Origin of the sequence: Pseudooceanicola pacificus, from assembly GCF_009789075.1 — a bacterium.
Classification (GTDB): Bacteria; Pseudomonadota; Alphaproteobacteria; order Rhodobacterales; family Rhodobacteraceae; genus Pseudooceanicola; species Pseudooceanicola pacificus.
On the sequence record NZ_WNXQ01000002.1, the window covers coordinates 395,920 to 575,313 of the forward strand.

The window sequence follows — 179,394 nt, forward strand, 5'->3', positions numbered from 1 at the left end:
ATTGGCCCGCTGGGCGAATTCCTCCATCCCCGCGCGGACATCCTCGTCAGACGCGGTGATCTTGAACTGCGCGGCGGCGTCCAGCTTCAGCCGGTCGTCGATCAGCTGTTCCAGCGCCAGCTTTTCGACATTGCCGGGGGTGCGCAGCAGCCTGAGCATGGTGGCGCGCTGGTCCAGTTCATAGCGCGTGACAACCCGGTCGTTGACCTTGGCCACGGGCGCGAACAGCCCCTGGGCGGCCGCCGGAGAGGCCATCGGCAGCAGGGTTGCGAGGGTCATGAGAACGGCAAGACAGAGCTTGGCGGCAGGGAAACGGGTCATGTGTGCTCGACGTCTTCTGGTCTGAGGTCCTATTTGCAGGACCGGTTATAGGTTTCGCCCCCGGTCTCCATGTTCAGCCCGCGCAGGATGACCGTGAAGGCAAAGTCGGTCGACGGCTCGACGATAGTGGAAGAGGTAAACCGATGCGAGACCGAAAGCTGCACCTGGAGGCATTCGTTGGTGTAAGTCAGCCCGGCCCCGGCATAGGCCGACCTGTCGTTGGCCACGTCGTAACGCCAGTTGGCCGATCCCACAATGTTGCGCGAGACCTTGAAGGCGCTGTCGATGGACCATTCCGAGACCAGCGAGCTGCGCCCCTCGGACAGGTCGACGCCCTGCCAGATATAGCTGCCGCCAAAGGCGAAGCGGGGCTTGATATAGGCGGCGCGGGCCTCGGCCTTGTTGACCTGGCCTTCCTCGAAGAAGACCCCGCGCGCGGTGAGCGACAGGCCGTTGGGCGCGCGGAACTGGCCGGCGACCAGCAGATCCGAAGTGGTGCCTGACAGGCCCGACGAGGTGGTGAAATTCGGATCCGCCTCGTGGCGCATGACCTTGCCGAAGGTCAGCGAGCTGGTCCAGCCCGCCGGCGTCACCCGCGACCAGGTCAGCCCCAGTGCGGCAGAGGGCCCGCGCTCGCGCCGGTCGACGGCGGGGAATCGCGACAGGGACAGCAGGTTGGCTTCGTCGAATTCGACCAGGGTGCTTTCGTCATTGGCCACGTCCAGCGGACTGCCGCCGACCCAGCCGAACTGCGCCACCGGTTCGATTACATGCACCGCGCCGGTGGCTGTGGTCTTGGAAAACGGCCAGCGCAGGGTCACGCCCACCCGGGGCGCCACCCCGGTCTGCGATGCGGGCAGACCGGCATCCTGCGCCGTGTGGAAGCTGTCGATCGCCACGCCGGTTTCCAGCCCGACGCGCAGGCCCTCCGGCAGGGTCCAGTTGCGCAGCCAGGCGGCATCCACCGTCAGCCGGGTCACGTCGCGGCCGTCCACGATGCTGTCGGCGTCGTTGCTGTCGGTGTCCAACTTGGAATAGCGGAAATGGTGGTGGGCATCGACGCCCAGCCGGATTTCGCCCCCCAGCCGCGCGGGGAAATGGCGCTGCTCGAAATCCGCGTCCCCGGTGATCGAGGCGATGGTGGCGTTGTCCTCGTCGACCCTGAGGGAGTGGTAATGCGACAGGCGAATCGCGCTGTACTGGTTGCTCGACGCGCGGGCGATCTTGACGTCGCTGTCCAGCCGGTCCTTCGAGGAATAGCCGTACTGGGTCAGATAGGCGTCATCCGACACCGCCTCGATATCGAAGGAAAACACATAGTTGCGGGGCAAAGCGAAGCTGCCGTCGGCAAAGACATAGGCGCGGGTCTCGTCCTGCATCAGGCTGTCTTTGGAAAAGGCGCCCTTCACCTCCATGTTGCCGGTGCGGAAGGCCTGCCGGTAGCGGTATTCCAGCGTCGTCGTCTCGGCCGAGAGATAGGGCGTCAGAGTGATGTCGCGGTGATCGCCCAGGGTGATGAAATAGGGCAGCTTCACCCCGGTATCGAGCTGGGTGTTCTGGTTGATCGAGGGGATCAGAAAGCCGGTCGCGCGGTCCACGGTCGGGTCCGGCACCCGCAGCCAGGGCAGCCAGAAGACAGGGAAACCAAAGACTTCGAACCGGGAATTGTAGATATAGACGCGTTTCTTTTCCTGGTCGTGCAGCACGCGCTTGGCCCGGATCTGCCACAGCGGCGCGCGCCCGTCGCAGACATGGCACGAGCTGATGGTCGCCTTGTAGGCCTGCGAATAGGCCCCGTCGATCCGGTTCAGCTGATAGGCCGACACCTGAAGCTGCTGGTTCAGCACCAGCTGCGCCCCGGTGACGATGCCGTTGCGCAGGTCGGCGTCCAGCTCGGCCGCGTCGGCGATCAGAACCGCCTCGCGCCCGTTCTGGCTGATGGTGATCGGGCCTTCGACGCTCAGCTTGCCCGCGGCCCGGTCATAGACGATGCGCGCCGCGCGCAGCCGCACGCCGTCCTGCAGCGCCTCGACATTGCCCTCGGCGATCACGGTGTCCTGCCCGTCGAGGAAGACCTTGTCGGCCACCAGCAGCGCAGGCCCCGAGGCCTCGGCCCCCGCTTCGGGCGCGTTCTGCGCGACGACCGGCGCGGGCAGGGTGCCAAGGCCCAGGGCAAGCGCCAGGGGCAGGGCGCCCAGCCTGGTGCGCGGGCGTCTTGCGGGGGCGGTACGTGTCATCCGTCCTCCATGTGCAGCAACAGGCCAAGGGCCAGCAGGATGGACGCGGCGGGCGGTGCCCAGGCGGCCAGCATGATGGGGATTTGCCCATTCTGACCAAGGATTTGCGCGAAGTTCCTGATGTAGTAAAGGGCAAATCCCAGCAAGATCGCCGTCAGCACCGCCACGCCGGTCCGTCCGAACCGCACATGGCGCATGGTGAAGGCGGCCGAGATCAGCACCATGGCCACCATGAACAGCGGCTTGGACAGTTCCATCTGGTACCAGACCGCGTGGCGGCGGGCGGAAAAGCCCGCGGCTTCAAGCTGTTGGATGTAATCCGGCAGGTCCCAGAAGGAAATCGCCGAGGGCTTGCCGAAGGTGTCGCGGATCCGGCTTTCGGTCAGATCGGACGGCACCTCGTAGAATTCGAAGCGTTTCGATTCCGCCTCGGCGTTCACATTGCGGCCCAGGGGCCAGACCTTGGCGTCCTTCAGCTGCCACGCGCCGTTGGCGATGGCGGCGCTGCGCGCCTCGATCCGCCGCACCGGTCCGGCGCCGGGGGCATAGGTCAGCAGCGTCAGGTCATAAAGCGTCGTCGCCTCGGCGTTCGAGCGCGCGGCGCGGATCACCGTCTGCCCCTCGCTGCCGCCCTGGCGCAGCCAGAGCCCCTCGGCGCTGATCGACAGGATCGAACCGCCCCCGGTGCGATAGCTTTCCGACAGTTCGGAATAGCGCTTGGTGGTGGCCGCCACGATGGGGTTGTAGATCGCCAGCGCCAGCGTGCCGATGATCAGCGCGACAAAGGCCGGCGCCACGAGGCTGCGCAGGGCCGAGCGCCCGGCCGCGCGGGTCACCACCAGTTCGGAGGTGCGCGACAGGCCCAGAAACAGCGTGGCGGTGGCCAGGATCATCACCAGCGGCATGAAGGTGTACAGCCCGTCCTGCACGTTCAGCAGCACCAGCACGACGATCTGGCCAAAGCTGACGTCGCTGTCGGTATAGCGGCGCAGCTGATCGACCAGGTCGATCAGCGACAGCAGCAGGAAGAACAGCAAGGTGATCGCGGCAAAGATCCGCAGGAACTTGCGGGCGAAATAGAGGTGCAGGATCATGTCGGCGTCACCTCGGCCCCGGTCTCGCCGCCGGGCGGGGCGACCCGCCGGGCGCGGCCGCTCCAGGCCAGCTGCGCCATCGAGATCCCCAGCCCCAGGACAATCGGCAGATAGATCAGCGGCCAGAGCCGGGCATCGTCGCGCACCGGGTCGACGATCACGCTTTCCACGATCTTGAGCAGCACCAGCAGCAGCACGGCGGCCACGACCTGCCGCCAGACCCCGAAGCGGCTGAACCCGCCCACCAGCAGGGTCGAGAACCCGATCAGCGCCGAGACCGCGCACATCAGCGCCTGCTGGAACCGGCCATGCAGCTCGTCGGCGATGCGCCCGGCGGACTGGCCGGAAATCCGCTCCACCTCGCCCGGCTGGGCCATCAGCATCCAGCTGGGCATGGCCCGCACATCCGGCCCGGGCGGCGAGCCGCTGCCCAGCATCGCGCTAAGATCATAGGCGAAGTCATTGAAATGCGTGGTGAAAAGGTGCTGCGTTTCGACCTGATAGCTTTGCGACAACCCGTCGATCATCACCAGCTTGGGATCCGGGGGCTCGCCGGCCTCTTCATCCGCGCCGTTCACCAGATAGGCCTTGTCGGCGGTGAAGGTCTGCGGTTTCAGCGGGTTCGAGCGGTCCGACAGGAAGACGTCGTTCAGCGTCCCGTCAGTGTCGATCTGGCGGATGTAGAAGGTCACGCCGCTGGACGGATGGGTAAAGGTCCCCTCGACCAGCAGCTGCGCGGTGACATTCTCGGCCACCGCCTGTTCGCGCTGCTTGAGCTGCGCCAGCGACACCGGCACCAGCAGATGCGTCATCACCGACATCATCAGCCCGACCAGCAGGCCAAAGACCAGCACCGGCCGCGCCAGCCGCCAGGGCGAAAAGCCCGTGGCCTGCATCACCACCAGCTCGCTTTCGCTGCTCAGCCGGTTGGTGACATAGACGGCCGCGGCAAAACTGGCGATCGGCAGGATGGTGCGGATCACATTGGGCAGGGTCAGGGCCGAGAATTCAAGGAACAGCATCGCCGACTGGCCGTCGCCGATGAGCCGGTCGAAAATGCGCACCGCGCCGTTGATCCAGAAGACGAGGACCAGCACGAGGGCGAAGAATCCGAACAGCACCATGAGTTGCGACAGCAGGTACCTGTCGAAGCGTGCCAAGAAGTCGTCCCCCTGCTGCAGTCCCGGTCTGCCCCGGGACCGCGTTTCGCGCCAGTGTTACAGGAATTGAAACCGGTGGAAAACTCCTATCTGGTCAAAGCCATGACCCGGCGGTAGCGTTCCGCCGACCTCTTCAGCAAGTACGGAGCACGCCAGTGACCGACCCGGTTTCCATCTCATTCCAGGCCACCGACCTCGACGCCATCGCCGAGGCCCAGGGCATTGTCGCCGTCCTCGTCGAGGCGGGCGGCAAGCTCGATCCGGCGGGACGGCGGGTGAACAAGCTGACCCGCGGTGCGCTGGAACGGCTGGTGCAGGGTGCGGCCTTTGGCGCCAAGAAGCCGGGCGAGGGGATGACGCTGGCCTGTCCCGTGGGGATGAAGGCCGACGCGGTCCAGGTGATCGCCCTGCCGCGCGGCCCCTCGGTGGCCGAGGCGCGCCGCGCCGGTGCCACCTTCGCCAAGGTGCTGGGGACCGCGGGCGGGCTGCTGCTGGCCGGCAACACCCGCCGCGTCGCCGACATCGCCCTGGGCTGCGCCCTGCGCGGCTATGATTTCGACGCGCAACGGACCAAGAAGGCCGACCCGCGCGGCGCCGTCACCGTGATGGCGACGAAGTTCGAGGACGCCGAGGCCGAAGCCGCCCCCCTGCTGGCCGTGGCGCAGGGCGTCTTCTTCACCCGCGACCTGGTGAACGAACCCGCCAACGTGCTGACCACCACCGAATTCGCCAACCGCCTCTCTGCCCTGGCCGATCTGGGGGTCGAGGTCGAGGTGCTGGAAGAGGACCGGCTGGAAGAGCTCGGCATGGGCTCGCTCCTCTGCGTGGGCCTCGGTTCCGCCAGCCCCTCCAAGGTCGTGGTGATGCAGTGGAAGGGCGGGGCCGAAGGCGAGGCCCCGCTGGCGCTGGTCGGCAAGGGCGTGGTCTTCGACACCGGGGGCATTTCCCTGAAACCCGCCGCCGGGATGGAGGATATGACCATGGACATGGGCGGCGCCGGCGTCGTCTCGGGCGTGATGAAGGGCCTGGCCCTGCGCAAGGCGCCCGCCAATGTCGTCGGTCTTGTCGGCCTGGTCGAGAACATGCCCTCGGACCGCGCCACCCGCCCCGGCGATGTGGTCAGGTCGATGAAGGGCGACACGATCGAGGTGATCAACACCGATGCCGAGGGGCGGCTCGTCCTGGCCGATGTGCTCTGGTACACGCAGGAGCGGTTCGCGCCCGCGGGCATCGTCGACCTCGCCACCCTGACCGGCGCGATGATCATCGCGCTCGGGCATGAAAATGCCGGCGCCTTCTCGAACAACGATGCCTTCTGCAATGCCTTCCTCAAGGCGGCCGAATCGGAATGCGAAGGCGCCTGGCGCCTGCCGATGGGTCAGGCCTATGACGATCAGCTGAAAAGCCGCATCGCCGACATGAAGAACGTCGGCGGCCGGCCCGGCGGCTCGATTACCGCCGCGCAGTTCCTGCGCCGGTTCGTCAAGGACGAGGTGCCCTGGATCCATCTCGACATCGCCGGGGTCGCCTCGCTGAAATCCGACTCGATGCTGGCGCCCAAGGGCGCGACGGGCTGGGGCGTTCTGGCGCTCGACCGGCTGGTGCGCGACGGGTTCGAAAAGGGCTGATCCCGTGGGCGCTGCCTATTTCTACCACCTGACGCGGCAGCCGCTGGAACAGGCCCTGCCGCGCCTGCTGGAGCTGTCGCTGGCCCGCGGCTGGCGCGTCGCCCTGCGCGGCCGCCAGGACCGGCGGATGGACTGGCTGGACCAGAAGCTCTGGCTGGGCGACGACCAGGGCTTCCTGCCGCATGGCCTCGCCGGCGGTCCCCATGACGCGCTGCAGCCCGTGCTGCTGACCACAACCCCCGACCGTCCCAACGCCGCCGCCTGCGTGATGAGCGTGGACGGCGCCGAGATCACCCCCGACGAGGTCCGCAGCCTCGAACGCTGCTGCATCCTCTTCGACGGCGGCGATGCCACCGCGCTCGAACGCGCCCGCGCCCAATGGCGCGACCTGACAGCCGCCGGCTGCGCCGCGCAATACTGGTCCGACGAGTCCGGCAGCTGGCAAAAGAAATCCGAACGCCCGCAATCCTGACACCCCGGCCCCGCCAGGCGCACCCCGCCTGCTTCCTCTGGCCGGAAATATCCTCGGGGGGTGAATTGCGCCGCAGGCGCAAGAGGGGGGCGGACAGCCCCCCTTTCCCCGGCCGGGGCGCGCCCCGCGCCCGGCCACCCCTCAGCGCCGCGAGATCAGATCGACAACCGCGCCGCGTGGCTCCCGCGCTCGCGATAGGGCGTCGTCTCGTAATGCGCCCGGTAACATTTCGAGAAATGCGAGGGCGAGGCAAACCCGCAGGCCAGCGCCACGTTGATCACCGACATGTCGGTCTGCATCAGCAGGTTGCGCGCCTTCTGCAGCCGCAGTTCCATGTAATACCGCTTGGGCGACCGGTTCAGGTAGCGCCGGAACAGCCGTTCCAGCTGCCGGGTCGACATGCCCACGTCCTTGGCCAGGATCGAGGGGCTGATCGGCTCCTCGATATGGCTTTCCATCTTGTGGATCACCTGGCTCAGCTTGGGATGGCGCACGCCGATGCGGGTCGGCACCGACAGCCGCTGCGTGTCCTGGTCGGTGCGGATCGAGGAATAGATCAGCTGATCCGCCACCAGATTCGCCAGATCCTCGCCGTTGTGATCCGCGATCAGCTTCAGCATCAGGTCGATGGAGGAGGTTCCCCCGGCGGTGGTCAGGCGCGGGCCGTCGACCACGAAGACCGACTTGGTCAGGTTCACCTCCTCGAATTCCTCCGAAAAGCTGTCCTGGTTTTCCCAGTGGATCGTCGCGCGCTTGCCATCCAGCAGCCCGGCCTTGGCCAGCACATAGGCGGCAGTGCAGAGCCCGCCGACCGTCAGCCCCTTGCGCGCCTCGCGCCGCACCCAGTTCAGCAATCTGCGCGAGGTTTCGTCCTGCACCGCGATGCCCGCGCAGAGCAGCACGGTATCCTCGCGCGACAGCTCGCCCAGCGGGCCGTCCACGGCAAAGGTCGTCCCGGCCGAGCACGAGACCATCTCGCCATCCTCGCTGGTCAGGGTCCATTCATAGAGCGGCAGGCCCGACATCCGGTTCGCGATGCGCAGGCATTCCATCGCCGAGGCAAAGGACAGCAGCGAGAAATTGTTCAGCAGGACAAAGACGAAACGTCGGGTTTTGGGCGCCGCGGCCGGGGCGGCGAGGGGGCTTTTGCGGTCGGTCGTTCTGGTACTGGGCATGAGGAACCGTGCGATAGGGGTCTGGCGGCCATGTTTCCAAGGGGTTTGAAGCAACAGGACAGAAGCCGTTAGCGCCGTCAAGTGTCGCATTTCTCCTGTGGCCATATCGGCGGACGATTTGTATAAGGCACGCCTCACACCCAGCGAGTGGAGTAGGAGACGATGGGCAATTGGCAGAAATCCGGCTGGCGCGCGAAACCGCGGATCCAGATGCCGGACTATACCGACGCCGCCGCCCTGGCGGAGGTCGAGGCGAAACTCTCGAAATACCCGCCGCTCGTCTTTGCGGGCGAAGCGCGGCGGCTCAAGGCAGCCCTGGGGCAGGCGTCCCGTGGCGAGGCCTTTCTGCTGCAGGGCGGCGACTGCGCCGAGAGCTTCGACCAGTTCAGCGCGGATGCGATCCGCGACACCTTCAAGGTGATGCTCCAGATGGCGATGGTGCTGACCTTCGGCGCCAAGGTCCCGGTGATCAAGGTCGGCCGCATGGCGGGCCAGTTCGCCAAGCCCCGGTCCGCCCCGACCGAGGTGATCGACGGCGTGGAACTGCCCAGCTATCGCGGCGATATCGTCAACGACCTGGGCTTCACGCCCGAGGCGCGGATCCCCGATCCCTCGCGGATGTTGCAGGCCTATACCCAGTCCGCCGCCACGCTGAACCTGCTGCGGGCCTTTTCGACCGGGGGCTATGCGGATGTGAACGAGGTCCATCGCTGGATCCTCGGCTTCACCGAAAGTGACGAGGCCGAACGCTTCCGCGACATGGCGAATCGCATCACCGACGCGCTGGATTTCATCCGCGCGGCCGGTGTCAGCGCCGAGCGGCAGCACACGCTGCGGCAGGTGGATTTCTACACCTCGCACGAGGCGCTGCTGCTGGAATACGAAGAGGCGCTGACCCGCGTCGATTCGACCACCGGCCAGTGGCTGGCGGGGTCGGGTCACATGATCTGGATCGGCGACCGCACGCGGCAGCCGGACGGCGCGCATGTGGAATTCTGTTCGGGCGTGCAGAACCCGATCGGCCTGAAATGCGGCCCCTCGATGGAGGTGTCGGATCTCAAGAAGCTGATGGCCAAGCTGAACCCGCGCAACGAGGCCGGGCGCCTGACGCTGATCGCCCGGTTCGGCGCCGGCAAGGTCGGCGAGCACCTGCCGCGCCTGATCCGCGCGGTCGAACAGGAGGGCGCCAAGGTCACCTGGGTCTGCGACCCGATGCATGGCAACACGATCAAGTCGAATTCGGGCTACAAGACCCGCCCCTTCGACAGCGTGCTGCGCGAGGTGCAGGAGTTCTTTGCCATCCACCGGGCCGAGGGCACGGTCCCCGGCGGGGTGCATTTCGAGATGACCGGCCTGGACGTGACCGAATGTGTCGGCGGCGTCATGGCTGTCAGCTATGAGGACCTGTCGGATCGGTATCACACCGCCTGCGACCCGCGCCTGAACGCGTCGCAGTCGCTGGAACTGGCCTTCCTGGTGGCCGAGGAACTGACCGAGATGCGCCGCCTGGGCCAGGTGAAACCCGCCGCGGTGATCTGAGCACAGCGCAACGTCATGCGCGCCGGCCCTGCGCCGGCGCCTCACCGGGCGGCGGGCCATCCCGCCGCCCGTTTTGCTTGCGTACGGGCGGGCCCTTTAGCGGGGATCTCGCTTTCGTGTTCTGCGCCCGCGCCTTTCCGCCACCCCCGATCCCGGTTTTCCGCGGTCCGCCGCCGGTGGCCCGGCGGTCCCGTGGACCGGGGGAACGGATGGCCGCGCCGCTGGTTCGCCTTCTGCCCGGCAGCTCCCGTGCCGGGGAATCGAGAGGAGAACCAAAATGCAACTCAAGCATCACACCGCAATCGCCGCCCTGATGGCCGCCTTCATGGCCACCGGAGCCGTGGCGCAATCGGCCAACGCCAGTGCGACCGGGTCCGCCAATGCGACTGACAATTCCGGTGTGGCCGCAGGCGCCGGCAGCGAGATGGGCCAGTCCATGGACGGCACCGAACCGAAGCAGACCTATGGCCTGGGTTCGGGCACTTCGCAAACCGCGTCCGACACGGGCGGCGCGTCCATGAGCGACGGCGCGGACAACGGCATGGGCATGGCCTCGGCCGAGGGGGTCAAGTCCTACGGTGACCTCGTGTCCAGCCTGCGCAGCGATCAGACGGCAAATGCCGACCTGTCCGGCTTTGCCGAGGGGGACGAGATGACAGTGGCCCGCCTGTCGGCCCTGCAGGGCGAGGCGGCCGATAATGCCGAGGGGCTGGACCAGGCCATCGCCGAGAACCAGGACAAGGTCGACGAGATGCGCGATTCCATCGCCGCCAATGCCGACCTGGTCGCGGCGCTGGATGCCGAAGGCTTCACCGCCGACCAGGTGGTCGCGGTGGACGAATCCGGCGGTGCGCTGACGGTCTATGTCGACGACACGATCTGAGTGTTTGCCCGGGGGGCCGCGACGCATCATGCGGCCCCCCGGGCAGGGGCCCCGTACCGCCCGGTGCGGGGCCCTTGTCCTGCCGTCCCGCGCGATCAGTCCTCGGACCGGTGCACCAGACGCAGATGCGGGTGCGCGGCGGGCGCGGCGGGTTCGAACCTTGCGGCGTCCTCGGCCAGATCGCTCACCCGCAGCGCCTCCACCCGCGGTTCGACAGCTGCGCCGATCAACGGCCTGACCTCGCTCTGCTCCACCACGAACCGCCGCGGCGCGCGTCCGATGGCGCCCCGCGTCGACAGGCAGCCAAGCGCGCGCGAGATGTCGCCCAGATCGCTTTTCATCGGCAGCAGGATCATCCGGGCGTCGATGGCCGGCTTGCCGACCCCACGTTCCGCGCTCAGCGACAGTTCGGCTGTGGCGGGGCCGTCAAAGACCTGTTCCAGCACGTCGCTCGCCAGGTTCCGCGCGGCGGGGGTGAAGAACGAGGAAATCGGCATCCCCCGGACCTCCATCCCCATCAGGTCCGACAGGTGCGACCCGGCGATGCGCAGCCGCGCGATGCCCGGCGCGATCCGTTCCAGGATAAAGGCATATTCCAGCGAGCGTTCGATCCCGCGCGGGTCGATCTCCGAGCGGCGCGGGACAAGGCGCCCGGCGCGCAGCGCCTGCCAATAGCCCTCGACCTCGCGGATCGAGGGGTGGCGGTGATCGCTCATGAAAGCGGACATGTCGATGACGTTGCGATCTCGTTCCATTGTGGCAAGCTGTTCCGAACTGGCATTGGCATTCTACCCTCTCTCGTCAGCCCGGCATCCTGCGGACCCACCCAGTGTCACCATCGGGCCCGGCGTCAGCATCGGGTCATGATTAACAGTAGGTTGAGAGAAGTTACTCGACCATTAACATGCCAGCTTTCGCGACAAATTTGGGAAAAATCCCCGGCAATGGTTAACCCGCCTCCGCTCCGCCGGGCCGCAGATTGCCGGCGGGCGCCGGGGCCGGGCGGCTTGCGAGGGGGCGCCGCTGCCCGTAAGTGTCCCCAAACCCTGACCGAGGAGCACGAGATGCAGTCGATGACCGGCTTTGCCACTGGCCGCGGAACCCACGGGCCGCATTCCTGGAGCTGGGAGCTGCGCAGCGTGAATGCGCGCGGGCTGGACCTGCGCCTGCGCCTGCCGGACTGGATCCCCGGGCTGGAGATGGCGCTGCGCGGCGCGCTGAATGGCGCCGTGGCGCGCGGCAGCGTTTCGCTGAACCTGCGCATCACGCGCGAGGAGGGCAGTTCCACCCTGGCGCTGAACGAGCCGCAGGCGACGGCGGTGCTGGACGCGCTGGCCCGGATCGAGGAGCTGGCGCTGGACAAGGGCATGACCCTTGCGCCTTCGCGCGCCGCCGATGTGCTGGGGCTGCGCGGCGTGCTGGAGGCCTCGCAGGAGGCCGACGAGACGGCGCCCCTGCTGGCCGCGCTGATCGCGGATTTCGCCCCGCTGCTGGAGGATTTCCTGGCCATGCGCCGTTCGGAAGGGGCGGCGCTGAACGCGCTGCTGTCGGCCCAGATGGACCAGATCGGGACGCTTTCGGCCCGCGCGGGCGAGTTTTCCGAGGCGCGGCGCATCCAGGCCGCCGGATCGCTCAGGGCCGCGCTGGCCCGGGTGATGGAGGACGCGCCCGAGGTGGACGAACAGCGCGTCGCGCAGGAACTGGCGCTGCTGGCCGTGAAGGCCGACGTGACCGAGGAGCTGGACCGCCTGGGCGCGCATCTGGATGCCGCGCGGGAGCTGCTGGCCGCCGAGGCCCCGGTGGGGCGCAAGCTGGATTTCCTGACCCAGGAGTTCAACCGCGAGGCCAACACCCTGTGTTCCAAGTCCCAGAACGCCGAGCTGACCCGCGTGGGGCTGGAGCTGAAGGCGGTGATCGACCAGTTCCGCGAGCAGGTGCAGAACGTCGAGTGATCCCGGGCGGCGGATGCAGTGCGCGGTGGCGGTCCGGGGGATACGACCCGGCCGCCGGGCCTGCCGGTCAGCTTCCGGCAGGGGGCGAACCGGACATGATGGCCAACCGCCCGCGGGGCGGCTGGCGGGGCAGGGGGGCTGTCTGCCCCCCATCGTCCTGCGGACGAATCCCCCCGAGGATATTTCCGGCCAGAGGAAGATCGGAACCGGGCTTGCGGCGGCCGGGGGGAGGGTGTAAGGGAACGCCACTCACTTCGCAGGCGGGGTTGGGTGCACGGGGGAGACATCCCCGGACATCCGCCGGTTGACCATCTGGTCTCTCTCCCCGCCGAGGCATGAAACCGGAAAGGACATATGCATGGCTCTGCCTGAGTTCTCCATGCGTCAGCTGCTGGAAGCTGGCGTTCACTTTGGCCACCAGACGCAGCGCTGGAACCCCCGCATGGGCGAGTTCATCTACGGCGCGCGCAACGGCATTCACATTCTCGACCTGACGCAGACCGTCCCGATGCTGGACGCGGCGCTGAACGTGATCCGCGAGACCGTCGCCAAGGGCGGCCGCGTGCTGTTCGTCGGCACCAAGCGCCAGGCCTCGGCCCCCGTTGCCGAAGCCGCAGAGAAATGCGCGCAGTACTACATGAACCACCGCTGGCTGGGCGGCACGCTCACCAACTGGAAAACCGTCTCGCAGTCGATCAACCGCCTGAAGCAGATCGACGAGCTGATGGAAAACGGTGCCGAGGGCCTCACCAAGAAAGAGCGCCTTGGCATGGAACGCGAGCAGGCCAAACTGCAGGCCTCGCTGGGCGGCATTCGTGAAATGGGCGGCGTGCCCGACCTGCTTTTCGTCATCGACGTCAAGAAAGAGCAGCTGGCCATCGCCGAAGCCAACAAGCTGGGCATCCCGGTTGTCGCCATTGTCGACACCAACTGCCCGCCCGATGGCGTGGATTACATCATCCCCGGCAACGACGATGCGGCACGGGCGATCTCGCTCTACTGCGATCTCGTCAGCCGCGCCGCTCTGGACGGCATGACCGCGCAGATGGGTGCGGCCGGTGTCGACCTGGGCGCCCTGGAAGAGGCCCCGGTGGAAGAGGCCGTGGCCGAGGCCGCCCCGGCGGCCGACGCCGGCGCCTGATTCCGGGCGGCAGTGTCAAGGAACTGTCATCGGCCGCGGGCATATCCGCGGCCGGACGCTTCCGGACAGGACCGCGCGGACAAGGATACCAGGACCGGGACCGCGCGCGATGTGCGGACGGAACGATCCGGATTATCAGGATGGTCGCGGCCGGGTGCCGCGGCCTGACCCAATTGAGAACTTAGGAGAGCCCCAATGGCGATCACTGCTTCGATGGTGAAGGAACTGCGCGAAACGACCGGCGCAGGCATGATGGACGCGAAGAAGGCACTGACCGAGACCGATGGCGACATGGAAGCGGCCATCGACTGGCTGCGCACCAAGGGCCTGGCCAAGGCCGCCAAGAAATCGGGCCGCACCGCGGCCGAGGGCCTGGTGGCCGTGGCGGTCGACGGCGGCACCGGCGTCGCGATCGAGGTGAACTCGGAAACCGACTTCGTCGGCAAGAACGCCGAATTCCAGGCGATGGTTGCCGATTTCTCGAAGGCGGCCCTGTCGGTTGGCGATCTGGACGCGCTGAAAGCTGCCGACCTGGGCGGCAAGACGGTCGAGGCCACCCTGACCGACAAGATCGCCAAGATCGGCGAGAACATGACCCTGCGCCGGATGGCCAAGCTGGAAGGCGCGCAGGTCGTGTCCTACGTGCACAACTCGGTTGCCGAGGGCATGGGCAAGATCGGCGTTCTGGTTGCGCTCTCGGGCGAGAACGAGACCTTCGGCCGCCAGGTCGCCATGCACATCGCCGCCGCCAACCCGGCCTCGCTGGGCGAAGCGGATCTCGACCCGGCGCTGGTCGAGCGCGAGCGCAACGTGCTGACCGAGCAGGCGCGTGAATCGGGCAAGCCCGAGGCCGTGATCGAGAAGATGATCGAGGGCCGGATGAAGAAGTTCCTGTCCGAAGTGACCCTGCTGGGCCAGGCCTTTGTCATCGACCCCGACAAGACCGTCGCCGCAGCCGCCAAGGACGAAGGCGTCGAGGTCACCGGCTACATCCGTCTCGAAGTGGGTGAAGGCATCGAGAAGAAGGAAGAGGATTTCGCCGCCGAGGTCGCCAAGGCCGCGAAAGGCTGATCCGGGGACCGGGCAGGGCGCCCGGGTCCCAGAGACTGCAGGAACGCCGGTCCATCTGGGCCGGCGTTTTTCTTTTATTGTGGATTTTCATGATCTTGTGGCGCGCTGTTAAAGCGGAAACGGTGCCGATCTCTGAGATCGACACCGTCCGCTATCGTCCGCCCCATTTTAGATGGGGATGAGATGAGGCGGTCCGACGTGCCGACCGGATGGCGACAATACACCACCGGCCGGCGTCCGGGTTTGACCGGCCGATCCGCGGACACCTGCCGAATACCAGGGCCTCGAACCGGATGTTCCATGGCATCAAAGCCACCACTCACGGAACACCGTCAGATTGACCTGTTACGTTGCGTCACGAAAGTAAGGGAATCCTTACCTTTCGGTCAAACTCGGGGTCCAAGGGGCTGAAACTATGGAATTCCTTACCCGGCGGAAAATGGCCGTGGTCAGAATTCCAGCACGAACATCTGGTTCAGGAACGCGGCCTTAAGCACCGCCTGGGCGGTGGTTTCCACATTCAGCGTCTCGCGCGCGAGGCGCAGGTGCTTTTCCACGGTGGCGGCCGTCAGGCCCATCAGCAGCGCGATGTCCTGCGTGGTCTTGCCGTCGCCGACCCATTGCAGGGCCTCGCGCTGGCGCTTTGTCAGCTCACGCGAGGGGCCGCTGTAGGGCAGGGTGAGGATCTTCAGATGCGCCACGTTGTTGAAGATGACAATGTCGCGCCCATGCACCGCCCAGATGGCGTCGGCCTCGTCCTGGGTCATGCCGGTGCGCGCGGTCAGCGCGATGGCGCCCTTGGTGCGTGGCGATATGCTCTTGAAACTGATCGAATAACCGGCGGTGACGCCCATCGAGCGGTTGAACTGGATGACCTTCTTTTCACTCTCGGTCAGCGTGCCGCTCATCGTCATCTCGGCCAGGATACGCCAGGAACAGTCGCCTTCGTGCTCCAGCGCCCATTTCACCATCGGCGCGTGGAAATACAGGCCCTGGCCCATGAAGACATCGGTATAGGCGTTCGAGTGATTGGTCAGGATCACGAAATCCTCGGGATCGCCCAGCGAGGTCGTCGTGCGGTAACGTGTGAAGCCATAAAGCAGACGGTCGAAGCCATAGCTTGCCATCTTGTCGCAATGCAGGGTCCAGAGCTCTTCGATGGACTGCGCGTTGGTCAGTTGTTCGAGGTAGTCCCGGCGCGACATCAACAGGCCCCCGGAAACGGGATCAACGGGATGGAACGCGACGGGGCGCGGTCCGATATGGCCGACTCGAATTGCATCATTGGAAACTTCCCTCGTGGGGAGTCTTTTAATCCCGTGCCACAGCAGATGTCGAGAGCGTGAATGCCCGTGTTACCGAATGAGAGCAGCGCATCTGCCTGCTATTCTTGGATATTGATCAGCCCGGCGGCACACAGGCCGCGATGCGGGACCGTGCGGCGGGTTCATCAAATATTTACCATAATACCGATTATCGGAAACACCTGTGGGCGATGCGGGGGCTGGCGTTTGGACCGCGCGCGCCCCGCGCCCACGGGTGTTCATCCGATCTGGATCAGCCGAGCGCGTATCCGGCGCCGCGCACGGTGCGCAGCGGATCGTCACCGCCGTGCTGGCACAGCGCCTTGCGCAGCCGCCCGATGTGCACGTCCACGGTCCGCGTGTCGACATAGATGTCGCGGCCCCAGACCCGGTCCAGCAGCTGTTCGCGCGACCAGACGCGGCCCGGTTTCTCCATGAAGGTCGACAGCAGCCGGAACTCCGTCGGCCCCAGCTTCAGCTGGTGGTCCGACCGCGTGACGCGATGCGTGTCGCTGTCCAGCACGATGTCCTCGTACTCCAGCCGCTCGCCCACCGTCGAGGGCCGCGTGCGGCGCAGCTGAGCGCGCACGCGGGCCATCAGCTCGACCACCGAATACGGCTTGACCACATAGTCGTCCGCCCCGGTTTCCAGGCCGCGCACCTTGTCGACCTCCTCGGACCGGGCCGAGAGCATGATGATCGGCACGCCGCGCGTTTCGGAGCGGGTCTTGAGCTGGCGGCAGACCTCGATGCCCGAGACATTGGGCAACATCCAGTCGAGCACGATGATGTCCGGCGCCGCCTCGTTGACCAGCATCAGCGCCTCTTCGCCATTGCCGGCCTTGGCGACGCGAAAGCCCTCGGCCTCCAGGTTATAGGCCAGGACCTCGCGCTGCGCCGGTTCGTCTTCGACCACCAGCACGGTGGGTTGTTCGGCCATGGTCAGTCGTCCCCGTCCGCATCGGCCCAGGCGGCCTCGGGCGCGACACGCGGGTCGGTCGAGGTCTTGTCCCCCTTGGGCCGGGGATCGTCGGGCGTCTCGCCCGACACGAGATAGATCACCTGCTCGGCGATCGAGGTCACATGGTCGCCCATGCGTTCGTTGTTCTTGGCGATGAAGTGCAGATGCATGCACGCCGTGATGTTGCGCGGGTCTTCCAGCATGAAGGTCAGGAATTCGCGGAACAGTGCGTTGTACATCTGGTCCACGTCCTTGTCGCGGTTGATGACCTCCTGCGCCAGAACCGCGTCACGCTGGATATAGGCGTCCAGCGCGTCCTTGAGCATCAGCTGCACCTCGCGCGCCATGCGGCGGAGCGAGGCATGAGTGCCGGCAATCGGCGACATCTGCACCAGAACGCCGGTCCGCTTGGCCATGTTCTTGGCATAGTCGCCGATGCGTTCCAGGTTGGCCGAGATCTTCATCACGGTCAGGACGATGCGCAGATCAATGGCCGTGGGCGAGCGCAGCGCGATCAGCAGCGCGGCCTCTTCGTTGATCATCTCTTCCAGCGCGTCGATGGCGCGGTCCCCTGCCCTGACCTTCTCGGCCAGTTCCTCGTCGCGGTTTTCCAGCGATTCGGCGGCGCTCAGGATCGCCTCCTCGACAAGGCCGCCCATCTTCATGATACGCGCCTGGATACCTTCGAGGTCGCGGTCGAAGGCGCTTGCGATGTGTTGGTCGTGCATGAATGCCTCCCGGGGCGTCTCAGCCGATGCGGCCGGTGATGTAGCTTTCGGTCCGAGGATCGTTCGGATTGGTGAAAATCTGACCTGTCATGCCGTATTCTACCAGGTTGCCCAGGTGGAAGAACGCGGTCTTCTGGCTGACCCGTGCGGCCTGCTGCATCGAGTGCGTCACGATCACGACCGAGAAATTCTCGCGCAGTTCGTCGATCAGCTCTTCGACCTGGCCGGTGGCAATCGGGTCGAGCGCGGAACAGGGCTCGTCCATCAGCAGCACTTCGGGTTCGGTCGCGATGGCGCGGGCGATGCACAGGCGCTGCTGCTGGCCACCGGACAGGCCGGTGCCGGGCGCGTGCAGGCGGTCCTTGACCTCGTTCCAGATGGCGCCACGGCGCAGCGATTTCTCGACGATGTCGTCAAGATCGGCCTTGGAACGCGCCAGCCCGTGGATACGGGGGCCGTAGGCGATGTTGTCGTAGATCGACTTGGGGAACGGGTTCGGCTTCTGGAACACCATGCCCACCTTGGCGCGCAGCTGCACCGGATCGACGCGCTTGTCGTAGATATCCTCGCCGTCCAGCAGGATCTCGCCCTCGACGCGGCAGATGTCGATGGTGTCGTTCATCCGGTTCAGGCAGCGCAGAAAGGTCGACTTGCCGCAGCCCGACGGGCCGATGAAGGCGGTGACGGTCTTGTCCTCGATCTGTACGTCCACGTCCTTGATGGCATGCGTGTCGCCATAATAGACCTGAACCTTGTTCGCGGAGATCTTGATGGCCTTCTGGCCGATCTTGGCTTCGGAGTTGGGAGAGTCGTACATGTTCATAGGTCCTTACCTTACCACCGACGCTCGAAGCGGCGACGCAGGATGATGGCGATGATGTTCATGGTCATCAGGAAGAGCAGCAGGATGATGATCCCGCCCCAGGCCCGTTCGTAATAAGCGGGATCGGCCCGCTTGGCCCATTCGTAGATTTGTGCCGGCATGGCAGAGTTGGGGGCCAGGAAGCCGGATGCAATACCGTCGGGCGCATTCGACGCAATGAAGCCCACCATGCCGATCAGCAGCAGCGGCGCGGTTTCGCCAAGCGCCTGCGCCAGGCCGATGATCGTGCCGGTCAGGATGCCGGGCATGGCCAGCGGCAGCACATGGTGGAACACCGCCTGCATCTTGGACGCCCCGACGCCAAGGGCTGCGTCCCGGATCGAGGGCGGCACCGCCTTGAGCGAGGCGCGCGTCGAGATGATGATCGTCGGCAGCGTCATCAGGGTCAGCACCAGCCCGCCGACCAGCGGGGCCGACTGCGGGAAGTGCATGAACTGGATGAAGACCGCCAGACCCAGGATACCGAAGACGATGGAGGGCACCGCCGCCAGGTTCGAGATATTCACCTCGATCAGGTCGGTCCATCGGTTCTTGGGCGCAAATTCCTCAAGGTAGATCGAGGCGGCGACGCCAATCGGCAGCGACAGCGCGAGCACCACGAGCATCATGAAGAACGAGCCGATCATCGCGACACCGATGCCCGCCTGTTCGGGCCGGCTCTCCGAGGCATCGGCGCCGAAGATGAAGGCCCAGTTGAACTGTTTCTTGATCAGCCCGGCGGCCTGCAGCTGGTCCACCAGGTCCAGATGTTCGGCATCCAGGTTCTTGTCGCGCGCCAGGCTGTCACGGGTCACGCGGCCCTTGAGGTAGCCATCCACCCGCGACGAGGCGAGCATGCGGAATTCGATGGTCTTGCCGATGTCGTCGGGGTGCTGCAGCACGTAGTCGCGCAGCTGTGCCGGCGCCGAGGCCGAGACCAGGTTGCGCAGATCCTTCTGTTTCTCGAAGGGCGAGTCGATGCCGTTTTCCTCCAGGGCCCGCGCGACCGCCACCTCGATCAGCGGCGCGTAGCCAAAGGTGGTCACCTTGCTCAGGTCCGCGGGGTCGCGGTTGCCGTTCTTGTCCAGCTTGGCCTCGGGCAGCTCCACCGGGATGGTCAGGAAGGTCTGGGTGAAGGCCGGCGTGCCGTTGCGGATGATCGCGAAAAGCAGCGCGACCAGGAAGATCAGGCCGATGCCGACCGCGGCCAGGCCATAGGCCTTGAACCGGGCCTCGGCGGCATTGCGGCGCTTGGTCCGCACATCGGCCGCCAGCAGCGACGACGGATGTTTGGGTGCGGGCGCGGCGCCGGCGGGATTGGTTGCGTCGGTCATTCGTATTGCTCCCGATAGGTCCGGACGATCCAGAGCGCAAAGACGTTGAGTGCCAGGGTGATCACGAAGAGCGTCATGCCCAGGGCAAAGGCCACCAGCGCCTCGGGCGAGGCAAAGTCGGCATCGCCGGTCAGCTGCGACACGATCTTGGCGGTCACCGTGGTCATGGCGTCGAAGGGGTTGAGCGACAGCCGTGCCGCGGCCCCTGCCCCCAGCACCACGATCATCGTCTCGCCGATGGCGCGCGATGCCGCCAGCAGCACGGCGCCCACGATGCCCGGCAGTGCCGCGGGCAGCACGACCTGACGGATGGTTTCCGACTTGGTCGCGCCAAGGCCGAGCGATCCGTCACGCATGGATTGGGGGACCGAGTTGATGATGTCGTCGCTGAGCGAGCTGACAAAGGGGATCAGCATGATGCCCATCACAAGGCCCGCGGTCATCACGGCGGTGCCGCCCTGCATCCAGCCCAGGCCCCCCTGCTCGCCAAAGACCGAGACGAGCAGCGGCCCGACGGTCAGCAGCGCGAAGAGGCCGTAGACGATGGTGGGAATACCGGCCAGCACTTCCAGCAGCGGCTTGGCAAAGCCGCGCACATAGGGCGAGGCATATTCCGACAGGTAGACGGCGGCGAAGAGCCCGATCGGCACGGCCACGGCCAGGGCGATCAGCGAGATGTAGAAGGTGCCCCAGAACAGCGGCAGGATGCCCAGTTCCGATCCGCCACCGAACGACGGCGACCAGGTGGTGCCGAAGAAGAAGTCCATCGCCGGGTAGAGCTTGAAGAACTCCACCGTGTTGAAGATCAGCGACAGCACGATGCCCACCGTGGTCAGGATCGCCAGCGAGGCCGCCCCGATCAGCAGGGCCATGACGACCTTTTCCACCGAGTTGCGGGCGCGGAACTCGTGGTTGGTCTTCCAGAGCGACAGGCCAAGGCCCGCCAGTGCGGCCAGGATCACCAGCGCGTTGCGGATGGCGTTGCCGGTGGCGTTCAGCGCGCGGTAGCGCTGCGCGGCGGTCAGCGTGGTCCGGTCGACATCGGATCCGAGCGCCACGCCGATATCGGCCAGGCGGCTGCGGACGTCGGTAAACTCGGTCCGGATCGAACTGGCCTCCTCGCGGGTCAGCGCGTCACGCTCTACCGCCAGGTCCAGCCCGTCGGCCACGCGGCGGACGTCGGACATGATCAGCGACAGCTCGCCCCGGTCCGCATAGCGGTCCTGCGGGATCATCGACTGGACGCGGTTTTCGATCAAGGCGGGCTGGGCGATCAGCCAGACCACCAGAAGGATCAGCGCCGGCACCAGCGCCGAAAGCGCGACGTTGAAGGCATAATAGGAGGGAAGCGAATGCAGGTTGCGGATATCGCCGCCGGCCGAAGCCATGGCGCGACCGCGTCCCAGCACGAACCCGACCGCGGCAAGTGCCACGACGATCAGGAAGATCAAACTAGCGGACATAAAGACCTCACCGGGGTCAGTGAAGGGAAACGCGCCGGACCCCTGCTGGCAGCATTGTCCAGTCGCGCGGAAAAGCGGACGGCACCGGAGTGGCGCCGCCCGCGAAGGGGTCGATTACATCGACGAACCCATGGTGTTCTCGTCGGCGACGACAGCCTGAGTCTCGGCCAGCTCGGGGTCGGAGACCAGGCCGTATTCGCTCAGCGGGCCGTCGGGGCCTGCCATGTCGTCGGAGACGAAGAATTCGGCGAATTCCTTCAGGCCGGGGATCACGCCGATATGAGCTTTCTTGACGTAGAAGAACAGCGGACGCGACACCGGGTATTCACCCGAAGCGATGGTCTCGGTCGAGGGGGCAACGCCGCCCATGGTCGCGACCTTCAGCTTGTCGGTGTTGTTCTCGTAGAACGCCAGGCCAAAGACGCCGACGCCGTTGGCGTTGCTGTCGATGCGGGCCAGGGTCTCGGTGTAGTCGCCGTCGATGTCGACCGACTTGCCGTCGGTGCGCACGGCCATGCAGGCGTGCTCGGCCGCGTCTTCGTCCATGCCGCTGTCAAGGAAGCCCTGCATTGCGCCGGTGTCTTCGCAGCCCTGCTTCAGGACCTTTTCCTCGAACACTTCACGGGTGCCGTGCTTGGTGCCGGGGATGAAGGTGATGATTTCCTGTGCCGGCAGGTCGGGGTTCACATCGGCCCAGGTCATGTTGGGGTTGTCGACGACCTTGCCGTCCACGACGACCTTGGCGGCCAGCGCCTTGAACCAGTCGGAGGGTTCGAAGGCGGTGAATTCCGGGCCGTTCAGCTGCGAGGCGAAGACGATGCCGTCATAGCCGATGCGCACTTCGATGATGTCGCTCACACCGTTGTCGGCACAGGCCTTGATTTCCTTTTCGCGGATCTGGCGCGACGCGTTGGCGATGTCGATGGTGTTCTCGCCCACGCCTTCGCAGAAGCGCTTCAGGCCAGCCGAAGACCCGCCCGATTCCACGACCGGGGTCGGGAAGTCGAAATTCTCGCCAAAGGCTTCGGCAACGATCGATGCGTAGGGAAGGACGGTCGACGACCCTGCAACCTGCACCTGGTCACGCGCGGCGGCCGCCGTGGCGGACACTGCAGCGATGGCCACGGCCGACGCGGTGAGTTTCATGAAAGACATTCGGATTGCTCCTGAAGTGTAAGGTTTGCCTTGATCACCATCCCCGGGTGACCCTGCCTGCGTCCTAGTGCTGATGGACAATGCTTTTGTGAACGTTATGTAACGGTTTCATGACAGCGGGGGTGCCGTTGCGGAAATTCGTTAACTTTCGCCGAAGGGCATCCTGTCGCAGATTGCCCCTGCCCGGCCGTCACAGCGAAGGCAGGATGACCGAGAATCGCGACCCCTCGCCCGGCTCGCTGTCGATGCGCAGCCGCCCGCGGTGGCGGTTCACGATATGCTTGACGATGGCCAGTCCCAGACCCGTCCCGCCCATCTCGCGCGAGCGGTGGCTGTCGACCCGGTAGAAACGTTCCGTCAGGCGCGGCAGGTGCACCAGGTCGATGCCGGGCCCCTTGTCCGCCACGACGATCGAGGCCCCCGGCCCCCGCAGTGCGCCGGTCATGTCGGACCGGGTCAGGGTCACCGACACCTCGCCCCCGGCGCCGCCGTATTTGATCGCGTTCTCGATCAGGTTGGTGAGCACCTGGCGCAGCTGATCCTCGTCCCCCGGCACCACCACGGGCGTGGCGGGCAAGTCGCGCCGCAAGGCGACATGCGCCGAACTGGCCAGCGGATCCAGCCGGTTGAGCACCGAGGCGGTGAGTTCGCTCAGGTCGACACGCGCGGTCGGGCGCATCCGCTCCTCGCTTTCCACCCGGCTGAGCGAGAGCAGGTCCTTGACCAGCCGTTCCATGCGCTCCGCCTCGGCGGCCATGATGCCCAGGAACCGGTCGCGCGCGGCCTCGTCATTGCGGGCCGGGCCGCGCAGCGTCTCGATGAAACCCAGCAGCGCGGTCAGCGGCGTGCGCAGTTCGTGGCTGACATTGGCCACGAAATCGCGCCGCATCTGCCCGGCCTGTTCGACATGGGTCACATCCTCGAACGAGACCAGCACCCCGGTGCCGATGGGCGTGTCGAAGAAGGCGCAATGCACCACAAAGGTGGTGTCCTGCGCCCCGTCATTGGTCAGAAACCGCGCCTGGCGGTCCTGCCTGTCGGCAAAACAGGCCTCCACCGCGTCCAGAACGGCGGGCTGGCGGATCGCGGTGATGAAATGCCGGCCCTGGATTTCGTGGCCCAGCAATTCGGTCGCGCGGCGGTTGGCGGCCACGATCCGCTCGTTCCGCCCGATGATCACGGCGGCCAGCGGCAGGGCGCGCAGAAGGGTGTCGATCGTGTCCTGGGGCATCGCTCGGTCCTCGGCGGTAAAGTCGGGCACGGTATGGCGCGGATCGGACAGGGGCGCCAGTACCGGCGGCGCGAACCGAATCTTAATTCGGGCAGGCTAGACAGGGGGCGATAGTCAGATCGGAGTGCAAATTATGACTGCCTGGCCCCCTCCTGTCCGCCACCTTTGCAAGCTCAGGTTGCAATGGCCGGGCTGACCGCGCGCCTTGCGGCTGAGCACAGGCACTTGCGATCCGCCGGGGGCGGTGTCAGGGGCCCGCACGGTGTTGACCGGGGCGGGCAATTGCGCCACGCTTCCGCCCGGTTGGGGGCATCTTCACCCGGGGTGAACATGCCGTGTTACGTGATAGCGCATCTGCGATTCTCCGATAGATCGGAATTCCGCACGGCGCAGGCCAAATTTGCACGTATCTTCCGTGAAGCGGGCGCACGCCTGCTTGCCGCGGACGAGGAACCGCATTGTGTCGAGGGCGACCTGACCGCGGACCGCATCGTCATGGTCGAATTCCCCTCGGTCGCGGTTGCCACGGCCTTCCTGGACTCGCCCGAATACGATCAGCTGCGCCGGGACCGCGCGGTGATGGCCGACGCGACCTCCGTCTTCATCCGGGGCATCGACAGCGCCTGAGGCCTCAGCCGATGGCCGTCAGCGTCTCGCGGAACCGGCGCATATTGGCCTGGTAGCCCTCGGCCGACTTTTTCAGCCGCGCGGCCCATTCCGGCCCCAGCTCCTTGACCACCTTGCCGGGGGAGCCCAGGACCATCGAATTGTCAGGGATCACCTTGCCCTCGGTGATCAGCGCGCCGGCCCCGATCAGGCAGTTGCTGCCGATCACCGCGTTGTTCAGGATCGTCGCGCCCATCCCGATCAGCGAGTTCTCTCCGATGGTGCAGCCGTGCAGCATCGCCTTGTGCCCGATGGTGCAGTTGCGCCCGACGGTCAGCGGGCAGCCCATGTCGGTGTGCAGCACGCAGTTTTCCTGCACGTTCGACCCCTCGCCGATCACGATGCGTTCGTTGTCGCCACGCAGGGTGCTGCCGAACCAGACCGAGGATCCCGAATGCAGGATGATCTGCCCGATCACATTGGCATCCGGCGCGACCCAGTAATCGCCGTCCTCGGGGAATTGCGGGGCAAGGTTGCCCAAGGCGTAGATGGTCATGATGTCTCCTCGAATTCCGCCTGCAGCTTGCGGACATGGGCGGTAATGCCCGGTTGCTGGCTCCGCCTGAGGCGCGCGGCCGTCAGGATGGCGCGCAGCTTGTCCTCCGTCGCGTCCAGATCGTCGTTGACCAGCACGTAATCGTAACCGTCCCAGTGGCTGATCTCGTCCCAGCTCTTCTGCATCCGCTTGGCGATGACCTCGTCGCTGTCCTGCCCGCGCGTGCGCAGACGGCGGTGCAGCTCGGCGATCGAGGGCGGCAGGATGAAGATCGACAGCGTGTGCTGGCCAAGTGCCGAGTTGCGGATCTGCTGCGCGCCCTGCCAGTCGATGTCAAACAGCACGTCCTCGCCCCGGTCGATGGCCTCTTGCACGATGGCGCGGGGCGAGCCGTAGAAATTGCCGAAGACATGGGCATGCTCCAGCATCCCGCCATCGCTCACCCGCGCCTTGAAGGTTGCCTCGTCCATGAAGTGGTAATGCTGCCCGTCGACCTCGCCGGGCCGGGGCGCTCGGGTGGTGGCCGAGACCGAGAAGCGGATCGTCGGGTCCCAGTCCACCAGGCGGCGCGAGAGCGTGGATTTCCCCGCGCCCGAGGGCGAAGAGAGGATGATGAGCAGGCCGCGGCGGTCGGACATCGTGATCCCGGAACTGGCTATGGTTTCCAGCGGGATGGCATCAAACGCGCGCGGAGGCAACCGCGCGGATCATTTCCGCAGGGTGCCGTTGCCCTCGACCAGGTATTTGAAGCTGGTGAGCTGTTCCGCCCCGACCGGCCCGCGCGCATGCATTTTGCCGGTGGCGATGCCGATCTCGGCACCCATGCCGAACTCTCCGCCATCGGCGAACTGGGTCGAGGCGTTGCGCATCAGGATCGCGCTGTCCAGCCGCTCAAAGAAATGCGCGGCCGCCTGATCGTCGGCGGTGATGATCGCATCGGTGTGGTTCGAACCGTAGGTGCGGATATGCTCGATCGCCTCATCCACGCCGTCGACGAGCTTGACCGCACAGATCATGTCCAGGAATTCGCGCCCGAAATCATCGGCTTGCGCGGGCACGACGCCCTTGACCTTGGTCAGCTCCCCTGCCCCGCGCACCTCGACCCCGGCCTTGATCAGCGCCTCGGCCAGGATGGGCCCGTGCTGGGTGTAGAACCGCCAGTCGATCAGCAGGCATTCCATCGCACCGCAGATGCCGGTGCGCCGGGTCTTGGCGTTCAGCACGACCTCAAGCGCCATCACCGGATCCGCCGTGGCGCCGACGTAGATGTGGCAGATGCCCTCCAGATGCGCAAAGACCGGCACCCGCGCCTCGCGCTGCACCAGACCCACCAGCCCCTTGCCCCCGCGCGGCACGATCACGTCGATATGGTCGGTCATGGTCAGCATCTCGCTGACCGCCGCGCGGTCCCGTGTGGGCACCAGCTGGATCGAGGCCTCGGGCAGATGCGCGGCCTTGAGCCCGTCGACCAGGCAGGCATGGATCGCGGTCGAGCTGTGGAAACTTTCCGACCCGCCGCGCAGGATCACCGCATTGCCCGATTTCAGGCACAGCGCGCCGGCATCGGCGGTCACATTGGGGCGGCTTTCGTAGATCACGCCGATCACGCCAAGCGGCGTGCGCACCCGGCGGATATGCAGGCCCGAGGGCATGTCCCATTCCGCCATCACCTGGCCCACCACCTCGGGCTGGGCGGCGACGTTGCGCAGCCCCTCGGCCATCGCGCGGATCCGCTGACTGTCGAGCATCAGGCGGTCCATCATCGCCGCCGACAGGCCCTTTTCCTCGCTATAGACGAGGTCCTCGGCATTGGCGTCGAGGATCTCGCCCTCGCGCGCGACGATCGCATCGGCGGCCGAGATCAGCGCGGCATGACGGCGGTCCGGTGCGGCACAGGCCAGCTCGGCCGAGGCCGCCTTGGCCGCGTCGCCGATCCCGCGCATGATCTCGGGGATAGTTTCCAGGTCCTTCATCGCCCAGCTCCTTTTGCCGTCCTAGATCGCCATGTCGTCGCGATGCACCAGCGCCGCCCGGCCGGGATAGCCGAGCAATGCCTCGATTTCCTGACTGCGGTGGCCCCGGATCGCCCGCGCCTCGTCCGCAGTATAGCGCGTCAGGCCCAGGCCCAGAACCGCGCCGTCCGGCCCCGCGATGGAGACCGGATCGCCGCGCCCGAACCGCCCCGTGACGGCCGTGACCCCGGCGGGCAGCAGCGAGCGGCCCTCGCTCATCGCCTTCACCGCGCCGGCATCCAGCGTGAGCGTGCCCTTGGGCTTCATCGCGCCGATCCAGCGCTTGCGGGCGGCCTGCGGGTCCTCCTGCGCGGTGAACCAGGTGCAGGGCGCGCCATTTTCGAGCATAGACAATGCATTACGAGCCGTTCCTAACGTAATGCACAGGGCGCAGCCGGCCACGGTCGCGGTCTTGGCGGCCATCAGCTTGGTCTTCATCCCGCCCTTGGACAGGCCCGATCCGGCATCGCCGGCCATCGCCTCAAGCTGCGGGGTGATGCGGTCGACCACGTCGAAGCGCTGCGCCTGTGCATCCTCGTTGGGATTGGCGGAATAGAAACCGTCGACATCCGAGAGCAGCACCACCTGATCGGCCCCCACCGTCACTGCCACCTGCGCGGCCAGCCGGTCGTTGTCGCCATAGCGGATTTCGTCGGTGGCGATGGTGTCGTTCTCGTTCACGATGGGCATGGCGCCAAGCGAGAGCAGCGTTTCCAGCGTGGCGCGCGAGTTCAGATAGCGCCGCCTATCAGCGGAATCCTCAAGCGTCACAAGCACCTGCGCGATGCGGATGCCGTGGGGCGAAAGCACGCGCTCATAGGCGGCGGCCAGGCCGATCTGGCCCACAGCGGCGGCGGCCTGCGACTGTTCCAGCGGCAGGGCACCCTGCCCCAGGCCCAGCACGCCGCGGCCCAGGGCGATGGAGCCCGAAGACACCAGGATCACATCCGTCCCCCGGGACCGGATCCGCGCGACATCCTCGGCCAGCCCCTCCAGCCAGTCGGCGCGCAGCGCGCCGGTCACCCGGTCGACCAGCAGGGCCGAGCCGATCTTGACGACCAGCCGTTTCGCCTGCGCCAGCGCGGGCTTGCGGGTCTCGACGGTCAGGGACGCCATTCCGCCTGCTCCTCCTCCTCGCCATCCTCGTCGCGGCGGCGCAGCCGGTCCTCGCGGATCCGCGACTTCAGCGCGCGCAGCACCTCGGTCAGCCCCTCGCCGCTGACGCCGGACATGAGCATCACCTCGCAACCCGCTGTTTCTTCAAGTTCTTCCTTCAGAAACTTGCGCTCTTCCTCGTCCAGCGCGTCGATCTTGTTCAACACCACGATGCGCGGCTTGTCCTCCAGCCCCGCGCCGTAGTTCGAGATCTCTTCGAGGATGGTCTCGTAATCCTCCAGCAGGGTGCCGGAGGTCCCGTCGACCAGATGCAGCAGCACCGCGCAGCGTTCGATATGGCCCAGGAACAGATCGCCGAGCCCGCGCCCTTCCGAGGCGCCCTCGATCAGCCCGGGGATGTCGGCCACGACAAATTCGGCCCCGTCCACGCCCACGACCCCCAGATTCGGATGCAGCGTGGTAAACGGGTAATCCGCGATCTTGGGCCGCGCGTTCGACGTGGCGGCCAGGAAGGTCGACTTGCCCGCGTTCGGCAGGCCCAGCAGGCCCGCGTCGGCGATCAGCTTCAGGCGCAGCCAGATCGTCCGCTCGACCCCTTCCTGCCCCGGATTGGCGCGGCGCGGGGCCTGGTTGGTCGATGTCTTGAAATGCGCATTGCCAAAGCCGCCGTTGCCGCCCTTGGCCAGCAGGACGCGCTCTCCGGCCTCGGTCAGGTCGGCGAGCACGGTTTCCTCGTCCTCGTCCAGGATCTCGGTGCCGACGGGCAGGCGCAGCACGATGTCGTCCCCGCCCGAGCCGGTGCGGTTGCGGCCCATGCCGTGCTGGCCGTTCTGGGCAAAGAAATGCTGCTGATAGCGAAAGTCAATGAGCGTGTTCAGCCCCTCGACCGCCTCGGCCCAGACGTCGCCGCCATTGCCGCCGTCACCGCCATCCGGCCCGCCGAATTCGATGAACTTCTCGCGGCGGAAACTGACCGAACCGCCGCCGCCCGAACCGGAGCGGATATAGACCTTTGCGAGATCGAGGAATTTCATGTCTCTCTCCTGCCGCAAGGTCCGTTACCCTACCGGACGGTGCGGCTCAATCCTGTTTTCGGGACTTCAGCGCCAGGCTGTACGTCCAGGTGGGCAGGGTTCCGCCCCGGGCGACCGAAAAGACCTCGGCATCGCCCAGGTACTGGAACCCGCAATTTGTCAGCACCCGGGCCGAGGCCGGGTTGTCCTGGAACACCGTGCCAAACAGCGTGCGGCAGTCCAGCGGGTTGGCGGCGACCATCGCCGCCACGGCAGCCGAGGCGACGCCGGTGTTCCACCAGACCGGGGCGACCCAGTACGAGATCTCGGCCTGCAGCCCCTCGGGCGATGGTGGAAAGCGGCTGTCGCGCGAGGTGTCGATGCGGGTCAGCCCGATCAGCCCCATCACCTCGGGCCGGTCGCTTGGGGTGCCGTCGATGGCCCAGACGTCTTCGTCCCGGTTGGGGCTCTGGGCGCGGCGGATGAAATCCTCTGTCGCGCCGGGCGGCAGCGGGTGCGGGACCGAACGGGTCATCCGCGCGACACGCTCGTCGCCCGCGTTCAGCCGGATCAGCCCGGCATCCGAGGCGCGCAGTGGGCGCAGAACGAATCCCTCCCCGGCAATCACGGCCTGTTTGTCCATCGTCTGGTCGGGCGTCATGGGCGTCTCTCCTCCCGCATCCCCGGGTCTCGTCCCCACACACGAAACGGGGGACCGGCACTGTGCCGATCCCCCATCTGTGTCATCAGACCTTTAGGTCGGCTTACTCAGCGGCCTCCGCCGTTGGCAGAACCGAAATAAAGGTGCGGCCCTTGAGGCCCTTGTGGAACTTCACATTGCCGTCGACGGTCGCGAAAATGGTGTGGTCCTTGCCCAGGCCCACGCCTTCGCCCGGCCACCACTTGGTGCCGCGCTGCCGGCAGAGGATGTTCCCGGCGATGACCGATTCACCGCCGTATTTCTTGATGCCGAGGCGGCGACCGATGGAGTCGCGGCCGTTGCGGGAGCTACCGCCAGCTTTCTTGTGTGCCATCTGTCGTGTCTCCTCTTACTTGGCCAGGTCTTTGGCCTGGTCGACCCAGCCCTCGCGCTCGATACGGCCCTTGAACGACAGCTTTTCGTCCATCTCGGCGATATCGGCCTCGGTCCAGGCGGCGATCTGCGCAAAGGTCGTCACACCGGCCTCGTGCAGTTTCTTTTCCAGCGCCGGGCCGACGCCCGACAGCTTCTTCAGGTCATCTGCGCCGGATGCGGCTTCGGCCTTGGGGGCCGCGGTCGCGGTCGGTGCAGCGGCAGCGGCCGGAGCAGCGGCGGCTTTCGGAGCCGAACCTGCGCCCAGGGCTGCCTTGACGCCCGATGCGCCTGCGCCCGAGGACAGGATGTCGGTCACGCGGAGCAGCGTCAGCTGCTGGCGGTGGCCCTTGGTGCGCTGCGAGGAATGCTTCCGGCGGCGCTTGACGTAGTGGATGACCTTGTCGCCCTTGATCTGGTCGACCACCTCGGCCTGCACGGCCGCATCGTCGACAAGGGGCGCGCCCAGGACGGTGTCATCACCGCCGAGCATCAGGATCTCATTGAACTGGACTTTCTCGCCGGCGTCAGCCGCCAGCTTTTCGACGCGAAGCAGGTCGCCCGATTGGACCTTGTACTGCTTGCCGCCGGTCTTGAGGACCGCAAACATCTTGCTCTTCCTTCGTATACCGCGTCCTGTGGTCCCCTTGCGGGCGTTTCCGGGGCATCGCCCCACCGGCAGACAGCGCGCCCCATACGGGCGTCATTTCAATAACCCGGCACGGGCCAGGGCCCGGTCAGGAAGCTGGCGTATGCACGCGAAGCCCGGCGAAGTCAAGGGGCCGGGGTCACAGATCCTGGCCCGACATCTGATAGGCCACGGCCAGGCCAAGCGCATGGTAGACGTCGTTATACATCCGCTCGAACCCCATGAAGAGCGCACTGTTCAGCCTCTGGCCCGGCTCGGTCGCCGACAGGTCGACATAGGCGCGCAGATCGTCGTCGCTGAGCGGTTCATAGGCCATCAGCAGAAAGGCGCGCAGCCAGCTGATAGTGTCGCTGCGGGTCTGCGCCTCCTGGGCCCAGACCTCGGCCAGCATCTCTTCGTCCGTCATCTCGAATGTGCCGGTCTCGGTCAGGCCCTGATAGAAGCGGTAGTTGGAATTCAGCGCGCCCATCACGTTGAATTCCACCAGGTCGTTCACCTCGATATAGCGGTCGATCAGCGCCAGCCGCGATGCCGGCGTGTCGGGGTCGCTCACCTGGCGGCGGGCGGCCTCTTCCGTCGCCGGGTCGAGGAAGGCGCGGCGGGCGTCCAGCTCCAGCTCGGCGATGCGGCTGCCCGTCTCGCCCTGGAAGAAGTCGATCAGCGGGGCGATCTCGGCCCCCTCGATATCGCTGCGAAAGGCGGCTTTCATCGCCGCCTCCATCTTGGCGGGGTCGTAGATCCGCCGCATCAGCTGCGCCCAACTGTCGCCCGGCGGAAAGGCCAGATAGTCGAAGGCCAGCGATTCCGACTGGGCCATCCCCTCGTCCCGCATCAGCGCGATCATCTCGGGCAGCTTGAGCGCGGTGTATAGCCGGTCGACCCCGTCATCGGCCCCTGCCCTGAGCGGCGCCAGACTCAGCAGCGCCAGCGCAAGACACAGAACCACGGTCCCGGCGGCCTGACGCAATGGTGTCATGGATTGGGCCCTTTCGCTCGGCAGTTACAGGCCCGAAAAGCCCTAGAGTTCCTGGCCCGGGTCAAGCGCGGCCATGCGCCCCGCGACGACTTCGAACCTGTTCGCCATGATCTCGTACTGCACGGCGTTCATCAATTCGTAAACCTCCTGCATCAAAGGCTGTTCCAGCGCTTCGGCATAGTCGGTCAGTTCGGCATCGCTGAAATCGCGATAGGCGCCGGCGGATGCGGCCAGGCTCGACAGGCGCATGTCGGCCTTCAGCTCGTCGGCCTGCTCTGCCTGCATGGCGCGCAGCCCGTCCTCGTCGACCTTCATCTGGATGATCCCGGCATCGCGGGCCGCAATCAGGAACCGGAATTCGATCTCCTGCACCGCGCGCACCGAATTGCCGTCGGCGTCGATCGCATCGCTCATCCGTTCCAGGATCGCGACCCGTTCGGGATTGTCCCGCTGCAACTCGGCCAGGATGTCGCGGCCCGAGGCCTGCTTGTCCTTCGAATCGGTCATGTGCGAGGCGTTCTCGGCCGCGACCAGCCGCTGGCCCAGATCGGTGGCATAGAACTGCGCCGCGTGGGTCAGCGCCTCGTCGCTCAGGGTCCCGGCGAGGATGTCCATCGCCATGCCCTGCATTTCTTTCACGTCGAACACCTCGTTCGCCAGCCGGGTCCAGCTGGCGCCGAAGTCGCGGGCCTCGAAGCCCAGCATCCGGGGGGCGTCGGCGGCCGAGAGCTTGATGCTCTCCAGCGCGACGTCGAACCCCGTCACGTTGAGGAAGGCGCGCAGTCGGTCGCGGTCGGCGGCGGCCGAGGCGGCAACCGAGCCGACCACCATGACGGCGGCGGCAACGAGGGTAGGAATATGGCGCAGGACTCGCATCGTGACGGCTCCTCTGGACCGGTCTGCTCTTGGTTCCTGCAAACCTAGGACATTTGCTGCGCCACGCAACGCAATTCCCCCCTTGCGGGCCGCCGGGATTGCCATTAGAGGGAGCCCCCAGACCCCCGCGGAGAGGTGCCGGAGTGGTCGAACGGGGCGGTCTCGAAAACCGTTGAAGGTGCAAGCCTTCCCAGGGTTCGAATCCCTGTCTCTCCGCCACATTCCCCTTGGGAATGTCCGCAATACGCTGAAATGACATAAGAATTTTCGCCAGTTGGCGGGCCGCAAGGCCGCCGCGGCGCCTGGCGTGTCTGCCGTCCGCCTGCCCCGTGGTGCCTGTCGGTGCCGCGCGGCTGGCCTGCCGACTGCACTGGCCCGCTGCCCCGGAACACTCCAATTCGTGATCGGCGGCGAGGTGCCGCCTGCCCGATGGCTTGGCGATGGCCCTGCCCGGTGACGCAGATGGGGGCCGCCGTTCCGGCAGGGCGCTGGCCCCGCTGCGGGACTTGCGCGCCCCGACGGCGGCGTTGGGTTGGTTGCGCAGAGGCCCCTGTTCGATGTCCAAGCCCGATCCGCCGACCGCCGGGCCGCAGCGCAGCCTTTCCGTCAGGATCGGGTTCCGTTGCCGGGCATGGCGGCTGGCGCCCTGCCCCGCACAGCCGCCTTTGCCTGTACGCCCTTGACTGGCACAAGGAACGGTCGATCCGGCCGGCCCTCGCGACCGGACCGGGGCGCGGCTCAGCCCGCCGGAAAGGCGATGTCGCTGGCCTGCCGTATGCTGGCCAGTTGCCCGGCCAGCCCGGGGGCCCGGGCCGGAAACACGCCATCCAGCGCCGCCGTGCCCACGGTGAACCCCGCCGCACCGCAGCCTGCCAGTTCCGCGATGCGGTCCGGCCCGTCGACGGATCCCGCCACGATCACCGGCTTGGGCGTCACCGCGCAGACTGCCCGGATCAGCGCCGGGACATCCCCGGCAAACCGCCAGGCCAGCAGGTCCAGCCCGTGCACCCCGTCAAGCGCCGCCAGACGCGCGGCCGAGGCGAGGATGTCGCCGGCCGGCCCGTGCAGCACCGATGGCAGGCCGCTGATCCGGCCCGGAAAGGGCATGTAGCGGATGCCGCTGCCGGTCAGCTCGGGCAGGACGCTGTCGGCATTGGTCCCGCCCAGCAACACATCCACCCCGATCCGCCGGGCCGCCCGGGCCGAGGCGACCTCGCTCGCGCGGTCCTCCGACACCACTTCGAGGTAGCAGACTCCCCCGGCCTCGCGAATCCGGTCGCGCAGGCGTTGCAGCTGCGGGACCGGCAGGCCGATGTCCTTGAACCCGATGTGGCGGATGCCGCAGGCCAGCGCCGTCTCCAGATGCTCTGCCGCGTCCTGAACCGTCCGGTCGTTCCGCGTGAGCATGAAGACGAAACCGATCATGCCGTCTCTCGCGCCCTGGCCAGTTGGCGCGCCATGCGCAGGGCCGCAATCAGGCTGTCGGGCGAGGCGATGCCCTGCCCCGCGATGTCGAAGGCCGTCCCGTGATCGGGCGAGGTGCGCACGAAGGGCAGCCCAAGCGTCACGTTCACCCCCTTCTCGAGCCCGAGGTATTTCACCGGGATCAGCCCCTGATCGTGATATTGCGCGACCACCACGTCGAACTTGCCGGTGCGCGCGGCCATGAAGACCGTGTCGCCCGGCCAGGGCCCCGAAGCGTCGATCCCCTCGGCCCGGGCGGCGGCGATGGCGGGGGCGATGATCTCGATCTCCTCGCGCCCGAACAGCCCGCCCTCGCCCGCATGGGGGTTCAGCCCCGCCACGGCGACGCGCGGATGGGCGATGCCGAAGGCGCGGCAGCCCTCATGCGCCAGGCGGATGGCCGACATCTGGGCGTCGAAATCGGCCTGTGCGATGGCATCGCGCAGGGCCACGTGGATGGTCACCAGAACGGTGCGGATCTCGTCATTGGCCAGCATCATGGCGACCCGCCTGGCGCCGCCGTGATGGGCCAGCATCTCGGTATGGCCGGGAAAGCCGATGCCCGCGGCCGACAGCGCCTCCTTGTGGATCGGGGCGGTGACAAGGCCCGCGACATGGCCGGCGCGCGCCAGTTCGATGCCGCGCAGGATGGCATCCGCCGCCGCCTGCCCGGCATGGGCCGAGACCTCGCCATAGGCGGGCGCCGCGACGTCAGCCCCGGCCTGCAGAACGCGGATGTGGCGGGGCGAGGCGGGGCGGTCCTGCGGGCCTGCGACGCGCTGCACCTGCCAGCCGGGCGCAACCAGGGCCACCGCCCGTTCCACCGCCGCGCGGGTGCCGATGATCAGCGCATCGCCCGCCTCGGGGCCTGTCATGGCGCGGACCGAAATTTCCGGGCCGATGCCCGCTGGATCGCCCATCGTGATCGCGAGGGGGAGCGTGTTGTGCAATTGTGACCTCACCGTACAGCCGCATTCACCGTCGGCCGCCTGCGCTCAGGATAGGACCGCAGCGGGTTTGGGCAAAGATGCAATTCGGGCTCCGCGCGGAAATGGCACGGGCCTGCTTGATGTTTTGCATGAATATCATCTCGCAATATCCTGTTATTAAAATAGTTTCTTAAGATACTGGCTCGCTGAATGTGCCGTGGGTTCAGCCGCGCCGGGACGGGGTTCGCCGTCAAGGCAATCGTGAACGGGCGTGATGTGCGGCGGAACATTTCCGCTCAACCCCACGTTGGCCCTGCAGACAGCGGCGCCGGACGTGCCGCACCACGGGAGTTATTCATGCGACACCTCATGCTCACGACGGCGCTTGTCGCCGCTTCTGCCTTCCCCGCGATGGCCCAGACGGCCAGCAGCACGGATCTGTTCCGCTCGGCCCCTGCCGCGACCGAAATCCGCGCCTCGGATTTCATTGGCATGCGCGTCTATGCCGCCACCGAGCGCCCCGAGGGCGATGCCTTCGCCGCAGCCGACGGCTGGGACGCGATCGGCGAGATCAACGACGTGATCCTGAACCGCAACGGCTCGGTCGACGCGGTGCTGGTGGACATCGGCGGCTTCCTCGGGATCGGGGAACGCCAGGTCGCGCTGAAGATGGATGCGATCGACTTCATCGCCGACGATTCGACGGAGGATTCGGGGGATTTCTTCCTGGTTCTGACGGCCAACCGCGAGGCTCTGGAAGGTGCTCCGGCCTATTCCGCCACTGCCCCTGACCCCGCGCTGACCGCCCAGGCACCGACCCCGGCGCCTGTGGCCGAGCAGCCCGTGGCCGAAGACACGGCTGCCGCCGAGACCGAGCAGCCGAAGGCCGAGGACACGGCTGCCGCCGAGACCGAGGAACCTAAGGCCGAAGACACGGCTGCCGCCGAGACCGAGCAGCCGAAGGCCGAGGACACGGCTGCCGCCGAGACCGCAGAGCCGAAAGCCGAAGACAAAGCTGCTGCCGCATCCGAGGAGCCGAAAGTCGAGGACACGGCTGCCGCCGAGACCGAGCAGCCGAAGGCCGAGGATACGGCTGCCGCCGAGACCGAGCAGCCGAAGGCCGAGGATACGGCTGCCGCCGAGACCGCACAGCCGCAAGCCGAAGACACGGCTGCTGCCGAGACCGAAGAACCGAAGGCTGAGGACACGGCTGCCGCTGAAACCGCAGAGCCGAAAGCCGAAGACACGGCTGCCGCCGAGACCGAGGAACCGAAGGCCGAGGACACAGCTGCCGCCGCGACCGAGGAACCGAAAGCCGAGGATACGGCTGCCGCCGAGACCGAGGAACCGAAGGCTGAGGATACGGCTGCCGCTGAAACCGCAGAGCCGAAGGCCGGGGATACGGCTGCCGCCGAGACCGAGGAACCGAAGGCCGAGGACATGGCTGCCGCTGAAACCGCAGAGCCGAAAGCCGAAGACACGGCTGCCGCCGAGACCGAGGAACCGAAGGCCGAAGACACGGCTGCCGCTGAAACCGCAGAACCGAAGGCCGAGGATACGGCTGCCGCTGAAACCGCAGAGCCGAAGGCCGAGGATACGGCTGCTGCCGAGAGCGCAGAACCGAAGGCCGAAGACACAGCAGCCGCCGAAACAGCTGCTCCCGCAGCGGCTCCGGCCGCGCGGCGGATCGCTCCGGATGACCTGACCGGCTATCAGATCACCGACGCGGCATCGGTCACAAGCGAAGAGCTGACCGGCGCGCGGGTCTACGATGCGAACGACAAGTGGGTCGGCGAGGTCTCGCAACTGGTGACCGATGACGGCGGCAAGATCACCGATGCGGTGGTCGATGTGGGCGGCTTCCTGGGCCTGGGCGAAAAGCCCGTGGCGGTGCAGATCAAGGACCTTGAAATCCTGCGCAAGGACAGTGACCGGGGCCTGCGGGTCTATACCGCCCTGGTCGAGGACCAGCTGGAAGAACTCCCCGAGTTTTCCAGGTAAGCCGACGCGCCGATCGGAACCGGGCCCCGCCGCGCCGATGCGCTGGCGGGGCTTCGACGTCGCGTCACCCGGCGCGGGCCGGGGAACCCCCGGGCTCCGGGCGGCGTTGACGGATACCTGCCCGCTTTCCCTGCCAACGAGGTTCGCATGAACGCCCAAACCCCCGCTGCCGAAAAGGCACGCATGGCGACCCCGGTCGGGACAGACCGGGCCCACGAGGATCTGACCGTGATCCTGAATCCCGGTTCGGGCAAGAAGGCGGGAACGCTTTCGGTGGAGGAGCTTGAGGAGCGGGTCGCCGCCCTGCCCTTTCCCACCACTGTCCGGCACGCCAAATCCGGCGGGGATATCGCCCGCCTCGCCCGCGAGGCGCTGAACTCCGGCACCGGTCCCATCGTGGCCGCCGGCGGCGACGGGACGATCTGCGCCGTCGCCTCGGTCCTGGCCGGGACGGGGCGGACGATGGGTGTGATCCCGATGGGCACCTTCAACTTCTTCGCCCGCGGCCTGGGAATCCCCGAGGATGTCGAAGGCGCGGTCGAGGTGCTGCAAAGCGGCACCCCGGTGCCCGTCACCGTGGGCGAGGTGAACGGCAGCCTGTTCCTGAACAACGCCAGCATCGGGGCCTATCCCGCGATCCTCGACCAGCGCGAGGGGATCTACAAACGCTGGGGCCGCTCGCGCATTGCCGCCTACTGGTCGGTGCTGGCCGCGCTGGCGACCTTTCACCGGCCGATGACGATGAAGATCACGGTCGACGGCCAGGAACTGCGCCGGCGCTCGCCGCTCGCCTTCGTGGCGATGAGCGGCTACCAGCTGGAACAATACGAGCTCGACGGCGCCGAAGATGTACGCGCGGGCCGCTTCGCGCTTTACGTCGCGCCCGACACGGGCGGATGGGGCTTGCTGATCCATGCCGTGAAACTGGCCTGGCGGCGGTTGCGGCCCGGGCGGGACCTGGAACTGTTCACCGGCCGCGAGATCCTGATCGAAACCCGCCGCAAGCGGCGCCTGGTGGCCCGCGACGGCGAGAAGGAAGAGATGCGCAACCCGTTCCACTTCGTCGCCCGACAGGACGCCCTTTCGGTGCTGGCCCCGGCCCCGGCCCCGGGCGAGGTGGACTCCGCAAGAGGGAGCGAGGAAGACACCCCCGGATGACCCGGATCGTACATATGTCCGACCTGCATTTCGGCCGCGACCGGCCCGAACTCCTGGGCCCGCTGATCCGCGCCGTGAACGGCGCGCGCGCGGATCTGGTGGCGGTCTCGGGCGATCTGACGCAACGCGCGCTTGGCCAGCAGTTTCAGGCGGCCGCCGCGTTTCTGAAGAATATCGAGGCGCCCACCCTGGTTGTCCCCGGAAATCACGACGTGCCTGTGCACCTGCCGGTGTCGCGTTTCGTCCGTCCGTTTCACCAGTACCGCAAGTGGATCAACCGCGACCTGGCCCCGGTGGCGCATCTGCCGGGGCTGAACGTGATCGGGTTGAACACGGTCGACCCCTGGCGCTGGCAGCGCGGACGGATCCGCAGCGCGGCGGTGCGCCGGGCCTGTGCCATCTGCGCCGAGGCCGAGACGGGAGATCTGAACATCCTGGTCGGCCATCATCCGTTCGAACATCGCCCCGGTTCGGGCAAGGCGCCGATGCGCGGGGCGGAAAAGGCGCTGAGGCGGCTGTCGGATTGCGGCGCCGACGTGATCCTGTCGGGCCATCTGCATCTCTGGCTGGCCGAGCCCTTCCTGACGCGCCCCTTTGGCGCCGGGATGCTGCAGATCCACGCGGGCACCGGCCTGTCGACCCGCCATCGCGGCGAGCCCAACGATTTTGCAGTCATCGACCGCGAGGGCGACGACCTGCTGATCACCCGCTGGGCCGCGACCCCTTCGGGCAACGGTTTTGCGCCCATGTCCGAGCAGAAATTCCGGCGCGGCGGCGATGGCTGGCGGGGCGTCGGCACGCGGGCCGAGGCCGACCCCAGGTGCGAGGTGACCGCATGACCGCCCTGCCCTCAGGGCACCGGCCCGGCGCGCATCGCCTGCCGCGCGCCATGCCGGACCTTGCCGCGAGGCGCTCAGATCCGACGCGCCCAGGCCGTCACCAGCGCGGCCGAGGCATCGGCCAGGTAGCGGCGGCGCTGCATGCGCAGCCGCTCGGCCACCGCGCCGATGCGTTCCAGATCGCCCGACAGGGCGCCGGCATGGGCCATCGCTTCCTCGAGTGTGTTTTCCGCGGCGGTCAGCTCGAACTGCGAACCCAACATGTAACGGCTGGTCTGCCCGCCGACGGAAACCGGATGCAGGAACAGCAGGTTGTCGAAGGCCTCGCCCGACTTGCGCCGGTTCTTGAGCACCACCTGCGCCTCGGTCCGGTTCTCGATGGCCTGCCGGATGTCGGCCCGCGCCCGGCCGTTGTCCAGATCGCCCTGCAGGAACCGGCAATTGCGCCCCTCGGTCTCGCGGAACGAGAATCCGGTCAGGGTTTCGAACCGGGCGTTTGCCAGCACCAGCGGGCAATCTACTTCTTCGAGATCAGCCAGCGACAGGGCCACCATGGAGCGTTCGAAAACACCACGTATCCGTTCCAGCTTTACGTCCAGTGCCATTGCGGTCCTCCTGCAGACGGGTCAGGCTATACGCATCATCCGGGACTGCAAGTCCGAGACAACGCATAAGAAATCGAAGCAATGACCAAAAGTTCCGACAGTTCTGACATGTCCGACACCGATGCCGCGCAATCGTCGCCCCCTGTGATCCTGGGGGTTGGCGCCTCGGCCGGCGGGCTGGAGGCGTTTCAGAGCCTGCTGGCCACGCTCAGGGCGACAGACGATTTCGCCATGGTGCTGGTGCAGCATCTCGACCCCGAACACGAAAGCCTGCTGCCCGAACTGCTGTCCAAGCGCACCCGCCTGCCGGTGCGTCCGATCACGGACGGGATGGAGCTGAAGGCGGGCGAGGTCTACCTGATCCCCCCGGCCTTCGAACTGGATATCCAGGGCACAACGCTGAAGCTGGTCGAATTCGACACCCCGCGCGGGCTGCGCCGCCCGATTGACCGCTTCTTCGAATCCCTCGCCCGTGAGCAGGGCACCAATGCGGCGGCGATCATCCTGTCGGGCACCGGCAGCGACGGGGCGCAGGGTGTGCGCGCGATCAAGGAGGAAGGCGGCCTGGTCTTTGCCCAGGACCCGCAGGACGCCAAATACGACGGCATGCCGCGCGCCGCCATCGCCACCGGCGCGGTCGACATGGTCCTGCCTTCGGGCGACATCCTGGGCGTGATGCGCGATTTCCACGACCGCGCCACCGGGCTGGCCCCCACGATCGAAAGCGATGCCGAATTCATCGAAAAGGTCGTGCGCAACCTGCGGTACCGCACCGGCCACGATTTCTCGGGCTACAAGTCGGGCACCCTGCTGCGGCGGATCACCCTCAGGATGTCGGTGCTGGGCCTGCGCACGCCGTCGGACTACCTGCGCGAGCTGATCCAGGACCGGGGCGAGGCCGAAAAGCTGTTCCGCGACCTGCTGATCAACGTCACCTCCTTCTTCCGCGACCGCGAAAGCTTTGCCGCGCTGCGCGAGCAGGTCATTCCCCAGATGCTGGCCGACAAGGGCCCCGGTGACGAGCTGCGCGTCTGGGTGCCCGGCTGTTCGACCGGGCAGGAGGCCTATACCATCGCGATGATCCTGGCCGACGAGATGTCGCGGCTGGACTGCCACGCCCGGCTGTCGGTCTTTGGCACCGATATCGACGAGGACGCCCTGACCGAGGCGCGGCGCGGCTACTATCCCAACACCATCGCGACCGAGGTGCCGCAGAACTGGCTGGACCGCTGGTTCACCGCGACCCACGCGGGCTATGAGGTCAGGCCCGAGCTGCGCGATATCGTGCGGTTCTCGTCGCAGAACCTGATCAAGGATCCGCCGTTTTCCCGGCTGGACCTGGTGACCTGCCGCAACGTCCTGATCTATTTCGACAATCCGCTGCAGGAAACGGCGCTGTCGGTGTTCCACTACGCGCTCAGGCCCGGCGGCTGGCTGATGCTCGGCTCCTCCGAATCCGCCCGGCAGGCGGGCGAGCCGTTCCGCGACATCTCGCCCGAGCACAGGCTTTACCAGCGTGACAACGCCCCCGCCCGTCCGCTGGATCTGCCCCGCGGCTACCGCCCGCCCGCCGATACGCCGCCTTTGTCGTCCCGCCCTTCGGCCGACAGCGACCACGGCCTGCCCCCGGCCGCGCTGGAGGCGCTGCTGGAACATCACGTGCCGCCCTACCTTGTCCTCAGCCAGAACGACGAGGTGTCGATCATCGGCCCCGGCAGCGAACGGTTCGTCAAGATCCCGACCGGGCGCGCCACCCTGGGCGCCCGCGCCCTGATCCTGCCCGAGCTGAAACCGGCGCTGAAACGTGTGCTGACCGGGCTGGCCCTGGGCGCGCAGCCCTACAGGCGGATCACCGTGTCGAACCTGGGCGGCACCCTGCCCGAGACCCTGGCCCTGGGGGCGACCGCGCTGTCGGACGGCAACCGGCTTGTGACCTTCGAGACCGACACCCACCGCGAGGGCCGGGTCGAAAGCGAGAGCCAGATCGTCATCGACGAAGACTATGTCGGCCAGCTGGAAACCGAGCTGGACAATGCCCGCCAGACCATCCGCACCACGGTGGAGGAACTGGAAACCTCGAACGAGGAGCTGAAGAGCTCCAACGAGGAAATGATGTCGATGAACGAAGAGCTCCAGTCGGCCAACGAGGAGCTGTCGACCACCAACGAGGAATTGCAGACCAAGCTGCGGGAACTGGCGCAGGTCAATTCCGACCTCGCCAATTTCATGGAATCGACGCAGATCGCGACGATCTTCCTGGACGACGAGTTGAGGCTGCGGAATTTCACCCCCGAGGCGGTGGCCTGGTTCCGCTTTGTCGAACAGGACCGCGGGCGCGAGATCACCGATATCGGGTCGCGGCTGGACATGGAGCAGCTGGCCGAAACCTGCCGCAGGGTGCGCGACAACGGTCAGCCCGAAGAGCTGGCCCTGTCCACAAGCGACGGCCGGGCCGAGGTGATGGTGCGCATCGCCCCCTACCGGACCGAGACGCGCCACACCGGCGGCATCGTCTTTTCCGTCTTCGACGTCACCGAACTGGCCAGCTTCGCCAGCGAGGCCGAGGCCGCCTCGGCCGAGGCGCGCGCGCGGATGGAGGAGATCGAGGAACTTTACCGCGTCTCGCCCGGCGCGATGGGGCTGGTCGACCGGGAGTATCGTTACCTGCGCGCCAACCCCCGCCTGGCCGAGATCAACGGCGTGTCCACCGAGGATCACATCGGCCAGCGGATGGAGGATGTGGTGCCCGACATCGCCGCCGCCAAGATGGCCGCCATCGACAAGGTACTGGAGACCGGAGAGCCGGTGCTGGGCGTCATCCTGCGCGGTACCACCCGCGCCGACCCCGAGGACGAGCGCACCTGGCAGATCGACTTCTATCCCCTGCAGAGCGGCGCCGAGACGCCCGGCGCGATCCGCGCGGTCGGCTTCAACGTGCAGGACATCACCGACCTGCTGGCCCTGCAGGCCGACCTGCGCCGCATCATGCGCGAGCTGCAGCACCGGGTGAAGAACATGCTGTCGAACGTGATCGCCCTGGTGAACCGGGCGCGGCGCGAAAAGGGCGACCCGGCCCGCCTGCTCGAAACCCTGTCGCAGCGGATCCGGGCGCTGGCCAATACCCACAACCTGCTGACGGCCGAGAACTGGTCCTCCACCGCGCTGCGCGACGTGCTCTCGCTGGAGCTGACGGATGTCTACGGCTCCGAGCGGATCGAAACCCACGGCCCCGCCGTGCGCCTGAACGCCCGCGCCACCCTAGCCATCGGCATGGCGGTGCACGAGCTTGCGACCAATGCGGTCAAATACGGCGCCTTCTCGGTGCCCGAGGGCCATATCTCGCTGCGCTGGAGCCGCATCGACGAGGGCGATGGCGAAAGCTTCGTTCTGCGCTGGACGGAAACCGGCGGCCCGCCCGCGGTGCAGCCGGAGCACGAAGGCTTTGGCACAACCCTCGTCCGCTCGATGATCGAGGGCACGCTTGGCGGCAAAATTTCGCCGGACTGGAACTCCGAGGGGTTGCGGCTCGTTATCACCCTACCTTGGCTCGCAGCAACAGAAGTGGATTATGACAGTGACGTGGACCCCCTCAGGCAAGCGGATCCTCTACCTTGAGGACGAGGCGATAATTGCCCTCGACACCGCGGAAATGCTGCGGGAGATCGGTTTTCACGACATTGACCTGTGCCACTCGCTGGAAATGGCCGAAGCGGCGCTTGGCTCGGCCCGGCCCGATGTGGCCCTTCTGGATGTGAACCTCTCTCACGGGCGCACCTCGATCGAGCTGGGCAACCAGCTGCTCGAAGCCGGGGTGCCCGTGATCTTCGCCACCGGCTATTCCGCGTCTTCCCTGCCCGTGGACCCGCGCGCCCGGGTGCTGGAAAAGCCGGTGGCGGCAGATGTGCTGTTCAAGACGCTGCGCCAGGCCGCCAGCTGAGTCCCGCCAGGCACCTGTCAGTGCGGCATCCCGGTCACATCCTGCTGAATGGCGGCATTTCCCGGAACCCGGCGCCGTCCGGGGGTGTTGTCCGGGAAACAAGCAGACATCGAGGCGGCCATGCAAACACGCAATGAAGAGGCGATCCGCGATCTGATCGACCAGCTCGACTCCAATATCCGCACCTGCGAGGCCTTCCTCAGGCAGTCGCGGTGGTCGGTGGTGGAGGATGCGCTGCGCACCCGCAGACGGGCGACGGCGACGCTGCGCGCCATCCTGCGCTGGTACGGCGCCGGCCCCTATCGCGCCAGCCCGACATGGTCACCCGACAGCGTCGGCATCGCCGATATCGTCACCGCCAACCGCCTGCTGGTCGCCGCCTATGACCGGGCCCGCGACATCGCCGCGGACGATGCACCCGAAGCGCGCTTGCTGGACGAACAGCGCGCCGCCCTGCTCGCCAACCGGAGCGAGATCGCCTGGTTCCTGACCGGCGACACCGCGCGCCACGCCCCGGACGACACTGCAGAGGCCGCGGCCCCCTACCGCACGGCGGCGGAATAGCACCGCACCCGCCCCCGGCTTCGGCGGATTATCACCAAAGGCGCGCCCGGCCCGGCCCTGAGCACTGGACAGCCCCAGGCCGTGCCCCCCCGCCCCGGGCATCGCGACCCCCAATTGTGGCATCCCCGCACCGGGCGGCTGCTCCGCGCACGGGCGCATAGCCCTGGAAACAGTGCGTTTTCTCCGAAAATCCGGAAATTTCTAACCGCCCCGCCTCGAATCGTGGCATTTTCATGGCAATGGGTGGGCTATGAAACATATCGAATCAGATCATTTCCGCAGGACAATTGCCGAACGTCACAAACGCCTGTTCGGGCTGCTGAGGTCGGGCGAGATCACCAGCAATCGGCTGGAGTTCGCCGGCGCCGATGCGCCGTTCCGCGCGCCCAACGTGCTGCGCCTGCCCGAAGAGCACGAGCAGACCGCGACCGGCGAGTCGGAATTGTCCCGCGCCGCGGATTTCCTGCACCTGGCCAACGATTCCCTGTCGCAGCCGCGCCGCCGCTTCTGGAAGCGCTGAGCCTAGGCCTCGTCCGCGTCCTGCACCCGCCGGAACCCGGTCGCCACGACAAATTTCTCGGAACTGTCCGACCGTGACGACGGCGGCTTCACGTTGGCGACCTTGGCGAATTTCTGCTTCAGCACCTTCTGCAGCTCGCCCTCGGCCCCGCCGGCCAGCACCTTGGCGACAAAGGCGCCGCCCTCGTCCAGCACGTCAAAGGCCAGCTGCGCCGCCGCTTCGCACAGCGCGATGATGCGCAGGTGATCGGTCTGCTTGTGCCCCGAAGAGGACGCCGCCATGTCCGACATCACCACATCGGCCCGCCCGCCCAGCCAGCCCTTCACGATCTCGTCGGCATCGTCTTCCATGAAATCGAGCTGATGGATCTCGGCGCCCGGGATCGGCTCCACCTCCTGCAGGTCGACACCGATGATCCGGCCCACGGCCTTGCCCTGCTTCTCGCCAAGGGCGTTGATCCGGGGCACCGCCACCTGGATCCAGCCGCCCGGCGCGCAGCCCAGGTCCACCACCCGCGCCCCGGGCACGAGAAAGCGGAACTTGTCGTCCAGCTCCATGATCTTGAAGGCCGCCCGCCCGCGATAGCCCTCGGCCTGGGCGCGCTTGACATAGGGGTCGTTCAGCTGCCGCTGCAGCCACCGGGTCGAGCTCAGCCGCCGCCCGCGCGCGGTCTTGACCTTCACGGTCAGATCGCGCTGCCCGCGCCCCGAAGTGTTCTTGCCCGTCGGTTTCTTCGCCATGCGTTCAGCTTTCCCGGTTCCCCGGCTTCCTCTGGCCAAAAATATCCCGGGGGGCAAGGGGGCAGAGCCCCCGGAACCCGGCCCGCCACAGGCGCGGACATCGCCCCGCCGGGCCCCACGCCCGCGGCACCGGACCGAACGGAGCGCTCAGAACGGCCCGTCCTCCAGCACCCCGTCCGCCGACATCTGCGCGTAGAGCAGCCCCTCGCGCAGCCCGCGGTCCGCCACCGACAGCCGGTCCGTCGGCCAGCAGCGCAGCAGCGCCTGCAGGATGGCCGAACCCGACATGATCAGCGCCTGCCGGTCCTGCCCGATGCGCGGATCGCGGCGCCGGCCCTCGGGGCCCAGCTCCAGATATCCACGGATCACCCGGTCGATCTGATCCGAGGTCATGCGCAGCCCGTCCACCTTGGTGCGGTCATAGCGCTTCAGCCGCAGATGCGAGGCGGCGACGGTGGTGACCGTGCCGCTGGTGCCCACGATCTGGAACCCCTCGCGCGCCTGCTCGTCCTTGTAGGGCGCGAATTCGGCCAGGCTCTCCTCGAAGAACCACGACATCAGGGCAAAGCGCCCGGCGTCGTCCTTCACGTCACGGAACTGGTCGCGCAGGGTGGCGACACCCAGCGGAACGCTGATCCAGTCCACCACCTTGGCGGCCGGGAACGGGCTTTCCTGCGGATGGAATCCCGCGTGCAGCCGCATGATCGCCCGGGGCCGTTCGCGTTTCGGCACCGAGGTCAGGTCGATCCAGACCAGCTCGGTCGAGCCGCCGCCGATATCCACCACCAGAAGCTGTTCCGTCCGGGTCGAAACCAGCGGCGCGCAAGAGATCACGGCCAGGCGTGCCTCTTCCTCAGGTTCGATGATTTCCAGCTTCAGGCCGGTTTCGACCTCAACCGTGCGCAGGAAGGCGCTGCCGTTGACCGCGCGCCGGCAGGCCTCGGTCGCCACCAGCCGCATGCGTTTCACGCCGTGGCGCTCCAGTTTCTGCCGGCAGACCCGCATCGCCTGGACGGTGCGCGCCATCGAGGCGCGGCCCAGCCGGCCGGAATGTTCCAGCCCGGCGCCAAGCTGCACGGATTTCGAGAAACTGTCGACCACGTGGAACTGCGAGCCCTTGGGCTGGGCTATCAGCATCCGGCAGCTGTTGGTGCCCAGATCCAGCGCAGCGTAGAGCTCCGACGGATCGGGCGGTTTCGGCGCGGGGCTTTCGACCGGTTTCGGGAACGCGCCCGCACCTTTGGGACGCTTGGGCGCCATCTGATACGCCCTCCAATTCGAGTTATCCCGACGGTACTCCTTCGCCTGCCGCTGCGCAAGATCGTGCTTCCGCGATGTGAAATTTGCATCCGCAGCCGCCGATGGCGGGCCGCGGCAATTCATAATGACCTTTAGCATTATTCCGATTGCGGACTGTGGCGCATCTGCCCTGCCCGGTGCTAAATTGATCCCTGTCGCTGGCGCTTCATGTGAGGTCGAAAAACGACCGCGCCAGGCGGCCTCTCTGCCTTAGAGAGAGCCCCACGGAGTACAGGAGGAAACACGCCCATGCCCGATGTCACGATCGTCTACTGGAGGGACATCCCCGCCCAGGTGATCGTCGGAAAGGGCCGGCGTGGCGCGAAGGTGCAGCTCTCGGAACGTTTCGAGCAGGCGATCGACCGCGCGGCCATGAAATCGGGAGCGGCGGAAACAGACGCCTATCTCGCCGAATGGCGCAAGGCCCCCTCTGCCCCGGTGGACGGCGAACCGTCCGACGTGGCCGCGGCAGAAGCTGCCCGGCTGGAAGCGGAATACGATCAGGATCGCCTGAAGGCGTTGATCGGGAACGACGGACGGGCCTGAGGGCCCAAGGCATTGGGAGGCCGCGATGGCTCTGCTGAACTTCCGCCGCCGCGAGGCGGCCCGCCCCGCAAACGCCAATCTTGAGGCGTTCCTGGATGGATATTCGATCGAGGTGATGCCCCGCACCGCCGAGAAGGTCGATGATTTCCGCGCCCTGCTGCCGCAAGGCACCCGCGTCTACATCGCCCATATCGACGGCACGCCGATCGACGAGATGGTCGCCACCGCCCGCCGCATCGCGGCCGACGGTTTTGACGTGATGCCGCATTTCCCCGCGCGCATCATCAAGGACGCCGCCACCCTCGCCGACTGGATCGCCCGCTACCAGGGCGAGGCCGGCGTGACCCAGGCGCTGCTGCTCGGCGGCGGCATCTCGACCCCGCATGGCGCCTTCGACAATTCGATGCAGCTGATCGAAACCGGCCTCTTCGACCGCGCCGGCTTCACCCGCCTGCACGTGGCCGGGCACCCCGAGGGCAACCGCGACATCGACCCCAACGGCGGCGACCGCGCCGTGATGGAGGCCCTGCGCTGGAAGCAGGCCTTCTCCGAGCGCACCGACGCCAAAATGGCGATGGCCACGCAGTTCGCCTTTGACGCGGCGCCAATCGTCGCCTGGGCCGACCGGCTCAAGGCCGAGGGCATCGCCCTGCCGATCCACATCGGCATCGCCGGCCCGGCCAAGCTGCAGACCCTGATCAAATTCGCCATCGCCTGCGGCGTCGGCCCCTCGCTCAAGGTCCTGCAGAAGCGCGCGATGGACGTGACCAAGCTGGTCCTGCCCTACGAGCCGACCGACGTGCTGGCCGACCTCGCCGCGCACAAGGCCGCGCATCCCGACTGCCTGATCGAGCAGGTGCACATGTTCCCGCTGGGCGGCATCAAGACCGCGGCGCAGTGGGTGACCGACCATGCCGGCCAGTCCGGCGTCTCGGCAGCCGTGTCGCAATCCGCCTGAGAACCTGCTAGGCCCTGGCCAACCGCAACAACAGAAAGAGCGTAGATGACCCGCACCGTGATCGAGAGCCAGACCAAGACCGTCACCATCGGCTTTGACGAGCCCTTCTGCGTGATCGGCGAGCGGATCAATCCCACGGGCCGCAAGAAGCTGGCGGCCGAGCTGGAGATGGACGACTTCACCACCGTCGAAAAGGACGCGCTGGAACAGGTCGCCTGCGGGGCGATGGTGCTCGACATCAACTCGGGCGCGGTCTTCACCAACAAGATGGCCGAGGATCCGCGCTACGCCGACAACAACTTCGTCGAGCCGGACCTGATGAAGGCGCTGATCGAAAAGGTGCAGTCCATCGTCGACGTGCCGCTCTGCATCGACAGCTCGGTCCCCGGCGCGCTGGAAGCGGGGCTGAAGGCCTCCAACGGCCGCCCGCTGCTGAACTCGGTGACGGGCGAGGAAGAGCGGCTGGAACTCGTCCTGCCGCTGGTCAAGAAGTACAACGTGCCGGTGGTGGCGATCTCGAACGACGACACCGGGATCTCAGAAGACCCCGAGGTCCGCTTCGCCGTGGCGAAAAAGATCGTCGAACGTGCCGCCGATTTCGGCATTCCGGCCCATGACATCGTGGTCGACCCCCTGGTGATGCCGATCGGCGCCATGGCTACGGCCGGGCAGCAGGTCTTTACCCTGGTGCGCCGCCTGCGCGACGAGCTGGGCGTGAACACCACCTGCGGCGCCTCCAACATCTCCTTCGGCCTGCCGCATCGCCACGGGATCAACGCCGCCTTCCTGCCGATGGCCATCGGCGCCGGCATGACCTCGGCCATCATGAACCCGATCCGCAAGGTCGAGATGGAGGCGATCAAGGCCGCCAACTTCCTGATGAACCACGATGCCAACGGCAGCGAATGGATCCAGTTCTCGCGCGTGCTCGACGCGGTCGAGGAAGGCGCGACCTTCCCCGACGCGGCCAAGGCCGCCCAGGGCGGCGGGCGCTCGCGCTCGGGCCGCCGCCGCCGCGCCTGACAGATACGTCGCGACAGACGACGGACAGTGAAGGAAAACCCCGGCCAGGTGCCGGGGTTTTGCTTTTGGGGTGACGGGACTGCAGGGGCGGTGCTGTGCGGGCCGGGTTTCCGCCCGATGCCCGGGGATCCTGCCGGGCGGAGACCTGGGCCCCGCATCACATCGCCCTCCTCCACACCGACACCCCGGCCCCCGCGCCGGGGTCCCGCAGTGCAAGACACCGTCCGCATGGTGCCCGTGGTGCGAGAGGTCCCGGCGCAAGGCCGGGACGGGACAGCGCGCGACACCACTCCGTCACTCCGCGGGGTCCCGCAGGGCAAGGTGCAGTCCGCATGTTGCCGGTGGTGCAAGAGGTCCCGGCACAGGTACAGGACGCGCCTCAGACCAGCCCTTCGGCCTCGTCCAGCCCCAGCATGATGTTCATGTTCTGCACCGCCGCGCCAGAGGCCCCCTTCCCGAGGTTGTCCAGCACCGCCACCAGCACGGCGTTACCTGAACTTTCATCCCCAAGCACCTGCAATTCCAGCGCATTTGTCCCGTTCAGCCGGCAGGGATCGACCCGGATTTCGCCCTCCGGCCGGGGCAGGACTGTGACGAAACGGCTGTCGGCATAGGCCGCCTCCAGCGCCGCCTGCGCCGCCGCAAGTCCGCTCCCGGGCGCCAGGTGCAGCGGCACCTGAACGATCATCCCGCGCTCGAAATTCCCGACGGTCGGCGAAAAGATCGGCCGGGTGGACAGGCCCGAATAGGTCATCAGCTCCGGCACGTGCTTGTGCCTCTGCCCGGTGCCATACTGGAACGCCGCCGGCGCCGTGCCGCCCTCGTATTCCGCGATCAGCGCCTTGCCCCCGCCGGAATAACCGCTCAGCCCGATCACATGCACACCGGCATCCGACGCAATCAGCCCCGTGTCGACCATGGGCTTCAACAGCGCGATCCCGCCCGTCGGATAGCAGCCCGGATTGGACACCCGCACCGCCCCCGACAGCGCCTGCCGCACCTCGGGCGCCATCTCGGCAAAGCCGTAGACCCAGCCCGGCGCGACGCGAAAGGCGGTGGAGGCGTCGATTACCCGGCCCTGCCCCTCGGGCAATGCGCCGACCAGTTCTTCCGCCGCCGCGTCGGGCAGGCACAGGATCGCCACATCCGCCTCCAGAACAGCCGCCTTGCGCGCGCCCAGATCCTTGCGCTCCGCCGGCGGCAGGCTCAGGATCTCGACATCCCGCCGGCCCTCCAGCCGCTCGCGGATCTGCAGGCCGGTGGTGCCCGCCTCGCCGTCGATGAATACCTTCCAGGCCATCAGCCATCCTCCGCGCCAGCCGGGTACACCGTGCACCCGCTCTGGCCGATAGGTGGCGCGAAGCCCGCCCGGGGTCAACCGCCCGCGCAGCCGTTGATCATTCTCTGGGCAACCGTGCCCGCTGCCGCCACGCCACCCGCCGGCCCGTCTTCCGGCCGCGCGCGCCCCGGCATAGCCTGCGCCCATGCCGGCACCCATCCCCATAGGCGAGTCCCAGAAGGTCCCGCACTCCGCCTTCGAGGACCTGCAGGGCCTCGCCATCGCGCTGCTCACCGCCTCGGTGGGCCTGACCTTCCTGACCTCGCTGGGCTTCCTCACCGGCCAGACGGCGGGGCTGGCCCTGATCGTCGCCTATCTCACCGGCTGGAGCTTCGGCCCCGTCTTCTTCCTGGTGAACCTGCCGTTCTACGCCTTCGCCTGGAAACGCCTGGGGGCCGAGTTCACGCTGAAATCCATCTTCTGCGTCGCCGCCCTGTCGCTGCTGGTGGATTACCTGCCGCTGCACCTGGCCTTCGCGACGCTCGACCCGATCCTGGGCACCACGATCTTCGGCGTGCTCACCGGGTTCGGCCTGCTTGGCGTCTTCCGCCACAAGGGATCCCTCGGCGGTCTCGGCGTCATCGCCCTGATGATCCAGGACCGGACCGGCTTCCGCGCGGGCTATGTGCAGTTCATCGTCGACGCGATGCTCTTCCTCGTGGCCTTCTTCCTGTTCGAAACCCGCGTGGTGCTCTATTCCCTCTACGGCGCGGTGATCCTGAACGGGGTCATCGCCTTCAACCACCGCCGCGACCGCTATATCGCCGATTGAGGGGACGATGACCGATACCGCCCACCACTCAGCCCTCGCCGACACCCAGGGCATCGTCTTCGGCGCCACCATGGCCGCCTTCGGGGTCACCCTGCTGACCCATATGGGACTGGCCACCGGGCAGACCGCCGGGCTGGCGGTGCTGATCTCCTACGTGACGGGGATCAAGTTCGGCTGGGTCTTCTTCGCGCTGAACCTGCCGTTCTACTGGTTCGGCTACCGCCGCATGGGCCTGTCCTTCACGCTCAGGACATTTGCCGCCGTGGCGCTGCTGTCCCTGCTCACCGCCGTCCTGCCGCGCTACGTCAGCTTCGGCCCGGTCAACCCGGGCGCTGGCGCGGTGCTTTTCGGCATGATCGTCGGAGCCGGCCTCCTGGCCCTCTTCCGTCACGGGGCCTCCCTCGGAGGCGTCGGCATCCTCGCGCTCTATCTGCAGGACCGGACCGGGTTCAAGGCCGGCTGGACGCAACTCGCCTTCGACCTCTGCGTCTTCGCCTTCGCCCTCTTCGTGATCGACGCGCAGGCGCTGGCCTGGTCCCTGCTCGGCGCCGTGGTCCTGAATCTGGTGATCGCGATCAACCACCGCCGCGACTGGTACGTCGCCACCTGACAGGGCCGCCCGCGCCCCGTCCCTGCTTCCTCTTGCCGAAAATATGCCCGCCGGAGGCGAAAGGCGCACCGCGCGGATGCGCGGTGCAAAACATCGCGTGCGCCGCAGGCGCTCCGTCCGGAAAGAGCCCCCGCACCCCGGCACCCCCGCAGAACGGCGTACCCCGGGCAGTCAGCGCGACATCCGCAGGTAAAGCGCCGTCAGCTTCTCCGGCAGGGTGTCCAGACGCTCGACACGCACAAAACCCGTCCGCCCGAAGATCCGCCCGACGGTCTCGCCCGCGCCGGGCCCGAGCGCGATGCAGAAGCAGTCGATCCCCTCGGCCGAAAGCGACTGAACCGCACGACGGGCGTCCGTGATCAGGTACTCGCGATCCGGCACGTCGATGTCCGAGGGCTCGCCATCCGTGAGCAGCAGGACCAGGCGGCGGTGGCGGGGCACCCGGGCCAGAGAGTGCCCCGCGAGCCTGAGCGCGGCGCCCATCCGGGTGGAATAGGCGGATGTCAGGCCGGACAGGGCCATGCCCGCCAGCATCCCGAGGTCGTCCGAGAAACGTTTCACGCAGACCGTGCGCAGATCCTCGCGCCCGTTGGAGGAAAAGGCCGTGATGGCCAGGGCATCGCCCAGCCGGTCGGTGGCCCTGGCAAAGACCGCGGCCGCGTCGCGTTCGATCTCCAGCACGCTCTGGCTGCCGACGCGATCCTCCGTGGACCGAGAGCTATCCAGCAGCAGGTGCACGGCGATGGAGCGTTCGGGCGCCGAGGTGCCCTCGTAGACCCGGTGATCCGGTGTCCGGCCCGAGCGGTGGTCGATGGCGGCGTCGATCGCGGCGTCCAGGTCCAGCGTCTCGCCCTCGGCCTGCCGTTTCAGGCGCCGCGTCCGGCCCATGTCGACCATGCGCACCAGCGCCTCTGTCCGCGCCAGCAGCGGGCCCTGGCGCTCCTGCAGCCTCTGCCAGAACCGCGGGTCCCCCGGCGTGGGGTCGTATTCTTTGACCGTCACCCATTCGGGTCGTTCGATCCGGGCACCCGCGTCGTATTCGGGCAGGTGCATCACCGTCACCCCGGCCTCGGGATCGCCCGAGCTGAGCGCAAGCGTCTCGGGGCTTTGCCCGGGATCGGGCGGAGCCTCCTGCCGACGTTCCCTGGGCCTGTCCGTGGCCTCGCTCCGGCGCAGGTCGTGGCTGTCGATCTCCATCTCGTCCTGCGGCGGCGGGGGGTGCGCCGGGTCCTCGGGAAAGTCCCACAGGCCCAGATTGTCGTCGCGATAGACCGGCTGAACCACATGGCCCCGGGCGTTGAACTGCACACGGGTCTGGCCCAGATCGTTGCCCAGCAGGTTGCCGATATGGCGCGAGATCGCCGGATCCCCGATCCGCTCCAGATGGTCGCGGAACATGGTGACGCCCTTGTCGACCCAGCCGTGGCGGATCGGAAAGTCGGGATCGAACAGCGCCCGGGCCAGCCGGGAAAACAGCGACGGGGCCGTCGCGACGCCCTCGGGCGCGGCGATGTGATAGGGGGCCCAGAGCCGGCGCAGCCCCGGCATGTCCCGCATCGCCAGGGTTTCGACGCGCGCATCCTCGATCAGCGAGACAACCGCGATCTGCATCGGCTTCAGCTGGCCAACCGGAAACGGCCCGTGCCCATAGGCGAAATGCGCCCCCAGATGGGCCAGGGCCGCGCGGTAGAGCGCGGCCTCGCGCCCCCGGTGTCCGGGATAGCTTGCGGGCATCCGGATGACCCCGGCGGCAAAGGACGTCCGCCGCGCCGCGCCCCCCCTGCCTGCTGGCAAGGCTTCGCGCAGCGGCGGCAAATGGCCCCAGAGCGCCCTGTGACAGGCCCGCAGCCCGCGTTCGAGCGACTGGAACGTATCTTCGCCCGCGTGTCGCTCCAGCAGCCGCCGTGCCTCGGGCAGCTCCAGGCGAAAGAAGGCCAGCCGCCGCTCGCGATCCGAGGCGGCAAAGCGCAGCCCGGTGGCGATCCAGGCGTCGAGCATGTCGAGGCCCAGCCGTTCGACCAGCATCTCCATCCGTTCCAGCAGCGGCAGCACGATCTCGGGCGCGGGGCGCAGAAGCGCGACGATCAGCACCTGCCAGCGGACGAAATCCCCGGCATCCAGCTTGCGCGCCATCGCGACGGCGGTGTCGAGGAACAGGGCGGCAACGCGGGGCCGGGCCCGGATCGCAAGGCGCGAGGCCGCGGGGCCAAGCGCCAGCGCCGCCTCGGCCCCGTGCAGCGCGGCCACCTGCCGGGCGGCGCTGGCAAAGACGCGGGGCACCTCGGCGCCATAGCCCGCGCCCGCCAGCCGGGCATGGGCGGCGGCAAAGGCCGTCAGACTGTCGCCGGGAAACGCCGCACGGGTGGCATCGGACAGGTCGGGATCGCTGGCGGCACGCGGCCTGACGCCCTGGTCAGGCACAGGCGTCCACCGCCGCGGCCAGCGCCTGGCGCATGTCGGCGTCGTCGGTGATCGGTGTGATCAGCGCCAGCTGGCAGGCCTGCCTGAGATCAAGCCCCGCCTCCATCAGCCGTCCGGCATGGATCAGCATGCGGGTCGAGGCCCCTTCGTCCAGGCCCTGCCCGCGCAGGTTCCGGCTCTTGCCCGCGATCTGCACCAGCTGGCGCGCCGTGCCTTCGGAAATGCCGGCCTGGCTGGCCACGATGGCGGCCTCGATCCCGGGATCGGGATAGTCGAAATCCATCGCGCAGAACCGCTGCTTGGTGCTTTCCTTCAGATCCTTGAGCACCGACTGATAGCCGGGGTTGTACGAGATCACGAGCTGGAAATCCGGATGCGCCTGCACCAGCTCCCCCTTCTTTTCCAGCGGCAGGATGCGGCGGTTGTCGGTCAGGGCGTGAATGATGACGGTGGTGTCCTGGCGCGCCTCGACAATCTCGTCCAGATAGCAGATCGCGCCGTGGCGCACCGCCAGGGTCAGCGGACCGTCCTGCCAATGCGTTCCCTCGGGCCCCAGAAGGTAGCGCCCGACGAGGTCGGATGCGGTCATGTCCTCGTGACAGGACACGGTGATCAGCGGGCGCTCCAGCGCCCAGGCCATGTGTTCCACGAACCGGGTCTTGCCGCATCCGGTCGGCCCTTTCAGCATCACCGGCAGGCGCGCGGCATAGGCGGCCCGGTAATGGGCGATTTCTTGGCCGCAGGGGTGATAGGCGGGTTCGGCGCTCAGCCTGTAATCGTCCAGTGTCATGCTCTCTGCCATCGGGTTGGGGTGCAGTTCCGCCGCCGCCCGGTCCGGCGGCGGCGAAAGAGCGAACAGTCGGGTTCCGGTTCGATGACGTGATCGCTCATGGCTCCGGTCCTGGTGCGCGCGGCCAGCCTTGACCGGGGTGCCGCGTCCGGCACCCCGCCTGGCCCTGCCGGTCAGCGGTGTTCGGTGTCCGCCTTCTCGTTCGGGATACCGTCGATCGGACTTTCCGAGGTGCCCACGGTGGAGCGGGTCATCGCCTCGACCGCCTCGCGGGTGCCTTCGGGATCCTCGACCCATTTGCGGTAGAAGTCATAGGGCAGCTTGGCCGTGCCCTTGTCGCCGTCGCCGGAATTGATCATGCCGGTGTAGCCGCGGTGGACCAGCTTGAAGAGATGGTTGTTGGACTGCATCGTGCGGCGCGCCTCGCGGATCATCGAAACCGAGAGCTGGGCGTATTGGATGCCCATCTCCTCCGTCCCGCATTCGCCAAGCGAACGGCCGTCGAAGCCGACGATGGCGGAATGGCCGAAATAGGAATAGACTCCGTCGAACCCGGTCGCATTGGCCACGGCGACGTAGGAGTTGTTGGCCCATGCCATGCACCGGGCCATCATGATCTGCTGTTCCTTGGCCGGGTACATGTAGCCCTGGCAGCGCACGATCAGCTCGGCCCCCTTCATGGCGCAGTCCCGCCAGATCTCGGGGTAGTTGCCGTCGTCGCAGATGATGAGCGACACCTTCAGGCCCTTGGGCCCTTCGGAGACATAGGTGCAATCGCCGGGATACCAGCCCTCGATCGGCACCCAGGGCATGATCTTGCGGTACTTCTGCACGATCTCGCCCTTGTTGTTCATCAGGATGAGGGTGTTGTAGGGCGCCTTTTTGGGATGCTCCTCGTGGCGCTCGCCAGTCAGCGAGAACACGCCCCAGACATCGGCCTCGCGGCAGGCGGCGGCAAAGATCTCGGTCTCGTCGCCCGGGATGGTCGAGGCGGTCTCGTACATCTCGGTTTCGTCGTACATGATGCCGTGGGTCGAATATTCCGGAAAGATCACCAGATCCATGCCGGGCAGACCCTTCTTCATGCCCTTGAGCATCTCGCCGATGGCCCTGGCGTTCTCGATCACCTCGGCCCGGGTGTGCAGGCGAGGCATCTTGTAGTTCACGACGGCCACGCCGACCGTGTCGTTGCTGCTTCCGATATCACCGTGATGCATGAGTTCCTCTCCTCGTTGGTCTGATGTGGAATCCGGGCGGGCTGTGCCCCGGTCCGGGCTGAGAACCGTGGCGGCGCAGGGCCGCAACAGCGGTGTCGCGGGCGGCGGTCATTTCCGCCTCGCATGGGGTGGGCTGCCGGTCAGCGCGATCCGCGCCGCGCGCCAGGCCGTCGTCAGGGCGCGGCTGAGGGCCACGCCGTCCTCTGCCAGGAAGCGCAGGATGTGGATGTCGCGTTCGGCAAAGGTCGACAGGCCCGCGTAAAGGCCCGCCAGCGGGGTCATCGCCGCGATCATCGCGGGGCCCGCGGCCCCGGCGCCGTAGGTCAGGATCATGCCCGAACAGCGGGTCCCGCCGGTGCGGCGCAGCCAGTCCGTGCCTGCCAGGTCGAACCGGTCTATCGCCAGCGGACCCTCGGGGCCGACAATCGAAACCGCGTTTTCCAGATGGCCAAAGGGCTGGCCGTCGCCGCCCGGATCGTGGGACAGCTGCGCATCCGCCATGATCAGCCGCGATCCCTCTGCCACCCGGGCGGTCACGCGGTTGGACAGGCGCGCGCCGCTCATCAGGATCGCCGGGTCGGGCAGGTATTCCAGCCAGCCGCCCGGCCCGATGTCGAGCCGCACATCCTGCACCGCGCCAGCCCGGCCACGGGCATCGTGCACGATGGTCGAGGCCTGGGTCGTCACATGGGCCGCCGCGCCCTGCCCCATGCGGATCGTCAGCCCCAGGTCATCGTCGCCATAAAGCCCGCCGGAGGAGCTTTGCAGATACAGAGTGGCCATGCCCTGCGGGTCGGACAGATGGCGGAACGGGCGGGTGATATGGAACGGATGGGGCGTGTGCTGCCCCATCAGATGCGTGCGCCCCGCCACATCGCGGAAGTCCAGCGAGGCGCGGACCGGGCGCGCGGACGAGATGGCCCCGGCTGCAGTCACGCCGGGATCTCGCGGAACAGCAGGTCGCGGGCGATCATGTCGGCGATGCGGTCGATGCCTTCCACAGTCTGGCCCTTGCAGCGGCAGCCGATGACCGGGGTTTCGCCACGGATCGCCGTCGCCTCGGCCAGGATCGATCCGGCGTCGACAAAGACATGCGGCGCGAGGTCCAGCTTGTTGATCACCAGCAGATCGCATTGCAGGATCCCCGGCCCCCGCTTGCGCGGAATGTCATCGCCCTGCGCCACGTCGATGACAAACATCCACCAGTCCACCAGGTCGAGCGAGAAGGTAGAGGCCAGGTTGTCGCCCCCGCTTTCGATCAGGATCAGGTCGAGGCCGGGAAACGCGGCCTCCAGATCGTCGGCAGCCGCGATGTTGAGCGTCGGATCCTCGCGGATCACGGTGTGGGGGCAAGCCCCGGCCTCCACCGCCAGCACGCGGTTCGGGTCGATCAGGCCACCGGCCTGCAGGCGGCGGGCGTCCTCCTGCGTGACCAGGTCGTTGGTGACCACGGCCACCTCGATCCCGCGCTTGTTGAATTCGGGCATCAGCGCTTCGATCAGGGCGGTCTTGCCCGATCCGACGGGCCCGCCGATTCCGATCCGGGCCGGGCCGTTGCGCGACACGTCCTTGGGGGCAAAGGGAGCATTCATCGCAGCATGTACCTCTGAGTCAGGGGGAGTTCGCTTGCCGGCTCGCAGGTCGCGAGTTCGCCATCGACAAAGACCTCGAAGGTCGCGGGATCGACGCGGATGTCGGGGCAGGCATCGTTCAGGTGCATATCGGATTTGCGCAGGTGGCGCGTGCCGACGGCGGGCAACAGCGGTTTGGTCAGGCCAAGTGCCGCATCCAGCCCGTCCTCGATCGCCAGCGGGTTCACGAAACAGGCGCCGAGCGCGGGCGCGGCCTTGCCGAAGGCCCCCCATTGCGGGCGCATGATCAGCGGCTCGCAGGTCATCAGCGAGGCCGCGCTGTCGCCCATGGCGCCCCAGGCGATGAAGCCGCCCTTGACCACCAGTTCGGGCTTGATCCCGAAATAGCCGGGCCGCCAGAGCACGATATCGGCCATCTTGCCTGGCTCGATGGAGCCGACATGCTCTTCGATGCCGAAACAGCGGGCGGCGTTGATCGTGTATTTCGCGATGTAGCGCTTGATGCGCAGGTTGTCGCCCTTGGCGGCTGTCTCGTCCGGCAGGCGCCCGCGCTGGACGCGCATCTTGGATGCCAGCTGCCAGGTCCGGGTGATGACCTCGTGAATGCGGCCCATCCCCTGGCTGTCCGAGCCGAGCATCGAGATCGCGCCGATGTCGTGCAGCACATCCTCGGCCGCGATGGTCTGGGCGCGGATGCGGCTTTCGGCAAAGGCCACGTCCTCGGGGATCGAGGGGTTGAGGTGATGACACACCATCGTCATGTCGAGGTGTTCCTCGAAGGTGTTCACCGTGTAGGGATTGGTGGGATTGGTCGAAGACGGCAGACAGTTCGCCACCCCGGCCACGCGGATGATATCGGGCGCATGGCCCCCGCCGGCCCCTTCAGTGTGATACATGTGGATGGCGCGCCCGTTGATGGCCGCCAGCGTGTCCTCGACAAAGCCGCTTTCGTTCAGGGTGTCGGTGTGCAGCTGCACCTGGAAATCCAGCTCGTCCGCGACCGACAGGCAGGCGTCGATGGCGGCGGGCATGGCGCCCCAGTCCTCGTGGATCTTCAGCCCCAGGCAGCCGGTGCGGATCTGTTCGTGCATCGCATCGGGGCGGTGCGCATTGCCACGGCCCAGAAAGCCGAAGTTCATCGGCCAGTGTTCCGCCGCCTGCAGCATCTTGCCGGTGTTGAACGGCCCGCCGCTGTCGATACCCACTGTGATCGGGCCAAGCGATCCGCCCAGCATCGTGGTGATCCCCGAGGATATCGCGTGTTCGACCAGCTGGGCGCTGTCGAAATGCACATGCACGTCTATCGCCCCGGCGGTGGCGATCATGCCTTCGGCGTCGCGCACGGTGGTCCCTGCGCCGACGATCAGGCGCGGGTCCACGCCCTCCATCACATCGGGATTGCCGGCCTTGCCGATGGCGACGATCTTGCCGCCCTTGATGCCGATATCGCCCTTCACGATGCCCGCCACGGCGTCGATCACCACGACATTGCAGATCAGCATGTCGAGCGCGCCCTGGGCGGATGTCACGCCGACGGCCAGGCCAAGCCCGTCGCGCAGGGTCTTGCCCCCGCCGTGCAGGCATTCATCGCCATAGCTGGTGTAGTCATGTTCGATCTCGGCCCAGAGCTCGGTATCGCCCAGGCGGACCTGATCCCCGGTCGTGGGGCCGAACATCGCGGCATATTCGGCGCGCGTCATGGTCACCATGGCTCAGGCTCCCTTGAATCCGGCGGCGCGGGCGCGGGTCAGGGCCGCCTCGCGATCTTCGCCGTTGGTCAGATTGTTGAGGCCCGTCAAGCGCTTGTTGCCGCCAAAGGTGCAGAGCGTGACCTCTTTCTCCTGCCCCGGTTCGAACCGGACGGCCGTGCCAGCCGGAATGTCGAGGCGGAAGCCGAAGGCGGCGGATCTGTCGAAATCCAGCGCCTTGTTGGTTTCGAAGAAATGGTAATGGCTGCCGACCTGGACCGGGCGGTCGCCGGTGTTCTTGACCACCAGGCTCACCCGCTCACGCCCGGGGTTCAGCTCGATCTCGCCCTCGGCGGCGCGGATTTCGCCCGGCTGGCCGACCCGGCCTTCGGGGGCCTTGCTGCCGGGGCGGATCGGATCGTGCACGGTGACCAGCTTGGTCCCGTCGGGAAAGACGGCTTCGACCTGGATCATCGGCAGCAGGTCCGCCACCCCTTCCATCACCTCGTCCGAGGTGAGGATGGTCGATCCGAAAGAGATCAGATCGGCCACGCTGCGCCCGTCCCGCGCCCCTTCGAGGATCTCGTCACAGATCAGGGCGACGGCCTCGGGCGCGTTCAGGGTACGGCCCCGCGCACGTCGTTTGCGGGCCAGTTCGGCGGCGCTGAAGATCGTCAGCCGTTCAAGTTCCGTGGGAGTCAGAAGCATTCTATACCTAGGGGTTCAAGTTGCGAACAACCGCGCCTGGCCGGCGTTGCGGCGCAGGGTCGCGATTTCGGTGAGGGGGGCGAAAGCCCCGGCATGGGCGGGAACAGGTGCGGCAAGGCCACGGGCCATGTCCTGGGCGATCGCGGCCAGCACGGCCTGCGCATCCAGCGCCCCGAGCCGCCCGAGACGCACGGCGGCCGAGGCAAAGCCCATCACGACGGCATTCAGCGCGCCGGCCTCGGTCTCGGCGGCGTTCAGGCCGAGGCCCGCGCCGATGACGCCCTGCACGACCGGCTCATAGCCAAGCGCGCCGCCCTGCCCGGTTGCCTGGATCCTGTCGCGGTAATCCGACGCGCCGGGGGTTCCGATCCGCGCATGGACCGTCAGCAGCGAGCGCCCGACACGGCGCGATGCCTCGGCCAGCCGGTCGACGGTGTTCTGCAGGTGGCACTGGCGGTCGCAGGCCAGCACGGCCTGCGGATCGGCGGCGGATGCGGCGGCCCACGCCTCCCTCAGGAACGGGCGGTCGAAACTCAGCCAGCGCGGCACGACCTGATCGGCCAGCAGGGTCCGGATATCGGCGGCGCCATTGGCCCTGCCTTCCTCTGCCAGCGTCTCCAGCCCCGAGGAAAAGGCAAAGGCGCCGGACGGAAAGGAGCTGTCGGCGGTCTGCAGCAGGCGCAGCAGGGGGAGCACCCGGTCGGTCATTCCGGCGCCTGCGTGGCAGCGGGACGGAGCGTGACCTCCCCCGCGGCGATCATCGGGGCGAGACGGTCGTGATACAGGCGTTCCTCGGTTTCCACGGCGATCATCAGGATGTCGCCGTCGAAGCGGACGCGCCAGTGCAGGTTGCCGCAGAAATAGCCCAGCTTCAGCGCCATCGCCTGATCGCGGGCCTTCAGGCGGATCCAGGTCTCGGTCTCGACCCGCACCACCAGGGCCGCCTGGTCCGAGATCGCCAGCACGGCCCCGTCGTAAAGGTGCTTGTCGCGCGGCAGGGCCAGGGCCACCTCCTGCCCGCCTTCGGACCGGGTGCGCAGCCTGCGACGGGCCAGATCGGCGCGCGGCAGGCGCAGCACATCCACCGCATGGGCATGGTCGAGCCGGTGCAGCGCATCGTGGAAATCGGCGGCGGGTCCAAGGATATCGGAATAAATCTGCATCAGATGGCCATGTGTTTGGCGACCATATCGTCGCTCAGAAGGTCGATCCGGCCGGTTTCCACGGCAGTGCCGTGTTCGACCATGACAAAGGATCCGGCGGCGCGGCGGGCAAAGGTGACGTTCTGCTCTACCAGCAGGATGGTCAGGCCCAGCTCGCGGTTCAGCCGGATGATGATCTCTTCGATCTGCTCGACGATATTGGGCTGGATGCCCTCGGTCGGTTCGTCCATGAGCAGCACGGCGGGCTTGCAGGCCAGCGCACGGGCAATGGCCAGCTGCTGCTGCTGCCCCCCCGACAGGACCCCGCCGGGGCGGTCGAGGTTGTCCATCAGATAGGGGAACAGCTCTGGCACGATGTCCGGGATCCGGCGCGGCCCTCCGGCGGCGAACCCGCCCATCAGGATATTGTCGCGGATGGTGAAATCCGGAATGATCATCCGGCCCTGCGGCACATAGGCGATGCCGGCGCGGGCGCGCTCATGCGTGGGCCTGGCCGAAATCTCCTCGCCGTCGAGAGAGATCACCCCCTCGCTGCGGTCCGTCAGGCCCAGGATCGTGCGCAGCAGCGTGGTCTTGCCGACCCCGTTGCGCCCCAGAATGGCAAGGATTTCGCCCTTGGGCGCGGTGACGGTCATATCGTGCAGCGCCTGGCTGCGGCCATAGAAGCTGTCGACATTGCTGAGGCTCAGCATCAGTGCACCCCCCCGGAACCAAGGTAGGCCTCGCGCACGGCGGGATCCTGTTCGATCCGGGCCATCGGCCCCTCGGCCAGCAGCTTGCCCATATGCATGACGGTGACGCGTTCGGCGATCTTGCGCACGAAGGCCATGTCATGTTCGACCACCAGGATCGTATGCGCCCCCTTGAGCCGCAGGATGATGTCGGCGGTCTTGGCGGTTTCGGCCTGGGTCATGCCCGCCGTCGGCTCGTCCAGCAGGATCACCCGGGCCTGCTGGGTGATCAGCATGCCCAGTTCCAGCCACTGCATCTGCCCGTGGCTCAGATCCCCGGCGATCGTGTCCAGCACCGGCTCCAGCCCGGTCAGGGCGATCACCTCGTCGATCCGGGACCGGTCGGCCGCGGCCATGCCCAGCCTGAGGTTGCGAAAGACGCGCGGCTCGTGGCTGACCGCCACGTTCAGGTTGTCGCGCACCGTCAGGTCGCGAAAGACCGAAGGGATCTGGAACTTGCGCCCCACCCCGGCCCGCGCGATCTGATGTTCGGGCCAGTTGGTGATCTCCTTGCCGAACAGCCGGACCTCTCCGGCGGTCGAGGGGGTCTTGCCGCTGACAAGGTCCATCAGGGTTGTCTTGCCCGCCCCGTTCGGGCCCAGGACGACGCGAAGTTCGCCCTCGTCGATCACCGTGGTCATGCCGTCCACGGCCTTGAAGCCGCCGAAATCGACCTCCAGCCCGTCGATGGTGAGTGCCGCTGCCATGCTGCTGCCCCCTATTCCGCCGGCGCGCCGGAGCGCGCGGTGCGGGTTTTGCCGCTGTCGCGGGTTTGTGCGAAAAGTCCGACCGCATCCCTGGCCAGCCCGGCCAGACCGCGCGGCATGTAAAGGACGACGGCCACGAAGATGACGCCGATGATCAGTTTCCAGGCCTCGCGGAACATCTCGGTTTCCGAGGCGGTGGCCTCGATCGTGTTGATCAGGATCGCGCCGATGGCCGCGCCGATCAGCGAGGACCGGCCCCCGACCGCCGCCCAGACCACCATCGAGATCGAGAAGGTGATATCGAGGAAAGAGGGCGAGGCGAATTCGGCCGCGATGACATAGAGCATCCCGGCAAAGCCCGCGATCCCGGCCGACACGGTGAAGAAGAACACCTGATAGGCCGCCACGTCATAGCCGAGGTAGCGCGAGCGGTTGGGATCGTCGCGGGTCGATTGCAGGATCAGGCCCGCGCGCGTGGACACCAGCCAGCGGGTGGCCAGAAGCACGACGCAGATCGACACCGCGACGATGTAATAGGTCGAGACGAGGTAGGGATCGAATTCGAACCCGCCGATGGTCAGCCAGCCCAGGTCCGTCAGCCCGTTGAAGCCGTTGGTGATGGGCTGCGCGTCGATGATCAGCAGCCGCACCAGCAGCACCAGCGCCAGCGTGATGATCGCGACATAGACCCCCGACACCCGCAGCCGGAAGATCGCCGAGGACAGCACGAGCGCCAGGATCACCGGCAGGACAATCGCCATGACCATGCCGAACCACTGCGCCTGGAACGGCAACCACAGCCAGGAGCCGGAGGTGATGCAGCACAGCTCGGTCGGGGCGCCGGGTTCGGCGTTCCAGAGCATGAAGTCGGGCACCGGCGTGTCGCTGCCCTGCTGCAGCGAGGTATAGCTCTGCAGTTTCAGCGACATGGCGACCATGTAGGCGCCCAGCCCGAAGAACAGCCCCTGCCCGAGGTTCAGGATCCCGGCATAGCCCCAGCTGAGCGCGATGGCGATGCCGAGCATCCCGTAGACGAGGTATTTGGCGATCCGGTTCAGCCAGAAGACATCCGTCATCACCAGCGGCAGGCCGAGAACGATGACGATGAACAGGATGTAGATCCCCCAGTCACCGTATTTGAAAAGCTTGGTCCGGGTCATCTGCCTTACCTCGATTTGAAGGCGAAGAGGCCGCGGGGGCGCCACAGGATGATCGCGATGACCACGCCGAAGACCACCGCGCGGGCGAGGATGTCATTGGTCAGGATGGCAAAGACCCCGTTGATCTGGCCCAGCAGGGCCGAGGCAAGCACGGTGCCCAGAAGCGAGCCAACGCCTCCGACGACGACAACGAGGAACCCGTCGACCACGGTCGAGGCGCCCATGTCGGGCATCACCGTCTTGAACCCCGCGAGCAGCACGCCCGCGATCCCGGCCAGGCCCGAGCCATAGGCGAAGGTGAAGGCCGAGACGCGCCTCACGTCGATGCCGCAGGCCGCCGCGATCTGCGGATTGCGCATGATGGCGCGCACCTGCGTGCCGATGGAGGTGCGGTACATCAGAAACCAGGTCAGCAGGGTCAGCAGCAGCGTGACCACGATGATGAAGGAGCGATAGGGCTGGATCGGGATGCCCGCGATCTCGAACGGCTGGGTCAGAAACGCGGGCACATCCATGTTCTGCAGCCCCGGGCCAAGCCCTTCGATATGGATGCCGAAAAAGCTGAGGCCGAATTCCAGCCGAATCAGCTGTTGCAGGATGATGGCAACGCCCCAGGTCGCAAGCAGCGTGTCGATGATGCGCCCGTAGAGCCTGCGGATCACCAGTTTCTCAAGCCCCAGACCGACCAGCGCCGAGACGACAAAGGCCAGGGGCAGCGCGAAAAACAGGTTCAGGTTCAGATAGATGCCCGACAGAACGGCGGTATAGGCGCCGATCATCACCAGCTCGCCATGAGCCATGTTGATGACCCCCATGGCGCCATAGGTGATCGACAGGCCAAGGGCGATCAGCAGCAGGATCGACGACAGCGAAAGCCCGATGAATAGGATTTCCGACATGGAGAGGTGTCCCCCGGATAATGTGCGTTCGGGCGGGGGCAAGGGCCCCCGCACCGATGATCACAGCTTGGAGCTGTCGAGGCCCTGTGCGGTGCAGAACAGGTTGTCGGGCGTTTCGCCGTAGGCCACGTAGGGCATCGGGCGGACCGGCTCGGGATAGGCCTCGACAATCGTGCCCTGCCCGTCCGCGCCCCACTGCGCGATGCGCGGCGTGAGATAGGTGTGCAGGTTGTCGGGATCGACGGTCACCTTGCCGTTCGGCGCGTCGAAGGTCTGGCCCTTGATGCCCTCGCGGATCGCATCGGGCGTCGCCTCGCCTGCCTTCTCCACCGCCTGCTTCCACAGGAACACCTGGAAGTACGAGCTTTCCAGCGCATGGTGCGTCACCGCCTTGGGATCGCCCACGAAGGCCCGGTAACGTTCGATGAAGGCCTTGTTCTCGGGCGTGTCGATGGCCTGGAAATACGGGAAGGAGGTGTAGGAGCCGACCGCGAAATCCGCGCCCATTGCCGCGATCTCGATCTCGGAGGTCACGGTGGCGCAGATCGGCAGGACATCATGGGTCAGGCCCTGGTTCTTGAATTCGCGATAGAAGGCGACAACCGAGTCGCCGACGACGTTGGACAGAACCACGTCACAGCCGGAATCCTTGATCTTGGACACCATGGCGCCCCATTCGGAATGCCCCAGTTCCAGATATTCGTCGGCCACGTATTCGCCGCCATTCTGCTCGATCAGGATTTTCGAGACCTTGGCCATCTCGCGCGGGTAGATGTAGTTGGACCCGACGATGAAGAACTTCTTCTTGCCCAGCGTGTTGATGATCCAGGGGATGAAGTTCGACAGCTGCTGGTTCGGAACGGCGCCGGTGTAGACGACGTTCTTGGAACATTCGAACCCCTCGTAATAGGTCGGGTAGAAGTACATGCTGTTGCGCTTTTCGAACACCGGCAGCACGGCCTTGCGCGACGCCGAGGTGTAGGACCCGAAGACGGTCGGCACGCGGTCGCGGATGACCAGCTTGGACGCCTTTTCGTTGTACGTCTTGGGATCGGAGGCCCCGTCCTCGACAATCGGCTTGATCATCATGCCGTTCACGCCGCCGGTCGCGTTGATCTCGTCGATCGCCATCAGCGTGGCATCGGCAAGGGATTTTTCGACGATCGACAGCCCTCCGGTCTGCGAGAACAGAACGCCGACCTCGATCTCGCCGGCGGCTGCCGCGCGGCCGGGAATCAGGGATGGTGCGGCCAGTGCCGCGCCAAAGGCGGCAGAGGTCTTGAGGAATGAGCGACGGTTGGAATTCATGGAGCATCTCCCGGTTTTTTCGGACGGAGCGCGACTGCAGGTTTCAGGGCGCAGGACGACCGTGCGTTTATCGTTGTGTGACCGATGATTGTGGTTGCATCGCCCGCAGGGGACCTGCCCTGGCGACATTGGACGGTGGCGTTTCGACGCCCGTTCCGGGACACCCCTGAAAACGGGGATGCACGTCCTTGGCCCGTCAGGCAGGCAAGGTACGAATGGCGCCTCATCGAGCCATCCGGAACATATCAACAAAAAAAGCCCACTCGACCCGTTTCAGGTATCGACGTGAGCCTCGTTGCTACAACGAACGGGCATCATTGGCCGCTCGCTGATTCCACTATATGTCCGTCGACTTGGCTGACAACAGCTCATTGGCATTGATAATGGCCTGAGCCATGTCTTCGATGGATGTTCTCTTGGACATTGCCTGTTTTCTGATCGTTTCGAAGGCCTCTGCCTCGGATATTCCGTGCATTTCCATCAAAATCGACTTGGCCTTCGAGATCACCTTCTGCCCGGCGAGCTTCTTTTCCAGCTTTGAAATCCTGTCCTGCAGGTCGTACTGGCGCTGCTGACACTCGCGCGCGACCACCATGTTGGTCATGATCCCGAAGCTGCGCACCGGCTTGGACGTGACCGCCACGGCGCCAAGGTCAAGGACCAGTTCCAGCATCGCCGGGTTTTCGTAATCCACCACGGCAATGATCGCGGGCGCCGGCTTTTCGGCCCTGCGCAGCATCGCTTTCAGCTGTTCCTGGCTGTCGAAATAGATGCCGGCAAACACCACGTCGACCTTGGACGGCAGCCCCTTTTCCGGCGGCCAGACAAGATCTGTCCGGCATCCGATCCGCCGCAGCTGGTCAAGGATCGTCTGGCCGTTTGCATCCGGCGGATGCACCACCGCAACGCTCAATCCCCGCAGATCCTTGAGCCGGATGCGAGCCATCACTTTTCACCCGTCTCTGCCATGGCGAAGCTGACCGGGTCGTCATGTTCGACCAGGTAGGGTGCCGGTGCTTCCGGGGCCGTCGTTTCCCGGACGATTTCGAACTGGCCCCGGTTGCCGACGACGCCGACCCGTGGCCAGAGGTAGGTATGGTGGTTCGAGGCATCTATCCGGACAGAGCCCTGCGGGGCCTCGTAGGAAAAGGTCGGCAGGGCCTTCAGCACATCCTCCCGGCGTGTCCCGCCGACGCGGCTGACCGCCTCGGCGAACATCCGGACCTGAAAATACGCGGCCTCCACCTCGGCCGAGATCGGCTGATCGGGGCCGAATTGCTCGCGATAGGCCGCCACGAAGGCCGCGTTGGCCAGGGTGGGCAGAACGCTGAAATAGGGCGCCGCCTTCACATTGCCCACGGATGCATCCAGCCCTGCGGCGCGGATCTCGGGCTCGCCGAAGGTCAGCGATGCGATTGGCCGCTGGGTCCTGTCAAAGCCCGCGGCATCATAGGCGCGATAGAAATCGACAGCGCCCTGCCCCACAACGTTCGAGAATACCGTGACCGGCCCGGCCGCGCGAATCCGGCTGATGACCCTGTCGATATCCTCCTTGGTGCAGGCCAGCGGAATGTACATCTCATCCACCACCTTCGCATTCCGGTTGGACAGAAGGTCGCGCATGATCCGGTTGGATTCATAGGGAAAGATGTAATTCGAACCGACGAAGAAATACCGCGGCTCGTAGGTCTCGACCAGGTAATCGGCCAGGATGCGGGCGTTCTGGTTCGGGGCCGCGCCGGAATAGATACAGCCCTCCACATATTCGAACCCTTCATAGAAGGTCGGATAGAACAGCAGGCTGTGATGCGATTCCACCATCGGCAGAACGGCCTTGCGGGTCGACGACATGTAGCAGCCGAACAGCGCATCGACCCCGGTATCCAACAGGCGCGCCGCCTCGGTGCGGAACAGCTGCGGGCTGGACTGGGGGTTGCTGTCCTCGATCAGCACCTCCTCGCCAAGCAGGCCGCCCTGGGCATTGATTTCCCGGGCCGCAAGCAACGCCCCCTGGCGCTGCGCGGTCTCTATGACGGATGTGACCCCGGTATGGGAATAGAGAAGGCCGATTGTGACCGGCGCTTTCCTGGAAGGCATCGAACTGTCTTTCGTCAAGTCTCCGAAACCCTTCGACGAAGGGGCGGAGCGGTCGGTCACCCCAAAAGCCTAGCCATAGTTCCATGGCTGCACAAGCGGGTAAGAGCGTCCGACGGCCCGGTGACAGGGGACCGGTTGAGCAATGAGCAAATGGGCGGCGCTGCCGACACCCGGTCCTGGCGCCCGTGCCGTGATCGACGCCCGGGTGCCCGAAGGGGGTGGCGCTGTCCCGGTGCGCAGGCGCCGGTGGATCGTCGCGGGCCGCGGCCCGACAGGCGGCCGCGCGCGACACAGGTCAGGCGGACGCGATCCCGAAGCGGGCCAGACGATCCGCGCCCCTCTGCGATGCATCCGGGTTGCCCGCCATCGCCGAACCGGGGGCCTGGTGCGACCCCGCCGGAACGCCCCGATTGCGGGCGCTTGCGGAATTGGTGATCCGACTCCCGGCCTCCAAGGGGCGGGCGTTGCGCGGTTTCCGCAGGCGACGGGGTCCCGGGGCCGCAGGCGCATGGGATCCGCACGGCAGACGACGCGGCAAACCGGTCCGGGCGGCTTCCGGCGCCCCCTGGCCGAACCCGTCGGCGCCAGACTCCCGCCGACAGGTCATGTGGCCTGAAACCGGCGTCAGCCGATCCGGTAGTTCGGGCTTTCGCGGGTGATCTGCACGTCGTGCACGTGGCTTTCCTTCAGCCCCGCGCCGGTGATCTTGACGAACTGGCAGCCGGTGCGCATCTGCTCGACCGTGGCGCAGCCGGTATAGCCCATGGCCGCGCGCAGACCGCCGACCAGCTGGTGCAGCACGGCATTGGCCGACCCCTTGTAGGGCACCTGCCCCTCGATCCCCTCGGGCACCAGCTTGTCGCTGGCGGCATCCTTCTGGAAATACCGGTCGGCCGAACCGCGCGCCATCGCGCCCAGCGAGCCCATGCCGCGGTAGGATTTGAACGTGCGGCCCTGGTAGAGGATCACCTCGCCCGGGCTTTCATCGGTCCCGGCGATCATCGAGCCGACCATCGCAACCGAGGCCCCCGCCGCGATCGCCTTGGCAAAATCGCCCGAGAACTTGATGCCGCCGTCGGCGATGACCGGCACGTCGCCCGCCGCCGCCGCGCAATCCATGATCGCGGTCAGCTGCGGCACGCCCACGCCCGCCACCATGCGGGTGGTGCAGATCGACCCCGGGCCGATGCCGACCTTGATCGCATCCGCCCCGGCGCCGATCAGGGCGCGGGTGGCCTCGGCCGTGGCGACATTGCCGGCGACAACCTGGACTTCGTTCGACAGGGTCTTGGCGCGTTCGACCGCCTTGGCCACGCCTTCGGAATGGCCGTGCGCGGTGTCGATCACGATCATGTCGACCCCGGCATCGACCAGCGCCGCGCTGCGTTCGTAACCGGCATCGCCCACGGTGGTGGCGGCGGCGACGCGCAGACGGCCCAGCTGGTCCTTGCAGGCGGTCGGGTTCAGCACCGCCTGTTCGGTGTCCTTCAGGGTCAGCAGGCCGGTCAGCTTGCCGTCCTTGTCGGTCACCAGCAGCTTTTCGATGCGGCGGGCCTTCATCAGGGAAATCGCCTCGTCCCGGTCGGCGGGCTCCTGCAGGATGGCGAGGTCCTTCGAGGTCATCATCACATGCACCGGCGTACGCTCGTCATTGGCGAAACGCATGTCGCGGTTGGTGACGATGCCGACCACGCGGCCCTTTTCATCCACCACCGGGAAGCCCGAGATCTTGTACTGCTCGCGCAGGGCGTTGGCATCGGCCAGGGTCTGGTCCGCGCGCAGGGTGATGGGCTTGTAGACGATGCCGCTTTCGAAACGTTTGACGCGGCGGACCTCGTCGGCCTGCTGCTGGATGTCGAGGTTGCGGTGGATCACCCCCATGCCGCCGGCCTGGGCCAGGCAGATCGCCATGCGCGCCTCGGTCACCGTGTCCATGGCCGAGCTCAGCAACGGGATGTTGAGGGAAATCGCCTTGGTTACCCTAGTCCTTGTGTCCGCCGTGCTCGGCAGGACAGAGGAGGCCGCAGGGACCAGCAATACATCGTCAAAGGTGAGGGCCTCACGAATCTCCATCTCACATCTCCGTGGATATCTCGTTTGGCGGTTCCCTATTGCATGGATGCCGGGGAGTTGAAACCCCGAAACGACCGCGCCGCCCCGGTTGGACCAGAGCGGCGCGTTCACCCTTTCGACAGGCTCAGACCCCGGCGGGGCGCAACACGCGGTGGCCCAGCGTCAGCACCCCCACCGCCAGGCCCGCGGCCACCGGCAGGCAGCCCACAAGCAGGATCCCGCCGTGCAGCCCGTAGGCCGCGATCAGGGGGGCCGCCACCAGGGGCGAGACGAACTGCCCGCCAAAGATCGCCATCGTCATCAGGCCCGAGGCGCGGCCGCGCAGCGCGGGCGGCACCTTGGCCATGAAGAAGGCCATGAAGTTGGGGAAGTTCGGCCCCAGCGAGGCGCCGGTGACCAGCACGCCCAGCACCACCATCGGCAGGCTCTGCGCCGTGGCGACGATGATGATGCCCAGGCCCAGGGTGATGAAGCCCACCGACATGATCGCCCGCGGATCGGCAAAGCGGCGGATGAAGCCGTAGCCGAGCGCCCCGGGGATCGACGCCAGCGTCACCCCGGCCAGGATCATGCCCACATAGGCCGGGTTCTCGACCCCCAGTTCGCGCAGCACGAAGGGCAGCTTGACCGGGAGCGTGTAGAAGGTCGACATCAGCAGAAAGGCCATGCCGCCCACCCAGGCATAGATCAGCCAGGGAAAGCTCTGCGGTTCCCCGGCGCTGCCCTGCGCGGGATCCGGGGCGCCGTCGCTCGCCCGTCCGGGCACGCGGGACAGGACGAACCAGGCCGCCAGCGCCAGCGGCAGGGCGACCATGTAGATGCCGAAGGGCGCGCGCCAGCTCATCCCCGCCAGCACGCCGCCGGTGATCATGAAGACGATGCCGCCCATGTTCATCGCGGCGACCTGCAGGCCGATGAACCGCTCGCGCGCCGCCCCGTGCCAGAGTGTCCCGGCATAGGCCGTGGCCAGCGTCATGGTCCCCGCCACGCCCAGGCCCAGCACCACGCGGCCCGCCAGCATGCCTGTCATCGTGTCCGCCAGCAGCCCGGTCAGCCCGCCAAGCGCATAGAGCACCATCGAGGCGACGATCAGCGGACGCCGGTTCAGCCGGTCCGCCAGCACCCCGATCAGCCCCGCCGTCAGCACCACGAAGAGCGACGGCAGGGTCAGGACCAGGCCCGCCAGTGTCTCGATCCCCGGCGTGTCGGCGAAATGCGCCTGAAGCCCCGGCAGCGACGGCGCGATGGTGGCATTGGCCATCACGGTCAGCGAAGAAATCCCGAGGATCACAAATGTGACTGCCAGCGGAACGGCACGGGCAGGCGCGGGCGGCGCTTGAATCTGGGACATGGGATACCTCAGGGGAATGCAGGTGCAGAAGAAACTCTTGAGTACCCTATATCAATTCGCCATGCTTCTGTGCAATTGATGGGTTCATGGCAATTGGTGACAAGATCATGGACAATGAGATCGACCTGAGCGCGCTCAGGGCCTTTCACTCGGTGGTGCGCGCGGGATCCTTCGCTGCAGCTGCGAGAGAGCTGAACGCCCCGCGCTCGACCGTGGCCAAGAAGGTCGCGGATCTGGAGGCCAACCTGGGCGTGCGGCTGATCGAGCGCACGACCCGTTCGATGCGGATCACCGCCGAGGGCGAGGTGCTGGCCCGCCGCGCCTCGCGCCTGCTGGCCGAGGCAAGCGACCTGCGCCGCGTGCTCACCGATGCGGGCCAGGCCCCGCGCGGGCATCTGCGCATCGGCATGCCCGACCTTTTCGAACAGATCACCATGGGCGAGCTGGCGGCGAGTTTCCGCAGGAAATACCCGGCCATCACCCTGGAAACGGTGATCACCAGCAACACGGGCGACCTGATGCAATCCGACCTGGACGCGGTCATCGCCTTCGGGCCGTTGCAGGACAGCACGCTGATGTCGCGCAAGCTTTTCACCGGCACCATGTCAACGGTGGCCGCGCCGGATCTGCCGGGACTCGACAATCTGCGCCACCCTTCGGATATCGTGCATATGCCGCTGATCGACGTGCCGCAGCACTGGGTCCGCCAATGGGTGTTCCATCAGGGCGATGTGGAAGAAACGGTCAGGATCGAACCTGCCTTGTCCTTTTCCTCTGCGCTGGCCGCCCTGGCTGCGGCGATCGACGGCGCGGGCATCGCGCGAATCCCCACGATCCTGGCCAATCCCGAACTGTCGGCGGGGCGGCTGGTGCGGGTGCTGCCGGAATGGAGCGGGCCGTCCAAGAGCGTCTATTTCATCTACCCCTCGGCCCTGTCGGTCACCATGCGGCTGCGGTATTTCCTCGACGAACTCGTCGCCTGGATGGCGCGCGAGGATGAGCGGCGCGCCGAGCTGAAAACGCCGGAGATCGCCCGACTGGGCTGATCGAGGCCCGCGCGATCCGTTGCGCCCGGTTGCTGGCATGCCGCCGGCGACGGGGGGCTGCGGCCCGATCAAGGGCCCTGCAATGCGGGGTCATCGGCTGCTGGCGTGACACATGGCGATCCGGGTCGCGGATGCCGGGGACCGCGCGCGCCATCACGCGGCAGGCAACCCGCCCCAGACGACCGCCCTGCCCGTCACCGCCACCCGGCAGCCCGGCCCCGGCACCCGGCCCAAGGCTTGTGTCCGGCCGGACGGCGGCGGGGGCTGACCCCGGCCCCGCCACCCGGCCAAAGACCGGTCAGAGGCCGGTCAAAGGGTCAGAGGAACGTCCGCTCCACGAACCAGTAGGCCCCGATGACCCCGATGATGGCCGAGGCCGGCATGGCGATGGCCGTCCGGTACCAGGTTTCGCGGCGGAACCAGGCGCCCACGGCCAGGAAGGCCAGCGCGATGACCGTCAGCTGGCCGAATTCCACGCCCAGGTTGAAGCCGAGCAGCGCCGGGATGAACTGGTCCTGCGGCAGCCCGAACTGTTCCAGCACCGAGGCAAAGCCCAGACCGTGCAGCAGACCGAAGCAGAAGACCACAAGCGGGCGCCATCGGTGCAGCTTGGTCGAAAACAGGTTCTCGACCGCGATGAAGGTGATCGAGGCCGCGATCAGCGGCTCGATGATCGAGGCAGGCACGTTGACCAGCCCGAGCGCGCCAAGCGCCAGCGTCACCGTATGCGCCAGGGTGAAGGCCGAGACCTGCCACAGCAGCGGACGGATATGCGGCGACAGGAAGAACAGGCCCAGCACGAAGAGGATGTGATCCAGCCCCAGCGGCAGGATATGTTCGAACCCCACCGGGATATATTCGAGGAAGGCGCTCAGCCCGGTCTGCCCGGCATGGCCGTCCAGCTGGATCGCGGGGCTGATGTCACCGCCGTTGAGGTAACCGGTATAGCCGTCCTCGACCCCCACGTGGCGCAGGATGAGCGTGCCCAGCCCCTTGCCCCAGGTCAGCGTCAGCGATTCCGTCCCGGCCGGCAGCGTGCCCGACAGCAGCACGCGGGTGGGCCGCCCGACCGAAGTGTCGCCGATCTCGCTCGCCTCGATCTCGTCCAGGCCCAGGGCCACCGTGTTGCCGTCGGCGCGCAGGTCGATGCCCTGGCCCAGCCGGTCCCAGACCGCCATCAGCCGGGCCTCGATCTCGTCGGGCGACAGCAGGCGCAGGGCGTCGTATTCATTCGAGGCCGCGCTTTGGTTCGTGTCTTCCACCCCGTCCAGGTCGATGCCCGCCAGCATCGCCTCGGCATTCACGCGCAGGTCCAGATGCACGGTGTTGCCCTCGGTCGACAGATCGGCAATCGCGGGCTGCACCTCATGCGCACGGGCCGCGCCGCCCGGCGCGACAAGCCCCGCCAGCAGCACCGTCAGGGCCAGAAGCAGCATGGCAAACAGTGAAGTGAGCGCGCCACCGCTTGACTTTGTATCGCCCGCGGCCACTCTCGCCGTCATGACATCATTTGCACCATTGCTGCGCCGCATCGCACTCTCCGTTCCGCTGACCGTTGGCCTCTGCCTGACATATACGGGCGCGCTTGCCCATGAGTTTTGGATCGAGCCCCGAGAATTTCAGGTTTCTCCCGAAGAGCCGGTCGAGGCCGATCTGAAGAATGGTCAGGAATTCAAGGGCGTCAACCTCAGCTGGTTCGACAAGCGCATCGACCGGATGGACATGGCGCGCGGCTCTGACGTGGCGCCGATCCTCGGGCGCGCCGGGGACATCCCCGCCATCGCCCTGCCCCCGCAGGACGAGGGGCTGCTGACGCTGATCTACACCTCGACCCCGACGATCCTGACCTATGACGACTGGGAAACGGTCATGGTCTTTGTTGAGCACAAGGATTTCCCCTGGTTCGTGGAGCGCCACGACGCCCGTGGCCTGCCGCACGAGGACGTCAGGGAGGTCTACCGCCGCTACTGCAAGTCGCTGATCGCCGTGGGCGCGGGTGCCGGCGCGGATGACGACACCGGCATGCCGCTGGAATTCATCGCCCAGGCCAACCCCTATACCGACGACATGTCCGAAGGCCTGCCGGTCCTGCTGCTTTACAACCGCAGCCCGGTCGCGGACGGCCAGGTCGAGGTCTTCGACCGCGCGCCGGATGGCACGGTCGAGATCACGCGCCTGCGCACCGACGACAAGGGCTATGCCACGATCCCCGTCACCCCGGGGCATGACTACATGCTGGATCACGTCGTCCTGCGCGAGCCGCCCGCCTGGATCGCCGCGCGCGACGGGGTGATGTGGGAAAGCCTCTGGGCCAATCTCACCTTCCAGGTCCCGGACTAAGCCCGGCCCCGCGCCCGCCCGCGCTTCGCCCCGCCATAGTCGCACACCGCCCGCAGCCCGCGCAGGTCCGGTACTTCCTCTGGCCGGAAATATCCTCGGGGGGGCCGGCCGCAGGCCGGTGGGGGGCAGACAGCCCCCCTCCGCCGCCTGCCATCCCTCTTGCCTCCGCCCCCGCCCCGGTGCAGGAAGCATCCATGACCCCTGCCCCCCGCATCCTCTGCATCGGCGCCGTCCTGTGGGACATCATCGGCCGCTCCGCCAGCCACATGCGGCAGGGATCGGACGTGCCCGGGCGCATCACCCGCCTGCCCGGCGGCGTCGCAATGAACATCGCCTTGGCCGCGGCCCGGTCGGGCCTGCAGCCGGTGCTGCTGACCGCCATCGGGCGCGACCCCGAGGGCGAGGAGCTGCTGGCCGCCTGCACCCGGCTGGGCATGGACATGTCCCATGTCTACCGCTCCGACGATCTGCCGACCGACCGCTACATGGCTGTCGAGGGCGCCAACGGCCTGATCGCCGCCATCGCCGATGCCCATTCGCTGGAGGCCGCGGGCGACAAGATCCTGCGCCCGCTGACCGACGGCACGCTCGGCTCGGCCCGCGCGCCCCATGACGGGCTGATCGCGCTCGACGGCAACCTGACGCTGCCCCTGCTGCGCGACATCGCGGCCTCCCCCGCCTTTGCCGCCGCGCGGCTGGCCGTCGCCCCGGCCTCGCCCGGCAAGGCGGAACGGCTGCGCCCCTTCCTCGGCCATGCCACCGCCACGCTCTACGTCAATCTCGAAGAGGCGGGCCTGCTCTGCCAGGCCGAGTTTCCCGACAGCGCCGCCGCCGCCCGGGCCCTGGTCGCGCGCGGCGCGGCCCGCGCCGTGGTGACCGACGGGGGCCGCGCGGCCAGCGATGCGGGCCGGCATGGCACGGTCTCGCTGCTGCCCCCCGCGGTGATGGTCACCCGGGTCACCGGGGCGGGCGACACCTTCATGGCCGCCCACCTCGCCGCCGAGGCGGCGGGCCCCGACCCCCAGGGCGCGATGGAACGCGCGCTCGCCACCGCCGCCGCCTATGTCTCCGGAGACAACGCCCTGTGAGCCTGCCCATCGACACCACCCCCGAACTTGCCGCCGCCCTCGCGGCCCGCCAGCCGGTCGTGGCCCTGGAAAGCACCATCATCACCCACGGCATGCCCTGGCCGCAGAACCTCGAAACCGCTCGCGCGGTCGAGGCCGAGGTCCGCGCCGCCGGTGCCCTGCCCGCCACCATCGCGGTACTCGACGGGCGGCTGCAGATCGGCCTGTCCGACGACCGGCTCGACGCGCTGGCGCGCGCCCGCGACGTGGCCAAGCTTTCGCGCGCCGATTTCGCGGCCTGTCTCGCCACCGGCGGCACCGGGGCGACCACAGTCGCGGCCACGATGATCGCCGCCCGGCTCGCGGGGATCGAGACCTTCGCCACCGGCGGCATCGGCGGCGTGCACCGCGGCGCCGAAGACAGCTTCGACATCTCCGCCGACCTGTCGGAACTGGCCGAAACCGCGGTGACGGTGGTCTGTGCCGGGGCCAAGGCGATCCTCGACCTGCCCAAGACGCTGGAGGTGCTGGAAACCCGGGGCGTGCCGGTCATCGCCTATGGCCAGGACGCCCTGCCGGCCTTCTGGTCGCGCGACTCCGGCCTCACCGCGCCGCTGCGCATGGACAGCGCCGCCGCCATCGCCGCCGCCCATGTGCTGCGCGGCAGGCTCGGCCTGCCCGGCGGCCAGCTGGTGACCAACCCGGTGCCCGAGGCCGACGAGATCCCCCGCGCGGTCATCGCCCCCATCGTCGAGGCCGCCCTGGCCGAGGCCGCGCGCGAGGGCATCAGCGGCAAGGCGGTGACGCCCTTCCTGCTCGACCGGATATTCACCCTCACCGAGGGCCGCTCGCTGGCCACCAATATCGCGCTGGTGCTGAACAACGCCCGGCTCGCTGCCGGGATAGCAGGCGAAATCGCCGCGATTCGACGGGGCGGCGCGGCGTGAACGCGCGCCGCGCGCGCCGCCCATTGCCGCCCCGCGCGGGAGTGCATAGATTTCGCCCAACCAGCCCGCCGGGAACCCCTGAATGAGCGATCCGCTAATCGAACCGCCCCGCCGCCCCGGGCTCTTTGCCCGCCTGCGGTCCAGTTTCCTGACCGGGATCGTGGTGATCGCACCGATCGGCCTGACCATCTGGCTGATCTGGTCGGTGGTCGGCTGGGTCGACGGCTTCGTGCTACCGCTGGTGCCCTATACCTTCCAGCCGGAAAAATACATCGGCATCAACCTGCGCGGTGTCGGCGTCATCATCTTCCTGCTTTTCACCATCCTGGTGGGCTGGGTCGCCAAGGGGCTGATCGGGCGTTCGCTGCTGCGCTTTGCCGAAAGCATGGTCGACCAGCTGCCGGTGGTCCGCTCGATCTACAACGGCGTGAAACAGATCGCCGAGACGGTCTTTGCCCAGTCCGACCGCTCCTTCGAAAAGGCCTGCCTGGTGCAATACCCGCGCAAGGGCATCTGGGCCGTCGGCTTCATCTCGACCGAGGCCAAGGGCGAACTGGCCGCCCGCGCCGAAACCGGCTCGCAGCTGATGAGCATCTTTGTCCCCACCACGCCCAACCCGACCTCGGGCTTCCTGCTCTTCTTCCCGCGCGAGGACGTGATCGAGCTGGACATGACGGTCGAGGACGCGGCCAAGCTGGTGATCTCGGCCGGGCTGGTCTATCCGAACTCCAAGGACCCGTCGAAACCACCCCACGGCGGCCGGTAGGCGATCCGCCCCGCCCTTCATCTCGTCAAAAATACTCCCGCCGGAGGCGGCGCAACAACGCAGCTCTCCCGCAGCCCGCCATGACCGCCCGCCGCTGTCCGATGTCGCCGCCCCCGCGCGCGGGCGCAGGGCAGACCCGGGCCGAGCCTCAGCCGAACATCTGCCGCAGATCCACCGTGCTCTCCTGCCCGATCCGGTCCTTGTGACCGGCCAGGAAGACATCCGCCGCCGCGCGCCCGGCGCTCTTGAGCCGGTTGAGCAGATAGGGATTGGGCACGATCTTCGTCGCCTGGCTCAACTCGCGCATCAGGTCGTCGGCAAAGATCATGTGCACCAGCACCTTCTTCATTGCGCCCTCGGGCACATTGCCGCCCGCGATCAGGCGCTGCACGAACTCGATGGCGCGCAGCTCGCGCAGGAGAGAGGAGTTGAAGCTGATCTCGTTGATCCGGTTCTGGATTTCCTGCGGCGTGCGCGGCAGCTCGTTGCGCTCCAGCGGGTTGATGTTCACCACCACCACATCGTCCGGCAGATGACGCGTGAACAGCGGGAAGAGCGCGGGATTGCCGGAATAGCCGCCGTCCCAGAAGGCCTCCAGCCGCCCGGTGCGCGGGTCCTCGATCTCGACCGCCTGGAACAGGTTCGGCAGGCAGGCCGAGGCGAGGATCGCATCGGTGGTGATCTCGGCCCCGGAAAACACCCGGATCTTGCCATCCCGCACATTGGTTGCGCAGATGAAGAGCTCGGGCCCGCCCTCGCCGCAGACCTTTTCGTAATCGAACCCCGCCACGACAGGTTCCAGCGGGTTGGCATAGAACGGGCCGTAGGCATAGGGCGAGGTCATGCGCGAGATCGCATCGGCCATCGAATAGGGCCATGAATATTCGATCGCCTTGGCCACCTGCCCGGTCAGCGACAGGCTGCCGGCCATCCAGGCGGGCAGACGCATGTCGGCCAGGGCGCCCATACGGGACCAGAGCGTGTCGAGCGCGGCGCGCGCCCCCTCGCGCCCGCCCGCGGCCATGCCGGCCTTGAAGGCCGCGCCGTTCAGCGCGCCGGCGGATGTGCCCGAGATCGCGGCGACCTCGACATCCTCCTCGTCGATCAGGCGGTCGAGCACGCCCCAGGTGAAGGCGCCATGCGCGCCGCCGCCCTGGAGTGCGAGGTTGATGCGGGGCATCCGGGTTCCTTTCCGATGGGTGGACATGGTGCGCCTGCGCCCCTGTCGATGAGGCGAGCGGCGCAGAATTCTGCCGTGGCGCGGGGGCCGGGGTGTTGCAGGGGGGCTGTCTGCCCCCCGCCGGGCCTGCGGCCCGGCCCCCCCGAGGATATTTCGGGCCAGAGGAAGGACCGGGCGGTGGAGCCGGGCGGGACCCGGTGCGCGTCAGGCGGCGGTCCAGCCGCCGTCGACGGCAAGGGCCTGGCCGGTGATCTGTTCGGCCGCGTCGGAGCAGAGGAACGTGGCGAGGCCGCCGATCTGTTCGACCGTGGCGAACTGCTTGGAGGGCTGTTTGGCCAGGATCACCTTCTCGATCACCTCGTCCTCGGACATCTTGTATTCCTTGGCGGTGTCGGGGATCTGCGCCTCGACCAGCGGGGTCAGCACATAGCCGGGGCAGATCGCATTGGCGGTGATCGGTTCCCGCGCGGTTTCCAGCGCCACCGTCTTGGTCATGCCGACGATGCCGTGCTTGGCCGTCACATAGGCCGATTTGAAAGGCGAGGCACGCAGCCCGTGGGCCGAGGCGATGTTGATCACCCGGCCCCACCCGGCCTTGCGCATCATCGGGAGGGCGACGGCGGTGGTGTGAAAGGCCGAGGACATGTTGATCGCGATGATCGCGTTCCACTTGTCCACCGGGAATTCGTCGATCGGAGCCACGTGCTGGATCCCGGCGTTGTTCACCAGGATATCGCAGGCGCCGGCCTTTTCGATCAGGGCGCGGCAGTCCTCGCCCTTGGACATGTCGGCCTGGATATAGGTCACCTTGGTCCCGAAGGCCTTGGAGAGTTCCTCGGCCAGGGCATGATCCGCCTTGGTGTCGGTGAAGGAGTTGAGGACGACATCCGCCCCCTGCCCGGCCAGGGCCCGGGTCACGCCCAGGCCGATGCCCGAATTCGATCCGGTGACGATGGCGGTCTTTCCACTGAGGGACGAGGTATGCGACATGGGCGGTCTCCTTTGTCTCGCGTCTGCACCGATAGTAATGCTGCGCCTGCGAATTGCGAGGGCCATGCCGCACGGCAGAATGCGATCGGGCGCAGCCGGATCCGCAACGGCCCGGCCACGGGCGCGGCGCCACAAAAAAAACGCCGGCACAAGGCCGGCGTTCAGTTATTGAGGCAGGTTTCATACAGGCAAGAAACCTATCGAGCAGTGCCCCCTTTATAAGCCTTCTGGAGCGCGGGTCAAAGCTAAAAGTTTGATAATGCGTGAATCCGGCGGTAGGGTCCGGTGCAAGAAAACAAGGGCAGATCGGAATTGTTGCTGTAATGGGACCGGATTTTTTCGGGCTCCGCAGGTGCCTTGCGGCCCTGCTGGCCACACTGGGAATGACCTTCAGCGCAGGGGCCGAGTCGTCGCATGGCATAGCTATGTATGACGATCCTGCGCTTCCACCTGATTTTGTGTCCCTGCCTTACGTGAACCCGGATGCGCCCAAGGGCGGGCGGGTGGTCACCGGCAATACCGGCGGGTTCGACAGCCTCAACCCCTTCATCCAGAAGGGCACCCCGCCCTGGCAGCTGGGCTATCTGACACACGAATCGTTGATGGTCCGCACGCAGGACGAACCCTTTACCCTCTACGGGCTGCTGGCCGAATCGGTTGAGGTGCCCGAGGACCGCTCCTGGGTGGAGTTCACCCTGCGCCCCGAAGCCCGGTTTTCCGACGGCAGCCCGGTCACTGTCGCAGATGTGATCTGGTCCTACGAGACGCTGGGAACCGAGGGCCATGCGCGCTACCGCGGCTTCTGGACCCGGGTCGAGAGCATCGAACAGACCGGCCCCCGCTCGGTCCGCCTGACATTCACCGATGACGACCGCGAACTGGCGCTGCTGGCTGGGCTGCGGCCGATCCTCAAGAAGGCCCAGTGGGAGGGCAAGAGCTTTGCCAACGCGACGCTGGAGGACGTGCCGATCGGCAGCGCGCCCTATGTGGTGGCCGATTTCACCCCCGGGCGCTACGTCACGCTGAAGCGGAACCCCGACTATTGGGGCAAGGACCTGCCGGTGCGCCGGGGCACGAACAATTTCGACGAGATCCGGATCGAGTTCTACGGCGACGGTGCCGTGCTCTTCGAGGCGTTCAAGGGCGAGGCCCTGTCCTACCTGCGCGAGTTCAACGCCGAGAAATGGGCGCGGGATTACGACTTTCCCGCCGTGCGCGAGGGCCGCATCGTCAAGACCGAGGTGGCGGATGCCAAACCCTCGGGCATCACCGGCTATGTGATGAACACCCGCCGCGCGCCGTTTGACGATATCCGCGTGCGCGACGCGCTGATCCATGCCTTCAACTTCGAATATATCAACGACGCGATGACCGGCGGGCGGCAGCCGCGCATCACCTCGTATTTCTCGAATTCCGAACTGGGGATGGACCACGGCCCCGCCGAAGGGCGCGTGCGCGACTTGCTGTCGGACTGGCAGGGCCAGATCCCCGATGGCGCGCTGGAGGGCTACAGCCTGCCCGAGGGCGATGGCTCGGCCCGTAACCGGGCCAATATCCGCAAGGCGACCGCCCTGCTGGCCGAGGCCGGGTATACGGTGCAGAACGGCGTGATGACTGCCCCGGACGGCCGGCCCCTGAGTTTCGAAATCCTGTTGCGCCAGGGCGCGACCGAGGATCAGGCGGTGATCGACCTTTATCTCAAGGCGCTGGAACGGCTCGGCATCAGGGCCCGGCTGACCACGGTGGACGATGCGCAATACAACCTGCGCCAGACCGAATTCGATTTCGACATCACCCAGATCCGCCGCAGCTTCTCTCTCAGCCCGGGGAACGAACAGCGGCTCTACTGGGGGTCCGAGCTTGCCGATACACCCGGCTCGCGCAACCTGATGGGCGTGAAGTCCGAAGCCATCGACGCGATGATCGACGCCATGCTGGCCGCGCGCGGGCGCGAGGATTTCACCGCCGCGGTCAAGGCGCTGGACCGGCTGCTGACGGCGGGGCGCTACGTGATCCCGACCTACGGCTTCGGCGTGGGACGGATCGCCCATATCGCTGAGATGAAGCACCCCGATCATCCGCCGGTCTACGGCGACAGCGTCTATTACCTGCCCGAGGTCTGGTGGTACGAGAAATGATGCGGATTTCCCGCCTGTGCCCCGCCGCGCCGTGATAGGATGGATGTCCGGCCCCCGGGCTGTCGCGATCCTGTTACAAATCCTCTCTATGCGCGCGCATCATGAACATACTTGTCCTCTGCACCGGCAACTCCGCCCGGTCCATCCTGCTTGAATCCATCCTGAACGACCTGGGCCAGGGCCGGGTCACCGCCTATTCCGCCGGATCGAACCCGGCCGGGGCCGTGCATCCGCAATCGCTGAAGCTGCTGGAAGAGCTGGATCACGACACTTCGCACGCCCGGTCGAAAAGCTGGGACGAATTCGCCGGGCCCGACGCGCCCGAGATGGACGTGGTGATCACCGTCTGCGCCTCGGCCGCGGGCGAGACCTGCCCGATCTGGCCCGGCGCGCCGGTGCGGGCCCATTGGGGTGTCGAGGATCCCGCCGCCCTGCCCGAGGACGCCTGGGACAGCGGCTTTCGCGCCGCTTACGACAAGCTGCGCACCCGCGCCGAGGCACTGCTGAAACACCCGGTCGAGACGCTGGACCCGGGCGAGCTGAAGGCGGTGCTGGACCGGATCGGAAAGAAATGAACCGGCAGATCTGGGCCGAGGGCATCGGCACGGCGCTGCTGCTGATCGGCGTCGTCGGTTCCGGCATCATGGGCGAGGCGCTGGCGGCGGGGAATACCGCCGTGGCGCTGCTGGCCAATGCGATTGCCACGGGATGCATGCTCTTCGTCATCATCACCGTGCAGGGGCCGATTTCGGGTGCGCATTTCAACCCCGCCGTCACGCTGGCCTTCCGTCTGCGCGGCCAGATCACGACCGGTATGGCGCTGGCCTATGTCGCGGCGCAGGTCGCGGGCGGGCTGATCGGGGTCTGGCTGACCCATCTGATGTTCGACCTGCCGATCCTGCAGGTCTCGCAGACCATGCACCGCTCGGGTATCGGCCAATGGTCGAGCGAGATCATCGCCACCCTGGGCCTGCTCTTCGTCATCTTCGGCGGGCTAAAGGCGCGGGCGGACCAGGTGCCGGTGCTGGTCGCGATCTATATCACCGGGGCCTACTGGTTCACCTCCTCGACCAGCTTTGCCAATCCCGCGGTGACCGTGGCGCGCAGCTTTTCGGACACTTTTGCGGGGATCTGGCCGGGACATGCGCCGATGTTCATCGCGATGCAGCTGATCGCCGTCGGTCTCGCCGCCCCGCTGCTGCCCCGCCTGCTGGAGGAGTGAACCCGACCGGCCCCCGTGCGTTGTCCCCCTGAGCAAGGAAAGGACACGACATGGACTGGACCCGGATCAAACAGGACTGGACCGCCTTCACCGGCGCCGTCATGGAACGCTGGCCCGAGGCGCAGGAGGACGATCTGCTGCAACTGGACGGCACGCGCGACGCCCTGGCGGGCTATCTGGTGCAGCGCACCGGACGCGACGCCGCCACCCTGCAGGAGGAGATCTCCGAATGGCGCGAGGGCGCGGAACCTGCCGATATCCACATGGACGAAAGCCGCGACAACGCCAATATCGGCGAAAGCGCGCGGCTGGTGGCCCCGGGCGAGGATGTCTATGACGACGACCGCGCCTTTGGCGACGACGGCCTGGCCGAACCGCCGGTGGACCGGGGCTGACCCTACGGCACCGCACACGGGCCCCGCATCCCCGGCAGGGTGCGGGGACTTGCATGTCCGGCGGGCGCGGCATAGCACTTTGCCATGCTGTCCGTATTCGACCAGGGCCCTCCGCCAGCCTGCCCCGCCCCTTTCAATCTGGCCGCCCATGTGCTGGCCCGCGCCGAGGATGCGCCCGACAAGGTCGCGCTGGCCGTGGTCGGGCTGTCGGGCGCGGAACGGTGGAGCTATGGCCGCCTGAAGGCCGCCGTGATGGGCACCGCCGGCGGGCTGCACATGGCGGGCTTTGTCCCCGGTGACATCCTGCTGATGCGGTTGGGCAATACGGTGGATTTCCCGATTGCCTACCTGGGCGCGATCGCCGCCGGGATGGTGCCGGTGCCGACCTCCTCGCAGCTGACCGAGCGCGAGGTGGCCAAGATGGCCGCCGACCTGAAACCGGCGGGCGTGCTGCGGGGCGAGGGCATCGCCTGCCCGGACCTGCCCGGCGTCGCCACGGTGAGCCAGGCCAGTTTGGCCGAATACCGCAGCCTGCCCGGCGTGCCCTTCGACATGGGCGACCCGGAGCGCATGGCCTATATCGTCTATACCTCGGGCACCTCGGGCAATGCCCGCGCCGTGGCCCATGCCCATCGGGCGATCTGGGCCCGCCGGATGATGCACGAGGGCTGGTACGGGCTGACAGCCGAGGACCGCCTGATGCATGCCGGTGCGTTCAACTGGACCTACACGCTGGGCACCGGCCTGATGGATCCGTGGTCCGTCGGCGCGACGGCCCTGATCCCGGCGCAAGGCGTGGGACCCGAGGCGCTGCCGCTGCTGATGAAACGGCACGAGGCCACGATTTTTGCCGCCGCGCCAGGGGTTTACCGCAAGATCCTCAGCCAGAACGCGAAGCTGGACCTGCCGCGTCTGCGTCATGGGCTGACAGCGGGGGAAAAGGTCTCGGACGCGATCCGGGCGGAGTGGAAAAACGCCGCCGGAACAGAGCTTTACGAGGCGTTCGGCATGTCCGAATGTTCGACCTTCATCTCGGGCTGCCCGGCGCGGCAATCGGCCCCCGGCGCGCTTGGCGCCCCGCAGGTCGGGCGCCGCGTCGCCCTGCTGGGCGAAGACGGCCCCGTGCCCCTGGGCGAAACCGGGGTGATCGCCATCTCGCGCCGCGATCCCGGGCTGATGCTGGGCTATCTGAACGCCGAGGCCGAGACACAGGCCCGGATGCAGGGCGACTGGTTCCTGACCGGCGATCTGGGCACGATGACCGAGGACGGCCAGATCACCTATCAGGGCCGGGCCGACGACATGATGAATGCCGGCGGCTACCGGGTTTCGCCCATCGAGGTGGAAGGCGCCCTGTCAGGCATTCCCGGCGTGACCGAGATCGGCGTGACCGATGTCGAGGTCAAGGCCGATGCCCGGTTGATCATCGGCTTTTACACCGGCCCGCAACCCCTTGATCCGGCGATCCTTTCGGGGATCGCTGCCGAGCGGCTGGCGCGCTACAAACAGCCCCGTGACTTCGTTCACGTGGCCGAGCTGCCGCGCAATCCGAACGGCAAGCTGCAACGCAAGGCGCTGGCTCCCCTGTGGCATGCCCGCCAGAAGGACACACATGGTCAAACTTGATATCCTGTCGGACCCGATCTGCCCGTGGTGCTACATCGGCAAGACCCAGCTGGACCGCGCGCTGGCCGAACGGCCCGATCATCCCTTCGTGGTGGAATGGCATCCGTTCCAGCTGAACCCGGACATGCCGCGCGAGGGCGCGGACCGGCGGGCCTATCTGGAGGCCAAGTTCGGCAAGGACAAGGCCGACGAGGTCTACAGCAATATCGCCGCCCACGCCGAAAGCCTGGGGATCGAGGCCGATTTCGGGGCCATCACCCGCACCCCCAACACGCTGGATGCGCACCGGCTGATCTATTGGGCCGGGATCGAGGCCAAGCAGGGACCGGTGGTCGACGGCCTTTTTGCCGCGAATTTCCGCGAGGGGCGCGACATCGGCCAGCATGACGTCCTGGCGGATGTGGCCGACGGCGCGGGTATGGATGCCTCGGTCGTGCGCAAGCTGCTGAGCTCGGACGCCGATGCCGAGATGATCCGCGAGCGCGACGCCCATTCCCGCAAGATGGGCGTGAATGCCGTGCCCACCTTTGTCGTCGGCCAGCGCCATGCCGTGCCGGGCGCGCAGCCGCCCGAGCTCTGGCTCAAGGTCATCGACGAGATCATGTCGCAACCGGCCGACGAGGAATGAGCGACAGCGCGCAGCCCGCCCCGCGTGGCGGGCTCAGCCGGATCGAACTGGTCGCCATGCTGGCGATGATGGTCGCCACGGTGGCTTTCTCCATCGACTCGATGCTGCCCGCCCTGCCCGACATCGGGGCCGAACTGGTGCCCGACAATCCCAATTCGGCCCAGCTGATTCTGTCGGCCTTCATCATCGGCATGGGGATCGGCACGCTTTTTGTCGGGCCGCTGTCAGATGCCTTCGGCCGCAAGAGCATCATCCTGTTCGGCTCCGTCGTCTATATCTGCGGCGCGGCGCTGGCCTGGGCCGCGCCGTCGATCGAGCTGATGTTCGCCGCGCGCCTGCTGCAGGGCCTGGGCGCCGCCGGTCCGCGCATCGTCTCGCTCGCCATCATCCGCGATCTTTATTCCGGGCGCGAGATGGCGCGGCTGCTCAGCTTCGTCATGGTGATCTTCACCGTCGTCCCCGCCCTCGCCCCCCTGCTGGGCAGCGGCATCGTCGCGCTGACCGGATGGCGCGGGATCTTCCTGGCCTTTGTCCTGTTCTCGCTCGTCTCGACGTTCTGGCTGACCCTGCGCCTGCCGGAGCCCCTGCCGCGCGACCGCCGCCGCCCGCTGAACCTGGCCCGGCTGATCGAGGCCGGGCGCGAGATGGCAGGCATCCGCATGGTGCGCCTGTCGATCATGGTGCAGTCGCTGATCTTCACCGCGCTCTTCACCACGATCAGCCTGATCCAGCCGATTTTCGAACAGTCCTACAACCGGATCGGGCTGTTCACGACGCTGTTCTTCGTCATCGGCATGTTCTGCGCCACCTCCTCGATGGTGAACGCGCGCTTCGTGATGAAATACGGGATGCGGGCGATCATCACATTGGCCGTCGGGGTGGACCTTGCCCTTAGCGTGGTGATGCTGCTGGTCCACCTGACCGGCGTGGCGGGCGAGGGCGAATTCTACGTCTACCTCGTCTGGCAGACCGCGATCTTCTACCAGATGGGCCTGACCATCGGGAACCTCAACGCCCTGGCGATGGAGCCGCTTGGCCATATCGCCGGGCTGGCGGCCAGCGTGATCGGCGCCATCTCGACCGTCTTTGCCGGCATCGTGGCCGCGCTGGTCGCACAGACCTTCAGCGGCACGCCCCTGCCGCTGTTCCTTGCCACGCTGATCCTGCTGGGCCTGGCCTTTCCGCTGTTGCTGCAGATGCGAAAACTCGAAAGGGTCAAGCGGCAATAGGTCGCTGACACGTTTTCTGTATACAAATGCATACAGACTTCCCACCCAACCGGGCATGGGCTAAGGAGGCGTCAGGACCCCTATCAACCCTCCCAGCGGAAAGGGATTGCCGATGACCAAGATCAAGGTGGAGAACCCGATCGTCGAGATGGACGGCGACGAGATGACCCGGATTATCTGGGATTTCATCAAGACCAAGCTGATCCTGCCCTACCTGGACCTGGACCTGCTCTATTACGACCTCGGGATCGAGGAACGTGACCGGACCAACGACCAGATCACCATCGACTCGGCCGAGAAGACGAAAGAGATCGGCGTCGCCGTGAAATGCGCCACGATCACGCCCGATGAGCAGCGGGTCGAGGAATTCGGCCTCAAGCAGATGTGGAAATCGCCCAACGGCACGATCCGCAACATCCTGGGCGGCGTCGTCTTCCGCCAGCCGATCATCTGCCGCAACGTGCCCCGTCTGGTGCCGGGCTGGACCAAGCCCATCGTCATCGGGCGTCATGCCTTTGGCGATCAGTACAAGGCCACCGATTTCACCTTCCCGGGTGCGGGCAAGCTGACGATGAAATTCGTGGGCGCGGACGGCACCGTGATCGAGAAGGAGGTCTATGATGCCCCCTCCGCCGGGGTCTATCAGGCGATGTACAACCTCGATTCGTCGATCATCGACTTTGCCCGCGCGTCGCTGAACTACGGGCTGATGATGGGCTGGCCGGTCTATCTGTCGACCAAGAACACCATCCTCAAGGCCTATGACGGGCGCTTCAAGGACCTGTTCCAGCAGGTCTATGAAGAAGAGTTCGAGGACGAGTTCAAGAAGAGGAAGATCTGGTACGAACACCGCCTGATCGACGACATGGTCGCCTGCGCGATGAAGTGGAACGGCGGGTTCGTCTGGGCCTGCAAGAACTACGACGGCGACGTGCAGTCCGACACCGTGGCCCAGGGGTTCGGCTCTCTGGGGCTGATGACCTCGCAGCTGATGACGCCCGACGGCAAGATCGTCGAGGCCGAGGCGGCGCATGGGACGGTGACCCGCCACTACCGCCAGCACCAGAAGGGCGAGCAGACCTCCACCAACTCCATCGCCTCAATCTACGCCTGGACCGGCGGGCTGAAGCACCGCGCCAAGCTCGACGGGAACGAGGCGCTGATGCATTTCGCCGCGACGCTGGAAAAGGTGGTGGTGCAGACGGTGGAATCGGGGTCGATGACCAAGGACCTGGCCCTGCTGGTCGGTCCGGATCAGGGATGGCTGACCACGATGGGATTCCTGGAAAAGATCGACGAGAATCTGAACAAGGCGCTGGCGGGCTGAATTCGCCCCTCTTTGCCGCTAAGGCCGGGCCCCGCGCCCGGCCTTTTTCGTTTTCCGGGCCCTGCCTCGGGAAAATGCCGTCAAAAGGCCGGGATTGCGTAACTCCGCCTTAACGGGATGGGCCCTAGAACCGCTCGCGAACCGAACGGAACCCAGGGAGCCTGGCCATGACCTATCCGCCGCGCCTGCCCGATGCAGGTGGCCATGTCTGACGCTTTGCTATTGCCGCCGCGGCTGGATCTGCCTGCCGCCGCCCCGCTGGCCCAGGCCTTCCGTGAACGGCTGGGCGCCGATATCGCCGTCGATGCCTCGCAGGTGACCCACCTTGGCGCGCTCTGCCTGCAGGTCCTCCTCTCGGCAGCGATCACGGCCCGCAGACGCGGCCATGCGCTGCGCCTGATCGCGATCTCGGACCGGGCGGCGCAGCAGCTGGCCCAGATGGGATTCACCCCCGACACCCTGGCGGAGGGCACGCCGTGAGCCTGACAATCCTCGCCGTCGACGACAGCCGTACCATGCGCGACATGATCCGCATGGCCCTGGCCCCGTCCGGTTTCACCGTCCACGTGGCCGAGGACGGGATTCACGGGCTTGAGGTGCTGGACGGCATCGACCCCGACGCGATCATCACCGATATCAACATGCCCCGCATGGACGGGTTCGGCTTCATCGACGCCGTGCGCGGGCAGGACGACCACCGCGCCACGCCAATTCTGGTTCTGACCACGGAAAGCGCGCCGGAACTCAAGATGCGCGCCCGCAACGCCGGCGCCACCGGCTGGATCGTCAAGCCCTTCGACCCGGTCAAGCTGGTCAAGGCGCTGCACATGGTTGCGGGATAGGGGGCCGGAGGATGAGCGATCAGAATGACCCGATGGCCGAAATCCGCGCCTCGTTCTTCATCGAATGCGAGGAGCTGCTGGAGGCCCTGCAGGACGGCCTGTCAGAGATGGACGAAGGCTCCGAGGATCCCGAGACCATCAACGTCGTCTTCCGGGCCGTGCACTCGATCAAGGGCGGCGCCGGGGCCTTTGGCCTGGAACCCCTGGTGCGATTTGCCCATCGTTACGAAACCGTCCTGGACGAGGTCCGCTCCGGCCGGCTGAGCCCGGATCACGAAGGGCAAAAGCTGTTCTTTCAGGCCGCCGATCACCTTTCGGATCTCGTGCGCGCCTGTCGTGACGATGCCACAGTGCCGGAGGATCAGAGCCAGGCCCTGCTCGACCAGCTCAACGGTCTTCTCGGCGAGCAGGAGGAGGATACCGAAGTCACGCCCGAGGAATTCGAGCCCCTCGGCCTCAGCCTCGATCTTCCCGACCTCGACGCCCTGCCGGCGCCGGCGCTCACGACCTACACTATCCGCTTCAAGCCCGAGGCAGAGCTTTACGAGACCGGCAACGAGCCCCAGATGCTGCTGCGCAACCTGGGCGAACTGGGTGAGGCGCAGGTTTCCTGCGACACCTCCGCCCTGCCCTCCCTGGCCGAGCTCTCGCCGGAAACGCCCTATGTCGCCTGGACCATCCGCCTGCAGACCGCCGCCGCCGAGCCCGAGATCCGCGAGGTCTTCGAATTTGTCGAAGGCCTGTGCGAACTGACGATATCCGACGCCTCCGATACCGAAGAATCGCCCCCCGCTGAAACGCTGCCGGATGCCCCCGCGACGATCGCGCTAGCAGGGCCCGCCACCGATCCCGTCGAACCTGAGGAAGCGGCGGCCCCATCCCCCGACACGCCCCGCAAATCGGGCTCCGGCGCCGCGGCCAAATCCGTCGTCCGGGTCGACCTGGAGCGTATCGAACGTCTGGTCAACCTCGTGGGCGAACTGGTGATCAACCAGGCCATGCTCTCGCAATCGCTGGAACAGGCCGGCCTGTCACCGCATTCCGATGCGATGAACGGGCTGGAGGAGTTCCAGCGTCTGACCCGCGACATCCAGGACAGCGTGATGATGATCCGCGCCCAGCCGGTCAAGTCGCTCTTCCAGCGCATGTCGCGCATCGTGCGCGAGGCCTCCGCGGCCGTCGGGAAAGAGGTCCGCCTGGTCACCGAGGGCGAAGCCACCGAGGTCGACAAGACCGTCATCGAACGCCTCGCCGATCCGCTGACCCACATGATCCGCAACGCGGTCGACCACGGGCTGGAAAACAACGAGGCACGCGCCAGCTCGGGCAAACCGTCCGAAGGCACGGTCCGCCTGACCGCCGCGCATCGCAGCGGCCGCGTCATCATCGAGGTCTCCGACGACGGCAGTGGCATCGACCGTCCGCGGGTGCTGAAGATCGCCACCGAAAAGGGACTGGTTCCCCCGGATGTGCAGATGACCGAAGCCGAGATCGACAACCTGCTGTTCATGCCGGGCTTTTCCACCGCCGGAAAGGTGTCGAACCTCTCGGGCCGTGGTGTCGGAATGGACGTGGTCCGCACCGCCATCCAGTCGCTGGGCGGCAGGATCAACATCTTTTCCGAACGCGGCAAGGGCACAACCTTCTCGATCAGCCTGCCGCTGACTCTCGCCGTGCTCGACGGCATGGTTGTGCGCGTGGCCAACGAAACGCTTGTGCTGCCGCTCAACGTCGTAGTTGAAACCCTCTCCCTCGGCCCCGGGGATGTGCAGATGCTGCGACCCGGCGCCTTTGTCGTCAGGGTCCGCGGCGGCTTTGTGCCCCTCTACGATCTGGGTGTGATCCTCGGCTATCGCGGCCCGCTGCAGGACCACGACCGCGGTATCGTTCTGCTGATCGCTCTGGAAGACGGCAACCGCGCCGCCCTCGTGATCGACGGGATCGAGGACCAGCGCCAGGTCGTCATCAAGGGCCTCGACGAAAGCTTTTACCGCGCGCCGGGCATTGCCGCGGCCACGATCCTCGGGGACGGGCAGATCGCCCTCATCCTGGATCCGTCCGACGTGATCGCCAGCGCCGGCAGCATACGCCCCAAGGATCGAGCCCTGGCCGAAAGGATGGTCGAACATGGCTGACAACACCACCGCCAAAGACCTGGAACTGCTGACGTTTCGCGTCGCCGACCAGGAGTATTCACTCGACATCATGTCCGTCCGAGAAATTTGCGGCTGGACACGCACAACGCCGATGCCGCACGCCCCCGCCTTCATGCGTGGTGTGATCAACCTGCGCGGCACGGTTCTGCCGGTGATGGACCTGGCCCTGCGCCTGAACATGCAGTCGCAGAAGACCAGCGATCGAAATGTCATCATAGTTGTGACCCTGAACGGGACCCTGACCGGCCTGCTTGTCGACGCGGTCTCGGACATTGTCGCGATCAGTGTCGAGGACCTTCAAACCCCGCCCGAGATGTCCTCGGACCCGCAATCGACCGTTGTCAGAGCCTTGACCGTGATCGACGATCGCATGATCCGGGTCCTCGATCTTGCCGCGATCGTACCTTCAGGCACGGAAGAGGTCGCATGAGCGCCGGGGACACTATGGACGGGCAGTCCGGAACGATGAGCCCCAAGGCGTTCCAGGCAATTGCCGCGCTCGCCAAGGAAGAGGCTGGCCTCGTCCTGACCCAGGGCAAGGCAACGATGATCCAGTCCCGGCTGCGCAAGCGCGTACGTGCCCTTGGACTCACCGACGTCGATGCCTACGCAAAGTTCGTCACGTCTCGTGAGGGCGAAGCCGAGCGGCGAAACATGGTCTCCGCCCTGACCACAAATGTCTCGCACTTCTTTCGCGAGTCGCATCATTTCGATCTGCTGAGAAATCTGGCCTTTCCCGCATTGATCGACAGGGCCACCCGGGGCGGCAAGGTTCGCATCTGGTCTGCCGGCTGCTCCAGCGGGCAGGAGCCCTATTCCATCGCCATGAGCCTTCTGGCCATGAGCCCGGAACTGGCCCAGCGAGATGTGCTGATACTGGCGACCGATATCGATCCCAATATCCTGTCCTTTGCCCAGGCTGCCACGTTTAGCGAACAGCAGGTTGCCGGAATAACCGACGCCATGAAAAAGTCATTCCTGACACGCACGGGCGAGGACGGAAAATACCAGGTCAATGCCCCGATCCGCCGTCTCGTGCGCTTTCGCGAACTCAACCTGCATGGAGACTGGCCCATGCGGGCAAAGTTCGACGTCATCTTCTGCAGAAATGTCGTCATATATTTCGACCCGCAGGACCAGGCAGCGTTGTGGCCCCGTTTTCACGCCGCGCTCGATTCGAATGGCTGGATGATGCTGGGCCATTCCGAACGCATTTCCGATTCGGCGCTCAACTTGTTCACATCGGTCGGACCCACGGCATACCGGCCCGTTCAGGCTGTCCCCGGTACCGCACAGGTAAAAAGGTAAGACAATGGCTTTGCGAGACCAATTGCGGATCATGGTCGTCGACGACATGTCCACCAGCCGCGGCCTCATCACCCAGGCACTGGATGCATTTGGCGTCACGAATGTCACCACAGCCGGAGACGGGCCAAGCGCCTTGGAAGCCTTGAACGCAAAACCCGTTCACCTTGTCATATCGGATTATAACATGCCCGGCATGGACGGACTCCAGCTGCTGCAGAACCTCCGGGCCGGGGCCAGAACCAAAGGCGTAGGCTTCATCCTGATCACCGGAAAGGCGGACAAGGCGATCGTGGAAAACGGAAAAAAACTCGGAATGAACAATTTCCTGAAGAAACCTTTTGATCCGATGGACCTGAGAAAATGTATCGAAGCGGTTGTAGGGCGTCTGTGATGGAGGATAGGCCCTGCCCGTCTGACAAGGAAGACTCGGACCAGCTGTCGGCGCGGCAGGTTCTCGAAACTCTGTCCAGCCTCACGCTTCAGATCCAAACCCTTACCGAAGACGTCGAAAATGCAGTGCTTGCCAGCATCTGTTCCTGTGCGGGCGAAGATGTTGACGCAATCGAGAATCTTCAGAAGCTGGACGTTCTGCGACAATCTGTCGGCGACGCCAGGGGATTGATCAATCTGGTGGCTCCAAGGGTGGAGTGGCTACCGGGTCAATCCGTCCGGTCCAGCGAATTGCGGGAAGCCGTGGATATGCTGCAGAGTCTGAGCGATGCCCACCATGCCGCCAGCACTGGTGAGATCGTACTGCTGTGACCTTAGCATGCTGGCGCACTCGCGGAACGAGCCCTCGGAAGGTACCAATCGGCACGCGTCGGTCATCCATCTGCACCATGCCGCGCGGCGTGGTCGGAAGCCCCGGCAGAACCCGCCCCGTCCCAACGCGCCATCACTGCCACATGGTTACGAAGCCGTGCATCACCAACGACAGACGGAGGGACACTGGTGAGTCGATTGGAACCCGACGGAGCGGGAGTGATGATGAACCTGACCGAGCGATACACACTCGAAACCGGGCCGAGCGAGAGCAAGCCCGAACCTCACCCGAGCGCGGTCAGCCTCTTCAGCAGCGACGAGGTGTCCCAGCGTCCACCGCCCAGCTTCTGGACGTCCTTGTAGAACTGGTCGACCAGCGCGGTCACCGGCAGCGAGGCCCCGACCTCGTCCGAGGTGGACAGGCAAATGCCAAGGTCCTTGCGCATCCAGTCCACCGCGAAACCGTGGTCGAATTCGTCGGCCAGCATGGTCTTGTAGCGGTTCTGCATCTGCCAGGATCCGGCGGCGCCCTGGCTGATCACCTCGACCACCTTCTCGCCGTCCAGCCCGGCCTTCTGCGCGAAATGAAGCGCCTCGCTCAGCCCCTGCACCAGACCGGCGATGGCGATCTGGTTGCACATCTTGGTCATCTGGCCCGCGCCGCTGTCGCCCAGGCGGCGGCAGATCTTGGCATAGGTGTCGATCACAGGGGCGGCCGCGTCGAAATCCGCCGCATCGCCGCCGCACATGACAGAGAGCACGCCATTCTCGGCCCCCGCCTGCCCGCCCGAGATCGGAGCGTCGACATATCCCAGCCCCTGGGCCTTGGCCGCGGCGTAAAGCTCCGCCGTGACCCGGGCCGAAACCGTGGTGTGATCCACCAGGATCGCCCCGGCCTCCATTCCCGCAAATGCCCCGTCCGTGCCGGCGCAGACCTGGCGCAGGTCGTCGTCATTGCCCACGCAGGTCATCACAAATGCGGCACCTTTCGCCGCCTCCGCCGGGGTCGGGGCCGAGGCGCCGCCATGCTGCTTGACCCAGGCCTCGGCCTTTGCGGCCGTGCGATTATAGACCGTGACCTCATGCCCCGCCGCGGCGAGATGTCCCGCCATCGGATAGCCCATCACTCCAAGTCCGAGGAAAGCAACCTGTGCCATGACCTTTTCCCTTTCCGTTCTATGCCCTAGAAGTTCTGTCGGGTCCCACCGACAAGAGCAAGGGGCCCGGGCAATCAAATGAGGCACACATGGGCACGGTCTTTCGCTGGCTCTTGCGGATCGCGGGGGCCATGGTCGTCCTGGCCGGGCTTGCCGCGCTCGGCGTCTATTACCTCGCCTCGCGGTCCCTGCCGGAATACGACCGCACTGCAAGGGTGACGGGACTCACCGCCCCGGTCGAGATCGTGCACGACAACGCCAATGTGCCGCATATCTTTGGCCAGAGCGATGCCGACGTCTATTTCGCGCTTGGCTACAGCCATGCGCAGGACCGGTTCTGGCAGATGATCACCATGCGCCGCACCGCCCAGGGCCGCCTGTCCGAGGTCTTTGGCGCGCGCACCGTGCGCATCGACAAGCTGATGCGCCGGTTCGATATCTACAACCTCGCCCGCAGCTCGGTCGAGGCGCAGGACGCGCAGACCCGCGCGGCGCTCGACGCCTATGCCGCCGGGGTCAACGCCCGCATCGAAGAGGTGAACCGCGATGCCCTGGGCCGTGGCGCACCCGAGATGTTCCTGTTCGACAACCCCGTCGCGCCGTGGCAACCCGCTGATTCCATTGCAATTTCAAAACTGATGGCGCTGCAGCTCTCTGGCCAGATCCAGTCCGAGGTGATGCGCGCCCGGACCTCGCTGGCGCTTGGCGACCACCAGGAGCGGCTCAAGGACATCCAGCCCGATGCGCCGGGCAAGGGCATCGCCGCCCTGCCCGCCTATGCCGCGCTGATGCCCCCGGGCCTGCCACGCTATGCCGCGGCCGCACCCGAGGATCCGAATCCGCTGTCGCCTGTCGCCTCGCTTGACCTCGCCGGGGCCTCCAACGCGTTTGCCGCGGCGCCCAACCGTTCTGCCACGGGCGGCACGCTGCTGGCCAACGACCCGCATCTGGGCCTCACGGCCCCGTCGATCTGGTATCTCGCCCGGCTGGAGCTGGCCTCCGGCGGGGTGATCGGGGGCACGATTCCCGGCATGCCGCTGGTGCTCGTGGGGCGCAGCGCGCGGCTCGGCTGGGGGCTGACCTCGTCCTACCTCGACGATCAGGACGTGCATATCGAACAGCTGAACCCCGACAACCCCGAGGAATACCTGACCCCGGATGGCTGGAAACCCTTCCGCAGCCGCGATTCCATCGTGACGGTCAAGGGCGACACCTCGGTCACCCTGCGCCTGCGCTGGACGGACAATGGCCCGGTCCTGACCGGCAGCGATTACAGCCTCGCCACCATCACCCCGCCGGGGCATGTCGCCTCGGTCTCCTGGACGGCGCTTGACGGGGCCGACACCACGATGTCCGCCGGGATCGCGCTGATGCAATCGGCCAACAGGGGCGAGGCGCTGCAGGCGATGGAGAAATTCATCGCCCCCTCGCAGAACCTGATGCTGGTGGATGCCGAGGGCATCGCGATGAAGACCGTGGGCGCGATGCCGCGCCGCGACGCCGGGCACGAGACGCTGGGCCGCATGCCCTCGCGCGGGTGGATCGCGGCAAACCGCTGGCAGGGCATGCTGCCCTTCACCGCCAACCCCGAATTCATCGACCCCGACGGCGGGCTGCTGGCCAATACCAACAACAAGCTGGTGGACAGGCCCTTTCCGCTGCATGTCTCTTACGACTGGGGCGACACCCAGCGGATCCACCGTCTGGAACGCCTGATGCAGACGCGCGAGGTGCACACCCGCGACAGCTTCATCGAGGCGCAGCTGGACACCGTGTCCTATACCGCGCGCTCGCTGCTGCCGCTGATCGGCAAGGACCTGTGGTTCACCGGCGAGGCCGCGCCCGAGGGCACGCCCGAACGCCTGCGCCAGCGCGCGCTTGAGCTGCTGGCCGGCTGGAACGGCGAGATGAACGAGCACCTGCCCGAGCCGCTGATCTATGCCGCCTGGCTGCGCGCCCTGCAGAACCGCCTGATCCAGGACGAGCTGGGCCCCCTGACCCCGGCCTATGGCCATATCGAGCCGCTCTTCATCGAACGGGTCTATCGCGACATCGACGGCGCCTCGGCCTGGTGCGACGTCAAGCAGTCCGGCCCGGTCGAGACCTGTACAGAGATCGCCCGCCTGGCGCTGGACGACGCCCTCGTCTGGATCAAGGAGACCTACGGCACCGCGCTGGAATCGCTGCGGTGGGGCGATGCGCATCAGGCGGCGCAGGACCACCAGGTCCTGGGCGAGGTGCCGGTGCTGCGCTATTTCGTGAACATCCGCCAGTCGACCAGCGGCGGGGACAACACGCTGATGCGCGGCGCGACCAAGGGCGGGAACGGCTCCGATGCCTTCCTGAACGTGCATGGCGCGGGCTATCGCGGGGTCTACGATTTTGCCGATCCGGACAGCTCTGTCTTCATCATTTCGACCGGGCAGTCGGGGCATTTCCTGTCGCGCCATTACGACGACCTGGCGCAGCTCTGGCGGCGGGGCGAATACATCCCGATGTCGCTGGACGAAAACCTCGCCCGCGCCGCCGCCGTGGGCGTCACGCGGCTGGAACCGCGGTAGCCACGACGCGCCCCGGCCGGTTGCGACGCGCGCCCGGCTGATCGCAATACGCCCGGGCCGGTCGCAACACGCCCCAGCCAGTCGCAATACGCCCGGGCCGGGCGCAACACGCCCCGGCCTCCGCGCCGGGGCCTCATGGGACACGGGCAACCGATGCCGCGTCGGCTCTGGCACCGCGGGGTCCCGGCGCAAGGCCGGGACAGGTCACGCCCCTGCCCCCCACGGCTCTCATCCTGCCATCTCACCGCCCGCCCTTGACGGCCCGTCGGCCCGCGTCACCTGATGGCACCCGTACCGCATCAAGGAGCAGCCCCATGCAGAAACGTCGCCTCGGCAAGACCGGCCTCGACATCTCTCCCATCGTTTTCGGCGGCAACGTCTTCGGCTGGACGGCGGATGAGCCGACCTCGTTCCGTCTGCTGGACATGAGCCTGGAGGCCGGGCTGAACACGATCGACACGGCCGATGTCTATTCCCGCTGGGGCAACGGTCATACGGGCGGGGAAAGCGAGACAGTGATCGGCAACTGGCTGGCCAGCCATCCCGGCCATCGGGACAAGGTCGTGATCATCACCAAGGTCGGCTCGGACATGGGCGGCGAAGGCAAGAAGGGCCTTTCGCCCAGGTGGATCGAAGAGGAGGTGGAGCAGTCGCTCTCGCGGCTCAAGACCGATTACATCGACCTCTACCTCTCGCACCGCCCCGATCCCGACACCCCGCAGGAAGAGACCCTGACCGCCTATGCCAGGCTGATCGAGTCCGGCAAGGTCCGCGCCATCGGGGCGTCGAATTTCGACCGCGCGCTGATGGAGCAGGCCGATGCCGCCGCGGCCAGCGCCGGTGTCACGCCCTATGCGGCGCAGCAGCCGGAATACAATCTCTATTCACGCGCCAGTTTCGAAGGTCCGCTGGCCGAATACTGCCTCGCGAACGATATCGGCGTGATCCCCTATTTCTCGCTCGCCGCCGGGTTCCTGACCGGCAAATACCGGACCGAGGCCGACCTGACAGGCCCGCGCGGGGAACGCAGCATCGCGAAATACATGGATCAGAAGGGCATGACCCTGCTGGCCGCGATGGACGAGGTGGCCGAACAGACCGGCGCCTCGCTGGCCGAGATCGCCCTGGCCTGGATGCTGCGCAAACCGGCGGTCACGGCGCCCATTGCCTCGGCCACGTCGGAAAGCCAGCTGGCGACGCTGATCCGCTCGGTAGAGCTGAACCTGAGCGATGCGCAGATGGCCAGGCTGGACGCGGCGGTCTGAGCGCTACATCCGCTCGAATCGCGCGGCCTGCGCCGGGGTCCAGAGCACGTCGAGCACCAGCTCGTCCTCGTCCCGGCGCTCGCCCTGCACCACGCCCTGTTCGTAAAGCCAGGCGCGCTTGCGGCCCGCCTCGTAGGGCAGGTGCAGCTCGGTCCGCTGCCGGGTGCCGCCCAGGCGGGTGGCGATCTCTTCCAGCAGGACATCCAGCCCCTCGCCGGTGACGGCGGAAAGCGCAAGCGTTCCGTCCTCGCGGCTGGCACGGCCCGACAGGATGGCGCGGTCGGTCTCGGGCAGCAGGTCGATCTTGTTCCAGACCTCCAGCACCGGGACATCCTCGGAAAGGCCCAGATCGGCCAGGATATCCTCGACATCCGCCGCCTGTTCCCGCGTCTCGGGGTGCGAGATGTCGCGCACATGCAGCACCACATCGGCCTCCAGCACCTCTTCCAGCGTCGCGCGGAAGGCGGCGACCAGCTGGGTCGGCAGGTCCGAGATGAAGCCCACGGTGTCCGACAGGATCACCTCGGGCCCGTCGGGCAGCTTGACCCGCCGCATGGTCGGGTCGAGCGTGGCAAAGAGCATGTCCTTGGCCAGCACGTCCGCCCCGGTCAACCGGTTGAACAGCGTGGATTTTCCGGCGTTGGTATAGCCCACCAGCGCGACGATGGGGAACGGCACCTTGGCCCGGGCGGCGCGGTGCAGCTCGCGTGTGCGGACCACGCGGTCCAGCTGGCGGCGCAACCGCACAAGTTGTTCGTCGATCGCGCGGCGGTCGGCCTCGATCTGCGTCTCGCCGGGGCCGCCGACAAAGCCCAGCCCGCCCCGCTGGCGTTCCAGGTGGGTCCAGGCGCGCACCAGCCGGGTGCGCTGGTAGCTGAGCGCCGCCATTTCGACCTGCAGCACGCCCTCGCGCGTGCGGGCGCGGTCCGAGAAGATCTCGAGGATCAGCCCGGTCCGGTCCAGCAGCTTGACCTTCCACTTCTTTTCCAGGTTGCGCTGCTGCACCGGGGTGACCGGGCCGTCCACCAGCACCAGCTCGACCTCGGCCTCGGCAAATTGCGCGCGCAGTTCCTCGATCTTTCCCGAGCCGAAGAGCGTGGCCGGCACCGGCTTGGCCAGCCGCACGATGCCCTGGCCCACCACGTCCAGCCCCGGCAACGCATGGGCCAGCGACACGGCTTCGGCCAATGCGTATTCGGGCGCGTGGCGGGTGTCCTCACGCGTCAGGTCGGGGTGCAGGATCCAGGCGCGTGTGCGGCCCGGCTCTTGGGGAATCAATTGGATTCTTCGCCCTCGTAGAGGCTGATCGGCTGCGACGGCATGATGGTTGAAATCGCATGCTTGTAGACCAGCTGCGATTGACCGTCACGGCGCAGAAGCACGCAGAAGTTGTCAAACCAGGTGATCACACCCTGCAGTTTGACACCGTTGATCAGGAAAATCGTGACCGGAACCTTGGTTTTCCGGACGTGGTTGAGAAATGCATCCTGCAAATTCTGTCGATCTGACGCCATTGTAATGCCTTTGTTCTTGCGGAGTGCCGCGTACCGGCGCGTCCCTTGTCCGGTAGTCAGTATGGAGTGCGTGAAAGCGAGTTTCCAGAGTTAATCAAGTGGGATTTTCCGTGCAGACCGCATTCTGCGTCACGGTTGCCACATTTCGCTCATTCCCGCCAGAGATCCGGGTTGAAAAGCGCAATGATGGCCAGCAGTTCCAGCCGCCCCATGATCATCACGGCGCAGAGCGTCGCCTTGGCCCAGGGGCCCAGTTCGGCCAGCGAAATCGGCACGTCGGCGGCTGCATGGATCAGCGGGCCGGTGGTCGTCAGCGCGGCGATGCTCATCAGCATCGCGGCTTCGAACCCCGAGCCGAGCGCGGCCAGCAGCGTGGTGGCAGCCGCCAGGGTCATGGCGAAGAGCATGAAGAAGATCCAGGCGTGATGCGCGCCGCGCCGCCGCATCCGGCGGCTCATGCTGCCCGATCCGCCGATGGAATGCGGATGCACCAGGCGCTCCAGCTCTCTCCGGCTGGCGAGGTAGAGCGCGAAGACCCTGAGCAGCTTGACCCCGCCCGCCGTGGTCGCCACGCCGCCGCCGATCATCGCCAGACCCATCAGGATCATGCCCGGCGTGCCCAGCCCCGACCACATGCGCGCGGTTTCCCATTCCGCGCTGACGAAGCCGGTGGTGGACAGGAAGGACAGCGTGGTGAACAGCGCACCCCAGAGCGCGCGCAGCCCCAGCATCAGGTCCTCGCCGCTGTCGACCTCGAAGGCGGCGACCCAGTGGCGCAGGAACAGCAGCCCGGGCACGATCAGGATCAGCGCCGCGCCCATGCGGAATTCCGGGTCACGCCAGATCACCTGCCGGGCCGAGGAGGTGTCGGAGGAGAAGGTCATCCGCGACAGGGCAAAGAACAGGAAGAGGAAGATCACGATCTCGCCGCCCATGCCCGACTGGCTGTTGCGGATGCCCCCGACCGGGGAAATCCCGCTGGTCGCCATCGTCGACATGGCATGGCAAAGCGCGACAAAGGCGGTATCGCCCCCGATGATCAGGAACAGCCAGAGCGCCCCGGTCAGCCCCGCATAGACCGGCACCAGCAGGGCCGAGATCCGTCCGACCCGGCGCAGCAGCGCGGCCCGACGGAACTGGTCCAGCCGGGTCTCGCCCATGTGGTCATAGGCCACCGATGTGACCTCGAACCCGCCAAGCAGCAGCGGCGCCATCACCGCGCCCGCCGCGATCCACATCAGCAGCCCGCCCATCCAGCCGACCTGCGCCCGCCACAGGTGCAAAGCATTCGGCAGCCGGCGCGGATCCTCGAAGATCGTGGCGCCGGTGGTGGTCAGGCTCGACACCATTTCGAAATAGCTGTTGAGGTAGGTTGTGGTGCGCAGCGTCTCGTAGAACGGCAGGGCCAGCAGGATCGGCAGGAACAGGAAGGCGGCGAACAGGGCCAGCAGGCCGTTCAGCTCTTCCTTGCGGCCACGGCGGCGCGGGCCCCGGGCCAGCGCGATGATGCCCGACAGGAACAGGCCCAGCAGGCCCGAATACAGAAAGGTGCGCGCGCTGGTGAAATCCTCGACCGACAGCGCGTAGAGCGCGGGCAGAAACATCGAGGCCGAGGCGAAGGCGGCCAGGAGCAGGAACAGCGGCTGGTCTTGCAGGCGGACGCGCATCGGCTCAGAAATAGTCGATGGAGACCTGGAGCAGCCTCTCGACCTCGGGCACATCGGCGGCCAGGGCAAAGATCACGATCACGTCGCCCTCCTCCACCTTGGTGGAGCCAAGCGGCTTGGTCACCTTGTCGCCCTTGAGGATCGCACCGATCAGCACGCCTTCGGGAAAGTCGATATCGCGGATCGAGCGGCCCGAGATCGGCGAGGTCGACAGCACCTCGGCCTCGATCACCTCGGCCTCGGCATCGCCGATGGAATAGACCCCGCGCACCCGCCCGTGGCGGATATGGCGCAGGATCGAGGACACGGTCGTGCCGCGCGGGTTGATATAGGCGTCGATTCCCAGCGGGCCCAGCAGGGGCACCAGCGTCGGGTCGTTGATCAGCGCGATGGCCATCGGGCAGCCCTGCTGCTTGGCCCGGACCGAGGCAAGCAGGTTCGTCTTGTCGTCATCGGTCACCGCCAGGATGGCATCGGCGCGATCCACGCCCGCCTCGTTCAGCAGTGCCGAATCCAGGCCGTCGCCGTTCAGCACGATGGTGCGTTCCAGCGCATCGGCGGCCTTTTCGGCGGTCTGGCGATTCTTTTCGATCACCTTGGCGCGCACCCGCTTGGTGCGGTCCTCCAGCGCCTGGGCCACGGCGAGACCGACGTTGCCGCCGCCCACGATGACCACCCGCTCCTGCGTCTTGACCGATTTGCCAAAGACTTCGAGCGTGCGGGCCACATCCTCGTTCACCACAAAGACATAGCAGTCGTCGCCCGGAAACAGCTGGTCGCCCGGTTCGGGTGCAAACAGCCGCCCCTCGCGGCGGATGCCCACGACCACGGCGCGCAGGGTGGAAAACAGATCCGTCAGCTGCCTGAGCGGCGTGTTCACCACCGGGCAGTCCTCGTGGATCTGGATGCCCAGCAGTTGGGCGCGCCCGTTCAGGAAGGTTTCCGTGTCGAATGCGGCGGGGGCGGACAGGCGCTGCAGCGCGGCCTCGGCCACCTCGCGTTCCGGGCTGATCACCACGTCGATGGGCATGTGATCGCGGCGGTAGAGGTCGGAATAGATCGCGTCGAGGTAACTTTTGGCACGCAGCCGGGCGATCTTGCGCGGGATCGAAAAGATCGAATGCGCGACCTGGCAGATCACCATGTTCACTTCGTCGGAATAGGTCGCGGCGATGATCATGTCGGCATCGCGCGCGCCGGCCCGGTCGAGGATGTCGGGATAGGAGGCGAATCCGGCAATGCCCTGCACATCGAGCGTGTCGGTGGCGCGGGCGACGAGATCCGGATTGTTGTCCACGACGGTAACGTCGTTGTTCTCGCCTGACAGATGGCGGGCGATCTGCCAGCCGACCTGCCCTGCACCGCAGATGATGACCTTCATCAAGCCGTCCCGTTGGCCGGGGCCATTCGGCGCCCCATGAGCCCCGTGCATGACAGAACCGCCTATAACGGTCAATTCAATTGTAAACCCCGCGCAGCATGGCAGAATGCCGCCATGACACAGGCCACTTTTTCCCGCGTTCTGCCCGCCTTTGCCCTGCTTGCCCTGCTGGGCGCCTGCGGGTCCGAGACGATCTATTACCGCCCCGGCGTCGAAGTGACGCGCGCCCAGGGGGACGAGGTCGCCTGCGGACGCAGCGCCCTGGCCGACGCGCCGGTGCGGATGGAACGCGAGGTCATCCCGGGCGATTACGTCCCCCCGCACAAGCATTGCGACGCGGCGGGGAACTGCCTGGTGGAGCCGGGGTTCTGGCAGCCCGACCGCTTTGTCACCCGCGACGTGAACAAGGACCTGCGCCGCCAGATCGCCCGCCAGTGCATGGCCGAGAAAGGCTATCAGCGGATCACCCTGCCCGCCTGTTCCAACGGGGTGAAGGCCGCCGTGCCGCCCGCGATCACCACGGTGATGCCGCGCCTGACCTCGCAGGCCTGCGTGATCCAGCGGCCCAACGACTATTACCAGATCGTGCCGGGCTGATCCGCCCGTTCGCGCGGCGCTTTGTGCGCCCGGGCGCGCCCGCGCCACGCTGCCCTCTTGCGCCCATCCCGGCTCCGGCTTAGAGGCTCACACATGAGCCAGACATCGCATGACCGCCTCCTCATCGTCGACTTCGGCAGCCAGGTGACGCAGCTGATCGCGCGCCGCCTGCGTGAGCTGAATGTCTATTGCGAGATCCACCCCTTCCAGAACGTGACCGAGGCGTTTCTCGACACCTTCGCGCCAAAGGCGGTGATCCTTTCGGGCGGGCCCGCCTCGGTCTTTGCCGAAGGCGCGCCCACGATCCCGATGAAGGTGTTCGACCTGGGCGTGCCGATGCTGGGGATCTGCTACGGCCAGCAGCTGATGATGCATCTGCTGGGCGGCAAGGTGGAACGCGGCCACAACACGGCCGAGTTCGGCCGCGCCTATGTCACGCCCACGCAAGAGCGGATCGACCTGCTGAACGGCTGGTTCCTCGAGGCGCGCGAACAGGTCTGGATGAGCCACGGCGACCATGTCTCGGCCATCGCGCCGGGGTTCCAGGTCTACGGCACCTCGCCCAATGCGCCCTTTGCCATCACGGCCGATCTGTCGCGCAATTTCTACGCGGTGCAGTTCCACCCCGAGGTGCACCACACGCCGAACGGCAAGACGCTCTATCAGAACTTCGTCCGGATGGCCGGGTTCACCGGCGACTGGACGATGGGCGCCTACCGCGAGGAAGCGATCCGCAAGATCCGCGACCAGGTCGGCGACCGCAAGGTGATCTGCGGCCTGTCCGGCGGGGTCGACAGCTCGGTCGCGGCGGTGCTGATCCACGAGGCGATCGGCGATCAGCTGACCTGCGTCTTTGTCGATCACGGCCTGCTGCGCCTGAACGAGGCCGAGGAAGTCGTGGGCATGTTCCGCGACAACTACAACATCCCGCTGATCCATGCGGACGAGAGCGACCTGTTCCTGGGCGAGCTCGAAGGCATCGCGGACCCGGAACAGAAGCGCAAGACCATCGGGCGCCTCTTCATCGACGTGTTCCAGAAACATGCCAACGATATCGACGGAGCCGAATTCCTGGCCCAGGGCACGCTCTACCCCGACGTGATCGAAAGCGTCAGCTTCTCGGGCGGGCCCTCGGTCACGATCAAGTCGCACCACAATGTCGGCGGCCTGCCCGAAAAGATGGGGCTGAAGCTGGTCGAACCGCTGCGCGAGCTGTTCAAGGACGAGGTCCGCGCCCTGGGGCGCGAGCTGGGCCTGCCCGACAGCTTCATCGGGCGCCATCCCTTCCCCGGCCCGGGCCTGGCCATCCGCTGCCCCGGCGAGATCACGCGCGACAAGCTCGACATCCTGCGCAAGGCGGATGCGGTCTATATCGACCAGATCCGCAAGCACGGGCTTTACGACGAAATCTGGCAGGCCTTCGTGGCCATCCTGCCGGTGCGCACCGTGGGCGTGATGGGCGACTATCGCACCTACGACTACGCCTGCGCCCTGCGCGCGGTGACCTCGGTCGACGGGATGACGGCGGATTACTATCCCTTCTCGCACGAGTTCCTGGGCGAGACGGCGACCCGCATCATCAACGAGGTGCAGGGCATCAACCGCGTCACCTATGACGTGACCTCCAAGCCCCCCGGAACGATCGAGTGGGAATGACCGCCCCGCCGCGGTAGACGCGCGGCCCCCGGTATGTCCTATTGGGCACCACCGCCAAGCCAACCGGAACGCGATTGATGGCCAAACGCGACACGATCATCGCCCGCTGCGAATCCCACGGATTGCGCCTGACAGATCAGCGCCGGGTGATCGCCGGGGTGCTGGAAATGTCGCGCGACCATCCGGATGTCGAAGAGCTGCACGCCCGCGCCAATGCCCGCGATCCGCGCGTCTCGCTCGCCACGGTCTATCGCACGGTCAAGCTGTGGGAAGAGGCCGGGATCCTCGAAAAGGTCGATTTCGGCGACGGCCGCGCCCGCTACGAGGATGCCGAGCGCGATCATCACGACCACCTGATCGACATGAACACCGGCACCGTGATCGAATTTGTCGATCCCGAGATCGAGGAGCTGCAGGAGCGCATCGCCAAGCGCCTCGGCTATCGCCTGCTGGGGCACAAGCTGGAACTCTACGGGGTCCCCGCCAAGCGTGACGAGAGCTGAGGGCGCGGAGGCCTCCGGCGGGAGTATTTTGAACGAGATGAAGCCGGGATCGGCCTCCCCAGCTTCCTCTGGCCGGAAATATCCCGGGGGAGTCGCAGGCGCAGCCTGCGGCGGGGGCAGCGCCCCCCGCCCGGCCGGATGGTCCGCGCGCCCTCAGTGGTAGGTGAATTCCCCCACCACGTTGCGCCAGCGGCCCGGCGAGATCTCCTTGCGGTGCGTGAAGCGGACGGAATGCAGCGGGCCCTCGATCTCGTTCTGCCAGAATTCGATGAACTTGAAGAGCCGCGGATGGTCCGGCGCGATGTCGTAATCCTGCCAGACGAAGGTGTTCAGCACATGGGCGAAATCCGGCATGTGATAGGTGAATTCCGCGGTGGTCAGCCCATAGCCCTTGAGCATCAGTTCCGTTGCGCTTGTCTGCATATTGCACCTCTGATCGTGTACCTGTAACAACAGGATGCTTTCGGCCAGAAAAATTTCAACAAGAACAATATGTTGGCAGCATGCGCGCCCGGCTGCCAACAACTCTGGCCTTGCGACATTGCACCCCGGATATTGGCGGTGCTATAACTCCGGGACCTAGATGTAGTTCCCCTTCAGGACAAGGCCGACAAGTTGAACGATACGCCCGAACCCCCTGAAAACGAAGACGAAAAACCGGCATCGGCCTATCGGGGCCCGTCGGTTTCGATCACCGACGAGATGCGCACCTCTTACCTCGACTACGCGATGAGCGTGATCGTGGCGCGCGCCATCCCGGATCTGAGGGACGGCCTAAAACCTGTGCACCGGCGCATCCTCTATGCCATGCACGAGGTCGGCAACACGCACGACAAGTCCTATCGCAAGTCGTCGCGCCCGGTGGCGGATGCCATGGGCAAGTACCACCCGCATGGCGACTCGGCGATCTATGACGCCCTGGTGCGGATGGCGCAGGACTTTTCCATGTCGCTGCCCCTGCTCGACGGTCAGGGCAACTTCGGCTCGATGGACGGGGACAAGGCCGCGGCCTTCCGTTACACCGAGGTGCGGATGGCCAAGGCGGCGGCCTACATGCTGGCGGATATCGACAAGGACACCGTCAACTTCCAGGACAATTACGACGGCAAGGACCGCGAACCCACCGTCCTGCCGGCCCGATTCCCGAACATGCTGGTCAATGGCGCGGGCGGCATCGCCGTCGGCATGGCGACCAACATCCCGCCCCACAACCTGGGCGAGGTGGTCGATGCCACCCTGGCGCTGATCGAGAATCCCGACCTGTCGGTCGAGGAGCTGATCCAGTACGTCCCCGGCCCCGATTTCCCCACCGGCGGCATCATGCTGGGCCGCTCTGGCGCGCGGAAGGCCTATCTCGAAGGGCGCGGCAGCGTCATCGTGCGCTCCAAGACCCATGTGGAAGAGCTGCGCAAGGACCGCTACGCCATCGTCATCGACGAGATTCCCTATCAGGTGAACAAGGCGGTGATGATCGAGAAGATCGCCGAACATGTCCGCGAGAAGCGGATCGAGGGCATCGCCCATGTGCAGGACGAATCCGATCGTGCCGGCGTGCGCGTGGTGATCGAGCTCAAGCGCGACGCGACGCCGGATGTGGTGCTGAACCAGCTCTGGCGCTTCACGCCGATGCAGACCTCGTTCGGCTGCAACATGCTGGCGCTGAACGGCGGCAAGCCCGAGACGCTGACGCTCTACGGTTTCCTGTCGGCTTTCATCCAGTTCCGCGAAGAGGTCGTCGCCCGCCGCACCGCGTTCGAGCTGCGCAAGGCGCGCGAGCGCAGCCATGTGCTCTGCGGTCTGGCCGTGGCCGTGTCGAACGTGGACGAGGTGGTCGCCACCATCCGCGCCTCGGCCGATGCTGCCGAAGCGCGCGAAAAGCTGATGACCCGGCGCTGGCCCGCGCTGTCGATTGCCGAATACATCAAGCTGATCGACGACCCGACCCACCGGATGAACGAGGACGGGACCTATAACCTGTCCGAGACCCAGGCCCGCGCCATCTTGGACCTGCGCCTGCAGCGCCTGACCCAGCTGGGCGTGCAGGAGGTCACCGACGAGCTGCAGGAGCTGGCGGGCAAGATCCGCGAGTATCTGGAAATCCTCGGCTCGCGCGAGCGGATCATGGCCATCATCAGCGACGAGCTGCGCGAGGTGAAGGAGCTCTTTGCCGTTCCCCGCCGGACCGAAATCGTCGACTGGGCGGGCGACATGGAGGACGAGGACCTCATCGAGCGTGAGGACATGGTCGTCACCGTCACCCAGGGCGGCTATATCCGGCGCACCCCGCTGGCCGATTACCGCGCGCAGCGGCGTGGCGGCAAGGGGCTGTCGGGCGGCGATCTGAAGGATGACGACGTGGTCACCACGCTCTTCGTCGCCAATACCCATACGCAGCTGCTGTTCTTCACCACTGACGGGATGGTCTACAAGCTCAAGACCTGGCGCCTGCCGCTTGGCGGGCGGACCTCGCGCGGGAAGGCCATCGTGAACATCCTGCCGATCCCGACGGGTGTCTCGATCGCGGCGATCATGCCCGTCGACCGGCCCGAGGAGGAATGGGGCGATCTGCAGATCGTCTTTGCGACCTCCGCCGGGACGGTGCGGCGCAACGCGCTGTCGGATTTCACCAATGTCATGCGCAACGGCAAGATCGCGATGAAGTTCGAGGGCGAGGCCGATGGCTGGCGCCTGATCAACGCCGCGATCTGCGGGGCCGAGGACGACGTGATGCTCTTCACCCAGTCCGGCCGTGCGATCCGGTTCCGGGCGGATGACGTGCGGGTGTTCAACTCGCGCAACTCCACCGGCGTGCGGGGTGTCCGGCTGAACGAGAACGACGAGGTCACCTCGATGTTCGTCCTGCCGACCTTCGTGGCGGAAAGCGACGAGCGTGCCTCGTACCTCAAGATGCGCCGCGCGATGGCGGGCGACGTCGAACAGACGCAGGATGACGAGGAAGGCAATGCGGACATGCCGCTGAGCCAGGAACGCTATGCCCAGATGTCGGCCGCCGAGACGCTGATCGTCACGGTGACCGCGGGCGGCGCGGGCCATATCTCGTCGTCCCACGATTACCCGCTGCGCGGACGGGGCGGCATGGGCGTGACCGCCTGGGAGAAATCCATGCGCACCGGCCAGATCATCGCCGCCTTCCCGGTCGAGATGGACGACCAGATCATGCTGGCCACCTCGCGCGGGCAATCGATCCGTGTGCCGGTCGACGGGATCTCCTTCCGCTCGCGCAGCGCCGGCGGGGTCAAGGTGTTCAACACCGGCGCCGGGGAATTTGTCGTCTCGGTCGCCCGCATCGCGGACCAGTCCGAAGAGGACGGGACCGAAGCCGATGGCAGCGCCCCCGAGGCCTGAGGCCCGGGCGGCCCTGTCCGGCGCGCAATACGGGACGGCCCTGCCCGGGCCGCCCCGGCCTGAACCGAGGACACGGGCCGAATGAAGAACTGGGACGACCTGCGCTACCTGATCGCGGTGCACAAGACCGGCAGCATGAGTGCCGCCGCCCGCCTGCTCGACACCAACCCCGCCACCGTGTCGCGCCGTCTTGGCCGGCTGGGCGAGGCCCTGGGCTTCGACCTCTTCGTCAAGACGCCCGAGGGCTGGGTCGCCAACGAGGCGATATCGGACCTGATCGAGAGCGCCACCAATTTCGAGAACGAGATCGTCACCTACCTGAACGCCAAGAGCGACCAGGACCAGCCGAGTTCGGGCACCATCACCATCGGTTGCCCGCCGGCGATTTCGACCTACGTTCTCTACCCCGCGTTGAATCAGTTTCTGGTCGACTGGCCGAATGTCTCGATGGTGTTCAACTCGCAGATGTTCACCGAGGCCCTGGGCGAGAACGACATGATCGTGGTGCCCGTACGCCCCACCCAGGGCCGCCTCGTGGTGCGCAATGTGGGCCGGATGCGGATGAATGTCTTCTGCTATCCCGACAGTCCGCGAACGGGCATCTGGATCGGGTTGAACCGTGCGCACGAGCCGCAGCCGCCGATGCAGAAGGCACGCGAGATCATGGGCGGGGGCGATCCCTATTTCCGTGTCGAAACCTTGCATGAGGTTGCGAACATGGTGAAATCCACCCGCCTGCCCGGCCTGATGCCCAATGTCGCCGCGACCCGCGAAGAGGGGCTGGAGAAGTTCGACCCCGAAAGCCGGGACATCGAAAGCCAGATGTACCTCTGCTTCCACGAGACCCGGCGCAAGGACCCGCTGCTGCGCGCCGTGGCCGACTGGGTGATTGCCCAGTTCAACGCGACAAGTGATCTCTGAGAGTCATCTATTGATGACGGATCGACGGTCGAAATCCGCTTATCGCGGATATTGTCCTTGAATACGGCACCGTCTTGTGATCTACCATTGCGTGTGTTGTTCAGATTGAGACATGTCCTGCATGTCTCCTTCGAGTTGTGGCCCCGTTAGCTGACGCATCCGCGGGGTCATGAGTATCCGGTACTTGTGTCCCCGACGGGGGATGCCTGCGCCGGGTCTTGGTGGCTTGACGTTTCTACCCCGTCAAACCCTTCCGACTTGGACCGGCCCTCAGGGTCGGTCCTTTTTTCTGTCGGCGTCAGAGGGCGTAAAGCCCGGTGAACTTCGCCTCGATGTAATCCAGCAGCGGCCCGGCAGAGGGCGCATGCCCGCAGGCCTGGGTGATGACCTCTTGCGGTGTCATCAGCCCGCCGTGGCGCTGCACCCGCTCGCGCAGCCAGGCAGTGGCCGGACCGGTGTCGCCCCGGGCCAGCTGGGCGTCCAGGTCGCTCACATCCCGCCTGAGGGCGGCATGCAGGCAGCCCGCATAGACATTGCCCAGCGAATAGGTCGGGAAGTAGCCGAACAGCCCCACCGACCAATGCACATCCTGCAGGCAGCCAAGCGAGGCACGCGGCACGGCATAGCCGAAATCGCGCTCGAACCGCTCGTTCCAGGCGCCCTCCAGATCCGCGACGGCCAAGTCGCCCGAGATCAGCGCCTTTTCCAGGTCGAAGCGCAGCATGATATGCAGGTTGTACTGCACCTCGTCCGCCTCGGTCCGGATGTAATCCTTCTGCACCCGGTTCACCGCGGCGTAAAACGCATCGGCGCCGCTCACCCCCAGGTCGCCAAAGGCCTGCTGCATCTGCTGGTAGAGATAGCCGGTAAAGGCGCGCGACCGGCCCAGCTGGTTCTCGTAAATCCGGCTCTGGCTTTCATGCACGCCCATCGACACGCCGCTGCCCAGCGGGGTCAGCGCATAATCCGGGTCGATCCCCTGTTCATAGCAGGCATGGCCCACCTCGTGGATCGTCGAATAGAAGCAGTTGAACGGATCCGCCGGGCTGGTCCGCGTGGTGATCCGCACATCGCTGCCCGACCCGCTGGAAAACGGATGTACTGCCTTGTCGATCCGCCCCCGGGTGAAATCATAGCCAAAGGTCTCGGCCAGCCGCCGCGACAGGGCCATCTGCGCCTCTTCCGGAAAGCTGCCGGTCAGGCCGTCGGGCATCGGCTTGTCCAGGATCGCCTCGCGCAGGGCCACCAGACGGGGCCGCATCTCGCCGAACATGGCGTCCAGCTGCGCGGCGGTCATGTCGGGTTCGTAGTCGTCGATCATCGCGTCATAGACGTCGCCGCCTGCCGCCAGGGCCTGCCCCTCCTCGCGCTTCAGCGCGACGACCTTGGCCAGCACCGGGGCAAAGGCCGCGAAATCGTCCGCTGCCCGCGCCTCGGCCCATTTGCCCTGGCTGACCGAGGTCACGCGGGCGATCTCGGCCGCCAGCCGCGCCGGCACGCGGGTCGCCCGGTCAAAGGAGCGGCGGATGTGGCGCAGCTTGGCCGCCGCCACGGGGTCCAGCTCGGCGCCTTCCAGCGCGGCCAGCCATGCGCCCAGGCGGGGATCGGTACGCCGGGCATGCAGCATGCCCTCCATCGCTGCCATCTCCTCGCCCCGCTGGTCGGCGGCGCCGCGCGGCATCATGGTTTCCTGGTCCCACCCCAGCCGCCCGGCGATCTGCGCCAGCGCCTCGGTGTCGCGTTGATAGGCCAGCAGCTCGTCAAGTGCGCTCATGTCATCGTCCCCGGATGGAGGTTGCAATCGGATAGGCCGACAGGAAGCGCGCCCGCAGGATCAGCACCCAGACCACCACGGCCAGCACCTGGTGCACGATGGCCACCTGCCAGGGCGCGCCCGTCATCACCGTGTAGATGCCAAGCATCACCTGCCCCAGCAGCGCGACGAAGGCGGCGGTAAAGGCCGTCCGCGTGGTGCCATGCGCCGAGCGGCGGCCGCGCAGCAGTGCCATGATCCCGTACAGGAACAGCAGGTAGCCGGTGCAGCGGTGCACGAATTGCACCAGCCCGGGGTTCTCCAGCCAGTTGCGCCAGGCCGGTTCCAGCAGGAAGGGGTCCGGCGGCAGCCAGCCCCCGCCGATGGTGGGCCAGTCGGTATAGCTGCGCCCGGCGTCGATCCCCGCCACCAGCGCCCCGATCAGGATCTGCAGAAAGGCGAAATGCATCCACCCGGTGGCCACGCCGAACTGCCGCGCCTCCTTCGCGCGGCGGGCCTGCATCAGGTCGCGCTCGTCGCGCCCCAGCAGGAAGACATACCAGGCGATGAAACCCAGGATGATGAAGGCAAGGCCGAGGTGCGTCGCCAGCCGGTAGGAGGCGACATCCAGCATCGTTCCCTTCAGCCCCGAGGAAACCATCCACCAGCCCACGGCGCCCTGCAGCCCGCCAAGCGCGCCGATCAGGATCAGCCGCCGGTGCCAGCCCGCCGGCACCTTGCCAAGCGCCCAGAGCCCCAGGTAGCCAAGCGCCCAGACCAGTCCGATGGCGCGGCCCAGCTGACGGTGGCCCCATTCCCACCAGTAGATCTGCTTGAAATCGGCCAGCTCCATCCACTTGTTCTGCAACTGGAATTCCGGGATCGTCTGGTAGCGGGCAAATTCGGCCTGCCAGTCGGCCTCGCTCATCGGCGGCAGCGCGCCGGTCAGCGGCCGCCACTCGGTGATCGACAACCCGCTGTCGGTCAGCCGGGTCAGCCCGCCAACCGCGATCATCACCGCGACCATGGCAAAGAGGATCATCAGCCAGATCCGCACCGCCCCGCGCGACCCGCGCCGGGCCCGGTCGATCACCCCGGTCTGGACCTGCGCCTTGGGCGCATCGCCGACCTCTTCGAAAATGCTGCGTTTCTGGCTCATGGCGCCCTCCGTTCGGCGCGAAACCTATGCCCGGCGGCGGGGATGGGCAAGCTAGTCGCCGCGTTCCTTCCACCGGACCATCTGACGCAGGACCCCGTGCAGCATCTGCACATCCGCCCGGGTCAGCGGCATCCGGGACCAGAGGTTGCGCAGGTTCAGCTTCATCCCCTCGGCCTTGGTTTCGGGAAAGAAGAAGCCCGCCGTCTCCAGCCGCGCCTCGTAATGCTGCGCCAGCTTCTCCATCTCGACCTGGCTCGCCCAGTCGGCGCCGGCCAGCTCCACCCGTTCCGGCACGACCTCCACCCCCTGCCGGCGCCATTCATAGGCCGTCAGCAGGACGCATTGTGCCAGGTTGAGAGAGGCGAACTCCGGGTTCACCGGGACCGAGACGATGGCATTGGCCCGGGCGATGTCGTCGTTTTCCAGCCCCGCCCGCTCGGGCCCGAACAGCACGGCCACCTTCTCGCCGCCCGCGATCTTCTCGCGCGCCATCTCCATCGCGCGCTCGGGCGTGACCACGGGCTTGGTCAGCCCCCGCCCCCGCGCCGTCGTGGCAAAGACATAGGAACAATCCGCCACCGCCTCGGCGGTATCGGCGCAGATCCCGGCGTGATCCAGCAGCCGCCCTGCACCGCTCGCCATCGCCACGGCCTTCTGGTTCGGCCAGCCGTCGCGCGGATCGACGATCCGCATCCGGTCCAGCCCGAAATTCCACATCGCCCGCGCTGCGCCGCCGATGTTCTCGCCCATCTGCGGCCGCACCAGGACAAACACAGGCTGCGCCATACCATTCTCCCGATCAGACTTTGGGCCTCATACCACGCTCCCCCCGGGGAACAAGGCGCAACCCGCCTGCTTCCTCTGGCCGGAAATATCCTCGGGGGGTGAATTGCGCCAAAGGCGCAAGAGGGGGGCAGACAGCCCCCCTGACCCGGGCGGAGGCAGCGCCTCCGCCACCCCCTTTTCCCGCCGTTGCGCAGGCTGTATAGCACCGCGAAGACAAGAGGACCCGCACCCCATGGCCGAAACCGAGACCCCGCAGATCTACCTGATCTCTCCGCCCGATTTCGACCTGTCGGATTTCCCCTCGACCCTCGCCGCCCTGCTCGACGCGCAAGAGATCGCCTGCGTCCGCCTGGCGCTGGCCACTAGGGACGAGGATCGCATCTGCCGGGCCGCCGATGCCCTGCGCGAGGTGACCCATGCCCGCGACGTGGCGCTGGTGATCGACACGCATTTTGTCCTGGCCGACCGGCTGGGCCTCGACGGTGTGCACCTGGTCGACGGCGCCCGCTCGGTGCGCAAGGCGCGCAAGGCGCTTGGCCCCGATGCCATTGTCGGCAGCTTCTGCGCCGCCTCGCGGCACGAAGGCATCAACGCGGGCGAAGCGGGCTGCGACTACATCGCCTTCGGCCCCATCGGCGCCACCGCCCTGGCCGGCGGCGAGACGGCGCAGGACGAGCTGTTCCAGTGGTGGTCCGAGATGATCGAACTGCCCGTGGTGGCCGAGGGCGCATTGGATCTCGCCGCCATCGAACGCCTCGCCCCGATCACCGATTTCTTCGGCCTCGGCGCCGAGATCTGGGATGCCGAGGACCCGCGCGCCGCCCTCGCCCAGCTCACCGCCCCGCTGGGCTGAGCCCCGCGCGGATACGGGTCACAAGTGATCCGCCGCTCCGCGGCCTCTGGCCTCAGGCGATCCGCCGCTCCGTGGCTTCTGGCATCAGGCGATCCGCCGCTTCGCGGTCTCTAGCCTCATGTGATCCGCCGCTCTGCGGGCATGCCACCGCGCACCACGGCCTCGGCCCGGGCGGCCAGCGCCTTGCGGTCCGCGAAATCGGCCACCCGCAGCGGGGGATGCCAGATCACCTCCACCCGGCCCTGGGGCGCCTGGGACAGCGCCTTGACCAGCGCCGCGCCGAAACTCATGTCGCCCCACCAGCCATAGAACCGCGGGTCCTCGCCCTCCGGCGCATGGTAGACCACCGTCACCGGCTGCACGAAAAGCGTCTGGCGCAGCGCCGGTTCGAAGAAGGCGGCAAACAGCGTCGTCTTGAACGGCAGCACCCGCATCCCGTCGGTCGAGGTGCCCTCGGGAAAGAACAGCAGCCGGTGCCCCAGCGACAGCCGCTCGCGAAAGACCTCGGTCTGCGAGCGCGCCTCGCGCCGGTCGCGGTTGATGAAGATCGTGCCGGTCGCCCGGGCCAGCCAGCCGATGCCGAACCATCCCGCCACCTCGGCCTTGGACACGAAATAGATCCGCTGCGCCGCGTTCAGGGTAAAGATGTCCAGCCACGAGGCATGGTTGGCCACCACCGCGCCCCCCTCGGGCATCGGCTGGCCCGTCACCCGGAACTCCATCCCGATGATGCGGTAGAACCCCTTGCAGACCAGCTGCACCAGCCGCCCGGTCACCGGGCGCTGCTGCCCGCAGAACAGCCGTTCAAACAGGCGAAGCACCAGCAGCAGGCCCAGCCCGCCAAAGATCATCGCCCCCGCCGGCAGCGCGCGCGCCCAGAAACGGATGCGCCCGGCCAGGCCGGGCCGCGCCGGCTGCGGCTCGTCTCCGGACGTCCAGGCCTGCATCAGCCGTTCAGCCCCCGGGAATAGATCGCGCGCTGCGTCTCGTTCATCCGCGCGGTATCGAGCACCAGGCAGACATCCACGGTGTTGAAATCGTGATCGACATACGCGCCCTCGCCCACGAATCCGCCAAGGCGCAGATAGGCCTTGATCAGCGCGGGCACCGCCAGCATGGCCGCCCGGCGGTCGAGCGCTTCCTCGGCCACCAGGTCCATCCGCTGGAAGTGATCCGGCTGCGCGCGCACCCGCAGGTCCGGCGGGGCCAGGTGGCGGTGGTGCAGCAGCGACAGCGGCCCGGCCAGCCGCTCCACCTCGGTGCCGTGAAACGAGGCCACGCCAAACAGAACCTCGATGCCGCGCTCGGCCACATAGGCCGACAGCGCGTTCCACAGATGCCACATCGCCATGCCGCCGCGATAATCGGGCAGCAGGCAGGAGCGCCCCAGCTCCAGCAGCCGCCGGCCCGAGGCCTTGAGCACCGAGAGGTCGTATTCGCTTTCGGAATAGAACTGTCCGACCTCGGCCAGCCGGTCCGAAGGCAGCAGGCGGTAGACGCCCACCACGCGGTCGCGGGCATCGGGCGCGTCGCTGTCCTCGTCGATCAGGATCAGGTGGTCGAAATGCGCGTCGAAGCGATCGCGTTCCAGCCGCGCGGCGTGATCGACCATCGGCCCGTCGCTACCCAGCTCTTCGACAAAGACGCGGTAGCGCAGGCGCTGCGCGCCCTCCAGGTCGGCCCCGTCCCGGGCCAGCCGCACCGTGAACGCGGGCGCCGCCTGTGGTTTCGCTTTCGGCTGCATCTGGCCCCGGCCGTTGCTCATCGCTGCGCGGCTTTTAGGAAACGCCCGCCGGCATGGCAATCCCTGCCGCACCCGAGGGCATCCGCGATCTTCCGCGCCGGCGTTAACCCTTCCGAAACCATTATCATGGTTCAAAAACCGGAAGGAGATGCACCCGGGATCCGTCGATCACCACCTTGCCCGCTTCTGGAAAGTTGACAGTGATCTTGCCCCCGATGTTTGATTGAACCTGCCCCAGGCCCCAATCGGGCTGGCCAGGATGTCTGACACGCATGCCGGGTTCGAGTAGCGAGTTGAGATCATCCATGAAGGCCCCCCCGGGTGTCCCGGGCATGAAAGGAATATCATGTGGCAGTCTAACCATAATCTTGCGTCCCTCATAGGGTCCCGGATCTGCCACGACCTGATTTCGCCCATCGGCGCCATCAGCAACGGGCTGGAACTGCTCTCGCTCGAAGGGCGCCCCGTCACGCCGGAACTGGCGCTGATCTCGGAATCGGTGGGCAATGCCAATGCGCGCATCCGCTTCCTGCGCATCGCCTTTGGCCTGGCCGGGCAGAACCAGCTGATCCGCCGGGGTGAGATCGCCTCGATCCTCGACGATCTCTGCGCCGGGGCCCGCGTGCAGTTCGACTGGACCCCGACGGCCGACCTTCAACGCGACCGGGTGCAGGAAATATTCCTTGCCCTTCAATGCTTTGAATCCGCCATGCCGCATGGTGGCACGGTGAGTGTCACCCAGTCGGCCGAGACCTCGGGATGGGAGGTTTCCGGCCCTGCCGAGTTCCACCGCCCCGCCCCCCACCTGTGGGAGTCGCTCGCGGATCCTGCCCGCCCGGCCGAGGTGCTGCCCGCCCAGGTGCAGTTCGCCCTGCTGCCTGCGGTGCTGAATGAACGCGGTGCCCGAATTTCCCTCGAATCGGCGCCCGGCACGCTCACCATGCGGTTCTGAGGGCGCCACCGGCCCCGCCTGCCGCCCGCCAGCCGGCTTTTGCCGCTTCCTGCCCTTTCGCTTTCTGTCCCACGGCCTATGCTCCGGGTCAAACAGGCGGAATGCGAAAGACATGGCACAGGATCCTCTCGTCATCTTTACCCCTTCGGGCAAGCGTGGGCGCGTCCCGGCCGGCACGCCGGTGTTGAGCGCCGCGCGCCAGCTGGGCGTCGACCTCGATTCGGTCTGCGGCGGCCGGGGCATCTGCTCGAAATGCCAGATCACGCCCTCTTACGGCGATTTCCCGAAACACGGCGTCACGGTGCGCGAGGATGCGCTGACGGAATGGAACGCGGTCGAGGCGCGGTACGACCGTGTCCGGGGCCTGAAGAAGGGGCGCCGGCTGGGCTGTCAGGCGACGATCCAGGCCGATGTGGTGATCGACGTGCCGCCCGAAAGCCAGGTCCACCGCCAGGTCGTGCGCAAGGAGGCCACGGTGCGCGACATCGTGATGGATGCCGCCACGCGCCTTTACTATGTCGAAGTGGCCGAGCCCGACATGCACGAGCCGTCGGGCGATTTCGAACGCCTGGCCGCGGCACTGGAAGAACAGTGGAATATCAAGGACATACAGGCCGATCTTACGCTTCTGGCGAAACTGCAGAAGGCGCTGCGCAAGGGCGACTGGAAAGTCACCGTCGCCGTCTTTGCGGACCATCACGGCGGCCCCTCGCGGATCACCGAGATCTGGCCGGGCCTGCATGAAGGCGGGCTGTTCGGGCTGGCGATCGACCTTGGCTCCACCACCATCGCGGCGCATCTGTGCGACCTGGACACCGGGGCGGTCATCGCCTCGGCCGGGGTGATGAACCCGCAGATCCGCTTTGGCGAAGACCTGATGTCGCGCGTCTCTTACGTGATGATGAACCCCGGCGGCGAGGTCGAGATGACCGCCGCCGTGCGCGAGGCGCTGAACACCCTGGCCACCGAGATCGCGGGCGAAGGCAAGATCGACCCGGCGCTGATCGTGGAAACCGTGATCGTCTGCAACCCGGTGATGCACCACCTTCTGCTGGGGCTGGATCCGGTGGAACTGGGTCAGGCGCCCTTTGCGCTGACCTCGTCCTCCTCGCTCACCCTGCCGTCGAGGGAACTTGAACTTCACGCCATAAACCCCCGGGCGCAAACCTATATCCTGCCCTGCATCGCGGGCCACGTGGGCGCCGACTGCGCCGCGGTCGCCCTGTCCGAAGAGCCGGAGAAATCCAAGGACCTGGTGCTGATCGTCGACGTCGGAACCAATGCGGAACTGTTGCTGGGCAATACCGAACGGGTGCTCGCCTGTTCCTCGCCCACAGGCCCGGCCTTCGAGGGTGCGCAGATCTCCAGCGGCCAGCGCGCCGCCCCCGGCGCCATCGAGCGTATCCGCATCGACCCGGTGACCAAGGAACCCCGGTTCCGCGTCATCGGCTGCGATCTGTGGTCCGACGAAGACGGCTTTGACGCCGCCACCGCCCAGACCGGCATCAGCGGCATCTGCGGTTCGGGCATCATCGAGGCGGTGGCCGAGATGCGCATGGCCGGCCTGCTCGACGCCTCGGGCCTGATCGGATCGGCCGCGCAGACCGGGACGGAGCGCTGCTTTGCCGAAGGGCGCACCCACTCCTACCTGATCCACGATGCCACCGCCGAGGGCGGCCCGCGCATCACCGTCACCGTGGGCGACATCCGCGCGATCCAGCTGGCCAAGGCCGCGCTCTATGCCGGGGCACGGCTGCTGATGGACGAGATGGGGGCCGAGACGGTGGACCGCGTGGTCCTGGCCGGGGCCTTTGGCGCGCATATCTCGCCAAAGCACGCGATGGTGCTGGGCATGATCCCCGACGTGCCGCTGGACAAGGTCGTCACCGCCGGGAACGCCGCCGGGACCGGCGCGCGCATCGCGCTGTGCAACCGCGCCGCGCGGGCCCGGATCGAAACCCAGGTGCGCGAGATCACCAAGGTGGAAACCGCCATCGCGCCCCGGTTTCAAGAGCATTTCGTGGCCGCCAGCGCCATTCCCCACGCCAGCGATCCCTTCCCGAACCTCGCCACGGCGGTCACCCTGCCGGGCGTGTCCTTCAACATGGGCGGCGATGGCGAGGGCGGCGGGCGCAGGCGCCGCAGAAGGGCTTGACCGGATCGCGGGCTTGGCATACCTCTCGCGCGGCGTTGCGGGTGTAGCTCAATGGTAGAGCAGCAGCTTCCCAAGCTGACGACGAGGGTTCGATTCCCTTCACCCGCTCCAGGCCACCCCTCCTGACATCAGATCGACCGGCGCGGCACACGGGCCGCGAATGTGGCCCCCAGGGCCGCGATCAGGGCCAGCGCGACAAATGCGTTGCGGAAGGCCGGTTTCGCCACCTCGGGGTCGCCACCCGCGCCGTCCAGCAGGTTCTGCAGCGTCTCGGCCCCCAGCCCCGGGGTCAGCAGCATGATCACCGGCACGATGGCCGTGCCCGTCGCCGCGCCCAGCGAGCGCGAGAGCTGCGTGACCGAGGTGATGGCGCCAAAATCCTGCGGCTCTCCCTCGGCCAGCACGATGATCTGCACCGTCGGCATCACCGTGCCCAGCCAGATCGTCGTGCAGGTGAACCAGATCGCCAGACCGGTGCGGCCCAGGTCGGGGGCCAGCAGACCAAAGAGCAGCAACAGCGCCGCCAGCATCGAAAAGCCGACCCCCGGGAACAGCGTCGTCCACCCGGTCATCGAGACCATGCGCCCGGTGATCGTGGCGCCGATGGCCGTCGCGCCCACCATCGGCACCATCGCGGTGCCGATCTCGGAGGCCGAGATGCCCAGCGTCACCCTCAGGTAGACCGGCAAGAGCGCATAGAGGCCCAGCATCAGCGCCCCCTGGCACAGGGCCATCGCGTTGGACCGGCGGATCGAGGGGTTGGCAAAGACCTGGCGCGGCAGCAGCGGCGTGGGCACCCGGCGTTCCCACCAGACCAGCGCCGCGACCGCCAGGGCCAGGATCGTGCTCACCACCGCGAGGCGGCCCACCGGCGGCGAGTCGCCGTGGCGCAGCGCGTCGATGGCCACCACCAGCGAGGTAAAGGCGATGGCGAGGAACACCGCGCCCAGCAGGTCGATCCCCTTCTTTTCGCTGGGGGCGTTGGTCAGCTTCAACCGCATCAGCAGCACCAGCGCCAATGCGACGAGAATCGGGTTGAGCAGGAAGATGCTGCGCCAGCCGAAGTGTTCCGTCAGGAACCCGCCGATCACCGGGCCCAGCGAATTCGCCGTCACAGCCACGGTGGCGATATAGGCCTGGTACTTGCCCCTCTCGCGCGGCCCGACCGCCTGCCCCATGAGCGCGCTCGACAGCGACATCAGCCCGCCCGCGCCCAGCCCCTGCAGCACCCGCGTCGCCGTGAGCATCGTCATCGAGCCGGCCATGAAGCAGCTGATGCTGCCGAGGGTCGAGATGAGCAGCCCCACCGCCATCAGGCGCTTGCGCCCGTACATGTCGCCAAGCCGGCCATAGATCGGCGCGGCCACGGCGGCGGCGACAAGATAGGCGGTGACGGGCCATGTGATCCGCGCGACCTCGCCCAGTTCCGAGGCGACGAAGGGCATCGCCGTGGTGATGACGGACTGATCCACCAGGGCGATGAAGATGGGCAATGCGATCGAGGGGAAAATGGCGAAGAAGGGCGAACGGCCGCTCATGTCAGGGGCTTTCACGGATCAATGCGGTCGCGGCGCCCGTCGGGGCCCCGGTAGCCCAGCAGTGCCGCGCTGCCGCGGGATTGTCGAGCCACCCCCCCGAACCCGCCGGTATGTGGAAGGCGCCGCCGCCCGGCCCGTAGTGCCGGCGGCGGAGCGGCATTTCGCGGCCCGCTCTTGCCCCTGCTCTTGCTACTGCTCTTGCCCCCGCTCTTGCTACTGTCGGCATGCGGGTGCATACCGTGCGCAGATTCCCTCACCGGGTGCGCCCGCGTGCCGCCCGCGATGCAAAGACACAGCGCGTGACAGACCTCAGAACGACGCTACCGACGCTGGCCCTTGTGGTGACGACCGGGGCCATCGGCGGATGGATCGCCAAGCAGATCGGGCTGCCCTTGCCGTGGATGCTGGGTTCGCTGCTGACCACCAGCTTCATCGCGGTCTTCATTCCGCGCGCCCTGCCCGAGACATACAAGACGCCCGACCTGTTCCGCGCCGCCTTCATCGCCCTGATCGGCGTGACCATCGGGGCCAAGGTCACCTGGGAGGTGCTGGTCGAGCTGACCAACGCGGTCTACAGCTTCATCGCGTTGACCCTTTTCGTGCCTCTGGCGCAATGGACCAACTACCTGATCTTTCGCAAGGTTGGCGGCTATGACCGCACCACGGCGTTTTTCTGCGGCACGCCCGGCGGGCTGATGGAGGCGATGCTGCTGGGTGAACAGCAGGGCGCCGATGTGCGGCTGGTCACCATGCAGCAGTTCCTGCGCATCATCTGCGTGGTGACGATGCTGCCGATCGGCCTGTCGATCTGGTACGGCCACCCGGTTGGCAGCGCGGGCGGCATGACGCTGTCGCGCGCCGAGGCTGGGCTGGAGCATCTGCCCGAGGTGATCTTCCTGGCCGCCGCGGGGCTTGTCTTCAGCCATTGGATGAAACTGCCCGCCGGGCAGCTGGTCGGCCCGCTGCTGGTGGGGGCCGTGGTCACCATCGCCGGGCTGGCGGTGATCGAGGTGCCGGGCTGGATGATCAGCGCCGCGCAGGTTGTCATCGGTTCGACCCTGGGCGCGCGGTTCATCGGCATCAACGCGGCGCTGATCATGCGGGGTGTGGGGCTGTCCGCGCTCTCGGTCGCCTCGATGCTGATCATCGGCGGCCTTTTCGCGGCCATCGTGCATCCGCTGGCCGGAGAGCCGTTTGACGTGCTGCTCATCAGCTTCTCGCCCGGCGGGGTGACGGAAATGGCGCTGATCGCCCTGTCGCTGCAGGCCAACCCGGCCTTCGTGACCACGCACCACATCTACCGGATCCTGCTGACCGTGGCGGTGATGACCTGGTCGATGAAGAAGGTCCTGATGCGCGACCCCGACTGACGGAGCGACGGGCGTCAGCCCGCGGCCTCGGCCTTTTCCTCCAGCTCCAGCCATTCCTCCTCGGCGGCGGCAAGCGCCTGCTGGCGCTCGGCCAGGGCCTCGGTCGCCTTGGCGAATTTCACCGGTTCGCGGGAATAGAGGTCGGGCGCGGCCAGGTAGTCCTCCAGCTTGGCGATCTCGGCCCCCAGCCGGTCGATCAGCGACGGCAGTTCCTTCAGGCGATGCTGCTCGGTAAAGGACAGGCCGGATTTCCTGGCCTTGGGCGCGGGTTTCGCCGCGGGTTGGGGCGCGGCGGCCGGTTTGGGCGCGGCGGCGGCAAGGGGGGCTGCGGACTCGCCCCGCTGGGCGCGGTAGTCGGTCCAGCCGCCGGCATAGACCGTGGCGCGGCCGTCGCCCTCCATCGCCACGGTGGTCGCGGCGACCCGGTCAAGGAAATCGCGGTCGTGGCTGACCAGCAGCACGGTGCCGTCGTAATCGTCCAGCAACTCCTGCAGCAGGTCCAGCGTCTCGACATCCAGGTCGTTGGTCGGTTCGTCCAGCACCAGCAGGTTGCTTTCCCGCGCCATCAGCTTGGCCAGCAGCAGCCGCGCCTTTTCCCCGCCCGACAGCGAACGGACCGGCGCGCGGGCCTGCGCTTCGTCGAACAGGAAATCCTTGAGATAGCCGACCACGTGGCGCGGCTCTCCGCGCACCATGACCTGATCGGCCTGGCCCGAGACGCGCATCTCCTTGTCGCCGGTCAGGTTCTCCCACAGCGACAGGTCCGGGCTGAGGCCCGCGCGCGACTGGTCAAAGATCGCGGGCAGCAGGTTCGCGCCCATGCGGATCGCGCCGCCGTCGGGCTGGACCTCGCCCATCAGCATCTTGATCAGCGTCGTCTTGCCCACGCCGTTCGGCCCGACAAAGGCCACCCGGTCGCCCCGGTTCACCTTGATCGAGAAGTCCGAAACGATGGTCTTGCCGCCGTAGGTCTTGGAAATCCCCTCGGCCTCGACAACCTTGCGGCCCGATTTCGGCCCGCTGTCCAGCGCCATCGCGGCGGTGCCCTGGCGGCGGATCTGGCCGGCGCGTTCCTCGCGCAGGGCCTGCAGGTTGCGCACCCGGCCCATGTTGCGCTTGCGCCGGGCGCTGATCCCCTCAACGGCCCAGCGGGCCTCGGCCTTGATCTTGCGGTTCAGCTTGTGGCGGGCGGCATCCTCGTCGTCCCAGACCTTGTCGCGCCAGGTCTCGAAATTCTCGAACCCCAGTTCCTGCCGCCGCACCTGCCCCCGGTCGATCCAGAGTGTCGCACGGGTCAGCGCCCGCAGAAAGGCGCGGTCGTGGCTGATCAGGATGAAGGCCGCGCGGGTCTGCTTCAGCTCTTCCTCCAGCCAGCCGATGGCCTCGATGTCCAGATGGTTGGTCGGTTCGTCCAGCAGCATCAGCTCGGGCGCCTCGGCCATCAGCTTGGCCAGGGCGGCGCGACGGCGCTCGCCGCCCGATGCGGTCTCGACCGGGCGGGCCGGGTCGAACTTCAGCCCCTCGCCCGCCATCTCGACCTTGTAGGCCTCGGAGGGATCCAGCTCGGATGTCGCGAAATCGCCCAGCGTGGCAAAGCCGGACATGTCCGGGTCCTGCTGCATGTAGCCGACCGAGGTGCCGGGCGTCACGATGCGGTCGCCCCTGTCGGCCTCGACCAGCCCGGCCATGACCTTCATCAGCGTCGACTTGCCCGACCCGTTTCGCCCCACCAGGGCCACCCGGTCGCCGGGCTGGACCACCAGCGACAGGTCGTCAAAGACGGGATCCCCCCCGAAGGTGAGAGAGATCGTGTTGAGCTGGAGAAGGGGTGCGCGTGCCATGGCGCAGCGCTATCCGTGCCCAGAGGTGCCGTCAAGCGGGGTTCACGGCACCATGCGATAGAGCGCGCCATTGCCCTCCGACAGGAACCAGATCGCACCGTCCGGCCCCTCGCGCACATCGCGCACGCGCGCCGTCTCGGGGGCTTCGATCCGCTCGACCTCGGCCAGGGGGGATCCGGCCAGCCGGGCGATGTAGTCGAACTTGAGCGAGCCGATGAAGGCATTGCCCTTCCAGGCGGGGTGGCCCGTGCCGGAATGGAAGGTCATGCCCGAGGGCGCGATGGACGGGTCCCAGTAAAAGACCGGCTGTGCCATCCCCGCCTTCGCCTGCCCCTCGCCGATCTTGGCGCCGGAATAATGCCGGCCATAGGCGATCACCGGCCAGCCGTAATTGGCGCCCTTGTCGATGCGGTTCACCTCGTCCCCGCCCTTGGCGCCATGTTCGTTGACCCAGAGCTGCCCCGCAGCATCCACCGCCATGCCCTGCGGGTTGCGATGCCCCCAGGACCAGATCTCGGGCCGCGCGCCGCCGGTGCCGACAAAGGGGTTGTCGCCGGGCACGCTGCCATCCCGGTTCAGCCGCAGGACAGAGCCGTTGTGGCGCGCGAGATCCTGCGCGGCGGGCCGGTCGCCGCGGTCGCCGACGCTCATGTAGATCTTGCCATCCGCCCCCTCGGCCAGGCGCGAGCCGAAGTGCTGGCCCCGGGAGGACCCGGCCGATATCTCAAAGATGACCCGCGTGTCCTGCAAGGCGCGGCCGTCCTCGGACAGGCGGCCCACGGCCAGCGCGGTGCCCGCCCCGCCGTCCATCCGCCGGGCATGGGACAGATAGACCTGACGGGTCTGCGCGAAATCGCGCGGGATCAGGATGTCGAGCAATCCGCCCTGCCCGGTCACCGCGACCTCTGGCACACCGCCAACCTGCTGCGCGCCCTCGGGCCCGATATGCCAGAGACGGCCGCCCTTCTCGGTCACCAGCACCGCGCCACCGGGCAGGAAGCCGATGGACCACGGGCCGTTCAGCCCCGTCGCCACGGTTTCGAATCTCACCGGGCCGGTTGCGGTCTCAAGCGCCAGGGCCTGCTGGCCCGCGCCAATGGACAGGAGCAGCCCGGCACAGGCGGCAAGGAGGTGGCGGCGTCTGAATGCGTTCATGAAGGTCTCCCGGTCAAACTCTTCCCAATCCTAGCGCGTTCCCTGCCCCGGTCAGCCTGCGGGCAGATAGAGTTTCCGTGAGGGGAACCCCCTTCGCGCCGCTTTTCTTTTTTCTCGGCGCCGCTTAGGCTTTTCCAGGGAAAGCTGTTCCACACAGGGAGTAAGACAGATGAAAAAGCTGCTGATGGCCTCGGCCGCGACGGCTCTGATGGCGGGAAGCGCGATGAGCGCCAGCCATAGCGATGAAATCAAGCTGGGCGTGATCCTCGGCTTCACCGGCCCGATCGAAAGCCTCACGCCCTCGATGGCCGCCGGGGCCGAGATGGCGATGGCCGAGGTCACCGAAAGCGGCAAGCTGATGGGCGGGGCCACGGTCACCCCCGTGCGCGCCGACAGCACCTGCGTCGACGCCGCCGCCGCCACGGCTGCCGCCGAACGCCTGATCACCTCGGACGGGATCAAGGGCATCGTGGGCGCCGACTGTTCCGGCGTCACCGGGGCGATCCTGTCCAACGTCGCCGTGCCGAACGGCATCGTGATGATCTCGCCCTCCGCCACCTCTCCCGCGCTGTCGGAGGCCGAGGACAATGGCCTGTTCTTCCGCACCGCGCCCTCCGACGCGCGCCAGGGCGTCGTGATGACCGAGATCCTGATGGAACAGGGCATCGACGAGGTCGCCGTGACCTATACCAACAACGATTACGGCAAGGGTCTGGCCGACAGCTTCCAGCAGGCGTTCGAGGCCGCGGGCGGCACCGTGACGCTGAGCGCGGCGCATGAAGACGGCAAGGCCGATTATTCGGCAGAAGTCGGCGCGCTGGCCGCTGCCGGCGGCAAGCGGCTGGTCGTGGCCGGCTATGTCGACCAGGGCGGGTCGGGCATCGTGCGCGCGGCGCTGGATTCGGGCGCCTTCGACACCTTCCACTTCCCCGACGGGATGATCGGCACCCAGCTGGAAGAGAACTTCGGCTCGGAAATCGACGGCTCGACCGGCCAGCACCCGGGCACCGACAGCGAAGGCGCGAATATCTTTGCCGAGCTGGTGGGCGACAAGTTCGACAGCACCTCGCCCTTCACGCCGGAAAGCTATGACGCGGCGGCGCTGATCATGCTGGCGATGCAGGCGGCAGGCTCGTCCGATCCGGCGGCCTACAAGGAAAAGGTGATGGACGTCGCCAACGCCCCGGGCGAGAAGATCTATCCCGGCGAACTGGGCAAGGCGCTGGACCTGATCGCCGCGGGCACGGATATCGACTATGTCGGCGCCACCGCCGTGGAACTGATCGGACCGGGTGAAAGCGCGGGCAACTACCGCGAGATCGTCTTCAAGGACGGCAAGATCACCACGGTCAAGTATCGCTGATCGGATGAAACCGGGCGGTCCGGCAACGGGCCGCCCCTTTCGGGCCGGACGCGGGATCAACACGCGCGACGCCCTGCGGGGACATGCATGATCATTGTCGATGACGTGCACAAACATTTTGGCGGTTTCCACGCGGTCGACGGCGCAAGCCTGACCATCCGAGAAGGCTCGATCACCGGGCTGATCGGACCAAATGGCGCCGGAAAGACAACTCTTTTCAACGTGATCGCGGGCGTTCTTGAACCGACGTCCGGGCGGGTGACGATGGCGGGCGAGGATATCACCGGCCTGCCGCCGCACGCGCTGTTCCACAAGGGGCTGCTGCGCACCTTTCAGATCGCGCATGAATTCGCGTCGATGACGGTGCGCGAGAACCTGATGATGGTCCCCGGCGGACAGTCGGGCGAAACCCTGTGGAACGCCTGGTTCCGCCGTGGCCGGATCGCGGCAGAAGAGCGCGCCCTGGCAGAAAAGGCCAATGAAGTCCTGGACTTCCTGACCATTTCTCACCTTGCGGATGAAAAGGCCGGCAACCTCTCGGGCGGGCAGAAGAAGCTGCTGGAGCTGGGCCGAACCATGATGGTCGACGCGCGGATCGTCTTCCTCGACGAGGTTGGCGCCGGGGTGAACCGGACCCTGCTGAACACCATCGGCGACGCGATCCTGCGGCTGAACGCGGAACGCGGCTATACCTTTGTCGTCATCGAACATGACATGGATTTCATCGGCCGCCTCTGCGAGCCGGTGATCTGCATGGCCGAGGGCCGCGTGCTGGCCGAGGGCACGCTGGAGCAGATCAAGTCCGACGAGCGGGTCATCGAGGCCTATCTGGGCACCGGACTCAAGAACAAGGCGATGGCCGGTGCGGGCTGAGGGTTCGGAGGCCCGTGCCCGGCGCTTGCCCGGCGGGGTGGCATCGGGACGCCGCGCCCTGCCCCTGACGCGGCGCAAATGGCAGAGGCCGGACGCCTCCGGCGGGAGTATTTTTGACGAGATGAAGAACGGATCGCGCCAAGATGGCTGAGCCTTTCCTGATCGGCGATGCGATGACCGGGGGCTATGGCAAGGGCCCGGACATCCTGCACGACTGCACCGTGGCGGTGGAGCGCGGCGAGATCGCCGTCATCGTCGGGCCCAACGGCGCGGGCAAGTCGACCGCGATGAAGGCGGTCTTTGGCATGCTGGAGCTGCGCGGCGGCGCGGTGCGGCTGGACGGGCAGGATATCTCGGCGCTCAGCCCGCAGGACCGGGTGGCGCAGGGCATGGGATTCGTGCCGCAGGTGTCCAACATCTTTCCCTCGCTCACGGTGGAGGAGAACCTGGAAATGGGCGCTTTCCTCAGGCGCGACGATTTCAGCGGGACCATGGCGCAGGTCTATGACCTGTTCCCGATCCTGAAGGAGAAGCGCCGCCAGGCGGCGGGCGAGCTGTCGGGCGGGCAGCGCCAGCAGGTGGCGGTGGGGCGCGCGCTGATGACGCGGCCCAAGGTGCTGATGCTGGACGAGCCGACCGCCGGGGTGAGCCCGATCGTGATGGACGAGCTGTTCGACCGGATCATCGAGGTGGCGCGCACCGGCATCCCGATCCTGATGGTCGAGCAGAACGCCCGCCAGGCGCTGGAGATCGCCGACAAGGGCTATGTTCTGGTGCAGGGGCGCAATGCCCATACCGGCACCGGGCGCGAGCTGCTGGAGGACCCCGAAGTGCGGCGGAGTTTCCTGGGCGGATGAGGGGCATGCGGGATCACATTGCCCCGCGCGGGCTGGTGGCGGGGCTGCTGCTGAGCGCCCTGCTGGCCGGGGGCGCCGCCGCCGAGGGGGCGCGGCTGATGCTGGATTGCGCGTTCGTCACCTCCTGCCTGGGGGGCGGCGCCTGCGAGGCGGCGGAGGGGGCGGTCCGTTTCGCCATCGCGCCGATGGAGACCGATGCCGAGGGCGCAGGCGATTACACCGTGATCGTCGACCGGGGCCAGGCGATGCCGGCCCGCGCCCTGTCGCGGATCGGGCCCTTTTCCTGGAGCCCGGGCCCCGGGCGCCTGCATGCGCTGAGCCTGACCGGCGAGGACAGCGCCCTGTGGCTGCGCCAGATCACCGACAGCGGCACCGGCGCGCCGCCAAGCGCCGAGATCGAGATCCTGCATTGCGAGGTGACCCAGTGACCGACCTGCTCAACGCGCTGGTGGCGCTGGCGAATTTCGTGATCATCCCCGCCTCGGCCTATGGCGCGCAGCTGGCGCTTGGCGCGCTTGGCGTGACGCTGGTCTATGGCATCCTGCGGTTTTCCAACTTCGCCCACGGCGACACGATGGCCTTTGGCACCACGATCACCATCCTGGTGACCTGGGCGCTGCAGGCGGCGGGCGTGTCGCTGGGGCCGCTGCCGACGGCGCTGCTGGCCCTGCCCGTGGGCATCGCCGCCTGTGCCGTCATGGTGCTGGTGACCGACCGGGCCGTCTATCGCTTTTACCGGGAGGTCCGGGCCAAACCGGTGATCCTGATGATCGTCTCTATCGGGGTGATGTTCATCATGAACGGCCTTGTCCGCTTCATCATCGGGCCTGACGATCAGAGCTTTGCCGATGGCGCCCGCTTCGTGATCTCGGCCCGGGAATTCAAGCAATGGTCGGGGCTGGACGAGGGGCTGGCGCTGAAATCGACACAGCTGCTGACGCTGGTGACCGCGGCCCTTGTGGTGGCGGTGCTGTTCTGGTTCCTGAACCGCACGCGGACCGGCAAGTCGATGCGGGCCTATTCCGACAACGAGGACCTGGCCCTGCTGTCCGGCGTCGACCCCGAGCGTGTGGTGCGCGTGACCTGGCTGATCGTGGCGGCGCTGGCAACCGTGGCCGGCGTGCTCTACGGGCTGGACAAGTCGTTCAAACCCTTCACCTATTTCCAGATCCTGCTGCCGATCTTTGCCAGCGCCATCGTGGGCGGGCTGGGCAGCCCGGTGGGCGCCATCGCGGGCGGATTCGTCATCGCCTTTTCCGAGGTCACCGTGACCTATGCCTGGAAGAAGGTGCTGGGCTACCTGCTGCCCGAAAGCCTTGAGCCATCGGCCCTCGTCCAGCTGCTGTCGACCGATTACAAGTTCGCGGTCAGTTTCGTCATCCTTCTGGTGGTGCTGCTGTTCCGGCCGACCGGCCTCTTCCGGGGGAAATCGGTATGAGAGGGACGATGCGGGGCGCGATGCTGTTTGGCCTGGTGGCGCTGATGATCGTGGCGACCGGGCTGATGCAAAGCTGGAATTCGGCGCTGCTGATCCTGAACATGGGCCTGGTCTCGGCCATCATGTCGCTGGGGCTGAACCTGCAATGGGGCTTCGCGGGCCTGCTGAACGTGGGTGTGATGGGCTTTGTCGCGCTTGGCGGGCTGGCGGCGGTGCTGGTCGGCACCGCCCCGATCCCCGAGGCCTGGGCCGCCGGGGGCTGGCGCATCGTGGCGGCGCTGATCTTTGCCGGGGGCGTCATCGCGCTGGCGGCGGTCGCGCTCAGGCGGCTGACCCGATACCGGGGCCTGGCGACGCTGGCGATCCTGGTCGCGGGGTTCTTTGTCTACCGCTGGATCTTTGACGGCGGGGTCGCGGCGGTCGAGGCGATCAACCCGGCCTCGGCGGGCAACCTGGGCGGGCTGGGCCTGCCGATCCTGATGGCCTGGCCGGTGGGCGGGCTGCTGGCGGCGGGCGCGGCCTGGATCATCGGCAAGACGGCGCTTGGCCTCAGATCCGATTACATGGCCATCGCCACGCTGGGCATCGCCGAGATCATCATCGCCGTGCTGAAGAACGAGGACTGGCTGACGCGCGGCGTCAAGAACGTCTTTGGCATCCCCCGCCCGGTGCCCTACGAGATCAACCTGCAGCAATCCGCCAGCTTCGTCGAACGCGCGCAGGGGCTGGGGCTCGACCCGGTGACGGCCTCGACGCTCTGGGTCAAGACGCTCTATGCCGGGCTGTTCACGGTGGTGCTGGTGGTGCTGCTGGTGCTGGCGCAGCTGGCGCTGAAATCGCCCTGGGGGCGGATGATGCGCGCGATCCGCGACAACGAGACGGCGGCCGAGGCGATGGGGAAGAACGTCACCGGGCGGCATCTGCAGATCTTCATCCTCGGCTCGGCGATCTGCGGCATCGCGGGGGCGATGATGACGACGCTCGACAGCCAGCTCACGCCGGCCTCCTACCAGCCGCTGCGCTACACCTTCCTGATCTGGGTGATGGTGATCGTGGGCGGATCGGGCAACAACTTCGGCGCGGTGCTGGGCGGGTTCCTGATCTGGTTCCTCTGGGTGCAGGTCGAACCGATGGGGCTGTGGTTCCTGGAGCTGGTGACATCGGGCATGTCGGACGGGCCGGTCAAGGCGCATCTGCTGGACAGCGCCGCGCATATGCGGCTGCTGACCATGGGCGTGGTCCTGCTGGTGGTGCTGCGCTTCGCGCCCAGGGGGCTGCTGCCGGAACGTTGAGGCACGGGCGGTAGCCCGGGTCTTGCGCGCCCGGCTGATAGACCGGGACCCGCCCATACGGACGTCAGCCCGAATAGCGAACGCCCGGGACGCCCCCGGACGGCGAGCGCGCGGGTCTCCACCCGTATGGCGAGGGAAGGCCCTGACGGGCCGGCCCGCCCTTATTCGGTGGTTTCGACGATCACCAGATCCCGGTCCGAGGCATTGCGCGCATGGCTCAGCGCCTCCTGATACTCGGGCGAGTGATAGCAGGCCTCGGCCGCCTCGACCGAGGGGAACTTGGCCACCACGTTGCGCGGCCGGTCGCGGCCTTCCAGCTGCACGTAACGCGCGGCGCGGGCGATGAAATGCCCGCCGTGCTTGGCAATCGCCGGACCGGCGAGCTTGGCATATTTGCCATAGGCCTCTTCGTCCGTGACGATGACATGGGCGATCCAGAGTGCGGGCATGTCTTAACCTCCGATAACGGTACGCGCGGCCGCGATGGCCTGATCGGCATTGGCGGCATCCGGGCCACCGCCCTGCGCCATGTCGGCACGCCCGCCGCCGCCCTTGCCGCCAAGCGCGGGCACGGCGGCGCGGACCAGGTCGACAGCCGACAGCGTCGCCGTCAGGTCGGGCGTGACGCCCGCGGCCACGGCGGCCTTGCCGTCGGATTCGGCGATCAGCAGCACGGCGCCGGAGCCGATCCGCGCCTTGTGTTCGTCGATCAGCGCGGGCAGGTCCTTGCCGGACACGCCGCTGAGGACCTGGGCGAGGAATTTCACCCCGTTCACCACGTCAGGTTCGGCCCCGCCGCCCTGCCCGGCGCCGCCGGACATCGCCAGCTCGCGCCGCAGCTGCGCAACCTCGTTGCCGAGCGCGCGGCGTTCGTCGAGCAGCGCCCTGACCCGGTCGACAGCGCCCGCGCCGGTGGCCTTGAGCATCCCCTCGATCGCGGCAAGCGACTGGTCGCGGCCGCGCAGTTCGGCCAGCGCGGCCTGCCCCGTCAGCGCCTCGATCCGGCGCACCCCGGCCGAGGAGGCGGTTTCCGAGGTCAGGGCAAAGGCCCCGATATCGCCGGTGCGGCCCACATGGGTGCCGCCGCAAAGCTCGATCGACCAGGTCTGGCCGTCCTGCCCCTTGCCGGTGTCCTTGCGGCCCATCGAGACCACGCGCACCTCGTCTCCGTATTTCTCGCCAAACAGCGCCTGCGCCCCGATTCCGCGCGCGTCGTCCGGCGTCATGATCCGGGTCTCAACCGGGGTGTTCTGGCGGATGAAGGCATTCACCTCGCGTTCCACCTGGGCAAGCTCTTCGGCGCTCAGCGCCTTGGCATGGCTGAAGTCGAAACGCAGCCGGTCGGGCGCGTTGAGCGATCCGCGCTGCGCCACGTGATCGCCAAGCGCCTCGCGCAGGGCCTCGTGCAGCAGGTGCGTGGCCGAATGGTTGGCGCGGATCATGCCGCGGCGGTCATGGTCGACCTCCAGCACGGCGGACTGGCCCCTGGACAGCGTGCCCTCGGTCACCTCGGCGAAATGGATGAAGACGCCGGCGGCCTTCTTCGTATCGGTGATCCTGGCCTTGCCGGTCTCGGTCACGATGGTGCCGGTGTCGCCGACCTGGCCGCCGGACTCGCCGTAGAACGGCGTCTGGTTCACCACGATCTGCACCGCGCCGGTGGCACTGTCCGTCAGCCCGCCCTCGGCGACGAGGGCAAGGATCTGCGCCTCGGCCTTTTCGGTGTCGTAGCCCAGGAATTCGGTGGTGCCGTAGTCATCGGCGATCTCGAACCAGATGCGGCTGTCGGCCGCCTCGCCCGAACCGGACCATGCGGCGCGGGCCTTGGCCTTCTGCTCGCTCATGGCGGCGTCAAAGCCTGCGGTGTCCACGGCGCGGCCCTTTTCGCGCAGGGCGTCCTGGGTCAGGTCCAGCGGGAACCCGAAGGTGTCGTAAAGCTTGAACGCGGCCTCGCCCGGCAGGTTGGCCCCGTCGGGCAGGCGGGTGAGCTCGTCATCCAGCAGTTTCAGCCCCCGGTCCAGGGTCTGGCGGAAGCGGGTTTCCTCCAGCAGCAGCGTCTCTTCGATCAGGCTCTGGGCCTGCCGCAGCTCGGGGTATGCGGCGCCCATCTGGGTCACCAGCGCGGGCACCAGCCGGTGCATCAGCGGATCCTGCACCCCCAGCTGGTGGGCGTGGCGCATCGCGCGTCGCATGATCCGGCGCAGCACATAGCCGCGCCCGTCATTCGCGGGCATCACCCCGTCGGCAATCAGGAACGAGGTCGAGCGCAGGTGATCCGCGATCACCCGGTGATGCGTCTTGCCCGGCCCGTCGGGATCGGTGCTGGAGGCATGGGCGCTGGCCTCGATCAGCGAGCGCATCAGGTCGGTGGCATAGTTGTCATTGGTGCCCTGCAACAGCGCGGCCACCCGTTCGATGCCCATGCCGGTGTCGATGCTCTGGGCTTCCAGCGCGCGCATGCTGCCGTCTTCGAACTGTTCGTTCTGCATGAAGACGAGGTTCCAGATCTCGATGAACCGGTCGCCATCCTCTTCCGGGCTTCCCGGAGGGCCGCCCCAGAACTTGTCGCCGTGATCAAAGAAGATCTCGGTGCAGGGGCCGCAGGGGCCGGTCGGACCCATCTGCCAGAAGTTGTCGCTGCCGCCCTCGGGCTTGTCGCCGATGCGGATGATGCGGTCGTCGGACAGACCCGCAACCTTCTTCCAGATCGCGGCGGCCTCGTCATCCGTCTTGTAGACGGTGACCAGCAGCTTGTCCTTGGGGATGCCCAGTTCCTTGGTCACCAGTTCCCAGGCAAAGGGGATCGCGTCGGATTTGAAATAATCCCCGAAGCTGAAATTCCCCAGCATTTCAAAGAAGGTATGATGCCGGGCGGTATAGCCGACATTGTCCAGATCGTTGTGCTTGCCCCCGGCGCGCACGCATTTCTGCGCTGTGGTGGCGCGGGTGTAATCGCGGGTCTCGACCCCGGTGAAGAGGTTCTTGAACTGCACCATGCCCGAATTCGCGAACATCAGCGTCGGGTCATTGCGCGGCACGAGCGGGCTCGATGCCACGACCTCGTGCCCCTGGCGCTTGAAATAGCTCAGAAAGGTCGAGCGGATGTCGTTGAGCGTCTGCATGAGTTCCGTCCCCGGTGGGCCTCTGGTCTGCCCGATTTAGCGATGCGCGCGGCGGCTGTCCACCGGTAGAGGTGGCCGGATCCGCCTTGTGGTGCATTCCTTGGGTCCGGGACGGTCAGACCCCGGGCGTGGCCCCCGCCGCGCGGGCCGCGCAACGGGAAACGCCGCCGCCGGGGTCCGGCGGCGGCGCTCAGGCCCGGTGTCCGGTCCGCCCGTCAGAAGACGAAGAAATCCGCCGCTGTCAGGGCCGGGGCGCCGGTGAACTCGGCCAGCAGGGTCAGGCCGCCCGCGCCGTTGCCGTTGTCGTCGTAGTAGAGGCGCCCGCTCACCACCTGGTAGATGATGAAGTCGTTCGCATCCGCCGGCGCACCCGTGGCGAACTGGCCCGCGGGCAATGCGCCCGGGGTGAGCGAAGTCATGACCGAGCTGTCCAGCCCCACCATGTCTGTCCCCACAACGAAGTCGCCAACCGTATCGGCCACACCGTCCAGCACGTCGAAGATGAAGTTGTCAGCCCCACCGCCGCCAAAGAGTATGTCTGCCCCGATGCCGCCGACCAGGTCGTCGTCCCCGGCGCCGCCGCGCAACTCGTCGTCTCCCGCGGCCCCTTCCAGCGTGTCGTTGCCATCCTGACCGAAGAGCGTGTCATTGCCCGCAGCGCCGTTGATCAGGTCAAAGCCGCCGAGGCCGCGGATGTCGTTGGCCCCGGTATCGCCGCGCAGCACATCGGCGAATTCAGAACCGGTCAGGTTCTCGATGCTCAGGAAGGTGTCCCCGGCCGCGATGCCGGTGTTGAGCGCCGCATTGGCCATGTTCACCGTCAGGCCCGTGGCGCTGTCGTTGTACATCGCACGGTCGATCCCGCTGCCGCCGTTCAGCATGTCTGCCCCGCTGCCGCCGGTCAGCACATCGTTGTCCGCCCCGCCGTAGAGATCGTCATCCAGCAGCCCGCCGAAGAGGTTGTCGTTCCCGCCTTCGCCGTAGAGCGTATCGGCCCCGTTGCGGCCGAGGATCTGGTCGTCGCCGGACAGGCCGCGGATCAGGTTGGCCCCGGCGTCGCCGCGCAGGTCGTCGTTGAAGGCGGTCCCGTTCAGGTTCTCGATGCCGATGTAACTGTCGCCTGCCGCGATCCCGGTATTCTGCACCGCGAACTGCAAGTCGACAGTCAGTCCGATCACACTGTCATCGTAATCGGCCCGGTCGATGCCGCCGCCACCGTTCAGGATATCGCCGCCGGCGCCGCCGACGAGGATATCGTTATCGGCCCCGCCGCGCAGGTCGTCGCTGCCGATGCCACCCACCAGCGAGTCGTTCCCGGCCTCGCCGAACAGCGTGTCATTGCCGCCAAGACCGTTGATCGTGTCGTTGCCGGACAGGCCGCGGATCTCGTTGTTGTTGCCGTCACCCGAGAGCAGGTCGTTGAAGTTCGACCCGTTCAGGTTCTCGATCGACGAATAGGTGTCGCCCGCCGCGTCGCCGGTGTTGAGCGCCGAATTGGTCAGGTTGGCGACCACCCCGGCTGCAGCGTCGTCATAGACTGCCCGGTCGATGCCGCCGCCGCCGTTCAGGGCGTCGGCCCCGATGCCGCCGTTCAGCACGTCGTTGTCGGCGCCGCCGTTCAGCTCGTCATCGTTGATGCCGCCGAACAGGTAGTCGTTGCCGGCCTCGCCGAACAGCGTGTCGTTTCCGGCGCGGCCATAGATCTGGTCGTCGCCCGCCAGGCCGCGGATCCGGTTGTCACCTGTATCGCCGCGCAGATTGTCGGCGAAGCCTGACCCGTTGAGGTTCTCGATCGAGTCGTAGGTGTCGCCCGCCGCATCGCCCGTGTTCACGTTCGGGAATTGCAGGTCGGCCCGTACACCGGTGGCCGCGTCTTCGTAGCTGGCAAGGTCGATGCCGCCGCCGCCCAACAGATCGTCCGCCCCGGCGCCGCCAAGCAGCGTGTCGTCGTTGTTCCCGCCGACGAGCCGGTCGTTGCCGGTGCCGCCATTGAGGAAGTCGTTGCCGGCCCCGCCCGCAAGCGTATCGTTGTTGCCGCCGCCTTCGATCTCGTCATCACCGGCGAGGCCCTGGATCAGGTTCGCGCCGCCATTGCCGCGCAGCGTATCCGCAAACGCTGTCCCGCGCAGGTCCTCGATGCTGATGAATGTGTCGCCAGACGCGGCGCCGGTGTTGTTGGCGTTGTTGGCCAGGTCCGCTGTCAGGCCGCCAGCGGCGTCCTCGTAGCTGACCATGTCGATGCCGCCACCGCCATTGATCTCGATCCCGGTCTGGCCACTGCCCTCGATCGTGTCATTTCCGGCCAGGCCCAACACAAGGTAGGTGACGCCGTCGGTGGTGATCTCGTCATTGGTGGTATCGCCGACCTGAACCCCGTCGCCGATGAACTGGGCGGCGATTTTGCCGTCGACAGAGCCGTCCAGGCCGTCGAGCGCCGCGAAGCGCGCGTTTGATCCGCCTGTCAGCACCTCGGTGAAGTTAAAGTCGGAGTACCCGGAACCGTAGTTCCGCATGTAACCGAAGACAATGTCGTCGAAACCGTCCCCGTCGAAATCACCGCCTGACAGCCTGCTCAGGGGATCAAAAATGACGCCACCGGTCGGGATGATCAATTGGAAGCCATTGGACCCGTCGATATCCGCGATGTTGAACCCGCTCGTGGGGGCTGTCGGACCGCCGAAGATCACGTTGATCCGGGTCGCGTCATAGGAGCCGCCGGCGCCGAGATAGACCTCGTCCACAACGGCCATGTCGTCATAGCCATCACCGTTCACGTCGCCGATGCCGCCTACCCCTTGACCAAGGAACTGACCGACGCTGTCATTTTCGATGATGAAGCCGAAGGCCGAGTTCAGGTCGCCAGGCCGCAGCAAAGCCTGCACCGGGCCGCCCTGCCCCAGAATGACATAGGCCCGACCGGTACCCCTTGAGTAGTAAGTCGTGTTCTGAGCCGTGGTGGTGCCCTTGTTGGTGTAGGAACCATTGCCCGAGCCAACGTAGTTGAAGTTTGTGTAGGTATAAGTTCCAAAGAGCGAGTACCCGCCACCACCATATGTGTAAGTGTAGGGTACGTAGGTCTGGAAAACTGTGTAGAAAGAGTAGCTTTTCGTGTAGTTGCCACCCGCCTGATAGGCATAGTAGCCCAGCGAGTACGTGTAGGTGTAGGTGTAGGTGTTCGGAATGAGTGACTTGGCATCTGCCGCGCCCACGATGTAATCGTCGAACCCGTCGCCGTTGATGTCCCCCAGGCTTGCCACGTCGGAGCCGACTCGCTCACCGGCATTGCCGTAGAATATGACACCGTCAGTGCCGTTCAGGAAATCGACGGTGATAGTGGACCCGATGTTCGCGACATGGTCGCCGAACACGATATAGGCTGCCCCGGTTGAGTACTCGATCGTCAAGGGGTAGTATGTGAAGGTGTAGATGTTGGTGTATGAAACCCCACCGATGGTGTAGAAGTAGCTGGAGTAGACATAGCTCGGCGTGTAGGTCTTGAACGCGGCACGCTGGGCCGCGATGATCAGATCGTCGTAGCCGTCGCCGTTGAAGTCTCCGCCACCGTCGGCGCGGGTCCCGAAATCGGTCGGGTTGAAGGACGTGTTATAGCCATAGCCATAAGTCGGCAGGCCTACGTTTTCGATCATCACCGAACCCGGCGGGGGCGCGCTGATGTCGATGTAGGACGGCAGGCCGCCGCTGCCGTCGCCCATGACGATCAGCAGGTTGCCCTGGCCGATGTAGTTGTAATCCCCGTAGGCATAGCCGGCTTCGCCATAGGCAGAGGCGATGCCGAAATCCTCGATCCCGTCGCCGTTGAAGTCGCCGACGCGCACCACCTCGAAGCCCGCGGCCACACCCGGCTGACCACCGGCGATGACGATCCCTTCGCCGGGCGTCATGTAGTGCAGGTCAAAGATTCCCGTGGCCGGTTGCACGTTGGGCGTGGCATCGCCAAAGACCACATAGGCGCGACCCGTATTGTAGGAAGGCGTCGGATTGCCGTCGCTGTAGGGCGCGCCGATCAGCACATCCGCAAGACCGTCGCCATTGACATCGCCGATCCCCGCAACCGCAAACCCGGTCGAGCCATAGTAGTTTGCGCCACCGATCAGGAAACCCTGGTCGGGCGTCATATTCTCCAGGTCGATCTGGGTGGGCAGGCCCTCGGCGGTGCCGAACACGATCGCCACAGCGCCCGCATCCTGGCGCGTATTGGTGTATGTGTAGGTGTATGTGAGGGTGTATGTGCTGTAGAAGAGGTAGGTGTAATTCCGCCCCGTGTACTGCACGTCGAAATAGGGCATTCCGACGGCGAAATCCTCGATGCCATCCCCGTTGAAATCCCCGATGGCTGTGACGTCGGCGCCGGCCTTGGTTCCAAACGACGCAGTGAAAGATGTTCCGACGAAATGCTTCATGGCATGGCCTCTATCAATGGTCGCAAAATGAGCTGCGGAATCTGAATGAACTGCCGATAGTAGATCCGAAAACTTGCAAGAAATCTAGGCTTGAATATCAGAAGTTTTTCCTGTGCGATCCCACCAGCTATTGGAGAATGTCATTGAATTCGCAGAATCCCGGTTACGGACCCGATTCTTATGCCCCCGCGGCACCGGGCGCACCCGGCCCCCAGAGCGGCAAACCGATCGAGATTTTTGAATCGGCGGGGATGGCGAGGTTCCTGTACGACTCAGACGTCTCGATCATCTTTTCGACCTACCAGGCTGGGAAACTTTTCTTTGTCGGGGTGAACCAGCAGGGCCGGGTCTCGGTCTTCGAACGCTCGTTCCCGCGCTGCATGGGACTGGGCACATCGGACGGCACGATCTGGATGAGCTCTCTCTACCAGATCTGGCGGATGGAGAATTTCCTGGACCCCGGGCAGCAGCACAACGGCTATGACGGCGTCTTCGTCCCGGTCACCGGCCACACCACAGGTGAGATCGACGTACACGACATGACCCAGGGGCCGGACGGCCGCCCGGTCTTTGTCGCCACCCGGTGCAACTGCCTGGCCACGGTCGACGAGCGCAGCAGCTTTGTCCCGCTGTGGAAACCCCCGTTCATCGACGTCATCGTGCCCGAGGACCGCTGCCACATGAACGGCGCCGCGTTCAAGGACGGCGTGGCGAAATACGTGACCTGCGTGGCGATGACCAACTTTCAGCGCGGCTGGTCCGACCGGCGCCGCGACGGCGGTGTGATCCTGGAGGTGCCGTCGGGCGAGATCGTGGCCGACGGGCTGTCGATGCCGCATTCGCCACGGCTCTACGACGACCGGCTCTGGGTGATCCAGAGCGGGCGCGGCGAATTCGGCTGGATCGACCGCGCCAGCGGCAGGTTCGAAAAGGTCTGCGACCTGCAGGGTTTTGCCCGCGGGCTGAGCTTTACCGGCCGCCACGCGCTGATCGGGCTGTCGGGCCCGCGTCAGGACAAGACCTTCGAGGGTCTCGAACTCAACGAACGGCTGGCGGCCGCACAACAGTCGCCGATCTGCGGCATCATCGCCGTCAACATCGACACCGGCGAGATCGAGCATCGCATCGAACTGCGCGGCGTCGTCAGCGAACTTTACGACGTCGCCCTGCTGCCGGGGCTGCGCAGGCCCATGGCGCTTGGCTTCAAGACCGACGAGATCCGTTTCATGCTGCGCCCTGGCCAATTTTCCCAACGGAGTTACCCGCAATGACACGTCTCGTCCTGCATATCGGAGACTGCAAGTCCGGAAGCACCGCCATCCAGTCCGTGCTTGCCGCGGGCAGCTACACCATCAGCGGCGGCACGCCGGTCCGGCTGAAATACGCCACCGCCGGCCGCCCGGAAGCGTTGAACCACCATCGCCTGTCGAACTCGCTGCACATGGACCAGGCCCGGCAATTCCGCGACCGCGCCTGGGGCCGCCTGGGCGATGAATTCCGCTCGAACGACTCCGACATCCTGGTGGTCTCGTCCGAACGGTTCGAATTCACCGCCCCCGGCGATGTCCGCGCGGCGCTGGAACAGTTCCTGCCGGAGTCCCTGGATACCCTCGAAATCGTTGCATATGTCCGCCCGCATGCCGCGCGCCTGCTGTCGGGCTATGCCCAGAACATCAAGCAGGGGCTGTTCAACGGCGAACTGCCGGAGTTCCTCGAACAGGTGCAGAAGGAAAAGCGGTTCGACTATGCCGATCGGCTGATCTCGTGGCGCGATACCTTCGGGGCGGACCGGGTTTCGGTGCGCCCGATGATCCGGTCGGACCTGCAGGGCCAGTGCGTGGTGCACGATTTCCTGACCGCCTGCGTGGCGGGCACCGGCAACACCGTCAAGGTCGAGAAGATCCCCGATGCCAACAGTTCTCTCGGGGCCGAGGCGCTGGCGCTGATGCGCGAGGTCACCCGCCGCCTGCGCGAGCAGAACCCCGCACAGAACCAGCAACGCGCCAACATGTTGCAGCGTTTCGCCCACAACCTCGAAACCTCGGGCAAGTTCGTCTCTGACGCCTTGCAGCTTGACCCCGCGCTGGCCGCGCAGGTGCGCGACATTTACGGCGCCGACGCAGACCGCTGCGACGCCGAGTTCTTTGGCGGGCCCGTCCTGCGCAATGCGCTGGACAAGGCCGTCGCGCAGGCACAGGAACCCGTCACGCCCCCCGATCCCCATGTCGTTGACCGGATGACCGAACTGACCCTGATCTGGGTGGACATGATGGGCAATGCCATGCGCCAGATGGCCCAAAATCAGAGGCAGGGCGGTGGCGGACAGGGCGGTGGAAAGGGCGGTGGCGGGCCCCGCCAGGTCGCCCGCCAGCACTGACCGGCGGGCGCGGAGCCCTCACAGCACCAGGAAATCGGCGGCGGTGAGGACCGGCGCCCCGGCGATCTCGGCCAGCAGCGTCAGCCCGCCGGCCGCGTTGCCGTTGGCATCGTAGTAAAGCCGCCCGGTGGCGGCGGCATAGATGACATGGTCGTTCGCATCGCCTGCCGCGCCGGTGGCGAACTGGCCCGCAGGAAGCGCCCCGGGCGACAAGGCCGTCATGACCGCACTGTCCAGCGCGATCCGGTCCGTACCCGGGACAAAATCCGCGACCCTGTCCATCGCACCGTCCAGCACGTCAAAGACAAAGGTATCCACCCCGCCCCCGCCGGCCAGTGAATCCGCACCGACGCCGCCCGCAAGCGTATCATTGCCCGCGCCGCCCGCCAGATCGTCCTCGCCCGCGCCGCCCTCCAGCGTGTCATTGCCGTCCTGGCCGAACAGCGTGTCGTTCCCGGCCGCGCCGTTCAGCAGATCCCATCCGCCCAGGCCGCGCATCTCGTTCGCGCCGCCATCGCCGCGCAGGACGTCGGCAAAGGTGCTGCCGGTGACGTTCTCGATCCCGATGAAGCTGTCCCCGGCCGCGATCCCGGTGTTGAGCGCCGCATTGGCCAGGTTCACCGTCAGGCCCGCCGCGCTGTCGTTGTAGAGCGCCCGGTCGATCCCGCCGCCGCCATTCAGCACGTCGCCGCCCGAACCGCCCGTCAGGATGTCGTTTCCGGCCCCGCCGTTGAGGGTATCGCCCAGCAGGCCGCCGAAGAGGTAATCGTTTCCCGCCTCGCCGAACAGCACGTCAGCGCCGTTGCGGCCATGCAGCTGGTCGTTCCCGCCCAGGCCGCGCAGAACGTTGTCGCCCGTATCGCCGCGCAGGTTGTCGTCATGGGCCGATCCGGTCAGGTTCTCGATCCCGGAATAGGTGTCGCCCGCCGCAAACCCCAGGTTCTGCGCCGGGAACTGCAGGTCGGCGCGCACGCCGGTGCCCGCATCCTCGTAAGACGCGGTGTCGATGCCGCTGCCGCCGATCAGCATATCCGGCCCCGTGCCGCCGATCAGCAGGTCGTCATCCGTGCCGCCGTCCAGCGTGTCCTGACCGATCCCGCCGATCAGCGTGTCGTTGCCAGAGCCTCCGTGGATCTCGTCGAACCCCGCATTGCCGTCCAGCCTGTCCGCCCCCTCGTTGCCGATGAGCAGGTCGTGCCCTGCCCCGGCATCCACCGTGTCGCCGCCGGTGCTGCCGAAATAGATCTCGTCCGCCGCCGTCATCACGCGGCTGTCCGGTGCCGAGCTTGCCACCACCAGCGTGCGCGTATCCGCTGTCAGCGCGGCAACCGAAACCGTCACACCGGCCATCGTCACGAATTCGATCTCGGCCAGGTAGTCCACACCCTCGCTGGCCGAGATCGCGTAGAACCCCGCCCCCGCGGCGAGGAAGCTGAAATCGGCCTGGGCGGTGGCAAAGACGGCGGTGTCGATATCCGCGCCGCCCGTGATCGTGTCGTCACCCGTGCCGCCGGTCAGCGTGTCGTTCCCGCCAAAGCCCGCGATGAAATCGTCCCCCGCCCCGCCATCGAGGATCAGCAGATCGTCAAACAGGTTCGACCCGTAGATCGTATCGTTGTGGGCAGAGCCAAGCACCGCCTCGATATTGACAAAGATATCGCCCTGCGCGTCGCCGGTGGACAGATACCCGACCTGATGGGGCTGGTTGAACAGGTCGATCACCAGCCCCGTCGTCGAGGTCTGGTAGCTGGCCACATCCACGTCGCCCGGCACGCCTGCGATACCGCCGTTCAGCGCATCGGCCCCGGCGCCGCCGATCAGCGTATCGCTGCCCTCGCCGCCGTCCAGGCCATCGTCGCCCTCCTCCCCCAGCAGCAGGTCGTTGCCACGGCCGCCATTGATGTTGTCGTCACCCAGCCCGCCAAAGATCACATCGGCCCCCGCGCCGGAGCCGTCGGGGTTGTCGCCGAAGATGTTGCCGTCGTTCCCGGCGCCGCCATAGATCGTATCGTTGCCAAGACCGCCGATCAGAAAGCCGTCGTCGCCGTCGCCACCGTCGATCAGGTCATTGCCGCCCTGCCCGTCGATCCGGTCGATCCCGCCCAGCCCGCTGAGCACGTCGTTGCCGCCCTGCCCCAGCAGGCTGTTGTCGGCGCCATTCCCGGTGAAGGCCATCGGGATCGTGTCGAGCAGCGCCTGCAGCGGCGAGAAATTCCCGCTGCCGAAGGCGGTCGCGACGGCGGTGCCCAGGGCCGCGGCCGACATCGCGCCCGTATCCACCGTGCCCACGGCCACAAGGTTGCTGCGCAGCGAGGCCGCCGCCAGCGCGGCCTGGAAATCCAGTTCGGAGGCAAACCCGGCCGCGCCGGTCTGCCAGACCGCGTGCCGGGCTTCGTTGAACTGGACCGAAAAGCCGGTGATCGTGCCGCTGGTGAAAACCGGGACCGTGCCGCCCCCCGCCACAGGCGCAGAGCCGAGGGTCAGCCCGGTCCCGAAGAAGGTGATCCGGCCCTGAAAGGTCGTGTCCGCCAGGAAGGTGACCTGTGTGCTGCTGGGTGTGGTCAGCGGGTCCACGACCGGCGCATCGGGGCCGAAGATCTGGCCTTGGGCAAAGTAGCCGTCGACGCCGAGGAAGATGAAATCGGAGCTTGTCAGGATGTTCGCGGTCCAGGCCATCGACGGTCCTTTCAAATGTGTTTTGGTAATCGGAATATCTGTCGCGGCAACCGCGTCATGGGCGGCGCGAAAAATGCATTGCATGGGCAGACTAGCAGTGACCTGAGGAAATCCGGAATAGGGGAATTCCATACCCGGAACCAAGTCATTGATTTATTTTGGTTTACCGCCCCACCTGACAGCCGGCCGCCAGTCACGCCGCCACCCATGAGACACCGGAGCGGGGCCACAGGTCGCCCTTAAGGCGACAAAATCCGCCACCGTCAGCTCGGGCGCGCCGGTGAGAGCCGCGCGCAATCTCAGCCCGTCCGGACCGGGCGCCGGCAGGCTGTGCCGGAACGCAAACGGCGGCGGGTCCGAAGCCCCGCCGCCGTTGTCTTAGGGTGTCCGATCCGCTCTGTCAGAAGACGAAGAAATCCGCCGCCGTCAGGGCCGGGGCGCCGGTGAACTCCGCCAGCAGCGTCAGCCCGCCCGCGCCATTGCCGTTGTCGTCGTAGAAGAGACGCCCGCTGGCCACCTGGTAGATGATGAAGTCATTGGCATCGGCCGCGGACCCGGTGGCGAACTGGCCCGCGGGCAGCGCTCCGGGGGTGAGCGAGGTCATGACCGAACTGTCCAGCCCCACCATGTCGGTGCCCAGAACGAAGTCGCCAACCGTATCGGCCACCCCGTCGAGCACGTCGAAGATGAAGTTGTCAGCCCCGCCGCCCCCAAAGAGTATGTCTGCCCCGACGCCGCCGATCAGGTCGTCATCCCCGGCGCCGCCGCGCAGGTCGTCCGCATCGGCACCGCCTTCCAGCGTGTCGTTGCCATCCTGCCCGAAGAGCGAGTCATTGCCCGCAGCGCCGGTGATCAGGTCAAAGCCGCCGAGGCCGCGGATATCGTTGGCCCCGGTATCGCCGCGCAGCACGTCGGCGAATTCCGACCCGGTCAGGTTCTCGACACTGATGAAGGTGTCACCCGCCGCGATGCCGGTGTTGAGTGCCGCATTGGCCATGTTCACCGTCAGGCCCGCCGCGCTGTCGTTGTACATCGCGCGGTCGATCCCGCTGCCGCCGTTCAATAGGTCTGCCCCGCTGCCGCCGGTCAGCACGTCGTCTTCGGATCCGCCGAAAAGCTCATCGTCCAGCAGGCCGCCGAAGAGGAAATCGACACCGCCTTCGCCAAAGAGCGTATCGGCCCCGTTCCGGCCCTGGATCTGGTCGTCGCCTCCCAGGCCACGGATCAGGTTGTCACCGGTATCGCCGCGCAAATTGTCGGTGGCGTTGGTGCCGCTCAGGTTCTCGATGCCGACATAGGTGTCGCCCGCGGCAAAGCCGGTGTTCAGGGCCGAGAACTGGAGGTCGGCGATAACCCCAAGGGCGCTGTCGCTGTAATCGGCCCGGTCGATGCCGCCGCCACCGTTCAGGATATCGCCGCCGTCGCCGCCGACCAGAACGTCGTCATCGGCCCCGCCGCGCAGGTCGTCGCTGCCGATGCCGCCCAGCAGGGAGTCGTTCCCGGCCTCGCCGAACAGCGTGTCGTTGCCGCCAAGACCGTTGATCGTGTCATTGCCGGACAGGCCGCGGATCTCGTTGTCGGCCCCGTCACCGCTGAGCGTGTCGTTGAAATTCGATCCGGTCAGGTTCTCGATCGACGAATAGGTATCGCCCGCCGCATCGCCCGTGTTGAGCGCCGAATTGGTCAGGTTGGCGACCACCCCGGCTGTGGCATCGTCATAGACCGCCCGGTCGATGCCGGCGCCGCCATTCAGCGCATCGCCCCCGGTGCCGCCATTCAGCACGTCGTTGTCGGCGCCGCCGTTCAGCTCGTCATCGTTGATGCCGCCAAACAGAAAGTCATTCCCGGCCTCGCCAAAGAGCGTGTCGTTCCCGGCGCGGCCGAAGATCTGATCGCCTCCGTCCAACCCGCGGATGCGGTTGTCGCCCGTATTTCCGCGCAGGTTGTCGTCGAAGGACGACCCGTTCAGATTCTCGATCGACCCGAAGGTGTCGCCCGCCGCAAAGCCGGTGTTCGCGTTCGGGAACTGCAGGTCGGCCAGCACTCCGGCAGTTGCGTCCTCGTAGGTGGCGAGGTCGATCCCGGCCCCGCCCAGCAGGGCGTCAGCGCCGGCGCCCCCCTGCAGGGTATCGTTGTTGTCGCCACCGATCAGGCTGTCATCGCCGCCGCCGCCTTGCAGGAAATCCAGCCCGCTGCCGCCGTCGAGCGTGTCGTTCCCGCCAGCGCCGAACAGGCTGTCACCGCCGTTGCCGCCCTCGATCACGTTCTCGGTGTTGTCGCCGGTCAGCGTGTCGTCAAACTGCGACCCGCGCAGGCCCTCGATCGAGATGAAGGTGTCACCCGCGGCATCGCCGGTATTCACACCCGGATTCGCCAGGCTGACCTGCACGGCCGCGCCCGCCGTCTCGTAGCTGGCGATGTCGCCGTTTCCACCGCCGTCCAGCAGATCCGCGCCGCTGCCGCCGACCAGCGTGTCCTCGCCGCTGTCGCCGAACAGCATGTCGATATCCGCCCCGCCGTTGAGGAAGTCGCCCCCCGCGCCGCCGTGCAGCTCGTCATTGCCATTGGCGCCGATCAGGCTGTCGATGCCCGCGTCGCCCTCCAGCGTGTCGTTGCCCGCACCGCCGTTCAATGTGTCGTTGTCGTTGCCACCGGACAGGCTGTCGTTGTCGTTGCCACCGTCCAGCGTATCGTTGCCGTCGCCGCCCAGCAGCGTGTCGTCACCCGACCGGCCCGCAAGCGTGTCGTTGCCCGCGTCGCCGACAATCGAATCCCGTACGTTGGTCCCGACGATGTCCTCGTTGCTTCCATCGCCGAAGATCGTGATGTGTTCGGATTCGAAATTATCCCAGTCCTGGAACTGCCAACCGTTGATATTCAACAACTCGACGTAGTCCATCGAGATCTCGATGAGGTCGGTGCCGGACCCGTCGGCGCCGTCGATCAAGACGTCAGGAAGGATTTCGTTCGCAGCATCCAATTCACCCGCCGACAGGCGCAGCGTCATCGCCCCGGCTGTGAATTGAAACACATCGATCGATGCAAAGTCGATCGAGACGTCGGAGAAATCGAAGATCCCGGCCCCTTGCAGGCGGATCGTGTCGACTCCGATGCCGCCGTCGACAGAGTCGAGGGTGGAGTTGTCATTCGCCGCGTTGAAAATGATGAGGTCGTTGCCGTCCCCGCCTATGATCGTGTCGGCCCCGCCACCGCCGGCGATGGTGTCGTTCCCGATACCGCCCAAAATCCTCTCGGCGCCCGAGCCGCCTGTGATCGAGTCGTTCCCGTCCTGGCCGTCGATGAAGATCAGGCCACCGTCGAGCGACGTGATCGTGTCATCTCCCTGGGTGGCAATCACGCGCTCCATGTTGTCGAACTGCAGCGTACCGCCGAACCCTGTCCATGTCCCGGTGTTGTCCGACGCGACGGTGATGCTGATCGCTTCGAATGCGGTGATGACCGCACTGGCGTCGAGCGTGTCGATTTCGGCGCCTCCGTCGATGTTGTCGGTGAATGCTCCGTCCTCTTGGATGAAGAGGTCGTCACCGCCGTCACCCATCAGCGAGTCCACATCTAAGCCGCCCGTGATCGTGTCATTCCCGGCACCGCCGTGAATCGTGTCAGAGCCCGAGTTGCCATTGAGCGAATCGTCACCGGCCTGGCCAAAGATCTCTTCGTCAAGATTGCCGCCGTTCACTACTGAATCCGTCGTGCCGGAGGTGATGACATGTGTGTCGACGAAGTTGCGCGGCGTGGAGTTGTAATCCGCCCCTTCGATCGTGCCTTCGCGCGGATCCCAGATCGACGCCTCGATATTTGCGCCCGTATCCCAGGCAAAGAGGATGCGCCCGTCGCCCGTCACCCCGACTGTGGGCCGGGACCAGGCGCCTTCCACAACCGTGACTTCATTGCCATCGAATGCGCCGTTGGCCAGAAAGGCCCGAGCCTTGATGGAAAAGGGGCTGACGTCGTTATCCCAGATAATGACGAACCCACCGTCCGGAAGGCCAACGATCTCGGGCTCGTTCTGGCCGGACCCGACCGCGCCGGATACGATGAAGGGCGCGGCAACCAGCCCGCCAACTTCGTTGAAGACGGCAGTCAGTACCTGGGAATTTTGCTCCCATGTAACGGCAAAACCGCCTCCGGCCAGGCCGGCGACATGCGGATCACTGGCCGGCCCGGCTGAAACGGAGCTAGTCACGCCGACCTGTACGCCGGCTGAGTCGCGGATCTGGAACTCGAGGCTGGTGCCGCCGGCATCCTCTTCTTCATAGACCGAGACCATGTTGCCATTGGTCAGAAGCGCCACGTCACTACGGCGATCGAAATCGTTCGAATTCTGACCGGCTTCGAATTCCGGCGCAATGACCGTGCCTGTGGCACCGATCCTGACCGCCATGATGTTCTCGTCACCACCGGTGTTGCGCGTGTAGGTCACGTAGGATTCGTTTGTTAAGGTGTCGACGACAACCTGCGGGTCGCGCAGATCGTCGTTGGCGACGCTCTCAATGGCAAACCTCTGTAGATGGGTGTTGACCCCGGCCGCATTGAACCGTTCCCAATGGAGTTCCGTGGACGTTACGGTTTCGGGTTCGCGATAGACCAGGATGAAGCCGCCGTCGTTGGTGGCTGCAACATCGAACTCGCCTTCGTCGTCTTCGGTCGAGCTCACGTTCATCACGAAGGAATCCACGACGACGTTACCTTCGGCGTCGTAGATTTTGCCGATGATCCCGGTTCCGTCCTGCGACTCGACGCCGTCGGTGCCACCCTCCTCCCAGGCGATGAGGATGTTGCCGTTGGAAAGGCCGATGATCCTGGGCTCTTCTATCGAGAAGGGAATGTCGGCAGTGCCGGTGTTCACCACGAACGGTGCAAGCCATTCAACAGGGGTGGCCATGGGAAATCCTTTCTGTGATCACGTGATCGAAATCGCGGTGGGTCTGGTGTACGCCGGCTCTGGAAACGCGGGCGGTGGTCCGGATGAGTTTTGGTAAATCAGATTTTGAACAAGTCGTGTCTTTATTATGTGCAACAAGAACATAGACGTCTGGCGCCCAGAAAATCAATCCCTTCGGCTCAGTCATCCCGGCGTCCCCCGGGGCTTCAATTCCTCGCGCATCCTACCGCTATGCTGCCCCCGATCCGGGCAAATGAGTATGGCGGAATTCCTTACCCATTGCCGGTCGTCAGACCCCCGGTTTCGCCGCATGTCGGCGGCAAACGCTTAAAGCACATCCTCAGTACACCATTTTCCGCCGCCGGGCGAGACCCCAACGACGGGGGGCCGGACGGCAGCACCTTTCTGGCTGTCGGGCCCCACCAGGGCCGCGGCAGCGTATCACCGTCCCGCGCCCCGTCCCGACAGGGCCCTGCCCGACATGAAAAAGGGACGGCCCGATGGACCGTCCCCTGTCGTTTCAGACCTGGCTTCCAGGCTGGGCGGATGCCGCCTCAGTCCTCCAGCACGTCTTTCTCGTCCTCGTCGGACATGCCGAACTCCAGCCCGTGGGCCGCACGGATCTTGTCTTCGATCTCGATCGCGATGCCGGTGTTTTCCTTCAGGTAGTTCTTGGCGTTCTCGCGCCCCTGTCCGATCCGCTCGTCCCCGTAAGAGAACCACGAGCCGGATTTTTCGACCACGCCAGCCTTGACGCCCAGGTCCAGCAGCTCGCCGGTCTTGGAGATCCCCTCGCCATACATGATGTCGAATTCCACCTGCTTGAACGGCGGGGCGACCTTGTTCTTGACCACCTTGACGCGGGTCTGGTTGCCCACGACCTCGTCCCGGTCCTTGATCGCGCCGATACGGCGGATGTCGAGGCGGACGGAGGAATAGAATTTCAGCGCGTTGCCGCCGGTCGTGGTTTCGGGAGAGCCGAACATCACGCCGATCTTCATCCGGATCTGGTTGATGAAGATGACCATGCAGTTGGATTTCGAGATCGAGCCGGTCAGCTTGCGCATCGCCTGGCTCATCAGGCGGGCATGCACGCCGACCGAGCTGTCGCCCATGTCGCCCTCAAGCTCGCTCTTGGGGGTCAGAGCCGCCACCGAGTCGACAACCACCAGGCTCACGGCGCCCGAACGGACCAGCGTGTCGGTGATCTCCAGCGCCTGTTCCCCGGTGTCGGGCTGCGAAATCAGCAGCTCGTCGAGGTCGACGCCCAGCTTCTTGGCATAGGTCGGGTCCAGCGCGTGTTCCGCGTCGACAAAGGCGCAGACGCCGCCCTTCTTCTGTTCCTCGGCCACGCAATGCAGCGTCAGCGTCGTCTTGCCCGAGCTTTCCGGGCCGTAGATTTCGATGATCCGGCCCTTGGGCAGCCCGCCGATGCCAAGCGCGATGTCCAGGCCCAGCGAGCCGGTCGATGTCGCCTCGATATCCTTGAACGGATTGTCACCGCCCAGCTTCATGATCGAGCCCTTGCCGAATTGCCGCTCGATCTGTGCGAGCGCCGAATCCAGGGCCTTCTGCTTGTTCGCGTCGCGCTTGCTGTCCATGGAAAGAAGATCTGCCGTTGCCATTCTTGACATCCTTTTTTCATACCCGTCGCCGGGTGGCAATGACTGCCGATGTTCGCCTCTTGTTCTCGTCCTGATAGGACCAAAAAGAGAACATTTCAATCTATTTCTTTGCTCGCCATCTTTTGCCCGCAACGGTTAAATTGTAGTTTACGGCGGAGGAAATCAGGCAACGGGCGGAAAATGCTGGTCTTTTCAAAGGCGAAACTGGTGATCCTGTCGATCCCCAAGACGGGGACCACGGCGATCGAGACGGCGCTTGGGCCAAGTGCGGCGATCTGGGTGCAGGATCCGCCCGATCTGAAACATGCGCCGATCTACCGGTACAACCGCTTCTTTCGCCCGGCGCTGGAAAAATTTGTCTCGCCCGATATCCAGACGATGGCCGTGGTGCGTGAGCCGATCTCGTGGCTCGGCTCCTGGTGGCGGTACCGCCAGCGGCCCTTCATGGAGGGCAAGGCCAATGCGACCCACGGCATCAGCTTCGACGACTTCGTCGAGGCCTATTGCCAGGGCAAGCCGCCCGCATTCGCCAATGTCGGCAGCCAGGCGAATTTTCTGAAACCGCAGCCGAACGGCACCAGCATCGACCTGCTGTTCCGCTACGAGGATCAGCCGAAACTTCTGGCCTTCCTCGAAGAGCGGCTGGAGCGACCGATCACCCTCGCCCGCGAGAACGTCTCGCCCGAGATACCTGTCGCTCTGTCCCCCGCGGTCGAGGCCAAGTACCGCCGGAAATGCGCGGCGGAGTTCGAGCTTTACGAGGGCATCGCCTGAGCCCGGCCCTCAGTGCATCTGCCGCTGCACCGTGTCGGTCAGCTGCTTCAGCGAAAACGGCTTGGGCAGGAAGACGGAATTCGGGATCTGCGCCTGGGCGTCGCCAAAGCTGTCCTCGGCATAGCCCGAGACAAAGACCACGCGCACCCCGGGCCGGTGCTGCAGCGCGATCTTGACCCAGCTGGGGCCATCCATGCCCGGCATCACCACGTCGGTGACGAAGATGTCGACGTTCAGGGCGCCGTCCTCCAGGGTCTTCAGGGCTTCCTCGGCGCTCTCCGCCTCCAGCACCGTATAGCCGCGCAACCGCAGCGCCTGCGAGGCGAAAGCGCGCACCGGCGCCTCGTCCTCCACCAGCAGCACGACGCCCTCGGCCATGCCGGCATCCAGTTTGGTGTGCACCGGGTGCTGCACCTCGGGCTGGTCGACAATATCGGACTCGTCAACCCGCAGCGCGGGGTCGTAGACCGGGAACAACAGAGTGAAACAGGTGCCCTGCCCCGGTTCGCTGTCGGCAAAGATGAAACCGCCGGTCTGCTTGACGATGCCATAGGCGGTCGAGAGGCCCAGCCCGGTGCCCTCGCCGATCCGCTTGGTGGTGAAGAAGGGTTCGAAGACCTTGGTCAGCTTGTCGGCGGGAATGCCCCGCCCGGTGTCGATGACCCGGACCGAGACATATTCGCCTGCCGCCACCTCGGCGCGGTCGCGCTTCAACGGCCGGGACAGGCGCAGCGATTCGGTGACGATCCGGATCTCGCCCCCGTTCGGCATGGCGTCGCGCGAGTTCACCACCAGGTTCATCAGCACCTGTTCCAGCTGCCGCTTGTCGGCCCGGATCGTGCGCAGCAACGGATCGTGGGACAGGCTCAGCGTCACCTTTTCGCCCACCAGCCGGTTCAGCAGATGGGTCAGGTCGGACAGGGTATCGCGCAGGTCCAGCACCTCGGGGCGCAGGGTCTGCTTGCGCGAGAAGGCGAGCAGCTGGCCGACGAGGGATGCGGCGCGATTGGCGTTCTGATTGATCTGGATGAGGTCGCCATATTCCTGATCCCCGGGATCGTGGCGCAACAAGAGCAGGTCGCAATGCCCTGAAATTGCGGTCAGAAGGTTGTTGAAGTCATGCGCGACACCGCCGGCCAGCTGGCCGATGGCCTGCATCTTCTGGCTCTGGACGAACTGTGCCTCAAGCGTCTTGAGCTCGGTCGCATCGCTGAGCACGGCCAGCAGCCGCGCCTCATGCTCGCCCGGCATGCGTTTCAGCGTGACCTGGACGTAGGATTCGCGGTCCGGATGCGACAGGCGCAGGAATTCCGAATGGGTCGGCTCACGCCCCGCCGCCGCCTCGTCCAGCCAGTCGGTCAGGGAGCGGCCCAGCCCCTCCATCACGTCGGACAGCTGCGCCCCGGCGGTACCGGACGGCCCGAGCATGTCGCGCGCGGGCATGTTCGCCAGCTCGATCCGGCCTCCGGGGCCGAGCATCAGAAGCGGCACCGGCAGGTCGTCGAAATAGGCCGGCCCGTCGGCGGGCGGTTTTTCCGCGGTCTCGCCCGCGCTGTCACCGCGGGGCAGCAGCATCAATTCGCGCCGCCCGGCATTGTCGGCCAGTTCCAGCACCAGCACGGGGACGATACCCGCAACGCCGCGCAGCTTGTTCACCTCGCCCGGCCTGATCGGCAGCGTGTCGAACATGCTGTCGAGGCTGCGGGGCCGACCGCCGACGAGATGGCGGGCGGCCTCGTTCATGAAGAGGATCGAATTGCTGCGGCCAACCGTCACCAGCGCCGCGCGATCCTCGGACGCGGCTTGAAGATCGCCCGACAGACCATTGAAACGCCATATGAAATGATCCGGCTCCACCCGGTGCACGCCAAGCTGGAATCTTGCGGTGCCGGTGGCGAGGTCTTCCTGCGCGCTGGCCCCGCATGTCGCCACCGTCTGCATGCGGCGCAGGGTGGCGACCGGGTTGGCCAGCTTGTGGTGCAGCGACTCCGACAGGGTATCGCGCAGGTCCACGCCGAAGAAGGCCGTCGCGGCGGGATTGGCATGCAGGATACGCCGCTCGCTGTCGGTGACGATCACCGGGGCGGGATCCCCGGCCAGCACAGCCGCCAGCGACGAGAGATCGCCATGCCCGCGCGCCGCATGCAGGCGCGCCAGCAGGTGCAGGATGGCGAAGAGCGTCAGCAGCGTCAGCCCGGCCGCGACGCAGATGACCGACATCCTGCCGTCCGGCATGACCAGACCGGCGGCCAGCGCCACCAGCGCCACGGGCGGCAGCAACAGCCGGCGCAGGCCCAGCTCGCTGGCAAACCGGCTCATCCGCCCGGACCCGTCGTGCCGTGCCGTCATTGGCTGCCGTGACCTCACTCATCCCGGGCGGGCCGGTCCCGCCACGCTCCATATCGACACAAGAACGTTAACCGGTGCTTAAGCCGAGGCCAAACCTTTCCGGTTTTCAGGGTTTTTGCAGGTGGCAGAGGAAGAATCCGTCGGCCCCCTCGTCCAGTCCGATGCGGCGAGTCAGGCCCTGGGACCAACCGGGATGGGCGGCGAGGAACCCCGCGATGCGATCCTCGTTCTCGGCCCGCAGCAGCGAGCAGGTCACATAGACGAGGCGCCCGCCGGGGACGACGAGCCGCGCGGCCTCGTCCAGGATCGCGGACTGGATGGCGTTGAGATCGGCCAGCCGTTCGGGCGTCAGCGACCACTTGCCCTCGGGCGACCGGCGCCAGGTGCCGCTGCCGGAACAGGGCGCATCGCACAGGACAATGTCGAAGGAGCCAAGCTGCTCCAGCGCCTTGGTCTCGGCCAGCCGGATCCTGACGCCCGCCCGGTCGGCGCGGGCGGGAATGTCCTTCATCCGACCGGCGTCGATGTCATGGCATGTCATCTGCACATCGGCCCGCGCCGCCAGAGCCAGAGCCTTCCCCCCGCCACCGGCACAGAAATCCAGCACTTTCAGACCGTTGAACAGCGGAATTGATGCGCTCACCGCCTGGCTGGCCGCATCCTGCAGCTCGACCAGACCCGCGCGGTAGGCCTGCGACCCGGCGATCTGGCGGGCGCCGGACACCACTTCGAGCGCGGTATCGCAGAGAGGATGCGGGCGGGTGTCGATCCCCTCTGAAGATAGCGTCGCAATACATTGATCCCGCGCTATTTTCCGCACATTGACCCGCAGGTGCACCGGGGCGCGGTGCCGCATGGCGAGGGCCGCGGCCTCAAGCCCCGGGCCAAGAGCGACCTGCAGGGCCGGCACCAGCCAGTCCGGCAGGTCCAGCGCCTCACCGCCCTCGGCCGGGGGCCTAGAGCCCGCGCGCTCCGGGTCGGTGATCGGCGATGGCGCATAGCCCTGGCCGGTGAACACGGCATCGGGATCGCCGCCCGCATCGCGGATCAGGCCGATCATCAGCCCGCGGCCGGTTTCGCCGCCCCCCAGGGCCGCCAGGCTGCGCTTGCGGCGGAGCGCGTCGAACACGAGGTCGCGGATCGCCTGCCTGTCCTTGGACCCGGCAAAGCGGCTGCGACGGGCCCAGCCGGTCAGTTCGCGTTCGACCGGCTGACCGGCGAGGATACGCTCCAGCAGTTCGGCCGCCGTGGCAATGCGGGCTTCGGGTGTCATGGGGTTGTGTCCGCGCGCTGGGGTCTGTCAGGGCGCAATAGCAACCCGGGTGCCGGCAGGCAATCTCCGGCCCCGCAACGGCACCGCCTGTCCGGCGCCCCGCGGGATGCGTGCGGGGCGCCGTGCCCGCCTCGCGCCGCAAGAAAGGCGGCGCGGGGCCGGGATGGCATGCTATTCCGCCGCGACCTTCGACGGGTTGTTCGGATGGGTCGTCCAGTTGGCGTAATCGCCAACCGTCTCGCCGGTCCGCGGATCCACCGCGCCCTTGTCCAGCTCAACCATGTCGATGCAGCCCTCCACCGGGCAGACGTTGACGCAGAGGTTGCAGGCCACGCATTCCTCTTCGATCACGGTAAAGGTCCGGTCGTCCGACATGGCGATGGCCTGGTGCGAGGTGTCCTCGCAGGCGGCGAAGCAGCGGCCGCATTTGATGCAGTCGTCCTGATTGATCCGGGCCTTGGTCACGTAATTGAGGTTCAGATACTGCCAGTCGGTGACATTGGGCACGCCCTTGCCGATGAAATCCGAGGTCGCGGCATAGCCCTTCTCGTCCATCCACTGCGACAGGCCCGAGATCATCTCTTGCACCACCTTGAAGCCATAGGTCATGGCGGCGGTGCAGACCTGCACATTGCCCGCGCCCATCACCATGAACTCGGCCGCGTCACGCCAGGTGGTCACGCCGCCGATGGCGCTGATCGGCAGGCCGCGGGTGTCCGGGTCGCGCGCGATCTCGGCCACCATGTTCAGGGCAATCGGCTTGACCGCCGGGCCGCAATAGCCGCCGTGGGTGCCCTTGCCGTCGATCATCGGCTCGGGGCAGAGCATGTCCAGGTTCACGCTGGTGATGGAGTTGATCGTGTTGATCAGGCTGACCGCGTCACATTTCCCGGCATGCGCCGCCCGCGCGGGGTGGCGGATATCGGTGATATTGGGCGTCAGCTTCACGATCACCGGCTTGGAATAGTATGTCTTGCACCATTCGGTGACCATTGTGATGTATTCGGGCACCTGCCCCACGGCCGAACCCATCCCGCGTTCGGCCATGCCATGCGGGCAGCCGAAGTTCAGCTCGATCCCGTCGGCGCCGGTCTCTTCGACCAGCGGCAGGATCGCCTTCCACGAGGCCTCGTCACAGGGCACCATGAGCGAGACGATGAGCGCGCGGTCGGGGTAATCCTTCTTGACCCGGGTGATTTCCTCGAGGTTGGTGAAAAGATCGCGGTCGGTGATCAGCTCGATATTGTTGAGCCCCAGCAGGCGCCGGTCGGCCCCCCAGACGGCGCCGTAGCGCGGGCCGTTCACATTGACCACCGGCGGCCCTTCGGAACCCAGCGTCTTCCACACCACGCCACCCCATCCGGCCTCGAAGGCGCGGCGGACGTTGTATTCCTTGTCGGTTGGCGGCGCCGAGGCGAGCCAGAAGGGGTTGGGCGAGGTAATGCCCAGGAAGTCCGTCGTCAGATCAGCCATCTAGCTGCCTCCCTTGGTCTGGAGAAGGATCAGGTTGCCTTCGCTGTCATGGATCATGGCCCAGCGGATGCCCGGCTCCCACGGGGCATCCGAGGGGCCGTTGAGTGGTTCGACACCCCTACCCCGCAGCACCTCGCAGGCGGCATCGACATCGCCGGTGGCCAGGATCAGGGCGGGCTTGTCCTGCGGGGTCAGCCTGTCCTGCTGGTCGAAATGCAGCAGGGTGCGCGCGCCCGGCAGAGCCATGAAGATCCAGCGGCCCTCGCCATGAGGATTGTCCCGCTCGACCTCGAACCCCAGTATGTCGCGGTAGAAGTCGCGGGCGCGGATCATGTCGACCACGCCGATGGACTGGAAGTGGATGTTGTCGAACATCAGCCATCCCTCGCGGGCGGCATGGCGCGCGCTGCGGTGCAAGCGCCTGGCATGACGCGGCCGGCCACGCCCGCCCGCACAGCGCGGACCGGGCCCGCCGCGGGCCACGCTCGGGCCGACATCCGGCGGCGCGGGGATCGGCGGGCATGATGTCCTGGCCCGGTCACTGGCCAGCCTCCGGCTCTGCGATCATCCCATCAGCACCTTGTGAATATCCTCGGCGGCGTCGCGGCCCTCGGCCACGGCGGTCACGGTCAGGTCCTCGCCGCCGCCGGCACAGTCGCCGCCGGCCCAGACCCCGGGCAGCGAGGTGCGGCCCGCGTCCCAGACCTTGATCTTGCCGCCCTCGATCTGGATGCCCTCGGGCGCGCCCTCCAGCGTCTGGCCGATGGCCTTGAAGACCTGGTCGGCGCGCAGGCGCAGGGTCTCGCCGGTGCCGACAAGGCGGTCGCCCTCTTCGGTCGTGTATTCCAGCTCGATCTCTGCCGCCGCGCCCGCGCCATGCACGGCGACCGGCCTGACATTGGCCATGATGCGCACGCCCTTGGAGGCCGCGAGATCCTGTTCGAATGTCGACGCCCCCATGCGGGACTGCCCCCGGCGGTAGGCGATGGTCACGGTCTCGGCCCCCAGCAGCCGGGATTGGACGGCGGCATCCACGGCCGTCATCCCGCCGCCGATCACCACGACATTGCGCCCCACGGGCAGGCCGGTCAGATCGGCCGACTGGCGCAGCTCGGCGATGAAGTCGACGGCGTTGCTGACACCGCCCATGTCCTCGCCCTCGGCGCGCAGGGCATTCACCCCGGCCAGGCCGATGCCCAGGAAGACGGCGTCGAACGCCTGCTGCAGATCGTTCAGATCCAGCCCCTGCCCCAGCCCCTTGCCGGTTTCCAGGGTGATGCCGCCGATGCGCAGCAGCCAGTCGACCTCGGCCTGGGCGAAGTTGTCGGTGGACTTGTAGGCGGCGATGCCGAATTCGTTCAGCCCGCCGGGCTTGGCGCGCATGTCGTAGAGGGTGACGTCATGCCCCTTCATCGCCAGCCGGTGCGCGCAGGCGAGCCCGGCGGGGCCCGCGCCCACCACCGCCACGGTCTTGCCCGTGGGTTCGGCCCGGGTGAAGGGATGCACGTTCCGGGCCATCAGCGCATCGGTGGCGTGGCGCTGCAGGCGCCCGATCTCGACCGGCTTGCCCTCGGCCGCCTCGCGCACGCAGGCTTCCTCGCAGAGCGTTTCCGTCGGGCAGACCCGGGCGCACATGCCGCCGAGGATGTTCTGCTCGAAGATCGTCCTGGCCGCGGCCTCGGGCGTGCCGGTGGCGATCTGGCGGATGAAGAGCGGGATGTCGATCGAGGTCGGACAGGCTGTCATGCAGGGCGCGTCATGGCAGAAATAGCAGCGGTCGGCGGCCACCCGGGCCTCGTGGGCGTCATAGGGCGCGTGCAGGTCGGCGAAGTTCCTGGCGATCTGCTCGCCCGGCAGGCGCGCGGGCACGATGCCCGGGGTGGTCTGGCTGTTGCTCATTGCTGGCTCCGTCGGACTGGCTTTGCGGCAGAGCGTGCCACAGTTTTGTTTTTTTCCAAATGGTAAATTTTTGCTTTGGCGCCGGCCGCGGGCCCGGCTGGAGGGAACGCCAAAAATTCCGGCAGGCGCATGGGCGGAGGTCTTGCGCCGGCTGCGCCGTCGCGGCGGAGGGGGCTCTGCCCCCGCCCGCGCTGCGCGCGGACTCCCCCGGAGTATTTTCGACGAGATGAAGCATGGGCGATCCCGCAAGTTCATCTCGTCCCAAATACTCCCGCCGGAGGCATCCGACGGTCCGGATCGCGTCGCCCCGGCCATCCGGCGGTTCCGGCAGAGGGGGCTTGAGTCGGCTTGCCGCAACGTCAAATACCCGGCTGAATTGCGGCAAATTGCCTGTAGAGGCCTGATTGCGCAACATTTGGAAAGAATTTTGGCCCCGCAGGACACATTTTCTCTCCGTTTGGCGGTTGACGCCCCTTTGACCCGGGCCTAATGTCCGCCGCAACGAAGGAGCCTCTGGCATGACCGCACTAGTCATCATCGTAGGAGAAAGGCGCATGGGCCGGTAACCCCGGTAGACCCATAAGGTTCACCATGCGCCCCCGGATAACCACCGGGGGCTTTTTTGTACCCGAACGTCAGAAACGCAGGACGGAGAGACGCAGATGAAACGGCAGATGACAGGCGCCCAGATGGTGGTCCAGGCCCTCAAGGACCAGGGCGTCGACACCGTATTCGGCTATCCCGGCGGCGCCGTCCTGCCGATCTATGACGAGATCTTCCTGCAGAACGACATCCGTCACATCCTTGTGCGCCACGAACAGGGTGCGGTGCATGCGGCCGAGGGCTATGCCCGTTCGACCGGCAAGCCGGGCGTCGTGCTCGTGACCTCGGGTCCCGGGGCGACCAACGCGGTGACCGGGCTGACCGATGCGCTGCTCGACTCGATCCCGATTGTCGTGCTGACCGGCCAGGTCGCGACCTTCCTCATCGGCACCGACGGGTTCCAGGAGGCCGACACCGTCGGCATCACCCGCCCCTGCACCAAGCACAACTGGCTGGTGAAGGACACCGAGCGGCTGTCGGAAACCATCCACCAGGCCTTTCACGTCGCCACCTCCGGGCGGCCCGGCCCGGTGCTGATCGACATTCCCAAGGACGTGCAGTTCGCCGAAGGCAGCTATGTCGAGAAGCCCAAGGCCAAGATTTCGCATTACAAGCCCCGGATGAAGGCGGATATCGAGCAGGTGCAGGATCTCGTCGCGCTGATCGAGAAGGCCGAGCGCCCCGTCTTCTATACCGGCGGCGGCGTGATCAACTCGGGCCCCGGCGCCAGCCAGCTGCTGCGCGAGCTTGTCGACGGCACCGGATTTCCTGTCACCTCGACCCTGATGGGTCTGGGCGCCTATCCGGCTTCGGGCAAGAACTGGCTGGGCATGCTGGGGATGCACGGGCTCTACGAGGCCAACCTCGCGATGCACGGCTGCGATCTGATGATCAACCTCGGCGCGCGGTTCGACGACCGGATCACCGGCAAGGTCGAGGCCTTCTCGCCCGGCTCGCACAAGGTGCATGTCGATATCGACCCGAGCTCGATCAACAAGGTGATCCGGGTCGACCTGCCGATCATCGGCGACATCGCCCATGTGCTGGAGGATGTGCTGAAGGTGTGGAAGTCGCGCGGCCGCAAGACCAACACCGCCGCCGTCCGGCAGTGGTGGAGCCGCATCGACGAGTGGAAATCGGCGAACTGCCTGAACTACACCCCCTCGGACACCACGATCAAGCCGCAATACGCGCTCGAACGGCTGGAGGCGCTGACCAAGGGCCATGACCGCTACATCGCCACCGAGGTCGGCCAGCACCAGATGTGGGCGGCGCAGTTCCTGGGCTTCGAAGAGCCGAACCGCTGGATGACCTCGGGCGGGCTGGGCACGATGGGCTACGGCTTCCCGGCCTCCATCGGCGTGCAGATCGCCCATCCGGATGCGCTTGTGATCAACGTCGCAGGCGAGGCCTCCTGGCTGATGAACATGCAGGAGATGGGCACCGCCGTACAGTACCGTCTGCCGGTGAAGCAGTTCATCCTGAACAACGAACGCCTGGGTATGGTTCGCCAGTGGCAGGAGCTGATGCACGGCGAGCGCTATTCGCAGTCCTGGTCCGAGGCCCTGCCCGATTTCGTCAAGCTGGCCGAGGCATTTGGCGCCAAGGGCATCCTGTGCAAGGATCCCAAGGACCTGGACGATGCGATCATGGAGATGATCGAATACGACGGTCCGGTGATCTTCGACTGCCTGGTCGAGAAACACGAGAACTGCTTCCCGATGATCCCGTCGGGCAAGGCGCATAACGAGATCCTGCTGGGCGCGGAGGCCGAGGCCTTTGTCGGCGGCGGAGCCCTGGTCTAAGGAAGAGGAAGATGCTGATGTCCCCGCTCAAGATCGAGAAAGGCGCGTCGAGCCAATCCGTCTATGCCTTGCGCGACCCGAATTCGGAGGTCGAGGAAAAGCACACCCTCGCGGTGCTGGTCGAGAACGAACCGGGGGTTCTAGCCCGCGTCATCGGATTGTTCTCGGGCCGCGGCTACAATATCGAAAGCCTGACCGTGGCCGAGGTGGATCACACCGGTCATCTGTCGCGCATCACCATCGTCACCAAGGGCACGCCGGCGGTGATCGAACAGATCAAGGCGCAGCTTGGCCGTATCGTGCCCGTGCACGAGGTGCATGACCTGACGGTCGAGGGCCCCTCGGTCGAGCGCGAGCTGGCCCTGATCAAGGTCTCGGGCGAAGGCGACAAGCGGGTCGAGGCGCTGCGCCTGGCCGATATCTTCCGCGCCAATGTGGTGGATTCCACCCTCGGCAGCTTTGTTTTCGAGATCACCGGCACGCCGGAAAAGATCGACGCCTTTGCCGATCTGATGCGCCCCCTCGGGCTGCGGGAAATGGCCCGGACGGGTGTCGCGGCCCTGGCGCGCGGCTCGGAATGAGACGCGACACAGCCTGACGCACCGGATGCGTCAGGACCGGTTCGAGGGGTCGGCGGGAGCCGGCCCCTTTTTCTTTCAGGAAATCCTGCGGCTCACAATGCGGCGCCGACCAGGGCGTCTTTTCTGTCGTCGGACTTGCTCCGCCGGCGCGCTGAATCCAGCGGAATGATGATCGCCGAGGCGTTCCGGCTGCAGGATGTCGCGGGCGCATCCGGCGTGGGAAGAGCGTTCTGAAGGCGGTGCGCGAGGGTGGGAAACTGCTCCTCCGCGACGAGTCGGGGATTCGTTGCCCTCCGCATTTCCGCCTCTTCGGTGAGGTCGAACTGGACAAGATCGCCCGCGTCGAGCGCAACCATGCTTAAATCCGTATCATCGCCCGCATTGAAATATGCGAGGTCACCGTGATCCTCACACCAGATCACCGCCTTGCGGTCCGCGCTGTCACTCCAGAGTACAACTCCGAACATACCGATCCCCGTGCGTTACGCATTTCTGACCCCCAATTGAAATCTCCGCGAAAGATCGCGTCGTGCCCATCACCATTTCAGTGTCGACGCAGAGATATTTGTGTCGTAGTGTCCCGCCACTGTCGCTACTTAACATCACACCTGACGCTGAGTAGCACCAGAAAAACAATCAGTGCGGGAAGTCGCGATCTCGCATACAAGATGATAGGGAAACTACAGGAATGCGGCAGTGAAGAGCCTGAGCGTAAAAGCCGGGAGCGCAGTGACAGACCCGGTTGAAGTCCGGGGGATTTTCGGCGCCAATTTGAGGAAACTCAGCAGCAACTACCCGTCGATTTCGGGACTGTGCCGCGAGTTGGGCATCAACCGGACCCAGTACAACCGATATTTATCGGGAGAAAGTTTTCCCCGTCCTGACGTGCTCCAACGGATCTGCACGTTTTTCAAGACGGACGCCCGGATCCTGCTCGAACCCGTGTCAGAGCTGACGCCGATTTCGAACGATCTGCTGAACCACCCGGAAATCTCGCAGCACATGGGCCGCGGCGCGACCGAGCTGCCCGAGAGCATGTTCCCGAACGGCTTCTACTACTTCTCGCGGCGCAGCTTCGTGGATGCCGACATGGCGGTGACCGGTCTGGTCTATGTCTTCCGCGCCGACAACTATACCTTCGTGCGCGGGCTCGAAGCCAAGGACGCCATGCGGCAGCAGGGTCTGCCGACCGATCCCTTCACCCGGGAATTCCGCGGCATCGTGCTGAAACAGGAAGAAGGCGTTGCCGCCCTGATGTCGCGGCGCGGGGCGATCACCTGTTCGTTCAACTTCTTCTCGCGCGTGCCGGCCTTCGACAACAACTTCTGGGTCGGCTACACGACGCGGACCGTAGCCGAAACCATCGCCGGCCTGCGGGTCACGCGCATGGTGTTCGAATACCTCGGCGACCGCACCGGTCCGGTGCTCAAGGCTGCGCGCGAGTCCGGTTTCAAAAGGCCTGCCGAATTGCCCGCGTTCCACCGCCGGCTTCTGCGACTTGACGAACCATTCGCCTGATCTGTCGCGACCCATGCATTTCCGGGTCGTTTGAGAACAATTCCCGCCTGTCGCTTCGTGCCACCCTGCCTGAAAAGGAGTGGCCGCCATGCCTGACACGCAAACCGATTTCACCACCATACGCCAGCCGATCGAATTGGCACGCGGCCTGCCGAATGCCCATTACACGGATCCGGCAATGCATGCGGCCGAGCGCGACGCCCTGTTCATGACCGGCTGGTCCGGTCTTGCCGTCGCAGCCCAGGTGTCCGAGCCCGGGGATGCGCTGCCGCTGGATTTCCTGGGCGTGCCGCTGCTGCTGCTGCGCGACCGGCAGGGCCAGGTGCGGGTGTTCCAGAACATCTGCCGCCATCGCGGCATGATCCTGGTCTCCGAGCCGCGCCGGATCGAGGGCGCAATCCGCTGCCCCTATCATTCCTGGTGCTACGGCACCGACGGGCGGCTGGTGGCCACGCCGCATGTGGGCGGGCCGGGTCAGAACGCCCACGACGCCATCCGCAAGGACGAATTGGGCCTTATCGAGGTCCGCTCGCATATCTGGCGCGATATCGTCTGGATCGACATGTCCGGCCGCGCCGCACCCTTCGAGGAGGTCCATGCCGGGCTGATCGCCCGCTGGGCCGATTTCGACGCACCGCTCAGCCACGGCGGGCCCGACAGCAGCTTTACGCTGGAGGTCGCGGCGAACTGGAAACTGGCGGTCGAAAACTACTGCGAAAGCTATCACCTGCCCTGGGTGCATCCCGGCCTCAACGCCTATTCCCGGCTGGAAGATCATTACCATATCGAGGCGCAGGGCCAGTATTCCGGCCAGGGCACGCTGGTCTATCGCCAGATCGCCGGCGCCGCGGGGCAGCGGTTTCCCGACTTCCCCGACCTGCCGGCGAAATGGGACACAGCCGCCGAATACGCCGCCGTCTATCCCAACGTCCTGCTGGGCGTGCATCGCGATCATACCTTTGCAATCCTGCTGCAGCCCGTGGCGCAGGACCGCACGATCGAACACATCCACCTCTACTATGCCGCGCCCGACGCGGACGAAGCGCTGAAGGCCGACAACGCCCGTCTGTGGAAAGCGGTGTTCGAAGAGGACATCTTTGTGGTCGAGGGGATGCAGCGCGGACGTCATGCGCCCGGCTTCGACGGCGGGCGCTTCTCGCCCGCGATGGACGGGCCGACACATCTGTTTCACGACTGGGTGGCCGGGCGCATGGACAGCCGCCGCGCCGCCGAATGATCCCGCAGCCCGACCTTGACGCCGCCCTGCTGGCCGCTCACGCGGCCGATGACCGGGCCGGGCTGGTCACGCTATACGAGACGGCAGCGCATGGTGCCCCCGCAGAGGCGCAGAGCTTCTTCCTGACGCAGGCCTATGTCTTTGCGCTGGAAACCGGCCATCCCCGGGCGGCGCCTCTGCGGGCCGCCCTTGTGGCGCGCGGGGCCGAAACGCCCTAGGGTCGGACCACATTGATCCCGCGCCGACGGCGCAGGATCAACGGGGCCTGACCCTAACCGGCGGTGGCCGTCCGTTCGGTCATGAAATCCTTGAGCCGGCGCAGCCCCTCGCGGATGTCATCCGTCGCCGCGGCATAGCTGAACCGCAGCGTGCCCTTGCCGCGCCTGGGGTCGAAATCATGGCCCGGGGTGACCGCGACGCCGGCATGTTCCAACAGATCGCGCGCCAGTTTCAGGCTGTCGTCGGTCAGGTGCGAGACATCGGCATAGACATAGAACCCGCCATCGGGCGGGGCGATGCGGCCGAACCCGGCCTTGGGCAGCCCCTCCAGCATCAGGCGGCGGTTCACGGCATAGGTGTCGAGGTTGGCCTCCAGCTCCTCTTCGCAATCCATCGCGGCCAGCGCGGCGATCTGGCTGGCGTGCGAGGCGCAGATGAACAGGTGCTGGGCGATGCGTTCGACACGGCGCACGTGATCCTCGGGGACCACCATCCAGCCGACCCGCCATCCCGTCATCGAGAAGTATTTCGAGAAGGAGTTGACGACATAGGCATCGTCCGCGATCTCCAGCGCCGAGACCGAGGGGCGTTCGTATTCCAGCCCGTGGTAGATCTCGTCCGAGATGAAGGCCGCGCCCTTGCTCCGGCAGGCCTCCATCAGCGCGGCCAGTTCGGCCTTGTCCAGCATGGTGCCCGAGGGGTTCGCCGGGCTGGCCACCAGCAACCCGTCAAGCTCTTGCCCGTCCAGATCCTGCGGCACCGGCTGAAAGCGGGCGTTTTCCGAGGTTTCCAGCAGCACCGGTTCCAGGCTCATCGCCTTGAGGATCTGGCGGTAGGACGGATAGCCGGGCATCCCGATTCCCACCCGGTCGCCCGCATCGAAGAGCGAGGAAAACGCCAGCAGGAATCCCCCCGACGATCCCGGGGTGACAACCACCCGCTCGGGGTCCAGGTCGATGCCGTACCACTCGTCGTAGAGCTTGGCGATCCGGGCCCTCAGCTCGGTCAGGCCCAGGGTGACCGAATAGCCCAGGGGATTGTCGCGCATCGCCTTTTCCAGCGCGAGTCGGGCGGCCTTCGGTGCCGCGGTGCCGGGCTGGCCGACCTCCATGTGAATGATGTTTTTACCTGCATCCTCGGCGTCTTGGGCGGCCTTGATCACGTCCATCACAATGAAGGGATCGACTGTACCGCGCCTTGAAACACGCATGCTGTTCTCCGAAACTGCCTCTGATGGGGACAGTGTCTCAATCCGGAGCGCGGTAGGTCAATGAAAGTCCGGTGAAAAATTAACCATTGGACGGCATATCCTGGGGAACGATGGCTCTTGCACCGCCATGCCGGGAAATGAGGCGGCCCTGCCGGAGGTTTCCCGCCGCTGGTCCGAATTGGCCCTGCCATCGCCGAACGACAAGATGTAGTGTGACCGACAACCAAGCGGGGCAGCCATGCAAAGCGTCCCGACAGATCAGAGACTTCAGGAGACGCCCATGATCCGCCACTTCGCGCCCGCCCTGACGGCCCTTGCGCTGCTGTCCGCCGGGCCGGCCGCCGCACAGAGCGGCCTGGACTTTTCCCAGATGAGCGCCGCCGAGCGCGAGGCGTTCCGCGCCGAGGTCCGCGCCTATCTGCTTGAAAACCCTCAAGTGATCTTCGAGGCCGCCCGCGTCTACGAGGAACAGCAAGCCCAGGCTCAGGCGGAAAACGACAACACGCTGGTAAAAGTTAACGCCGATGCGATCTTTGACGACGGCCGGTCCTGGGTCGGCGGCAATCCCGATGGCGACGTGACGGTTGTGGAATTCATGGATTACCGCTGCGGCTATTGCCGCAAGGCCTTCGAAGAGGTCAAGGAACTGATCGAAAGCGACGGCAATATCCGCTTCATCGTCAAGGAATTCCCCATCCTCGGCCCGGATTCGGTGGCCTCGTCCCGCTTTGCCATCGCCACCCGGCAGGTCGCCGGGCAGGATGCCTATGAGCAGGTCCACGATGCGCTGATGTCCTTCAAGGGCACGCCCGACAAGGTGTCGCTGGGCCGTCTGGGCAGCAGCCTGGGCCTGGATCCCGAACCGATCCTGGCCGCGATGGACGGCGAGGCGGTGAACGAAGAGCTGAACGCGAACCACGCCCTGGCACAGCGCCTGCAGATCAACGGCACCCCGACCTTCGTGATGGGCGAACAGATGGTGCGCGGCTATGTGCCCCTCGCCGGGATGCGCCAGATCGTGGAGGAAGAGCGCACCGAATGAGGGCGCTCTTGCTGCTCGCGGTGTTGGCCGGACCCGGCGCCGCGATGGATCTGACCGAGGACAGCCGCAGCGCCCTGGGTGACGAAGTGCGCGCCCTGCTGCTGGACGAACCGGATATCGTGATGCGCGCGCTGTCTGCGGGCCAGCCCCCCGACAGCGCCAGCATCTATGCCGAAGAGGCGCAGGACGACCTCGACCTGATCGCCACCTATGCCGATATGCTGTTCGTGCCCACCGGCGCGGGCTTTGGCGCCGACACCCCCCGCAAGGTTGTCACCCTGTTCATTTCGGCAGCCGTGCCGGAAAGCCGCGAGGCGCTGGCCGGCCTGATCGCCCTGACCGCGCGGGACCCCGGCCTGCGGGTCGAGTTGCGGGCCTTTGACAGCAGCGACGAGACCGAGGCCCTGCTGGATCTGATGACCGCCAAGGGCCCGAACGCCATGATACAGGCCCCCTGGGGCACCGCCGCGCCCGGCCCGCTGGCCGAGCTGACGCAGACCCTGGGGCTGGACATGGCCCCGTCCTACGTCACGCGCGAGATGATGGTGCGCGGCGCCATGCCATCGGCGGTGATCGAACGCTACCTGGTCGATTGACGGCCCCGCGGCCCGTGCCTAGCCTCAGCGCCGGAGGTGCCGCAATGGACGACAAACCCGCGAAACTCGGCTGGCAGGACTGGTGCAGCAAGCCCGAGCTCTATCCCGACATGTGGCGCGGCGCGGCCGAGGGGGTCCGTATGGGCACCAATGTCACCGTGCTGTTCTATGGCAATGACACGCCCGGCGAGGGGCCGAAATGGCATGTCCATCCCTATGACGAGGTCTTTGTGATCCGCCGGGGCCGCGCGCTGTTCACCGTGGGCGACCGCAAGCTGGAGGCCGAGGCCGGGGACGTCGTGCTGGGCCCCGCCAATGTGCCGCACAAGTTCCACAACCTGGGCCCCGGGCGGCTGGAGACGATCGACATCCACCAGAACGAGCGCTGGATCCAGACCAATCTGGACGACCCGGAACTGGCCTGAACGCCGCGAACAAGACCGCGCCGGATCGGCGCGGCCAACCCTTTGCAAGGCCCTGACAGAGCTGACTTATTCGGCCGCCTGCCCGGTGGCCGCGGCTTCGGCTTCCAGCGCTTCGGCCTTTTTCTCGACCTGTTCGACGATGTGGTCGATCATCTGGTCATTGCTCATCGCGTGGCTCTTGGCGCCGGCGAGGTAGACCATGCCCCTGCCCTGCCCGCCGCCGGTGAACCCGACGTCGGTCATCAGCGCCTCGCCCGGGCCGTTCACGACACAGCCGATGATGCTGAGGCTCATGGGCGTCTTGATATGCTCCAGCCGCTTTTCCAGCGCCTCGACCGTCCTGATCACGTCAAATCCCTGACGCGCGCAGGAGGGGCACGAGATGATGTTCACCCCCCGGTGCCGCAGGCCAAGCGACTTGAGGATCTCGTAGCCGACCTTGACCTCTTCGACCGGATCGGCGCTGAGGCTGACGCGCAGCGTGTCGCCGATCCCCATCCACAGCAGGTTGCCCAGGCCGATGGCGCTCTTGATCGTGCCGGATGTCAGGCCGCCCGCCTCGGTGATGCCAAGGTGGATCGGCGCATCCGTCGCCTCGGCCAGGCCCTGGTAGGCGGCAGCGGACATGAAGACGTCGCTGGCCTTCACGCTGATCTTGAACTCGTGGAAATCGTTGTCCTGCAGGATGCGGATATGTTCCAGCCCGCTTTCGATCATCGCATCGGGGCATGGCTCGCCGTATTTCTCAAGCAGGTGCTTTTCCAGCGACCCGGCATTCACCCCGATGCGCATCGAACAGCCGTGATCGCGGGCGGCCTGGATGACCTCGCGCACCCGGGCGGGGCTGCCGATATTGCCGGGGTTGATGCGCAGACAGGCGGCGCCCGCCTCGGCGCTTTCGATGCCGCGCCGGTAGTGGAAATGGATGTCGGCGACGATGGGAACCAGGCTTTCGCGCACGATCTCCTTGAGCGCCTTGGAGCTCGCCTCGTCCGGGACCGAGACGCGGACGATATCGGCACCCGCATCGGCGGCGGCCTGGACCTGCGCCACCGTCGCCTTGACGTCGGTGGTCAGCGTGTTGGTCATGGTCTGGACGGAAATCGGCGCGCCATCCCCCACGGGGACGTTGCCGACCATGATCCGGCGGCTCTTGCGCCGGTCGATGTTGCGCCAGGGTCGAATGGGATTGTGCGTCATCGCGGGATGCTCCGGCTGTGACCTTCGCTCTGCGACATATCCAATGGAAGGCCGGGCCGCAATGCGGCGCGGCTCACTCCTGCGGCACTGCGATCTGTTCCGCCTGGGCAAAGACCCGGGCCGCCTCGGGGTCGGCGGTCAGATCGGCCAGGGCGTAGTTCGATTTCAGATCGTCGACCGACAGCGCAACATTGCGGATCGTCGCCGTCCCGTCGCCTGCGGGGCCATAAAGCTCGCCGTTCACGCGGAAGTAGAGCGACCCGGACATGCCGGCGCGCAGCACCGGGGGTTCCTCGGTCTGGGGCAACTGGTAGCTTTCGCCCGCATCCAGGATCTTTTCGAAGACGATGGAGCCGTCCGCGGCGCGCACACGCACCCATGCGGGGCGCACGGCAAAGATCGACACGCCGGGGGCTGCGGCCTCGACCACCTGCGGGGTGGGATTGGCGGCGGTTTCGACTTCGGCCATCGCGCGCTGGATCGCGTCGTCGACAGCGTGACGGTTGCCGATCCCGGTGGAGGAGGCCACGCCGGCAAAGCTGCCCACGGAACTGGGATCGAGGGTCGAGATCGGCGCATCCCGCGCGACCATGACCGGAACGTCAAGCGCCTGCGGGCGATAGAGACGGTCCAGCCCGTCGCTGGGCGGGGCAAAGACGCCCGAACCGTTGCCCGTATCGGCCGAGGCGACATCTTCCGCCGGGCGCTTGCGGGCGCTTTCCAGCGGGTCGAGGTCGGTCAGCACATCGGGGGTGTTCTCGGCGGGCGCATATTGCACGCGCTGCACCTCGTTCAAGACGGTCCAGCCGCCGTAGCCAAGCGCCGCGATCAGCGCGACCAGCACAAAGGCCGATCCGATGGCCGAGGGTTCGATCCGCGCCATGAAGCTTTCGCCGACGGGAATGAACGGGGTGTTCGGCGCGATGAAGGGGTCTTTCTCGGTCGGCAGCTTCTTCCCGATCACGTCGGGCTTGCGCTTCGAGGAGGCCTCGGCCGACATGCCATGCGCGGTCTGGAACCCGCTTTCCGCGCAGAAGGCGGCAAACACGTCGTCGGGGTTCATGTTCAGATAGCGCGCATAGGAGCGCACGTAACCGGCGATGAAACCGGGCGTGTCGAACGCACCGGGATCGCAATTCTCGATGGCGGCGATATAGGACGCCTTGATGCGGAGTTCGCGCTGAACGTCGAGCAGGGACTTGCCCATGGTCGCCCGTTCGCCGCGCATGACGTCGCCGAGCCTCAGCTCGAAATCGTCAAAGCCTTTCGGCTGTGGTTCTGCCCGATCCTGCTCGGGCACCCCTTTTCGCCGCATCGTTTCGCTGCCCCATCATCAAATGATGGCTCGTTGTCGTCCCCACGATTCGAGCCACACTCTTTCTTTACATGAGGCTAACACAGATCAAGGCAAATAACAGCTAAACGGCGGTCAGCCGGCAAGCTCGGCGCGATTCAGCGCACAATGCGACCAGAGTTCGTCCATCGCGCGGATCAGTTTGTCCATTTCCTTGGGTCCGTGAACCGGCGACGGGGTAAAGCGCAGACGCTCCGTGCCGCGCGGCACGGTGGGGTAATTGATCGGCTGGACGTAGATGCCGTAGCCGTCAAGCAGCATGTCCGACATCATCTTGGTGTGTACCGGATTGCCGACGATGACGGGCACGATGTGGCTGCCGTGATCGACGATGGGCATGCCCATCCCCTTGAGCCGCAGCTTGAGGATCGAGGCCTGGGTCTGGTGACGCTCGCGCAGCGCCTGATCGGTCTTGAGGTGCCGGACCGAGGCCGCGGCCCCTGCGGCAACCGCCGGCGGGAGCGAGGTGGTGAAGATGAAGCCCGGCGCGTAAGAGCGTATCGCGTCGACCATTTTCCCGGAGGCGGCGATATAGCCGCCCATCACGCCATAGGCCTTGGCCAGCGTGCCGTTGATGATGTCGATGCGATGCGCCAGCCGGTCGCGTTCGCTGACGCCGCCGCCGCGCGGGCCGTACATGCCAACCGCGTGCACCTCGTCGATATAGGTGAGCGCGTTGAATTCCTCGGCCAGGTCGCAGATCGCTTCGATCGGGCCGAAATCGCCATCCATCGAATAGACCGACTCGAATGCGATCAGCTTGGGCGCGGCGGGATCGTCGGCTTCCAGCAGTTCGCGCAGGTGGGCGACGTCGTTGTGGCGGAAAATGCGCTTGGCTCCGCCATTGCGGCGGACACCCTCGATCATCGAGGCGTGGTTGAGCGCGTCCGAATAGATGATCAGCCCGGGAAACAGCTTGGGCAGCGTCGAAAGGGTCGCGTCATTGGCGATATAGGCCGAGGTAAAGACCAGCGCGGCCTCTTTGCCGTGCAGATCGGCCAGTTCGGCCTCCAGCTGCTTGTGATAGACCGTGGTGCCCGAGATGTTGCGCGTCCCGCCCGAGCCTGCGCCGGTGGCATCCAGCGCCTCGTGCATCGCGGCCAGGACAACCGGATGCTGGCCCATGCCCAGATAGTCGTTGCCGCACCATACGGCCACGGGCTGTTCGGTGCCGTCGGGGCGGTGCCAAGTGGCGTGGGGATAGGATCCCTTGGTGCGCACGATGTCGATGAAGGTGCGGTAGCGGCCTTCCTCGTGCAGCTGGTTCAATGCGGTATCCAGATGAGCTGCATAGTCCATCGGCATCCCCTCCTTGGGCCTTCGGTGCGTCCGTCGCGCGGGGGCGTCACCGGGGTGCCCCCTCGGACACCCATTCTTGAATTGGAATGGATATAGATCGCGCGGCTTACTGACAACAGGCTACAAATTGCCACCCCCTGCCCGCCTTGATTCAGGTCAAGCCGGAGCGGGCCGCCCAAAATCGCCGCGAGCCGGTTTTTCCGCCATTTTTCAACCATGTGCCGGCGATCGCCACATCCGTGGCAGCTAAATATTTCAGAAAGTCACCAATACTTTTGTCCCGTGTGCCGGCCTGTCGCGCCGGGCCCTTGTGAGCGGGCAGGCATGGAATCCCATACTTTCCGCCGCGTCAGTTCCGGGTAACCTGAGATCATTCAAACGTGAGGCCCATTGCCCCGGACATTTGCGAAGACACTTACAATGCAACTTTTCTATCATCTGCCAATTTACCTGCTGATCGTCCTCACCGCCGCCGGCCATGCGCTTGCGACTGTCGGGATGAAGACGGCCGCCACCGGCGGCTCTCCAACGGCGCTGGTCATGGTCTCCCTCGGCCTGACCGGCGCCGTCCTGGCCGAAATCGCGCTGCTGCGGCACACCAACCTGGCCGTCGCCTTTGTCATGATCGTCGCCTTCGAGGCGCTGCTGGTGCTCTGCTTTGCCGCCTCGCTGGGCGAGACGCTGACCGCGGTTCAGGGGCTGGGCGCCGTTCTGGTGCTGATCGGGCTGGCGGTGATCCTGCGCTAGGGCCTTCTGGACACTGCGTCGCCGCCTGATAGGCTCCGCCCGAAACGAGCAAGGAGCCCGCCCCATGTCCCTCGACGCAGTCCTGTCGCGCATCGACGCCGACCTGCCCGCAGCCACCGACCGCCTGCTGAACCTGCTGCGGATCAAGTCGATCTCGACCGATCCGGCCTACAAGGCCGATTGCGATGCCGCCGCCGACTGGCTGGTGGAGGATCTGAAATCGCTGGGAGTCGACGCCGCCAAGCGACCGACCCCGGGCCATCCGATGGTGGTGGGCCATGTCGCGGGCGACGGCCCGCATCTGCTGTTTTACGGCCATTACGACGTGCAGCCGGTCGACCCGCTGAACCTGTGGCACCGCGACCCGTTCGACCCCGAGGTCCAGGACACGCCCAAGGGCCCGGTGATCCGCGCGCGCGGCGCCTCGGACGACAAGGGCCAGCTGATGACCTTTGTCGAGGCCTGCCGCGCCTGGAAGGCCGAGACCGGCACCCTGCCCTGCCGCATCACCTTCTTCTTCGAAGGAGAGGAGGAATCCGGTTCCCCCTCGCTGATCCCCTTCATGAAGGAGAACGCCGCAGAGCTGACAGCCGATGTCGCCCTGATCTGCGACACCGGGCTGTTCGACGAGCAAACCCCGGCGATCACCACCATGCTGCGCGGCATGCTGGGCGAAGAACTCACCATCAAGGCCGCCACCCGCGACCTGCATTCGGGCATGTATGGCGGCGTGGCGATGAACCCGATCCGCGTGCTGTCCAAGGTGCTGGCCGGGCTGCATGACGAGACCGGTCGCGTCACGGTCCCGGGCTTCTACGACGGGGTGCCCGAGCTGTCGAACCAGATCGCGGCGCAATGGGCCGACCTGAACTTCGACCACGAATCCTTCCTGGGCAATGTCGGTCTGTCGGTGCCCGCCGGCGAACAGGACCGCACCCCGCTGGAGATGATCTGGTCGCGCCCGACCTGCGAGGTCAACGGCATCTGGGGCGGCTATACCGGCGACGGGTTCAAGACCGTGCTGCCGGCCGAGGCCCATGCCAAGATCTCCTTCCGGCTGGTGGGCACGCAGGATCCGCATGCGATCCGCGAAAGCTTCCGCGACTACGTGAAATCCTGCCTGCCCGAGGATGTCGAGGTCGAGTTCAAGGGCTACGGCGCCTCGCCCGCCAGTCAGATGTCGATCGAAAACCCGGTCTTCGAACCCAGCCGCAAGGCGCTGAGCGACGAATGGCCCAAGCCCGCCGCCTATGTCGGCTGCGGCGGCTCGATCCCGATTGCCGGGCATTTCAAGACGATCCTGGGCATGGACGCGATGCTGATCGGTTTTGGCAAGGAGGATGACCAGCTCCACTCGCCGAACGAGAAATACGACATGGAAAGCTTCCACAAGGGGATCCGCAGCTGGGCCCGGGTGCTTGACGCGCTGACGAAATGACCGCGATCCCCGGCTTTCAGGACGGCACGACCCGGGTCGGCGACCAGGTGATCGCCTGGTCGCGCGGCGGGTCGGGTCCGCCCCTGTTGCTGCTGCACGGCTTTCCGCAGACCCGCGCGCTCTGGGCCGGGATCGCGCCCCGGCTGGCCGGGCGGTTCACCGTGGTGGCGGCCGACCTGCGCGGCTATGGCAACTCGTCCAAGCCGCCCCGGGTCGAGGACTATACCTTTCGCCAGATGGCCGCCGACCAGATCGGCCTGATGCGCGAGATGGGATTCGACCGTTTCCACCTGGCCGGGCACGACCGGGGCGCACGCACGGCGCACCGGCTGGTGCTGGATCATCCCGGGGCGGTGGCCTCGGTCCAGCTGATGGATATCGTGCCGACGCATCTGCTGCTCGAACCGCTCTCGCGTGAGGTGGCGCTGGCCTATTACCACTGGTTTTTCCTGGCCCAGCCCGAACCCTTTCCCGACCGGATGATCGCCGCCGATCCCGACGCCTTCTTCGAAAGCTGCCTGCTGGGCTGGGGCGCGGCCCGGATCGAGGATTTCGGCCCCGCGCAGATGCAGGCCTATCGCGCGGCCTGGCGCGACCCCGACACGATCCGGGGCATGTGCAACGACTACCGCGCCGCCCCCCGGCTGGATTTCGAACTGGACGCCGCCGACCTGGGCCGCCGCATCTCCTGCCCCGCGCTGATCCTCTATGGCGCGGACGGGGCGATGGCCAAGGCCTATGACGTGCCCGCCACCTGGGCCGACCGCTGCGAGGCGATGCAGGCCCGCGCGATCCCCGGCGGGCATTTCTTTCCCGACACAGCCCCGCAGGAAACGGCAGAAGCGATGCTGGACTTTCTTTCCGGAACAGTCACTTAACCCCCGAACCTCATGCCGCCGGGACATCGGACAGGGGCCGCCATGCGGCGACTCTCGCTAGGGATTGGCGATGGAGGGGAAAGTGGCGCGGTTGACGGGGCTCGAACCCGCGACCCCCGGCGTGACAGGCCGGTACTCTAACCAACTGAGCTACAACCGCGCAACGGTCGGGCGTTTCGGGCGGGGCAGCGGTGGCGCGGTTGACGGGGCTCGAACCCGCGACCCCCGGCGTGACAGGCCGGTACTCTAACCAACTGAGCTACAACCGCTCGCTGCCCGCCCGGACATGGCCCGGACGTGACGGGCGTTCTAGGCGCAACCCCCCGCCCCGTCAAGCGCGAAACGGCGATTTTGTGCGGTGCAATCCAGCCGTGTCATTCCGGTGTCCGGGTTGCGCGGATCCGGGTGGTGAACGCGCCCAGGAACGCGCGCAGTTCGGCCCGTTGTTCCGGTTGCCCGAGGTGGGCCGCAATCGCCTCGGGCGTCATCGAAATCAGATGAAACCGGGCATGTATATCGGGCCAGAAATTCTGGCTGACCGTGCCGAGCACAAGGCGCAGCTGCGCCAGTGCATCCTCGCCCCGGTGAGAGCCATGCAGCAGGGCGACAGGCTTGCCGATGATTTCGGGGCGCGAAACCATCCAGTCGATGGCATTCTTGAATGCCCCGGGCAGCGCGTGGACGTATTCCGGGCACGAGATCACAAGGCCATCGGCCCGCGCCAGCCGCGCCGCGAAAAGCTCGACCTCGGGCGGGGCTGGCGGGCCTTCGCGATCGGCGTCAAACAGCGGGAGTCCGGCCGGGGTGACCACCTCGACCGTGGCGGCATCGCGCGCGGCGGCCTTCAGGCCCCGCAGCAGCGCCGTGTTGGTCGAAGAAGCGCGGAGCGAACCGGAAAGCGCAAGCAGGTGCATCCCTCAGAACGGCACGTCGTCCGCGCCCATGACGAATTTCGCCACCACCTTCTTGGCCCCGGCCTTGTCGAAGGCGATGTCGAGCTTGTCCCCCTCGATCCCGGTGATCGCGCCATAGCCGAACTTCTGGTGGAACACCCGGTCGCCAACCGTGTAGGCGCTCACCGCCTCAAGGTCGATCACCTGGCCCCTGCTCTCGCGCGGCTGGCTCAGGGGGCGGGTGGTCTGGCGGGCCTGCATCCGGCGCCAGCCGGGGGAGTTGTAGACATTCGCCTCGGCCGCGCGGTCATGCAGCGTGCTGGTCGCGGGCTGCATCCCGGCCGCCCCGTACCCCCCGCCGTACAGGCCCGGAGGCGTCAGCACCTCGACATGGTCTTCCGGCAGTTCGTCGATGAAGCGCGAGGGCAAGGCCGATTGCCATTGCCCGAACACCCTCCGGTTCCCGGCAAAGGAGATCGTGCAGACCTCCTCGGCCCGGGTGATGCCGACATAGGCCAGGCGGCGTTCCTCCTCCAGCCCCTTCAGCCCGCTCTCGTCCATCGAGCGCTGCGAGGGGAACAGACCGTCCTCCCACCCCGGCAGGAAGACGGCGGGAAACTCCAGCCCCTTAGCCGCGTGCAGGGTCATGATCGACACCTTGGCGCCGTCCGTCTCGGTCTCGTTGTCCATGATCAGGCTGACATGTTCCAGAAAGCCCTGCAGATTCTCGAACTGCTCCAGCGCCTTGACCAGTTCCTTGAGGTTCTCCAGCCGGCCGGGCGCCTCGGGAGTCTTGTCGTTCTGCCACATGGCGGTGTAGCCGCTTTCGTCCAGAACCATCTCGGCCAGCTCGGTATGGGGAATGTCCGCATCCCCGGTCATCCGGCCCCAGCGGGCGAGGTGTTCGACCAGCGCGCGCAATTGGCCCGCGCCCTTGCCGGTGATCCGCCCCTCCTCGACGCAGATCCGCGCGCCCTCGATCAGGGGCACGCCGTTCTCGCGCGCGGCGATCTGGATCGTCTGCTGCGCCTTGTCGCCCAGCCCGCGTTTCGGCGTGTTCACGATCCGCTCGAAGGCCAGGTCGTCCTCGGGGCTGACCACGAGGCGGAAATAGGCCATCGCATCGCGGATCTCCAACCGTTCGTAGAAACGGGGGCCACCGATCACGCGGTATGGCAGACCGATGGTCAGGAAACGGTCCTCGAAGGCACGCATCTGGTGGCTGGCCCGCACGAGGATCGCCATGTCGTCCAGGGTATAGGGCCTCTGCCCGCGCGTGCCGCGCTGCATGGCCTCGATCTCGTCGCCGATCCAGCGGGCCTCTTCCTCGCCGTCCCAATGGCCAATCAGGCGGACCTTCTCGCCCTCCTGCGCCTCGGTCCAGAGCTCCTTGCCCAACCGCCCCTCGTTGCCCCGGATCACGCCCGAGGCGGCGGCCAGGATATGCGGGGTCGAACGGTAGTTCTGTTCCAGCCGCACCACCTTGGCGCCGGGGAAATCCTTTTCGAACCGCAGGATGTTGCCCACCTCGGCGCCGCGCCAGCCATAGATCGACTGGTCGTCGTCGCCCACGCAGCAGATGTTGCGATGCGCCCCGGCCAGCAGCCGCAGCCAGAGGTACTGGGCGACGTTGGTATCCTGATACTCGTCCACCAGGATATAGCGGAACCAGCGCTGGTATTGCTGCAGCACGTCCTCATGGGTCTGGAAGATCGTGACCATGTGCAGCAGCAGGTCGCCGAAATCCACCGCGTTCAGCTCACGCAGGCGGACCTGATACTGATCGTACAGCTCGGTGCCCCGGTTGTTATAGGCCGAGGCCTCGGCCGCCGGCACCTTGTCAGGCGTCCAGGCGCGGTTCTTCCAGCCGTCGATGATGCCCGAGAGCATCCGGGCAGGCCAGCGTTTGTCGTCGATATTGTTCAGCGCGATCAACTGCTTGAGCAGGCGGATCTGATCGTCGGTGTCAAGGATGGTGAAATTCGATTTCAGCCCCACCAGTTCCGCGTGGCGGCGCAGCAGCTTGACGCAGATGGCGTGAAAGGTGCCCAGCCAGGGCATCCCCTCCACCGCCTCGCCCAGCATCCGGCCAACCCGGGTCTTCATCTCGCGCGCGGCCTTGTTGGTGAAGGTCACCGACAGGATCTCGTTCGGGCGCGCGCTGCCGGTGGTCAGCAGATGCACGATGCGCGCGGTCAGGGCCTTGGTCTTGCCCGTCCCTGCCCCGGCCAGCATCAGCACCGGGCCCTCCAGCGCCTCGACCGCCGCGCGCTGCGCGGGGTTCAGCTCGTCCAGATAGGGCGCGGGGCGTGCGGTCATCGCCCGGCGCGAAAGGGGGGTGGACTGCGCGGCCGCCTCGAAGGCGTCGAATTCGTCATGGCTGCTCATGCGCGCGAGCTTAACCCTTCGGCAATGAAAGTGAAAGAGGTGTTCACGGGATGTTCCTCCTTCCGCCACCCCTCTGCCAAGCGCCTGATCGCGCTTGCCAATCCCGCGCGTCCGGCGCACCTTGCCGGCGCCATGACAGTCGATCTCGATTACCCGACCCTCGCCGACCTGCGCCGCCGCGCGCGCCGCCGCATGCCCTATTTCGCCTGGGAATACCTCGACAGCGGTACCGGCGAGGATATGGCGCTGCGCCGCTCGCGCGAGGCGCTGGACAATGTGGTGCTGGCCCCCGCCATCGCCAAGGGGCGCACGGTGCCCGACCTGTCGACGCGGTTCCTGGGGCATGACTACGCGCGGCCCTTCGGCGTCTCGCCGGTGGGGATGACCGGCCTGTTCTGGCCGCGGGCGGAATTCCTGCTGGCCGACAACGCGACCCGGGTGGGCCTGCCCTTCGGCCTGTCCACCGTGGCCGCGCAGTCGCCCGAGGACCTGGCCCCGCATATCGCCGACAACGGCTGGTTCCAGCTCTATCCCCCGGCGGATGTCGAACATTGCGACGATCTCGTGCAGCGGGCGCAGGATGCCGGGTTCCACACGCTGATCCTGACGGTCGACGTGCCCGGACCCAGCCGGCGCGAACGGCAGCGCCGCTCGGGCCTGACCACACCGCCGCGGATCACGCCGCGGCTGTTCAGCCACGCGATGATCCGGCCGATGTGGTCGCTGGGGATGCTGCGCCACGGCATCCCCTCGGTCCGGGCGCTCGAAAAATACGTCTCCAGCCACCGGCCCTCGGCCCATGTCGGGCTGGCCCCGCATTCCGCGCCCGACCCGGCGCTGATCGAAAAGCTGCGCCGGCAGTGGAAGGGCCCGATGGTCGCCAAGGGTGTGCTGCTGCCCGAGGATGCGCTGGCCCTGCGCGAACTGGGCGTGGATGCGGCCTGGGTGTCGAATCACGGCGGGCGGCAGTTCGACGGCGGTCCGGGCTCCGCGACCGCCCTGCCCGCGATCCGCGCGGCGGTCGGTCCGGACTATCCGCTGATCTATGACGGGGCCGTCGCCTCGGGGCTGGACGTGCTGCGGGCCATCGCCCTGGGCGCGGACATGGTGATGCTGGGGCGGGCCTGGCTCTGGGGCGTTGCCGCCCTGGGGGCCGAGGGCGCCGCCCATGTGACCCATGTTCTGAGCGAGGATATCATCTCGTGCATGGTCCAGATGGGCATTACCCGGCCCGCAGAGGTGCGCAGCCGCCTGTGGCCGCTACAGGCCTGACCTGACAGCATTATTCCTGTTTGCGCTATCATCCCCGCCGGTTGGCGGTTGGCGGGGTTTGCATTTTGCAAATTGCAGAACCCGGAATTTGCAGTTTGCAAAATCACCCCTTGCGCCGCGCCGCAGCGTATCGTTTGCTCTGCGGATTACCGGCGGCCGGGAGGGGCCGTCCCGGAACCAGGAGCCAATACCCGATGCCCGAGTTCAAGAAGATCCTCGTCGCCAACCGTGGAGAGATCGCCATCCGCATCATGCGGGCCGCGAACGAGATGGGGAAGAAGACTGTTGCCGTCTTTGCCGAGGAGGACAAGCTGG

The 179,394-nt window shown here is 66.5% G+C and carries 157 protein-coding genes and 4 tRNA genes (1 of these 161 only partly in view); 75 read left to right on the forward strand and 86 right to left on the reverse strand.

Annotated features, from left to right (window positions below):
* The 4 genes in view from GLS40_RS04895 to lptF are tightly spaced (at most 29 nt apart) and all read right to left on the reverse strand, a layout consistent with a single transcriptional unit that may run on beyond the window.
* Nucleotides 1-321 carry the beginning of a peptidylprolyl isomerase gene (locus GLS40_RS04895; RefSeq protein ID WP_160381615.1) on the reverse strand. The gene continues 921 nt to the left of window position 1, outside the view, so 321 of the gene's 1,242 nt are visible here — the first part of the coding sequence; its start codon is at nucleotides 319-321; the stop codon falls past the left edge of the window.
* Nucleotides 322-350: 29 nt separating this feature from the next.
* The gene (locus GLS40_RS04900; RefSeq protein WP_160381616.1) at nucleotides 351-2,558 is read right to left on the reverse strand and encodes an LPS-assembly protein LptD; all 2,208 of its coding nucleotides are present in this window, start codon (nucleotides 2,556-2,558) and stop codon (nucleotides 351-353) included.
* On the reverse strand, nucleotides 2,555-3,652 hold the full coding sequence (gene lptG / locus GLS40_RS04905) for an LPS export ABC transporter permease LptG (RefSeq protein WP_160381617.1): 1,098 nt from the start codon (nucleotides 3,650-3,652) through the stop codon (nucleotides 2,555-2,557). The genes GLS40_RS04900 and lptG overlap by 4 nt, the downstream gene beginning before the upstream one ends.
* Nucleotides 3,649-4,812: an LPS export ABC transporter permease LptF gene (gene lptF, locus GLS40_RS04910; protein WP_160381618.1), complete on the reverse strand. Its 1,164-nt coding sequence runs from the start codon at nucleotides 4,810-4,812 to the stop codon at nucleotides 3,649-3,651. The genes lptG and lptF overlap by 4 nt, the downstream gene beginning before the upstream one ends.
* Before the next feature lie 155 nt (nucleotides 4,813-4,967).
* Here lptF and GLS40_RS04915 point away from each other — a divergent pair, with 155 nt between their 5' ends.
* Nucleotides 4,968-6,440 carry a leucyl aminopeptidase gene (locus GLS40_RS04915; protein ID WP_160381619.1) on the forward strand — a complete coding sequence of 491 codons (1,473 nt, stop codon included), beginning with the start codon at nucleotides 4,968-4,970 and terminating at the stop codon, nucleotides 6,438-6,440.
* Nucleotides 6,441-6,444: 4 nt separating this feature from the next.
* On the forward strand, nucleotides 6,445-6,912 hold the full coding sequence (locus GLS40_RS04920) for a DNA polymerase III subunit chi (RefSeq protein ID WP_160381620.1): 468 nt from the start codon (nucleotides 6,445-6,447) through the stop codon (nucleotides 6,910-6,912).
* A 155-nt stretch (nucleotides 6,913-7,067) separates the two neighbouring features.
* Here GLS40_RS04920 and GLS40_RS04925 read toward each other — a convergent pair whose 3' ends face one another.
* Complete coding sequence (locus tag GLS40_RS04925) at nucleotides 7,068-8,087, reverse strand: GlxA family transcriptional regulator (protein WP_160381621.1); 1,020 nt, start codon at nucleotides 8,085-8,087, stop codon at nucleotides 7,068-7,070.
* 162 nt (nucleotides 8,088-8,249) lie between these two features.
* Here GLS40_RS04925 and GLS40_RS04930 point away from each other — a divergent pair, with 162 nt between their 5' ends.
* A complete protein-coding gene (locus GLS40_RS04930) occupies nucleotides 8,250-9,626 on the forward strand; it encodes a class II 3-deoxy-7-phosphoheptulonate synthase (RefSeq protein ID WP_160381622.1) in 1,377 nt (458 codons plus the stop codon).
* A 277-nt stretch (nucleotides 9,627-9,903) separates the two neighbouring features.
* Entirely contained in the window at nucleotides 9,904-10,509 is a 606-nt protein-coding gene (locus GLS40_RS04935) for a hypothetical protein (protein WP_160381623.1), read from the forward strand.
* A 95-nt stretch (nucleotides 10,510-10,604) separates the two neighbouring features.
* On the opposite strand, the gene GLS40_RS04940 is transcribed toward GLS40_RS04935, so the two are convergent.
* Nucleotides 10,605-11,264, reverse strand: a complete 660-nt coding sequence (locus GLS40_RS04940; RefSeq protein WP_235905772.1) for a PAS domain-containing protein — start codon at nucleotides 11,262-11,264, stop codon at nucleotides 10,605-10,607.
* Nucleotides 11,265-11,582: 318 nt separating this feature from the next.
* Between GLS40_RS04940 and GLS40_RS04945 the strand changes: the two genes are divergently transcribed.
* The 3 genes from GLS40_RS04945 (at nucleotide 11,583) to tsf (ending at nucleotide 14,673) form a co-directional block, all read left to right on the forward strand.
* Nucleotides 11,583-12,461, forward strand: coding sequence for a YicC/YloC family endoribonuclease (locus GLS40_RS04945; protein WP_160381781.1), 879 nt, complete (start codon nucleotides 11,583-11,585; stop codon nucleotides 12,459-12,461).
* A gap of 358 nt (nucleotides 12,462-12,819) precedes the next feature.
* Complete coding sequence (gene rpsB, locus GLS40_RS04950; protein WP_160381624.1) at nucleotides 12,820-13,602, forward strand: 30S ribosomal protein S2; 783 nt, start codon at nucleotides 12,820-12,822, stop codon at nucleotides 13,600-13,602.
* Between the two features lie 195 nt (nucleotides 13,603-13,797).
* On the forward strand, nucleotides 13,798-14,673 hold the full coding sequence (gene tsf, locus GLS40_RS04955) for a translation elongation factor Ts (protein WP_160381625.1): 876 nt from the start codon (nucleotides 13,798-13,800) through the stop codon (nucleotides 14,671-14,673).
* Nucleotides 14,674-15,122: 449 nt separating this feature from the next.
* Here the strand turns inward: tsf and GLS40_RS04960 are convergent, their stop codons facing one another.
* The 8 genes from GLS40_RS04960 to GLS40_RS04995 all read right to left on the reverse strand — a co-directional run bounded on the left by GLS40_RS04960 (nucleotide 15,123) and on the right by GLS40_RS04995 (nucleotide 23,711).
* Nucleotides 15,123-15,878 carry a LuxR family transcriptional regulator gene (locus GLS40_RS04960; RefSeq protein WP_160381626.1) on the reverse strand — a complete coding sequence of 252 codons (756 nt, stop codon included), beginning with the start codon at nucleotides 15,876-15,878 and terminating at the stop codon, nucleotides 15,123-15,125.
* A 352-nt stretch (nucleotides 15,879-16,230) separates the two neighbouring features.
* Entirely contained in the window at nucleotides 16,231-16,917 is a 687-nt protein-coding gene (gene phoB, locus GLS40_RS04965; protein WP_160381627.1) for a phosphate regulon transcriptional regulator PhoB, read from the reverse strand.
* A 2-nt stretch (nucleotides 16,918-16,919) separates the two neighbouring features.
* Nucleotides 16,920-17,666, reverse strand: a complete 747-nt coding sequence (gene phoU / locus GLS40_RS04970; RefSeq protein WP_160381628.1) for a phosphate signaling complex protein PhoU — start codon at nucleotides 17,664-17,666, stop codon at nucleotides 16,920-16,922.
* A gap of 19 nt (nucleotides 17,667-17,685) precedes the next feature.
* Entirely contained in the window at nucleotides 17,686-18,483 is a 798-nt protein-coding gene (gene pstB / locus GLS40_RS04975; RefSeq protein ID WP_160381629.1) for a phosphate ABC transporter ATP-binding protein PstB, read from the reverse strand.
* 17 nt (nucleotides 18,484-18,500) lie between these two features.
* Nucleotides 18,501-19,862 (reverse strand): phosphate ABC transporter permease PstA, encoded by a 1,362-nt coding sequence (gene pstA, locus GLS40_RS04980; RefSeq protein WP_160381630.1) that lies wholly within the window; start codon nucleotides 19,860-19,862, stop codon nucleotides 18,501-18,503.
* Entirely contained in the window at nucleotides 19,859-21,325 is a 1,467-nt protein-coding gene (gene pstC / locus GLS40_RS04985; RefSeq protein WP_160381631.1) for a phosphate ABC transporter permease subunit PstC, read from the reverse strand. Before pstC ends, pstA begins: the two co-directional genes overlap by 4 nt.
* A 114-nt stretch (nucleotides 21,326-21,439) precedes the next feature.
* A complete protein-coding gene (locus tag GLS40_RS04990; protein ID WP_160381632.1) occupies nucleotides 21,440-22,480 on the reverse strand; it encodes a substrate-binding domain-containing protein in 1,041 nt (346 codons plus the stop codon).
* A 190-nt stretch (nucleotides 22,481-22,670) separates the two neighbouring features.
* Nucleotides 22,671-23,711: a sensor histidine kinase gene (locus GLS40_RS04995; protein WP_160381633.1), complete on the reverse strand. Its 1,041-nt coding sequence runs from the start codon at nucleotides 23,709-23,711 to the stop codon at nucleotides 22,671-22,673.
* Between the two features lie 330 nt (nucleotides 23,712-24,041).
* Here GLS40_RS04995 and GLS40_RS05000 point away from each other — a divergent pair, with 330 nt between their 5' ends.
* Complete coding sequence (locus tag GLS40_RS05000) at nucleotides 24,042-24,338, forward strand: DUF1330 domain-containing protein (RefSeq protein WP_160381634.1); 297 nt, start codon at nucleotides 24,042-24,044, stop codon at nucleotides 24,336-24,338.
* 4 nt (nucleotides 24,339-24,342) lie between these two features.
* Here GLS40_RS05000 and GLS40_RS05005 read toward each other — a convergent pair whose 3' ends face one another.
* The 10 genes from GLS40_RS05005 to GLS40_RS05050 form a co-directional block, all read right to left on the reverse strand.
* Nucleotides 24,343-24,873: a gamma carbonic anhydrase family protein gene (locus GLS40_RS05005; protein WP_160381635.1), complete on the reverse strand. Its 531-nt coding sequence runs from the start codon at nucleotides 24,871-24,873 to the stop codon at nucleotides 24,343-24,345.
* Nucleotides 24,870-25,511 (reverse strand): guanylate kinase, encoded by a 642-nt coding sequence (gmk, locus tag GLS40_RS05010; protein WP_160381636.1) that lies wholly within the window; start codon nucleotides 25,509-25,511, stop codon nucleotides 24,870-24,872. Before gmk ends, GLS40_RS05005 begins: the two co-directional genes overlap by 4 nt.
* Before the next feature lie 69 nt (nucleotides 25,512-25,580).
* Nucleotides 25,581-26,846 carry a glutamate-5-semialdehyde dehydrogenase gene (locus GLS40_RS05015; RefSeq protein ID WP_160381637.1) on the reverse strand — a complete coding sequence of 422 codons (1,266 nt, stop codon included), beginning with the start codon at nucleotides 26,844-26,846 and terminating at the stop codon, nucleotides 25,581-25,583.
* Between the two features lie 21 nt (nucleotides 26,847-26,867).
* Complete coding sequence (gene proB / locus GLS40_RS05020; RefSeq protein ID WP_160381638.1) at nucleotides 26,868-28,001, reverse strand: glutamate 5-kinase; 1,134 nt, start codon at nucleotides 27,999-28,001, stop codon at nucleotides 26,868-26,870.
* Nucleotides 27,989-29,035 (reverse strand): GTPase ObgE, encoded by a 1,047-nt coding sequence (gene obgE / locus GLS40_RS05025; protein ID WP_160381639.1) that lies wholly within the window; start codon nucleotides 29,033-29,035, stop codon nucleotides 27,989-27,991. Before obgE ends, proB begins: the two co-directional genes overlap by 13 nt.
* Nucleotides 29,036-29,081: 46 nt before the next feature.
* Complete coding sequence (locus GLS40_RS05030) at nucleotides 29,082-29,675, reverse strand: GNAT family N-acetyltransferase (RefSeq protein WP_160381640.1); 594 nt, start codon at nucleotides 29,673-29,675, stop codon at nucleotides 29,082-29,084.
* 103 nt (nucleotides 29,676-29,778) lie between these two features.
* Nucleotides 29,779-30,048, reverse strand: a complete 270-nt coding sequence (gene rpmA / locus GLS40_RS05035) for a 50S ribosomal protein L27 (protein WP_160381641.1) — start codon at nucleotides 30,046-30,048, stop codon at nucleotides 29,779-29,781.
* Between the two features lie 15 nt (nucleotides 30,049-30,063).
* Nucleotides 30,064-30,696, reverse strand: coding sequence for a 50S ribosomal protein L21 (locus GLS40_RS05040; RefSeq protein WP_160381642.1), 633 nt, complete (start codon nucleotides 30,694-30,696; stop codon nucleotides 30,064-30,066).
* Nucleotides 30,697-30,874: 178 nt separating this feature from the next.
* Complete coding sequence (locus GLS40_RS05045) at nucleotides 30,875-31,711, reverse strand: DUF2059 domain-containing protein (RefSeq protein WP_160381643.1); 837 nt, start codon at nucleotides 31,709-31,711, stop codon at nucleotides 30,875-30,877.
* Between the two features lie 42 nt (nucleotides 31,712-31,753).
* A complete protein-coding gene (locus tag GLS40_RS05050) occupies nucleotides 31,754-32,587 on the reverse strand; it encodes a DUF2059 domain-containing protein (RefSeq protein WP_160381644.1) in 834 nt (277 codons plus the stop codon).
* Nucleotides 32,588-32,716: 129 nt separating this feature from the next.
* On the opposite strand from GLS40_RS05050, the gene GLS40_RS05055 reads away from it, so the two are divergent.
* Nucleotides 32,717-32,806 (forward strand) — tRNA-Ser (locus GLS40_RS05055).
* 519 nt (nucleotides 32,807-33,325) lie between these two features.
* Here GLS40_RS05055 and GLS40_RS17815 read toward each other — a convergent pair.
* Together GLS40_RS17815 and pdxA are read right to left on the reverse strand one after the other, a co-directional pair.
* Nucleotides 33,326-34,012 (reverse strand): beta/alpha barrel domain-containing protein, encoded by a 687-nt coding sequence (locus GLS40_RS17815; RefSeq protein WP_202075905.1) that lies wholly within the window; start codon nucleotides 34,010-34,012, stop codon nucleotides 33,326-33,328.
* The gene (gene pdxA, locus GLS40_RS17820; protein WP_235905773.1) at nucleotides 34,009-35,001 is read right to left on the reverse strand and encodes a 4-hydroxythreonine-4-phosphate dehydrogenase PdxA; all 993 of its coding nucleotides are present in this window, start codon (nucleotides 34,999-35,001) and stop codon (nucleotides 34,009-34,011) included. The genes GLS40_RS17815 and pdxA overlap by 4 nt, the downstream gene beginning before the upstream one ends.
* 336 nt (nucleotides 35,002-35,337) lie before the next feature.
* On the opposite strand from pdxA, the gene GLS40_RS05065 reads away from it, so the two are divergent.
* The 3 genes from GLS40_RS05065 to GLS40_RS05075 all read left to right on the forward strand — a co-directional run bounded on the left by GLS40_RS05065 (nucleotide 35,338) and on the right by GLS40_RS05075 (nucleotide 38,978).
* Nucleotides 35,338-36,981 carry a PRC-barrel domain-containing protein gene (locus GLS40_RS05065; RefSeq protein WP_160381645.1) on the forward strand — a complete coding sequence of 548 codons (1,644 nt, stop codon included), beginning with the start codon at nucleotides 35,338-35,340 and terminating at the stop codon, nucleotides 36,979-36,981.
* 147 nt (nucleotides 36,982-37,128) lie between these two features.
* Nucleotides 37,129-38,139: a diacylglycerol/lipid kinase family protein gene (locus GLS40_RS05070; protein ID WP_160381646.1), complete on the forward strand. Its 1,011-nt coding sequence runs from the start codon at nucleotides 37,129-37,131 to the stop codon at nucleotides 38,137-38,139.
* Nucleotides 38,136-38,978, forward strand: a complete 843-nt coding sequence (locus GLS40_RS05075) for a metallophosphoesterase family protein (RefSeq protein WP_160381647.1) — start codon at nucleotides 38,136-38,138, stop codon at nucleotides 38,976-38,978. The genes GLS40_RS05070 and GLS40_RS05075 overlap by 4 nt, the downstream gene beginning before the upstream one ends.
* 74 nt (nucleotides 38,979-39,052) lie before the next feature.
* Here GLS40_RS05075 and GLS40_RS05080 read toward each other — a convergent pair whose 3' ends face one another.
* Entirely contained in the window at nucleotides 39,053-39,583 is a 531-nt protein-coding gene (locus GLS40_RS05080; protein ID WP_235905774.1) for a PAS domain-containing protein, read from the reverse strand.
* An 81-nt stretch (nucleotides 39,584-39,664) separates the two neighbouring features.
* Here GLS40_RS05080 and GLS40_RS05085 point away from each other — a divergent pair, with 81 nt between their 5' ends.
* The 4 genes from GLS40_RS05085 (at nucleotide 39,665) to GLS40_RS05100 (ending at nucleotide 44,604) form a co-directional block, all read left to right on the forward strand.
* Nucleotides 39,665-43,198 carry a chemotaxis protein CheB gene (locus GLS40_RS05085; RefSeq protein WP_235905775.1) on the forward strand — a complete coding sequence of 1,178 codons (3,534 nt, stop codon included), beginning with the start codon at nucleotides 39,665-39,667 and terminating at the stop codon, nucleotides 43,196-43,198.
* The gene (locus GLS40_RS05090) at nucleotides 43,152-43,520 is read left to right on the forward strand and encodes a response regulator (protein WP_160381648.1); all 369 of its coding nucleotides are present in this window, start codon (nucleotides 43,152-43,154) and stop codon (nucleotides 43,518-43,520) included. Before GLS40_RS05085 ends, GLS40_RS05090 begins: the two co-directional genes overlap by 47 nt.
* A gap of 120 nt (nucleotides 43,521-43,640) precedes the next feature.
* Complete coding sequence (locus GLS40_RS05095) at nucleotides 43,641-44,084, forward strand: hypothetical protein (protein WP_160381649.1); 444 nt, start codon at nucleotides 43,641-43,643, stop codon at nucleotides 44,082-44,084.
* A gap of 250 nt (nucleotides 44,085-44,334) precedes the next feature.
* Nucleotides 44,335-44,604 carry a hypothetical protein gene (locus GLS40_RS05100; protein WP_160381650.1) on the forward strand — a complete coding sequence of 90 codons (270 nt, stop codon included), beginning with the start codon at nucleotides 44,335-44,337 and terminating at the stop codon, nucleotides 44,602-44,604.
* 2 nt (nucleotides 44,605-44,606) lie between these two features.
* Here the strand turns inward: GLS40_RS05100 and GLS40_RS05105 are convergent, their stop codons facing one another.
* Entirely contained in the window at nucleotides 44,607-45,344 is a 738-nt protein-coding gene (locus tag GLS40_RS05105; RefSeq protein ID WP_160381651.1) for an RlmE family RNA methyltransferase, read from the reverse strand.
* Nucleotides 45,345-45,491: 147 nt separating this feature from the next.
* Nucleotides 45,492-46,604, reverse strand: coding sequence for a Ppx/GppA phosphatase family protein (locus GLS40_RS05110; RefSeq protein ID WP_160381652.1), 1,113 nt, complete (start codon nucleotides 46,602-46,604; stop codon nucleotides 45,492-45,494).
* A 288-nt stretch (nucleotides 46,605-46,892) separates the two neighbouring features.
* Here GLS40_RS05110 and GLS40_RS05115 point away from each other — a divergent pair, with 288 nt between their 5' ends.
* From GLS40_RS05115 to GLS40_RS05125, 3 genes are read left to right on the forward strand one after another with little or no spacing between them, the layout of a single operon-like run.
* Nucleotides 46,893-47,189, forward strand: a complete 297-nt coding sequence (locus tag GLS40_RS05115; protein WP_160381653.1) for a virulence factor — start codon at nucleotides 46,893-46,895, stop codon at nucleotides 47,187-47,189.
* A 25-nt stretch (nucleotides 47,190-47,214) separates the two neighbouring features.
* Nucleotides 47,215-48,147: a methylenetetrahydrofolate reductase gene (locus GLS40_RS05120; protein WP_160381654.1), complete on the forward strand. Its 933-nt coding sequence runs from the start codon at nucleotides 47,215-47,217 to the stop codon at nucleotides 48,145-48,147.
* Nucleotides 48,148-48,192: 45 nt separating this feature from the next.
* Nucleotides 48,193-49,170, forward strand: coding sequence for a methyltetrahydrofolate cobalamin methyltransferase (locus GLS40_RS05125; RefSeq protein ID WP_160381655.1), 978 nt, complete (start codon nucleotides 48,193-48,195; stop codon nucleotides 49,168-49,170).
* Between the two features lie 379 nt (nucleotides 49,171-49,549).
* Here the strand turns inward: GLS40_RS05125 and argC are convergent, their stop codons facing one another.
* Nucleotides 49,550-50,470, reverse strand: a complete 921-nt coding sequence (gene argC, locus GLS40_RS05130; protein WP_160381656.1) for an N-acetyl-gamma-glutamyl-phosphate reductase — start codon at nucleotides 50,468-50,470, stop codon at nucleotides 49,550-49,552.
* Between the two features lie 184 nt (nucleotides 50,471-50,654).
* Here argC and GLS40_RS05135 point away from each other — a divergent pair, with 184 nt between their 5' ends.
* Together GLS40_RS05135 and GLS40_RS05140 are read left to right on the forward strand one after the other, a co-directional pair.
* Nucleotides 50,655-51,281: a YitT family protein gene (locus GLS40_RS05135; RefSeq protein ID WP_160381657.1), complete on the forward strand. Its 627-nt coding sequence runs from the start codon at nucleotides 50,655-50,657 to the stop codon at nucleotides 51,279-51,281.
* A gap of 7 nt (nucleotides 51,282-51,288) precedes the next feature.
* Entirely contained in the window at nucleotides 51,289-51,891 is a 603-nt protein-coding gene (locus tag GLS40_RS05140) for a YitT family protein (protein WP_160381658.1), read from the forward strand.
* Between the two features lie 171 nt (nucleotides 51,892-52,062).
* Here the strand turns inward: GLS40_RS05140 and GLS40_RS05145 are convergent, their stop codons facing one another.
* From GLS40_RS05145 to GLS40_RS05230, 18 genes are all read right to left on the reverse strand, one after another.
* Entirely contained in the window at nucleotides 52,063-54,312 is a 2,250-nt protein-coding gene (locus GLS40_RS05145) for a nitric oxide reductase activation protein NorD (RefSeq protein WP_160381659.1), read from the reverse strand.
* Complete coding sequence (locus GLS40_RS05150) at nucleotides 54,305-55,102, reverse strand: CbbQ/NirQ/NorQ/GpvN family protein (RefSeq protein ID WP_160381660.1); 798 nt, start codon at nucleotides 55,100-55,102, stop codon at nucleotides 54,305-54,307. The genes GLS40_RS05145 and GLS40_RS05150 overlap by 8 nt, the downstream gene beginning before the upstream one ends.
* A 173-nt stretch (nucleotides 55,103-55,275) precedes the next feature.
* The gene (locus GLS40_RS05155; RefSeq protein WP_160381661.1) at nucleotides 55,276-56,319 is read right to left on the reverse strand and encodes an aliphatic amidase; all 1,044 of its coding nucleotides are present in this window, start codon (nucleotides 56,317-56,319) and stop codon (nucleotides 55,276-55,278) included.
* A 108-nt stretch (nucleotides 56,320-56,427) separates the two neighbouring features.
* Nucleotides 56,428-57,255, reverse strand: coding sequence for an urease accessory protein UreD (locus tag GLS40_RS05160; RefSeq protein WP_160381662.1), 828 nt, complete (start codon nucleotides 57,253-57,255; stop codon nucleotides 56,428-56,430).
* Nucleotides 57,252-57,911 (reverse strand): urease accessory protein UreG, encoded by a 660-nt coding sequence (gene ureG, locus GLS40_RS05165; protein WP_160381663.1) that lies wholly within the window; start codon nucleotides 57,909-57,911, stop codon nucleotides 57,252-57,254. Before ureG ends, GLS40_RS05160 begins: the two co-directional genes overlap by 4 nt.
* On the reverse strand, nucleotides 57,908-59,620 hold the full coding sequence (gene ureC, locus GLS40_RS05170; protein ID WP_160381664.1) for an urease subunit alpha: 1,713 nt from the start codon (nucleotides 59,618-59,620) through the stop codon (nucleotides 57,908-57,910). Before ureC ends, ureG begins: the two co-directional genes overlap by 4 nt.
* A gap of 3 nt (nucleotides 59,621-59,623) precedes the next feature.
* Nucleotides 59,624-60,307: an urease subunit beta gene (locus GLS40_RS05175; RefSeq protein ID WP_160381665.1), complete on the reverse strand. Its 684-nt coding sequence runs from the start codon at nucleotides 60,305-60,307 to the stop codon at nucleotides 59,624-59,626.
* Nucleotides 60,308-60,322: 15 nt separating this feature from the next.
* Complete coding sequence (locus GLS40_RS05180) at nucleotides 60,323-61,015, reverse strand: urease accessory protein UreF (protein ID WP_160381666.1); 693 nt, start codon at nucleotides 61,013-61,015, stop codon at nucleotides 60,323-60,325.
* A complete protein-coding gene (locus GLS40_RS05185; RefSeq protein WP_160381667.1) occupies nucleotides 61,012-61,470 on the reverse strand; it encodes an urease accessory protein UreE in 459 nt (152 codons plus the stop codon). Before GLS40_RS05185 ends, GLS40_RS05180 begins: the two co-directional genes overlap by 4 nt.
* Nucleotides 61,470-62,162, reverse strand: coding sequence for an urea ABC transporter ATP-binding subunit UrtE (gene urtE, locus GLS40_RS05190; RefSeq protein ID WP_160381668.1), 693 nt, complete (start codon nucleotides 62,160-62,162; stop codon nucleotides 61,470-61,472). The genes GLS40_RS05185 and urtE overlap by 1 nt, the downstream gene beginning before the upstream one ends.
* Nucleotides 62,162-62,908 carry an urea ABC transporter ATP-binding protein UrtD gene (gene urtD / locus GLS40_RS05195; RefSeq protein ID WP_160381669.1) on the reverse strand — a complete coding sequence of 249 codons (747 nt, stop codon included), beginning with the start codon at nucleotides 62,906-62,908 and terminating at the stop codon, nucleotides 62,162-62,164. Before urtD ends, urtE begins: the two co-directional genes overlap by 1 nt.
* Nucleotides 62,909-62,919: 11 nt before the next feature.
* Nucleotides 62,920-64,068, reverse strand: a complete 1,149-nt coding sequence (gene urtC, locus GLS40_RS05200) for an urea ABC transporter permease subunit UrtC (protein ID WP_160381670.1) — start codon at nucleotides 64,066-64,068, stop codon at nucleotides 62,920-62,922.
* 5 nt (nucleotides 64,069-64,073) lie between these two features.
* The gene (gene urtB / locus GLS40_RS05205) at nucleotides 64,074-64,967 is read right to left on the reverse strand and encodes an urea ABC transporter permease subunit UrtB (protein ID WP_160381671.1); all 894 of its coding nucleotides are present in this window, start codon (nucleotides 64,965-64,967) and stop codon (nucleotides 64,074-64,076) included.
* 60 nt (nucleotides 64,968-65,027) lie between these two features.
* Complete coding sequence (locus tag GLS40_RS05210) at nucleotides 65,028-66,275, reverse strand: transporter substrate-binding domain-containing protein (protein ID WP_160381672.1); 1,248 nt, start codon at nucleotides 66,273-66,275, stop codon at nucleotides 65,028-65,030.
* Nucleotides 66,276-66,612: 337 nt separating this feature from the next.
* The gene (locus GLS40_RS05215) at nucleotides 66,613-67,221 is read right to left on the reverse strand and encodes an ANTAR domain-containing response regulator (RefSeq protein ID WP_160381673.1); all 609 of its coding nucleotides are present in this window, start codon (nucleotides 67,219-67,221) and stop codon (nucleotides 66,613-66,615) included.
* Nucleotides 67,221-68,372: a transporter substrate-binding domain-containing protein gene (locus GLS40_RS05220; protein WP_160381674.1), complete on the reverse strand. Its 1,152-nt coding sequence runs from the start codon at nucleotides 68,370-68,372 to the stop codon at nucleotides 67,221-67,223. The genes GLS40_RS05215 and GLS40_RS05220 overlap by 1 nt, the downstream gene beginning before the upstream one ends.
* A gap of 624 nt (nucleotides 68,373-68,996) precedes the next feature.
* Nucleotides 68,997-70,445, reverse strand: a complete 1,449-nt coding sequence (gene guaB, locus GLS40_RS05225) for an IMP dehydrogenase (protein ID WP_160381675.1) — start codon at nucleotides 70,443-70,445, stop codon at nucleotides 68,997-68,999.
* A gap of 124 nt (nucleotides 70,446-70,569) precedes the next feature.
* Nucleotides 70,570-71,796 (reverse strand): MFS transporter, encoded by a 1,227-nt coding sequence (locus tag GLS40_RS05230; RefSeq protein WP_160381676.1) that lies wholly within the window; start codon nucleotides 71,794-71,796, stop codon nucleotides 70,570-70,572.
* Between the two features lie 107 nt (nucleotides 71,797-71,903).
* On the opposite strand from GLS40_RS05230, the gene GLS40_RS05235 reads away from it, so the two are divergent.
* Complete coding sequence (locus GLS40_RS05235; RefSeq protein WP_160381677.1) at nucleotides 71,904-72,842, forward strand: LysR family transcriptional regulator; 939 nt, start codon at nucleotides 71,904-71,906, stop codon at nucleotides 72,840-72,842.
* A 317-nt stretch (nucleotides 72,843-73,159) separates the two neighbouring features.
* On the opposite strand, the gene GLS40_RS05240 is transcribed toward GLS40_RS05235, so the two are convergent.
* Nucleotides 73,160-74,344 (reverse strand): HupE/UreJ family protein, encoded by a 1,185-nt coding sequence (locus GLS40_RS05240; RefSeq protein WP_235905776.1) that lies wholly within the window; start codon nucleotides 74,342-74,344, stop codon nucleotides 73,160-73,162.
* On the opposite strand from GLS40_RS05240, the gene GLS40_RS05245 reads away from it, so the two are divergent.
* From GLS40_RS05245 to GLS40_RS05260, 4 genes are all read left to right on the forward strand, one after another.
* On the forward strand, nucleotides 74,343-75,182 hold the full coding sequence (locus GLS40_RS05245) for a DUF4198 domain-containing protein (protein WP_160381678.1): 840 nt from the start codon (nucleotides 74,343-74,345) through the stop codon (nucleotides 75,180-75,182). The two genes, GLS40_RS05240 and GLS40_RS05245, sit on opposite strands and share 2 nt — an antisense overlap.
* 194 nt (nucleotides 75,183-75,376) lie before the next feature.
* Nucleotides 75,377-76,270, forward strand: coding sequence for a PfkB family carbohydrate kinase (locus tag GLS40_RS05250; RefSeq protein WP_202075908.1), 894 nt, complete (start codon nucleotides 75,377-75,379; stop codon nucleotides 76,268-76,270).
* Complete coding sequence (locus tag GLS40_RS05255) at nucleotides 76,267-77,196, forward strand: pseudouridine-5'-phosphate glycosidase (protein WP_160381680.1); 930 nt, start codon at nucleotides 76,267-76,269, stop codon at nucleotides 77,194-77,196. Before GLS40_RS05250 ends, GLS40_RS05255 begins: the two co-directional genes overlap by 4 nt.
* An 82-nt stretch (nucleotides 77,197-77,278) precedes the next feature.
* Nucleotides 77,279-77,962, forward strand: a complete 684-nt coding sequence (locus tag GLS40_RS05260) for a DUF502 domain-containing protein (protein ID WP_160381681.1) — start codon at nucleotides 77,279-77,281, stop codon at nucleotides 77,960-77,962.
* Nucleotides 77,963-78,110: 148 nt separating this feature from the next.
* On the opposite strand, the gene GLS40_RS05265 is transcribed toward GLS40_RS05260, so the two are convergent.
* Both GLS40_RS05265 and GLS40_RS05270 read right to left on the reverse strand, forming a co-directional pair.
* Nucleotides 78,111-79,142: a patatin-like phospholipase family protein gene (locus GLS40_RS05265; protein ID WP_160381682.1), complete on the reverse strand. Its 1,032-nt coding sequence runs from the start codon at nucleotides 79,140-79,142 to the stop codon at nucleotides 78,111-78,113.
* Nucleotides 79,143-79,346: 204 nt separating this feature from the next.
* Nucleotides 79,347-80,132, reverse strand: a complete 786-nt coding sequence (locus tag GLS40_RS05270; protein ID WP_160381683.1) for a 3-hydroxybutyrate dehydrogenase — start codon at nucleotides 80,130-80,132, stop codon at nucleotides 79,347-79,349.
* A 323-nt stretch (nucleotides 80,133-80,455) separates the two neighbouring features.
* On the opposite strand from GLS40_RS05270, the gene GLS40_RS05275 reads away from it, so the two are divergent.
* From GLS40_RS05275 to GLS40_RS05345, 15 genes are all read left to right on the forward strand, one after another.
* Nucleotides 80,456-82,270: an extracellular solute-binding protein gene (locus GLS40_RS05275; RefSeq protein ID WP_202075911.1), complete on the forward strand. Its 1,815-nt coding sequence runs from the start codon at nucleotides 80,456-80,458 to the stop codon at nucleotides 82,268-82,270.
* 101 nt (nucleotides 82,271-82,371) lie between these two features.
* Entirely contained in the window at nucleotides 82,372-82,845 is a 474-nt protein-coding gene (locus tag GLS40_RS05280; RefSeq protein ID WP_160381685.1) for an arsenate reductase ArsC, read from the forward strand.
* On the forward strand, nucleotides 82,842-83,492 hold the full coding sequence (locus GLS40_RS05285) for an aquaporin (protein WP_160381686.1): 651 nt from the start codon (nucleotides 82,842-82,844) through the stop codon (nucleotides 83,490-83,492). Before GLS40_RS05280 ends, GLS40_RS05285 begins: the two co-directional genes overlap by 4 nt.
* A gap of 50 nt (nucleotides 83,493-83,542) precedes the next feature.
* Entirely contained in the window at nucleotides 83,543-83,887 is a 345-nt protein-coding gene (locus tag GLS40_RS05290) for a CsbD family protein (protein WP_160381687.1), read from the forward strand.
* Between the two features lie 84 nt (nucleotides 83,888-83,971).
* Nucleotides 83,972-85,513, forward strand: coding sequence for a class I adenylate-forming enzyme family protein (locus GLS40_RS05295; protein ID WP_160381688.1), 1,542 nt, complete (start codon nucleotides 83,972-83,974; stop codon nucleotides 85,511-85,513).
* Nucleotides 85,500-86,141 (forward strand): DsbA family oxidoreductase, encoded by a 642-nt coding sequence (locus tag GLS40_RS05300; RefSeq protein ID WP_160381689.1) that lies wholly within the window; start codon nucleotides 85,500-85,502, stop codon nucleotides 86,139-86,141. Before GLS40_RS05295 ends, GLS40_RS05300 begins: the two co-directional genes overlap by 14 nt.
* A complete protein-coding gene (locus GLS40_RS05305; RefSeq protein ID WP_202075912.1) occupies nucleotides 86,138-87,370 on the forward strand; it encodes a multidrug effflux MFS transporter in 1,233 nt (410 codons plus the stop codon). The genes GLS40_RS05300 and GLS40_RS05305 overlap by 4 nt, the downstream gene beginning before the upstream one ends.
* A 112-nt stretch (nucleotides 87,371-87,482) precedes the next feature.
* Nucleotides 87,483-88,697 (forward strand): NADP-dependent isocitrate dehydrogenase, encoded by a 1,215-nt coding sequence (locus GLS40_RS05310; RefSeq protein WP_160381690.1) that lies wholly within the window; start codon nucleotides 87,483-87,485, stop codon nucleotides 88,695-88,697.
* Nucleotides 88,698-88,901: 204 nt separating this feature from the next.
* The gene (locus GLS40_RS05315) at nucleotides 88,902-89,177 is read left to right on the forward strand and encodes an STAS domain-containing protein (protein WP_160381691.1); all 276 of its coding nucleotides are present in this window, start codon (nucleotides 88,902-88,904) and stop codon (nucleotides 89,175-89,177) included.
* Entirely contained in the window at nucleotides 89,174-89,539 is a 366-nt protein-coding gene (locus tag GLS40_RS05320) for a response regulator (protein WP_160381692.1), read from the forward strand. Before GLS40_RS05315 ends, GLS40_RS05320 begins: the two co-directional genes overlap by 4 nt.
* Nucleotides 89,540-89,550: 11 nt before the next feature.
* Complete coding sequence (locus GLS40_RS05325; RefSeq protein WP_160381693.1) at nucleotides 89,551-91,674, forward strand: chemotaxis protein CheA; 2,124 nt, start codon at nucleotides 89,551-89,553, stop codon at nucleotides 91,672-91,674.
* Nucleotides 91,667-92,125: a chemotaxis protein CheW gene (locus tag GLS40_RS05330; RefSeq protein WP_160381694.1), complete on the forward strand. Its 459-nt coding sequence runs from the start codon at nucleotides 91,667-91,669 to the stop codon at nucleotides 92,123-92,125. The genes GLS40_RS05325 and GLS40_RS05330 overlap by 8 nt, the downstream gene beginning before the upstream one ends.
* Nucleotides 92,122-93,003, forward strand: coding sequence for a CheR family methyltransferase (locus GLS40_RS05335; protein WP_235905777.1), 882 nt, complete (start codon nucleotides 92,122-92,124; stop codon nucleotides 93,001-93,003). The genes GLS40_RS05330 and GLS40_RS05335 overlap by 4 nt, the downstream gene beginning before the upstream one ends.
* A 4-nt stretch (nucleotides 93,004-93,007) precedes the next feature.
* Complete coding sequence (locus GLS40_RS05340) at nucleotides 93,008-93,394, forward strand: response regulator (protein ID WP_160381695.1); 387 nt, start codon at nucleotides 93,008-93,010, stop codon at nucleotides 93,392-93,394.
* The gene (locus tag GLS40_RS05345) at nucleotides 93,394-93,765 is read left to right on the forward strand and encodes a hypothetical protein (RefSeq protein WP_160381696.1); all 372 of its coding nucleotides are present in this window, start codon (nucleotides 93,394-93,396) and stop codon (nucleotides 93,763-93,765) included. Before GLS40_RS05340 ends, GLS40_RS05345 begins: the two co-directional genes overlap by 1 nt.
* 284 nt (nucleotides 93,766-94,049) lie before the next feature.
* Here the strand turns inward: GLS40_RS05345 and GLS40_RS05350 are convergent, their stop codons facing one another.
* Nucleotides 94,050-94,922, reverse strand: a complete 873-nt coding sequence (locus GLS40_RS05350; protein WP_160381697.1) for an NAD(P)-dependent oxidoreductase — start codon at nucleotides 94,920-94,922, stop codon at nucleotides 94,050-94,052.
* Nucleotides 94,923-95,011: 89 nt separating this feature from the next.
* Here GLS40_RS05350 and GLS40_RS05355 point away from each other — a divergent pair, with 89 nt between their 5' ends.
* Both GLS40_RS05355 and GLS40_RS05360 read left to right on the forward strand, forming a co-directional pair.
* A complete protein-coding gene (locus GLS40_RS05355) occupies nucleotides 95,012-97,483 on the forward strand; it encodes a penicillin acylase family protein (RefSeq protein WP_160381698.1) in 2,472 nt (823 codons plus the stop codon).
* 314 nt (nucleotides 97,484-97,797) lie between these two features.
* Entirely contained in the window at nucleotides 97,798-98,748 is a 951-nt protein-coding gene (locus GLS40_RS05360; RefSeq protein ID WP_160381699.1) for an aldo/keto reductase, read from the forward strand.
* A 3-nt stretch (nucleotides 98,749-98,751) separates the two neighbouring features.
* Here the strand turns inward: GLS40_RS05360 and hflX are convergent, their stop codons facing one another.
* The 4 genes from hflX to trkA form a co-directional block, all read right to left on the reverse strand.
* Nucleotides 98,752-100,023 (reverse strand): GTPase HflX, encoded by a 1,272-nt coding sequence (hflX, locus tag GLS40_RS05365; RefSeq protein WP_408003723.1) that lies wholly within the window; start codon nucleotides 100,021-100,023, stop codon nucleotides 98,752-98,754.
* Nucleotides 100,023-100,262 carry an RNA chaperone Hfq gene (gene hfq / locus GLS40_RS05370; RefSeq protein ID WP_160381701.1) on the reverse strand — a complete coding sequence of 80 codons (240 nt, stop codon included), beginning with the start codon at nucleotides 100,260-100,262 and terminating at the stop codon, nucleotides 100,023-100,025. Before hfq ends, hflX begins: the two co-directional genes overlap by 1 nt.
* A gap of 149 nt (nucleotides 100,263-100,411) precedes the next feature.
* Nucleotides 100,412-101,929, reverse strand: coding sequence for a TrkH family potassium uptake protein (locus tag GLS40_RS05375; RefSeq protein ID WP_160381702.1), 1,518 nt, complete (start codon nucleotides 101,927-101,929; stop codon nucleotides 100,412-100,414).
* A gap of 4 nt (nucleotides 101,930-101,933) precedes the next feature.
* Nucleotides 101,934-103,310 carry a Trk system potassium transporter TrkA gene (gene trkA / locus GLS40_RS05380; RefSeq protein WP_160381703.1) on the reverse strand — a complete coding sequence of 459 codons (1,377 nt, stop codon included), beginning with the start codon at nucleotides 103,308-103,310 and terminating at the stop codon, nucleotides 101,934-101,936.
* A gap of 114 nt (nucleotides 103,311-103,424) precedes the next feature.
* Between trkA and GLS40_RS05385 the strand changes: the two genes are divergently transcribed.
* From GLS40_RS05385 to GLS40_RS05395, 3 genes are all read left to right on the forward strand, one after another.
* On the forward strand, nucleotides 103,425-103,907 hold the full coding sequence (locus GLS40_RS05385; protein ID WP_160381704.1) for a hypothetical protein: 483 nt from the start codon (nucleotides 103,425-103,427) through the stop codon (nucleotides 103,905-103,907).
* Between the two features lie 93 nt (nucleotides 103,908-104,000).
* Nucleotides 104,001-105,563 carry a glutamine-hydrolyzing GMP synthase gene (guaA, locus tag GLS40_RS05390; protein WP_160381705.1) on the forward strand — a complete coding sequence of 521 codons (1,563 nt, stop codon included), beginning with the start codon at nucleotides 104,001-104,003 and terminating at the stop codon, nucleotides 105,561-105,563.
* Between the two features lie 77 nt (nucleotides 105,564-105,640).
* Nucleotides 105,641-106,066 carry a Fur family transcriptional regulator gene (locus GLS40_RS05395; RefSeq protein WP_160381706.1) on the forward strand — a complete coding sequence of 142 codons (426 nt, stop codon included), beginning with the start codon at nucleotides 105,641-105,643 and terminating at the stop codon, nucleotides 106,064-106,066.
* 153 nt (nucleotides 106,067-106,219) lie between these two features.
* Here GLS40_RS05395 and GLS40_RS05400 read toward each other — a convergent pair whose 3' ends face one another.
* On the reverse strand, nucleotides 106,220-106,489 hold the full coding sequence (locus tag GLS40_RS05400) for an usg protein (protein ID WP_160381707.1): 270 nt from the start codon (nucleotides 106,487-106,489) through the stop codon (nucleotides 106,220-106,222).
* Between the two features lie 192 nt (nucleotides 106,490-106,681).
* Here GLS40_RS05400 and gyrA point away from each other — a divergent pair, with 192 nt between their 5' ends.
* Both gyrA and GLS40_RS05410 read left to right on the forward strand, forming a co-directional pair.
* Nucleotides 106,682-109,432 (forward strand): DNA gyrase subunit A, encoded by a 2,751-nt coding sequence (gyrA, locus tag GLS40_RS05405; RefSeq protein ID WP_160381708.1) that lies wholly within the window; start codon nucleotides 106,682-106,684, stop codon nucleotides 109,430-109,432.
* Between the two features lie 81 nt (nucleotides 109,433-109,513).
* Nucleotides 109,514-110,353, forward strand: a complete 840-nt coding sequence (locus GLS40_RS05410; protein ID WP_160381709.1) for a LysR family transcriptional regulator — start codon at nucleotides 109,514-109,516, stop codon at nucleotides 110,351-110,353.
* 298 nt (nucleotides 110,354-110,651) lie between these two features.
* Here the strand turns inward: GLS40_RS05410 and GLS40_RS05415 are convergent, their stop codons facing one another.
* From GLS40_RS05415 to GLS40_RS05425, 3 genes are read right to left on the reverse strand one after another with little or no spacing between them, the layout of a single operon-like run.
* Nucleotides 110,652-112,127 (reverse strand): carboxypeptidase M32, encoded by a 1,476-nt coding sequence (locus GLS40_RS05415; protein ID WP_160381710.1) that lies wholly within the window; start codon nucleotides 112,125-112,127, stop codon nucleotides 110,652-110,654.
* Between the two features lies 1 nt (nucleotide 112,128).
* Nucleotides 112,129-113,265, reverse strand: coding sequence for a heme A synthase (gene ctaA / locus GLS40_RS05420; RefSeq protein ID WP_160381711.1), 1,137 nt, complete (start codon nucleotides 113,263-113,265; stop codon nucleotides 112,129-112,131).
* Between the two features lie 51 nt (nucleotides 113,266-113,316).
* Entirely contained in the window at nucleotides 113,317-114,051 is a 735-nt protein-coding gene (locus GLS40_RS05425; RefSeq protein WP_160381712.1) for an RNA methyltransferase, read from the reverse strand.
* A 232-nt stretch (nucleotides 114,052-114,283) separates the two neighbouring features.
* Here GLS40_RS05425 and GLS40_RS05430 point away from each other — a divergent pair, with 232 nt between their 5' ends.
* A complete protein-coding gene (locus tag GLS40_RS05430; RefSeq protein ID WP_160381713.1) occupies nucleotides 114,284-114,904 on the forward strand; it encodes a thiamine phosphate synthase in 621 nt (206 codons plus the stop codon).
* 116 nt (nucleotides 114,905-115,020) lie between these two features.
* On the opposite strand, the gene GLS40_RS05435 is transcribed toward GLS40_RS05430, so the two are convergent.
* The 3 genes from GLS40_RS05435 to GLS40_RS05445 all read right to left on the reverse strand — a co-directional run bounded on the left by GLS40_RS05435 (nucleotide 115,021) and on the right by GLS40_RS05445 (nucleotide 116,955).
* Nucleotides 115,021-115,851 (reverse strand): lysophospholipid acyltransferase family protein, encoded by an 831-nt coding sequence (locus GLS40_RS05435; protein ID WP_160381714.1) that lies wholly within the window; start codon nucleotides 115,849-115,851, stop codon nucleotides 115,021-115,023.
* Complete coding sequence (locus GLS40_RS05440) at nucleotides 115,851-116,669, reverse strand: GNAT family N-acetyltransferase (protein ID WP_235905778.1); 819 nt, start codon at nucleotides 116,667-116,669, stop codon at nucleotides 115,851-115,853. The genes GLS40_RS05435 and GLS40_RS05440 overlap by 1 nt, the downstream gene beginning before the upstream one ends.
* Nucleotides 116,670-116,772: 103 nt before the next feature.
* Nucleotides 116,773-116,955: a DUF3553 domain-containing protein gene (locus GLS40_RS05445; RefSeq protein ID WP_160381715.1), complete on the reverse strand. Its 183-nt coding sequence runs from the start codon at nucleotides 116,953-116,955 to the stop codon at nucleotides 116,773-116,775.
* Between the two features lie 39 nt (nucleotides 116,956-116,994).
* Between GLS40_RS05445 and GLS40_RS05450 the strand changes: the two genes are divergently transcribed.
* The 3 genes from GLS40_RS05450 to GLS40_RS05460 all read left to right on the forward strand — a co-directional run bounded on the left by GLS40_RS05450 (nucleotide 116,995) and on the right by GLS40_RS05460 (nucleotide 119,866).
* Nucleotides 116,995-117,600, forward strand: coding sequence for a histidine phosphotransferase family protein (locus tag GLS40_RS05450; RefSeq protein ID WP_160381716.1), 606 nt, complete (start codon nucleotides 116,995-116,997; stop codon nucleotides 117,598-117,600).
* A 112-nt stretch (nucleotides 117,601-117,712) separates the two neighbouring features.
* Nucleotides 117,713-119,755, forward strand: a complete 2,043-nt coding sequence (locus GLS40_RS05455) for an ASKHA domain-containing protein (RefSeq protein ID WP_160381717.1) — start codon at nucleotides 117,713-117,715, stop codon at nucleotides 119,753-119,755.
* 37 nt (nucleotides 119,756-119,792) lie between these two features.
* Nucleotides 119,793-119,866, forward strand: a tRNA-Gly gene (locus tag GLS40_RS05460).
* Between the two features lie 17 nt (nucleotides 119,867-119,883).
* Here GLS40_RS05460 and GLS40_RS05465 read toward each other — a convergent pair.
* Nucleotides 119,884-121,293 carry an MFS transporter gene (locus GLS40_RS05465; protein ID WP_160381718.1) on the reverse strand — a complete coding sequence of 470 codons (1,410 nt, stop codon included), beginning with the start codon at nucleotides 121,291-121,293 and terminating at the stop codon, nucleotides 119,884-119,886.
* A gap of 299 nt (nucleotides 121,294-121,592) precedes the next feature.
* Here GLS40_RS05465 and GLS40_RS05470 point away from each other — a divergent pair, with 299 nt between their 5' ends.
* Complete coding sequence (locus GLS40_RS05470) at nucleotides 121,593-122,663, forward strand: AbrB family transcriptional regulator (protein ID WP_328598875.1); 1,071 nt, start codon at nucleotides 121,593-121,595, stop codon at nucleotides 122,661-122,663.
* 14 nt (nucleotides 122,664-122,677) lie between these two features.
* Here the strand turns inward: GLS40_RS05470 and GLS40_RS05475 are convergent, their stop codons facing one another.
* Both GLS40_RS05475 and GLS40_RS05480 read right to left on the reverse strand, forming a co-directional pair.
* A complete protein-coding gene (locus GLS40_RS05475) occupies nucleotides 122,678-124,504 on the reverse strand; it encodes an ABC-F family ATP-binding cassette domain-containing protein (RefSeq protein ID WP_160381720.1) in 1,827 nt (608 codons plus the stop codon).
* A 42-nt stretch (nucleotides 124,505-124,546) separates the two neighbouring features.
* Nucleotides 124,547-125,659, reverse strand: coding sequence for a PQQ-dependent sugar dehydrogenase (locus tag GLS40_RS05480; RefSeq protein WP_160381721.1), 1,113 nt, complete (start codon nucleotides 125,657-125,659; stop codon nucleotides 124,547-124,549).
* Between the two features lie 169 nt (nucleotides 125,660-125,828).
* Here GLS40_RS05480 and GLS40_RS05485 point away from each other — a divergent pair, with 169 nt between their 5' ends.
* From GLS40_RS05485 to GLS40_RS05510, 6 genes are all read left to right on the forward strand, one after another.
* On the forward strand, nucleotides 125,829-127,022 hold the full coding sequence (locus GLS40_RS05485; RefSeq protein WP_160381722.1) for an ABC transporter substrate-binding protein: 1,194 nt from the start codon (nucleotides 125,829-125,831) through the stop codon (nucleotides 127,020-127,022).
* A gap of 87 nt (nucleotides 127,023-127,109) precedes the next feature.
* Nucleotides 127,110-127,895, forward strand: coding sequence for an ABC transporter ATP-binding protein (locus GLS40_RS05490; protein WP_160381723.1), 786 nt, complete (start codon nucleotides 127,110-127,112; stop codon nucleotides 127,893-127,895).
* A 143-nt stretch (nucleotides 127,896-128,038) separates the two neighbouring features.
* Nucleotides 128,039-128,752 (forward strand): ABC transporter ATP-binding protein, encoded by a 714-nt coding sequence (locus GLS40_RS05495; protein WP_160381724.1) that lies wholly within the window; start codon nucleotides 128,039-128,041, stop codon nucleotides 128,750-128,752.
* 5 nt (nucleotides 128,753-128,757) lie between these two features.
* The gene (locus GLS40_RS05500; RefSeq protein WP_160381725.1) at nucleotides 128,758-129,180 is read left to right on the forward strand and encodes a hypothetical protein; all 423 of its coding nucleotides are present in this window, start codon (nucleotides 128,758-128,760) and stop codon (nucleotides 129,178-129,180) included.
* Nucleotides 129,177-130,190: a branched-chain amino acid ABC transporter permease gene (locus GLS40_RS05505; RefSeq protein ID WP_160381726.1), complete on the forward strand. Its 1,014-nt coding sequence runs from the start codon at nucleotides 129,177-129,179 to the stop codon at nucleotides 130,188-130,190. Before GLS40_RS05500 ends, GLS40_RS05505 begins: the two co-directional genes overlap by 4 nt.
* Nucleotides 130,187-131,482: a branched-chain amino acid ABC transporter permease gene (locus tag GLS40_RS05510; protein WP_202075914.1), complete on the forward strand. Its 1,296-nt coding sequence runs from the start codon at nucleotides 130,187-130,189 to the stop codon at nucleotides 131,480-131,482. Before GLS40_RS05505 ends, GLS40_RS05510 begins: the two co-directional genes overlap by 4 nt.
* 161 nt (nucleotides 131,483-131,643) lie before the next feature.
* Here GLS40_RS05510 and GLS40_RS05515 read toward each other — a convergent pair whose 3' ends face one another.
* From GLS40_RS05515 to GLS40_RS05525, 3 genes are all read right to left on the reverse strand, one after another.
* A complete protein-coding gene (locus GLS40_RS05515; RefSeq protein WP_160381727.1) occupies nucleotides 131,644-131,931 on the reverse strand; it encodes a DUF1330 domain-containing protein in 288 nt (95 codons plus the stop codon).
* Nucleotides 131,932-131,934: 3 nt separating this feature from the next.
* Entirely contained in the window at nucleotides 131,935-134,604 is a 2,670-nt protein-coding gene (gene alaS, locus GLS40_RS05520) for an alanine--tRNA ligase (RefSeq protein WP_160381728.1), read from the reverse strand.
* Between the two features lie 215 nt (nucleotides 134,605-134,819).
* Nucleotides 134,820-139,025, reverse strand: coding sequence for an FG-GAP repeat protein (locus GLS40_RS05525; protein WP_160381729.1), 4,206 nt, complete (start codon nucleotides 139,023-139,025; stop codon nucleotides 134,820-134,822).
* Nucleotides 139,026-139,162: 137 nt separating this feature from the next.
* On the opposite strand from GLS40_RS05525, the gene GLS40_RS05530 reads away from it, so the two are divergent.
* A complete protein-coding gene (locus tag GLS40_RS05530) occupies nucleotides 139,163-140,296 on the forward strand; it encodes a TIGR03032 family protein (protein ID WP_160381730.1) in 1,134 nt (377 codons plus the stop codon).
* Nucleotides 140,293-141,402 (forward strand): hypothetical protein, encoded by a 1,110-nt coding sequence (locus GLS40_RS05535; protein WP_160381731.1) that lies wholly within the window; start codon nucleotides 140,293-140,295, stop codon nucleotides 141,400-141,402. Before GLS40_RS05530 ends, GLS40_RS05535 begins: the two co-directional genes overlap by 4 nt.
* Before the next feature lie 18 nt (nucleotides 141,403-141,420).
* On the opposite strand, the gene GLS40_RS05540 is transcribed toward GLS40_RS05535, so the two are convergent.
* The 3 genes from GLS40_RS05540 to recA form a co-directional block, all read right to left on the reverse strand.
* Entirely contained in the window at nucleotides 141,421-144,078 is a 2,658-nt protein-coding gene (locus GLS40_RS05540; protein ID WP_160381732.1) for a calcium-binding protein, read from the reverse strand.
* Between the two features lie 400 nt (nucleotides 144,079-144,478).
* Nucleotides 144,479-148,981, reverse strand: a complete 4,503-nt coding sequence (locus GLS40_RS18095) for a beta strand repeat-containing protein (protein ID WP_160381733.1) — start codon at nucleotides 148,979-148,981, stop codon at nucleotides 144,479-144,481.
* Between the two features lie 554 nt (nucleotides 148,982-149,535).
* Nucleotides 149,536-150,606: a recombinase RecA gene (recA, locus tag GLS40_RS05550; RefSeq protein WP_160381734.1), complete on the reverse strand. Its 1,071-nt coding sequence runs from the start codon at nucleotides 150,604-150,606 to the stop codon at nucleotides 149,536-149,538.
* 180 nt (nucleotides 150,607-150,786) lie between these two features.
* On the opposite strand from recA, the gene GLS40_RS05555 reads away from it, so the two are divergent.
* Nucleotides 150,787-151,380, forward strand: a complete 594-nt coding sequence (locus GLS40_RS05555; RefSeq protein ID WP_160381735.1) for a sulfotransferase family protein — start codon at nucleotides 150,787-150,789, stop codon at nucleotides 151,378-151,380.
* 9 nt (nucleotides 151,381-151,389) lie between these two features.
* Here the strand turns inward: GLS40_RS05555 and GLS40_RS05560 are convergent, their stop codons facing one another.
* The 5 genes from GLS40_RS05560 to GLS40_RS05580 form a co-directional block, all read right to left on the reverse strand.
* Nucleotides 151,390-153,729, reverse strand: coding sequence for an ATP-binding protein (locus GLS40_RS05560; RefSeq protein WP_160381736.1), 2,340 nt, complete (start codon nucleotides 153,727-153,729; stop codon nucleotides 151,390-151,392).
* Nucleotides 153,730-153,835: 106 nt separating this feature from the next.
* Nucleotides 153,836-155,002, reverse strand: coding sequence for an RsmB/NOP family class I SAM-dependent RNA methyltransferase (locus GLS40_RS05565; RefSeq protein ID WP_160381737.1), 1,167 nt, complete (start codon nucleotides 155,000-155,002; stop codon nucleotides 153,836-153,838).
* Between the two features lie 171 nt (nucleotides 155,003-155,173).
* Nucleotides 155,174-156,475, reverse strand: a complete 1,302-nt coding sequence (gene preA / locus GLS40_RS05570) for an NAD-dependent dihydropyrimidine dehydrogenase subunit PreA (protein WP_160381738.1) — start codon at nucleotides 156,473-156,475, stop codon at nucleotides 155,174-155,176.
* Nucleotides 156,476-156,850: a VOC family protein gene (locus GLS40_RS05575; protein WP_160381739.1), complete on the reverse strand. Its 375-nt coding sequence runs from the start codon at nucleotides 156,848-156,850 to the stop codon at nucleotides 156,476-156,478. It lies immediately after the preceding gene.
* Nucleotides 156,851-157,039: 189 nt separating this feature from the next.
* Nucleotides 157,040-158,374, reverse strand: coding sequence for an NAD(P)-dependent oxidoreductase (locus GLS40_RS05580; protein ID WP_160381740.1), 1,335 nt, complete (start codon nucleotides 158,372-158,374; stop codon nucleotides 157,040-157,042).
* A 662-nt stretch (nucleotides 158,375-159,036) separates the two neighbouring features.
* Between GLS40_RS05580 and GLS40_RS05585 the strand changes: the two genes are divergently transcribed.
* Nucleotides 159,037-160,782, forward strand: a complete 1,746-nt coding sequence (locus GLS40_RS05585) for an acetolactate synthase 3 large subunit (RefSeq protein WP_160381741.1) — start codon at nucleotides 159,037-159,039, stop codon at nucleotides 160,780-160,782.
* 17 nt (nucleotides 160,783-160,799) lie between these two features.
* On the forward strand, nucleotides 160,800-161,363 hold the full coding sequence (ilvN, locus tag GLS40_RS05590; RefSeq protein ID WP_160381789.1) for an acetolactate synthase small subunit: 564 nt from the start codon (nucleotides 160,800-160,802) through the stop codon (nucleotides 161,361-161,363).
* Between the two features lie 92 nt (nucleotides 161,364-161,455).
* Here ilvN and GLS40_RS05595 read toward each other — a convergent pair whose 3' ends face one another.
* Nucleotides 161,456-161,830: a hypothetical protein gene (locus tag GLS40_RS05595; protein WP_160381742.1), complete on the reverse strand. Its 375-nt coding sequence runs from the start codon at nucleotides 161,828-161,830 to the stop codon at nucleotides 161,456-161,458.
* A 229-nt stretch (nucleotides 161,831-162,059) separates the two neighbouring features.
* Here GLS40_RS05595 and GLS40_RS05600 point away from each other — a divergent pair, with 229 nt between their 5' ends.
* From GLS40_RS05600 to GLS40_RS05610, 3 genes are all read left to right on the forward strand, one after another.
* Nucleotides 162,060-162,881, forward strand: a complete 822-nt coding sequence (locus GLS40_RS05600) for a helix-turn-helix domain-containing protein (RefSeq protein WP_328598876.1) — start codon at nucleotides 162,060-162,062, stop codon at nucleotides 162,879-162,881.
* Between the two features lie 88 nt (nucleotides 162,882-162,969).
* Nucleotides 162,970-164,118 carry an aromatic ring-hydroxylating oxygenase subunit alpha gene (locus tag GLS40_RS05605; RefSeq protein ID WP_160381743.1) on the forward strand — a complete coding sequence of 383 codons (1,149 nt, stop codon included), beginning with the start codon at nucleotides 162,970-162,972 and terminating at the stop codon, nucleotides 164,116-164,118.
* A complete protein-coding gene (locus GLS40_RS05610; protein ID WP_160381744.1) occupies nucleotides 164,115-164,336 on the forward strand; it encodes a hypothetical protein in 222 nt (73 codons plus the stop codon). The genes GLS40_RS05605 and GLS40_RS05610 overlap by 4 nt, the downstream gene beginning before the upstream one ends.
* Nucleotides 164,337-164,389: 53 nt before the next feature.
* Here the strand turns inward: GLS40_RS05610 and GLS40_RS05615 are convergent, their stop codons facing one another.
* The gene (locus tag GLS40_RS05615) at nucleotides 164,390-165,547 is read right to left on the reverse strand and encodes a pyridoxal phosphate-dependent aminotransferase (RefSeq protein WP_160381745.1); all 1,158 of its coding nucleotides are present in this window, start codon (nucleotides 165,545-165,547) and stop codon (nucleotides 164,390-164,392) included.
* A gap of 280 nt (nucleotides 165,548-165,827) precedes the next feature.
* Between GLS40_RS05615 and GLS40_RS05620 the strand changes: the two genes are divergently transcribed.
* Genes GLS40_RS05620 through GLS40_RS05630 form a run of 3 tightly spaced genes read left to right on the forward strand, consistent with a single transcriptional unit; the run spans nucleotide 165,828 to nucleotide 167,610 of the window.
* Nucleotides 165,828-166,589, forward strand: coding sequence for a DsbA family protein (locus GLS40_RS05620; RefSeq protein ID WP_202075915.1), 762 nt, complete (start codon nucleotides 165,828-165,830; stop codon nucleotides 166,587-166,589).
* Entirely contained in the window at nucleotides 166,586-167,185 is a 600-nt protein-coding gene (locus GLS40_RS05625; protein WP_160381747.1) for a hypothetical protein, read from the forward strand. The genes GLS40_RS05620 and GLS40_RS05625 overlap by 4 nt, the downstream gene beginning before the upstream one ends.
* A 44-nt stretch (nucleotides 167,186-167,229) precedes the next feature.
* Nucleotides 167,230-167,610, forward strand: coding sequence for a cupin domain-containing protein (locus tag GLS40_RS05630; RefSeq protein WP_160381748.1), 381 nt, complete (start codon nucleotides 167,230-167,232; stop codon nucleotides 167,608-167,610).
* Nucleotides 167,611-167,676: 66 nt separating this feature from the next.
* Here GLS40_RS05630 and ispG read toward each other — a convergent pair whose 3' ends face one another.
* The 3 genes from ispG to hemA all read right to left on the reverse strand — a co-directional run bounded on the left by ispG (nucleotide 167,677) and on the right by hemA (nucleotide 171,463).
* Entirely contained in the window at nucleotides 167,677-168,810 is a 1,134-nt protein-coding gene (gene ispG, locus GLS40_RS05635) for a flavodoxin-dependent (E)-4-hydroxy-3-methylbut-2-enyl-diphosphate synthase (protein ID WP_160381749.1), read from the reverse strand.
* Between the two features lie 73 nt (nucleotides 168,811-168,883).
* Nucleotides 168,884-170,125, reverse strand: a complete 1,242-nt coding sequence (locus tag GLS40_RS05640; protein WP_160381750.1) for a helix-turn-helix domain-containing protein — start codon at nucleotides 170,123-170,125, stop codon at nucleotides 168,884-168,886.
* 114 nt (nucleotides 170,126-170,239) lie between these two features.
* Entirely contained in the window at nucleotides 170,240-171,463 is a 1,224-nt protein-coding gene (hemA, locus tag GLS40_RS05645; RefSeq protein WP_160381751.1) for a 5-aminolevulinate synthase, read from the reverse strand.
* Between the two features lie 420 nt (nucleotides 171,464-171,883).
* On the opposite strand from hemA, the gene GLS40_RS05650 reads away from it, so the two are divergent.
* The 3 genes from GLS40_RS05650 to GLS40_RS05660 all read left to right on the forward strand — a co-directional run bounded on the left by GLS40_RS05650 (nucleotide 171,884) and on the right by GLS40_RS05660 (nucleotide 174,526).
* The gene (locus tag GLS40_RS05650; RefSeq protein ID WP_202075916.1) at nucleotides 171,884-172,210 is read left to right on the forward strand and encodes a 5-aminolevulinate synthase; all 327 of its coding nucleotides are present in this window, start codon (nucleotides 171,884-171,886) and stop codon (nucleotides 172,208-172,210) included.
* Between the two features lie 64 nt (nucleotides 172,211-172,274).
* Nucleotides 172,275-173,648, forward strand: a complete 1,374-nt coding sequence (locus tag GLS40_RS05655) for a M20/M25/M40 family metallo-hydrolase (RefSeq protein ID WP_160381752.1) — start codon at nucleotides 172,275-172,277, stop codon at nucleotides 173,646-173,648.
* On the forward strand, nucleotides 173,645-174,526 hold the full coding sequence (locus GLS40_RS05660) for an alpha/beta fold hydrolase (protein ID WP_160381753.1): 882 nt from the start codon (nucleotides 173,645-173,647) through the stop codon (nucleotides 174,524-174,526). The genes GLS40_RS05655 and GLS40_RS05660 overlap by 4 nt, the downstream gene beginning before the upstream one ends.
* An 83-nt stretch (nucleotides 174,527-174,609) precedes the next feature.
* On the opposite strand, the gene GLS40_RS05665 is transcribed toward GLS40_RS05660, so the two are convergent.
* From GLS40_RS05665 to GLS40_RS05680, 4 genes are all read right to left on the reverse strand, one after another.
* A tRNA-Asp gene (locus tag GLS40_RS05665) sits at nucleotides 174,610-174,686 on the reverse strand.
* 32 nt (nucleotides 174,687-174,718) lie between these two features.
* Nucleotides 174,719-174,795: transfer RNA gene (locus GLS40_RS05670), tRNA-Asp, on the reverse strand.
* Between the two features lie 105 nt (nucleotides 174,796-174,900).
* On the reverse strand, nucleotides 174,901-175,440 hold the full coding sequence (locus tag GLS40_RS05675) for an NADPH-dependent FMN reductase (protein ID WP_160381754.1): 540 nt from the start codon (nucleotides 175,438-175,440) through the stop codon (nucleotides 174,901-174,903).
* 3 nt (nucleotides 175,441-175,443) lie between these two features.
* Complete coding sequence (locus GLS40_RS05680; protein WP_160381755.1) at nucleotides 175,444-177,807, reverse strand: ATP-dependent helicase; 2,364 nt, start codon at nucleotides 177,805-177,807, stop codon at nucleotides 175,444-175,446.
* A 30-nt stretch (nucleotides 177,808-177,837) separates the two neighbouring features.
* Here GLS40_RS05680 and GLS40_RS05685 point away from each other — a divergent pair, with 30 nt between their 5' ends.
* Both GLS40_RS05685 and GLS40_RS18250 read left to right on the forward strand, forming a co-directional pair.
* Nucleotides 177,838-179,079, forward strand: a complete 1,242-nt coding sequence (locus GLS40_RS05685; RefSeq protein ID WP_160381756.1) for an alpha-hydroxy acid oxidase — start codon at nucleotides 177,838-177,840, stop codon at nucleotides 179,077-179,079.
* A 194-nt stretch (nucleotides 179,080-179,273) separates the two neighbouring features.
* On the forward strand, nucleotides 179,274-179,394 hold a 121-nt coding region (locus GLS40_RS18250), incomplete at its 3' end, for a biotin carboxylase N-terminal domain-containing protein (protein ID WP_160381757.1).

Bases quoted from the DNA above. Each gene is read 5' to 3' on its own strand.
- GLS40_RS04900 (WP_160381616.1), bottom strand. From the start codon at position 2,558: ATGACACGTACCGCCCCCGCAAGACGCCCGCGCACCAGGCTGGGCGCC.
- lptG (WP_160381617.1), bottom strand. From the start codon at position 3,652: ATGATCCTGCACCTCTATTTCGCCCGCAAGTTCCTGCGGATCTTTGCC.
- GLS40_RS04925 (WP_160381621.1), bottom strand. From the start codon at position 8,087: ATGCCCAGTACCAGAACGACCGACCGCAAAAGCCCCCTCGCCGCCCCG.
- GLS40_RS04930 (WP_160381622.1), top strand. From the start codon at position 8,250: ATGGGCAATTGGCAGAAATCCGGCTGGCGCGCGAAACCGCGGATCCAG.
- GLS40_RS04935 (WP_160381623.1), top strand. From the start codon at position 9,904: ATGCAACTCAAGCATCACACCGCAATCGCCGCCCTGATGGCCGCCTTC.
- GLS40_RS04940 (WP_235905772.1), bottom strand. From the start codon at position 11,264: ATGGAACGAGATCGCAACGTCATCGACATGTCCGCTTTCATGAGCGAT.
- GLS40_RS04945 (WP_160381781.1), top strand. From the start codon at position 11,583: ATGACCGGCTTTGCCACTGGCCGCGGAACCCACGGGCCGCATTCCTGG.
- rpsB (WP_160381624.1), top strand. From the start codon at position 12,820: ATGGCTCTGCCTGAGTTCTCCATGCGTCAGCTGCTGGAAGCTGGCGTT.
- tsf (WP_160381625.1), top strand. From the start codon at position 13,798: ATGGCGATCACTGCTTCGATGGTGAAGGAACTGCGCGAAACGACCGGC.
- GLS40_RS04960 (WP_160381626.1), bottom strand. From the start codon at position 15,878: ATGTCGCGCCGGGACTACCTCGAACAACTGACCAACGCGCAGTCCATC.
- phoB (WP_160381627.1), bottom strand. From the start codon at position 16,917: ATGGCCGAACAACCCACCGTGCTGGTGGTCGAAGACGAACCGGCGCAG.
- phoU (WP_160381628.1), bottom strand. From the start codon at position 17,666: ATGCACGACCAACACATCGCAAGCGCCTTCGACCGCGACCTCGAAGGT.
- pstB (WP_160381629.1), bottom strand. From the start codon at position 18,483: ATGTACGACTCTCCCAACTCCGAAGCCAAGATCGGCCAGAAGGCCATC.
- pstA (WP_160381630.1), bottom strand. From the start codon at position 19,862: ATGACCGACGCAACCAATCCCGCCGGCGCCGCGCCCGCACCCAAACAT.
- pstC (WP_160381631.1), bottom strand. From the start codon at position 21,325: ATGTCCGCTAGTTTGATCTTCCTGATCGTCGTGGCACTTGCCGCGGTC.
- GLS40_RS04990 (WP_160381632.1), bottom strand. From the start codon at position 22,480: ATGTCTTTCATGAAACTCACCGCGTCGGCCGTGGCCATCGCTGCAGTG.
- GLS40_RS04995 (WP_160381633.1), bottom strand. From the start codon at position 23,711: ATGCCCCAGGACACGATCGACACCCTTCTGCGCGCCCTGCCGCTGGCC.
- GLS40_RS05000 (WP_160381634.1), top strand. From the start codon at position 24,042: ATGCCGTGTTACGTGATAGCGCATCTGCGATTCTCCGATAGATCGGAA.
- GLS40_RS05005 (WP_160381635.1), bottom strand. From the start codon at position 24,873: ATGACCATCTACGCCTTGGGCAACCTTGCCCCGCAATTCCCCGAGGAC.
- gmk (WP_160381636.1), bottom strand. From the start codon at position 25,511: ATGTCCGACCGCCGCGGCCTGCTCATCATCCTCTCTTCGCCCTCGGGC.
- GLS40_RS05015 (WP_160381637.1), bottom strand. From the start codon at position 26,846: ATGAAGGACCTGGAAACTATCCCCGAGATCATGCGCGGGATCGGCGAC.
- proB (WP_160381638.1), bottom strand. From the start codon at position 28,001: ATGGCGTCCCTGACCGTCGAGACCCGCAAGCCCGCGCTGGCGCAGGCG.
- obgE (WP_160381639.1), bottom strand. From the start codon at position 29,035: ATGAAATTCCTCGATCTCGCAAAGGTCTATATCCGCTCCGGTTCGGGC.
- GLS40_RS05030 (WP_160381640.1), bottom strand. From the start codon at position 29,675: ATGACGCCCGACCAGACGATGGACAAACAGGCCGTGATTGCCGGGGAG.
- rpmA (WP_160381641.1), bottom strand. From the start codon at position 30,048: ATGGCACACAAGAAAGCTGGCGGTAGCTCCCGCAACGGCCGCGACTCC.
- GLS40_RS05040 (WP_160381642.1), bottom strand. From the start codon at position 30,696: ATGTTTGCGGTCCTCAAGACCGGCGGCAAGCAGTACAAGGTCCAATCG.
- GLS40_RS05045 (WP_160381643.1), bottom strand. From the start codon at position 31,711: ATGACACCATTGCGTCAGGCCGCCGGGACCGTGGTTCTGTGTCTTGCG.
- GLS40_RS05050 (WP_160381644.1), bottom strand. From the start codon at position 32,587: ATGCGAGTCCTGCGCCATATTCCTACCCTCGTTGCCGCCGCCGTCATG.
- GLS40_RS17815 (WP_202075905.1), bottom strand. From the start codon at position 34,012: ATGATCGGTTTCGTCTTCATGCTCACGCGGAACGACCGGACGGTTCAG.
- GLS40_RS05065 (WP_160381645.1), top strand. From the start codon at position 35,338: ATGCGACACCTCATGCTCACGACGGCGCTTGTCGCCGCTTCTGCCTTC.
- GLS40_RS05070 (WP_160381646.1), top strand. From the start codon at position 37,129: ATGAACGCCCAAACCCCCGCTGCCGAAAAGGCACGCATGGCGACCCCG.
- GLS40_RS05075 (WP_160381647.1), top strand. From the start codon at position 38,136: ATGACCCGGATCGTACATATGTCCGACCTGCATTTCGGCCGCGACCGG.
- GLS40_RS05080 (WP_235905774.1), bottom strand. From the start codon at position 39,583: ATGGCACTGGACGTAAAGCTGGAACGGATACGTGGTGTTTTCGAACGC.
- GLS40_RS05085 (WP_235905775.1), top strand. From the start codon at position 39,665: ATGACCAAAAGTTCCGACAGTTCTGACATGTCCGACACCGATGCCGCG.
- GLS40_RS05090 (WP_160381648.1), top strand. From the start codon at position 43,152: ATGACAGTGACGTGGACCCCCTCAGGCAAGCGGATCCTCTACCTTGAG.
- GLS40_RS05095 (WP_160381649.1), top strand. From the start codon at position 43,641: ATGCAAACACGCAATGAAGAGGCGATCCGCGATCTGATCGACCAGCTC.
- GLS40_RS05100 (WP_160381650.1), top strand. From the start codon at position 44,335: ATGAAACATATCGAATCAGATCATTTCCGCAGGACAATTGCCGAACGT.
- GLS40_RS05105 (WP_160381651.1), bottom strand. From the start codon at position 45,344: ATGGCGAAGAAACCGACGGGCAAGAACACTTCGGGGCGCGGGCAGCGC.
- GLS40_RS05110 (WP_160381652.1), bottom strand. From the start codon at position 46,604: ATGGCGCCCAAGCGTCCCAAAGGTGCGGGCGCGTTCCCGAAACCGGTC.
- GLS40_RS05115 (WP_160381653.1), top strand. From the start codon at position 46,893: ATGCCCGATGTCACGATCGTCTACTGGAGGGACATCCCCGCCCAGGTG.
- GLS40_RS05120 (WP_160381654.1), top strand. From the start codon at position 47,215: ATGGCTCTGCTGAACTTCCGCCGCCGCGAGGCGGCCCGCCCCGCAAAC.
- GLS40_RS05125 (WP_160381655.1), top strand. From the start codon at position 48,193: ATGACCCGCACCGTGATCGAGAGCCAGACCAAGACCGTCACCATCGGC.
- argC (WP_160381656.1), bottom strand. From the start codon at position 50,470: ATGGCCTGGAAGGTATTCATCGACGGCGAGGCGGGCACCACCGGCCTG.
- GLS40_RS05135 (WP_160381657.1), top strand. From the start codon at position 50,655: ATGCCGGCACCCATCCCCATAGGCGAGTCCCAGAAGGTCCCGCACTCC.
- GLS40_RS05140 (WP_160381658.1), top strand. From the start codon at position 51,289: ATGACCGATACCGCCCACCACTCAGCCCTCGCCGACACCCAGGGCATC.
- GLS40_RS05150 (WP_160381660.1), bottom strand. From the start codon at position 55,102: ATGACACTGGACGATTACAGGCTGAGCGCCGAACCCGCCTATCACCCC.
- GLS40_RS05155 (WP_160381661.1), bottom strand. From the start codon at position 56,319: ATGCATCACGGTGATATCGGAAGCAGCAACGACACGGTCGGCGTGGCC.
- ureG (WP_160381663.1), bottom strand. From the start codon at position 57,911: ATGAATGCTCCCTTTGCCCCCAAGGACGTGTCGCGCAACGGCCCGGCC.
- ureC (WP_160381664.1), bottom strand. From the start codon at position 59,620: ATGGTGACCATGACGCGCGCCGAATATGCCGCGATGTTCGGCCCCACG.
- GLS40_RS05175 (WP_160381665.1), bottom strand. From the start codon at position 60,307: ATGCTTCTGACTCCCACGGAACTTGAACGGCTGACGATCTTCAGCGCC.
- GLS40_RS05180 (WP_160381666.1), bottom strand. From the start codon at position 61,015: ATGACCGACCGGGTGCTCCCCCTGCTGCGCCTGCTGCAGACCGCCGAC.
- GLS40_RS05185 (WP_160381667.1), bottom strand. From the start codon at position 61,470: ATGCAGATTTATTCCGATATCCTTGGACCCGCCGCCGATTTCCACGAT.
- urtE (WP_160381668.1), bottom strand. From the start codon at position 62,162: ATGCTGAGCCTCAGCAATGTCGACAGCTTCTATGGCCGCAGCCAGGCG.
- urtD (WP_160381669.1), bottom strand. From the start codon at position 62,908: ATGGCAGCGGCACTCACCATCGACGGGCTGGAGGTCGATTTCGGCGGC.
- urtC (WP_160381670.1), bottom strand. From the start codon at position 64,068: ATGACCCGGACCAAGCTTTTCAAATACGGTGACTGGGGGATCTACATC.
- urtB (WP_160381671.1), bottom strand. From the start codon at position 64,967: ATGTCGGAAATCCTATTCATCGGGCTTTCGCTGTCGTCGATCCTGCTG.
- GLS40_RS05210 (WP_160381672.1), bottom strand. From the start codon at position 66,275: ATGAATTCCAACCGTCGCTCATTCCTCAAGACCTCTGCCGCCTTTGGC.
- GLS40_RS05215 (WP_160381673.1), bottom strand. From the start codon at position 67,221: ATGGCTCGCATCCGGCTCAAGGATCTGCGGGGATTGAGCGTTGCGGTG.
- GLS40_RS05220 (WP_160381674.1), bottom strand. From the start codon at position 68,372: ATGCCTTCCAGGAAAGCGCCGGTCACAATCGGCCTTCTCTATTCCCAT.
- guaB (WP_160381675.1), bottom strand. From the start codon at position 70,445: ATGGAGATTCGTGAGGCCCTCACCTTTGACGATGTATTGCTGGTCCCT.
- GLS40_RS05230 (WP_160381676.1), bottom strand. From the start codon at position 71,796: ATGTCCCAGATTCAAGCGCCGCCCGCGCCTGCCCGTGCCGTTCCGCTG.
- GLS40_RS05235 (WP_160381677.1), top strand. From the start codon at position 71,904: ATGGACAATGAGATCGACCTGAGCGCGCTCAGGGCCTTTCACTCGGTG.
- GLS40_RS05245 (WP_160381678.1), top strand. From the start codon at position 74,343: ATGACATCATTTGCACCATTGCTGCGCCGCATCGCACTCTCCGTTCCG.
- GLS40_RS05240 (WP_235905776.1), bottom strand. From the start codon at position 74,344: ATGACGGCGAGAGTGGCCGCGGGCGATACAAAGTCAAGCGGTGGCGCG.
- GLS40_RS05250 (WP_202075908.1), top strand. From the start codon at position 75,377: ATGACCCCTGCCCCCCGCATCCTCTGCATCGGCGCCGTCCTGTGGGAC.
- GLS40_RS05260 (WP_160381681.1), top strand. From the start codon at position 77,279: ATGAGCGATCCGCTAATCGAACCGCCCCGCCGCCCCGGGCTCTTTGCC.
- GLS40_RS05265 (WP_160381682.1), bottom strand. From the start codon at position 79,142: ATGCCCCGCATCAACCTCGCACTCCAGGGCGGCGGCGCGCATGGCGCC.
- GLS40_RS05270 (WP_160381683.1), bottom strand. From the start codon at position 80,132: ATGTCGCATACCTCGTCCCTCAGTGGAAAGACCGCCATCGTCACCGGA.
- GLS40_RS05275 (WP_202075911.1), top strand. From the start codon at position 80,456: ATGGGACCGGATTTTTTCGGGCTCCGCAGGTGCCTTGCGGCCCTGCTG.
- GLS40_RS05280 (WP_160381685.1), top strand. From the start codon at position 82,372: ATGAACATACTTGTCCTCTGCACCGGCAACTCCGCCCGGTCCATCCTG.
- GLS40_RS05285 (WP_160381686.1), top strand. From the start codon at position 82,842: ATGAACCGGCAGATCTGGGCCGAGGGCATCGGCACGGCGCTGCTGCTG.
- GLS40_RS05290 (WP_160381687.1), top strand. From the start codon at position 83,543: ATGGACTGGACCCGGATCAAACAGGACTGGACCGCCTTCACCGGCGCC.
- GLS40_RS05295 (WP_160381688.1), top strand. From the start codon at position 83,972: ATGCTGTCCGTATTCGACCAGGGCCCTCCGCCAGCCTGCCCCGCCCCT.
- GLS40_RS05300 (WP_160381689.1), top strand. From the start codon at position 85,500: ATGGTCAAACTTGATATCCTGTCGGACCCGATCTGCCCGTGGTGCTAC.
- GLS40_RS05305 (WP_202075912.1), top strand. From the start codon at position 86,138: ATGAGCGACAGCGCGCAGCCCGCCCCGCGTGGCGGGCTCAGCCGGATC.
- GLS40_RS05310 (WP_160381690.1), top strand. From the start codon at position 87,483: ATGACCAAGATCAAGGTGGAGAACCCGATCGTCGAGATGGACGGCGAC.
- GLS40_RS05315 (WP_160381691.1), top strand. From the start codon at position 88,902: ATGTCTGACGCTTTGCTATTGCCGCCGCGGCTGGATCTGCCTGCCGCC.
- GLS40_RS05325 (WP_160381693.1), top strand. From the start codon at position 89,551: ATGAGCGATCAGAATGACCCGATGGCCGAAATCCGCGCCTCGTTCTTC.
- GLS40_RS05330 (WP_160381694.1), top strand. From the start codon at position 91,667: ATGGCTGACAACACCACCGCCAAAGACCTGGAACTGCTGACGTTTCGC.
- GLS40_RS05335 (WP_235905777.1), top strand. From the start codon at position 92,122: ATGAGCGCCGGGGACACTATGGACGGGCAGTCCGGAACGATGAGCCCC.
- GLS40_RS05340 (WP_160381695.1), top strand. From the start codon at position 93,008: ATGGCTTTGCGAGACCAATTGCGGATCATGGTCGTCGACGACATGTCC.
- GLS40_RS05345 (WP_160381696.1), top strand. From the start codon at position 93,394: ATGGAGGATAGGCCCTGCCCGTCTGACAAGGAAGACTCGGACCAGCTG.
- GLS40_RS05350 (WP_160381697.1), bottom strand. From the start codon at position 94,922: ATGGCACAGGTTGCTTTCCTCGGACTTGGAGTGATGGGCTATCCGATG.
- GLS40_RS05355 (WP_160381698.1), top strand. From the start codon at position 95,012: ATGGGCACGGTCTTTCGCTGGCTCTTGCGGATCGCGGGGGCCATGGTC.
- GLS40_RS05360 (WP_160381699.1), top strand. From the start codon at position 97,798: ATGCAGAAACGTCGCCTCGGCAAGACCGGCCTCGACATCTCTCCCATC.
- hfq (WP_160381701.1), bottom strand. From the start codon at position 100,262: ATGGCGTCAGATCGACAGAATTTGCAGGATGCATTTCTCAACCACGTC.
- GLS40_RS05375 (WP_160381702.1), bottom strand. From the start codon at position 101,929: ATGCGCGTCCGCCTGCAAGACCAGCCGCTGTTCCTGCTCCTGGCCGCC.
- trkA (WP_160381703.1), bottom strand. From the start codon at position 103,310: ATGAAGGTCATCATCTGCGGTGCAGGGCAGGTCGGCTGGCAGATCGCC.
- GLS40_RS05385 (WP_160381704.1), top strand. From the start codon at position 103,425: ATGACACAGGCCACTTTTTCCCGCGTTCTGCCCGCCTTTGCCCTGCTT.
- guaA (WP_160381705.1), top strand. From the start codon at position 104,001: ATGAGCCAGACATCGCATGACCGCCTCCTCATCGTCGACTTCGGCAGC.
- GLS40_RS05395 (WP_160381706.1), top strand. From the start codon at position 105,641: ATGGCCAAACGCGACACGATCATCGCCCGCTGCGAATCCCACGGATTG.
- GLS40_RS05400 (WP_160381707.1), bottom strand. From the start codon at position 106,489: ATGCAGACAAGCGCAACGGAACTGATGCTCAAGGGCTATGGGCTGACC.
- GLS40_RS05410 (WP_160381709.1), top strand. From the start codon at position 109,514: ATGAAGAACTGGGACGACCTGCGCTACCTGATCGCGGTGCACAAGACC.
- GLS40_RS05415 (WP_160381710.1), bottom strand. From the start codon at position 112,127: ATGAGCGCACTTGACGAGCTGCTGGCCTATCAACGCGACACCGAGGCG.
- ctaA (WP_160381711.1), bottom strand. From the start codon at position 113,265: ATGAGCCAGAAACGCAGCATTTTCGAAGAGGTCGGCGATGCGCCCAAG.
- GLS40_RS05425 (WP_160381712.1), bottom strand. From the start codon at position 114,051: ATGGCGCAGCCTGTGTTTGTCCTGGTGCGGCCGCAGATGGGCGAGAAC.
- GLS40_RS05430 (WP_160381713.1), top strand. From the start codon at position 114,284: ATGGCCGAAACCGAGACCCCGCAGATCTACCTGATCTCTCCGCCCGAT.
- GLS40_RS05435 (WP_160381714.1), bottom strand. From the start codon at position 115,851: ATGCAGGCCTGGACGTCCGGAGACGAGCCGCAGCCGGCGCGGCCCGGC.
- GLS40_RS05440 (WP_235905778.1), bottom strand. From the start codon at position 116,669: ATGAGCAACGGCCGGGGCCAGATGCAGCCGAAAGCGAAACCACAGGCG.
- GLS40_RS05445 (WP_160381715.1), bottom strand. From the start codon at position 116,955: ATGGATGATCTCAACTCGCTACTCGAACCCGGCATGCGTGTCAGACAT.
- GLS40_RS05450 (WP_160381716.1), top strand. From the start codon at position 116,995: ATGTGGCAGTCTAACCATAATCTTGCGTCCCTCATAGGGTCCCGGATC.
- GLS40_RS05455 (WP_160381717.1), top strand. From the start codon at position 117,713: ATGGCACAGGATCCTCTCGTCATCTTTACCCCTTCGGGCAAGCGTGGG.
- GLS40_RS05465 (WP_160381718.1), bottom strand. From the start codon at position 121,293: ATGAGCGGCCGTTCGCCCTTCTTCGCCATTTTCCCCTCGATCGCATTG.
- GLS40_RS05475 (WP_160381720.1), bottom strand. From the start codon at position 124,504: ATGGCACGCGCACCCCTTCTCCAGCTCAACACGATCTCTCTCACCTTC.
- GLS40_RS05480 (WP_160381721.1), bottom strand. From the start codon at position 125,659: ATGAACGCATTCAGACGCCGCCACCTCCTTGCCGCCTGTGCCGGGCTG.
- GLS40_RS05485 (WP_160381722.1), top strand. From the start codon at position 125,829: ATGAAAAAGCTGCTGATGGCCTCGGCCGCGACGGCTCTGATGGCGGGA.
- GLS40_RS05490 (WP_160381723.1), top strand. From the start codon at position 127,110: ATGATCATTGTCGATGACGTGCACAAACATTTTGGCGGTTTCCACGCG.
- GLS40_RS05495 (WP_160381724.1), top strand. From the start codon at position 128,039: ATGGCTGAGCCTTTCCTGATCGGCGATGCGATGACCGGGGGCTATGGC.
- GLS40_RS05500 (WP_160381725.1), top strand. From the start codon at position 128,758: ATGCGGGATCACATTGCCCCGCGCGGGCTGGTGGCGGGGCTGCTGCTG.
- GLS40_RS05510 (WP_202075914.1), top strand. From the start codon at position 130,187: ATGAGAGGGACGATGCGGGGCGCGATGCTGTTTGGCCTGGTGGCGCTG.
- GLS40_RS05515 (WP_160381727.1), bottom strand. From the start codon at position 131,931: ATGCCCGCACTCTGGATCGCCCATGTCATCGTCACGGACGAAGAGGCC.
- alaS (WP_160381728.1), bottom strand. From the start codon at position 134,604: ATGCAGACGCTCAACGACATCCGCTCGACCTTTCTGAGCTATTTCAAG.
- GLS40_RS05525 (WP_160381729.1), bottom strand. From the start codon at position 139,025: ATGAAGCATTTCGTCGGAACATCTTTCACTGCGTCGTTTGGAACCAAG.
- GLS40_RS05530 (WP_160381730.1), top strand. From the start codon at position 139,163: ATGTCATTGAATTCGCAGAATCCCGGTTACGGACCCGATTCTTATGCC.
- GLS40_RS05535 (WP_160381731.1), top strand. From the start codon at position 140,293: ATGACACGTCTCGTCCTGCATATCGGAGACTGCAAGTCCGGAAGCACC.
- GLS40_RS05540 (WP_160381732.1), bottom strand. From the start codon at position 144,078: ATGGCCTGGACCGCGAACATCCTGACAAGCTCCGATTTCATCTTCCTC.
- GLS40_RS18095 (WP_160381733.1), bottom strand. From the start codon at position 148,981: ATGGCCACCCCTGTTGAATGGCTTGCACCGTTCGTGGTGAACACCGGC.
- recA (WP_160381734.1), bottom strand. From the start codon at position 150,606: ATGGCAACGGCAGATCTTCTTTCCATGGACAGCAAGCGCGACGCGAAC.
- GLS40_RS05555 (WP_160381735.1), top strand. From the start codon at position 150,787: ATGCTGGTCTTTTCAAAGGCGAAACTGGTGATCCTGTCGATCCCCAAG.
- GLS40_RS05560 (WP_160381736.1), bottom strand. From the start codon at position 153,729: ATGACGGCACGGCACGACGGGTCCGGGCGGATGAGCCGGTTTGCCAGC.
- GLS40_RS05565 (WP_160381737.1), bottom strand. From the start codon at position 155,002: ATGACACCCGAAGCCCGCATTGCCACGGCGGCCGAACTGCTGGAGCGT.
- preA (WP_160381738.1), bottom strand. From the start codon at position 156,475: ATGGCTGATCTGACGACGGACTTCCTGGGCATTACCTCGCCCAACCCC.
- GLS40_RS05575 (WP_160381739.1), bottom strand. From the start codon at position 156,850: ATGTTCGACAACATCCACTTCCAGTCCATCGGCGTGGTCGACATGATC.
- GLS40_RS05580 (WP_160381740.1), bottom strand. From the start codon at position 158,374: ATGAGCAACAGCCAGACCACCCCGGGCATCGTGCCCGCGCGCCTGCCG.
- GLS40_RS05585 (WP_160381741.1), top strand. From the start codon at position 159,037: ATGAAACGGCAGATGACAGGCGCCCAGATGGTGGTCCAGGCCCTCAAG.
- ilvN (WP_160381789.1), top strand. From the start codon at position 160,800: ATGTCCCCGCTCAAGATCGAGAAAGGCGCGTCGAGCCAATCCGTCTAT.
- GLS40_RS05595 (WP_160381742.1), bottom strand. From the start codon at position 161,830: ATGTTCGGAGTTGTACTCTGGAGTGACAGCGCGGACCGCAAGGCGGTG.
- GLS40_RS05605 (WP_160381743.1), top strand. From the start codon at position 162,970: ATGCCTGACACGCAAACCGATTTCACCACCATACGCCAGCCGATCGAA.
- GLS40_RS05610 (WP_160381744.1), top strand. From the start codon at position 164,115: ATGATCCCGCAGCCCGACCTTGACGCCGCCCTGCTGGCCGCTCACGCG.
- GLS40_RS05615 (WP_160381745.1), bottom strand. From the start codon at position 165,547: ATGCGTGTTTCAAGGCGCGGTACAGTCGATCCCTTCATTGTGATGGAC.
- GLS40_RS05620 (WP_202075915.1), top strand. From the start codon at position 165,828: ATGATCCGCCACTTCGCGCCCGCCCTGACGGCCCTTGCGCTGCTGTCC.
- GLS40_RS05625 (WP_160381747.1), top strand. From the start codon at position 166,586: ATGAGGGCGCTCTTGCTGCTCGCGGTGTTGGCCGGACCCGGCGCCGCG.
- GLS40_RS05630 (WP_160381748.1), top strand. From the start codon at position 167,230: ATGGACGACAAACCCGCGAAACTCGGCTGGCAGGACTGGTGCAGCAAG.
- ispG (WP_160381749.1), bottom strand. From the start codon at position 168,810: ATGACGCACAATCCCATTCGACCCTGGCGCAACATCGACCGGCGCAAG.
- GLS40_RS05640 (WP_160381750.1), bottom strand. From the start codon at position 170,125: ATGCGGCGAAAAGGGGTGCCCGAGCAGGATCGGGCAGAACCACAGCCG.
- hemA (WP_160381751.1), bottom strand. From the start codon at position 171,463: ATGGACTATGCAGCTCATCTGGATACCGCATTGAACCAGCTGCACGAG.
- GLS40_RS05650 (WP_202075916.1), top strand. From the start codon at position 171,884: ATGCAACTTTTCTATCATCTGCCAATTTACCTGCTGATCGTCCTCACC.
- GLS40_RS05655 (WP_160381752.1), top strand. From the start codon at position 172,275: ATGTCCCTCGACGCAGTCCTGTCGCGCATCGACGCCGACCTGCCCGCA.
- GLS40_RS05660 (WP_160381753.1), top strand. From the start codon at position 173,645: ATGACCGCGATCCCCGGCTTTCAGGACGGCACGACCCGGGTCGGCGAC.
- GLS40_RS05675 (WP_160381754.1), bottom strand. From the start codon at position 175,440: ATGCACCTGCTTGCGCTTTCCGGTTCGCTCCGCGCTTCTTCGACCAAC.
- GLS40_RS05680 (WP_160381755.1), bottom strand. From the start codon at position 177,807: ATGAGCAGCCATGACGAATTCGACGCCTTCGAGGCGGCCGCGCAGTCC.